Annotated in this window: 190 protein-coding genes and 1 pseudogene (2 of these 191 only partly in view); 108 read left to right on the top strand and 83 right to left on the bottom strand. The window is 33.1% G+C overall.

Annotation, left to right across the window (positions count from 1 at the left end; translation table 11 throughout):
- Positions 1–282: the end of a protein-L-isoaspartate(D-aspartate) O-methyltransferase gene (locus tag AAFU52_RS25900; protein WP_024770475.1), read on the top strand. 360 nt of this gene lie to the left of the window's left edge; 282 of the gene's 642 nt are visible here — the last part of the coding sequence; the start codon falls outside the window, past its left edge; its stop codon occupies positions 280–282.
- 34 nt (positions 283–316) lie between these two features.
- Here AAFU52_RS25900 and smpB read toward each other — a convergent pair whose 3' ends face one another.
- Both smpB and AAFU52_RS25890 read right to left on the bottom strand, forming a co-directional pair.
- The gene (gene smpB / locus AAFU52_RS25895) at positions 317–775 is read right to left on the bottom strand and encodes an SsrA-binding protein SmpB (RefSeq protein WP_106791255.1); all 459 of its coding nucleotides are present in this window, start codon (positions 773–775) and stop codon (positions 317–319) included.
- Positions 776–871: 96 nt separating this feature from the next.
- On the bottom strand, positions 872–1228 hold the full coding sequence (locus AAFU52_RS25890) for a DUF3887 domain-containing protein (RefSeq protein WP_438424445.1): 357 nt from the start codon (positions 1226–1228) through the stop codon (positions 872–874).
- Between the two features lie 231 nt (positions 1229–1459).
- Between AAFU52_RS25890 and AAFU52_RS25885 the strand changes: the two genes are divergently transcribed.
- Complete coding sequence (locus AAFU52_RS25885) at positions 1460–2209, top strand: DUF6503 family protein (protein ID WP_438424444.1); 750 nt, start codon at positions 1460–1462, stop codon at positions 2207–2209.
- Here AAFU52_RS25885 and AAFU52_RS25880 read toward each other — a convergent pair.
- The 6 genes from AAFU52_RS25880 to clpB all read right to left on the bottom strand — a co-directional run bounded on the left by AAFU52_RS25880 (position 2206) and on the right by clpB (position 7775).
- Positions 2206–2718 carry a SixA phosphatase family protein gene (locus AAFU52_RS25880; RefSeq protein WP_024770471.1) on the bottom strand — a complete coding sequence of 171 codons (513 nt, stop codon included), beginning with the start codon at positions 2716–2718 and terminating at the stop codon, positions 2206–2208. The genes AAFU52_RS25885 and AAFU52_RS25880 overlap by 4 nt on opposite strands.
- Before the next feature lie 164 nt (positions 2719–2882).
- Positions 2883–3008: a hypothetical protein gene (locus tag AAFU52_RS25875; RefSeq protein ID WP_255409709.1), complete on the bottom strand. Its 126-nt coding sequence runs from the start codon at positions 3006–3008 to the stop codon at positions 2883–2885.
- A gap of 55 nt (positions 3009–3063) precedes the next feature.
- Positions 3064–3546 carry an acyl-CoA thioesterase gene (locus AAFU52_RS25870; protein WP_024770470.1) on the bottom strand — a complete coding sequence of 161 codons (483 nt, stop codon included), beginning with the start codon at positions 3544–3546 and terminating at the stop codon, positions 3064–3066.
- Between the two features lie 54 nt (positions 3547–3600).
- Positions 3601–4197 carry a TetR/AcrR family transcriptional regulator gene (locus AAFU52_RS25865; protein WP_024770469.1) on the bottom strand — a complete coding sequence of 199 codons (597 nt, stop codon included), beginning with the start codon at positions 4195–4197 and terminating at the stop codon, positions 3601–3603.
- A 116-nt stretch (positions 4198–4313) separates the two neighbouring features.
- Complete coding sequence (locus AAFU52_RS25860) at positions 4314–4961, bottom strand: hypothetical protein (RefSeq protein ID WP_024770468.1); 648 nt, start codon at positions 4959–4961, stop codon at positions 4314–4316.
- Positions 4962–5174: 213 nt separating this feature from the next.
- Positions 5175–7775: an ATP-dependent chaperone ClpB gene (gene clpB, locus AAFU52_RS25855; RefSeq protein WP_438424440.1), complete on the bottom strand. Its 2601-nt coding sequence runs from the start codon at positions 7773–7775 to the stop codon at positions 5175–5177.
- 201 nt (positions 7776–7976) lie between these two features.
- Between clpB and ytxJ the strand changes: the two genes are divergently transcribed.
- Positions 7977–8372, top strand: coding sequence for a bacillithiol system redox-active protein YtxJ (gene ytxJ, locus AAFU52_RS25850; protein ID WP_024770466.1), 396 nt, complete (start codon positions 7977–7979; stop codon positions 8370–8372).
- Position 8373: 1 nt separating this feature from the next.
- Here the strand turns inward: ytxJ and AAFU52_RS25845 are convergent, their stop codons facing one another.
- From AAFU52_RS25845 to AAFU52_RS25825, 5 genes are all read right to left on the bottom strand, one after another.
- Positions 8374–8787, bottom strand: a complete 414-nt coding sequence (locus AAFU52_RS25845; protein ID WP_035091805.1) for a group III truncated hemoglobin — start codon at positions 8785–8787, stop codon at positions 8374–8376.
- 41 nt (positions 8788–8828) lie between these two features.
- Positions 8829–9110: a hypothetical protein gene (locus AAFU52_RS25840; protein WP_035091802.1), complete on the bottom strand. Its 282-nt coding sequence runs from the start codon at positions 9108–9110 to the stop codon at positions 8829–8831.
- 167 nt (positions 9111–9277) lie between these two features.
- Positions 9278–10552 (bottom strand): Nramp family divalent metal transporter, encoded by a 1275-nt coding sequence (locus AAFU52_RS25835; protein WP_024770463.1) that lies wholly within the window; start codon positions 10550–10552, stop codon positions 9278–9280.
- A 135-nt stretch (positions 10553–10687) separates the two neighbouring features.
- Positions 10688–13567, bottom strand: a complete 2880-nt coding sequence (locus AAFU52_RS25830; protein ID WP_438424434.1) for a TonB-dependent receptor domain-containing protein — start codon at positions 13565–13567, stop codon at positions 10688–10690.
- Positions 13568–13722: 155 nt separating this feature from the next.
- Positions 13723–14883, bottom strand: a complete 1161-nt coding sequence (locus AAFU52_RS25825) for a FecR family protein (RefSeq protein WP_438424433.1) — start codon at positions 14881–14883, stop codon at positions 13723–13725.
- Positions 14884–15001: 118 nt separating this feature from the next.
- On the opposite strand from AAFU52_RS25825, the gene AAFU52_RS25820 reads away from it, so the two are divergent.
- The gene (locus AAFU52_RS25820) at positions 15002–15577 is read left to right on the top strand and encodes an RNA polymerase sigma factor (protein ID WP_024770460.1); all 576 of its coding nucleotides are present in this window, start codon (positions 15002–15004) and stop codon (positions 15575–15577) included.
- Between the two features lie 6 nt (positions 15578–15583).
- Here AAFU52_RS25820 and AAFU52_RS25815 read toward each other — a convergent pair whose 3' ends face one another.
- From AAFU52_RS25815 to fahA, 3 genes are all read right to left on the bottom strand, one after another.
- The gene (locus AAFU52_RS25815) at positions 15584–16183 is read right to left on the bottom strand and encodes a Crp/Fnr family transcriptional regulator (RefSeq protein ID WP_024770459.1); all 600 of its coding nucleotides are present in this window, start codon (positions 16181–16183) and stop codon (positions 15584–15586) included.
- 70 nt (positions 16184–16253) lie between these two features.
- The gene (locus tag AAFU52_RS25810; protein WP_438424428.1) at positions 16254–17441 is read right to left on the bottom strand and encodes a hypothetical protein; all 1188 of its coding nucleotides are present in this window, start codon (positions 17439–17441) and stop codon (positions 16254–16256) included.
- A 107-nt stretch (positions 17442–17548) separates the two neighbouring features.
- A complete protein-coding gene (gene fahA, locus AAFU52_RS25805) occupies positions 17549–18829 on the bottom strand; it encodes a fumarylacetoacetase (protein WP_438424426.1) in 1281 nt (426 codons plus the stop codon).
- A 342-nt stretch (positions 18830–19171) separates the two neighbouring features.
- Here fahA and glyA point away from each other — a divergent pair, with 342 nt between their 5' ends.
- Positions 19172–20446 (top strand): serine hydroxymethyltransferase, encoded by a 1275-nt coding sequence (gene glyA, locus AAFU52_RS25800; protein WP_024770456.1) that lies wholly within the window; start codon positions 19172–19174, stop codon positions 20444–20446.
- Between the two features lie 217 nt (positions 20447–20663).
- The gene (locus AAFU52_RS25795) at positions 20664–21371 is read left to right on the top strand and encodes a hypothetical protein (RefSeq protein ID WP_438424424.1); all 708 of its coding nucleotides are present in this window, start codon (positions 20664–20666) and stop codon (positions 21369–21371) included.
- On the opposite strand, the gene AAFU52_RS25790 is transcribed toward AAFU52_RS25795, so the two are convergent.
- From AAFU52_RS25790 to AAFU52_RS25765, 6 genes are all read right to left on the bottom strand, one after another.
- Positions 21362–21967: a carboxymuconolactone decarboxylase family protein gene (locus tag AAFU52_RS25790; protein WP_024770454.1), complete on the bottom strand. Its 606-nt coding sequence runs from the start codon at positions 21965–21967 to the stop codon at positions 21362–21364. The two genes, AAFU52_RS25795 and AAFU52_RS25790, sit on opposite strands and share 10 nt — an antisense overlap.
- 1 nt (position 21968) lies before the next feature.
- Positions 21969–22484 (bottom strand): signal peptidase II, encoded by a 516-nt coding sequence (lspA, locus tag AAFU52_RS25785; protein WP_024770453.1) that lies wholly within the window; start codon positions 22482–22484, stop codon positions 21969–21971.
- 52 nt (positions 22485–22536) lie between these two features.
- Positions 22537–23067, bottom strand: a complete 531-nt coding sequence (locus tag AAFU52_RS25780; protein ID WP_438424422.1) for a hypothetical protein — start codon at positions 23065–23067, stop codon at positions 22537–22539.
- 16 nt (positions 23068–23083) lie between these two features.
- Positions 23084–23626 carry a GNAT family N-acetyltransferase gene (locus tag AAFU52_RS25775; protein ID WP_438424420.1) on the bottom strand — a complete coding sequence of 181 codons (543 nt, stop codon included), beginning with the start codon at positions 23624–23626 and terminating at the stop codon, positions 23084–23086.
- A 192-nt stretch (positions 23627–23818) separates the two neighbouring features.
- Entirely contained in the window at positions 23819–25258 is a 1440-nt protein-coding gene (locus AAFU52_RS25770) for a hypothetical protein (protein WP_438424419.1), read from the bottom strand.
- Positions 25259–25409: 151 nt separating this feature from the next.
- Entirely contained in the window at positions 25410–26966 is a 1557-nt protein-coding gene (locus AAFU52_RS25765) for a right-handed parallel beta-helix repeat-containing protein (protein ID WP_438424416.1), read from the bottom strand.
- Between the two features lie 250 nt (positions 26967–27216).
- Here AAFU52_RS25765 and lpdA point away from each other — a divergent pair, with 250 nt between their 5' ends.
- Positions 27217–28623, top strand: coding sequence for a dihydrolipoyl dehydrogenase (gene lpdA / locus AAFU52_RS25760; RefSeq protein WP_438424413.1), 1407 nt, complete (start codon positions 27217–27219; stop codon positions 28621–28623).
- An 88-nt stretch (positions 28624–28711) separates the two neighbouring features.
- Here the strand turns inward: lpdA and AAFU52_RS25755 are convergent, their stop codons facing one another.
- Both AAFU52_RS25755 and AAFU52_RS25750 read right to left on the bottom strand, forming a co-directional pair.
- Complete coding sequence (locus tag AAFU52_RS25755) at positions 28712–29422, bottom strand: LytR/AlgR family response regulator transcription factor (RefSeq protein ID WP_438424411.1); 711 nt, start codon at positions 29420–29422, stop codon at positions 28712–28714.
- Positions 29419–30486, bottom strand: a complete 1068-nt coding sequence (locus tag AAFU52_RS25750) for a sensor histidine kinase (RefSeq protein ID WP_024770446.1) — start codon at positions 30484–30486, stop codon at positions 29419–29421. Before AAFU52_RS25750 ends, AAFU52_RS25755 begins: the two co-directional genes overlap by 4 nt.
- A 215-nt stretch (positions 30487–30701) precedes the next feature.
- Here AAFU52_RS25750 and AAFU52_RS25745 point away from each other — a divergent pair, with 215 nt between their 5' ends.
- From AAFU52_RS25745 to AAFU52_RS25735, 3 genes are read left to right on the top strand one after another with little or no spacing between them, the layout of a single operon-like run.
- Entirely contained in the window at positions 30702–32141 is a 1440-nt protein-coding gene (locus AAFU52_RS25745) for an alpha/beta hydrolase family protein (protein ID WP_438424409.1), read from the top strand.
- A 23-nt stretch (positions 32142–32164) separates the two neighbouring features.
- Complete coding sequence (locus tag AAFU52_RS25740; protein ID WP_024770444.1) at positions 32165–32602, top strand: MotA/TolQ/ExbB proton channel family protein; 438 nt, start codon at positions 32165–32167, stop codon at positions 32600–32602.
- A gap of 5 nt (positions 32603–32607) precedes the next feature.
- Positions 32608–33525 carry a TlpA family protein disulfide reductase gene (locus tag AAFU52_RS25735; protein WP_024770443.1) on the top strand — a complete coding sequence of 306 codons (918 nt, stop codon included), beginning with the start codon at positions 32608–32610 and terminating at the stop codon, positions 33523–33525.
- A 148-nt stretch (positions 33526–33673) separates the two neighbouring features.
- Here the strand turns inward: AAFU52_RS25735 and AAFU52_RS25730 are convergent, their stop codons facing one another.
- Genes AAFU52_RS25730 through AAFU52_RS25700 form a run of 7 tightly spaced genes read right to left on the bottom strand, consistent with a single transcriptional unit; the run spans position 33674 to position 40215 of the window.
- The gene (locus AAFU52_RS25730) at positions 33674–33913 is read right to left on the bottom strand and encodes a CDGSH iron-sulfur domain-containing protein (RefSeq protein ID WP_024770442.1); all 240 of its coding nucleotides are present in this window, start codon (positions 33911–33913) and stop codon (positions 33674–33676) included.
- A gap of 27 nt (positions 33914–33940) precedes the next feature.
- The gene (locus AAFU52_RS25725) at positions 33941–35713 is read right to left on the bottom strand and encodes an ABC transporter ATP-binding protein (RefSeq protein WP_438424406.1); all 1773 of its coding nucleotides are present in this window, start codon (positions 35711–35713) and stop codon (positions 33941–33943) included.
- A gap of 6 nt (positions 35714–35719) precedes the next feature.
- The gene (gene bla / locus AAFU52_RS25720) at positions 35720–36466 is read right to left on the bottom strand and encodes a subclass B1 metallo-beta-lactamase (protein WP_438424403.1); all 747 of its coding nucleotides are present in this window, start codon (positions 36464–36466) and stop codon (positions 35720–35722) included.
- A gap of 14 nt (positions 36467–36480) precedes the next feature.
- Positions 36481–37017 carry a metal-dependent hydrolase gene (locus AAFU52_RS25715; RefSeq protein ID WP_438424401.1) on the bottom strand — a complete coding sequence of 179 codons (537 nt, stop codon included), beginning with the start codon at positions 37015–37017 and terminating at the stop codon, positions 36481–36483.
- A 25-nt stretch (positions 37018–37042) separates the two neighbouring features.
- Complete coding sequence (locus AAFU52_RS25710; RefSeq protein ID WP_438424399.1) at positions 37043–38035, bottom strand: DUF1028 domain-containing protein; 993 nt, start codon at positions 38033–38035, stop codon at positions 37043–37045.
- Positions 38036–38060: 25 nt separating this feature from the next.
- Positions 38061–38810, bottom strand: a complete 750-nt coding sequence (locus AAFU52_RS25705) for an NYN domain-containing protein (protein ID WP_024770437.1) — start codon at positions 38808–38810, stop codon at positions 38061–38063.
- 49 nt (positions 38811–38859) lie between these two features.
- Complete coding sequence (locus AAFU52_RS25700) at positions 38860–40215, bottom strand: DEAD/DEAH box helicase (protein WP_438424396.1); 1356 nt, start codon at positions 40213–40215, stop codon at positions 38860–38862.
- An 89-nt stretch (positions 40216–40304) separates the two neighbouring features.
- Between AAFU52_RS25700 and AAFU52_RS25695 the strand changes: the two genes are divergently transcribed.
- Together AAFU52_RS25695 and pabB are read left to right on the top strand one after the other, a co-directional pair.
- Positions 40305–40841, top strand: a complete 537-nt coding sequence (locus AAFU52_RS25695) for an NADPH-dependent FMN reductase (protein ID WP_438424395.1) — start codon at positions 40305–40307, stop codon at positions 40839–40841.
- 7 nt (positions 40842–40848) lie between these two features.
- Positions 40849–42156 (top strand): aminodeoxychorismate synthase component I, encoded by a 1308-nt coding sequence (gene pabB, locus AAFU52_RS25690; protein ID WP_438424393.1) that lies wholly within the window; start codon positions 40849–40851, stop codon positions 42154–42156.
- Positions 42157–42202: 46 nt separating this feature from the next.
- On the opposite strand, the gene AAFU52_RS25685 is transcribed toward pabB, so the two are convergent.
- The gene (locus tag AAFU52_RS25685; RefSeq protein WP_024770433.1) at positions 42203–42904 is read right to left on the bottom strand and encodes a hypothetical protein; all 702 of its coding nucleotides are present in this window, start codon (positions 42902–42904) and stop codon (positions 42203–42205) included.
- A 161-nt stretch (positions 42905–43065) separates the two neighbouring features.
- Here AAFU52_RS25685 and tilS point away from each other — a divergent pair, with 161 nt between their 5' ends.
- The 6 genes from tilS (at position 43066) to AAFU52_RS25655 (ending at position 51559) form a co-directional block, all read left to right on the top strand.
- A complete protein-coding gene (gene tilS, locus AAFU52_RS25680) occupies positions 43066–44379 on the top strand; it encodes a tRNA lysidine(34) synthetase TilS (protein WP_024770432.1) in 1314 nt (437 codons plus the stop codon).
- A complete protein-coding gene (locus AAFU52_RS25675; protein ID WP_438424391.1) occupies positions 44379–46358 on the top strand; it encodes a cytochrome c biogenesis protein CcdA in 1980 nt (659 codons plus the stop codon). The genes tilS and AAFU52_RS25675 overlap by 1 nt, the downstream gene beginning before the upstream one ends.
- Positions 46359–46517: 159 nt before the next feature.
- The gene (locus AAFU52_RS25670; RefSeq protein WP_438424388.1) at positions 46518–46799 is read left to right on the top strand and encodes a hypothetical protein; all 282 of its coding nucleotides are present in this window, start codon (positions 46518–46520) and stop codon (positions 46797–46799) included.
- A 141-nt stretch (positions 46800–46940) separates the two neighbouring features.
- On the top strand, positions 46941–48797 hold the full coding sequence (locus AAFU52_RS25665) for a CocE/NonD family hydrolase (protein WP_438424386.1): 1857 nt from the start codon (positions 46941–46943) through the stop codon (positions 48795–48797).
- A gap of 25 nt (positions 48798–48822) precedes the next feature.
- Positions 48823–50694: a DUF885 domain-containing protein gene (locus AAFU52_RS25660; protein WP_438424385.1), complete on the top strand. Its 1872-nt coding sequence runs from the start codon at positions 48823–48825 to the stop codon at positions 50692–50694.
- 217 nt (positions 50695–50911) lie between these two features.
- The gene (locus AAFU52_RS25655) at positions 50912–51559 is read left to right on the top strand and encodes a DUF4494 domain-containing protein (protein ID WP_438424383.1); all 648 of its coding nucleotides are present in this window, start codon (positions 50912–50914) and stop codon (positions 51557–51559) included.
- A 139-nt stretch (positions 51560–51698) separates the two neighbouring features.
- On the opposite strand, the gene AAFU52_RS25650 is transcribed toward AAFU52_RS25655, so the two are convergent.
- From AAFU52_RS25650 to AAFU52_RS25635, 4 genes are all read right to left on the bottom strand, one after another.
- Entirely contained in the window at positions 51699–52991 is a 1293-nt protein-coding gene (locus tag AAFU52_RS25650; protein ID WP_106791214.1) for an HlyD family secretion protein, read from the bottom strand.
- 23 nt (positions 52992–53014) lie between these two features.
- Positions 53015–53380 (bottom strand): four helix bundle protein, encoded by a 366-nt coding sequence (locus AAFU52_RS25645; RefSeq protein WP_024770425.1) that lies wholly within the window; start codon positions 53378–53380, stop codon positions 53015–53017.
- A 75-nt stretch (positions 53381–53455) separates the two neighbouring features.
- A complete protein-coding gene (locus AAFU52_RS25640; protein WP_024770424.1) occupies positions 53456–55660 on the bottom strand; it encodes a peptidase domain-containing ABC transporter in 2205 nt (734 codons plus the stop codon).
- Positions 55661–55856: 196 nt separating this feature from the next.
- Entirely contained in the window at positions 55857–55985 is a 129-nt protein-coding gene (locus AAFU52_RS25635; RefSeq protein ID WP_438424380.1) for a hypothetical protein, read from the bottom strand.
- A 303-nt stretch (positions 55986–56288) separates the two neighbouring features.
- On the opposite strand from AAFU52_RS25635, the gene AAFU52_RS25630 reads away from it, so the two are divergent.
- The gene (locus AAFU52_RS25630; protein WP_438424377.1) at positions 56289–57134 is read left to right on the top strand and encodes a DUF5694 domain-containing protein; all 846 of its coding nucleotides are present in this window, start codon (positions 56289–56291) and stop codon (positions 57132–57134) included.
- Between the two features lie 63 nt (positions 57135–57197).
- Here the strand turns inward: AAFU52_RS25630 and AAFU52_RS25625 are convergent, their stop codons facing one another.
- From AAFU52_RS25625 to AAFU52_RS25580, 10 genes are all read right to left on the bottom strand, one after another.
- Complete coding sequence (locus AAFU52_RS25625) at positions 57198–58115, bottom strand: sterol desaturase family protein (protein WP_438424375.1); 918 nt, start codon at positions 58113–58115, stop codon at positions 57198–57200.
- A gap of 462 nt (positions 58116–58577) precedes the next feature.
- Positions 58578–58958, bottom strand: a complete 381-nt coding sequence (locus AAFU52_RS25620; RefSeq protein ID WP_438424372.1) for a hypothetical protein — start codon at positions 58956–58958, stop codon at positions 58578–58580.
- 165 nt (positions 58959–59123) lie between these two features.
- On the bottom strand, positions 59124–59981 hold the full coding sequence (locus AAFU52_RS25615) for a hypothetical protein (RefSeq protein WP_438424371.1): 858 nt from the start codon (positions 59979–59981) through the stop codon (positions 59124–59126).
- Positions 59982–60112: 131 nt separating this feature from the next.
- Positions 60113–60568 carry a hypothetical protein gene (locus tag AAFU52_RS25610; RefSeq protein ID WP_438424369.1) on the bottom strand — a complete coding sequence of 152 codons (456 nt, stop codon included), beginning with the start codon at positions 60566–60568 and terminating at the stop codon, positions 60113–60115.
- 2 nt (positions 60569–60570) lie between these two features.
- Complete coding sequence (locus AAFU52_RS25605; protein ID WP_438424368.1) at positions 60571–61605, bottom strand: hypothetical protein; 1035 nt, start codon at positions 61603–61605, stop codon at positions 60571–60573.
- A 1-nt stretch (position 61606) separates the two neighbouring features.
- The gene (locus AAFU52_RS25600) at positions 61607–62689 is read right to left on the bottom strand and encodes a hypothetical protein (protein ID WP_438424366.1); all 1083 of its coding nucleotides are present in this window, start codon (positions 62687–62689) and stop codon (positions 61607–61609) included.
- Positions 62686–64092: a hypothetical protein gene (locus AAFU52_RS25595; protein ID WP_438424364.1), complete on the bottom strand. Its 1407-nt coding sequence runs from the start codon at positions 64090–64092 to the stop codon at positions 62686–62688. Before AAFU52_RS25595 ends, AAFU52_RS25600 begins: the two co-directional genes overlap by 4 nt.
- Before the next feature lie 394 nt (positions 64093–64486).
- Positions 64487–64975 carry a hypothetical protein gene (locus AAFU52_RS25590; protein WP_438424362.1) on the bottom strand — a complete coding sequence of 163 codons (489 nt, stop codon included), beginning with the start codon at positions 64973–64975 and terminating at the stop codon, positions 64487–64489.
- A 110-nt stretch (positions 64976–65085) separates the two neighbouring features.
- The gene (locus tag AAFU52_RS25585; RefSeq protein WP_438424360.1) at positions 65086–65358 is read right to left on the bottom strand and encodes a hypothetical protein; all 273 of its coding nucleotides are present in this window, start codon (positions 65356–65358) and stop codon (positions 65086–65088) included.
- A gap of 527 nt (positions 65359–65885) precedes the next feature.
- Entirely contained in the window at positions 65886–66137 is a 252-nt protein-coding gene (locus tag AAFU52_RS25580) for a hypothetical protein (protein WP_438424357.1), read from the bottom strand.
- Between the two features lie 398 nt (positions 66138–66535).
- On the opposite strand from AAFU52_RS25580, the gene AAFU52_RS25575 reads away from it, so the two are divergent.
- From AAFU52_RS25575 to AAFU52_RS25555, 5 genes are all read left to right on the top strand, one after another.
- The gene (locus AAFU52_RS25575; RefSeq protein WP_438424355.1) at positions 66536–68287 is read left to right on the top strand and encodes a helix-turn-helix domain-containing protein; all 1752 of its coding nucleotides are present in this window, start codon (positions 66536–66538) and stop codon (positions 68285–68287) included.
- 287 nt (positions 68288–68574) lie between these two features.
- A complete protein-coding gene (locus tag AAFU52_RS25570; RefSeq protein WP_438424352.1) occupies positions 68575–70761 on the top strand; it encodes a prolyl oligopeptidase family serine peptidase in 2187 nt (728 codons plus the stop codon).
- A gap of 44 nt (positions 70762–70805) precedes the next feature.
- Positions 70806–71840: a mycothiol transferase gene (locus AAFU52_RS25565; protein WP_438424350.1), complete on the top strand. Its 1035-nt coding sequence runs from the start codon at positions 70806–70808 to the stop codon at positions 71838–71840.
- Positions 71841–71859: 19 nt separating this feature from the next.
- The gene (locus tag AAFU52_RS25560; RefSeq protein ID WP_438424347.1) at positions 71860–73014 is read left to right on the top strand and encodes a DinB family protein; all 1155 of its coding nucleotides are present in this window, start codon (positions 71860–71862) and stop codon (positions 73012–73014) included.
- A gap of 156 nt (positions 73015–73170) precedes the next feature.
- Entirely contained in the window at positions 73171–73311 is a 141-nt protein-coding gene (locus AAFU52_RS25555) for a hypothetical protein (protein WP_159025448.1), read from the top strand.
- A gap of 644 nt (positions 73312–73955) precedes the next feature.
- Here AAFU52_RS25555 and AAFU52_RS25550 read toward each other — a convergent pair.
- From AAFU52_RS25550 to AAFU52_RS25535, 4 genes are read right to left on the bottom strand one after another with little or no spacing between them, the layout of a single operon-like run.
- Complete coding sequence (locus AAFU52_RS25550; RefSeq protein ID WP_438424345.1) at positions 73956–75404, bottom strand: alpha-amylase; 1449 nt, start codon at positions 75402–75404, stop codon at positions 73956–73958.
- A 28-nt stretch (positions 75405–75432) separates the two neighbouring features.
- Positions 75433–76545, bottom strand: coding sequence for a SusF/SusE family outer membrane protein (locus AAFU52_RS25545; RefSeq protein ID WP_438424343.1), 1113 nt, complete (start codon positions 76543–76545; stop codon positions 75433–75435).
- Positions 76546–76576: 31 nt separating this feature from the next.
- Positions 76577–78247: a RagB/SusD family nutrient uptake outer membrane protein gene (locus tag AAFU52_RS25540; protein ID WP_438424341.1), complete on the bottom strand. Its 1671-nt coding sequence runs from the start codon at positions 78245–78247 to the stop codon at positions 76577–76579.
- A gap of 11 nt (positions 78248–78258) precedes the next feature.
- Positions 78259–81186, bottom strand: coding sequence for a SusC/RagA family TonB-linked outer membrane protein (locus AAFU52_RS25535; RefSeq protein ID WP_438424339.1), 2928 nt, complete (start codon positions 81184–81186; stop codon positions 78259–78261).
- Between the two features lie 330 nt (positions 81187–81516).
- Between AAFU52_RS25535 and AAFU52_RS25530 the strand changes: the two genes are divergently transcribed.
- From AAFU52_RS25530 to AAFU52_RS25485, 10 genes are all read left to right on the top strand, one after another.
- On the top strand, positions 81517–82539 hold the full coding sequence (locus AAFU52_RS25530) for a LacI family DNA-binding transcriptional regulator (RefSeq protein ID WP_024770407.1): 1023 nt from the start codon (positions 81517–81519) through the stop codon (positions 82537–82539).
- 129 nt (positions 82540–82668) lie between these two features.
- Positions 82669–84051: an MFS transporter gene (locus AAFU52_RS25525; RefSeq protein WP_024770406.1), complete on the top strand. Its 1383-nt coding sequence runs from the start codon at positions 82669–82671 to the stop codon at positions 84049–84051.
- A complete protein-coding gene (gene pgmB / locus AAFU52_RS25520; protein ID WP_024770405.1) occupies positions 84051–84713 on the top strand; it encodes a beta-phosphoglucomutase in 663 nt (220 codons plus the stop codon). The genes AAFU52_RS25525 and pgmB overlap by 1 nt, the downstream gene beginning before the upstream one ends.
- 119 nt (positions 84714–84832) lie before the next feature.
- Positions 84833–87139 (top strand): glycoside hydrolase family 65 protein, encoded by a 2307-nt coding sequence (locus AAFU52_RS25515; protein ID WP_438424333.1) that lies wholly within the window; start codon positions 84833–84835, stop codon positions 87137–87139.
- Between the two features lie 204 nt (positions 87140–87343).
- Complete coding sequence (locus tag AAFU52_RS25510; protein ID WP_438424331.1) at positions 87344–89200, top strand: glycoside hydrolase family 13 protein; 1857 nt, start codon at positions 87344–87346, stop codon at positions 89198–89200.
- 28 nt (positions 89201–89228) lie between these two features.
- A complete protein-coding gene (locus AAFU52_RS25505) occupies positions 89229–90614 on the top strand; it encodes an alpha-amylase family glycosyl hydrolase (protein ID WP_438424329.1) in 1386 nt (461 codons plus the stop codon).
- A 297-nt stretch (positions 90615–90911) separates the two neighbouring features.
- Entirely contained in the window at positions 90912–91640 is a 729-nt protein-coding gene (locus AAFU52_RS25500) for a T9SS type A sorting domain-containing protein (protein WP_024770401.1), read from the top strand.
- A gap of 235 nt (positions 91641–91875) precedes the next feature.
- Positions 91876–92862, top strand: coding sequence for a 6-phosphofructokinase (pfkA, locus tag AAFU52_RS25495; protein WP_024770400.1), 987 nt, complete (start codon positions 91876–91878; stop codon positions 92860–92862).
- A 58-nt stretch (positions 92863–92920) separates the two neighbouring features.
- A complete protein-coding gene (gene gap / locus AAFU52_RS25490; protein ID WP_024770399.1) occupies positions 92921–93922 on the top strand; it encodes a type I glyceraldehyde-3-phosphate dehydrogenase in 1002 nt (333 codons plus the stop codon).
- A 170-nt stretch (positions 93923–94092) separates the two neighbouring features.
- The gene (locus tag AAFU52_RS25485; protein WP_024770398.1) at positions 94093–94953 is read left to right on the top strand and encodes an N-acetylglucosamine kinase; all 861 of its coding nucleotides are present in this window, start codon (positions 94093–94095) and stop codon (positions 94951–94953) included.
- A gap of 12 nt (positions 94954–94965) precedes the next feature.
- On the opposite strand, the gene AAFU52_RS25480 is transcribed toward AAFU52_RS25485, so the two are convergent.
- Positions 94966–95559, bottom strand: a complete 594-nt coding sequence (locus AAFU52_RS25480; RefSeq protein ID WP_024770397.1) for a DUF4202 domain-containing protein — start codon at positions 95557–95559, stop codon at positions 94966–94968.
- 263 nt (positions 95560–95822) lie between these two features.
- Here AAFU52_RS25480 and AAFU52_RS25475 point away from each other — a divergent pair, with 263 nt between their 5' ends.
- On the top strand, positions 95823–96011 hold the full coding sequence (locus AAFU52_RS25475; protein ID WP_035091774.1) for a hypothetical protein: 189 nt from the start codon (positions 95823–95825) through the stop codon (positions 96009–96011).
- Between the two features lie 28 nt (positions 96012–96039).
- Here AAFU52_RS25475 and AAFU52_RS25470 read toward each other — a convergent pair whose 3' ends face one another.
- The 4 genes from AAFU52_RS25470 to AAFU52_RS25455 all read right to left on the bottom strand — a co-directional run bounded on the left by AAFU52_RS25470 (position 96040) and on the right by AAFU52_RS25455 (position 101286).
- Positions 96040–97494, bottom strand: coding sequence for a S41 family peptidase (locus AAFU52_RS25470; RefSeq protein ID WP_438424326.1), 1455 nt, complete (start codon positions 97492–97494; stop codon positions 96040–96042).
- Between the two features lie 190 nt (positions 97495–97684).
- A complete protein-coding gene (locus AAFU52_RS25465) occupies positions 97685–98989 on the bottom strand; it encodes a carboxypeptidase-like regulatory domain-containing protein (RefSeq protein WP_024770394.1) in 1305 nt (434 codons plus the stop codon).
- A 140-nt stretch (positions 98990–99129) separates the two neighbouring features.
- Positions 99130–100536: an ATP-binding protein gene (locus AAFU52_RS25460; protein WP_024770393.1), complete on the bottom strand. Its 1407-nt coding sequence runs from the start codon at positions 100534–100536 to the stop codon at positions 99130–99132.
- Positions 100537–100752: 216 nt separating this feature from the next.
- Positions 100753–101286, bottom strand: a complete 534-nt coding sequence (locus tag AAFU52_RS25455) for a hypothetical protein (RefSeq protein ID WP_152538537.1) — start codon at positions 101284–101286, stop codon at positions 100753–100755.
- Between the two features lie 357 nt (positions 101287–101643).
- Between AAFU52_RS25455 and AAFU52_RS25450 the strand changes: the two genes are divergently transcribed.
- The 4 genes from AAFU52_RS25450 to AAFU52_RS25435 all read left to right on the top strand — a co-directional run bounded on the left by AAFU52_RS25450 (position 101644) and on the right by AAFU52_RS25435 (position 107138).
- Positions 101644–103950 carry a hypothetical protein gene (locus tag AAFU52_RS25450; RefSeq protein ID WP_438424324.1) on the top strand — a complete coding sequence of 769 codons (2307 nt, stop codon included), beginning with the start codon at positions 101644–101646 and terminating at the stop codon, positions 103948–103950.
- 46 nt (positions 103951–103996) lie between these two features.
- A complete protein-coding gene (gene parS / locus AAFU52_RS25445) occupies positions 103997–104449 on the top strand; it encodes a type II RES/Xre toxin-antitoxin system antitoxin (protein ID WP_024770390.1) in 453 nt (150 codons plus the stop codon).
- Positions 104449–104904, top strand: a complete 456-nt coding sequence (locus AAFU52_RS25440; protein ID WP_438424322.1) for an RES family NAD+ phosphorylase — start codon at positions 104449–104451, stop codon at positions 104902–104904. Before parS ends, AAFU52_RS25440 begins: the two co-directional genes overlap by 1 nt.
- A gap of 164 nt (positions 104905–105068) precedes the next feature.
- The gene (locus tag AAFU52_RS25435; RefSeq protein WP_438424320.1) at positions 105069–107138 is read left to right on the top strand and encodes a M13 family metallopeptidase; all 2070 of its coding nucleotides are present in this window, start codon (positions 105069–105071) and stop codon (positions 107136–107138) included.
- Positions 107139–107189: 51 nt separating this feature from the next.
- On the opposite strand, the gene AAFU52_RS25430 is transcribed toward AAFU52_RS25435, so the two are convergent.
- Entirely contained in the window at positions 107190–107843 is a 654-nt protein-coding gene (locus AAFU52_RS25430) for a hypothetical protein (protein WP_024770387.1), read from the bottom strand.
- A gap of 113 nt (positions 107844–107956) precedes the next feature.
- Here AAFU52_RS25430 and AAFU52_RS25425 point away from each other — a divergent pair, with 113 nt between their 5' ends.
- Together AAFU52_RS25425 and AAFU52_RS25420 are read left to right on the top strand one after the other, a co-directional pair.
- Positions 107957–109291 carry an aspartate kinase gene (locus tag AAFU52_RS25425; protein ID WP_438424316.1) on the top strand — a complete coding sequence of 445 codons (1335 nt, stop codon included), beginning with the start codon at positions 107957–107959 and terminating at the stop codon, positions 109289–109291.
- A gap of 237 nt (positions 109292–109528) precedes the next feature.
- On the top strand, positions 109529–111067 hold the full coding sequence (locus AAFU52_RS25420) for a YifB family Mg chelatase-like AAA ATPase (RefSeq protein WP_438424313.1): 1539 nt from the start codon (positions 109529–109531) through the stop codon (positions 111065–111067).
- Between the two features lie 67 nt (positions 111068–111134).
- On the opposite strand, the gene AAFU52_RS25415 is transcribed toward AAFU52_RS25420, so the two are convergent.
- The 3 genes from AAFU52_RS25415 to AAFU52_RS25405 form a co-directional block, all read right to left on the bottom strand.
- Positions 111135–111776 (bottom strand): response regulator transcription factor, encoded by a 642-nt coding sequence (locus tag AAFU52_RS25415; RefSeq protein ID WP_024770384.1) that lies wholly within the window; start codon positions 111774–111776, stop codon positions 111135–111137.
- Positions 111777–112553: a sensor histidine kinase gene (locus AAFU52_RS25410; RefSeq protein ID WP_438424311.1), complete on the bottom strand. Its 777-nt coding sequence runs from the start codon at positions 112551–112553 to the stop codon at positions 111777–111779. It abuts the gene before it with no gap.
- Positions 112554–113195: 642 nt separating this feature from the next.
- Complete coding sequence (locus tag AAFU52_RS25405; protein ID WP_438424309.1) at positions 113196–113888, bottom strand: hypothetical protein; 693 nt, start codon at positions 113886–113888, stop codon at positions 113196–113198.
- A 284-nt stretch (positions 113889–114172) separates the two neighbouring features.
- Between AAFU52_RS25405 and AAFU52_RS25400 the strand changes: the two genes are divergently transcribed.
- The 34 genes and pseudogenes from AAFU52_RS25400 (at position 114173) to argH (ending at position 164818) form a co-directional block, all read left to right on the top strand.
- The gene (locus tag AAFU52_RS25400; protein WP_024770380.1) at positions 114173–114706 is read left to right on the top strand and encodes a hypothetical protein; all 534 of its coding nucleotides are present in this window, start codon (positions 114173–114175) and stop codon (positions 114704–114706) included.
- A gap of 84 nt (positions 114707–114790) precedes the next feature.
- Positions 114791–115810 (top strand): RICIN domain-containing protein, encoded by a 1020-nt coding sequence (locus tag AAFU52_RS25395; RefSeq protein WP_438424307.1) that lies wholly within the window; start codon positions 114791–114793, stop codon positions 115808–115810.
- 128 nt (positions 115811–115938) lie between these two features.
- Positions 115939–116028, top strand: a pseudogene (locus tag AAFU52_RS25390) (ATP-binding protein); the annotation flags it as partial.
- 283 nt (positions 116029–116311) lie between these two features.
- Entirely contained in the window at positions 116312–118009 is a 1698-nt protein-coding gene (locus AAFU52_RS25385; protein WP_438424304.1) for a helix-turn-helix domain-containing protein, read from the top strand.
- A 101-nt stretch (positions 118010–118110) separates the two neighbouring features.
- Positions 118111–118941, top strand: coding sequence for a T9SS type A sorting domain-containing protein (locus tag AAFU52_RS25380; protein ID WP_024770377.1), 831 nt, complete (start codon positions 118111–118113; stop codon positions 118939–118941).
- A gap of 645 nt (positions 118942–119586) precedes the next feature.
- On the top strand, positions 119587–119745 hold the full coding sequence (locus tag AAFU52_RS25375) for a hypothetical protein (protein ID WP_160111943.1): 159 nt from the start codon (positions 119587–119589) through the stop codon (positions 119743–119745).
- 119 nt (positions 119746–119864) lie between these two features.
- Complete coding sequence (locus AAFU52_RS25370) at positions 119865–120473, top strand: hypothetical protein (RefSeq protein ID WP_024770376.1); 609 nt, start codon at positions 119865–119867, stop codon at positions 120471–120473.
- A 457-nt stretch (positions 120474–120930) separates the two neighbouring features.
- Positions 120931–123804 carry a M16 family metallopeptidase gene (locus AAFU52_RS25365; protein WP_438424299.1) on the top strand — a complete coding sequence of 958 codons (2874 nt, stop codon included), beginning with the start codon at positions 120931–120933 and terminating at the stop codon, positions 123802–123804.
- Between the two features lie 217 nt (positions 123805–124021).
- Positions 124022–125155, top strand: coding sequence for a DUF2891 domain-containing protein (locus AAFU52_RS25360; RefSeq protein WP_438424297.1), 1134 nt, complete (start codon positions 124022–124024; stop codon positions 125153–125155).
- On the top strand, positions 125156–126361 hold the full coding sequence (locus AAFU52_RS25355; protein WP_438424295.1) for an Nramp family divalent metal transporter: 1206 nt from the start codon (positions 125156–125158) through the stop codon (positions 126359–126361).
- Between the two features lie 26 nt (positions 126362–126387).
- Positions 126388–127113 carry a 5-oxoprolinase subunit PxpA gene (gene pxpA, locus AAFU52_RS25350; protein WP_438424294.1) on the top strand — a complete coding sequence of 242 codons (726 nt, stop codon included), beginning with the start codon at positions 126388–126390 and terminating at the stop codon, positions 127111–127113.
- A 10-nt stretch (positions 127114–127123) separates the two neighbouring features.
- Positions 127124–127849: a 5-oxoprolinase subunit PxpB gene (gene pxpB / locus AAFU52_RS25345; RefSeq protein WP_438424292.1), complete on the top strand. Its 726-nt coding sequence runs from the start codon at positions 127124–127126 to the stop codon at positions 127847–127849.
- Positions 127846–128703 (top strand): biotin-dependent carboxyltransferase family protein, encoded by an 858-nt coding sequence (locus tag AAFU52_RS25340; RefSeq protein WP_438424289.1) that lies wholly within the window; start codon positions 127846–127848, stop codon positions 128701–128703. The genes pxpB and AAFU52_RS25340 overlap by 4 nt, the downstream gene beginning before the upstream one ends.
- A 248-nt stretch (positions 128704–128951) precedes the next feature.
- The gene (locus AAFU52_RS25335) at positions 128952–132485 is read left to right on the top strand and encodes a tetratricopeptide repeat protein (protein ID WP_438424286.1); all 3534 of its coding nucleotides are present in this window, start codon (positions 128952–128954) and stop codon (positions 132483–132485) included.
- Between the two features lie 1051 nt (positions 132486–133536).
- Entirely contained in the window at positions 133537–133962 is a 426-nt protein-coding gene (locus AAFU52_RS25330) for a hypothetical protein (protein WP_438424284.1), read from the top strand.
- 3 nt (positions 133963–133965) lie between these two features.
- Positions 133966–134658 carry a hypothetical protein gene (locus AAFU52_RS25325; RefSeq protein ID WP_438424282.1) on the top strand — a complete coding sequence of 231 codons (693 nt, stop codon included), beginning with the start codon at positions 133966–133968 and terminating at the stop codon, positions 134656–134658.
- A 56-nt stretch (positions 134659–134714) separates the two neighbouring features.
- Positions 134715–135413 carry a sensor histidine kinase gene (locus AAFU52_RS25320; protein ID WP_438424280.1) on the top strand — a complete coding sequence of 233 codons (699 nt, stop codon included), beginning with the start codon at positions 134715–134717 and terminating at the stop codon, positions 135411–135413.
- A gap of 574 nt (positions 135414–135987) precedes the next feature.
- Entirely contained in the window at positions 135988–136638 is a 651-nt protein-coding gene (locus AAFU52_RS25315) for a response regulator transcription factor (RefSeq protein ID WP_024771321.1), read from the top strand.
- 623 nt (positions 136639–137261) lie between these two features.
- A complete protein-coding gene (locus AAFU52_RS25310; protein WP_438424277.1) occupies positions 137262–142556 on the top strand; it encodes a GEVED domain-containing protein in 5295 nt (1764 codons plus the stop codon).
- Positions 142557–143024: 468 nt separating this feature from the next.
- Positions 143025–146858 (top strand): GEVED domain-containing protein, encoded by a 3834-nt coding sequence (locus tag AAFU52_RS25305; RefSeq protein ID WP_438424275.1) that lies wholly within the window; start codon positions 143025–143027, stop codon positions 146856–146858.
- 966 nt (positions 146859–147824) lie between these two features.
- Positions 147825–149501, top strand: a complete 1677-nt coding sequence (gene ilvD, locus AAFU52_RS25300) for a dihydroxy-acid dehydratase (RefSeq protein ID WP_024771324.1) — start codon at positions 147825–147827, stop codon at positions 149499–149501.
- Between the two features lie 178 nt (positions 149502–149679).
- Complete coding sequence (gene ilvB, locus AAFU52_RS25295) at positions 149680–151413, top strand: biosynthetic-type acetolactate synthase large subunit (protein ID WP_438424272.1); 1734 nt, start codon at positions 149680–149682, stop codon at positions 151411–151413.
- Between the two features lie 83 nt (positions 151414–151496).
- The gene (ilvN, locus tag AAFU52_RS25290) at positions 151497–152030 is read left to right on the top strand and encodes an acetolactate synthase small subunit (RefSeq protein WP_074409252.1); all 534 of its coding nucleotides are present in this window, start codon (positions 151497–151499) and stop codon (positions 152028–152030) included.
- 180 nt (positions 152031–152210) lie between these two features.
- Positions 152211–153686: a ketol-acid reductoisomerase gene (ilvC, locus tag AAFU52_RS25285; protein ID WP_438424270.1), complete on the top strand. Its 1476-nt coding sequence runs from the start codon at positions 152211–152213 to the stop codon at positions 153684–153686.
- A 280-nt stretch (positions 153687–153966) separates the two neighbouring features.
- The gene (gene ilvA / locus AAFU52_RS25280; RefSeq protein ID WP_438424269.1) at positions 153967–155232 is read left to right on the top strand and encodes a threonine ammonia-lyase; all 1266 of its coding nucleotides are present in this window, start codon (positions 153967–153969) and stop codon (positions 155230–155232) included.
- Between the two features lie 558 nt (positions 155233–155790).
- Positions 155791–156432: a GNAT family N-acetyltransferase gene (locus AAFU52_RS25275; protein WP_438424267.1), complete on the top strand. Its 642-nt coding sequence runs from the start codon at positions 155791–155793 to the stop codon at positions 156430–156432.
- On the top strand, positions 156420–157610 hold the full coding sequence (locus AAFU52_RS25270; RefSeq protein WP_438424265.1) for an argininosuccinate synthase: 1191 nt from the start codon (positions 156420–156422) through the stop codon (positions 157608–157610). Before AAFU52_RS25275 ends, AAFU52_RS25270 begins: the two co-directional genes overlap by 13 nt.
- Complete coding sequence (argC, locus tag AAFU52_RS25265) at positions 157607–158584, top strand: N-acetyl-gamma-glutamyl-phosphate reductase (RefSeq protein WP_438424262.1); 978 nt, start codon at positions 157607–157609, stop codon at positions 158582–158584. Before AAFU52_RS25270 ends, argC begins: the two co-directional genes overlap by 4 nt.
- 99 nt (positions 158585–158683) lie before the next feature.
- Entirely contained in the window at positions 158684–159478 is a 795-nt protein-coding gene (proC, locus tag AAFU52_RS25260) for a pyrroline-5-carboxylate reductase (RefSeq protein ID WP_438424261.1), read from the top strand.
- 57 nt (positions 159479–159535) lie between these two features.
- Positions 159536–160678 (top strand): aspartate aminotransferase family protein, encoded by a 1143-nt coding sequence (locus tag AAFU52_RS25255; protein WP_438424260.1) that lies wholly within the window; start codon positions 159536–159538, stop codon positions 160676–160678.
- A 9-nt stretch (positions 160679–160687) separates the two neighbouring features.
- A complete protein-coding gene (locus AAFU52_RS25250) occupies positions 160688–161635 on the top strand; it encodes an N-acetylornithine carbamoyltransferase (protein ID WP_024771334.1) in 948 nt (315 codons plus the stop codon).
- A 4-nt stretch (positions 161636–161639) separates the two neighbouring features.
- On the top strand, positions 161640–162431 hold the full coding sequence (gene argB, locus AAFU52_RS25245; protein ID WP_035092524.1) for an acetylglutamate kinase: 792 nt from the start codon (positions 161640–161642) through the stop codon (positions 162429–162431).
- A 6-nt stretch (positions 162432–162437) separates the two neighbouring features.
- Positions 162438–163499 carry a M20 family metallo-hydrolase gene (locus AAFU52_RS25240; protein ID WP_438424258.1) on the top strand — a complete coding sequence of 354 codons (1062 nt, stop codon included), beginning with the start codon at positions 162438–162440 and terminating at the stop codon, positions 163497–163499.
- Between the two features lie 41 nt (positions 163500–163540).
- Positions 163541–164818, top strand: coding sequence for an argininosuccinate lyase (gene argH, locus AAFU52_RS25235; RefSeq protein WP_024771337.1), 1278 nt, complete (start codon positions 163541–163543; stop codon positions 164816–164818).
- A 306-nt stretch (positions 164819–165124) separates the two neighbouring features.
- On the opposite strand, the gene AAFU52_RS25230 is transcribed toward argH, so the two are convergent.
- The 6 genes from AAFU52_RS25230 to AAFU52_RS25205 all read right to left on the bottom strand — a co-directional run bounded on the left by AAFU52_RS25230 (position 165125) and on the right by AAFU52_RS25205 (position 174120).
- On the bottom strand, positions 165125–165481 hold the full coding sequence (locus tag AAFU52_RS25230; RefSeq protein ID WP_024771338.1) for a hypothetical protein: 357 nt from the start codon (positions 165479–165481) through the stop codon (positions 165125–165127).
- A gap of 787 nt (positions 165482–166268) precedes the next feature.
- Entirely contained in the window at positions 166269–169073 is a 2805-nt protein-coding gene (locus AAFU52_RS25225) for an SdiA-regulated domain-containing protein (RefSeq protein WP_438424255.1), read from the bottom strand.
- A 382-nt stretch (positions 169074–169455) separates the two neighbouring features.
- Positions 169456–170997 carry an acyl-CoA carboxylase subunit beta gene (locus AAFU52_RS25220; RefSeq protein WP_438424252.1) on the bottom strand — a complete coding sequence of 514 codons (1542 nt, stop codon included), beginning with the start codon at positions 170995–170997 and terminating at the stop codon, positions 169456–169458.
- Between the two features lie 4 nt (positions 170998–171001).
- Entirely contained in the window at positions 171002–172444 is a 1443-nt protein-coding gene (accC, locus tag AAFU52_RS25215; protein WP_438424250.1) for an acetyl-CoA carboxylase biotin carboxylase subunit, read from the bottom strand.
- A gap of 47 nt (positions 172445–172491) precedes the next feature.
- Positions 172492–172977: an acetyl-CoA carboxylase biotin carboxyl carrier protein subunit gene (locus AAFU52_RS25210; RefSeq protein WP_438424247.1), complete on the bottom strand. Its 486-nt coding sequence runs from the start codon at positions 172975–172977 to the stop codon at positions 172492–172494.
- A gap of 129 nt (positions 172978–173106) precedes the next feature.
- Positions 173107–174120, bottom strand: a complete 1014-nt coding sequence (locus AAFU52_RS25205) for a metal-dependent hydrolase (RefSeq protein WP_438424245.1) — start codon at positions 174118–174120, stop codon at positions 173107–173109.
- 539 nt (positions 174121–174659) lie between these two features.
- Here AAFU52_RS25205 and AAFU52_RS25200 point away from each other — a divergent pair.
- The 6 genes from AAFU52_RS25200 (at position 174660) to AAFU52_RS25175 (ending at position 182813) form a co-directional block, all read left to right on the top strand.
- On the top strand, positions 174660–175424 hold the full coding sequence (locus AAFU52_RS25200) for a T9SS type A sorting domain-containing protein (RefSeq protein WP_024771344.1): 765 nt from the start codon (positions 174660–174662) through the stop codon (positions 175422–175424).
- 280 nt (positions 175425–175704) lie between these two features.
- Complete coding sequence (locus AAFU52_RS25195) at positions 175705–176097, top strand: response regulator (RefSeq protein WP_438424243.1); 393 nt, start codon at positions 175705–175707, stop codon at positions 176095–176097.
- A 2-nt stretch (positions 176098–176099) separates the two neighbouring features.
- Complete coding sequence (locus tag AAFU52_RS25190; RefSeq protein WP_024771346.1) at positions 176100–176534, top strand: response regulator; 435 nt, start codon at positions 176100–176102, stop codon at positions 176532–176534.
- Between the two features lie 133 nt (positions 176535–176667).
- The gene (locus AAFU52_RS25185; RefSeq protein WP_438424241.1) at positions 176668–179376 is read left to right on the top strand and encodes a TonB-dependent receptor; all 2709 of its coding nucleotides are present in this window, start codon (positions 176668–176670) and stop codon (positions 179374–179376) included.
- Positions 179373–181202: a YfiR/HmsC family protein gene (locus AAFU52_RS25180; protein ID WP_084050438.1), complete on the top strand. Its 1830-nt coding sequence runs from the start codon at positions 179373–179375 to the stop codon at positions 181200–181202. Before AAFU52_RS25185 ends, AAFU52_RS25180 begins: the two co-directional genes overlap by 4 nt.
- A 147-nt stretch (positions 181203–181349) precedes the next feature.
- Complete coding sequence (locus tag AAFU52_RS25175; RefSeq protein WP_438424236.1) at positions 181350–182813, top strand: AAA family ATPase; 1464 nt, start codon at positions 181350–181352, stop codon at positions 182811–182813.
- Positions 182814–182942: 129 nt separating this feature from the next.
- Here AAFU52_RS25175 and AAFU52_RS25170 read toward each other — a convergent pair whose 3' ends face one another.
- Entirely contained in the window at positions 182943–185876 is a 2934-nt protein-coding gene (locus tag AAFU52_RS25170; protein WP_438424234.1) for a DUF4132 domain-containing protein, read from the bottom strand.
- Between the two features lie 648 nt (positions 185877–186524).
- Here AAFU52_RS25170 and AAFU52_RS25165 point away from each other — a divergent pair.
- The 5 genes from AAFU52_RS25165 (at position 186525) to AAFU52_RS25145 (ending at position 191875) form a co-directional block, all read left to right on the top strand.
- Entirely contained in the window at positions 186525–187202 is a 678-nt protein-coding gene (locus AAFU52_RS25165) for a hypothetical protein (protein ID WP_024771351.1), read from the top strand.
- Between the two features lie 11 nt (positions 187203–187213).
- Positions 187214–188332, top strand: coding sequence for a hypothetical protein (locus AAFU52_RS25160; protein ID WP_024771352.1), 1119 nt, complete (start codon positions 187214–187216; stop codon positions 188330–188332).
- A 34-nt stretch (positions 188333–188366) separates the two neighbouring features.
- Positions 188367–190181 (top strand): OmpA family protein, encoded by a 1815-nt coding sequence (locus AAFU52_RS25155; protein ID WP_024771353.1) that lies wholly within the window; start codon positions 188367–188369, stop codon positions 190179–190181.
- A gap of 90 nt (positions 190182–190271) precedes the next feature.
- Positions 190272–191042, top strand: a complete 771-nt coding sequence (locus tag AAFU52_RS25150) for an ABC transporter permease (protein ID WP_084050440.1) — start codon at positions 190272–190274, stop codon at positions 191040–191042.
- A gap of 5 nt (positions 191043–191047) precedes the next feature.
- Complete coding sequence (locus AAFU52_RS25145; protein ID WP_024771355.1) at positions 191048–191875, top strand: ATP-binding cassette domain-containing protein; 828 nt, start codon at positions 191048–191050, stop codon at positions 191873–191875.
- A 111-nt stretch (positions 191876–191986) separates the two neighbouring features.
- Here the strand turns inward: AAFU52_RS25145 and AAFU52_RS25140 are convergent, their stop codons facing one another.
- Positions 191987–192490 (bottom strand): hypothetical protein, encoded by a 504-nt coding sequence (locus AAFU52_RS25140; protein WP_438424232.1) that lies wholly within the window; start codon positions 192488–192490, stop codon positions 191987–191989.
- Positions 192491–192742: 252 nt separating this feature from the next.
- Between AAFU52_RS25140 and AAFU52_RS25135 the strand changes: the two genes are divergently transcribed.
- The 5 genes from AAFU52_RS25135 to AAFU52_RS25115 all read left to right on the top strand — a co-directional run bounded on the left by AAFU52_RS25135 (position 192743) and on the right by AAFU52_RS25115 (position 198493).
- Positions 192743–193153 (top strand): hypothetical protein, encoded by a 411-nt coding sequence (locus AAFU52_RS25135; protein WP_024771357.1) that lies wholly within the window; start codon positions 192743–192745, stop codon positions 193151–193153.
- A gap of 232 nt (positions 193154–193385) precedes the next feature.
- The gene (locus tag AAFU52_RS25130) at positions 193386–194567 is read left to right on the top strand and encodes an imelysin family protein (protein ID WP_024771358.1); all 1182 of its coding nucleotides are present in this window, start codon (positions 193386–193388) and stop codon (positions 194565–194567) included.
- 79 nt (positions 194568–194646) lie between these two features.
- Positions 194647–196056, top strand: a complete 1410-nt coding sequence (locus AAFU52_RS25125) for a di-heme oxidoreductase family protein (RefSeq protein ID WP_438424230.1) — start codon at positions 194647–194649, stop codon at positions 196054–196056.
- The gene (locus tag AAFU52_RS25120) at positions 196057–197175 is read left to right on the top strand and encodes an imelysin family protein (RefSeq protein WP_438424228.1); all 1119 of its coding nucleotides are present in this window, start codon (positions 196057–196059) and stop codon (positions 197173–197175) included. It begins immediately after the preceding gene.
- Positions 197156–198493 (top strand): HTTM domain-containing protein, encoded by a 1338-nt coding sequence (locus tag AAFU52_RS25115; protein WP_438424227.1) that lies wholly within the window; start codon positions 197156–197158, stop codon positions 198491–198493. Before AAFU52_RS25120 ends, AAFU52_RS25115 begins: the two co-directional genes overlap by 20 nt.
- A 32-nt stretch (positions 198494–198525) precedes the next feature.
- On the opposite strand, the gene AAFU52_RS25110 is transcribed toward AAFU52_RS25115, so the two are convergent.
- Entirely contained in the window at positions 198526–198879 is a 354-nt protein-coding gene (locus AAFU52_RS25110) for a winged helix-turn-helix transcriptional regulator (RefSeq protein ID WP_024771361.1), read from the bottom strand.
- 105 nt (positions 198880–198984) lie between these two features.
- On the opposite strand from AAFU52_RS25110, the gene AAFU52_RS25105 reads away from it, so the two are divergent.
- The gene (locus tag AAFU52_RS25105) at positions 198985–199362 is read left to right on the top strand and encodes a hypothetical protein (protein ID WP_438424224.1); all 378 of its coding nucleotides are present in this window, start codon (positions 198985–198987) and stop codon (positions 199360–199362) included.
- Between the two features lie 30 nt (positions 199363–199392).
- Complete coding sequence (locus tag AAFU52_RS25100; protein ID WP_035092507.1) at positions 199393–199704, top strand: monooxygenase; 312 nt, start codon at positions 199393–199395, stop codon at positions 199702–199704.
- A 23-nt stretch (positions 199705–199727) separates the two neighbouring features.
- On the opposite strand, the gene AAFU52_RS25095 is transcribed toward AAFU52_RS25100, so the two are convergent.
- The 3 genes from AAFU52_RS25095 to AAFU52_RS25085 all read right to left on the bottom strand — a co-directional run bounded on the left by AAFU52_RS25095 (position 199728) and on the right by AAFU52_RS25085 (position 202705).
- Positions 199728–200228, bottom strand: a complete 501-nt coding sequence (locus tag AAFU52_RS25095; RefSeq protein WP_438426659.1) for a GNAT family N-acetyltransferase — start codon at positions 200226–200228, stop codon at positions 199728–199730.
- A gap of 48 nt (positions 200229–200276) precedes the next feature.
- Positions 200277–201032, bottom strand: coding sequence for a DJ-1/PfpI family protein (locus AAFU52_RS25090; protein ID WP_438424222.1), 756 nt, complete (start codon positions 201030–201032; stop codon positions 200277–200279).
- 404 nt (positions 201033–201436) lie between these two features.
- Positions 201437–202705, bottom strand: a complete 1269-nt coding sequence (locus AAFU52_RS25085; RefSeq protein ID WP_438424220.1) for a serine hydrolase domain-containing protein — start codon at positions 202703–202705, stop codon at positions 201437–201439.
- A 617-nt stretch (positions 202706–203322) separates the two neighbouring features.
- Between AAFU52_RS25085 and AAFU52_RS25080 the strand changes: the two genes are divergently transcribed.
- From AAFU52_RS25080 to AAFU52_RS25065, 4 genes are all read left to right on the top strand, one after another.
- Positions 203323–204333 (top strand): sensor histidine kinase, encoded by a 1011-nt coding sequence (locus AAFU52_RS25080; RefSeq protein WP_438424219.1) that lies wholly within the window; start codon positions 203323–203325, stop codon positions 204331–204333.
- A 69-nt stretch (positions 204334–204402) separates the two neighbouring features.
- Positions 204403–205986, top strand: a complete 1584-nt coding sequence (locus tag AAFU52_RS25075; protein ID WP_438426658.1) for an efflux RND transporter permease subunit — start codon at positions 204403–204405, stop codon at positions 205984–205986.
- 63 nt (positions 205987–206049) lie between these two features.
- The gene (locus AAFU52_RS25070; protein WP_024771389.1) at positions 206050–206487 is read left to right on the top strand and encodes a phosphate-starvation-inducible PsiE family protein; all 438 of its coding nucleotides are present in this window, start codon (positions 206050–206052) and stop codon (positions 206485–206487) included.
- Between the two features lie 3 nt (positions 206488–206490).
- Positions 206491–207168, top strand: coding sequence for a potassium channel family protein (locus AAFU52_RS25065; RefSeq protein ID WP_024771390.1), 678 nt, complete (start codon positions 206491–206493; stop codon positions 207166–207168).
- A gap of 6 nt (positions 207169–207174) precedes the next feature.
- Here the strand turns inward: AAFU52_RS25065 and AAFU52_RS25060 are convergent, their stop codons facing one another.
- The 6 genes from AAFU52_RS25060 to AAFU52_RS25035 all read right to left on the bottom strand — a co-directional run bounded on the left by AAFU52_RS25060 (position 207175) and on the right by AAFU52_RS25035 (position 213359).
- Positions 207175–208437, bottom strand: a complete 1263-nt coding sequence (locus tag AAFU52_RS25060) for an FAD/NAD(P)-binding oxidoreductase (protein WP_438424217.1) — start codon at positions 208435–208437, stop codon at positions 207175–207177.
- A 98-nt stretch (positions 208438–208535) separates the two neighbouring features.
- Positions 208536–208898 carry a rhodanese-like domain-containing protein gene (locus tag AAFU52_RS25055; RefSeq protein ID WP_438424214.1) on the bottom strand — a complete coding sequence of 121 codons (363 nt, stop codon included), beginning with the start codon at positions 208896–208898 and terminating at the stop codon, positions 208536–208538.
- Between the two features lie 142 nt (positions 208899–209040).
- Positions 209041–210456 (bottom strand): MBL fold metallo-hydrolase, encoded by a 1416-nt coding sequence (locus AAFU52_RS25050; RefSeq protein ID WP_438424212.1) that lies wholly within the window; start codon positions 210454–210456, stop codon positions 209041–209043.
- A gap of 65 nt (positions 210457–210521) precedes the next feature.
- On the bottom strand, positions 210522–212261 hold the full coding sequence (locus AAFU52_RS25045; RefSeq protein ID WP_438424210.1) for a SulP family inorganic anion transporter: 1740 nt from the start codon (positions 212259–212261) through the stop codon (positions 210522–210524).
- 67 nt (positions 212262–212328) lie between these two features.
- Entirely contained in the window at positions 212329–212964 is a 636-nt protein-coding gene (locus tag AAFU52_RS25040) for a Crp/Fnr family transcriptional regulator (RefSeq protein ID WP_024771395.1), read from the bottom strand.
- Positions 212961–213359, bottom strand: a complete 399-nt coding sequence (locus AAFU52_RS25035) for a DUF983 domain-containing protein (protein ID WP_024771396.1) — start codon at positions 213357–213359, stop codon at positions 212961–212963. Before AAFU52_RS25035 ends, AAFU52_RS25040 begins: the two co-directional genes overlap by 4 nt.
- Positions 213360–214058: 699 nt before the next feature.
- Between AAFU52_RS25035 and AAFU52_RS25030 the strand changes: the two genes are divergently transcribed.
- The 11 genes from AAFU52_RS25030 to AAFU52_RS24980 all read left to right on the top strand — a co-directional run bounded on the left by AAFU52_RS25030 (position 214059) and on the right by AAFU52_RS24980 (position 227139).
- The gene (locus AAFU52_RS25030; RefSeq protein WP_024771397.1) at positions 214059–215699 is read left to right on the top strand and encodes a TldD/PmbA family protein; all 1641 of its coding nucleotides are present in this window, start codon (positions 214059–214061) and stop codon (positions 215697–215699) included.
- Positions 215700–215731: 32 nt separating this feature from the next.
- Positions 215732–217048 carry a TldD/PmbA family protein gene (locus AAFU52_RS25025; RefSeq protein ID WP_024771398.1) on the top strand — a complete coding sequence of 439 codons (1317 nt, stop codon included), beginning with the start codon at positions 215732–215734 and terminating at the stop codon, positions 217046–217048.
- A gap of 140 nt (positions 217049–217188) precedes the next feature.
- Positions 217189–217809: a DUF4159 domain-containing protein gene (locus tag AAFU52_RS25020; RefSeq protein ID WP_024771399.1), complete on the top strand. Its 621-nt coding sequence runs from the start codon at positions 217189–217191 to the stop codon at positions 217807–217809.
- Positions 217810–217819: 10 nt separating this feature from the next.
- Positions 217820–218836: an AAA family ATPase gene (locus tag AAFU52_RS25015; protein WP_024771400.1), complete on the top strand. Its 1017-nt coding sequence runs from the start codon at positions 217820–217822 to the stop codon at positions 218834–218836.
- 146 nt (positions 218837–218982) lie between these two features.
- Complete coding sequence (locus tag AAFU52_RS25010; RefSeq protein WP_024771401.1) at positions 218983–219879, top strand: DUF58 domain-containing protein; 897 nt, start codon at positions 218983–218985, stop codon at positions 219877–219879.
- 1 nt (position 219880) lies between these two features.
- Positions 219881–221179: a BatA domain-containing protein gene (locus AAFU52_RS25005; RefSeq protein WP_438424206.1), complete on the top strand. Its 1299-nt coding sequence runs from the start codon at positions 219881–219883 to the stop codon at positions 221177–221179.
- Complete coding sequence (locus AAFU52_RS25000) at positions 221176–223419, top strand: tryptophan-rich sensory protein (RefSeq protein ID WP_438424204.1); 2244 nt, start codon at positions 221176–221178, stop codon at positions 223417–223419. Before AAFU52_RS25005 ends, AAFU52_RS25000 begins: the two co-directional genes overlap by 4 nt.
- Positions 223412–225175 carry a hypothetical protein gene (locus tag AAFU52_RS24995; RefSeq protein ID WP_438424202.1) on the top strand — a complete coding sequence of 588 codons (1764 nt, stop codon included), beginning with the start codon at positions 223412–223414 and terminating at the stop codon, positions 225173–225175. Before AAFU52_RS25000 ends, AAFU52_RS24995 begins: the two co-directional genes overlap by 8 nt.
- A gap of 118 nt (positions 225176–225293) precedes the next feature.
- Positions 225294–225752: a COG2426 family protein gene (locus tag AAFU52_RS24990; protein ID WP_024771405.1), complete on the top strand. Its 459-nt coding sequence runs from the start codon at positions 225294–225296 to the stop codon at positions 225750–225752.
- A 133-nt stretch (positions 225753–225885) separates the two neighbouring features.
- The gene (locus tag AAFU52_RS24985; protein WP_024771406.1) at positions 225886–226386 is read left to right on the top strand and encodes a hypothetical protein; all 501 of its coding nucleotides are present in this window, start codon (positions 225886–225888) and stop codon (positions 226384–226386) included.
- A gap of 126 nt (positions 226387–226512) precedes the next feature.
- Complete coding sequence (locus AAFU52_RS24980; protein WP_438424200.1) at positions 226513–227139, top strand: hypothetical protein; 627 nt, start codon at positions 226513–226515, stop codon at positions 227137–227139.
- A 250-nt stretch (positions 227140–227389) separates the two neighbouring features.
- Here AAFU52_RS24980 and AAFU52_RS24975 read toward each other — a convergent pair whose 3' ends face one another.
- The 6 genes from AAFU52_RS24975 to AAFU52_RS24950 all read right to left on the bottom strand — a co-directional run.
- Positions 227390–227986 (bottom strand): YceI family protein, encoded by a 597-nt coding sequence (locus AAFU52_RS24975; protein ID WP_438424198.1) that lies wholly within the window; start codon positions 227984–227986, stop codon positions 227390–227392.
- A 24-nt stretch (positions 227987–228010) separates the two neighbouring features.
- A complete protein-coding gene (locus AAFU52_RS24970) occupies positions 228011–228379 on the bottom strand; it encodes a SnoaL-like domain-containing protein (RefSeq protein WP_024772345.1) in 369 nt (122 codons plus the stop codon).
- A gap of 67 nt (positions 228380–228446) precedes the next feature.
- Positions 228447–229046, bottom strand: a complete 600-nt coding sequence (locus AAFU52_RS24965; protein ID WP_438424196.1) for a Crp/Fnr family transcriptional regulator — start codon at positions 229044–229046, stop codon at positions 228447–228449.
- A gap of 190 nt (positions 229047–229236) precedes the next feature.
- Positions 229237–230055, bottom strand: coding sequence for a hypothetical protein (locus AAFU52_RS24960; RefSeq protein ID WP_438424195.1), 819 nt, complete (start codon positions 230053–230055; stop codon positions 229237–229239).
- Positions 230056–230092: 37 nt separating this feature from the next.
- Positions 230093–230659: a GNAT family N-acetyltransferase gene (locus AAFU52_RS24955; RefSeq protein ID WP_438424193.1), complete on the bottom strand. Its 567-nt coding sequence runs from the start codon at positions 230657–230659 to the stop codon at positions 230093–230095.
- 5 nt (positions 230660–230664) lie between these two features.
- Positions 230665–230686, bottom strand: the end of a protein-coding gene (locus AAFU52_RS24950) for a M43 family zinc metalloprotease (protein WP_438424189.1). Its footprint extends 911 nt past the window's final position; 22 of the gene's 933 nt are visible here — the last part of the coding sequence; its start codon lies beyond the right edge, outside the window; the stop codon is at positions 230665–230667.

The following is a 230686-nucleotide window of genomic DNA, read 5'->3' as shown; positions in this document are numbered from 1 at the left end:
TTTTTGTCTAAGCTTGGGTATAGACCAAAACATTTGTCGTTTGGAGATGGGTATAAAGGCTTGACAGAGCATGCACCATACAATGGAATTATAGTAACAGCAGGAGCTCCTTTTGTTCCTAAGCCATTATTAGGACAATTACAAATTAATGGTCGTTTAGTGATTCCTGTGGGAGAGGATGTGCAAATAATGACACTTTTTATTCGTAAAAGTGAAACAGAGTTTGAAAAACGAGAATTTGGAGAATTTAGATTTGTTCCTTTGTTAGAGGATAAAAATTGAAAGTTAAGCCACGAGGTTAGGAGGATTAATTATTTTATCTATAATCCTTTTTAATACGATCAAGATTTCTTTTATTATCCCTGTCTTTAATTGTTTCTCGTTTATCATACATCTTTTTACCACGTGCAAGAACAATATTAAGCTTTGCTAATCCACGATCATTTATAAATAATTTGGTGGGTATAATGGTTAATCCAGAGTTTTTTACTTCTTTTTCAAGCTTTTTTAATTCTTTTTTATTGAGCAATAATTTTCGCTCACTTTTGGGACTGTGATTAAAATAAGTGGCATGAGAATATTCTTCGATATGCATATTAATAACAAATAATTCATTGTTATTAAACTCACAGAAACTCTCAGCAATATTTGCTTTTCCTTCTCTGATAGCCTTTATTTCTGTGCCAACGAGTTTAATTCCCGCGGTATATTTGTCGAGGAATTCATATTCAAATTTGGCCTTACGGTTTAATATGTTGATTTTGTTTGGATTCATATCTGGGTATTCGAAATACTTTTGTAAATGCCTACAAAAGTACAAAGCTTTCCTGAAAGAAAGCTTTATACAAAAAACGAATATTTTAAATACTTTTTATAGTTCTTGAAATTGTATTGTTGAAATCTTGCTATTCGCACTAAGTTGCAGGTCCATGGCTAGAATTGTTTTATCAAATTCTACTTTATAGCTATAAACTCCTTCTGCTGTTTCAATAAAAGTTATATTTTTTATACTACCAAATTGCCCATAACAACCATTGATAAAGTTGGTAACCCCCTCTTTTGTTATACTTTCCTGCATTTCTGATGTATACATATCGAAAATAGCACCTACATTCTGTGCATTAAAGTTTTCTTGAAAAGTCTTTGTTACGCTCTCATAAGTATTGGCATCTTGAGCTAAGCCACATTGAGCTGTAAAACAAATTAAAAGCAGGATTATATATTTCATAGTATTCTTATTTTGAGGTTTGGGACTGCAAAATAATTATCTTTTTTTTAATTAAAAAGAAAACAATCTTCAATTCATATCAGGACAAGCATTAAAATTGTTATGTATCAGTAAGTATAAAACTGGATTTTCGTCTAAAAAAATAATTGATTGTACCTGTTATTTAGTTTAACAAAAATGTTACAATTATTGAAAAGAGAAAGATTAATTTAGTTTTTTAAAGCAATTTTTATGCGACATTATTTTATAGTATTAGTATTTGTTTTTTCTTCTGTTACATCTATTTTTGCTCAGTTTTCTGCTCAAGAAGTAGTAGATAAAGTGATAGAAAATGCGGGAGGAGAAAAATATGATAAGGCAATTGTACATTTCGTTTTTAGAGGTAAACAATACCGAAGTAAAAGAGGAGAAGGAGTGTATGCCTTAGAGAGGTTTGTAAAAAGCCCTAATGGATTAACTCATGATGTGATAAGCAATTCTGGCTTAAAAAGAACTATAGAGAATTGCCCGGTAAAAATTGCAGATTCTTTGATTACAAAAATAAGTGATGGAGTGAATTCTGTGCATTATTTTGCAAGTCTTCCGTATGGACTTAATGCACCAGCTGTATATAAAGAACTGGTTGGTGAATCGGTTATCAATGGGGTTTTATATTATAAAGTAAAAGTAACTTTTGATCAAGAAGGCGGTGGAACTGATTTTGAAGATGAGTTTATGTATTGGATACATAAGGAGAACTTTACTGTAGATTATTTGGCTTATAAGTATGCCGTAAATGGAGGAGGAATACGGTTTAGGGAAGCATATAATCCTAGAAATGTAAATGGAATACGTTTTGTTGATTATAAAAATTATAAGACAGATGATCTTACCACGCCACTACATAATCTTGATAAATTATTTGAAAAGAAACAATTGAAATTACTTTCGAAAATAGAACTAGAGGATATCTATGTTTATATTGAAAGAGATTGTTGCTAGTTTATAGTAAGTACAGTATCGGTAATTATATCACCAGTAACTTTTATAATGAATAGTTTACCATAGATCTTTTCATCTATCGAGCTATACTTTTCTTTACCAATAATTTTATTGACAAAGGTAGGTGTTGTATTACTATGACCAACAACCACAACAGTCTTTCCTTTGGTTTTTTCTTGAAATTCGGTGTCGTTTAAATTTCTGGGATTATATAAAACCAGTTCTAAATTTTTACTTTTGGCAATTGGCTCTGCCGTTTTTCTAGTTCTGATATAATCTGTTGTATATACCATATCTACTGGAGTGTCAACAAGCATTTTTGCCCAGTTTTCTGATCGTATTTTTCCTGCTTCTGTAAGCTCTGGATTTCGATTATCTGGATCACTAAGATCTTTTTCAGCATGTCTAACTAAGAAATATGTAGTGGTCACTTCTTGCGGTGATACATTACTTTGGCAAGAACTTACCCAAGAAGAAAGAAAAATAAGTAAAACGAGTATAGGTTTCATCTGTTTGTGTTTATTGTTTTAGAGGTTAGGCAAGATTGCATAATGATTATTTTGGACGTGTTGAAATTCTCAATTATGCATAATTTATAACGTAAAACTAAATAATATCAGGTATAAAAATAGCTATTATAAAAATAATATTAGCTTTTTTATACCTGATTATATTATTCTAACATTCCCATTTGCCAAATAACGATACCCATTGATAGAATAGCAATGATAAAAAATCCTATATAAATATACGAGCTTCTTCTTTTATTAGAAGAGCCTAAATCGCCAGAAGATTTCATGTGGCCAGTTTTAAATGGTTACGTTCTATATTAAGACGAATAAAAAATGAAAATGTTACACTTTTTGTGGTTTTAATTGTGAAATTCTTTCCTCAAAACTGTTAGCGGATATAGGTTCGATTATATTTTGAAATAACTCTAAGAGTTGTTGATCGTGATTCCAACGCTTTTGTTGTAATAAATTAAAATGCACAAAAGAACTCCATAGTACAGCTTTAAGCTCGGTTTTGTCATGGTTCCACATTCTGATTTCTACATGTAATTGATTTTCTGTATATCGTATAAGTTGAGAATCAATAACCACACTCTCCATAAGTAGGGCAGGTTTTAAATACGCAATCTGGTTTGTGCCTACCACCCAGCTTATGCCTTTGGTTTTTGCGAGTTTAAAAATGTCAAGATTGTAGTATTGATCAATCTGATCTTCTCTCGCATTGATCATATAATTAATGTATGCAGCATTATTAAGGTGGTTAAAAGGATCGCAATCCTGAAACCTTATTTTTGCTTTGCTTTCTGGTACTTTAGTTAATGTCATGATTTAATTTATTTTTATACCAATTGGTATATTTATAGTTAAAAAAAATGATAATTATCGTTTAAGTTTTTTATGAATCATGGTATCTATCTGATCCATAGTTTCTAATAAATAGCTATTGTCTTCCATAGTATGGGTCATAAAAATAGCTCCGGTTATCATACTATACAATCGTTTTGCGTATAGCATTGAATCTACCTCTTCTTTTATTTCTTTGCACTCTTTCCCGGCATCAATAAGTTTAGCAACATTGTTCTGAATTTTGGTGATTGCAGATTTTACATGTTTGAAAAGAACAGGAACCTGATATTTTGCATCTACTCCCATATTAAGTACAGGGCAACCACCTAGCTCTTGAGTAAAGTTGTAATAGTTTCGATAAAAATCGGTAACTAAAAATAATTTCTCAATAGGTGATTTACTTAAGGATTGATGATCTGCTATTCGGCCAATCATATTTCCTTCGGTCATTTTAAAAGCAGCAATAGCAAGTTCTTCTTTATTTTTAAAATTACCATAAATAGCACCTTTAGTAAGCCCGGTAGCTTTAGTGATATCACTCAAACTTGTCGCAGCATATCCATTTTTGTTAAAAATAGGAGCTACGGTTTGTATTATAAACTCTGTTGTTTGTTCGGCTTTGGTGAGCATATTTTATTGAAATATAGACCGAATATACTAAAAAATACCAATCGGTATATTTTTTAATGTAACAAATATTTTATTTTAACATATCCCGAAGAGAGTTTAATAAAGAGAAGGAGTCGTTAATTTCGGCCTATATTACCGTAAATATGATCTAAAGGTTCTGTATTGGTAATACTTTTAGGGAGATTACAAGCATCTTCGATCTTCATTTTTTGAAAATCTAGCAAAAGATCAAATTTTTCAAGAGCAACTTGTGCTTGATCACACCCTACATTTATATTTCTGATATTGTTAGTTTTGATTTTTTTTGGACTACTGCTTCTGTTTTCAAAATCTTTAAACTGGCATTTGATAATATTTCTATCCTCAAAGTAAAAGCGTTCTTCGAGTGTTAATTCGATGTTTACTAATCGACGTTTACCAGAACGATTTCTTTCATATTCTTTATACCAGATCTTATGCGTAGCATATTGAAAAAATAATTGATTATCCCAAACATAAAATTCATCTCTATATTTTACATGGCCCTGAGTGTAGGTGTGGATAATATGTTTTAATTCTGTGCCATTATAGTAAAAGGTAAGCGACCCTTTTTCCGACGATTCATCACATGAGTAATCAGTATGATGCTGTCTAAGTGTATTGGTGTCTACTAATTCTCGGATTAACTGATATTTATTTCTAATATCAGATAAGGCTCCCTTTTTGTTTTGGCCCAGGGAGATGTGTGAAATTAGAAGAAGTGCAAGTAATATGGTTGGTCTCATTGAGAGAGCAATGTACTTAAAAACCTTGTTTTTTTCCTTATTTAGTTATTAACCATTGTAGGAATAGGTTTGTTAATATCTACGGTAAAACCGTAATATATGCCGCCCGACAAAATATAGCATTGTTGATTTTTTGTTTAAAACTATTAGAGCTATTGATTTATTTCTAGACCAATAGCTCTGTTTTTATTCGTAATTACTGTTGTAGATTGATTAAGAAACCAAATCTTCCTGATTTCTGAATACTAGATTACTATCAAATTCATCGAGTAAAATTACACTCTCTGTAGAGATTTTTCCTCCTAAAATTTCTTTAGATAGTTTATTTAAAACTTCTTTTTGGATAGTACGTTTCACTGGTCTTGCTCCAAATTCTGGCTGAAAACCTCTCTCAGAAAGATAAAGTATAGCTTGCTCTGTAGCATCCAAAGTTATGTGTTGCTCTGCTAGCATTTTAGAAACGTGCTTTAACTGAAGCCTTACAATTTCATTTATATTAGCTTTGGTAAGCGGAGAAAACATAATGATATCATCTATTCTATTTAAAAACTCTGGACGAACAGATTGTTTTAATATCCCTAATACTTCTACCTTAGCTGCCTCCATAGCAGTATCCATATCTTTGATAGTCTCAAGTTTTTCTTGTATGATGTGGCTACCCATATTACTGGTCATGATAATGATAGTGTTTCTAAAATCTGCGACTCTCCCTTTGTTATCTGTTAACCTGCCTTCGTCTAACACCTGTAATAACACATTAAACGTATCTGGATGTGCTTTTTCTATCTCATCGAGTAACACTACAGAATATGGTTTTCTTCGAACAGCTTCGGTTAATTGTCCTCCTTCATCATATCCTACATATCCAGGGGGTGCACCCATCAACCTGCTTACCGCATGGCGTTCCTGATATTCACTCATATCAATTCGGGTCATAGCCGTTTCATCATTAAACAGATATTCTGCCAGTGCTTTTGCTAATTCTGTTTTACCTACCCCTGTAGTTCCCAGAAATAAGAATGACCCTATTGGTTTTTTTTGATCTTGTAAACCTGCTCGACTTCTTCTTACGGCATCACTAACAGCTTGTATAGCTTCCATTTGTCCGACTACACGTTTCTGTAATTCTTCTTCAAGCACTAATAGTTTTTCGCGATCACTTTGTAGCATTTTGGTTACTGGTATTCCTGTCCATTTTGCTATTACTTCTGCAATATCATCATTAGTAACTTCTTCCTTAATAAGCGAAGATTTACTTTGCTGTTCATTTAGTTGTTTTTGCAATTCATCCAATCTTTCTTGAGCTTCTTTTATTTTTCCGTACCGCAATTCGGCGACTTTTCCATAATCTCCATTTCTCTCTGCACGTTCTGCTTCAAGCTTATATTCTTCAATATCTGTTTTTGCATTTTGAATAGCGTCTACAACTTCTTTTTCGCTTTGCCATTTTGCGAAAATCTCATTACGTTCTTCTTTAAGGTTTGCAAGATCTGCATTAAGTACTTTTAACTTGGTTTCGTCATCTTCACGCTTTATAGCTTCGATCTCGATTTCAAGTTGCATAATCTTTCTATCGAGAACATCAAGTTCTTCAGGCTTAGAATTAATTTCCATTCGCAGTTTAGAGGCAGCTTCATCCATTAAATCAATAGCCTTATCGGGCAAAAATCTATTTGTGATATAACGTTGAGATAATTCTACTGCAGCGATTATAGCCTCATCTTTTATACGTACTTTATGATGTGTTTCGTATTTTTCTTTAATTCCTCTAAGAATAGATATTGCACTCTCTGTGTCTGGTTCATCTACTGTAACTTTTTGGAAACGTCTTTCCAGGGCTTTATCTTTTTCAAAATACTTTTGATATTCATCCAGAGTTGTGGCTCCAATTGCGCGAAGTTCTCCTCTTGCCAAAGCTGGTTTTAGGATATTTGCGGCATCCATAGCACCTTGGCCACCACCTGCACCTACAAGAGTGTGGATTTCATCGATAAATAATACAATATCTCCATCACTAGAAGTTACTTCTTTTACTACAGATTTAAGGCGTTCTTCAAATTCACCTTTAAATTTGGCACCAGCAATTAAAGCTCCCATATCCAAAGAAAAAATTTGTTTGTTCTTAAGGTTTTCGGGAATGTCTCCGGCGATAATTCGATGAGCTAACCCTTCGGCAATAGCAGTTTTACCTACGCCAGGCTCACCGACCAACATTGGATTGTTTTTGGTACGACGAGAAAGGATTTGTAATATCCTTCGGATTTCTTCATCACGACCTATAACGGGATCTAATTTTCCGTTCTCTGCCATTTCATTAAGATTTTTGGCATATTTATTTAGGGCCTGATAGGTTTCTTCTGCACTTTGTGATGTTACTCGTTCGCCTTTTCTGATCTCATTAATGGCTTCGGTTAGATGTTTTTCTGTTACTCCCTGATCTTTTAGGATTTGTGCAATCTTGCTTTTAGATTTAAAGATAGCAATCACCAGATGTTCAATAGAAACATATTCGTCATTCATCTTTTTAGCAATAATGCTTGCTTCATTTAACGATTTTCCTGCTTCTCTTGATAACTGTAACTCTCCGCCAGAAACTTTAGGAAAACTTTCTAGTGTGCTATCGAGAACTTGTTGTAAAAGATTGATATTTACATTTAACTTTTTTAGCAAAAACGGAAGCACATTTTCATCTACATTAAAGATAGCTTTAAAAATGTGTTCGTTTTCTATTTGTTGATGTCCAAAGCCTTGTGCAAGCTGTTGAGCTTGTTGTATGGCTTCTTGTGATTTTATAGTGAAATTATTAAAATTCATAGTCTCTTATTTTGAGTTTCTAGTAGAGGATCAAATAATATTCCTACTTTGATAATGTGTCAAAATGTCTTGTTGTTGCTTGATTTTACTGACTTTTTGGCTTAATGTAAAGTTACGAATTTTGTAACGACCAATATATGATTATAGTCAATTTTAAAAATCATTTGACTATGTTTGTGATAATTAGAATTAAGGGAAAAAATGGGAATATTTGGTAAATTATTTGGATCAGAAGAGAAAGAACCTAAGCAGGAAAAACAAGCTTTGCCATGGCAAGTGCTCAATTCTATTTCGCAATTAGAGGAAATAGCAGAAGCATCAAAGACTAAAACGCAGGCTATTTTTAAGCATTCGACTCGTTGTGGTATTAGTAGAATGGTGATCCGTAATTTTGAAAGCAGTTTTGATATTACAGAAGATCAAATAGATTTGTATTATCTTGATTTATTGAATCATCGCGATGTGTCTGCAGAAGTAGCTGCAAAATTTCAAGTATTTCATGAATCACCACAATTTATTGTTATTAGAAATGGTGTTATGGTACATCATTCTTCGCATAGTGCGATTACGCCCCAGGTATTACATCAATTTGTATAAATTATTTGTTAGGGATCATTTTTTGAGAAGGTCTGTCTTGAAACATTTTCAAGAATAATGTTGTACTCATTTTTCTGGCGCGATTTTTAGCTAAAGTAGCGAGTTCACCTTCAAAAAGGTCATCTATTGTAGTAATCCATAGTTGCAACCATATCCCAAAATGTACATTTGTAACGCTGTGGTTAAACGTTTGATCTACTCGTTTGTGGACTTCAATAGGGTTTCCTTTAAATTTTGAAACAAATAAGAGGTTGGTTTCCCAAAAGTCGGTTAATCTATCTAAATGTTTATCCCAATCTTTTATCATATGATTAAAAATAGGGCCTAAACTCTCTTCTTTTCTGATTTTTTTATAAAATCTAGAAACCAGCATTGCTACATCATTTCTATTTCTGATATCATTTTTTTGAATCACTTTTGCTTGCTTTTTTTGTTGTAAGAAATCTTATATTTCTATTAGTAAAATGTGATGTTAAGCAATACCAAAAAGCTGTTGATTATTATACTTGCAATTAATAGGTTAAATACAAACTTTGCTTTCATTTGAGCTAGAATAGATGCATTAAATGCCATGCAAATGATTACACAAAGAGATAATTGAATGACTTGTGAAATAGACCTGTCTTGCATAAGAATGTACATTGCTGCAACAGACCCTAAGCAACTGGAAAGAATGATCATTAATGGTATATATGCCATATACATTTCCTTAAAATCTTTTAATAACTTTGAATACATAACAATTACTTTTAGTGTTATTCAAAGATATTTCAAAGAAGGGCTATAGTTTTATGATTCTGATCATAAAGTAGATTATAAGTAGGTTCTATGTGCTTCTCTTAAAATATATAAAATACAGATTGATAAATCGTTTCAAAAATAATATTGAGACCTGATCAATACATTTATTTTAAAAATTTAATATATAAGTAAAACAGAGCAAAGCCTGTTAGAAATAGAATTCCGAGATAACTAATCAATTTCATAAATGGTTTTGGGGTTGCTTCTTCTCTAATATATTTTTTACTTACTAATTTGAAATTAGCAAGGGCGATTAAAGGAGCAATTAAGAAAGATATAGTAGTTGCCAGATCGATAAGAGCTTTAAACTGCCCTCTAAAGAAAACCGTAATTAAGAATGATCCTATGGCTAAAATAAGCAACGAACCAAGGTATATTTGTCTGGGCTTCTGTACTATATTGTTTTTGGTTTCTGATGAAAATATTAGCCTTGTAGTTTGTTGTAGTGTTCTCGCATATCCATCAAAAACTCCTAAACTTGTTCCTAGCATAATTGAAAAAGAAGAAATAGCAATAATTAAATAACTCCAATTTCCTATAGTAGTAGTATATAACTCAATTATATCGCCGGCAAATCCTACACTATCTTTAGGAAGTGTTTTTCCAGTTCCATATACGAGATACGCTCCAAGAATTAAAAAGCAAATGGCTAAAAAAGCAGAGATCCAGTATCCTAGATTAAAATCGAATAAAGCTTCTTTAAGTGTTGGGTGATATTTTGTTGATTTTATTTTTTCTACTGCCCATAAACTGATCCAGGTGGATAGATCCAAAGCTGTTGGCATCCATCCCATTAATGCGATTAGAAATAAAATCCCTGTATCATCAAAAATATATGGAGAAACGAAACCTTTTACCTGTGTTGCTTGGCCCTTACTAAGGGTCATTACAAAGGCAATGATAGTAGAAACAAATAATAGGATTCCTATTATTTTAATGATATTATCTAGGATATTAAACTTTCCAAAGGCCAGTACACCATAGGATACTAAAAAAACAAGTGCAATAGGAAATAATTTAAAAGAAGGCCATAGTGTGGATACCTCAAAAAGGTTGTCCATAAAACCAGCTGTTACTAAACTTACGGCGGCAGTAACAAAAAACATAGATGATATAGTAACTAAAAAATAAATCCATAAAGCAAATTTACCTAACCTCTTGTACCCATCTATAAGACTCTCTCCTGTTGCGTTAGCATACCTGGCACCATATTCAAAGAAAGGAAATTTTAAAATGTTGGTAATGATAATAACAATTATGAGTGTAAAACCATAATTAGCTCCTGCACGTGTGCTTTGGACCAAATGAGAAACGCCTATTGCGGTACTTGCAAATAAAATTCCAGGTCCTAGAGTTTTTCTAAGCTTATTCCAATTCATTAATTTATAGTATTAGGTCCTTTCTGGATATAAAATTTTATAGTATTTGAATTTTCAAACTCGACATTATTAAATAATCCAGAGTCTAATCCAAAAAAGGATTAAACTCTGGAAAGGGGCTAACTATCCAAGTATTTAAAAAGAGTATGATAGAGTGGCGTAATAATTTCTGGGTCTTGCATAAATTCCATTCTCGTAGCCTATTGCAGTATTCGCATCACCTCCAACTAAATATAGTTCATCTGTTAAGTTTTCGACACCGATGATAAGTTCCCAGTGTTTTTTTGCATTAAATTTTAAAGAAGCATTTAGTGCAGTATGACCATCATCGAAAACAAAATCACTGTTTTGAGCTTCAAAATCAACTCTAGATTTATAATGACCATCTACTCTTGGGGTAAAACTACCAAAGGACACGGGAATTTTGTATGATCCTCCAAAAGTTAAAGTATGTTCTGGAGTTAAAATGAAATTATCATCTTCGGTTACGGTGACACCTTCGATAAGGTCTTTGTATTCTGCATCTGTATATCCATATCCGACATTAACAAGCATAAAAGGGTTAGGGAGCCAAATTATTTCGGTTTCTAGTCCTTTAATTTCGGCATCTCCGGCATTTGTCTGGAAAGTTGCAATTGATCCTGGTGGATTAGCAGCAATTTGTAAATCTTTATAATCGGTATAGAAGAATGCCGTGTTGAACCTTAGTTTTTTTACTTTTACTTTTGCGCCCAGTTCATAAGATGTAACTGTTTCTGGAGAAAATTGAGGTAAATCTCCATCTCCATCTCCGTCAAAATCATTTGAAGAATCCTCATAAAAAGATGTATTGGTAACTCTCCATTCAAACCCACCAGATTTAAATCCGGTAGAAACAGTACCATAAATATTTAAAGCATCAGAAACTTTATATGCGGTATTAAATCTCCACGTTATTTGATCAAAAGTATTTTCTTGCCATATTTGGTCAAGTAAACGTCTGGGATTTGTATTGATATCCCGAATTGGGTTAGGAGCGTTAGGAGTATCTCCTAGATTTACTGTAGGGTCTCTAAAAGCATCTGGTTTTGCTTTTTTAGTCTCATTAGTATATCTCAGACCTCCAGTTAATGATAGTTTATCGGTTACTTTATAAGTTGCTTCTCCATATATTGCATAATTACTATTCTCTACCAAACCTCCTAAGAATACTGGATACACTGTATTTTGTAATGCACCGGTAAATGATAAAGCGTTATCTACATTTTCTATAAAATAAAATAACCCAGTTACAAAATCTAGTTTTTCACTAGAATGACTAAAACGTAAATCTGCACTAAATTGATCTTGCTCATAGACATCTCTATTCTCAAAGATATTAAGTGGTGATCCATCTGTTTGTCTTGCAAACTCGGCATCTAAATCTCTATAGGACAAAATTAATTTAGTCTCAGAATTTTCTCCGATTTCATATTTTAAATTAGTAGATATGCCCCAAGTATCAATATCATTTTGAGAAAGTGAAGTTTCACCTGTTTTGAATGGTCCAAAATTCCACCTTTCGTCATAAATATCATTTCCTACAGTGGTGTCTCCAGGGACATAACCAGTGGCGGTAGATGTAATTGCTGGTGCTGCATTAGTGTTCCATAATTGTGGTAATAACCTATCATCATGAAAGAATAAATTCTGTTCTGCGGCAGATTCTTCTCTTTCTGTTGCAAAATCAACAATAAATTTTGCGGAGAATTTACTGGATGGTTTATGATAGTCTAATTTAAGTCTTGCTCCATGGGAATTTTCATCGCCTAAATCAGAATCATCAACTAATACTCGTTCTACATACCCTTCTCTGTTTCGTCGTATTAAATTAAAAGTAAACCCGAAACTTTCAGATATAGGTCCGCTTATTCTAAACGTAGCATCATTTCTTGAATAACTGCCTCCTGTAAGGCTAACTTTTCCTTTTAATATATCTCCTGGATCATTAGATAATAAGGATATGGCTCCACCAATAGAGTTTCTTCCAAAGAGAGTCCCCTGAGGGCCTCTAATGACTTCTACACTTTTTAAATCTGCTAAATCTAAAACAGCACCAACGGTTCTGCCCAGGTACACTTCATCAACATAAATTCCTACACCAGGATCTGCTACTGGCACATAATCATTCTGACCAATTCCTCTGATGTAAACTACTGCAGCAGAACTTGATCCAGATACGGTTCCGGTTGTACTAAATGTAAGGTTAGGGGCAATATCTGCGATTCCGGTTATATTGTTTACTCCCATCTCTTCTAAAACTACTCCTTGTACGGCAGTAATAGAAATCGGAGTGTCTTGAACATTTTCTATTCTTTTTCTTGCTGTAACTACAATATCTTCTAAGGCAAACCCACCTTCTTTTAATATGATTTTTAATTCTTCTGTAGGTGAAGTAATATTTACCTCTTTGGACTCAAATCCAAGATATGAAATGACCAAAACGGCATTGACATTGGAAACGGTGATAGAAAAATTGCCGTTGAAATCTGTTGTAGCACCATTTGTTGTGCCTTTTTCTACTATGCTGGCACCAGGTAGAGGAGCATTTTGATAGTCAAAAACCTGCCCATTGATTTCTATTTCCTGCTTTTCTTGATTATCTATTTCGTCATTTTGTATTGAGGGGGTTTTATTTAAGGCCTTTTTCAATAAAATCTTACGATTGTCTATCTCAAAGGCGGTTTGAGAATTTGAAAAAAGCGTATTCAGGATTTCTTCAACTTTTTTCTTTTTAAGTTTTATTGTTACTCTTCGATCTAAGTCAACAGCTTTTGTTTTAAAAACAAACTTAAACTCGGTTTGAGATTCAATTTCATCAATTACTTGTATTACAGTTACATTTTCCATGTCTAACGACAACTTAGTATTCTGGGAATAACTATTTGCCTGTATGGTAAATAGTGTAGGAAGTATAAAAAGTAAAGATATTTTCATTTTTAAAGTAAGCTTTAATATCCCTCGAGGTCTACCCTCGGATTTCAATATTTTTTTCATAATTTTAAAATGTTTATTTGTGGTTTACGTATTGACGTTAAATCACTTTATTCAATCGGAAAGTGTGCCAGCATTTTCCGATTTTTTTTAACAGAATTGAAGTGAGTAAAATCTTTTGGTTGTTTAATTCGTTTTTTTCATATGTATTTTATTTATTATTCTATAATTACTTTATTATTTATGATTTTGTATTTAATCTGATGAACTTTATTAAAATAATGTAAAACTTCATCAATTGTTTCTCTGTCAATTTCGAAACTCGCATTAAAAGCTTCTTTTGCTAAATCTCTATTATTGTTAATTATGGTAACATTATATTGGCGCTCTAGTTTTTTAATGATATCCTCAAAAGGAACATTTCTGAAAACAATAATACCTTCTACCCATGAAGTATATATAGAAGTGTTTACATTTTGAGTAGAGATTGTTTGTTCTACGTTATCAAATGTTCCTTTAAACCCGGGTTTTAGAATAACATTCTGTTCACCATCTGATTTGTTTTCTGAAGAACTTAAACTTACAGATCCTTCAACTAGTACAACCTCTGTTTCACTATCACCAGGATATGTAGTTACATTAAATTTGGTTCCAAGTACTTTTACATCAAGTGATTGAGCTTCTATTAAAAAAGGATGTTTTTCATCTTTGGTAACATCAAAAAAAGCTTCACCTTCCAGAAAAACTTTACGGAGGTTTCCTGGAATAAACTTTATTGGATATTTAATTGAGCTTCCTGAGTTTAAAAAAACATGAGTTCCATCAGATAAAATAATGTCGAATCGTTTTCCGTATGGAATAGTTAAGGTGTTGTATTTAAGTTTCTCAGTAGAAATATTTTTGTTATACACTAATTGTGTACCTTGTTGTTGCATGATAATAGTACCAGAAACATCGACAATGTTGGTATCGCCATCTTCTGAGATTATTTGGGTATCTCCATTCTCTAACTTTAAGGTTATTGTTCTTTCTTCTGGAGTTAATGTTCCTTCTTTAGTGTCCAAACTGTTTTTTTGCAGTAGATAGCCTATCCCTAAACATAATATAGCAATAGCGGCATATTTGTAGAATACTCTAAATCGGGACCTGTGAAAGAGATTTTTTTCTTTCTTTATTTCCTTTAGTAAACACTCTTTTGTCTTGTCTAGAGAAGGATTGTTCATACCAAGTGTGATTGCATAGTGCGCTTTGACATAATCTTTAAAAGTAGATTGGTTTTTTGGTTTTTTGATCCAATCATTCAGTAGATCATGGTCTTCATTGGTTGTAGACTGATTAAAGAATTTTATGAGAAGTTTTTCTATTTCAGGAGAAATCATATATTTAGTGACTTTATATAATAATACAAGACGAAATACAAATACCCTTACTTTTTAATTGTTTTTTTGAAAAATTCATAAGTTTTTGGGTATTAAATTGAATTGTTAATTTTTTTAAGTGAAGTTTAAAGATGATTACGTTTTAACACAAGCTCTTAGAAAAGGAGAGGAAAAGGCTTATATGTTTTTGTTAGAAAAATATCATAGGAGGCTGCATGCTTATGCTTTATCCTTAGCTAATAATCATGTATTGGCACAAGATATAGTGCAAAATGTATTTTTGAAAACATGGCGATTTCGGGAAAAACTAAATAGCGATTATTCTATCAAAAGCTTTCTATTTAAGTCGGTTTATAATGAGTTTATAAATACATACCAAAAAAATAAATCAACAATGTTACTTCAATACAAATATATTGAGTCATTGTATGAGGTGGCCGAGGGTAGTGATGAATCTGTTTTGGAGATTATGATAGAAATAGTAAATAAGGAAATACAAAGCCTACCTCCAAAATGCAGGCAAGTTTTTGAGTTAAGTAAAAAAGAAGGGTTGACAAATGCTGAAATAGCTGAGTATTTAAATGTATCCATAAAAACAGTAGAAGCTCAAATAACTAAATCTTTTTCGCTGCTGCGTGAAAAACTTGGTGATAAATATGAAGCTATCCTGTTTTTTGTCTTTATAAATAAATAATGAGTATTATCGATATACTTTTCTGTCTTTAATAAAAAGTTCTCCTTTTTGCTCTAGTTTTTTGATGCTACGTATAACGGTTTCTACACGTAGTCCGGTTAGATCGGCAAGTTGTTGTCTGGTTAATTCTACTTTGTATGTATTTGATTCTGTTGTGCCAGGTTCACTATTTTTTTTGAAGTAATCAAGAATCCTAAGAATGCGATGTTCTGGCTCTTGAGTAGATATTTCAGAAACCATAATTGCTTTATAATATAGCCGTAAAGCCAGTGTGCTGGTAAATTTGTGATGAATATCAGGATTTTCTTCTAAAAGCTTTAAGAATTTTTCTTTTGGTAATTGCCAGACTTCAGAATCTACAATAGCTTCTGCATTAGCTGGATATTTAAAATCTGCAAATAAGGGAGGTTCTCCAAAACTTTTTTCTTTTGTAAAAATACCTTGTATGTATTCTTTCCCTTCCTGATTATAATTGTTCATTTTAACTTCTCCCTGGTGTACCTGATAATAATAACGAGCGATAGAACCTTCTTGAAAAAGAAATTCTCCTCGTTTGTATTTTTTTAATATTGCCCCCGAATTAAGTAAACTTGCTTGATTGATCATGCTAATAATTCTCTATTATATGGTACAGATCTATTAAGATCAAATACTATTATAAGTATAGCGTAATGTATTATTTAAAACGATAATTAGTAATGATATTCTTTAATTTGTTTTTTAAATCTTCTCCAGAATCATAGACCATCTGCTCATTAGAAGGGAATGGCACAGATTTTACACCCAAATACCCTAATAAACCATCTTCCAAAGCTCGTTTATCCCCATTGTAGTTCGCATAAATATGCTGAAAAACATACTCGCTTGCAATAGGAAAAGCATCTAAGAGTTGTCTTGTTCTTAAGTTTCTGTATTGAACATTACCTACAACATTAGTAGCTTTAAACTGGGTAAATTCATAATACTCACAATGTACTTTTACCATTCTATCTACTTTCACTTTTTCACCTTTATCATCAACCACGATTTCATCATTTTCATCCAGTAGATATTCCCAACCATCTTTAATCAACTTTTCTTTTTGTAGTTGACGTTCCTTAATCTGTTCTGGAGATATATTAATTTCTCTTAATTCTACTTCCATAGCATAATCATAAAGAATAGATTTTTGAGGTTGACTGTGATATACTGTCCATAGATCATTAAGACCATATGTGCCAAAATTAAGTAAGTCACTTTCTAATCTCTTAGGAATAATAACTTCGGTTCTATTTTTCATGGTTACTTTTACAAAATCAGTTCCTTTTTGATGAGCTTCATCAATCATTTCTCGGGTATTTTTATAATTAGGAGTGATCTTGTTTAGATAGTTTAAATCTTCATATACGGCTCTATAATCTGTTTTTCTTTTAGCAGATGTCAATAAAGTTTTAGCATTATTAAATAAGTACTGAGAAAGTTTATCTTTTGTATCGATAATCTTTTGGTCATAGTTATGCAGTGTAAAATTAGCATTACGACCTTCTTCAACAAGGTAAAGCGGCAACAACGGTTTTATACGTTCTTGTCTATTTTTTAAGGATAAGTATGTGTTGTAAATACGCTCAAGATTAGCAGGGTTTCCTTCTTTTTCTAGATACGCAATAGCATTATTATCTCGATCGAGAACTTTTGCATATGCTTGTTCGAGCATTAGGATATACGGCTGCTTTCCTTTTTTACCTTTATTTGTTCTAAGTTTGTTTAGAGCGATATTTATCGCTTGATCATAATTTCCTGTGTTAAGTGCCTTTTCGGTTTTCTTAACACTGCTACATGAAGAAAAAATTGTAACTATAAGTAGTAGGAGTAGTAGTTTTTTCATATCAATAATATTTTGATTTGGGTATTGAAAACAACTTTGATGCCAAAAGATAATAAAAAAACCCCGAAAGTTATTTTTTCGAGGTTATATAATGGTTTGTAACTTCTTTATTTTTTAAACACAGGAAGCAGTTTAGTAGAGACTTCGCCAAATCCAATTCGTACTCCGTCTTTTTCGCAATATCCTCTCATAATAACTGTATCATTATCGTCAATAAATTTACGACTACCTCCTTCATTAAGTTGTAAAGGTTTTTCTCCACGCCAGCTTAGTTCTAACATTGATCCGTACGAATCTGGTGTTGGTCCGGATAATGTTCCACTACCCATAAGATCACCAGAATTAACAGGGCATCCATTTACAGTATGGTGGGTAAGTTGTTGCGCCATTGTCCAGTACATATGCTTAAAATTACTTTTGGAAACAACAGTTTCTGTTGCTTTTTCTGGTTGAATAGCAACTTCTAAGTTAATGTCAAAACTTTTCTTTCCTTTATATTGAAGATAAGGTAGTTGTTTTTTTATTGGTTTAGGTCCATCTGTTCTGTAGGGTTCTAAAGCATCAAGAGTTACTATCCACGGAGATATAGATGAAGCAAAATTTTTGCCTAAAAATGGACCTAGCGGAACATATTCCCATTTTTGAATATCTCTGGCACTCCAATCATTAAATAATACCATCCCGAATATATAATCTTCTGCCTCTTCGATAGGTATTGGTTCTCCCAATTGATTAGCATCGGTAGTAATAAAAGCCATTTCAAGCTCAAAATCAACTAATCTCGAAGGGCCAAAAATGGGGTCCTTAGCACCATTGGTTAGTTTTTGACCTTGCGGGCGATGTACAGGAATACCAGAAGGAATAACCGAACTACTGCGACCGTGATATCCCACAGGCATGTGTAGCCAATTAGGAAGCAAAGCGTTTTCGGGATCTCTAAACATTTTCCCTACGTTAGTTGCATGCTCAATACTACTATAGAAGTCAGTATAATCCCCAATGCTAACTGGTAGTTGCATTTCGATTTCATCTAGAGAGAATAAAACCTCTTGTCTATGCTTTTCGTTATTTTTTAAGGAATTATTTTTGGCATCAAAAATTTCAGCAATTTTATTACGAACCAATCTCCATGTCTTTTTTCCATCAGAAATAAAATCATTTAAAGAATCCTGTAAAAAAATATCATCTGTTAATGGGATTCCTTCAAAATAACCAAGTTGATGAAGTGCTCCAAGGTCAATAGCAGTATCACCAATTCTGGTTCCTATCGTAATAATATCATCTCGGGTAAGAAATACACCAAAAGGAATATTTTGTATAGGAAAATCGGTATTAGGAAGTGTTTCAATCCATGTCTTTCTATCTGGATAATTTGCAGTTATGGGCATTATAGTTCTTTTATATGTTGTTGGTAATTTTTATGATCAAATATATAATTTTCGGATGGTAAAAAGTTTTTAATTATGTGAAAAATAATTAAAATAATGATAAGATATGTTATTAATAGTACAATACCAAGGAGGGAATACCTATTTGTTAAATTTTTTGAAACCAAAAAATGTTTTACTTCGTAATATTTGATAGGTATTAATGCAAAATTATCAGTGATGTACAGGTGTAAACATTAATTCATAAAAAGAACAAGACGTTCTTATTTATTAGAGACTATTTAGGTCGATTTAAAGAATGGATTTCCTATTTTTACGCCTTTACTAATAAATAATGAATTCATGCAACGCGACGAACAAATTTTTGATTTAATTCAGGACGAAAAAGAACGTCAAATCAACGGATTAGAACTTATTGCTTCAGAAAACTTTGTGAGTGAACAAGTAATGGAAGCTGCTGGGTCTGTACTAACCAATAAATATGCCGAAGGATATCCCGGTAAACGTTATTATGGTGGATGTGCTGTAGTAGACGTTATAGAGCAGATTGCTATTGATAGAGCTAAAGAATTGTTTGGTGCAGCATATGCTAATGTGCAACCTCATTCTGGTTCACAAGCTAATACAGCTGTATATCATGCATGTCTTAAACCAGGCGATAAAATATTAGGTTTTGATCTTTCTCATGGAGGACATTTGACTCATGGTTCACCAGTTAATTTTTCTGGTAAATTATATAATCCTGTTTTTTATGGAGTAGAGAAGGAGACAGGAAGATTAAACTATGATAAAATTCAGGAAATCGCTACTGCAGAAAAACCACAGTTGATTATTGCCGGAGCATCTGCTTATTCAAGAGAAATTGATTATAAAAGATTTAGAGAGATTGCTGATAGTGTAGGAGCAATTCTTTTTGCAGATATTGCTCACCCTGCAGGATTAATTGCAAAAGGAATAATCTCTGATCCTGTACCACATTGTCATGTAGTAACTACAACAACTCATAAGACACTGCGAGGACCAAGAGGAGGTCTTATTTTAATGGGAGAAGATTTTGAAAACCCTTTTGGAATTACTTTAAAAAGCGGAAAAAAACGAATGATGTCCTCATTATTTGACAGTGCAGTATTTCCTGGTAATCAGGGAGGACCATTAGAGCATATTATTGCAGCAAAGGCAATCGCATTTGGAGAAGCACTAACAGACGAGTTTTTACATTATATAGTACAGGTCAAGAAAAATGCAGCAGTTATGGCCGAAGCATTTGTGAAGAAAGGATATGAAGTTATTTCTGGAGGTACCGATAATCATATGATGCTTATCGATTTACGAAATAAAGGAGTAACAGGTAAACAAGCAGAAGAGGCATTGGGTGTTGCAGAAATTACTGTAAATAAAAATATGGTACCGTTTGATGATAAATCTCCGTTTGTAACATCAGGAATTCGTATTGGTGTAGCGGCAGTTACTACTCGTGGATTGAGAGAAAATGATATGGTCGCCATTGTTGAATTGATCGATCAGGTAATCCAAAATGTTGAAAGCGAAGAAAAACTACATACTATCGCAGATGATGTAAATGCGATGATGGCAGATAAGCCTTTGTTTATAGGATAAAACTTTATTAAATTGGTTTTTAGATTTTTTCAATTCACTTGAAAATGCAATATTCTGAAAAATCATAAAAATTTAAACCAGTTTATTTTAAATATAATAGTAAAAGAAAGTGCACTGCCATGATATATGACAGTGCATTTTTTGTTTATATTGTTATTCTAAAATTTTTATTTACCTAATTATCATGTGTATACGCCATATCCAAATTTTACTCTATTTGATACTTACATTATCTGGTTGTAGTGATTTAACATCCAAACAATCTGAAGAAAATGTAAAAAAAGAAAACTTAGAACAGGAGGTTGAGCGTGATGAAAAAAAGGAAGACATCATAAATAGTATTGAAACCCCAAGTATAGAAGGACGTTATGATCTTATAGATGGGTATGCTTTTTTTCGAGATACAATACATAATCATCCTGTGTATAAAGCTATATTGCTAATAAAAAGAATTTCGGATAAAGATTTTGGTTTTATTGTAGTAAGAAAAGTACAGGGGCGTACTCCTATCGGAGAACATGGGATTTTGTCATACAATAAGAATCGGTTTTATATGAAAAATATAGACTATTCAAACAAAAGAATATATTATACAGAAGGTATAGATATAAGAATTAAGGATAGTTTATTGAGTACTATTAGATATGTTTCAAATGCGACTGAATATGATATATGGAAAAAGTCAGATTTAGAGTCAAATGTTTATATTTCTCTTCGTAAAACATTACAAAAAGAAAAAGAAGAGTATGCTAATTTTTATGACAAGATATCCAACGATCCCGAACTAACAGGAAGAGATGAGTTTGTTTATTATGAATCAGGAAAACCATATACCAAAAATGATTCTGTATTTCAAAAGAAATGGAAACATTATACTACTACCAATTCTTATGATCATAAAACTGTTAATGATATTCAGGAATGACTCCAGTTCTTGGCGTCATCACTATCATTGGGTGAAAGTCCAATAATATCCCCATCTGTATTAACTCCTAAACCAACTACAGTTCTGTTTACATAATTAAAATAGCTTACTACCTGGTTAATTTCCAAAATCTCACCATCAGATAATTTTTGTTCTCTAAGGTTGTGAATATCGGATTCTGTGATAGTATGATGTGATAGCGTTAATTTCTTGGCATATTGAAGGCCTGCCAAATATTGATATTTAAAATGATTTTGCAATTCATCTTTGGATAAACAGGATAAAATCTCCTGAAACTTGATGTCATCATTCAACAATCGTTTTAATCCTATAGAGTGATGATCTACACAATAACTACATTGATTCAAGCTACTTACATAAACGCCTAGTGTCTCTAGATACCATTTTGGCAATGTATTGTTAGAATTGTGTAATACATTTTTGTATAAGCCCATATGGCCAACCAAAGTATGTGGTCGTAAGCTATGTATAGACAATACATTGTCTACATTATTGTTTGGGCCCTTAATACGGTCATAGATTTTCTTTAATTGACCGGTTGCATCGGTATACGATATTTCTTTAATCCAACTCATTTTAATGAATTTTTTCTTTAAAAATAGTTCCTTTTTTATTAAAAAAAGTAGTAATCAATACTAAAATTGAACCTAAAAAAATAGAAACATCGGCAAGATTAAATATTTCAGTTTTTATGATTCCTAAATCCAAAATCAAAAAATCAGTTACCGACCCATATACAATGCGATCAAAAAGGTTTCCGATTCCGCCACCAATGATAAAAGCAAAACCTATAATTGTTTCTCTAGAATAATCTGTTTTAATCAATATTTGTCTTAATAATAGTAATAAAACCAAAATTGGAAGAATTTGCAATAAAAGTATTTTTAGGATCGGAGCTAAATCTGATCCCAAACTATAAGCAGCTCCTGTATTTTCGACTTTAGTCAATACAAAACTATCTTTAAAAACCTCTATACGCTCATAAGGATCAATCACTTGACGAACAACATTCTTTGAAATTTGATCACAACTAATATTTAGTAAAACCAGAGAGAGAATGAGTGTGATTCTTATTTTTCTTGTAATCTTCATGTGTACAATTGCAATACGTGTTTTTCAAATGTAATAGAAACTTCAGACTATCTTAGTGTTTCCAGTATTTTTTATATTCAGAAATAGAAAAAGCTGTATCATAACTATCTTTATTGATACTTTTGTTTTCGTTAGAATCATAATCAATCCATATTTTCCAATCTCCATCTTCCATTTTTAATACAACATGAAACTGACCATAGGAGTGTTTTGTTTGATTATTGTCGTCAATATAGGCAACTCTATAAATTCCTCTGTCAGAAACCAGCGAATTAGAATAGATTCTTTCAAATAATCTAAAATCAATTGGAGCAGGTTTTCTTGAAGCAACACTCCATCGTTTTTGATACCCTTTTAAATAAACAATTGCTTTTTCAATTTTACCACCATTTCCCGAAATTCGAATCATTTCTTTACTATGTATAGAAGCAAACAAGTTATAATCTAAAGTTTCGAATGCTTTAGAGAAGTTACCATACATATCTGCATTGATTTTTTCATGTATAGCATCTTCTTGTGCAACTGCTACATGAATAAAAAACAGAAAGGTAATTAATGCTGCTATGATTTTAAATTTTGACATGATAATTGTTTTTTAATTATTCTAGTATCCCTTTTCTTTCATATAGCACACAGTTTTTCAGTCGCTTATCATCTAATAATTTAGGATGCTCAAAAGTTTCGATTTGCTTCATCCCGATCTTTTTCATGATTAATTGTGATTTTATATTTATTTCTGGCGCTGTAGAATAAATTTTATCTAGACTAATAGTATTAAAACCAAAATCTAAACAAGCTTTAGCGCCCTCGGTAGCATATCCTTTATTCCAGATACTTTTTTTGAGTCGCCAACCAATATCAATAAAAGGTCCTCGTTCTTCTAAATAGTTTTGTTCACATAAACCTATAAACCCTATAAGTTCTGCATTATCCAGGAGATCAACAGCAAAATAACAAAACCCTTTTTCTGCATACATTTCCTGCATTCTAATAATAAATGCTTTAGTATCTTCTTTTGATGGTTTAAACGGAAAAAACTCCATTACATCATCATCATTATTGATTTCGAATAATGTTTCTAAGTCATCAAGGGCCCAATTACGGAAACCTAATCGTTGAGAAGTAAAAATGTATGAATTCATTGTAATAAACTGAACAATAGATTATAAGTTTTCGTTTTTATAAATGTATTCAAATGTAATGATTTGTTGCCTTTATTGTTTAAATTTTGAAAATTCTTGGGATGATTCGAATTCGATATGTGGTGAAATAGAAAACTGCTCGTATTTGCCTATGATAAAATACGAGCAGTTTTCATTAAATGGATATAAGAATTATTCTTTTTTTATAAATTGTTCGTTAAATTCTTTGATTTTTAATGCATTGATTTCATCATGTGTTTTTCCTGTGCCATGTTGTAGATATGCATTAAATATATGACTTAAGTATAATGGTGATTTGGCTTTATCTTCGTCAAAATTTTCTGAGTTATGACAAACAAAGCAATTGACCAGATTATTTACATTAATGTCATGCACATCACTTTGAAAAGTCTGTGTATAGGTTTCCATAGTAAGATTAGAAAGATTTAGAGATCCTCTCGCGATAGATCCTTTTGTAGCATGAGATATATTGCCGGCTAATTTTTGGATGGTATCAGCTTGTTTTTGTGGAGATAGCCCATCGGTGTCGATCCAAATCCCTCCGTTATAAAAATAATTTTTCCAAACATCCTGTAATTTTGAAGAAACACAGGAATTGATGGTTGTAATGTTGTCATAATTTTTTGGTTCTTTTTGACTGGTTTCCATAAAACCGTTACCCTGTGTTCTGGGAACACCAAATTCAAAAAGTGTAAACGCTTTGTTGGGTTCTTTTGGTTGAGTGCCGCTCCATGTAATCCCGTCTAGAGATGAGGTATTTCCTTTACCATATAATAATTTTTCATCGGTAGATGATACTATATTGGTACTCCAGTCATAGTATGGAGCCATATCATTATGTTCAAAAGTCGCCCATATAAATTCTGGATGGTTTATAACTACACCTACTACATGCATTCCTAGTAAAGCAACATCACTTTTAACATATGCACCATTTTCATAAATAGCTGCTTTGGTCTGGTAATATGTCGAGAGTTTATCTGTTGGGATTGCACTGGTTTTTACCCAAGAAACTTTTAATTCTAATGATCCTATAGGAAATATTTCGGTATTATTTGGAGGAATGGATCCATCCAGGATAGCTGTTTTAAAATGATCGGCAGCAACTTTTAAGGTATCGTCTATATGAATAGAATAGTAAACGGTATCAGATTTACTAATACTGGAGTTAAATTGAGAATTGGTTTTTAAGACTCCATCGGAACCAGCTTGCTCTATATCTTTAAGAACTAAAGATAATCCTGATTGAGGTTCTACGGGAATCATTAAATCACTAACCTGTATTAACTTATTTTCGAAAACAGTTTTTCCATTTTCTGGTTTAGTTAACCATAAGAATTTTTGCCAGGACCATTGCTGAAAAATACAATTAGTCGTACTAGTAGTATCAAATGGACTTCCTTTGCCTTCTTCTGGAGGAGGTGTTTGAGTATGAGGAAACCAGTTAGGTTCGCAATTACAATCTTTACTTTTTTCCTGAACATTATCATAGGCAACCGGTTGTTGGTCCGTTTTTTCCTTTGTGTCTGTTTTACAAGAAATAACAATAACGAAGATTACAAGACAAGCGACTAATAAAGAACTTGCAAGGTTAGCAAATTTAGTTTTCATTTGTGTAAAGGATTAGTTAGTAATATGGTTATTATATCAAATCTAATCTTTACTGTAATTGTTTCCTATAAGTAGAAATACGGTTTTTACTCTCTTTCTATTTATTCTATATAGTGGATTGACACGTAATAATGAAGAATGATATTGTGCTTCAATTTTCTTCTTCAAAGATGGTACTCTCATATGCACCTATATCGGGAGCAGTAGTACTACGAAGGGTTCCTATAATATCTGTTCCTGATGTAGGAATAGAAGCTTTGCCATTAGCAGCAGAATTTTCTCCGATACTAAGTATATTTTCAAGTGGGGTTTTGAAATCAGGCTCTTCATTTAAAATATTATTTTCAAACAAAGTTGTATTGGTGAAATCGTATAAAGGGTTGTCTGTAAATTTGTTACTGAGATCATTGAATCTAATCAAGCAGTTCTTGAAATTATAATTGAATACTGTGCCATCAATTTTACTGAATATTAATTCTAATTCCTGATTCCCATAAATAATACAGTTTGTGAAATTCGCCTCAAGTAAATCTGCAACAACCACATCGGTTTCATTTACTCGTAGATTGTTATCAATTAATACTGTTGGAAGTTCTCTAAATCCAGTTCCAATATTAGAATAATTTGCAAATGTACAGTGATTAAAATTATAGGTTCCGCCTAGTGAACAATTAAGAGATACCTGTCCAGCATTGTTAATTACCAGATTTTCTCCTAGTACATTACCAGTACGCGCCAAAAGTCCCACATTAGAACTATTATAGATCTGGGTATTCTTAATAGTAAGCGTTGGATCTGTGCCTCCGTCATTAGAATCCATAAGTACTCCTACTGTTGCATTTTTTATGGTTGCATGATTTATAGTGTGACCAGTACTTCCTGCAGTAAGCCAGATAGTTCCCCATTGCCCAGGTATATCACTAAAACCAGATTCTAAACGATCACCTTCAAAGATTACTTCATTTTCAAGAAGCTCTGGATCTGTACTTAATTCACCATTTACAGTTAGGGTAGCACCATTGGCAGCTATAATCCCAGAGTTGGTATGAAAGTGTATTCTCGCACCTGCATCTATGGTAAGTGTTTTTCCGGTAGGTATAGCAGCATATCCATAGATTACATATGGTTTTTCGTTAGTGAAATTAAGTTGGTCATCTTGCAGAAAGAAACCTTCAATTCTAATTTCGTTATTTTCACCATCAAGGCCAAGTAATAAAGTTTCTGTTTCGCCTGTCATGGCATCGCGGGAAGGAAATAAAAGTACAGCATCTTTTATTAGAGTTACCAGATCTACATCTTGTTGATTTCCTCCTGTATCAAATAACACTCGATCTGTATACAAAAACTCTACATCTGCTGTTTGGTCAGTAATGTCGGTTGTAGTTTCTACAAAAACAAAAATACTATCCTTTGCTAAAACCTGAATATTCTCAAAGGATTTACCGGGAACACCATCAACATTAAGCCTGTAGTTAGAACTTTCGCCACGTTCTAGTGCAATTGCAGGAATGGTAAAATCATCATTGGTATGATTATATACTTTAAAGCTATACGTACTAGAGCCTATATTGGTAAAAATGGTATCTAGAAATAGGGTATCTGTTGAGAATTTTAAATTTCCTGTACTGGGGCCTGACTCAAAATCATTACGGCAGGAGCTCCATAAAACTAGCACAGCAAGCAAAAAAAGAGTGGATAGATAACGCATAATTATGTCAAAAGGTCTTTAAGAGTAAATAAAGTATCGAAGCTGCAAATTAGCAAAGATTTTTGTTTTTTGAAGGCTTCATTATCTCATTCTTTCATTAATTTATTCTTTCTATTAATTAAAGTATAACTTTTTGATTGTCCTAATATTGCTTTATAATAAAAATTTGACAAGATCAGTGCTTCTGTAAGAAGCAAAACATTTGTACATTTGTTGTTCATAATTAATACGCACAACATAATAATCTATTATGAGTACATATGATGTAGCCGTAATTGGCTCTGGACCTGGTGGATATGTGGCCGCTATTCGATGCGCACAACTAGGAATGAAAACCGCAATAATCGAAAAATATTCAACACTTGGAGGAACTTGTCTTAATGTAGGGTGTATTCCTAGTAAGGCATTGTTAGATTCTTCTCATCACTATGAGCATGCTGTAAAGCATTTCGCAGATCACGGGATCGAGATTCCGGGTGATGTAAAGATCAATCTGGAAAAGATGATTGCCCGTAAGCAAAGTGTGGTAGATCAAACTTGTGATGGGGTTAGTTTTTTGATGAAAAAAAATAAGATTGATGTTTTTGAAGGCGTAGGATCATTTAAAGATGCTACACATGTAAATATTACAAAAGCAGATGGAACCGTAGAAACGATCGAAGCAAAAAACACGATTATTGCTACAGGTTCTAAACCATCAACATTACCATTTATCAAAATTGATAAAAAGAGGGTAATTACATCTACAGAAGCACTTAAATTAAAAGAAGTACCAAAACACCTGGTTATTATTGGTGGTGGAGTAATTGGACTAGAATTAGGACAAGTATATCGCCGTTTGGGTGCAGAGGTTTCTGTAGTAGAATATATGGACCGAATTATTCCTGGAATGGATAAAGCGCTATCCAAGGAATTGCAAAAAGTAATGAAAAAGCAGAAATCCAAAATTTATACGTCTCATAAGGTAACTGGAGTATCGGTTTCTGGAGATGAGGTAACGGTAACTGCAGACGATAAAAAAGGAAACCCGGTAGAACTAAAAGGAGATTATTGTTTGGTATCTGTTGGTCGTAGGCCTTATACCGATGGATTAAATGCAGAAGCTGCAGGAGTAAAACTTAATGACAGAGGACAGGTTGAGGTTAACGATCATTTACAAACCAGTGCTTCTAATATTTATGCAATTGGTGATGTTATAAAAGGAGCCATGTTAGCGCATAAAGCAGAAGAAGAAGGAACTTTTGTAGCTGAGACCTTGGCAGGACAGAAACCACATATTGATTATAATCTGATCCCAGGAGTGGTATATACCTGGCCAGAAGTAGCTGCAGTAGGTAAAACAGAAGAAGAATTAACAGAAGCAGGTATCAAATATAAATCAGGACAATTTCCATTTAGAGCATTAGGTAGATCACGTGCTAGTGGGGATTTAGATGGTTTTGTGAAAATACTTGCAGATGAGACTACAGATGAGGTATTAGGTGTACATATGATAGGAGCACGTTGTGCCGATCTTATTGCCGAAGCTGTTACTGCAATGGAGTTTAGAGCATCTGCCGAGGATATTTCTCGTATGTCTCATGCACACCCAACGTTTACAGAGGCAGTAAAAGAAGCTGCACTTGCTGCTACTGATAATAGAGCATTGCATATGTAAAAAAGTAAGAAAATGTGATTTCTACAAAGATGGAAATTTAAAATAATTTTCTAAATATAAAAAAACCACCTTGCGTAAGGTGGTTTTTTTATATCCCCTCTAATCTTCCTAGTACTTCAGCTTTATAATTTCTGCTAATAGGGATAGATTTCTTACCAACTATGATTTCTTCGTTAGAAAATGAATCTATCCTCGAAATAGAGATAATATAAGATCGATGGGTTCGCATAAAATATTGCTGCGGTAATTTGGATTCGATTGTACTTATTGTTTCTCTAGTGATAACAGTATTTGATGGGCAATGGATTTTTACATAATCACTATAACTTTCGACGTAAATAATTTCAGAAAAATCAACTTTTTTCATCCTTCGATCTGATCGAACAAAAATAAATTCATTCGAACTGGCTTCGATAGCTTTTGATGATTCTGCCTTATGATATACTTCAAAATAATTATGTATGGCATTTAGTAATCGTTCATAAGCGATAGGTTTTAATAAATAATCTACTGCATGAAGATCAAAACCATCAATAGCGTATTCGCGATAAGCGGTAGTAAATATAATTTTGATATCCTTATTAATAGATTTTGCAAAAGAAATCCCCGAAATCTCAGGCATATTGATATCCAGGAAAATAAGATCTACTTTTTGGGTATTAATACAATTAAACGCTTCTAGAGCATTACTACAAGTTGCTACAACCTCAATACGATCAATTTTTGATAGGTGAGAGGAGATAATCTCCCTTGCGGTAGGCTCATCATCTACTATGATACAGGATATTTTGTTGTTCATAGGTTTTTTGTTTTAGAAGTGTTTAGTTTTAATTCGACACTATGCCAATGTTCATCTTTAGAAATTAATAATTCATGGTTATTGTTATACAATGAGGAAAGCCTTTTTTTTATGTTAGACAAGCCAATGCCATCATCATTTTCAGAAGAACTATAAACTGAATTTTTAATACTAAAATGTACTACGTTATTTATATATGTTAGTTTCATATAAATAGATAATTTTTTATTCCTTATTTGACCATGCTTAAAACTGTTTTCTACAAATGGAATTAATAGCATAGGAGCAATATGAATAGAATCGTTTACGTCTTCAAAATTCATAGTTACATCTAGCGTATCATTAAATCGCATTTTTTCTAAAGTAACATAATCTTTGATATGATCTAATTCCTGTTTTAATGATACTAGAGGCTTATCTACTTGATATAAGAGGTAGTCTAATAGATTAGAAAGTCTCAAGATCATTTCTGGAGTTTCTTCAGATTTTTTTAATGCAAATCCATACATAGTATTTAATGTATTGAAAAGGAAATGAGGGTGAATTTGCATTTTGAGATAATGTAATTCTTGCTCTTTAAGTTTAAGTTGAGCCTCTAAGACTTTATGCTGCAGTTCTCGGTTTGCTGAGTTTGATTTATAATTATGTCTTACCAAACTAAAAGCACTGGCAACAAAGACAACAAAGTATACTGCAATGAAGAGAAAAAAAGGACTTCTGGTCATAGGAGCCATCCCTTCTAATTTTAGAGATGATAAAAAAATCAACCCGTAAAAAAATGAAATAGTGATAAAAAAAGCAGAAATAATAATGGTATATATGCAGTATAGCAGGAAAAGTAAATACTTTTCTTTTAATAAATATTTTGGAATTAGATGATTAATTATAGTGTAGGTAGTTCCAATGGTAACAGGCATTAAGAATAGGGAAAAAGAAAAAACATAACTTATGTTGTCTGTATTATGCCCAAAGAAATAGGTATAGCAAACCAATACTACAATCCAAAAGATGATATGAAGTAATAATTCTACAATTATTTTTAATACAAACTTTTTAGAAATCATTGGCTAAACAAAATAGAGCGTAATATCTATATATTTTTTTAAACAACATTATTAACGAGATGAAAAGCCAAATTGATTTGGCTTTTTACAGGTTTATCGCATTTTTGGTACTATTTAAGGTATAAGTAAAGCTAATTTGGTAGTTTGTCGCAAATAAGCAATGAGGTAAATCCAATGTGGTTAGTTTTGATTCAAAATAAATCATAAAATAACCAATGCGAATATTAGAATCTTTTTTACTTCTTTCATTAATAGGGTTTTTAATCTGTTTTTTTACACAATATTTAAAGGTCAAAAAATGGCTTTTTTACACTAGTGTCGTTTTTTTTGTACTTCATTGGTTAGTAGAAGGAGTTAGATGGCAAATGTATTTTGGGTATACCACACTTTTGATAAGTTTATTGTTGTACTATGTCCCAAACATTAGAAAAGTAGTAAGGGTTTTATTAGGTGGTTTAGGATTGATTATTACCATAATTAGTATTGTTCTCTGCATTATAATGCCAGTAATTGAGTTTCCAGAACCATCTGGTGCTTTTTCAGTGGGATTAGAATCGTTGTATCTTGAAGACAAAACACGAGAAGAAACACTTTCGAAAGAAAAAGGAGATTATAGAAAGTTAAAAATAGAGGCATACTATCCTTCTAATCTTGAAATTACAAACCCTATACGTTATATGGATCATGGATATGCAGAAGCTTTTGTAGAAAGTAAAGGTATGCCTTCTATCATTGCTACACATTTTGATCTTACAAAGACTCATACTCAAAAATCACTTCCTATTATAAAAGATAAACAGTTACCTGTTGTGGTTTTATCTCATGGATTATTATGGAATAGTGAAATGTATACTTCGATTATTGAAGAAATTGTAAGTCAAGGATATGTGGTTTTTGCAATACATCATACATATGAGTCCTTTCTTACAGAATATCAAGGAAAGCAAATCAAATGGAGTCAAAAAAATATTGACAAGATGAATACAGAGGTGGATTTTGGTTTTGTAAAAAAGAAGATGGATTTAGCACTCAATACAAAAGATAAACGAGGCAATAAGGCAGCCTATGAGTTGATACGTTATTTACCTTATTTTGAAAGCCTTGATAGATGGTCAGATGATATTTCGTTTGTTATAGATCAATTGGCCTTGTTAAACGAGGATTCGAATAGCTTTTTATATCAAAAATTAAATATGAATCAAGTTGGATTATTGGGGCATTCATGGGGAGGAGCAGCGGTAGTGCAAAATGCTTCAGTAAATAATAAGATTAAGGGAGTAATCAATATGGATGGAGCACAATTTGGAAGGGTGATCGATACAACCTTGACAACACCACTCTTGGTAATGCATGCCGACAGAAATTATGATAAATTTTTCACTCCAAACTTCTATGTATACGATCAAGTGGCAAAAAATGATTACTATTTAGCTACAGTAAAGTCGACAGGTCATGCTAATTTTGGAGATCTTGGGTATTGGTCAAAAATCCATTCACTTACAGAAACAGGAGAAATCGATCCAGAAAGAATGTCTTATATTACTAATCAATTGATTCTTACTTTTTTTAATAAATATGTTAAACAACAACCATTAGAGATAAAAAGAGCTTTTACAAGGAAAGAGTACCCGGAAATAGAAATTATCAAAAAATAACTTTTTAAAATAGATTTTATAGAATGATCAGTTTAATTCTCAATATTACAAAGCTATTTATTTTACAAAATGAAACTTCATCGATCTTTACATTCATCGGTAATAGAATAGAAGAAGGAGGGATGTTCTTTATGATACCAATAGTTATTATGTTGTTGTTAGTATTATTTATCATTATCAAAAACACATTGGTAATAATACAAAGAGGTGTTTCTTCAGAAAAATATATAAGCCTGATCAATTCTATGGGGCTTTTAACATTAGTATGGGGTTTATTAGGGCAATTAATAGGTATTGTAGGAATGTTTGATAAAGTAGAAATAATAGATGAAATCTCTACTCATGTTTTTGCAAGTGGATTAAAAGTATCTGCACTTCCTGCAGTCTTTGGTTTTTTTGTTTTCATAGTTTCAAGAATTGCTACAATTATTTTTACATGGATAGATAAAGAAATAGAATAAAAGTTATGATCAAGAAATCAATTTTTAAAATTCTTTTGGGAATTCTTTCTTTCACAATACTATTATTTGCGTTGTTTTTTCTATTCCTCAAAGTACTCCCTATTTATAACCCTGCATTACTAAAATGGGTGCCTATTTTGATATGCATATTGGGGTTTTATATAGGCGGAACGATAAATAAAAATACTCCTATACAATATCTTCCTTTTCTGTTTCTCCCACTTTTGATTTTTAAGCCATTTAGGTTTTTGTATTTTCCTTTTATAATAGTGCTTATCATCATTGGAGTTTTGACACTGATAGTTTCAAGAAAAGAGGTGAAAAAAGTGTATAAAGTATCTTCTGCCTTCATTTTGATTTTTGTGTTTACTTATTTTTTACTTTCTCAACCTTTGATTTTATTACAAAAAGGATTTAAAGTAACGCAGGGTGGAGACTTAGTACATGCTCAGAAGTTATGGGATTTTAATACAAGCTCAGATAATTATTTACCAGATATAGAATATATTGATTCAGAAGGAAATTTAATTTCTTTAAATAGTTATAAAGGAAAAACATTATATATCACTTTTTGGGCCACCTGGTGTCCTCCTTGTATAGCAGAAAAGCCTATACTCGAACAAATGAAAAATGAATTTATAGAGGATGAGAGTATTATATTTATTGATATTTCAATAGATCGAGATACAAAACGGTGGGGAAAATATATAACCAATAAAAATCCAAAAGGAATTCAATTGAACACCAATGATAATGATCCCGAAACAATGCAGAAATTTTATTTTTCTGAGATTCCTTTTCATTGTATTGTTAGCCCTGAAGGAGTTTTTAAACAAAGCAATGACATAGAATACACCAAAGTAGTATTAAAGGATAAAAATAAATTACAATCATTCATTCAAAAACAAAAAACGATACAGTAATATATATCGATTTTAATGATAGAGGTAGCAAATCACTTTTTATAATGCTACCTCATCAAAATCAACAAATAAAAATATAAAACCTGTTGATTGTAGTATGTTTAGAATCAAACGTTTCTTGATCTTAAATTTCTATATGGTTTTTTGTTTAATTGCTGTGTGATCCATCACAATATGGAGGATTGCTGGTCTGCTTACACGTACATAAATAAGCCTCTTTCGTTTCTTCTACACAAAAAATGATAGGAGGAGACCCTCCTGTTTTTTTATGGTTACCATTGCAAAACGGTTGATCTGTACTATGCCCACAAGAACACCAAGCATAGTTTTTGTCAACCTCTAATTGGCATGCTATTGGCGCATCACCACCTCTAATGTTATTTTTCATAAGCTTGATTTTTGTATTCTAAAAATACTAAATTCTAGCTTGATATGTGTATAGATCAAAATACCTGCCTTCTGCAGCGATAAGTTCATCATGATTACCGTGTTCTGCTATGTTACCAGATTCGATAACCAAAATTTGATCTGCTTTTTTGATTGTACTTAACCTGTGTGCGATAACAAAAGTAGTTCTGCCTTTCATTAATTCACCAAGACTTTTTTGAATCAAAGCTTCACTTTCTGTATCCAGATTGGATGTTGCTTCATCAAGAATAATAATTTTAGGATCTGCGAGAATAGCTCTGGCAATTGCAATTCGCTGTCGTTGTCCTCCAGAAAGTTTTACACCTCGTTCTCCTATCAAAGTGTCTAATCCATCATCAAAACGATCTGTAAATTCATTCACGTATGATGCTTTTACAGCTTGCTGTAATTGCGCCTCTGTCGCACCTGGATTAGGAAATAAAATATTCTCTCTAATCGAGCCTTCAAATAAGAACTCATCTTGTAATACTACTCCAAGGTTACGTCGGAAACTATGTAGCTTTACTTTAGAAATATCATTATCATCAATAGTAATGGTTCCTGATTTTGGATTTAAGAATGTAGCTGCTAATCCGGCAATGGTAGATTTACCAGAACCAGAACTACCAACCAAAGCAGTTACAGATCCCGAGGGAGCTTTAAAACTAATATTATGCAGTACTTCTTTTCCTTCTTCGTATGAAAATGAAACATTGTCAAAGATGATATTTCCTGTTATATTATCTAAGGTGATATTTCGATCCTCTATTTCTTCTTCTGGAGTCATATTCATTAACTCTTCGGTACGATCCAGGCCTGCTAGCGCTTCAGTTAACTGACTTCCGATATTACTCATTTGTACAATCGGGGCAATCATAAACCCGAGTAATAATGTGAAGGAAAGGAAATCTCCAATGGTTAACTCATCGATCATAATTTTATATCCACCAATCCCCATGATTCCGGTAGAAGCAATACCCAATAAAAATGTTGAAGAACTAGTCATTATTGCTGTAGCCGTTAAACTCTTTTTTACATTTTGAAATAATCGATCTACTCCTTCTTCAAACGTTTTGTTTTCCTGCGCCTCGGCATTAAATCCTTTTATCACTCGTACTCCGGCAAGAGTCTCGGTCAATCTACCTTTAACTTCTGCATTGATAACTCCTCGTTTTCTGAAAATTGGACGAATATATTTGAATGCTTTTAAAGCTACGATTCCGAATACAGATACGGGAACCAGCACAAATAATGTCATCGATGGGCTAATTCGGATAAGTAATACCAATGAAATAATAGCTGTAATTGTGCCCCCAACCAATTGTACTAATCCGGTACCAATAAGATTTCTAACTCCTTCTACATCACTCATAATACGAGATACCAATGCTCCGGATTTTGTGTTGTCAAAAAAACTAATAGGTAGGGAGAGTACTTTTTTCTGTACTTGTGCTCTTAATTCTGAAATTAGAAATTGTGCTTGTACACTTAGTATTCTGGTTAAAAGGAATGATGTTATCGCTTGAACCAGAATTGCCAGACCTACACCAATCAAAAGCATTTTTAGCATTTCGTAATCTTTTTTGGCGATAACATCATCCATTAGATATTTACTAGCCATAGGTAATACCAAACTAGCTAATCTACTTAGGACAATTAATAATAGTCCAATAAAAACAAGATTTTTTCTTGGCCATATAATGGTTTTAAAAGCTTGCCCTATGGTTACTTTTGATTTTCTTTTGTCTTTTGATGAAGTGTTATTTTGAAATTCTTTCATATATTATCATTCAGCTTTAAATAAAGAAATAGTATACTCTAGTAACTCCTGTCCGCCGTGAGCTCCATGCCCCGGGATTACAATTTCTACTTTGGGATACTTTTCTTTGATTTTAGAAACAGTAGTTGACCATTCTTTTATATTGGCATCTTCAAGATTTCCTTTTTTAGCATCTATACTTTTAATCATGCAGCCTCCAAAAAGAAGTTCTTCATCAGGAAAGTAAGAGGTGATATTGTCTATTGTATGCGCTTCACCAAAAAAAGAATTGATGACTATTTTGTTATCTAATTTTAATTCTAAAGATTTATCAAAAATCTGATCTGGTTTGATTTTCCCTTCTTTTAATAGTAATTCAGTAGTTTTTTTACTGGCAATAGTAGAAATTCCTTCTTTTTTAAAAATCTCAAATCCTTTTGTGCAATCATCATGAAAATGGTTAAAAACCACGCCTTTTATGCTAATTTTCATATCAATTTTAAGCCAGTTTATCAATTCTATTGCTGCCTTGTCATTTGCAGGGCTATCAAATATATATCCTTCACCATTATTTGTGTAAATAAATCCATTACATGGAAACTTTACTCCATTTTTAAATAAAAGGTATGATGTGTGTATATAGCTATGTTCATTAATTTTTTTGATTTGAAGCTCTTCTGATACTGTAATGACTTCGTGAGTTTGATCTTTTTTACATGAGTACATGCATAACAATACCACTAAAAGAAATAGAGGCTTAATAGTGTTTTTCATTGTTTATTTCGAAGTTAGTTTTTGCGTTTTCTGATATAACGAATCACTAAGATATAAATACTTGTTGGTATCACGATCCAGATCAACTCACTTAACACTACTTTAATGCCCCAGGCGCTAAAAAATTTACTAACACCAATCGGGGATACTTGAATCGGTCGCCACGGAAAAAAATATCGGGTAGTATCAAAAGGAGAGAAGAATGCAATCCCAAGCCCTCCTGTGGTCATTGCATCGAGAACACCATGAAAAGCTGTGCAAATGGTAAAATATAAGATTAGTGCAGCTCCTGTTTTGGTAAATGTCTTTTTAGAATAGAAAATAAAAGTAACGATAACCCCCAGAAGCAAAGCAAAAAATAATGAATGAGAAAACCCCCGATGTCCCCAAAAACTTTCATAGGTAATCCCATATTTAAAACCTATAACATCTGCATCGGGAAGGATTGAACAGATAATTCCTAATATCCATAATTTTTTGGTATAGATCTCTTTCGAAAAACTTTTACCAAACGCATATGCTGTAAATCCATGAGCAAAGATAGAGGCCAATGAGAATTCTGGTTTTTAATTAATTTTATAATTTAAGAATTTGATCAAGTTGTATTTTTGATACGGTTAATAACCCGGATTTTGGGAGCCTTTTGGTAAGTTCTCTCCAGTTTTCATCTTTATCAAAAATCTGCTTAAATATAGGCAATGCTTCATCAAGCCTTTTGTTATTGGCCAAAGCTACTGCTTTCCAATACTTCATTTCTAAATTTTCAGGAAATAATTGTTCTGCAGCTCCATAGGCTTGGAGAGCCATTTCCATATCTCCGACTTCTACTGCCAGATCTCCTTTATTCATGTATTCATAGGCTTTGTGTACTTGTAATAGGCGTTGTAATTCTACTAATGGTGTTGCGTGATCATCTATTCTTAGGTTAACTTTTTTATCTTCCCAAGAATTTTTAGCTGGTTTAGCATTCACAACCACCAGTGCAGCAGATTGCTTACCTCTGATATCTCCTCCTGCTTTCTGAGCAGCTATTAGAACTTTGACTACACGATCTGCCAGTGGTAGGTCTTTATGCTCTTCAAAAGCTTTGGCCATTGCAGGAACTACTTTGTCATTAAGCATCATATTGGCTTGTACAGCGTAGTTATCTCCAACGATATGATGCGCAGAAACAATACATTTTTCACCTGTAAAAGCAGCTGCATTACCTTTTACATCCAGAAATGCTACTTGTCTAAAATCTTTTCCATCATCTTTTGCTACCAGAAGATCGAGTGCTTCTTTGGCACTTTTACCTTGAGACATAAGTTTAAGGCCGTTAGGGCCGTATGCTGGATTAACAAAAGATTGTGTTGCTACTACACCAACACCAGATTGACCCCAGGATACAATCGATCCTACAGAAAACCAATGACTTTGGACTCCTACTGCCATTTCTCCAGTTGCCTTATCTCTTGCTACAATAGAAAAAGTATGTGCAAACTTTTCTTTATAGACCTGTTGAGCTTCCATCTGAAAGGATATTAGAATAATGAAAAATATTCCTCCTTTTACTACTAATGATTTCATATCTATATTTTTTGTTGCAATTAGCTTATTTTTTTCGTTGCCTTTTATTCCGCACATAAATTAACTTAGACCGTCCTTTAGCAGCTTCACGTTGTTCAATTTCAAAATTTTTAATTGACTTGATTAAAGGGGTCAATTTTTGAAAACCGTAGTTTCTGGAATCAAAATTTGGTTGTTTTTTTTGTAGCAGACTACCAACATCTCCAAGAAAAGCCCAGCCATCGTCATCGGCTACGTCGGATATGGTATGTGAGATTAGTTTAATCTCTTTTGAAGTGATTTTATCAACACTATTTTTAGAAACGGATGTAGTATCAATAGATTCTGATTCATTTTCTTCTGCTTCGTATTTAAGAATTTCGAGGTAAATAAATTTATCACAAGCTACAATAAATGGGTTTGGAGTCTTTTTTTCTCCTATTCCAAAGACTTTCATCCCTGCCTCTCTAAGTCTAGTTGCTAAACGAGTAAAATCACTATCACTGGATACTAAACAGAAGCCAGTTACTTTTTCAGAATATAGAATATCCATTGCATCTATAATCATTGCAGAATCTGTAGCATTTTTACCTTTTGTATATCCATATTGCTGGATTGGTGTTATTGCATTCTCTAGAAGAATTTTTTTCCACTTTGTAAGATCTGGTTTTGTCCAGTCTCCATAAATTCTTTTGATAGTTGGATTGCCATATTTTGCAATTTCTTCCATCATTTCTTTTATGTACGAAGATGGTATATTATCACCATCGATTAATACTGCAAGATTTAAATCCATAAAAAGGTATTAGAAGAGTTCAATCTAAAAAAAAACAAAATCAATTATATTATCGTTTCTTGTTTTTGTTTTTTAAGTTATATGTTTTATCTCCTTTGGTTTTAGGTTTTTTATATTTTTTCTTAATTTCTCGTTGGTATGAACCTCCCAGGTTTACTTTTTTATTTTTTGCTGACTTTTCATGAAAAGAAGCTCCAACTTCATCATTGGGTCGTTTATGAGGATTGTTGATTTCTTTAATTTTGGGTTGTTCTTCGGGAGTAAGCTGATCAGAGATTTCTACACCTACAGGAATATCTAATTGCTCGATTTTCATCTCCATCAAACTTTCGATAGCATCCAGATGCTCTTGTTCTTTTTCTGTAGTAAGTACAAACGAAACTCCTTCTTTTTCTGCACGACCGGTTCTACCAATACGGTGCATATAATTTTCTGGATATTCTGGGGTATCTAAATTAATTACCTGACTTACATTTTCTATATCCAGCCCCCTGGCCATTACATCTGTAGCAATCAATATTCGATTTTCTCCTTTTCTAAATTGCTCGATACTTCGCAATCTATAATTTTGAGTTTTGTTAGAATGGATAATACAAATCTCTTCTGCATATTTTTCTTCTAACTGTTCAAACAAACGATCGGCAATCTTTTTAAAACCAACAAAAATTAAAGTTTTGTGATAGGTTTCTTTATCAGAAAGCAATTGTTCCAGTAGGTTTACTTTTGTGTAAAAATTAGGAACCTTGTAACCATACTGTTTGATGTTTTCAAGAGGTGTTCCACTTTTTGCAATTGATATTTTTTGTGGTTTGACAAATATTTCTGAAATCATTTGATCTACTTCATCTGTCATTGTAGCCGAAAACATAATATTTTGTCGCTGCCGCGGAAGGATATCAAAAATGTTCATTAATTGATGTCTGAATCCTAAATCCAACATTACATCGACTTCATCGATCACCAGTTTCTGAATCGATTTGAGTTGTAACGCTCTGCTTACTGCCAGATCATATAAACGTCCCGGAGTGGCAACTACAATATCTAAACCTTGCGAAACAGCTTGTTTTTGCGTATTGATATTTGTACCTCCATATACTCCTGTTATTCGTACATTGGTGTATGTAGCAAGTTTTTCGATTTCATCAACTACCTGCACAACGAGTTCTCGTGTAGGAACTAATACTAATATTCTTGGGTTTTGTTGTACAGAATATTTTAGCATCCTTAAAATCGGAAGCATATAGGCATATGTTTTACCAGTACCTGTTTGTGCAATACCTACAACATCTTTTCCAGACATTACGGGTGCAAAAGCTTTTTCCTGAATAGGAGTAGGAGTCTCAAACCCTAAATCATCAAGGGAATTAAGAAGTTGCGTGTTTAGATTTAAATCTCGAAAAGTCAATTGATTTGTTTTTTTTTGATGCTACAAAGGTAGCCTTATTTTGGGACTGTGAACATTTTGGTTACTTTTGACTTTCTAATACAATACTAATGAAGAAAATCATTGCCTTTGCAGGCTCTAATAGCAGTACTTCTATTAACCATAAGCTCGTAGAGTTTGTAGTTTCAGAAATAAAAGGACATGATATAAGAATAATTAACCTGTTAAATTATGCTATGCCGATGTATAGCGAGGATGAAGAAAAAAATAATGGTTTCCCGGGGATGGTTATGGGACTAAAACAAGAAATCTCTGAGGCTGATGCATTGATTATTTCTGTAAATGAACATAATGGTAGCTGGGGTGCTTTTTTTAAAAATGTAATAGATTGGTTATCTCGATTGGATCGTAATTTTCTGGAAGGAAAGAAAATTTTGCTGATGAGTACTTCTCCAGGAAAAAGAGGAGGACTAAGTTCATTAGAATTTGCTAAGAATGTGTTTCCCAGATTTGGAGCCGAAATAGCGGAGAGTTTTAGTTTCCCTTCTTTTTATGATAATTTTTCTATAGAATCAAACACCGTAACAGATGAGACACTTTTATTGGGATTAAACGAAGTTCTCAGTACTTTTGCACATCAAATTTAATGAGCAAGTGCGAAGTGTTCGACAATATACTTTAGAAGATTTTTCAGAATTTAAAACTAAGCTATTACACTGGGGGCAGCAATTCGAAGAGGCTATTTGGCTGGATTCTAATAGCTATTCACAGCAATATTCTAGTTATGATGCTGTATTGGCGGTAGACGCTTTTACTACTATAAAAACCGATTATTATAATGGTTTTGATACATTAAAAGAATATCAGGGATTAACTTCGGATTGGATTTTTGGATATCTTTCTTATGATCTTAAAAATGATACAGAAGACTTGATTTCTGCAAATCAGGATGAATTATGTTTTCCGGATTTGTATTTTTTTCAGCCTAAAAAACTTTTTTTATTCAAAGGAAATATTCTTGAAATGCATTATTTAAGAATGGTAGATGATGAAATAGAAGAAGATTTTAAGACGATTTCTGAGAGTTTAATACTCAAAAAAGATACTGTAGAGCAACCTTGTGGTAAGGTAAAAATAAGCCTGCGTATTACAAAAGATGAATATAAAGAGAAGGTTAATGAAATGCTTGCTCATATTCATCGGGGAGATATTTATGAAGCTAATTTTTGCCAGGAGTTTTTTGCAAAAAACAGTTGTATTGATCCTTTACAGACATATTATCACTTAAACGATATTTCAAAACCTCCTTTTGCCACATTTTTTAGAATGAATGACCACTATTTGCTATCAGCTTCACCAGAACGCTATTTGCGAAAAGAAGGTCAAAAAATAATTTCTCAACCCATAAAGGGGACGGCAAAAAGGTCTCAGGACATTGATGAGGATACAAAATTAATATCAGATCTATATAGTGATCCCAAAGAGCGATCAGAAAACGTAATGATTGTGGATCTGGTACGAAATGACTTATCAAGAACTGCAACCAAAGGGTCGGTCACCGTAGAGGAATTGTGTAAGGTATATTCGTTTAAACAAGTACATCAAATGATATCTACAGTGACTTCGGCAATTGATGATACCATTTCCCCTGTTGATGTTATCAAAACTACTTTCCCAATGGGAAGTATGACAGGGGCACCCAAGATTTCTGCAATGCAAATCATAGAAAATCTTGAGAAATCTAAAAGAGGTTTATACAGTGGAGCTGTAGGATATTTTACTCCGGATGGAGATTTTGACTTTAATGTAGTGATTAGAAGTATTCTCTATAATGAGGAAAGGCAATATATATCATATACCGTAGGGGGAGCTATAACTGCTAAGTCAGATCCCGATAAAGAATATGAAGAATGTTTGCTTAAAGCAAAAGCAATGCGAGAGGTGTTAGAGGGATTGCAGTAAAAAGTATACAGGTAATATTATAAAAACTGTCACTCAATACTGCTAACTAAATAAGATTCCTTCTAAAACTCTTTCGTACATCAATGATAATTTCCTTGACTTCTTGTGCGGTTATATCTTTAATTTTAGCAATTTCTTCAAAGTTTAATCTTCCGAAAACAAAAAGATCAATAATTTTAGAAGTCTCGATTGGGAGCCAACTATAGAACTTACCTAATAATTTCTGTTTTCGATGCTCTGAGGAAGGTTCAGAGTCTATAACTTTAAGAATATCAGAATCCATATCATTGTATATAAAACTCTGCTTTTCTTCAGAATTTTGATGATAACAAATATCATCTAATTCTTCTTTCATAATAAGTTCATTATCTCCTTCAACGGTATAATTCTCTTCAAGTTTTTCGAGTTCTTCTTTTAGAAAATAACTGGTGCTAATATTTCTTTGATGCCAACCTTCACGAATATGTAATTCATCAATAAGCTCATCGGCAATTTTAAAGAGTTTAAGCTCTAGAGATAAGGTGTCTATTTCGACATCAAGATCATCATGATAAAGTTTCAATATCGCATCATCTATAATACCATTAGAACAATACATGTTCTGAGGTAAAATACCTACGCTTTCTGCAATATATAATCTGTGCTTCACATAGGGATGTAAGTGTGGTACAATGGATAATAATTTTTTACTAAATTCCCTTTGGTCATCCGCCTCATAAAATTCTTGTAATTCATGTGTCCTATTCATTTATCAGTAATTTAAGAGTTGCTTTCTAAAAATAATAAAAACAAACCAAATAAAGTGTTAAAAACCTGATAATCAATATGTAAATGTAATTTTCAAAGAAGATTGTTATCGCAATTCAAAATCGTATATTTGAAAAACCGAAAACTCTAATCCAAAATCTGTTGTTACAGGAGTTCAAAGATCATATTGCCATAAACTTTCCATTTCTTTCGGGAAGCAAATTATTAATCGCATGTAGTGGTGGGTTAGATAGTGTTATACTTGTAAGACTTTGTCATGCACTAGGTCTCCAGTATAGTATAGCACATTGTAATTTTAAATTAAGAGGAGAAGAAAGTAATGATGATGCAAACTTTGTTACTCAATTGTCTGATGAGCTTCAATGCTCAGTTTTTACTACACAGTTTGATACAGAAAACTATGCTGTAGATCATAATTTATCAATTCAGATGGCGGCCAGAGAGCTACGATACGATTGGTTTAAGAAACTAGCCCTAGAGCACCAGTTTGATTATATTCTTACCGCGCATCATGCAGATGATAATCTAGAAACTTTTTTAATAAATCTATCCAGAGGTACCGGAATAGAAGGATTAACAGGTATACCAGAAATTAATGGAACTTTTGTACGACCGCTATTACCATTTTCGAGAGAGCAGATTTTAGCATATGCAGAAAAAAATGACTGGCAATGGAGAGAAGATAGTAGTAATAGTAGCACGAAGTACCTGCGAAATAAACTGCGTCTTGATGTGATCCCAGAATTAAAAGTTGTTAACCCCCAGTTTTTACAGAGTTTTAATACCACTTTAGAATATCTAAAACAAAGTAGTGAATTTATTAAAAGTCAGGTAACTCAACTTAAAAAAGAGTTGTTCGAAGTTTCAGAAAATGATACTATTAAAATACCTATTAATAGATTAATTGATTATGGAAACCCAAGAGCTAGCTTGTATTTTTTGTTAAAAGAATATGGTTTTAAAGCCTGGAGTGATATTGAATATATGATCACTGGTCAATCCGGAAAACAAATTTTTTCGGGAACCCATCGTTTGGTAAAGGATAGAGAATGTTTATTATTGAGTCCAATATCAGAAAAAATCATAGATCGCAATTACAATATACCCGAAGCCGAAAGTATGTTGATGATCCCTCCGGGAACACTTAAATTTAAAGTAACATCCGAAATCTCGGATATAGACCTTAAGACCATTTATGTTGATAAAGAAAAGTTAAAGTATCCATTAACTGTAAGAAAATGGAAAGAAGGCGACTATTTTTACCCTCTGGGAATGAAAGGGAAAAAGAAATTGAGTAAATATTTTAAAGACGAAAAATTATCTTTACTCGCCAAAGAAAGAGTATGGTTATTATGTTCTGGAAAAGAAATAATTTGGATTATAAACTATAGAGCAGATAATAGATTTAAAATAATACCCCAAACAAAACAAATACTTAAAATTACAATAGCCTGATGCGATATCTCTTATTATTACTGACCACTATATTATTTTCTACAACGCTTTTTTCGCAAACATTGGATCCTGTTAAATGGAAAGCTACTATAGAGAAAGAAACTGATGATACTTATATCTTATATTTTGAAGCTACTCTTGATAAAGGATGGCATTTGTATTCTCAAAATGAAGCAGATAGTGATGAGATAGCTCCAACACCAACAGAGTTTACTTATAATAATACTCCCGAGAGTTATACACTTATAGGAGAAACGATAGAGCCTAAAGGTATTGAGAAGTATGACAACATCTTCGAGATGGATGTGAAGTATTTTGAAGATAAAGTGACTTTTTCTCAAAAAATCAAGCGAGTAAACAAAACTTTGGAACAGGTTAAAGCAGAAGTGTTCTTTTCGGTTTGTGATGATGAGAAATGTTTAGCTCCAGAGACCGTAGAATTTGATATCAATCTTTCTGGAGAAGCAATTGAAAATAAAGGAGACCTGTCTAGTATTACAGAAGGTGATCAAAAGAAATCCAAAGCATTATATATTGATGTAAAAGGCAAAGATGTTTTTCCTTCAGAACAAGTAGAGGAGAAAAGCTATTTTAATATTTTCCTTTTAGGATTTTTAGGAGGATTAATAGCTTTATTGACTCCTTGTGTATTTCCTATGATACCTCTTACAGTTTCTTTTTTTACCAAAGGAGCTAAGGATCGTAAAAAAGGATTATTCAATGCTATTTTGTATGGATTTTTTATATTCATTATTTATATTTTATTAAGCCTTCCTTTTCATTTGTTAGACTCGTTAGATCCAGAGATATTGAATAATATTTCGACAAATGTGACTCTTAATGTTGTCTTCTTTGTCATTTTTATTGTATTTGCGATATCCTTTTTTGGTTATTTCGAAATTACCTTGCCTGCTTCCTGGAGTACCAAACTAGATAGTAAAGCTACAAGTATCGGGGGAGTGATAGGTATATTCTTTATGGCATTAACATTGGCGCTGGTATCGTTCTCGTGTACAGGACCAATTTTGGGATCATTACTAGGAGGTTCTCTAAGTAGTGATGGAGGAGCAATGCAACTAAGCTTTGGTATGGGAGGTTTTGGATTAGCCTTGGCACTGCCATTTGCATTATTTGCGTTATTTCCTAATTGGCTAAACTCTCTACCAAAAAGTGGTGGATGGCTAAATGCAGTAAAAGTAGTTTTGGGCTTTATCGAACTCGCATTGGCATTTAAATTTTTATCAAACGCTGATCTTGTAGAGCATTGGGGAATTTTAAAACGAGAAGTATTTATTGGTATTTGGATTATTATTGGTCTGGGACTAACCTTGTATCTTTTTGGGAAAATACGTTTTCCTCATGATAGCCCGATACAAAAACTAAGTAAAGGAAGAAAAACTATAGGCGTTATCACATTAGCTTTTGTCATTTATTTAATTCCGGGACTTACCAATACAGCCTATGCGAACTTAAAATTACTAAGTGGTTTTCCTCCACCATTATTTTATAGTATTTATGAAAAAGAAGCTCACGGACCCTTAGGACTTAATGCATATACCGATTTTGAAGAAGGAGTAAAAGCTGCCAAAGCCCAAAATAAACCCATTATGCTTGATTTTACAGGTTGGGCTTGTGTGAATTGCCGTAAAATGGAAGAGCAGGTGTGGAGTCATCCAGAAATTATTGATATCCTTAAGAACAAGTATGTCTTAATTTCTTTATATGTTGATGATAGAGAAAAGCTATCAGAAGACGACCAATTTAAGTTTTTAAAACCCGACGGAAGAATTAAAGAGATTAGAACAGTAGGAGATAAGTGGGCGACATTTCAGACCTTAAACTTTAAAAATAACTCACAACCTTACTATGTACTATTAGATGCAGATATGAATTTACTAAACAAGACTGCAGCATATACTCCAGATACAAATGAGTACCTTAAATGGTTACAGACAGGACTGAAAAACTTTACTAAGTAAAGTTCTTACATTAAAAACTACTAAAACCACCGGTGAATAATGAATATTTTTATAAGTATCTGTGGAGTAATCTTTCTTGTTTTTTTAGTTCTATTATTTAGGTATCGGTTTTTGACTTCGAATTCAGTGATAATAATTGACTCTTCTATAAAATATAAAATGATTGATATAGAACAGAAAGATTATTTAAGATATAGTTTTGAATCTATAAATAGAAATAAAAGAATATGGCTTGCAGAACCATATGATACTATTAAATGGGTATATGTAAGTAAAGTAGATTTTGATAAATTATGGCCCGAAAGCCCATTTGAAATGTCTGATAAAAACTACTACATGAAAGCAAAATTCGAACTTAAAAAAATGCTTTTTGGAGATTACAGTTTAGCAAAAGTTATAGCATTCGAAAAAGTTACAGGAAAGCCATGTATAGAAAAATAACATACTTCTTATAGACTGGCTATATTGGGTTGAGCTTGTTACAATACGTCCATATTGATTGTAAGTTGTTAAAATCTCCTTAAAACTATCTGGCTCGCAATACCATTTTTTTATCTTCAGCAATAAACTAAACTTAAACCAATGCGATCAGTCAGATTTATTCTTTTAAGAAGCATAATGCTTCTTTGCACAAGTATTATGTTTTCTCAGGAAGCAGATTCCTATGATGTAAAAAAACACTATACAAAACAAGAAGTTGATATTGTAATGAGAGATGGAGTTAAACTTCATACTACAATTTATGCTCCAAAAGATACTTCAAAAAAATACCCAATTTTAATGCATCGAACTCCGTATAGTTCGAGACCATATGGTAAGGATGAATTTAAATCTAAAATCGGTCCTAATACATTTTTAATGAAAGAAGGCAATATTATTATCTATCAGGATGTACGTGGGCGTTGGATGAGTGAAGGAGTATATGATAATATGAGAGCATATATTCCTGGTAAAAAAGGAAAACAATTTGATGAAGCCAGTGATACCTATGATACGATAGATTGGTTAGTAAAGAATGTATCGAATACTAATAAAAAAGTAGGAATATGGGGAATCTCATACCCTGGTTTCTATGCGACGTATTCTTTATTAGATGCACACCCGGCTTTAAAAGCAGTATCGCCGCAAGCATGTATTGGTGATTTCTTTTTTGATGATTTTCATCATAATGGCGCATATCTGTTAAGCTATTGGAGAGCTACAGCAGTTTTTGGGTATGAAAAAACTAAACCTACAACAAAGAGTTGGTACACTTTTCCAGAACTGAAAAGTAAAGATCAATATCAATTCTTCCTGGATGCTGGACCTTTAAGCACTTTAGATCAGTACTATAAAGAAGATAATGTGTTTTGGACTCAATTAAAAGAACATCCTAATTATGATGAATTCTGGCAAAAAAGAGGAATAATTCAACATTTAAAAAACCAAAAAATTAAGCCAGCAGTAATGACTGTGGGAGGTTTATTTGATGCCGAAGATTTATATGGCCCTTTCGAGACTTATGAAAATATCGAAAAGAAAAGTGATAATTATAACATTATGGTTTTTGGACCATGGAGTCATGGAGATTGGGCAAGAACCAAAAAACGCCAAGCTATAGGTAATGTATATTTTGGAGATGATCTTTCTTTAAAATTTCAAAAAAATGTAGAAACTACCTTTTTTAATCACTTTCTAAAAGGAAATGCAGATGGAAAAACTGGATTACCAGAAATTCAAATTTTTGATACCGGAAAAAAGGAATGGAATTCTTATGAAAGCTGGCCTCCGGCAAATGTAGAGAAAAAGACATTCTACCTTTCTGCCAATGATGAATTGTCTGGTAAAAGCGGAGCAGGGTCTTCAGAATTTATAAGTGACCCTAAAAAACCAGTTCCTTATTCTGAAGATGTTAAAATGGTATTTACGCCAAGAAAATATATGACAGACGATCAACGATTTGCAGCACGTCGTCCCGATGTTTTAGTTTTTGAAACTCCTGTTCTTACCGAGGATATGACATTATCGGGAGAAGTATTGGCAAAACTAAAAGTAGCTACAACAGGTACAGATGCGGACTGGGCAGTAAAATTGATAGATGTATATCCCAATGATGTAGAAGATACAGAAGAGACACAGGAGTATTTAAAAATGGCGAATTACCATATGATGGTGCGTAGTGAAGTAATGAGAGGACGTTTTCGAAATGATTTTAGTAAACCGGAACCTTTTGTTGCTAATCAAAAAACAGATGTAAATATTAAGTTGCAGGACATTCATCATACGTTTAAGAAAGGACATAAGATACAGATTCAGGTACAGAGTACCTGGTTTCCTTTAATCGATTTAAACCCACAGACCTATGTCCCTAATATCTTTAAGGCAACTGAATCTGATTTTACCAAGCAAACACATAAAGTATATCATGATTCTACAATAGAAGTTATGATTTTAAAATAACTAATAAACCCTAATATATACTATCATGACCAAAGTAAAAATCAGTGTACTGCTATTTTCTTCTCTTCTGGCATTAACCAGCTGTAAGCAAGAAGTAAAAGAACCAGAACAGGGTGTTGCTTCACAAGAAGACATCATCGAAGAGCAGTCAAAAAAACTAAACGATTGGTTCGAAGCACAGTTTCAGCAAGAAATTGACAAATCACCAATGATGCAAACGTATTTAGGGATTAAAACAGACGATTATGGTAAATGGGATGATATCTCATCTAAACAAGAAGCAGAAGATTTAGAAAAAGCAAAAGAACGCCTTGCCTATTTAAAGGATTCTGTAGATGTATCTAAATTAAATGATGCAACTGCTCTAAGCTATAAATTGATGAAAAAGGATCTCGAAGATGAGATTGCAGACTTTCAATACAGATTCTATGATTATCCTGTAAATCAAATGTTTGGAATGCAGTCCAGGATTCCTGCTTTTCTTATCAATATGCATAAGATCAAGGATAAGAGTGATGCAGAAGCTTATGTTTCCAGATTAAATGGTATTAGTGAAATGTTTACTCAAGCGATAGAAAATATAAAGATCAGAGAAAAGAACGGAATCCTTCCTCCTAAGTTTGTGTTTGCCAGAGTTCTTGATGATAGCCGCAATATTATTGTAGGGCAGCCCTTTGATAAATCTAATCAGGAAAGTACTTTATTAGCTGATTTTAAAAGTAAAATTTCAACACTTAAATTATCTGATGAAGAACAGAGTGAATTGATATCTAAAGCAGAAAAAGGACTTATAGACAGTGTAAAACCAGCTTATGATAATCTTATCACATTACTAGAAGGACAACAACAAAGAGCAACTACAGATGATGGTTGCTGGAAATTTCCTAAAGGAGATGCGTTTTATAATAATGCATTACAACGCACGACCACTACTACGATGACTGCAGATCAGATTCATGAACTTGGATTAAAAGAGGTGGCTCGTATTCATGGTGAGATGCGGGATATCATGAAGCAAGTTAAATACGAAGGAACATTACAAGATTTTTTCAAGTATATGAAAGATGATAAAAAGTTCTATTTAGCAAATACCGAAGAAGGAAAAGCAGCATACCTTAAACAAGCAGTTGGATTAATTGATACGATGAAATCCAGGTTGGATGAACTTTTTATCACCAAACCAAAAGCAGATATCATTGTAAAAGCAGTAGAGCCTTTTAGAGAGAAAAATGCAGGAAAAGCTTTTTATCAAAGTGGAACTCCGGATGGATCAAGACCAGGGACATATTATGCCAATTTATATGATATGACGGCAATGCCAATATACCAAATGGAAGCTTTGGCATATCATGAAGGTATACCGGGACATCATATGCAGAGATCTATTGCACAAGAATTGCAGGACATCCCGAAGTTTAGAAAATTTGGTGGATATACAGCATATACAGAAGGCTGGGGGTTGTATACCGAACTACTACCCAAAGAAATAGGAATGTACAGTGATCCGTATTCGGATTTTGGTAGATTGGCAATGGAGCTTTGGAGAGCTTGCCGATTGGTTGTAGATACTGGGATTCATAGCAAAAAATGGAGTAGAGAAGAAGGGATTAAATATTATGTTGATAATACTCCTAATGCAGAAAGTGATGCCGTAAAAATGGTAGAACGTCATATTGTTATGCCAAGTCAGGCTACAGCATATAAGATAGGAATGAATAAGATTCTTGAACTACGCGAAAATGCAAAGAAAACCCTTGGTGATGCATTTGATATTAGAGAATTTCATGATGTAGTGTTAACCAATGGAGCTGTACCACTTACGATATTAGAAGAATTGATAGGAGAATGGGTGACCAGTAAAAGCACAAATAAGACTAAAGAAGAAGTAGGTTCTTAGTACTTTATTTACGTATTATAATAATCAGACCTCACAGGCATATACTGAACTTATTTCAGTATGCCTGTGAGGTTTTTTAGTCTACTGTTTTTGGTTTAGATAACAGAACCGATATATCAAAAAAAACATAGAATTTTCAAATTGTGAATATCTATTATCGGTATTGGTGGCTAGCGTTTTTTTAAAAATATATATTTGCCATCCTAAAAAAAAAGATATGAGCACTACTTGGTATGAATGTAAAGTAAAGTATAGAAAATTAGATGATTCTGGAGTACAGAAAGTTACTACAGAACCTTATTTGGTTGATGCTTTGTCCTATACAGAAGCTGAAACCAGAATCAACGAAGAAATGTCAGCATATATTAGTGAAGAATTTAAAATCACGAATATTAAGATTGCTAATTTTGCCGAGATACATCCTTTTGAAAATTCTGATCGATGGTTTAAATCAAAAGTAGCTTTAATTTCTTATGACGAAGAAAGTGGTAAAGAAAGAAAGTCGAGTATGTACTTGTTAGTACAGGCTAATGATGTAAAAGAAGCCTATGATAATACTATTAGTATGATGAAGGATTCTGTTAGTGATTATACAGTGCCTGCAATTTCAGAATCTCCGATTATGGATGTGTTTCCTTATTTCTCAGGCGAGGAAGAGCAACTTGAAAAGACTCAACCGATAGAGAAAGTTAATTTTTCTCAAGAGGAAGTATCAGAAGAAGTCGATGTTGTTGAGGAAAAAATATTAGAAGAAGTTAACCCTGCTCAAGAGGAAATTTCAGAAGAAGTTAATTCTATTGAAGAAGAAGTAGTAGAAGAGGTTAATTCTTCTCAAGAGGAAACATCAGAAGAGGTAGACGTATAGTTTACTTAAAACCTGAATTTGGCATAAGAAAACTGCGTCAGTTCGAGTGTTTACTTGGCTTACAAAGACAAGAAAATGTATCGAGAACAAGTTGTTTTCTTATGTCGAACTTGGATTACTTAAAGGAGTAAACATCCTCTTATTTATCCATCAATGTTCTAAATTGATAGAAGAAACGCTCAATAAGTCGAAGATCTTCGGTTACAATTTCTACAACACCTCTCATTTCCTGTTTAAAAGGAATTTCTTTGTCATAGGTAGTAATTAGTTTTTCGGGCAATTCGACATCGATAAGATATAACCCATCTTTATCTGGTAACAGGGATATATGCTTTACTTTACCTTTCAGAGTTCCAAATTCATCATCAGGAAAATTTTCTAATCTAATATTAGCAGTTTGTCCCACTTTTATTTTTCCCGAATTTTGAGAAGGAGCTTTAATTTTTGCCAGGTAAGAAGAGTATTCTGAAGGAACAATAATAAAAACAAGATCTCCTAGGGTTACGGTTTGATTTTCTGTCCAAAAATTAAGGAAAGAAACCCGTCCTTCAATATCTGACTTAAGTACATATTGCAACTCCCAGTCTTTAATACTTTTCTTTAACTGTCCAAAGGATTGTAACACCTTTTTAAACAGGTTAATTTCTTCTTTTCTCTTATTGATTTCTGTACCTTTTGATGTTTTGGTAGCATTGCTAATACTCTCGTTAATTTGAGATAGCTGTACGTCGTTATTTTCATAATTACGTTTGGTCCGCAGATAATCAAGTTCTTTGCTTTCAAATTCTTGTGCAGAGATTACTCCTTTTTCAAATAGGTTTTTTTGACGCTGAAGCTCTTTTCGTTTAAACTCTAGTTCGGCTTTACCAAGCCTTTTTTGAGCCTTTAGACTTTCTAGACGTCTGTAGAGTTCTGATAAGGATGTTTGATTTGCAATAGCTTCATTAGAGAAAGGCTGTAATTCTTTATTCAGGATATATTCAGAATAACTGTTTTCGAATATTGCATAGCTGGTTTCAATATCTCCCAGAAACAAGACCGGTAACTCATCAATAGGAAATGTAAATGATTTAGTATTTACTTTGATGGTATCTACAATAGATTTAAGCAAAAACACATCTTTATAATTAGCACTGCTTTCTAATATTGCCAGGGGAGTGTTTTTGGGTACAATTTGATTGTCTTTAACAAATAGAGACTCAATTTTACCATTAGTTTGAGCATATTCTTTTTGCGGTGGTATTCGAGTAGTGATAATCGCTTCTGCAGGTATCACATCGGGATACTTAACCAGCCAGGAAAGAAATAATAACAGTAGTACCAATACCAAAATCAAGAGATTTCCCCATCGTATCATCCAATGCGGAACCCTGGTTAGGATTTCCTGTACTTCTTCACTACGTAATTGTATGTCGTCTAAAGTGTCTGGCATAGTGTTTAATTATAAATTATGAATTAAGAATTACTAATTTTTAGTTTAGTGGTTTTTTGGATAGAACCAATGATTTTGAGTAATTCTTCACATTTATTAATAAGGTGTATACTTTCTTGATCTGTTATATAATTACTATCTCTTAATAATCTTAACCAATAATGTGTTTCTCTGGTTTCTTTATATGAAATAGCCATTTTTGATAAAAAATCTCTCGTGCTTTGCCCTCCTATAGCTTCTTCAATGTTTGCACCTATAGAGGTTCCACTTTTCAGAATTTGTTTAGACAGAACATATTCTTGTTGTTCTTTTATCAGTTTTTGATATAATTTAATACATAATAATGCAAATTCATAACTTTTCGTTTGAACAACATTTTCTTTTTTCATCTAATTCCTAATTCGTAATTCGTAATTGGTAATTCGTAATTGGTAATTCGTAATTGGTAATTCGTAATTCAAGTATTATTTTCCTAATTCGAGTTGATTTTTAACCAGGTGATAATAGTTTCCTTTCTCTTTAATTAGAGATTCATGATTTCCTACTTCTACAATTTTACCTTTGTCTAAAACAACAATCTGATGTGCATTTTTTACAGTACTTAATCGATGCGCTATCACCATTACGGTTTTGTCTTTAAAGAAGGTATCCAGTTTTTCCATGATTACCTTTTCGTTATTGGCATCAAGAGCAGAAGTGGCTTCATCAAAGAACAAATATTTAGGGTTTTTATAAACCGACCGAGCTATAAACAGCCTTTGTTTTTGTCCGGTACTTAATCCTACACCTTCCATCCCTATTTTGGTATTATAAGAAAGAGGGAGTGATTCGATAAACTCTTTGATATTAGCAACATCGACTGCATGTGCTAATTTTTTCTTATCCAGATAATCTTCTCCTACTGCAATATTATTTGCAATAGTATCATTAAAAATATACCCTTCCTGCATCACCACACCAAACTGATCTCTCCATGCTTTTTGGGATACATTATGTAAATCATGAGAGCCAATAAAAATCTGTCCTTCATCCGGCTCATAAAACTTAAGAAGGAGCTTCATTAGTGTTGTTTTTCCACTACCACTAACCCCAACTACAGCTGTAATTTTATTAGCAGGAATAGAAAGGTTGAGGTTTTCTAAGACCGGTTTATCGGCTCCAACGTATCTAAAACTTAGATTCTTGATTTCAAAACCAGAATTTGCCGAGATATCTCTAATCTTTTCATCTCCTGGGTGCTCTTCATCTTCTTTATTATGAATTTCTCCCAGACGTTCTAAAGAAATTTGTGCATCCTGTAGCTCTCTTAAGAAATTGATTAATTGCGAGATAGGTGCATTTAATTGTCCTACTATGGCCGTAATCGCCAGCATCATACCTAATGTGATATCACCATCTATAACCAGTTTTGCAGAGAAAACCGTAATCAGGATATTTTTTAGTTCATTAATAAAAGAAGATCCTACACTTTGGTACTGCTCCAGAGCCAGGCTCTCTATAGATATTCTAAACAGTTTTGCCTGTACAAACTCCCAGTTCCATCGTTTTCTTTTTTCAGCATTATGCAGTTTTATTTCCTGCATACCATTTACCAGTTCAATAACCTTACTTTGTTCCTCACTAATCTGCGAAAAGCGTTTATAATCTAGTTTTTTACGTTTTTTGAAGAACACAAGTATCCAGGCAAAATAGAACGTACTTCCTATGGCAAAAATACCAAAAATAGGAACGCTATAATAGATCAGGACGATACTAAACACAATGAGATTTACCATTGAGAATAGCACGTTTAAAGAAGACATGGTTAGTATCTGCTCGATTCGCTTGTGATCATTAATTCTTTGTAAAAGATCCCCCGTCATTTTTACATCAAAATAGGAGATAGGCAGATTCATGAGTTTAATAAAGAAATCTGATATCAGCGATATATTAATACGTGTACTAAGATGAAGTAAAATCCAACTTCTTAAAACATCGATTAATGTTCTACCAATAAACAGAGAAAGCATTGCGATCAATACAAGGTATATAAAATTAAGATCTTGATTTTTGATCCCGACATCTACTATACTTTGTGTTAAAAACGGAGTAATAAGTTGTAATAAACTTCCCGCACCTAGACCTAATGCCAGCTGAAAAAGAAAGGCTTTGTATTTAAATACATATTTGGATATAAACTTAAACCCAAATTTTTGATCCTCTTCATCCAGATTATCATTATAAAATTTAGGAGTAGGCTCCACTAGTAGAGCGACACCTTCTTCTGTAGTTTCATCGGCGTTATTACCAATCCATGCTTTAATAAATTCCTCTTTTGTATAGGTAATCAATCCATGAGCAGGATCAGAGACATACAAGGTCATTTCACCTTTACGCGAAGTTTTGACTTTATAGAGAACTACATAATGTACTTTGTTCCAGTGTACGATACAGGGTAGAGGTACCTCGTCTAATTTGTTTAAAGAAAGTTTTACCCCCAGAGATCTAAAGCCTATTTCCTCTACGGCATCACTTAGCCCCAGAAGAGAACTTCCTTCTCTGGTGGTTTCACTTAATGATCTAAGTTTTTGAGTATTGAGAACTCTTCCATAATGTTTTGCGATAATCTTAATACAAGTAGGCCCACAATCTTTCGACTCTGCTTGTTTGTAAAATGGAAATTTAGGCATTAAGCTTTTTTAAATTAAATTGATTTTTGTGTAATGTATCTATCTACAAAGTAAAGTAATTCTTTTCTATAATACTAATACCGTGTTTTAGGGCGTGACCCTATGGGGTCAGGCTATTTGCTATATCTTTTTTATTATTCCTTAGATATATTGCTAAAGCAAAAAAAAGGAGCAAATACAAAAAAGGATGCCGCTACTATCCTTCACGCAAACCTGATAATACCGATTTGTAATCTGTGTCTATAAAACTTAAAAATAAATCAAAAACAACAGCCTGTGATGTATCATCTACATCTGCTACAAGAATAAGACATACCAGTTTCATTTTTCGAGACTGAGTATTTTTTATACGTTAGAATAAGAAAACAGTCAACTCATACGTGACTATTTTAATCTTTTGTTGCATCACACGGATTGCAAATCTGCGCTATCAAAGCTTCTCATGTCTATTTAATGTAAGACCATCGGTAAACCTTTATGCCAAATAGTGTAACATTCTTAAAAGTAATTTGTTCTTACCCTATATAAATCAAATATGATCTTATGAAATGAGTCATAATAAGACGGTTAATACCAACCGAAATGATTATAGGCAAATTCCATCTGACCGATAAAAACAAATAAACAGATGAAACATCTTACTTTATTGTCTTTTTTAATTATTATACTATCCTGTTCTTCAGAAAATGAGACGAAAAGAATTAAAAAAGCATCAGAATATTTTCCAAAAGAAAAAGCAAAAGTTCTAATTGTAGGTACTTTTCATTTTAATTATCCAGGATTAGATGTGGCTAAAGTAATACCAGAAAATCAAATAGATGTATTAATAGAGCCTAAGAAATCAGAGGTTAATGAGCTTGTAAATTATATTAAGAAATTTAAACCCAATAAAATAGCAATAGAGGCTACACCAAAATGGAATGCTACAGGAAAACTAAAAAAATATAAAGATGGAGCATATAGAGACCAAAGAGATGAACGTTTTCAAATAGGGATGCGTATTGCAAATGAACTAAAATTAGACACGCTATATGCTATTGATGCAAATTCTATGAGCGACGATATAGAGAAGTTAGATTCTATTTACACTAATAAACTGTATAAAGATTTTGACTTTCAAAATGATGATCCCTACAGAAAAATGACTCTTGATTGGTATAAAGGAGAAACTGAGATCATCCCAAAAATTAATTTAGTAGACTATTTCAAGCATTTAAACTCTAGAGAATCTCATTTATACGGATACGGAGCCTATCTTGTTGGAGATTTTAAGTTGGATAACGAAAGAGGCGCCGACATTTTATCTTTCTGGTGGTATAATAGAAATGTAAGAATCTTTAGAAAATTACAAAAAGTCACAGAAAATAGTGAGGATAGAATTCTGGTACTCATTGGGAACGGTCATGCAGCAGTTTTAAGACATCTACTAGAAAGCTCACCAGAATATGATTTTATAGAATTTGATAGTTTATAAAATAGTTGCCAATACCTAATAACCTGGATTCATAATCCAGGCTATTGCGTTTAAAAAATAGGTTCAACTCTTATACATATCGCCGATATAAGCTTTTTGCTTTTTTGTAATGTTGATATGCTTTTCGTTCTTTTTTATAAAGTATTGCCCTATTGTATTAGCAGGAAAGAAAATCCCCGTCTTTCTTGTTTTGCTTATAAACGTACCAAAAATCTTATCCCAAAGCCCTTGTATACCATAGTTACCTCTATAATTGGTATGGTGTCTGTCATGAAAATCAGAACCTATAAAAAATATGGATACGGCGCTATGCCCTTCTATGTTAAATAAATTGATAACCACTGTCCAGGCAAGTAATTGATGAAAATCAAAACCAAATAGAATAAGAACCACCATATCTGCAAAAACAAAATTGATAACCTGATCTGCAAAATTCTTATACGCAGTCACAAAACCCGATGTATCCCTATATCGATGATGTTTACCATGGATTTTGAACAATTTCGGAAACTTCTTATTGTGTAAAAACCAATAATGATGAGCAAAAAAAGCAAAATCTGTAACAATAATACTTAAGAGAAACCATCCACAGTTTTCGACAAAATTAACCTCCCGATGTACCTCTCTAAGTATGATAATTACCCCACTAGAAATCATAAGGTTTTGAAAAAGAGATAGAAAAAAAAGTTTGATTGATGGATGTTTATAAGGCTGACTTTTTACCTTGGTCACTCTGGTATTTAGCTTTTTAGTGAGCTTACGGTTTTTCTTAATTACCTTTTCTATCAAAAAAACTATGATATAATATGATGATAGATTTACTCCCCAATATATAAGAATCTTAGAAATTAACGTAAGTTGAAACCCCTCGAATAGGTGAACAAATATCCATTGAAATAACACACAAGCAAGTGTGATTTTTATGTAAAATTCAACATCAGAGAGATAATCAAAGAACGTTTGTATACTTAACTTTTTCATAGCATTAATTTTTGATAACAATTAAAATATAAATAGGGGGGTACAACTTCCTTTTTCAAGTAGTCACATTGAGGTATCTATGTGCTTTTGTTTTTATAAGGCAAAGTATTGATTGGGAGGTATAAGAATGTTGCATTAGACTCTTATTCAATCAATGTATCTGTGATAGTGTTGATTTCGTTTTCTTATTGGGATTCTATTGCATCACTATCTTCTGGGATGTAATTGTAGTACTTTAAAAGTAATATATACCCCTACTAAAAACAATAGGTGTTTTCCCTTGTTTTTTTTAGGATGTTTAGGGGATGAATTCATAGTAAGAAGAATAGGGGGAGATGTGGTTTTTCATCAAAAGCCTTGTCATTTTGAGCTTCGTCGAAGGGGCGATACAATTTTTACCCGCTTCACTAGGAAAACCACTCAATTTGATGGCTTCTGATTAGCTTAAAAGTTATATCGAACTCACGTTACTTTAATGTGGTGTTTTACACTATCTGTGGTAATGTGGTTGTAATTGGTGTAATCTCCTCTCTCGGCAATTCGCAATAGGTGTACAAATGCAGAGTCTACTTCTTTGATCAACGCCCAAGAGCAAGCAGCATTATACATATCTGATGTATTTCCATGGTATCCACTTACCCCAAAAGCTTCTGAATATTTCTTAGCAGATTGTAGATAATCCTTGGACTCGTAGAGTTTCCAAGCTTCATTTTTCAAAGTAGAGTATTGGGCTTTCTCTTCAACAGTAAGCTCTTTGGCAGTGATTTCAGTTTTGACTTCCTTTTTTTGCTGTTTACAGGAAAGTACCAGAGCTAGAACTAATAAGAATATTATTTTTTTCATTTTTATAAGCTGGTATTGTATTGGGTTATTAAAAAGTGATATTCTACTTACAATATTACAAGAAGCCAGTTTCGTTTTTCGGAACTGAGAAAAATTTTCTAAAAAAAAAACTAGAATTATGTTATGGTTTTGATTTTTTGCTAAAACGAATAGGTTATTTCATCTTTAATTTTCTTTTTTTATTACTTTATCAAGTTTTAATTTAGTCTTACTTCCATCAATATTTGTATAAAATAATTCAATAAAACCATATTCAATATTAAATAGAGCGGTTAATTTGGTTTCACCTAGCCTACTTGTTGCTGTGGCATCAATAGTATAACACTCTAATTTACCAAAAGGCGTATTTATTTTCTTTTTACCCGTTATTTCATAAACATACTTATTTTCAATTCCTCCTTCCCATGCTAACCACCTTTTATCACCCCAATTACTACCTATTTTTAATGACCAATTCCATTTATTCCCGACTTCAAAAGGAGTTTGTATGTACGGAAATGGATTTAACTCAAGAATCCTAAAATATTTATCCCTTGGTGGATGCATCCATACGTTTTTTTCATTTTCTATAATACCCGAAATTGAGTTAAAAGCTGATAATTCATCCTTTGTTAAGTAGCTATATTGAGCTACTGTTTGATTATAATCTGGTTCATATTGTATCATAGGTTCAAGCCCTTCATTTATGCTGATCTTAACTTCTAGAATGGTGTTTTCATCTATTGAGTCGGTAGAAACAAACTTCCAAGAATGCTTCCATCCGTCTATTGATGGATCTTCTTTAAAATAGTATTTGCTATTATTTTTTGTAATATGTTCGTAAGAATATATGAACTCTAAATTTTTTCTATAAACATTATTGTTATCTGTATATCTAGTAAGTTTAACATTTGTAGAATCAAATACTTCAACAAATACACCTTCTTCCTTAATAAGTTTATAATCCTTATGTTTTTTTTCAAAATCTGATTTACAACTTGTCAGTACAATGGTTAAGATGAATAACCTTAATACTATTTTCATTTGGTATATTTTTTAGATGGATATCTGTATCCAATCGATTTTAAGAATACTCGTAAAAATTGAGACTAAATATGCAGATTGAATTGTGCAGGAAATAAACAAGTATTCATCAAAATAAATATATCTGCTTGTTATAATTTAAAACTGTCATCTAATTCTCCTTTGTTATGAATGTTCGGGTATCTTTTTAGTTCATAGAAAATAAAATTATCCTCAATACTGTCTACCATAAATGATCGAAAATTTGCATGAATCGTGAAAAAAGGATCAGACTTGCTAGGTTTAGCATTACAGTTTTCTATATAAACATAAGCTGTAATACCATTAATATCTAATGTATAGCAAAAATTTTGTGATGATTCTGAGACTAAAATGACTTCAGCAAAAAGGAGTTCTTCTTTTGAGATATTTTTTAATTTACAATGAAAATATGGTGTTTTACTATATGTAATTGATGACATGCTGTCATTTTCATATATAGATTCTAATAGCTCTTTTACCGCCTTTTTAGACTCGTCATTTTGGGCATAACAAGAATTAAGGTTAATAGCCAAGATAAATACAATAACAATCTTTAAATTTTTCATAGTTATTTTTTTAGTAACTCATTTGTTCCCTTTGATAAAACCCTCCATCGTCCTAAAGTTTTATAACTTGTTGTATTAGAAGTGTTTCCGTTTCTTGTAATGTTCTTTGCGCCGAAAATATAATATTTCATGTTATTGAAAGCTGCATTTCCTCGATTAGCTGAGGCATTCCTATCTGCAAGTCTCAGGTCATCACCAGATGGTTGTGGGCTTCCAATAATAGCTTTTCCTGCATTAGGATGTCCAGGATGAGTATGAAAAGCACTTGTCGGACTTCCAGTGAAACTGCCATCTGATGATGTCCATTCTGCTGGGATTTTAAAGCTAAACCCTCCGGCCATAGAGGTCACTTTTCCATTAGCGTCTGTTTTTGATGTGGTATGAGTATAAGGAAGTACATTCAACATTTTATCGCCAGAACCATCAGTAAACACAACTCCTCCTACCTCGTCTTTTGTGTGCATAGAAATATCCACTGCTAATCGCATTCCCCCTTTCACATTACTAGTTTCCAATCCATCTTTCATAATATTTTGACCATCACTCAATAAACCTTTATCAACTTTCTCTGATATAGTGTTACCATCTTCATCTTTCAGAGTATCAAAATTATCATCTGTTTTTTGAATCATTTCTATTTGTCCAGTATCCGCATTTAATTCAAAAATATCAACAGGAGCCATACCTGTAGGATCTGTGTACTTCATAGGATTGTTAAATGTAAAACTGTAAGGCGACCAACTTGGAAATTCATCAGATAAAGGGTCTTGTTGCCACCATCTGCTCATCACAGTTGGTTCGGCTCCAGCTTCCGTGAAAATTGTCTCCTCTATCACAAATTTAGTTATTTTATTGGTATAAGTATCTAATATTACACTACCTATACGTACAAGACTGTCATTATCAAAATGCTCAATGTATTTACCCTGACTTAATGTACCAATTTTGGGTTCATAGCCATAATCTTCGAAAGGATTCTGTGCATATATTATGCTACAGCATAACAATAACAAAAATGTTAGCCCTAATTTGTTCATTTTAGTGTGATTTATTTCGGTTAGTAATTTCCTTATTTAGATATTTTTCTCGTTCATCATTGAATGACGTGAGCCAATTCAAGTACATTTCTTCTGGCATTCGACGATAACCTGCCTGATGAATTGATACATACTCATTTTGCATCATCAGAAACATATTCTTAAACCCTTCATCTTTATAAAGATTTTCAGTCATGTTCCCATATTCATTTTCAACTCCTTGTTCAAACATTTTTTTCATTGTCTCGGCTCGCAATATTCGACCATTAATATAATTTGGGTAATAATCCAAAGCTATTTCACAAGCTACTAAAGGGAAACTCCCATCATTTACTGGAAATGCCCTGTTATACCCTTCAGCCAGATCAATGATGCACATGACAATACTTTGTTTATCATCCAGAGCCTCCATGTATAATTTGTTAGCAATCGCATCTAAGTGGATATATCCCGATGCCATGAGCCACGCATCATTAGGGAAAATGCCTGAAGTAAGTTCTGTATTATACCAGCCGTCCAGCATGTTCTTGTGTTTGATATAGACATGATTTGGTGCAAGTGCCAGATGTGCTTCAGTTCCCATTTCTTCAGCTAGAATCTTATAGAGGTAAGGTATGGAGTGACAATTACCCTTACCCGTTTGTAGCAATTTGGAGACAAACATGTTTTCCCAATTCTTTCTACCCCAGATATCTTCAAAATCGTAACGGTAGGGGATGTGTTGATGCAAATCACCATTGGTGTTTGAATAAAAAGGAATAGTATCAGTCATGACCGAAAAGATGATTGCTGTTTTTTTGACCTTCAAACTATCTCTTCCCAGATAGGTAAGCGTTCTGTTTTTATAGACGACATCTGCAAATGTAGATAAGCGTATTATTTCATCATTAAATGCAAGCGTATCCAATGTACCATGCAGATACGCATTTTCTACAGTCATTACCGCATTTCTAAAACTGAGTTTGGTCGAATCTTTCAACATTTCTGTTAGAGTGGTCAATGCTTTCAGATAGAGCGTTTCTCTATCTTGTGCAACTGCACTGGTAATGGTTATAAAAACCAGAATGAAAGTGATTTTCTTCATAATTTTTGTATGGGTTTGGTCATTTTCTTCAATTGATTTTTCATATCGGCTTGCTCTTTCTTATCTTTTTCCTGATCCATGCTTTTTAACCATTGCCGATATTGTGCATCAGGCATGTCTTTATATCCAAGTGCATCAATTGCTTTATGTGACTTTATCATGGTTTGTACCAGGGCTAGGGCTTCAGGATGTTTAGGTAATTCTGTGTTTATATTTTCTTCAGTAATGCCTAATTGATTCAGGACATGATGCACCATTTCATCGTAATAATTAGCCTGATTCAGATGGGCCGAAATATTGGTAGGATCTAGTTGTAACGCTTCATAAATCAATTGATTTGTGAATGCGTCATTTCCAAATCTATGCTCATATCCCATAGCTAAATCTATCAGCATTTGAGCAAATAATTGCTGCTTACTCAATGGGTGCATAAATATTTTATTTTGGATGGCTTCGGCTTTAATATAACCCGACTGTAAAATATGGGCATTTGTAGTAAGTATATTACTGGTAAGTTCAACATTATACCACTTCCTATTTGTATCATCTGGAAATTTGATATAGATGTGGTTGGGAGCTTTAGCAAGATGTGCAACCGCTCCAATTTCTTCAGCCAGGATGAGATATAATAAGGGGAGGGAATGACATTGCCCTGTTCCCGAATTTAGAAGTTTAGTGACAAACATTTTAGACCAATCTTTTTGTCCTTTATAATCTTCAAAATCATAAGCTATAGGTAAGTGTTTTAATCCTTTAGGTTTGACTTGTAATGTATCTGAAAAGAACTGAAAAAGGATAAGGTTCTTAGCAATATTACTAAGGGTGTCATAACCAAAATCGATCATTTTTTCTCTAATAAAATCCCCTGTTTGTTTGATGATCTTTTCAAATTCCTGATCATCTTGTTTTCCTTCATAAAACGCATTTTCCACGATAAATACAGCTTGTTTTACAGAATAGTAGGTTTTATCCATCTGCTGCAATTTATCAAACGCTTTTCGATAATATAAAGCTCCTTTTTTATGGCTATGTGATGGTAAACTGTAAGGCGAATAAAACTGGCTAACAGCTTCATTAATTAAAGTTCGAATTCTCTTTTGTCGTTCTGCCTCTTGTCTTTGATGCTTTTCTACCTCCACCATTAGCATCTGATTTTGCTGCTGTTGCCTTGTATGTGGATCAGATGATAAATTTTGAACTAAGTCCATCGTTTTATATGAGGAGATTTGCATAAAACTCTGTGATCCCTGAGTTTGAAAACTATAGGCTTGTGGAGTTTTGGGTGCTATTTCAGACAGGCCTGTCTGAGCAACCATAGCCTGAATAGCACCGAACATCAAAAGGGGCATTATTATTTTTAAATCACTTAAAATCACGCTATTATTACATAAACCTAGTTTCATCTAATTGCAATACTGCTTTCTTTACAGTTTCTTTTTTTAAGGCTGATACACATTCGATATTTTACATTTTGCATTTAGATATTCAACTTTTCACTTTTACATTTTTAGTTTTTCATTTTACATTTCACCTACCCCACTTATATAAGTACCCCCTCCCACTTGATAAGTACCCTGAGGTACTCTATTTGTTAAAGAACCCCGTAAGTTTGTCAGTTAGGGTACTTCAAAGCTGGGAGCACCGGGCAAAGTTGTCAGTCTACCCACTTGCTCCGGTAGAGCCCCCCACTTCGTTACCAAGCGATCGTACCGATTTTGTTGGCTAACTCATCTATTTTGTACTACGGCCTATGTTTTTTGGTATGGGGTTAATCCTTTTTGTAGGTATACCTATTTTTTATGAGGTAGTATTGCTCTCATTAGTAGTTCCCTGGTTAACACTCTGAGTGAATCGGGTTTTTAATAATTCGTGAGCACTTTGAGCACCTTCCATCGGCATTTTGCGAGCAGCATCTGCTAGGCTATATACCGATAGGGCGACTCGATATACTTCGCTACCTACAATCATCTGGGTATCTTTCATCTGGCGCAGCAAGCTTTCGAGTTCCAGGATTACGGGGTCTAACTGCTCAAAAAGTTTTAGGTCTTTACGAGCTTCTTCTGCGGTAAGGGCTTCGGGTATCCATTTGGGTTTGCCTTCTAAAATATGAATACTATCTTCTGCAAAAATCTTATTGGCACTATTGATCTTGGGGAGGTTTTTACGCTCATTAGGGGTTAGGTTTTGTAAAAAGCCCAGTGCTCCTTTTACCGTAGTTATACCTTGCTGTATGGCCTCTGTTTCATCCTTGGTAAGTACTTTGCTGATTCTGTTATTTTCTTTCATGGGTTTGTTTTTTTATGTTTTGTTGTTTGAAGTCCGAGGTCTGATGTCTTAAGTCCAAGGTTTGAGGCGTGATTGACTTCTGACTCCCAACTGTTTTTATTTTTTTATCACTAGCTCACAAAAGGATGTAACCCCTTATGTTTTTGATGTCTTGAATAGAACCCGAATGTAAACCCTACTGCTTCTGCATAGACAAAACTCTGTATGGTAATATCATATTCTATAGGAGCGTTTAAGGTTTTCATAGTATTAATAATACGATACAATTTGGTTTTTGAGATCCCTAATCGATAGGCAAGATCTTCTGGTGTTCCTGTAGCTTGCAAGCGAATGAGTTGATCAACTCGCTCTATAAGTTCAATCTGTTTGATAATAATATTCATAACTTGTTTTCCCTTTATTTTTGCTAATTCCTGATGATGTCTGAAGTCCGAAGTCCAAAGAATTCAAGGACAACTTCCGACACCCGAACTCTGATTTTATTCCTGCTTTTACATTTTAAAAAGGATGCAGGAGCAATAGAAAAAAGGATATTTACACAAACTCAACTATGTTTAGATATATAAATTACTCCTGCTTTCCCTTTTTTACCATGGTATATATTATTATTTAATCTTTTTTTGGTATCCTCATCTTCTGATTCTGTACTCTTTTCATTATTCATTACAATTATGGGGTGATTTACGTATATTTTTCTCGATTCGGTTTAGGGTATTTGCGTGCAGGGCTATTTCATCATCTACAATGGTTATTGGGGGATTCATTTTAGACAGTACTTTTCTAACCATACTTATAGGACTATTACTCCATAATGCAATTTTGCTATCCGTACGTTTTTTTTGGTCATGGTTTAAATTATTATAGTAAGTAAGCATAAGTAGAAAAGTTCTGGATTAATCCTTTGGTAAACTTAGGAGGTTGGGGTACTACACAAACCATTTTTGGGGTTAAGCAATAATATATTACGTGCTTTATAAATCAATTGTATGGCATCCTCTATAGAGGTTCCTTTACTGTATAGTTTATCAATCCAATTATACAATACCATCTCATAAGGGGTGTGATGTGCCAGGTTATACATAAAAGTATCCATTTTAAGGTGTAACATTTTTAAGACATCGGACATGAACTTGTGCTTACTGTTATATTCTAAATACTCCATGTTGGTTGTTTTTTATTTAGGGTAAATTTAAGGGCAGTTATTACTAACATCCAAGAGAAGGTATTTCCAATTTATAAATTGGCAGCATCCAATTTATAAATTGGAAATAGTAAAATCGTCAATACAAGCACACATAAGGATATTTAAAAGAAGGTAGTTTTTCAAACTAATGGAAACTTAAAATTTCCAAACATTTATGTTAGCTCATTGTAAACAGCTAAGAATCAAATTTGAAAAAGATTAAAAAAGAATTGATTAAGAGTGAAGTATGATATTTTTGATCTATATATTTGTTATGAATTATTTTTTAATCTAAAATAAAAATGAGGTTTGTAAAATTTCCTTCATTACAAGTTCGTTAGCTTGAATATATCACTGAAGTATTAAGTCTATTTTTTATGACAAAAAGAAAATCAGAAATAAAAATACTGTTCACTTGGGTATTTGTTTTACTCAGCTTTACACCGATTTTTGTCTATTCACAAACAGATATCGATAAAACTATACCTGAATATTTACAAAAAGAAAAGACTTCTGACACTCTACTTCTAAAAACATATGAGCAATTAGAATCTTCTTTTATTGAACATAAATTAGATTCTATTTTATCAAAAATCTACGCTAAAAGCTATTTGAAAAAGGCCAAAAATGAAAATGACAGTATTAAAATGGCGGATGGATATTATTTTACATCAAAAATATGCCCTAGTCATATAGAAATAAACTATTTAGATAGTTTAATCATGGTTTCCAAAAATATAAAGCATATCAAGTACCCTGGAGTAGGTTATTTAAATAAAGGTGTATGTTTTTATGATAAGGAAAATTATACCAAAGCTTTAGAGAATTATTTAATTGCGCAAGAGTATGCTAATCAAAATAATAATATTCGCCATCAAATTGCGATAAGACATAATATTGGGCTCTTAAAAAAAGCAATTGATGCCACAGGAGAAGCTTTATTTGAGTTTAAAAAGAATTTAAATTTTATAAAAACTCAGGATACACTTGATAAGTATTCAAAAAGTCATATTACTACCTTATTTGCTATAGCAGATTCTTATCACAGGATGGATTTACCAGATTCAGCCTCTATTTATGTCAAAAAAGGTTTGTATAAAACTTTTAAACGTAAAGATAAATATAAGTATACCGGTTTTTTGTTGCTAGATGGAATTAATAATTACATGCTAAAAGATTATCAGAAATCGCTAGACACCTTGTATAAAGTATCTCAACGAATTCAAGATGCCGAAAGATATAATCCGAATGAAGCTTATTGTTATATACAAACAGCGAGAGCATTACAAAAATTGGGGCAAAATGATAAAACTATTTATTATCTAAAAAAAGCAGATACCATAATCACTGCTGAAAATTATACCGACGAAAAAAGAATAGCGTATGAAATTTTAATAGATCATTATAAGGATTTAGATGATACTCAAAATCAATTGAAGATGATGAGTAAGTTGATCATTTTTGATAGCATCTATTATGCAAAAAACAAGAATGTAAAATCTGATATTATCACAAAATATGATACGGCTTTACTTATCAATGAACGTAATGTAATTATTGATAAGTTAGAACAACAAAAAAAAATCTCTAATAGAAGTGTATTTATTTTAATAGGTGTTACTATAGTCTTAATAATAATTGTATGGAATTATTATAGAAAACAAAAATTATATAAAAAAAGATTTATTCAACTTATAAATGGTGATAATAAAAGAAATATAGAACAACTTAAACGAGAAGAGACAGAAGATCCTTCAAAACAAGAACTAGACCTTCCAGATGAAATTATAAAAGAGATTCTCAAAAAATTAGAAATATTTGAACAAAACAATGAGTTTTTAAATCCAAATATAAAAATGAGCTCTGTGGCCAAAAAACTTAAAACAAACTCTACCTACTTTTCTAAAGTAATTAATGTCTATAAGAAAAAGAATTTTGCTAATTATGTAAATGATCTTAGAATCGAGTATTGTATAGAAAAACTTAAATTTGATCCAAAATTTCGATTATATTCTATTGAATCTATTGGTAAGGAAGTGGGTTTTAGTAGTGTCCAATCTTTTTCTCGAGCATTTACAAAAAAAACTGGGATTACTACATCGTATTTTATTAAGAATATTGGTAAATAAGCAGTTTAAAAAATGTTTGTGTTCGATCGAGTTATCTGTATTAATTCTTTACATCAGATTGTGAGATTTCCACTCTTATCTCTAACACAAACTTAACTTAGTTCAATTTATAAATTGGAAGATGTCAATTTATAAATTGAACTAAGTACTATAAAAATAACTTCTTTGAAGTAATCATTATTCATACTTTTATCACTCTGTTTTTACTTCTTACAGTAAATCTTTGCCTTCTTTTTATCTAATTCATTTATTAAAAACAGTAAAAGTTTACAAATACTGATTTTTTTATGTCTAATCAAAATTACATATCTAAGCACTTATTATTAACACTTTATGTTTTTGTTTTATTAAATATTGGCTTCTTTTATGATTCAAATCTCCAAAAACGATTAAACATTGTAACCGACCTATATCATGGGATAAAAATTGAGGATGAATATAGATATTTGGAGGACCTCAAAGATTCAAGTGTAATAAGTTGGTTGCAGACTCAAAGGAAGGAAGCCTTGATTTCTATACAAAATATTCCTAAGAGAACGCACTTAATCGAACTTCAAGAAAAACTTGAAAGTCAAAACACGAATGAAATTAAGGATATAAAAGTTACTGATCAAGATAACTACTTTTATTTAAAACGAAATCCCAATGAAAATTATTTTAAATTGTATTTCAGAACGGATTTAAATGCTAAAGAAAAACTACTTATTGACCCTAAAGATTTCTCAAAAGAACTTGGACAAGATTACTATATTAATTATTATAAACCTAGTTGGGATGGGAACAAACTGTTGATTAGTCTTACCAAAAATGGAGAAGAATTTGCTACAATGAGAATCATGGATCTTTCTAACAATAAATTGCTCCCTATAGAGATTAAAAATTGTCTACCTACCTATGGGGGAGCCTACTGGTTATCTGATAATTCTGGTATTACCTACTTACAGGTACCAATTGCTAGTAATACTAATGAAGCTTATCTTAATACTGAAGTAGTACTTCAAAAACTTGATGCAAATACTCCAGAAGTATTGTTTTCTCGAGCTCATGATCCTGAACTAAATATGAAACCTGAAGATTTTCCAATTGTATTTAAACGTTCAGCCAATACTCGGTTTGCTATTAGTGCAGTTGCAGGAGCTACTCCGTATCATGATTACTATTATGCGCCGTATTCAGAAATCAAAAATTTACGCCCATCATGGAAACCCTTGTTTAAACAAGAAAATAAAATAACTACTTATTATCAAGATCAAGATAGTATTATTTATCTTACTTCAGAAAATGCTTCTAATTTTAAAATTTGTAAGACTTCTTTGGTTAACCCGAATATTAAAAATCCCATCGTTTTAGTTAAAGAGAAAGAAGATGAAGTGATCGAAAGTTTTAGGCTAGTAAAAAAAGGAATTGTATACACAACTACGAAAAATGGAGTTGAAGCCAAATTATATCTACTCAAAAATAACAAAAACATAGAGGGGATTTCCCTTCCTTTTGCAGCAGGACAGGTTTCTTTGTCTTCTAAAGGGAAACACTATGATTATTTATCAATAACTGCTGAAGGTTGGCTACATAATGCAAAAAGATATATCTATGATTTTTCTAATCAGAAATTTGAAGCTGGAGATTTGTCACAATCAGAAGCCTCTCACTTAACCAAAAATATTGTGGTTGAAGAACTATCTGTTTCGTCACATGATGGAACCATGGTGCCACTATCTTTGATTTATGATAAAAACCTAAAAAGAGATGGAAATAACCCTGTTTTGATGATTGGATATGGGGCTTATGGAAGTTCGATAACACCTTCTTTTAGTAGAAAAATAATGTCTTGGGCACTTGAAGGAGGAATTTTTGCTGTTGCTCACGTACGAGGAGGTGGAGAAAGAGGAGATGCTTGGTATAAAGGTGGGTTTAAAGAAACCAAACCCAATACATGGAAAGATTTAATAGCTTGCACAGAATACCTGATTAAAAACAAATATACTTCTGCAAAAAAAATGGCAATCAATGGCGGTAGTGCAGGAGGTATTACTGTTGGAAGGGCGATGACAGAACGTCCCGATTTATTTGCAGCAGTAATTATTAATGTAGGGAAAATGAATACAATTCGTTCAGAGGTTGGTTTTAATGGAGAAAATAATGCCAAAGAGTTTGGGACAATAAAAGATTCCAAAGAGTTTAAATGGTTATTAGAAATGGATTCTTATCACCATATCAAAAAAGGAGAGGCATATCCAGGAACTCTCATAATTACTGGAATGAATGATTCTCGAGTTGCACCATGGCATTCTGCAAAATTTGCTGCAAAATTGCAAAAATATAATAGCTCCCAAAACCCAATCTTACTTGATGTAAAATTTGAATCTGGTCACGGGAGTAATGATTCAAAGAAGGAACGCGATGAAAGTGTAGCAGATGTTTTGTCTTTTGCTTTTTGGCAGACTGGTCACCCTAATTATCAACCTGAGGAATAATCGCAGTTGATTAACTTTTTAAATCTATAAAAAAGTAATATCACATGTCCGCTAAAAAAATATCTCAAGATTGGATTTCATTTGTGCAGTCAATAGATATTCATTCCCAACAAAAACTAAAATTTAGGATACAAGCTTCTGTGAAAATTTTCCAAAAAAGTAAACAAAGTGTAGCAGGGTTATGGGTGCGAACTGATCAAAAAGATGGGACTGTAGGCTTTTTTGATAATATGATAAACAGACCTATTATATCCAACCAATGGGATGTTTATACTATTGAAGGTGAAATAAACAAAAATACTTCAATACTTAACTTTGGAGGAATCTGTTGGCATAATGGAATATTTTGTTTTAAAAACTTTAAACTTTTTATCCAGTATGATACGCAAGAATTTATTAAAGTAATATTAAAAAATCCTTATTTTGAGAATACTACTCATCAATTATCAATTCCAGGATGGAAACAAGGAACAGGGAAAAAAGAACCCGTAGAAGTTGAGGAGTATACTTTTAATACTACAAGACAAAAAGACAAAAACACTTATCTAAAGATAGAAGGTAAAGAGATAATAAATATTGATACTATAAAAGAAGAATATTCTCGAAACATTGGAACTTTAGTCGCTACATTTTATAATCTAGATGCTCGATTAAAAAAAGCTGTACAAGAACTCAGTAGTACAGAAATAGATTACTTTCCTAACCCAAAGACAAATAGCATAGGAACTTTAATAATACATCTTGCAGCAATAGAAACTTCCTATCAAGTTGATACTTTTGAAGATCGTGAATTTAATGAGGTAGAACAGCAAAAGTGGGAAATAGCCTATTATTTGGGAGAAATTGCGCAAAAGGAATACCAAGGATATGAAATAGATTACTATTTGAATATTCTCAAGCAAGTTCGAAAAAAAACATTGATTGAATTAAAAAAACGTACCGATGAATGGTTAAAGGAGACTACGTTAAATTCAACTTATGATAATCATTATAAATGGCTTCATGTATTAGAACATTATTCTAATCATATAGGGCAAATTCTATTATTAAAAAAATTAATCCCTGACAAAAAAATATAAAAACCAATTAATATAAATAATGTATTCAAAAATTCTTAAAATCTTTACTCTCGCTCTAATTTTTATATCGAGTACTACAGTAGTGTCACAAACCAAAAAAGAAATAACCCGAGAGTGGGTGGCTTTTTTTCAGGAAGTAGCAGTGAAAACTGATAAAAAAGTTAAATTTAAGCTACGAGCAAGCCTTAAAACTATTGGCAGTAAAAGTAATAGTGCAGCAACGCTTTACGCCCGGATAGATAATAAAACGGAAGAATCGGGCTTTAGAGAAAGTGTGCAAGATAGTGTCTTAAACATCCCTAAATGGACTCCTTACGAAATAGTGGGACATTTTGATGAAGCTGCAGAAAAATTGACTTTTGGAGCTTGGGTAGTTAGTGATGGTGATTTTTACTTTGATAATTTTGAGCTCTTCTTTCAAAAAGAAGGAGGCAATTATGAGCCTGTTACTATTGCTAATCCTGGTTTTGAGGAAAAGGTCCATAATGATAATATCCCAGGATGGCAGCAAGATGTCGATAAAGAAAAAAGTATTCTAAAAGTAAAAGGATATACATTTCATTCTAGTGACGAGACAAACAATGGTAAATCGACTTTAGTGGTTCGAGGAAATGGAGTACAAAATAATCCAGCAAATAATATTAATACAGAAGAAGGCTTTACACCGCAAATAGGGATATTAGTCTCTATGCTTAATAATTTAAGTAATCGTGTAGAACGAGTTGTTAAAGATTTGGATATAAGACAGACAGATCATCTTCTAGACGAAAAAGCAAATAGGATAGGAGCATTGATTATGCATCTTGCCGCTGCAGAAAAAATATATCAAAACCTTACTTTTGAACACCGTAGGTTTAATAAAGAAGAGGAAGAAAAGTGGCAAGTAGGTCTTAGCCTTGGAGAAGAGGCTAGAGAAAAATTTAAAGGAAAACCTATTACATATTATCTCGATATTTATAAAGAAGTACGAAAAAAAACTATTGAAGAGTTAAAAAAACGTAATGATGAGTGGTTGGAAGAATCATGGCCTGGCTCTATCATGAATAATCATTTTGCATGGTTTCATGTCATGGAGCATCAATCAAGTCATTTAGGCCAAATTTTAATGCTAAAAAAACGAATTCCAGAAGAAGAAAACGACATTAAACTACCAGAGGAAAAAGTAGATAATTGATTACAATATATCTAGTAATCAACAATTTCACATCTCTATAACACCTACCGTTTAAGGCCTATAAACACTACAATACATAGGAAAAAATCATTTTTGGCATCATGATTGGTATATGTATTCATAACGACAACAAAAAATTAAATAAAACACATTGTTATGAAAAAGAAATTACTATTAAAAAGTGCATATATCCCTAAGAGGAAAACTGATAATCCAGTAGATTGGATACAATACATCAATGCAAAAACACGAGAAATAAGATACGGGACACATCACCCATTATTGGGAAAGGCCTAGTTTTGGTTATGAATGCATATTGATTTGTCATTCAACCCAACTCGGAATAAATTAAAGTAAAGACTGGGATCCATTTTGAAGCAACGACTTTATTATGAATCCCAGTCCTGTTCTTCAAGGGAATGACAAAGAAATAGGGAAACAGAGCAAGCACCTGTCCGGTCGAGACGGTCAATTAAATTTTAATTAGAGGATATATCGACGTTCCAAAGCGGAGCTTTGAAAACCTTTTTCACCAGTATAAGATTTGTTTTGCGTTAGAAAATCTTGAAACCTTGGAAAGATTTTAGCAAAACTAATCTGGTTTTCAGAATAACTGAAAAATACCTTGAAAAAGAGCCTTTTCTTTTGTTTCGTTTTCTTTGGGCGAGCAAAGAAAATGAAAAGAAGGTCTAATCAAAGCTAATTAGCCTAAAAATGGAACAATATGTATACATCACAACGAATACACAGGACGAGAATTAATTTACTCCTTAGTTTTTACTATGGATTACGTTCTTCAACAGGATGACGAGCTTGGATGACAAAGTACTGGGATGGCAATTTGTAGGATTGAGATAATAATAAAACACACAAAAAAAAGAGTGCTTTTTAGCACTCTTTTATGGTTTATGGCTAATGTATAATAAGAATTCAATAGAATTTTACTCCTTGGTTACAGACCATATTGCGTATCCTCCTGCAGGTGCCTGTAGTGTGGCATTACCCTCTGCATCTGTAGTAGGAGTAGCTCTAGAATTATCGGTATAGTCAACCAGGGTTTTGTTTGCCCAGTTGGTTTTTACAACACGTTGCTTTGTTTGCTGTCCAATATTCATATATAGAATTAGTCCCGGGTTATCACCGCTACCACTTCTTTTCATGATATACTCATCTTTACTAGCTTCGAGTATTTCGACATCACCAACGGCTAATGTCGTATAGATCTGGATAAGGGTTTTAAGTTGCCCTTTAAAAGCTTCATAATCAAGATAAAAAATAGTTGGATATCCATCATGAGTAAGAATATAAGAGTAGGCGAGTAGCTTGTTATTATAACTTATTCTATTCTCGGGATTATCATCTTTTTCGGTATCATGATTAGCAACAAAAGTAACGGCATTAGCTGGATCTAATTTTCTAAGCATATTATCAGCTTCGCCTAATGCAGTAAGATCATTTGCTCTGTCCAGGGTTTCATCTAATCTGTAGAAACATGCAAAATCAAATGCAGTTGATCCAGATGCATCTACCCAGTCTTTTAGTACCTGTTGATTACCATCAAAATTCTCTCCTACAGAGAATCCTCCAATTTTAGCATTCCAGGCTTTAACCCATTTAGGATCAAAACTCTTTACATAGTCAAAACGCCATCCATCAAAACCAAGGGTCTTTTTATAGAATTCTGCAACAGAATCATCTCTACCCCATAACCAATCCTGTACATATTGTTGATCGTGGCAAAGGTCTGTTTCTGCAAAAAATAATGCCTGGTCATCGTGATCATGAATATCATTAGGGTGAAAATGCTCGTTAGAACGATTAAATTTCCCAGAGGCATTTCCGTTTGATTCATTAAACAAAGAATATACTTCGGTACCCCCACGAAAAGGATTCGCTTGTTTTCCTCCTCCAGAGTTATGCCCCATGACGATATCGGCAATCACCTCTATATCATTAGCATGTGCTTTTTGGATAAGATCTTCTAGTTCTTGTCTGGATCCAAAACGGGTCTCTACAGTACCATGTTGATCAAACTCACCAACATCAAAATAATCAGAAGGGTCATATCCCATAGATAAACCTCCCGAGGCACCTTTTCCCGGAGCAGGGAGCCATATTCTATTGATTCCAGAAGCTTTATAGTCTTCAATCCTTGTGCTTACTTCATTATACCATTCTCCTGCAGGTTCTGTATCCCAATAAAAAGCCTGCATGAATACACCTGCATTTTCTTTCTTACGTGCTGCCAAATCCATTTTTAGAGATTGGCTTGTAATTATGGGTGCAGTATCGTTTGCAGAATCATCATCATCAGAACAACCGGTCAATCCAAGAACCAACCCTCCTAAAAGGAGGATGGTTTTGGTTGATATATGTGTTATTTTTTTCATTTCAAATTTTTGAGTGAGTACAGATTAATTATTGAATGATAAAAACATAACTTCCGTCTAAATCATTGAACCATACGTTGTATGTTCCCGCAGCAACAGGGATGTTAGGACCACCAGCAGTACCGTATCCTGTTATTGCAGTATCTGCACCCCAGTTTACATCCCAGGCATTATTAGCTCTAAATTTTCCTTCACCATTGGTTAATACAATACCATTGATATACCATAAGTGTGGATCAAAGGCAGATTGAGTAAGATCAGTATCATTATCCCATCCTCCCGGAGTAGAATCACCAATAATACCAATACCTTGAGCTGTATAATCAGTTGCACCACTAGCATCAAATGCATTAACAGTATAGGTTAAATCCTGAATGTTTACATCGAGTGTATAATATCCTTCTGCAGCAACAGAGAATGTATCCGGATCGGAACCAAGGGTCGCACTACTGGCTAAACTACCACCGCTTAATCCCCATTGTGGTTGCCATTCACCTAATACTTCTAAGAATTTGAAAGCGATATCACCACCACCTAAAAATCTACCAGTGAATTTAAATACATTCTGATTACTAGGATCTCTTACTAATGGAGGATTGTTATTATTATTCTCCCATCCTGGTGCAGTTGCACTACCTACTAAGAAAAGATCTTTTTGAGGAAGCACAGTGGCATAAGGAGTAACAGTTAAAGAGGTTGCATTAGATTTTATAGAACTTCCGCCATTTGTTCCAATAGAAGAAATCACACGTAGATCTATCGCTCCTTCATTATCAGGTTCTATACCTAATCCGATGGCAAGATTGTTAAGCTCTCCAATGGTCCAGTTATAAAAACGATCACTGGTAGTTGCAATAACAGCAGGGTCTAAGGTTGTTTCAAAATTAGTACCTCCTAAACCGGCTTCTATAGTATAGGTGATCGGGGTATTGATATTATATCCTGCATCTTCCCAAACTAAGGTAAAAGCACGTTGATCTGCCAAATCTTTAACAAGACCAACTGTAGAATTGGCGGTTACTATTAATGGCCCTTCTGTTTGTGATTCCTGAATAACAAACGTTGGTTCTTCATCTTCTACACATGCATTGAAGCAAAGTGCAGCGATACATGCAAATAGTAGTATTGATATTTTTTTCATGACTGAGTAAATTAAATTTGTAATCGTTGTTTTAGAATCCAGTATTCTGTCCTAAATTAGGATTGGCAGCTCTACTGGATGCCGGAACCGGAAATAGTTTAAAATTATCTGAGATTGAAGATCCATTGGGTGTCCCTCCTTTATATCTCCAGTTATAGGCCCCACCGGTATATTTACCATATCGGATTAAATCCTGCCTTCTGTGAGCTTCCCAATATAATTCTCGTGCTCTTTCGTCAAGAATAAAATCCAGGGTAAGTTCTGAATCTGTAATATTTCCAGACACATTTCCAAACGCTCTTTCTCTAAGAGCATTTACATACCCCAGAGCAGTAGCTCGATCACCACCACCACTTCTAAGATGAGCTTCGGCATACATTAAATAAGCATCTGCTAACCTGAATAAAGGAAAATCGGTATCGACAAATCTTGCACTTTGTCCAGCTTCACCTGTTGACTTAATGTTAGAATATTTAGTAACCAGATATCCTCTTGAAAAATCTGTAAAATCAGAACCGATTTCGATAGGTCTGTCCACAGGAGGATCTGTATTCGCCGGATCAGAACTAATATCCTGAGTTACCAAAGTATTTCTATTGTCATTTTGAAAAACCGGATCGGTAACAAATAGCTCAGAGAATTGTTTTCTAGCTCTATACAGTGTAGTAAATCCTTGAACCCCTAAAGAAGCGGGAGTAGGTTTAAAACCATCTGCATTTTGCTGTCCTTGGATAATGATCGATGCACCACCAAAATTTCTTACGTTAGCACCATCACCTACAATAGGAAATATGATTTCGTTTTGAGCACCATTAGCGTCATTATCTGCAATAAAGTTATACAGATAATTAGGTGTTAGTGAATACCCACTATTAATAATCTCTTGAGATGTTTGTAAGCAATCTGCATAACGACCATTACCAGCTCCTAAATACACTTCTGCATTTAAATAGATCTTAGCCAAAATCATTTTTGCCACTCCTTTATTAGCACGGGCATAGTTCTGACCAGGATTTACATCCAATAAATCTGCATTTACTTCGAGAAGTTCTTTTTCTATATAATCAAATAACACCTGACCTTTAATTTCCTGAACTCTTATAAATCCTACCTGATCATTTTCTGTTGCAAAAGGAGCACGACCATACAGATCCATAAGGTGATAATAGGCTAACGCTCGTAATACGCGAGCTTCTGCTCTAAAGGTTTTAACCTCATTTCTAAGGTCTGCAGATACACCTCTTTCATCTAATTTGGCAGCTGTAGTCTGGCGTAAAAATTCATTTGCCAGAGAGATTTCAAAAGTTGCTCTTGCCCAAAAACCAAGAACAATAACATTATTGGCATCCCATGTATTTCTCTGGATCTCACGTATACCAGGGTCATTCTCATAGGTCCATATCACTTGATCGGTAGATACATCCTGCATACTGAATAAACCTCGAACATATTGACTTGTTCCGGCATCGATACCTGCAAGGTTGGATTGATTAGGATCACCACTAGAATCAACATCAAGGCCAACTAATGATAAGTTTGCATATACACCACCAAGGGCTTTAAGGTAATCTTCTCGAGTATTAAATACATCACTCGCTAGTAAATCATCATCATCTTCTAATTCGATATCCAAATCCCCCTCGCAAGAGGTGAAGATACCTATGGATAGAAATGCGTATAAAAAGATCTTATATAATTTCATTTCTTAATTTTTTAGTATTTATAATTTAATCCTAGTAGGAGTGATCTTCCTCTAGGGAAAATAGTATTGTCTACACCGTTATTTTGGATTTCGGGATCTAGTCCAGAATAATCAGTAATGACAAATGCATTCTGCACTCCAGCCCATAATCGAAGACTGGATACTCCTTTCATAAGATCTTTAATAGTATATCCTAATGTAATGTTATCCATTCGTAGAAAAGAGGCATCCTCTATATAATAATCAGAAAGAATAACATCTGATGTATTCTGAAAATTAGTATCTACGATTGATGATGGTGTATTATTAAATACAGTTCTAAATATGTTACCTCGTTGTGCATTTGAAGAAGCAACATTATTATAGATTTCATTACCGATATTAGCTCTCATGCTAAAACTAAAATCAAAATTCTTATAGCTTACACTAGATTGAAGCCCCATGATTAGGTCTGGAGTACCTTTACCAGAAATATATCGATCATTGTTATTAATGATCCCATCACCATTAAGATCGGCATATGCTCCTTCTATAGGCTTGCCATTGGTATCATAAACTTGTGCATAGGTAAAGAATGAGAACGGAGCCTCTCCTTCTCTATGTATCTGGATTGTGTTACCAGTACCACCACCAATACCAGTGGTTAAGATATCCTGACCAAATGCCAGACTTTCAATCTCTCTATCGATGAATGTTGCATTATAGCTTACATTCCATTTTAGGTTGCTATTTCTAATAACATCGGCACTAATAGAAAACTCTATACCTTCTGTTATAAACTTACCTATGTTCTGGAATCCCTGGTTAGAAAAGTTGGCCGCATCGGGGATGGGCGCCTGAGAAAGTAAATCATCGGATTCTTTTCTAAATACATCGATTGCACCACTAATTCTATCGTTCCAGAAACCGTAGTCTAAACCGATATTATACTCAGTTATCTTTTCCCATTCGATATCTTCATTTCTAAATTGTGGCTGCACAATATTGATGACCTCACCATCAAGGATATATTGTGTAAGAGGACTACTTCTTCTGTATCGCTCCAGGTATGCATAGGCTTGATCGATATCTTGCTGACCAGTTATACCATATCCCAAACGTAATCGTAAATTACTTACGGTAGAAGAATTTCTAAGGAAATTCTCTTCGCTTATTTGCCATCCAAAAGAGGCCGAAGGAAAATATCCCCATCTGTTATCTTCTCCGAATCGAGAAGTACCATCTCTACGTATAGAGGCTGTTAAAAAATATCTGTCATTAAATTTTAAGTTGGTTCTTAAGAAATAAGCCAGTAGTACTTCGTCTGGATCAATAGTTCTTTCAGGGAAATTACCTGGATCACGCTGATCCCCTGTTTCATACTTATCTAATTCGAATTTTTGATATGAGTATCCTCCTGTAGCTTCGATATCTAATCGACCAAGAGTTTTGTTATACTTAAGGTAGGCATCTAGAAGTCGGTTTTTTACTAATAGATCTGTATCTGATTTAAAACCTAAAAATTCTCCTTGTGTAGCATTAAAACCGGTTGCGCTTTCGGTAGAACGTTCCTGGAATCTGTCTGTTTCGCTATCATCTATTCCCAGGTTTAATACAGCGCGTACATCGGGAAAGAAGTGTAATTGATAGTCTAGTTTTATATTCCCAAAATACCGTCTTACATTAGCGATCTCTTTTGTTTGTGATAGTTGAGCCAGAGGGTTTCTCTGAACATTGTTTGAGGCAAATCCAGTACTAGAATCTCGGTATTCAAAAAAACCTCCGTAGGGAGAACTTGAGTCAAGGACTGGCTGAGTTGGATCAAAAGTAATAGCCGCCCCTTCTACACCTGGCGCGAACCGGTTTTTTTCAAAGTTTAAGTTAGCGTTTACATCTATTTTTAGATGATTATCAAATAACCTTGGATTTAAAGAAAGAGATGTAGTCGTTCTTTCAAACTTAGATGTTTTTCTAAGTCCTTCCTGATCTGATCTTCCTATGGCAATTCTTGTAGGTAAAACTTGCATAAGAGAACCACTTACAGATAGGTTATGATCTGTTGAAAAAGCTGTTCTGTAAATTTCATCTTGCCAATCTGTATTCGCAGTACCCAAATCTGCAACGCGAGTTGGGAAATTTTCTGCAATAAATGCTCTATACTCATCTGCAGAGAAAACATCTACTGTTTCATGCGCACGAGTAGCACTGGTTTTAGAATCTAAACTGATCTGTAAGTTCTTTTTCCCTTTTTTGGTTGTGATAATGATTACACCATTTGCACCACGGTTACCATAGATGGCAGCTGCAGATGCATCTTTAAGAATAGAAAAAGACTCAATGTCGTTGGGGTTAATTGAAGAAAGAATAGATCTTGAACCATTGGCTAAATCTCCTGGATCATTTAGAGGTAAGCCATCTACAACAATTAGTGGATCATTAGATGCGTTTAATGATGCTCCACCTCTGATTCTGATTTCAGAATTAGCGGCAGGACCACCGTTAGTGTTAATGGATACACCGGCAACTCGACCGTTAAATAGGTTTTCGGGAGTAACATTGTTACCCGTATTGAAATCCTCTGATGTAACCAAAGCAACAGATCCTGTTAAATCTTTTTTTCTGGTGGCACCATACCCAATCAGTACTACCTGTTCGAGTTCTGCAGCATCTTCTTCTAATGTGATAGCTATAGTAGCCTGACCACTATATACCATTTCTTGAGGTATAAATCCAACATAAGAGAATACAATAATATCCTCATTGTTAACATTGTTTATAGTATAGTTACCATCAAAATCAGAGGTTGTTCCGTTTGTGGTTCCTTTAACAATGATATTTACACCAGGAATGGGCTGACCACTTCCAGCATCAGTAACTGTCCCATTAACAGTTGACTGTGCAAAAAAGCTCATTGGTATCAACCATAATAAAAACAATGCGCTTTTGGTAAATGTTTTCATAAAATTAAATTAGTTTTTGATTGTTTTACGTCTTATATTTTCACTTTCTGCAACCAAAGTATGTAAATTTTGTGTTAATTTTTTGTCAAGTTGTAGTCCGAACCTTACGCAAACGTTTGCGTGTGGAAAACTTTTAGAATTCTATCAAAATTTTAAGTATAATTCTGGTCATATGGCATATTTTGATGCTTACATTTGATTTTCAACTAAAAGATACGAATAATGAAAAGGCTGTATATATTGATTTAGGATAATTCAATATGTTTTTGTAGTACATTTTAGGTGGATTTACATCAAATGATCTGATGATAAAACAATAAAAGGAAAAGGATGAAGAGAAAAGTTACATTAAAACAGATAGCAAAGGAACTGGATGTTTCCATTTCTACCGTATCTAAAGCACTAAAAGATAGTGCAGAGATAAGTTTAGATACCAGACAAAAAGTAAAAGCCTTTGCCAAGCTATACAATTATAAGCCTAATAATATAGCGTTAAGCCTTAAGAATAGGAAAACAAAGACCATAGGTGTTATTATTCCAGAAATTGTTCATCACTTTTTTACAACGGTAATTGGTGGGGTAGAGAAGGTAGCAAATGAAAAAGGATACAATGTAATCATTTGTTCTTCAAACAATTCTTTTGATAAAGAAGTCATTAATTTAGAAATGCTGGCTAGTGGGAGTGCCGATGGATTTATCCTGTCTGTAGCCAAAGAAACACAGCTCAAAAAAGATTATCATCATATCGAAGAGACCATGAGTCAAGGGATGCCTGTTGTGCTTTTTGATAGAATTATTGATGAGGTTGTATGTGATAAAGTGATTATAGATGATGCTAAAGGAGCTCAAACCGCTACAAATCACCTGCTTTCTATTGGATGTAAGAAAATAGCCATCCTTACTACAGTAGATTATATAAGCGTGGGTAAATTAAGAACTAACGGATATTTAAAAGCGCTAAGAGCTTATGATATACCCGAAAAAGAAGAGCTTATCCTTAAAATAGAGGATATAGATAATTGTGAAGCCGAAATCTCGGATTTCTTAAAAGATAAGGATATAGATGCTGTTTTTGCAGTAAATGAATTATTTGCAGTTACTGCAGCCAAAGTCCTAGATGCACAAGGAAAAAAAGTACCAGATGATATCGCTATTATCGGGTTTACAGATGGTATTCTTTCTAAACATTTTATCCCAAGTTTAACTACGATAAGCCAGCATGGAGAAGATATGGGGATACGGGCAGCAAAACTTCTTATCGATAAATTAGAAGGGGATGATGCTGTAACAGAGGAGTATAGAACAGTTATTATTGATACAAGTCTGATTCAAAGAAAATCAACAAAAAAATAAAGAGAGGCTATTTTAATTAAAAAATTATAATATCTTTGACCTCGATCAAGACTTATATTTTCACTTTCTACTAAAATAAGTTTTGATAAGTAGTTTCGCTTATCATAGTAATAATTAAACATTTACTTGATGAACAAGCGTAAATTAAGTTTCTGGGAAATTTGGAACATGAGTTTCGGTTTTCTGGGGATTCAATTCGGTTTTGCACTGCAAGGCGGATTTATGTCTAGAATTTTCCAAACCTTAGGTGCAGAAAAAGATGCAATACCTTTATTGTGGATTGCAGCTCCTTTGACAGGTCTTTTGGTTCAACCAATTATAGGATACTTAAGTGATCGTACCTGGAGCCCAAGATGGGGTCGACGTAGACCTTACTTTTTAATTGGAGCAGTACTAAGTTCTATAGCGCTGTTTTTGGTGCCTCATTCCCCGGTTTTATGGGTAGCAGCAGGATTTTTATGGATTCTGGATGCTTCTATAAATATTTCTATGGAACCATTTAGAGCTTTGGTAGCAGATAAATTACCAGAATCTCAACGATCATACGGATTTGTTACTCAAACACTTATTATAGGTATTGGTACCTGGGTAGCTAGTAATTTACCTTGGATGATTTCTCAAATGGGGGTAAGTGATGCTGCTCCAAACGGTGTGATCCCTCTGTCGGTAAAAATAGCTTTTGCTATTGGAGCTTTTGTTTTTCTTGCTAGTATTTTATATACCGTTTTTACAACTTCTGAATATCCTCCCGAGGATATGGAAGAATTTAAACTAGAAAAGAAGAAAAAGAACCAATTTATACCTGATATTTTGAATAATATCGGAAGTATGCCACTTACTATGAAAAAACTTGGGCTTATCCAGTTTTTTAGCTGGTTTGCCTTTTTTACTATGTGGAGTCTTGCAAATCCGGCCTTAACAGAACATGTGTTTAATACTCCTGCACCAGTCGAATCAACATTTAATATGGATATCCCAGAGTCGGTTGCAGCATTTGAAAAAGCAAATACAGCATTTCAAAAATCATCTAACCAAGTTGGTCGATATATGGGGACATATGGATTGTCCTCTATGGCTTTTGCCTTGATATTAACTTTTTATACTTCGAGAAAAAGAATTAATAGAAAATGGGTTCACTTTGGATCTCTAATTTTGGGAGGTCTCGGTTTTATATCGATGTATTTTATTCCTTCACAAGAGTGGTTATTTCTTTCTTTTACTTTGGTAGGCTTTGCCTGGGGAAGTATTCTATCGATGCCATATGCTATGTTATCAAGTGCTGTAGACCCAAAGAAAATGGGAGTCATCATGGGGATATTTAATATGTTTATTGTGATTCCTCAAATTGTAGCAGCTATAGGCGGAGTTAATTTTGCATACAAACTTATAGGAAGTGAAACGATTAATGCAATGCTGGTAGCAGGAATAAGTTTGATCATTGCAGGGATGTGTAATTTGTTGATTGTAAATAAAGATGCTATAACGTATAACCCAAAAGGCGAGATAGAGTAATGAAAAAAGCATTTATATTTGATCTCGATGGTGTTATCGTCGATACTGCAAAATACCATTTTAAGGCCTGGCAAAAACTTGCCGATAGTCTTGGAATTTCTTTTTCTGAAGAACAGAATGAACAACTAAAAGGAGTAAGTAGGGTACAATCACTAGAAAAGATTCTGGAATGGGGAAACAAAACCATATCAGAAGAAAAATTTAGTCAATTGATGTCTGAAAAGAATACAGAGTATCTCACTTATATCTCTGAGATGGATGCTAGTGAAATCCTACCCGATGTGCCGAGAATTTTGGAATATTTGATTTTGGAGAAACAAGCAATTGCTTTGGGTTCTGCAAGTAAAAATGCCAGGGCGATTTTAGAAAAAGTACAGCTCTATGATAAGTTTAATACAATCGTAGATGGAACGAATGTTTCTAAAGCTAAACCAGATCCTGAAGTATTTTTATTAGGCGCCAAAGGATTGGGGATCTCCCCAGAAAACTGTATTGTATTCGAAGATTCTGTTGCCGGAATTAAGGCTGCAAATATCGCCAATATGATTAGTATTGGTATTGGTAATCAAGAAGTACTACACGAAGCAGATTACATTTTTAAAGATTTCACAGAAATAAAAGAAGAATTTATAAATCAATTGGTCACGGCCAAAAAAGTTTAGTAAGAATATAGAAAGCCACAGCAATTCATCCTAAAAATTTTGGATAAAATTCATGGCATGTTTTAGACAGACGTATATCTGTACAGGTCTGATTACTAAAAATGAATAAAAAAGAATAAATGAATCAGGATTATATAAAACCAGATAACTGGTCAATTATTGAAGAAGGGTTTGATGTAGAACGAGTTAAGTCATCAGAAAGCCTTTTTAGTATTGGTAATGGAGCTATGGGGCAGCGCGCCAATTTTGAAGAAACATATACTGGTCCTACTTTTCAGGGAAGCTATATAGCTGGAGTGTATTATCCAGATAAAACCAGAGTAGGTTGGTGGAAAAATGGATATCCAGAGTATTTTGCCAAAGTATTAAATGCTCCAAACTGGATCGGTATCGATATAGAAGTTGATGGAGAGAAGCTAGATTTATATACATGTAAATCAATAACCAATTTTAGAAGAGAACTAAATATGAAAGAGGGTTGGTATCAACGCTCATTTCATGCCGTTTTACCCAATAATATAGAAGTATCCGTTACATCTACACGTTTTCTAAGCCTGGACTTGGATGAAGTAGGTGCAATTAAATATGAAATAACTCCTGTGAATCAAGAAGCTACCATAACATTGGTACCATATCTGGATTCGGGAATCATGAATGAAGATACGAACTGGGATGATAAGTTTTGGGATACCTATAACCTGGCACACGAAGAAAACTCTGCATATATCTTATCTAAAACCATGAAGACTGATTATCATGTGTGTACAGGAATGTCAAATAAGATTTTTGTAAATAGTATACAAAAAGATATATCCCCAAAAGTAGAGGCTAACGGTACATACATACATTTAAAATATACTATTCAGGTTCGTAAAGGAGAGACGGCAGGTATCACAAAGTTTGGAGGATATACAGTATCTCTTAATCATAAAGAAGAAGATCTGCAAGAGGCTAGCAAAGAAATACTTAAGCAAGCTTCAGAATCTGGATTTAATGCTCTTTTGGATTTACAAAAAAAGGCGTGGTCTAGAGTATGGGAAATGGCCGATATTGTAATCGAAGGAGATGTAAAAGCACAACAAGGAATTCGATTTAATATTTTTCAACTCAATCAAACATATCTTGGTAAAGATGCAAGATTAAATATCGGGCCTAAAGGATTTACAGGTGAGAAATATGGAGGAAGTACATATTGGGATACCGAAGCGTATTGTATTCCGTTTTATATGGCTACCAAAGATCAAGGTGTAGCACGTAATTTATTGACCTATCGTTATAATCATCTCGAAAAAGCTATAGAGAATGCAAAAAAACTTGGTTTTACCAATGGTGCTGCATTATATCCTATGGTAACTATGAACGGAGAAGAATGCCATAATGAATGGGAAATCACCTTTGAAGAAATACATCGTAATGGTGCAATGACATTTGCAATCTACAATTATGTTAGGTACACAGATGATTATAATTATGTTACAGAGAAAGGGTTAGAAGTAATGATCGCCATAGCTCGTTTCTGGCATCAAAGAGCAACATTCTCTACAGATAAAAATAAATATGTGATCCTTGGAGTTACAGGGCCTAATGAATATGAAAATAATGTCAATAACAATTGGTATACTAATTATTTGGCAAAATGGTGTATCGAGTATTGTATTGAAAACGTTAATAAGATAAAAGCTCAATATACGAGTGACTATCACAGGATTATAGAAAAGACCAATTTAGATCAAGAAGAAATCAATGCAATGCTGGAAGTAGCTGATAAGATGTATTTTCCATATTCAGAAAAGCATCAGGTATACTTACAACAGGATGGATTCTTAGATAAAGAATTGATCACAGTGAACAATTTGGAAATGTCGCAACGTCCTATTAATCAAAAGTGGAGTTGGGATCGAATATTGCGTTCTCCTTATATAAAACAAGCTGATATACTTCAAGGGTTTTATATGTTCGAGGATCAATTTACCAAAGAAGAATTGACACGACATTTTGATTTCTATGAACCGTTTACAGTGCATGAATCTTCACTTTCACCATGTGTTCATAGTATTCAAGCGGCTAGCTTAGATAGAATGGATCAGGCGTATACTTTTTACCTGAGAACCTCAAGATTAGACCTGGATGATTATAATAAAGAAGTTGAAGAAGGACTGCATATCACAAGTATGGCAGGTACATGGATGAGCATTGTTGAAGGATTCGGAGGACTTAGAATTAAAAACGATACCCTGTCTTTTTCTCCTAAAATTCCTAAGGAATGGAAAGGGTATACCTTCAATGTAAATTTCAGAAATCAAATTCTTAAAGTAAAGGTATCTCAAGAAGGAACATCGTTTACTCTTGAAGGTACTAAGGAATTATTAATTTATGTAGATAATAAGGAGTTTAGAATTTCTCCCAACAGTTTAATAACTGTGTGATATACTATTGCTAAGAAATAGATTTTATAATAAGAGTTTTGCCCCCCAACCTTTTCTAGAGAGCAGAGTCGAGCTGTATTAAGATGAATGAACCCTACTTATTCGACTCTGCTTAAAGAAATAGTAATACTTTTTTTTCGCTAGACTAATTGTTTTCAAAAAAATGTTGATACCTACATTTCTATAAATACAAAATATATAAAAATGAAACGTAAACTAATTATATTGTTGTCCTTGTGTTTTATCGCGTTAGCCCAGGCACAGGTAGAAAAAATGGAACCTCCATTTTGGTGGAGTGCTATGCATCATGACGAGCTTCAAGTACTTTGCTACGGAAAAGATATTGCTAAATATAACGTAGAGAGTAAAGATATAACGATTAGGGATATTACAAAAACTGAAAACCCAAACTACCTGTTTATAACCTTAGATACTAAAGAAGTTAAAGCAGGTACAGTTTCAATTGATTTTAAAGAGAATGGTAGTGTAGTCTTTTCTCAACAGTATCAATTTAAATCCAGGAGAGAAAATTCTGCAGAAAGAAAAGGATTTGATAGTAGTGATGTGATGTATTTAATCATGCCGGATCGGTTCGCAAATGGTAACCCCGAGAATGATTCTCATAAGGATACAGTAGAAAAAGCAGATCGTTCTAATCCCGGAGGACGCCATGGAGGCGATATTCAAGGAGTAATTGATCACTTGGATTACCTTAAAGATTTGGGAGTTACGGCATTATGGAGTACTCCATTGCTAGAGGATAATGAATCAACATATTCATATCATACCTATGCGCAAAGCGATTTGTATACAATAGATCCAAGATATGGAACCAATGAAGACTATAAACGATTAGCTTCAGAAATGCATAAACAGGATATGAAACTGGTTATGGATTATGTAACAAATCATTGGGGGTCTAAGCATTGGATGATAAAAGATTTACCGACTAAAGATTGGATACATCAGTGGCCAGAAGGTTTCAGACGTAGTAATTATCGTATGACTACCCAGTTTGATGATAATGCTTCACAAATAGATAGTAAAGGATGTATGAACGGGTGGTTTGATACTACAATGCCAGATATGAACCAAAGTAACCCTTTACTTCTTAAGTATATTACCCAAAATGCAATTTGGTGGGTAGAATATGCCGATCTGGATGGTTTTAGAGTAGATACCTATTCTTATAACGATAAAGATGGGATAGCCAAATGGACCAAAGCGATTATGGACGAATATCCTAATTTTAATATTGTAGGAGAGGTATGGATGCACAATCAGGCGCAGATAGCATACTGGCAAAAAAATAGTAAAATTGGAGCTATTGATAACTACAATTCTCACTTACCATCGGTAATGGATTTTACGCTTCATGATGCCATTACAATATTATTTAATGAAGATGAAAATTCTTGGGATAAAGGAATGATCAGGGTATATAATAACTTCACAAATGATTTTCTATATCCCGATATCAACAATATTCTATTATTTGCAGGAAACCATGATACAAATCGTATTAATGAGATATATCAAGGAGATATTGATACCTATAAAATGGCGATGACGTTGATATTTACCACGCGCGGCATTCCTCAAATATATTATGGAGATGAAATAGGTATGTTGGGCAATCGTGATAAAAAAGGCGATGGTGATATTCGTCGAGATTTTCCTGGTGGATGGCAGGGAGATACAAAAAACGCCTTTTTGTCTTCAGAAATCAAAAATGGAAGAACCAATGACCAGGAAGCATTTTACTCTTTTACGAGCAAAGTCTTAAAATGGAGACAGCAGGCAGCCGTAATTCATACCGGGAAACTATTACAATTCATTCCTTTTGATAATGTATATGTATACTTCAGGTATAATGAAGAGAAAAGCGTAATGGTAGTTATTAATAATAGCTTAAAAGACCAACAGTTAGATATTACGCGATTCAAAGAAGGTATAAAAAACTATAGTGTCGGAACCGATATTATTACTGATTCTAATATAGGTATCACCGAGGATTTTAATATACCGGCTAAGACATCAATGATATTGGATTTAAAATAAAATATAACCACCTAATAAATTAAAATAAATGAAAAAGATAATCTTAAGTCTTGTCGCAATTGGAATGCTTTTTTCCTGCGGAAAGACAAAAAAAGAAGAAACTACCACTGCCAAGACTGAAGTTTTGGAAGAAATAAAAGAAGTACTGCCATCGATTGACGATGCCATGATGGAAAATGCAGTTATTTATGAAGCTAATATTCGTCAATATTCTGAAGAAGGTACTTTTAGTGCATTTACCAAAGATATTCCTGTTCTTAAAAAACTAGGAGTTAAAGTAGTATGGATAATGCCGATATATCCTATCTCTACAACCAAAAGTAAAGGATCATTAGGAAGTTATTATGCTGTATCTGACTATACAAAGGTCAATCCAGAATTTGGGACTATCGAAGATTTTAGAGCATTAGTAAAAACTGCCCATGATAATGGGATTTATGTGATTTTGGATTGGGTGGCTAATCACACCGGTTGGGATCATGTTTGGTTAAAAGAGCATCCCGAATATTACACCAAAGATAAAAACGGTGCTATTACACATACAGAAGGTACAGATTGGACCGACGTAGCAGATCTTAATTATGACAACCAGGAGATGCGTGAGCAGATGAAAAATGATATGCTGTATTGGTTAAAAGAAGAAGGTGTAGATGGTTTTAGATGTGATGTGGCAGGGATGGTTCCTGTAGATTTTTGGGATAAAACTGTAGCAGAATTTAAAAAGATTAAACCTGTATTTATGTTAGCCGAAGGTTGGGAGCCAGAATTATTAGAAAATGCTTTTGACATGGGATATGGATGGGATACGCATCATAAAATGAATGATATTGCCCAGGGAAAAGCTAATGTTACTGAATGGGATAAAAGAATGACCCAGATAGATACCATGTATGCAAAAGATGATATTCTAATGAACTTTACATCAAATCATGATGAAAACTCCTGGAATGGTACGGTCGATGAAAGAATGGGAGAAGCAAAAGAGATGCTCGCAGCACTTACATACCTTGCACCAGGTATGCCCTTGATTTATTCTGGACAGGAATATGATATGGATAAACGCCTTTTGTTTTTTGATAAGGATACTATTATAAAAAAACAAGGCAAATTTTTCCCGTTATATGAGAAATTAGGAACACTAAAAAATACAAATCCAGCATTACATGGTGGTAAAAATGCAGCTTCATACACTCGTATTAAAACTTCGAATGATACTAATGTGTTAGCATTTCTAAGAGAAAAAGAAGGTAATAAAGTGGTCTTTATTGCAAATATGACAAAGCAACCAATAAAATTTACTTTGACATATGAAGGAAAGTTTACAGATTACCTTTCTGGAGAAACAATAGAAGCATTACCAGGTGCAGCATACGAATTTGCTCCATGGCAATATCAGATTTTGATTGAAGAATGATATAGGTATTGGGTTTAGAACTAAAACACAAGTTATTTTTGGGGAAATTATTAGTTAATAAAATGTTAAATATCAATTTTAAATCTAATTCTTAATGTATTATTTGTTTATTTTAAATATCTGATTATCATATGGTTATTATGTTTTTTGAATTAAAAAATAAGGAGATTTGTTCTTTTTTTTACTGGTATTCCATAAGCTAATTTTTGAGGTTTGTAGTATCTTAGAAAAACGTTGTTTTATACTAAACAAGTAAAGAAAGCAACTCACTTTTTTAATTCTTAAAACCTTTTTATTATGAAATCTCTTAAAACTATTTCTTTAACAATTTTAGCTATTTTTTGCCTTGTGGTAGTGCAGGGACAAATAAAAATGGGGCAAGGTGTTACCTCTCCAAATGACTGGGTTAATTATAACACAACAGGAATCTATGTAGATGTAAATACCACAGCATGTGCTTTTAAAACAACTCCACATTATTTAGTAACTCTGGAGTCTATAGGTAACAAAGGATTTCATTGGTATATCTCTGGGACCTCGTCTATTTATAATGCTACGCCTACAGGATTTAGAATATATCTAAGATGGGCAGATGCACCTTCTGATTTACCAACAGTTGGATCACTTAATTTTCCAAATCCATTAAGAGCTAGTACAGCAAAGAATAGGGAATGGGTAATTAGATGGACCGGAATAGAAATGAAAGATTGTGGTAAGTCTGTAACAGGAAGCTCTACAGGAGAAATATTTCCTGGTGCTAATGGCGGTGAAGGAAATAAAGTATCTTTAGAATCTGGCACACCCAATATAAATAGCCTGAAGATATATCCTAATCCTGGTAAAGACAGAGTGGTTATCCAATATTCTGGTTTTATCAAAAAGAGTGAAATTTATGATTTAAATTCTAGATTATTAGGTGTTTCTACAACCAATTCGATTAACATTAAAAAATTACCAAAAGGAAACTATATAATAAAGGTATATACAGAGGACGATAAGATAATTACTAAACAATTTGTAAAATAGTACTGAATAGAGAATACTTAAAATAAGAAATATTAATTTACAAAAACGACTTGCTATTGCGAGTCGTTTTTATTTTTCTACAATTTTAAACTCATTAATTTATTCTTAACGTAATGTGCGAATATGTGTTAAAATAATGCATTTTTTGTCAGTAAAAGCTGAATTTATTAACCGAAAACGTTTTAGTTTTTTGGCAAATTAGGTTATTACTACCAATAACGATAGATTTGGCTCAATGACAAAAAAAGTTAAAAATATAGCCGTACTAACTTCTGGGGGAGATGCTCCAGGGATGAATGCGGCAATCCGTGCAGTAGTTAGAGCGTGTAGTTATTATACTATAAAATGTTTTGGTATTTATAAAGGGTATGAAGGTCTTATTAATAATGAAGTTGAAGAACTAAATGCACGATCTGTTCGTAATGTTATAAATAAAGGAGGAACTTTTCTTAAATCTGCCAGATCAAAAGAGTTTAGAACTGTAGAAGGTAGGCAGAAAGCATATGAAAATCTGATTAAGAATGGTATTGATGCACTTGTTGTCATCGGTGGTGATGGAAGTTTTACAGGAGCTTTAAAATTATCAGAAGAATTTAATTTTCCGGTAGTAGGTATCCCAGGTACTATCGATAATGATATTAATGGTACAGATTACACTATAGGATACGACACAGCCTTAAATACAGTGGTAGAGGCAATTGATAAGATTAGAGATACAGCAAGTTCTCATAATCGATTGTTTTTAATCGAAGTAATGGGACGTGATGCAGGAGATATTGCTTTAAATGCAGGTATTGGAGCAGGAGCAGAGGAGATTTTGATTCCCGAAGAGGATATGGGAGTAGAGCGACTTATAGAATCGTTAAGGAAAAGTAAGAAAACCGGAAAAACCTCGAGCATAATTGTAGTAGCAGAAGGTGACAAATCTGGTAAGAATATTTTTGAATTAGGAGAATATGTCGAAGAAAATCTTAATGATTATGAAGTAAGAGTATCTGTACTCGGGCACATCCAACGAGGTGGACCACCAAGCTGCTATGATCGCGTACTAGCCAGTAAACTTGGAGTAGGAGCGGTAGAAGCACTATTAGATGGTAAAAGCGAAGTAATGATTGGGATTGTTCATAAGGTTGTCACTATTGTACCTCTTAAGACTGCATTAGATAAAAGACCTCATAAACATGATGGATTAATAAAAGTAGCAGATATTACTTCTGTATAATTTTAAATAGTATAACCACAGTCAGTATAAATTAATAAAAACAACTAAATTTTTAAATATGAGTACGTTAAAAATTGGAATTAACGGTTTCGGTAGAATTGGAAGAATTGCTTTTAGAATTGCTTCTAAACGTGATAATGTAGAGATAGTAGCAATTAATGATTTATTAGATGTAGAGCATTTAGCTTACTTATTAGAATATGATTCGGTACACGGAAAATTTGATGGAACTATCGAAGTTAAAAACGGTAATCTTGTTGTCAATGGAAAAGAAATTCGAGTAACCGCCGAACGTAATCCAGAAGATCTAAAATGGGGTGCAGTAGAAGTAGACGTAGTTATGGATTGTACAGGAATCTTTACCACACTAGGAACAGCAGATGCCCATCTTAAAGCAGGAGCTAAGAAAGTAGTGATTTCTGCTCCTTCAAAAGATGTACCAATGTTTGTAATGGGAGTGAATCATAATGATGTAAAAGCTTCTGATACCATTGTTTCTAATGCTTCATGTACTACAAATTGTTTAGCTCCGTTAGCAAAAGTTATAGATGATAATTTTGGAATAGAAGAAGGGTTGATGACCACAGTACACTCTGCTACAGCTACACAGGCTACAGTAGATTCTCCATCGAGAAAGAACTATAGATTAGGGCGTAGTGCATTAAATAATATCATTCCTTCTACTACAGGTGCTGCAGTAGCAGTTACCAAAGTAATTCCAGCATTAAAAGGAAAATTAACAGGTATGGCATTTAGAGTGCCTACAGTAGATGTTTCTGTAGTAGATCTTACTGTGAAAACTAAAAAATCAGTTTCTTACGAAGAACTTAAGGCTGTTGTAAAGAAGGCTTCTGAGAATGAATTAAAAGGTATTCTTGGATATACCGAAGAAGCAGTAGTATCTCAGGATTTTGTAGGAGAATCACAAACTTCTGTATTTGATGCTAATGCAGGAATTGCACTTAATGAGAATTTCTTTAAGCTGATATCCTGGTATGATAATGAATATGGGTATTCTACGAAGTTAGTTGACTTATCTATGCATGTAGGTAATTTATAAATTAGTATATAACTTATAAAGTATAGTATTAACTGTTGCATTGGGCGTAATCGAAAAGTGGTAATTAGAGATCAATATTCCTCGATTACGCGCAATATGATAGCATATCAAATTCAAAAGAATAAATCAGAGTATTTATTCTATTTGCTAACCACATAACAAATTTTTAAATGATTTTATTAGCTGATGGCGGTTCTACTAAATGCGATTGGATTCTTCTGGATGATGTAGGGGAAATCGTTTTTAAAACCCGTACAGAAGGGTTAAACCCTGCTGTATTTGAGAAATCTCTCTTAGAAGAAAGAGTTAGAAAAAATGATAAACTTTCTTCTTATCGAGATAAAATTGATACTGTTCATTTCTATGGAGCTGGATGCGGTACAACAAAGCCAGCAGTAATGTTGAAAAAGATCTTTGAAGATTTTTTTATTGGAGCCGAAATTGTCGTTAAAGAAGATATGGTTGCAGCAGTGTATGCAGCTACAACAGAACCTGGGATTATATGTATTTTAGGAACAGGATCTAATAGTTGTTACTTTGATGGCGAAGATATTCATATGTCTGTAGATTCTCTTGGATATATTCTTATGGATGAGGCTAGTGGAAATCACTTTGGAAAAAAACTGATACGCGATTATTACTATAAAAGAATGCCTCCCGAAATAGCATCAGAATTTGAAAAACGTTTTGACCTTTCTTCAGATTCAATTAAGGAAAATCTATACAAAAGAGAAAATCCTAATACATACCTAGCTTCTTTTGCAGAATTTATTTTTACCAGTGAACGTAATGGTTATTTTTATAAAATTATTACCGAAGGTATTCAAGAATTTATAGAAACCAGAGTACTTTGTTTTCCAGAATCACAACATGTACCTATACATTTTATTGGTTCGATAGCTCATTTTAGTGAAGATATTATAAGAGCAGCAGTCTGGCCATATCACCTAAAAGTTGGTAATATAGTAAGAAGACCTATTGATGGAATTATTGATTACTATCGCAATGAAGTAATTAAAAAAAAAAATTAAATTTAATATAGGTCAGGAATCTTTACTCAATGCTTCTTTAATTAAGTCTAAAGCTTTTTCTGAATAGGAAAGTTGTAGTGCAGATTCATGACCTTTTTCAGACATTTTACGCCAGGTTTTTTGAAGGATATCAATTATTTTTTGATCGGTATGTTTAGCTAGAAAATCTTCATAGTAAAAATTAAGAAAAACTAGACAGATCACATCTTCTAAAGTCTGTGTATCCTTATCCTTTTTTAATTTTTTCTTTTGAATCAAAAAAGATACCCGGTTAATCGTTTCTGTATCGTAACCAACCTTTTCAAGAATTTCTGAGGCTTTTAATGCATGAAACCGTTTTAGCTCTTCTCTCCATTTTAGATAACCAATACGATCCATTGCATAATTTTTACGAGGGATTTTCCACCTACAAATATGTTGTGATCTAGCAGCAAGTTTAAGGGCTTCAGGGGCGTTTGGTTCAAAATCCTCAATAGTATCTGTCATTCGTTGACCATAGATTAATTCTTTGGAAACAAATACATTATTTATTTCTTCCTTATTAGGGTCTTCTGCATTCGCTTTATCAATATTAATGTAAGCCTCTGCTAGTTTGTCTATTGGCATATGAGATCGTTTTTAGTGCGTTAACAAATTTAAAGCATTTGTTTAAGTAATACCATTAAGAATTTTCAAAATTGATAATCATCAGGATTATATTAAAATATACAACAATACTTATAATGTATGTGTAGGATATAATTGTTAATACTTCTGTGTAAAAGTATTCTACTCCTTTATCTTTTCGAGTAAGTTTTAAACTTATTTTTACTGACGAACTTTATGGAACTGTACAATCATAAAATATAGTTCAGAAAATAAATTACTGTATGACAGAATATGTACTTTTAACAAATGATCAAAGTTATTTTGTTGAATATCTTATCGGCGAACTGGTATTATCTAATAGTATTAGTGAGGCGATGAAGTTTAACGATGAGCATCTTGCATTAAGATTTAAGCAAATGTTGCATAATTCTTGTGAATTAGTCACTAGTGTAAATACATATATTGCATAATTTAGGATAGTAAGAAGCTAGCTTTTACTTAGCCACGAATCAATTTTAGAACATAATCCAGATCAGGATCTCTACCAGAGATTAAATCATCAATAGAGAATATAGTTTGCCTATCAGGAAGTACACCAGAGCCTTTAGGGACTCTTTTGTCTTTTATATAGTGGTTGATCTTTTCCATATACATTACCATTATTATTTTGGAATTAGGAAATTCATAATACACAGGAAATTCTCCATTAGAAAAATGATATCCACCACCGGTCTCTTCTCCTATTAAAATAATATTTGGATCATTTTTTACATTTAGCGCAAAGGTAGATCCTGCAGAAAAAGTTGTTCCTCCGGCAAGCACATATACATTTCCTCGAAACCTATCTTTATCAGGAACCATAATAGCTTCCATATCATCAAAAACCAGTTTCCATCCATCATATATAGGATGATTATAAAACTTATCTTTTAAAAAATGCTTTTCACTAAGATACGTTCTAGTGACATATTTTCGCTCCGGAATGGCAAGTGAAGCGACATATTCACTAGTTATCTGTTTAAATAGATTGTTGGTTATAAACGAGAATAAATGTACAGCATTAGATCTAAAACCTCCATCATTTTGTCGAACATCAACAACAAGATTGCTAATTTTCTTTTTATTTATTTCTTTGAAAATTTTTATCAGATTTGATTTAAAAATCCTGATGTCTCCTCTAAATGAATTGACAACCAAAACAGCCGTATTTAAGTCTTCTTTGTAATATACAAATGGGCTTTTGTTATTAATAAATGTATCAAAGTAATCAAAACCATTTTCCTGCTTATGGTATTTAGCAAAATAAGAATTACGCTTGGCATTTCTAAGTCTTACGGTTACAAAAGATTCTGCTGGTAAGACTTTATTTGTTTCTGTTCCATCTGGGGCTGTATAGTCAATACTAAATTTTTTCTCAACACCATATTCATACGCAAAGTATAATCCGAATTTTAACTCTATTTCTCGATATTTACGGGTGAGATTATATCCATCACTAGATACATATTTCTTTAGGCGATGTAAAATTTCATGGGCTTGGTGGCCATTAATTTGATTAATTTTTGAACCTATCGGGATATCAAAATCATCCGTATCTGTATAAAACTCGGTATTTATCAATTTAAGAATCAAAGGAAAATAATATTGATCTGTTTTTATGGTATTGGGAGCAAAAAATAAAAGATGTCCATCTTTTATTTTATCTGTAACCTCCAGCATGTTTTGATATAATTTTATATCAGAATCTGTTGTAGTCAAAGATTCTTTTACAACCTTAAAGACATACTCTAAAGAATCTTGATCAATATATTCATATAAACTTGGATGTCCTTTTTTAAGGATATTTTCAAAAATTCTGAAATCTTCTCTAACCCCAAGAGAATCCATACGTTTTTGTGCAGAAAGTACACAGGTAAGTGTGCAAAAAAGTACAAAACACTGTATTTTTTTCATTAGATGATTTTAACGATATAACTTAATTGACTTCTTTAGATTGCCTATTGTTGCAATCTTTTTATTTTCCCAGATGTAAAAGTAATGAAATTGTTGAGTGAATTTTATGTATTATTGAATTTAATAAAATGAGTTTACTAAAAAAAGAGTATGAAAACATACTCTTTTTAGATTGCAAATTGTTCTGTTTTTAGTTTAATTTTCGCAGTTGCCTTTGTATTTTTTTGATTGCTGATTCTATAGATTTTTCTGGTTCTATAACATTATATTCACCCCAGAATACTGGATCAGAGAATCCAGATGCTTCATCACTAATTACTACAGAAGATTTTAACTGGTCTCTTGGTCTAACGGTTTCATTATTGATATTTTTTTTCCAATCGGTAACCGCCATTTCTACATTTAGTTTATAGACTGAGTTAAATAACTTCTTTTTCCAATTGATTTTTACGACAAGATCAATCCTTCCATAACCATAGTACCATTTCCCATCTTTTTGGCGATAATCAATAGTATAAGATGCCTGGGTAGGGTATACTTTTGCTTTTTTTGGTTTTTTTCTAACAAACATTTTACTAACCTCTTCTTTATTTTCCATATTAAGACTAAAGACGGCTTTGGTCATTGCTAATGTTTCGGCATCTATATACAATTTTCCGTAATACAATGGCTCTTTTATGTAAGAGCGTTGTTTAAAATTTAATACATAAATATACTGATCATGAATTTTTGTGGACTTATCGAAACTAAAGGCATAAGTATCGGTCATATTTTCTGTAAAAAGAATCTCAGGATTTTTCATCACATCAATATAAAGTGTACTGGTAGGCCCTCCCTGTAATTTTAATGTAAGTGTGTCTAGTTTTTTATAATCAGCACTTTTTCGTGCTTTAAAAAGCTTGATGATATCTGTTTTTGTGGATTCATAAGGATTTTTATAAACATCTACTACGGCTTCAGAAAGAGAAACATAGCTTCTACGTTTTTTGATAGTTTCTCTATAAAAAGCAGTCATAATACTGTTTTCATTAAGGTAATTGCTTCCTTTTCTTTTTATTACTTCACGTATAAGTGCATTTGGATCCTTTGGATCAATATTAACTTCGGATAATTCGGTGACAGAGACATTAAGTTTTATTTTTAATTCCTTACCATTAAATTTTGATAGCATAATTACCTTGTCTCTGTATCCAAGATATGAGGCCGTTATTTTACCATTAGCCATATTTTTAGGAACTTTTAATGAAAATTTCCCTTCATCATTTGTAACCGTAGAAATATTAGTTTCATTTACAGTAATAGATGCTGATACTAAAGGACGATTGGTCTCATTATCGAGTAAATATCCTTTGTATTCATTATAGTTGGTGTCATCTTGATTACTATCTTGAAAATAGGTGAATGCTTGTATATGAGCAGAGTATGAGAGAGTTAGCAAAATAAACAATAGAAAAGCAGTATATCTATTGTGAAAAAAAATATTTTTTTTATTCATAGCTCGAGTTTTTTTGGTTGTAAATTCTTTTTTAAAGAGCTTAATCCTACATTACAAGGTAAGAAATTTTACCGAAGAAAATTGATGTCAATACGTTAAAACAGTAGCTTATGTTAAATTTCTGATTGTTTTAAATAGGATTAATGATACTTGTAATGATCTCCGAACCAGTTCTTGAGTTTAATGTTTAAAATTTCTGTAGTAAAGGGTTTAGTAATATAATCATCCAGCCCTTTGGCGATAAATCGCTCTGCATCACCAGGTAAGGCATTAGAGGTTAAGGCAATTACCGGGGGGACTTTTTTATAGTTTTTACGAATCAGATTACAAGTTTGAACACCATCAAGTTCTGGTAGATTGATGTCCATTAAGATAAGGTCATAAGTGTCTTCTTTAAACATGTTGAATGCTTGTTTCCCATCTTTTGCTATATCTGATGTACAACCAAGGTATTTTAGAATTTGTTTGGATACCATTATGTTGGTTTCAGAATCTTCTACTAACAATACATGTAAATTATAGTTATAATTTTTTATTCGTGTAGGAACTTTACTTTTTTGAACTAATACTGGTGTGTCGACGATATTTGTTTTAAAAGTAAACCAAAAATTACTACCTTTTCCGAGCTCGCTTTTTACACCAAGTTTTCCTTGCATTAGATCTACTAGTTTTTTACATATAGAAAGCCCTAGTCCGCTTCCTTGACCAGTTAGGATAGTTGCTTCATTAAATTGACTGAAACGACTAAAAAGTGTTTCCTGATCTTTTTTTCCAATACCAATGCCAGAGTCGATCACTTCTACTTTAATGGTTAGGTGGTCATTTTTTTGAGATACAGCAGAAATATGTATGTGTATTTCTCCACCATTAGTAAATTTAATGGCATTACCAATAAGATTAGAAATAACTTGAGTTAAACGATTACCATCTGCTATTATATTTTCGGGTAATTCTTCAGAGTATTTAGGAATCAAATTAATTTCTTTAGCTGTAGCAGTGGCCAAAAAGAGATCTACATTTTGATGGATTAACTTTTTAAAATTAATGGGAGTAGGGGATAAATTAAATTTTCCTTCTTCCATTTTTGATAGATCCAAAATTTGATTTAAGATTTCTAATAAATTATGCGAAGATTGGTGAATTGTAGTAACATATTCTTTTTGAAGATCATTAAGTTTTGTAGTATTAAAAAGTAAATCAATCATACCTATAACACCAACCATAGGGGTTCTGATTTCATGACTCATATTGGCAAGGAACTCTTGTTTAAATTTTGAGCCCTTTAAGATTTGTTGATTTTTTTCTTTTAATTGATCTAGATTTCTACCTCCAAACATGGCAAACAGACCCAAAAATAAGGGAGCAGTATCTATAATATAATGAATAGGGAAATTTCTTTGTACATAGGCTATAGATTGTAACGAGAATTCAAGGTCAAGTCTGGCAATGTCTATACTTGTGGCCAGAATAGGAAATGCAAATCCGAAAGATATCCCATATAAAGTATATCTAGCCGCTTCAGATTTGAACCATGATATTCGTGCCATAATAATAATAATTTTGGTTGAGCTCTTACGTTCTTTATTATTTAAAAAACCGGCGTATTAGGGAGAAGCTTAGGGGGAATAATTGCTAAATATAGTTTTTTTTTGAAATATTAAGCAATGTTTTAAGGATTTATATACCAGAGGATTAGAGTATTCTTAAAAAAATCCACGACAGGGGATTGTCGTGGATTTTAAACCTTACTTTTAATGATTAAATCACATTTTGAAAATTATCTTTTTTAATTTGTATCCGTCAATTTTAATTAAATAGGTCTTCGGGTCAATATAATTTTGAATATAATCATCAACTTCTCCTTTGTCTAATAATCTTCCAGACATGTTGTAAAGACTATATTTAAGGCCTTGGGGAACTTCTTTTATATGTTTAAAAGTTTTTTGGTCTGTAGTTTGTTGACAGGTATCATCTGCCAAAAATTTATTAATAAAAGTAATTCGTCCTTGCTCATCTCCTTCTAATGTTACAGTTGCTGTATCATCGATATCAATAATACCATTACCTGTTAAATCACCAAGAATTATTAAACAAGCGTTTCTTACTTTAATACGTACTCCAGCTTCAAGATGTAAACTTTCTGTAATGAAAATAACACCTTCTTCAGAATTTTCGTCCAAACCATCAACTACAGTGTTTTCTGTTACTGACATTAATTTATAAGAAATGTCAATTTTAGTGTTTGCAAATGTTATGCTTGTTAGTAACAAGGCTAATAAGGGTAGAAATTTTTTCATAAAGTTTGGTTTTGGGGTTGAACTTAAATTTTGTAAGTAATTACTTACTTTAAATGATTTTTTATCGTTGTAAAACACAAAATCAACGACAATATACAACATTTTATGTTAAAAACGTAACTTTTTTAGGTTCAGTATTGATTTTTATTTGTGGTTTATAAATAAAAATCACGTATGACCCTCTGGTTACGGGTAGTTTATTAAAAATTCTTTTTTTGTTTTTTTTAACAATTTTTGAAAGAAGACACCCTATTTGTTTGATTTTAATGAATAATAAATTAAAATATATTTAGACATGAGTATTCGTTTTATTCATTAGATTTATATTCTTATTCTTAAAATCTAATTATTACAGAAATGGTAAAACTGTTGTTGTTTTTTCAACAATTTAGTATATGGTTTAAAATACTGTTGAGCGAATTGTCTAATAACCTAATTAGCCTCTTTTTTATTTTGGCTTTATATTTTGCTTTATGGCATTTTCCCCAAACTATAGATTTATTGTTAATTCTTAATCAAGCAGATGCCTTTTTGTTTGAAGTACCTTTGTATTTTTTCTTACTTATGGTTTCGGCATTTTTGATCTGGAATATCCCAAAGTATTTCTATTATTATAATTACAAGGATATCTCCTTTTCTAACCTGATTGGTTTTATCCCTAATCAACATTATAAATTTCAGGATAGAAATAAATCGGTTAGATATCATTACCTGGTTAGAGTACATATGAGAAAAGTACTACCTCGAATATTAGCTCTTTTATTATTGATTATTTCAGCTTTAAGTATTCTTAATGCGATGGAGTTGTTTGAACTTGATAATATCTATACTAATTTTTTAGAACCAACAAATACACTTATTTACTGTATCTTTTTTTTATTTCTTTTATCAGAACCTACTATATACGGCCATATACAGGAATTTATTAATAAAATCCCCAAGACGAATGCTTTTATAATTCTATTATCGGTAGGATTGATTGTTTTTATTATATCTCTGGGTACCCTAAATACTCAGACAGAAAAAGATTTAGGGAATCTTTTTCTGTCTAATTGCGCACTAGCTTTGTTTTTCTTTACATTATCGTTTAATAGTTATCGTTTTTTAAAAGAATTTCCCCAAAAACTCTTCTATGGGGTTGTTCTCTTTTCAGGTTTTATTTTATTGTTTTCTTTTCTGGCACTTAATTTTGTTCCCGAATGGGCCAGTAGAATAAATCCTTTATCGATTTTAATATTATCATTATTAAGCTTGTTTATGATAAGTTTTGTGCTAATTCTTTCTGGTAAAAAGCTAAAACTACCTTTATTTTCCATAGTTGTTGTTGTATGTTTATTTTCTTCCAGGCTTTTTTCAGAAAGCTCTGATCATTATCAGCTTACGATAAAACCCTCAGAAGTAGAAAGGCCAGTTATGGAGCAATATATGTATCAATGGATAAAAGATAGAATTGATATTATAGAAAAGAAAGAAGGGAAGTTTTCTGCTCTTCTGGTTTCTTCAGAAGGAGGAGGATCCAGAGCTGGGCTTTGGTCTTTTTTAGTACATAGTTATTTGTATGAGAAATCTAATGGAAGTTATTTTGAGGAAAATTTACTATCCTTAACCGGAGCATCGGGAGGAAGTGTAGGCAATGCTATGTTTTTTGCTGAAGCACAACTTGCCATGTATGATAACAAAAAGGCTAATTTTAAAACTAAGTCGACCGATGGATACCCGGATTTAAAATATAAGGCAAGTGCAGTGTACAAAGAAAATTATTTATCGGTTTCATTACTTTCGCTATTGGGTAGAGATTTATTTAAGGAAACAACAAGTTTGTTTCGTTTTAAAAACAGAGGCAAGCTGTTAGAAGAACAATGGAGTGATACTTACAAAAAATACTTTTCTAAAAAATCAAACGAAGATATCTTACAGAAAGAGTTTTTATCTTTTTATAATAATATTACCAATACAGAAGAGAAGACAACCCCACCACTTTTGTTTATTAATACTACACATACACAAACAGGAAACTATAATGTAATAAGTCCTGTTAAATATGCTCATCTAAGACCTCTTACAGGGATGCGTGACTTTATAGAAAATTTGCAAAAAAGCTACCCCGATAGCTCTATTGGATTATCAACAGCAATGCGTATAAATGCAGGGTTTCCTTATATAACCCCGGTTGGAGAAGTAAAAAAATCTTCTATTTCTGGTAAAGAATATTCTGATCAATATGCAGATGCAGGATATTATGATAATGTAGGAGGTATAGTATCCAAAGGTGTTGAAGAAGTTTTTAGAAATGTATTACGAGATTCTTTCCCTGAGTTACAAGATAAAATCAATATCAAACATATTATCATTGCTAATAGTGAAGAGCGTAAAATGATAAAAACGCAAACACAATATAAAGCCCCTTTAACAACCTTACAAAATGTTAGATATGGACATACTCAGGAAATTATCAAAAAACTTGGGAGTAAGTATATAATAAAATTAAAGCCAACTATGATACCTCTTTCTTTATCAGAATCAGAAAATATAGAAGAAGAAGTTCTTATGATTAAGCCAGTTTTACCGTTGGGTCGATACCTGTCTACTGTGGCAGTTAGATCTATGGAAGCAAGATTAAGTGAGGTAAAACCACAATTAGACTCAATTTTAACAGTAAACTAAGACAGTTGTCATTTTTTTTTGTATTTTTGTCATAAAATAGATAATCATGAGTGCAGTATCTCCATTAGATTTTGATAGTTTCGAAAATAAAGGTTTATTACGATATCTTAATATAGATATCCCTTTACGTAACATGTATGATTTTATTGAGCTATCAAGAAATGGGATAGATAAAAAGGCATTGCTACACCTAGCTAAGACTATTGGTTTTGACCTTAAAGAACTGGCACATATACTTCATATGTCTGAACGCACTATCCAGCGTTATGATTTAAATAAAAAATTAGGAACAGAAGCTAGCGCTAGAGTATTACAGTTAGCTAAGCTTTATGCAAGAGGAGAAAATATTTTTGGTGACCTTTCTCGTTTTAAAAATTGGATGGGACACCCAAGTGTGGCATTAGCCATGAAAAAACCAAAAGAATTATTAGATACTACGTTTGGTTTTCAGTTACTTAATGAAGAATTAGTTAGAATAGAACATGGAATTTTTGCCTAATGCGAGTATATCGAATAGCTAAACAAAAATATATAAAAGATCTTACCGGAATCGGAGCAAAAACAGTAGGAGGAAGATGGAACCCTAAAGGAGTTGCTGTTTTGTATACTAGTACTACAGCAGCACTTTCGGCCCTCGAAGTACTAGCTCATTTGCCAGCTGCATATTTTCCAGATGATATGTCAATTGCTACTATAGAAGTTCCTGATACATTAATTACCACTATAGACATAGAAAAGATACCAGATAATTGGAATCAAATTCCTGTACCTATCGAGATTCAAAATTATGCAATGCAATGGATTGCAGAAGAACAATATCTAGGTCTTAAAGTGCCTAGCATCATAATTCCGAAAGAAAAAAACCTTCTGGTTAATCCAATGCACCCTAAATTTGATAAAGTAAAGCTTATTGATGTTGAACCATTTTGTTTTGATACCAGGTTGTTAAAATAAAATCCGTTTGTTAAATCTTATTTTTTCGTTAAAACTCGGTACAAAACTCACCAACATATTTCATTTTATATAAATTACGAGCTTAATATACGTAACGAATTTTCGGTTCAGACGTCATATTTACTAATAACTAATCTTAATTTAATAACAGAATGAGTATAAAAATGAAAAAAGTTTACTTTTTGGCTGCATTTATTTTCGCTTTTGTGAGTTGTAAAAACGAAACAAAAAAAAGTGATAGTGAAAGTGAAGTAGTAGCTGAGGTAGAAAAAGTTCCTGGCATAGTTCTGGAAAACATGGACACAAACGTGAGTCCTAAAGATGATTTCTATAACTACGTTAATGGAAATTGGATGAAGAACACCGAAATACCTGAAGACAGAACACGATGGGGAGGCTTTGGGGTTTTAAGAAAGAAAACAGATGATGATGTGCTTAAGATTATGGAAGAAGCAAAATCCAGTGGTAAATATGCTGCGGGAACTGATCAGCATAAGGCTCTGGTTATCTTCGAATCTATAATGGATACAATAGCAAGAAATAAAGCAGGTATAACTCCATTACAGCCAACACTAGATAAAATAGCTGCGATAAAGAATATTCAGGACTTACAATCTGTATTAGCAACAGAAACAGCTGCTTCTGCACCGTTTTTAGGGTTTACTTCTTTTCCAGATTTAAATAATAGTGATATAAATGCTCCATATGTAACTACTGGTGGTTTAGGATTACCAGATCGTGATTACTATTTGGACCAGGATGAAAAGTCTAAAGAAATTAGAGGACAATATGTGGATCATATTACGAGAATGCTTCAGTTTATTGGGGATACCGAAGATCAGGCGCATAAAGCTGCAGAAAAGATTTTGGATATCGAAACCAAATTATCCGAACCTAGATTAGATAAAGTTCAAAGTCGTGATGCTCGTAACTTTAATAATCCAAGAAGTATAGCTCAACTTTCAGAAATGACTCCAGCAGTAGATTGGAATAAATTATTGAAAGATCTTGGTGTTAAACAACAACTGGATACAGTTATGGTGTTACAGCCAAAATATATGAAAGCTTTACAAGGAGTGCTTACAGGAACAGATATCGAAGACCTTAAAACCGTAATGCGTTGGTCTACTTTAAATAGTGCAACTGGATCTCTTTCTACAGAAATAGAAAAAGCAAACTGGGATTTTTATAGCAAAACACTTAGAGGTGCAAAAAAACAAAGACCACTTGATGAACGTGCATTAGGTACCGTAAATGGTTCTGTAGGAGAAGCTATTGGACAATTGTATGTTGATGCTAAATTTCCACCCGAAGCAAAAGCTAAGGCAGAGAAAATGATTGCTAATGTAATCAAAGCATACCAAAAAAGAATTGAAGTATTAGAATGGATGAGTGATAGCACAAAAGCTAAAGCTATAGAGAAATTAGATAAGTTTACTGTTAAGATTGGGTATCCAAATAAATGGGAAGATTATTCTACACTTGATGTAAAAGAAGGGAATTCTAATTTTGAAAATACAATGGCGGTATCAAAATGGCAATTCGAAAAGGCGATTGCCGACATAGGAGAGCCAGTAGATAAAACAAAATGGGGAATGTCTCCTCAAACCGTGAACGCATACTTCAATCCTTTATTTAATGAAATTGTGTTCCCAGCGGCTATACTTCAGCCACCTTTCTATAATTATACAGCAGACGAAGCGGTTAATTATGGAGGTATTGGAGCAGTTATTGGGCATGAAATATCTCATGCTTTTGATGATTCTGGAGCTCGTTTTGATGCAGATGGAAATCTTAAAAACTGGTGGACAGAAGATGACCTTAAAGCTTTTACAGAAAGAGGAGATGCATTAGCAGAACAATACAGTTCTTTAGAAGTTTTAGATAGTGTATTTGTAAATGGTAAATTTACACTAGGAGAGAATATAGGAGATTTAGGAGGTGTGTTAGGAGCTTATGATGGATTACAGATGTATTTTGCAGAAAATGGAAGACCAGAAGATATTGATGGATTTACTGCAGAACAACGTTTCTTTATGTCTTGGGCTACCGTATGGAGAACAAAGATTCGTGAAGATGCTTTAAGAACTCAAATTAAGACAGATCCGCATTCACCTGGTACAACACGTGCTATCCAACCTTTATTAAATGTTAAAGCCTTTTATGAAGCTTTTGATATAAAAGAAGGAGATAAAATGTATTTGGCACCAGAAAAACGAGTACATATTTGGTAAAATATAATATGAAGTTTATTAAAACCCTGCTCAACAGCAGGGTTTTTTTGCTTAAAAAGATTGATCTTCTTTAACTTCATTCATTAATAAAAACGCTTTATTAACATATTCTTTTTCTAAAAATAAAGTGAAATAGTTTGAAGTAGAAATGACTTCAAAAACAGGAATGCCTTCATAAGCTAATAGCTTAAAAATATAAAAATATAAACCAATTACTTTAGAGTTGTCTTCGGGTAACGCAATAGAAATAGAAGACAAATCGTCTGCAACAGAGATACAGACCTCATTTTTGAAATGTTTCTCGACAGTAGATTTAAGTGATGAAGACACTAATATATTACTCTCTTGAAAATTACTAGAGTATGTAAAATAAGCTTTTGTTTCGTTTTTTACACTTTCTAAAAGATTACTCTGGCTGGTTAAAATACTATTGGAGTTTAAAAATGTATACTCGGTTATCCCCGATCGTACCATGATATCACCAAGATTTCTTAGATTATCGATATGCTTTATTTTTCTTGGATGGTAACGCCTTAATGCCATCACAATAGAACCAGGTTTGACAGGTTTTTTCATAATCTTTTCCACTTTAGGTAAAAGATCAACAGCCAGTGAACTAAAATTAATAATATCCCTTGATAGTGCGTCCTCTAGAAAAGGTTGATGCCTTAATATATTGTGTACACAATCTGTAATTGTTTTCATTGTTACATATTTAACATTCTGTGCAAATTTATGTTTTTTCTTTTAAAATATTTATTATTTGTGAGTTATTAATTAACTATGCATTGTTAAAAACAAATGAAAAAGCAAGATTGATGAAAATTTTAAAGTTTGGAGGAACTTCTGTAGGATCTGTTGAAAATCTCAATAAGGTAAAGGAAATTTTAATTTCGGATCAAGAAGATAAAATTGTAGTTTGTTCTGCAATGTCTGGTGTTACAGATCAGTTAATTCGTTTGGTAGAAAATGTGAAATTTAATGATGTTGATGCTATTACGAGAAATTTACATCGATTAGAAAGCAAACATAGCGATGTTATTGATAAACTAGTCGAGGATCAGGAAACAAGAAATGTTCTTAAAGACGGCTTATCTACAATGATTACAGAAATGTTTGAGATTTCTAGTCAAGAATACTCCGAGGCTGTTAATTCTAAGCTTATTACTTTTGGAGAAGCTCTTTTGACGTACATATTCTCGGGGTTTCTAAAGGCAGAAGGTATATCTAATGTTTTATTAGACGCAAAGGAATTTATGTATGTAGGATCTGTTGAAAACCCAAACATAGATAAGGTTAGTAAAAAACTAAATAAAGTAATAGAAAGTAATATCCATACGTCATTATATATTACTCAAGGGTTTGTATGTAGAGACGAGATAGAACAAATTAGTCATTTAAAAAGAGGAGGTAGTGATTATACAGCTACAATTATTGGAGCAGCATTAAACGCTTCAGAAGTACAAATATGGACTGATATTGATGGACTACATAATAATGATCCAAGGTATGTTGATGAAACTCATCCAATCTCACATCTTACGTATAATGAAGCAGCAGAACTAGCATATTTTGGAGCCAAAATCCTTCATCCACAAACCGTTTCTCCTGTTGTAGGTAAAGATATACCAGTACTTCTTAAAAATACATTTGATCCAGAAGCGCCAGGAACCATAATTTCTAATAAAACATATCGAAAAGGATTAAAAGCCATTTCTGCAAAAGATGGGATTACAGCAATTAAGATCAAATCGAATCGAATGTTGATGGCTCATGGATATCTAAGAAGGATTTTTGAAGTCTTTGATAACTATCATACATCAATTGATATGATTACAACTTCAGAGATTGCTATATCATTAACTATTGATGATACAAGTAATTTGGATCAAATCGTAAAAGAAATAGAAACATATGCAGAAATAACTGTAGAACAAGATCATAGTATCATATGTATTGTAGGAGAATCTGTTATCAATGATAAGAATTCATATAGACTTTTCGAAATATTAAATTTTATTCCAGTACGTATGGTATCTTACGGTGGAAGTAATAATAATATATCTATTTTGGTAGATACCAAAGACAAAATACCAACACTAAAGTTTTTAAATAAAAAACTGTTTCAAACTACAGTAGAAGCAGTTGTATGATTGTTTGTTATGTAATTTATACATAAAATAAGTAGGGCATGAGCTTGGTGTATTCTATCATACGTAATATATCTTTATAAAGCGAGGGCCCTACTTTTCAATTCCAACCTTATTAAGTCTAAAGAGAGTAGGTTATTTATCTTTAAAATGTATCCTGAAGTATTTTTGATACAAAATCCCAGTTTCATTTTTTAAAACTCATCGTACTTATGTTTGCATGGATGTAAAACACAACACATGCTTACAAAAGTTTTTGGGAGTGCTGTTTTTGGAGTCGAGGCAACATCCATTACAGTCGAGGTGAATATTGATAAAGGAATAGGATATCACCTTGTAGGGTTACCAGATAATGCAATACGAGAAAGTAGTTATCGTATAGCTGCCGCTTTGCAAAACAATGGATACAAATTACCAGGAAAGAAAATCACGATTAATATGGCTCCTGCAGACTTAAGGAAAGAAGGATCTGCATACGATCTTACCTTAGCCTTAGGGATTCTTGCAGCAAGTTCACAAATCAAAGGAGACACAATTTCAGAATATTTGATTATGGGGGAACTATCTCTGGATGGAAGTTTGCAACCCATTAAAGGAGCATTACCTATTGCAATCAAAGCACGTGAAGAAGGGTTTAGAGGATTTATACTTCCGAAGCAAAATGCTAAAGAAGCTGCTATAGTTGATCATTTAGAAGTATACGGAGTAGAAAATATCAAAGAAGTAATCAACTATTTTGATGAAAAAGGAGAGCTTGAGCAAACCATTGTAGATACCAGAGAAGAATTTTATATGGCCCTGGATAATCCCGAATTTGACTTTGCAGATGTAAAAGGACAGGAAAGTATAAAACGATGTATGGAAATTGCTGCTGCAGGAGGACATAATATCATACTGGTAGGCCCACCGGGAAGTGGTAAAACGATGCTGAGTAAAAGGTTGCCTAGCATTTTACCACCTATGTCATTGCAAGAAGCTCTCGAAACAACAAAAATACATAGTGTAGTTGGGCGCATTAAAGATAATGTAGGATTGATGGCGCAACGCCCGTTTCGTAGTCCGCATCATACTATATCTAATGTAGCATTAGTGGGTGGAGGAAGCTATCCGCAACCTGGAGAAATTTCACTATCTCATAACGGAGTTTTATTCTTAGATGAATTACCAGAATTTAAAAGAGAGGTACTAGAAGTAATGCGCCAGCCTCTTGAGGATAGAGAAGTAACTATTTCCAGAGCAAAATTTACTGTAACCTATCCCTCAAGTTTTATGCTGGTTGCGAGTATGAATCCTAGTCCGGGAGGATATTTTAATGATCCTAATGCACCTGTAACCTCTTCACCGGCAGAGATGCAACGCTACCTTAGTAAAATTTCGGGTCCATTATTAGATAGAATAGATATTCATATAGAAGTTACGCCGGTGCCTTTTGATAAGTTGAGTGAAGAGCGTAGAGGAGAATCCAGTGTGGAAATAAGGAAAAGAGTTATTAAAGCCAGGGATATCCAGACCGAAAGATTTATAGAATTACAGAATATTCATTACAATGCGCAGATGGGAGTAAAGCAAATCAGGGCATACTGTGTTTTAGATAACGCTTCTAAAGAATTGCTAAAAACTGCAATGGAACGATTAAACCTTTCTGCCAGAGCATACGATCGTATTTTAAAAGTATCCCGGACTATTGCAGACTTAGAAGGAGCAGAATCAATTTTGGGAGACCATATTTCTGAAGCAATTCAATATAGAAGCCTGGACCGTGATGGATGGTTAGGGTAAAGTTTTTTAGCATGATAAAACCAACGAAAAGGGTGATCTTTGGAATTTAGCCTGATCATTCTATAAATTACTTTTCATAACCATTTCTTAACGCATAAACAGCAAGCCCTACTCTAGTTTTGAGTTCTAATTTTTCAAATAAACTATCTCTGTAATTTTCTATGGTTCTGGGGCTGCAAAACATCTTTTCTGAAATTTCTCTATAGGTCATTTCTGTAGGTGTATATTTGAGAAACTCTATTTCTCTATCGGATAAGTTGGTTCTTATATCAGCATTTATTGTATTGTCACTGATGGAGGTAAGTATTTTACTGGTAGCCCAGTCTGGAAAAAAATATCCTTTATCAACTAATTCATTTAAAGCTTTTTTTAATTCATTAGGATTAGTATTCTTTAGTAAATATCCTTTTGCTCCATTCTTTATCATTTTGATCAAACTTTGTTCATCATTTTGCATACTTAAAGCCATTACTAGAACTGTTGGATACGTTTCCTTTAGCCATTTTGATGTTTCGAAACCATCCATAATTGGCATACTAATATCTAATAAAGCAATATCTGGAATAGGTTTTGTTTTAATTTTGTCTTGAAAATCTTTCCCATTTTTACACACATACAAAACTTTAAATTGAGTGAAATTGGAAATAAAATCACTTAGTGCATTTGCTATTAAAATATGATCATCAATAATTACAATAGTATATTTCATCTAAATAGGAATTACCACAGTTAATTTTGTACCATTTTTTATATTACTTTCTAAATTAAAAATACCATCAATCATTTCCGTTCTCTTCTTCATATTTTTTATTCCAATACCATTTGTTTTTAAGTTTTCTACATCAAACCCCTTACCATCGTCTTGCAGTTTTAAATGTAATTTACCTTCATTTTCATATAGCGAGATATCTATCTTTTCGCAACTGGCATGTTTTATACTATTTTGGATAAACTCTTGAGAGATTCTTAATAAAATACTTTTTTTACGATAAGAAACAGGTTTAATTTGAGAGTCACTTTTAAAACTAATCTTGCATTTTTTTAAATTACTTATTTTTTTGCATTCATTTTCGATTAATTCAAAGATTGTATTATTCTCAATGGTATCATCAGTTAAAGATTTTGAAAGATGTCTCAAATCCTCTAATGACTCATTTATAATTATATTTATATTTTTTATGCTATCAATGATTTCTGGAGCTTTGCTTTCATAAACTAATTGTTGCAGATATAAACTAGACAAAGTAAGTTTTTGCCCTACATTATCATGTATTTCTCTACCTATAGATTTCATTGTTTGAACCTGTATTTCCATTTGCGTTTTTAAAAGCTCCTTTTTATGTAGTATATCAATAGTTTTGATTTGTTCTATATATGCTTTCTTTTTTCTATGGTATTCACGAATGAAAACCACTATCGCCCCGATAAAGGCAATAAAAATTACATTAAAAATGATTAACATTATTTTAAATGATGTTTCCCCCATATAAAAGAAGCTGTAAATAATAAATATATGACATAATTAGATACTAAAAAATACAGATAATATGCATTCCATATTTCTATATATGGTTCTTTTGAAAGTACATCATAAAAGGCAAAGTATGGATATGTTCCAATATAAAATAATATGACCCCAACATTAATATAAAACATTTTATTTTTAGTGAACTCAAGAATATTATCGTTCTTGATTTGTTTAATAAATTCTAAAACAACAAGAAATGTAAGTAATATTGTGCCTGCGGTTAGATTTATAGAATAAACTAAATTAATTTTTCCGAAATAAAGTTCTATCGGTAAATAGGTCGATAAATAAATAAAGGAAAAAAAATAAAATAATTTTCTGTTATTTAGAGATTTGTAAGCATATAACCAAAAAAGAAAAAGGTATTGAATAGGAATGCCGACGAAAGCATAATATTTTATATTTATACTATCTAATGAATAAGTATTAAGGGTCCAAAAAGATTCCTGAATAAAAATAAAAATTAAATATATCGAAAACCATTTCCAATACGAGTTTCTCAACCTAAATATATATATAAAACCTACTATGGCAGCGAAAAGTTGCAATACCAATAATATTTTGTGCATGATTGGATAATAATTCAACATTTTTTTTTAATTAAAAACCAAAACCTTCTTCTTTTTTTGGAGGAAACAAACCTCCATGATTTCGACCTAATATACTACCCCCACCATTTGGTTTTAATCTAGGCATTAAGTTTAAACCAAAAGTAGGGAACTCTGATGTGGAACCATATTTAATGGTGTCTTGTAATCCATGGTTGTAGGTTATTGTGTCTAATGGATTAAAATCTACATCTATATTATCAATTTTTATTGTTGGTATCATTACTAAAGTATGTTTTATTTCATATTGCATTGTTTCTGGATGATTCATATAACCATTTAAATAACCATGGTATTTAGGTGTATTCTCCCAGGTATCTTTAGATGGATAACTTGCATAATAGATTCGAATTCCTAAATCTTCTTTAGATTTCGAAGAATTATTTTCTATTGTCACGGATTCAATGTGATATATAAATTTTTTTAATGTTTCTAAATCAAACCAAATAGCTCTAGCATCATCTATTTTCAATCCTTCGTTGATTTTAGCTAATTGTCTAGTTTTGTAGCCATTTACCATATCATGAACCAATCCAACAGGTATTTTACTGATTGGATCACTAGTATAATTAAAACAAATAGTTTTGTCAAAAGCTGGATCTACTTTTTGTTTTTTACAACCACTAAAAATTATAAAAGCTACTATTCCTACAAATACTAATAAAGTTACGATTCTTTTTTTCATAATACTTTGTTTTGAGTTACTGAAATTATTTTTAAATGCCTCACAAAGAAACAATTAACTGGTGGTTTCTGATAAGGTGATCTAACTTAAATCCACAGGGTTAAATGACCCAATTAAATTACGCTAACACACTGCCTAGTTTTGGGTTAATGAGTCATCGATTTAAAAAGAAGACTTCACGAAATTTGGAATACAAATTATTAGCAAATATTTATTTCTATGATCTCTAGAGGTTTAGCATAGAGTCAGAAAATTATCAATTGTTTAACTTAATACATAAGAAAATGAATTTGCCAAAGTCTTTTTTTGATCCAGGTACGTTTCAACTTACCACAATAGCAAGAACTTATTTAAAGGATTTTTTACAAAATCAAGAACTGTCTAAGCTCAGAAACCTGGTAGGATATACTCCAGATCCAGATGAGCCTTACCCAATAACATGGCCACGACCCATTGGTTGGAGAAATTATTTTCATGTAAGATCCGGAATTGAAGGTTTGTCAGGTCCCCCATGGCCAGAACCTTGCATAAATTGTTCAAAGTGGTTTAATAATAATCCTGTAGGTTATCCTGTTCCTGATGATATAAACCCTTGGCCTTGGCCACTAGGTCCGCTAGTCAAAGATTTAGTAAATGATAAGATACATGATCTTGTTAGCAAATCTTCAGGAAAGAATGATTCTTATAATTTTATTGATGTAATAAAAAAAGAAAACATTGTAGAAGAAGTTTTAAGTGAATTATGTGAAAACCTTGGGGTTGCTCAAAAAGAAATTTCATTGAAATTGAAAGCTTTAAAAAATTCAGAAAACAAATAAATAAAACTTACGACCAGGATTGTGCGCTGAAATTTCCTAATGAAGTCAAAATTTCAGTGCATGATTTAGGTAAATCACTAAATCATGAAAACACTTTTTTTATTTCAGTTAATAGTACTTGTTCTATTCATAACTAATTTGAACGCTCAATCAGAGGGGAAATATTATATAGAATCAGAATTTGAAAACAAATACCTCGACATTGAATTGCATATGTCAGAAAATGGCACACCACTAAACCTAAGGAATGGCAGTGATGGTGTCACTCAACGGTTTAATTTAGAGGATGCTGGCAATGGATATTTTTATATCAAATCCGACCTTGGGAAATATGTTCATATAGAAAATAATTCTTCCAATTCTGATGCTAAAGTTGTTCTTTGGGAAGGGAAAGGGAATTCTAATACAAAATGGAAATTTAATGATATAGGAGATGGTTACTATTCCATTCAATCTAAAAAAGGAACATACATGATTAACCAATGGGGAAAACGCACAGATGGAACCAAAATAGTTATGTGGAAAAGATACGGTTCTGCATGGAAACTTAAAACTATAGAGAAAGGAGAAAGAATAAATCAATTAATTAGAATAAGCGTCTCTGATATGTCTTTTGAATCCTTTCATAACAGTGACTGCTCGAGGTTACAAGGTTCTCTTATAGTAAAAATCAAGAACATAGATAACTCAGAGTATTATTATCCAACAAAAAATACTTTAGCTCCATCTGTCAATTATGTTGGGGATTACAACTTCAATTTGTTATTGTTTAACGGAACCTTAAACAAGGATTACCATAAAAGAAATATCAACAAACTGAATAATTATGCTCATAATGTTGATTTTATAGTAAACCTTAATGACTATATTTCTGGTAAACTTCAACTTGAATTGTCGAGTAATATTTGGGGTTGTCATAAAACATGTGACTTGTGCTCTGGCTACCATTGTAAGGTAAGATATAATGAAATAAGGTTTATAAGTGGTTATGCAAGAAGGTCGACGACACTAAAAATGAAACCACACTCATCTTCAAATTTCTTTATTAAAGCTCAGGATAGACATCAGATAAAAGGTAAAATATCAATGACTAACCTTAATTAATTTAATAAAATAATATTATCCAAAAATATTATTTATTAATCTTCACAAGAGTAATTCTTTGTCTTTCTCCGTCTAGTTGTAATGACACTGAATTCAGCATATATTTTGATAGATTTTAAATAAAAACAGACTTAGAAGGAGCAGAATCAATTTTGGGAGACCATATTTCTGAAGCAATTCAATATAGAAGCCTGGACCGTGATGGATGGTTAGGGTAATATTAGAAAGCAATAAGAAAATAAGTTTTATTTGTGTTAATTAAGATATGATTTTGGAAATATAAATGTACATTTCTTTAATTATTAAAATTCAATTTGTAACAAAGGGCTGTATAAATAGTCCTACATATAATTGAAGATGATATGAAAATTTAACTCTTTAAAACCAATGACCTTATTTTCACTATCACATTTTTTAAAACTGATTTTGTCAGTTTTTGGTAATTCTACATACTGTAGATATTATCTTATCTTTTATATTCTTATTCTATGCTCTAGCATTGTGATTGGGCAAAACAAAGCAGAAGAAAGAGAGGTGTCTTATTTGATTTCAGAAAAAGAAAAACTGTTTATTACTCAATCTGATTCTATAAGAAAAATAGAAAATTTTATCAAAAACGCATTCTCCAAAGAGAAAGATACTATAAAAGGTTTAGCCTATTGCAAAGTTTTTTTGCAAAGAGGAAAAATACAAGAAGACTATAATATTCAATATTTCTCAAGCTATCAAATTGCATATATAGAATACATGCGTTCTAATCACAGTAACACGATAAAAAATGCTTATATATCTGTTAAAGCTGCAGAAAAAATAAAAGATACCATAAAGATTTTTGGAAGCCACAGTTTGTTAGGAGGTAGTTATTATGTTCTTGGAGCGTATGAAGAATCACTACAATCTTATCTTAGTGCTAAAGAGCTTTCTAAAGGTATACCGAATTTATCATATAAGTTTATAAGTCATACCAATATAGCTAATGTTCGTATGAAATTAAAGCGATACAGAGATGCTATTAATGAATATGATTTAGTGCTTAAAACCTTAGAAAAAGAAACAAAAGATAATTTCATTCAATATAAAAACACCTATCTAAGTTCATTACTAGGAAAAGGCAAATGCCTGGCAGAAATTCATAAGCTTGACGAGGCTTTAAAGGCTAATAATCAAGGTGTTTTGTTTGCAGATAATTATGATTTGCCTATATACAAAAGTTATTTTTATATTAATCTAGGAGATATCTATTATAAAAAAGAAGAATACCATAAGGCGCTAGGGTTCCTTAAACAAGGAAAAGACATTTTTGCAAATAATATAGGGGGGCAACAAACCAATTTGTATATAGCCAATTATTATATAGCAAGATGTTTATATCAACAAAAAAAATATGATGAAACAATTTCTTTATTAAACAAAAATTTTGACTTAATTGGTGATAACATAGAGGCAGATAAAATAGAAAACATGTATAAACTGGCGATCGAAACATCAAAAATGATGGGTGATCAGGAAAAGCAGATATCTTATTATGACAAGCTTCAAAACATTATTCAGGTAAAAAGTGACAAAAGATTAGTGGCCAAAGATTTATTGTATGAAGATGATTTGGAAGATTTCAAAATCGAGAATAATAAACTGGTAAGTGAAAAAACAAAAAGCGTAACAAGTAAGAGAATTATTGTTGCCGTATCTATAGTGTTGATTACAGTGTTATTGTCTGTTTTTCTGATATATCGAAGAAAAACTAAGATAAAAGAACAAAAGTTTCTAAAAGTGATTGAAGATATTAAAGAGAAAAAATCTATAGATCACGAACCAGAAAACCCGGTTCTAGAGGTAAAAATAAAAGATGAGAAATCAGAAAAAATTCTCAAGGAACTTCAAGAATTAGAACATACTCATTTTTATATCTCACAAGACTGTAATTTATATTCAACAGCAAAATTACTTAATACCAATACTACTTACTTATCAAAAGCCTTAAACGAAATAAGAAAGAAATCATTTAACCAATATCTTAATGAGTTAAGAATTAATTATGCGTTGCTAAAACTTAAAGAAGATCGCATGTTTAGATCGTATACTATTAGGGCAGTGGCTAAGGAAACGGGTTATAAAAGTGCGACTACATTTATTAAAGTTTTTAAAGGTAAGACTGGACTAAACCCTGCTTATTATATTAAGAAACTAGAGCTAAACTAGGGGTTTATTGTTTAAATTTATAAATATGAACAATTCGGATTATTAGATAAGCTCAAATATTGATACTTTGTTTTTAATGTATAACTCTTAAAATTTCAATCATGAAAACGAAGTATTTTTTTATTCTTCTTGTCGTATGTATTCCTTATTTTATTAATGCACAAGAAACATTAGTCCCCCAAAATCGTACCGTTGATGTGTCTATATCTGTCACAGATTCCTTTAATGATAAAGGGATAATAGAACAGGTTGTAAAATTAAAAGGGCCAGAAAGATTAGCCTTTGGGCCACATGATATTATAAGGCTAAAGCTTAATTTAGATTATAGCTCTAGTATAAATACTACAAAATATCTTAGATTATCCGTTACCGTAATACCCAGTGACCCATTTGGAGCCAGTGCACCTGTAATTATACCTCCCGTAAAAAACGACCCTATACCGGCTCTATCAATCGTAGAACCAATATTTGATTATCCCTATGTTTTTAATACCCCTCTATTTTTTAAAAAGAAGAACAATACAATTTCATTGCGTTTGATGGAATATGATAATGAAGAAGATTATCATAATGAAGAAGATGGGGTGTGGTTGGATGATATTTTAGAAATTGACGTATTTATAGGCAAAGGTCGTTCTGATCGTATATCAATGAAATCTACTCATCAAAATGCAATTCAATTTTATCCTAATCCTGTTAAAGATCATTTGACTATTGAATATTTTGGTAAGAAGAGCAATGATCATAAAATTCAAATAGATGTATATAATAACAATGGGATAAAATTAAGGAGTAGTACTTTAAAAAGTAAAGGCAGTATAGGATCAAAAGCAATGTATAATTTTGAAACATTAGATCTGGAAAAAGGAATGTATTATTGCCAGATTACCTGCGGAGAAAATAAGTATTATAAAACTCTGATAAAAAACTAAAACAATCTGCTTTTTTGATGAATTCATCTTGAGTAGTGGTTTTAAGCCGAAAAGTTTGGCTTTTGTGACATAATGAAGTTATTTTTTTTCAGCATAGCATTAGCTACGTTGAAAAAAACAGCAAAATTAGGATGCAAAATGTGAATTTTATAGGCAAAAGCATTACTCAAGATGAGTTCGATAAACGAAACCGTCTAACAATACGTCTAGACGGTTTTTGTTGTTGAACTTATTTTAATGTATTCTTATCATACCTATAAACGAGAATTTCTTATTACTAATTAACTATTTTGATTACCCAAACACATAAGAGTTGCCACTCTAATACGATGAGAATAACAATCCTTCAAGAAGTGCCATTTTGTTAAAATCAAGCTATTGATTTTTGGTTGTTCAAATTTATAAATATGAATATTAACCCTTTGTTTTAAAGGGATACACCACCTAATTTTGAGATAAGTGCTTAGCATGTGTTCTACTTCTGGAACTATTTGCAAACAAGATCTAGTATTTTAAAAATTAAAAAAGAAACTGTCTTAAAGATGTAAAAACTTTTTAGGATATAAAAATATTCTTGCAAGGATAGACATAAACTGTGAGTGTCTATAAATGTTCACACAAATACGATTTTTTAAATTAATAGTTATGTTAAAAAACATTGTAAACCTTAATGGTGTAGATCAATTAAAAAGAGACGAACAAGCTTTTATTAAAGGAGGGATAAAAATAGACTGCAATTCTGATGCAGATTGCCCTTTTTTATGGCCGGTATGTAGTAATAATGGTCATTGTATTAGAGGATAATGCATCTTGGATTCGGATGAGACGAATCAATTAATAAGAGGCTAAGTTCTATGTAGTTTAGCCTCTATTTGACACATAAATAATTTCACATAATAAATCATTAAAACAACTTTTATATCATGAAAAAACTAATGTTTAGATCACATTACCTTGTCCTATTTCCTATGATTTTAGGATTGCTTTTGATCTCTTCCTGCGAAAAAGAAGATACAGATAATGAGCCGGTAGAAATAGTGGACACCAAAGAAGTATCAGAAAAATCATTTCCTTTAGATCCTGATTTAAGAGAACCTAATATTCCTAGACCAGGATATAATGCACCTTGTGTAGTTAGGTTATCATACTTGTCTTTTTTAAGAAGATGTCCAGAAAACTCTGGAGTGATGAATTATTGGATTAATATATTGAATTCTCAAGGGTTTGATGATATGACAAAAGGATTTGTAACTTCAAACGAAGCAAGTGTAAAATGGAACTCTCAATATAATAGTTATCTAAGTAGAAATGGTCTTAGTAGTAATCAAGTAGACAAGCTTATTTATATTACGTATAGAGGGATGCTTTTAAGAGAACCAGATGTAACAGGAGGAATGGGCTGGACCAACCTGCTATACGATAAAGGGCTAAAAAAGGTTCTTAACGGAGTAGCCAATTCTCAGGAGTTTCGAAACAGATTGGCCAATATTTCAACAGAATGTACAAATGCAGCAAATCAATGTACATATTAACCCGTGATTTGTTTTAATCAAGGCTTAAGAATCTTCCGTGTAAGTAATTTACCTCGTTTTAGAGTTATACAGTTTTGTTGTTATGTTGAGAAAAATAGCAATATTTCTTTACTACATTGAATCTGTTGATGTATGATTAGAAAATTATATTTCAAAAGTACAAACAAACTCAGATAAACTATAGTAACTTAACTAACTACAATTTTTTAAAAGGAGTAAATACTACTTATCGATAGAAGGGCCTTCCAAGAAAATGGAGGGCCTTTTTATTCAAAACCTTTCAATTTAATCAAGAAATAGATCAGCATAAACAATCTCATTTCCTTACTTCATAAAAGCCCCTTTAAGAGAATTCGCAGGCATAAAATAGATTCCTTTAACTTTATTTTAATAATGCATCCATAGAAATACTCATTGGCAAAGATTATTTTTAACTCCATAAACAAAAAATATAATTATGAAAACTCAGGTTCATAGGGTACTCATTGTAGCAGTATCCTTTTTATTTTTAGGAGTTATTTCTTGCAAGAAGGAAACAAATTCTGAAACACAAACAGAAGAAGTAGGTAAGTTATCTATTGATTTCGAAAAATATGAGTTAGAAAACGGACTTCAGGTGGTATTGCATCAGGATAAGTCTGATCCGATCGTTTCAGTTGCGATCCAGTATGGTGTAGGCTCTAATCGAGAAAAGCCAGGAAGAACAGGGTTCGCACATTTATTCGAACATATGCTGTTTCAGGAATCAGAAAATGTACCTCAGGATCAATTCTTTAAAAAGATTCAGGATGTTGGAGGAACACTTAACGGAGGAACATGGCAGGATGGAACCATATATTATGAGGTAGTTCCTAAAAATGCTATGGAAACCGTATTATGGTTAGAGTCTGATAGAATGGGGTTTCTAATTAATACAGTCACAAAAAGTGCTTTCAAAAACCAACAGGAAGTTGTACAAAATGAAAAAAGACAACGTGTAGATAATAATCCTTATGGGCATACCAATTGGGTAATTGATAAGAATATTTACCCAGAAGGACATCCATATAACTGGCAGGTAATAGGAGAATTAGTGGATCTTCAAAGTGCTACTGTAGAGGATGTAAAAGAGTTTTATGATAAATATTACGGGCCTAATAATGCTACTATAGTACTTGCCGGGGATTTTGAAACAGAACAGGCTAAGGCAATGATCGAGAAGTATTTTGGCGAAATTAAAAAACGTCAACCGGTAGAGAAATTAAAAGTACAGAATGTTACTTTATCTGAAACCAAAAGATTCTCTCACGAAGATAACTTTGCTACTACCGCACAATTAAATATGGTTTGGCCAACAGTAGAACAATATACTAAAGATGCATATGCATTAGACTTCTTAGGACAATTATTATCCGAAGGAAAAAAAGCTCCGTTGTATAAAGTTTTAGTAAAAGAAAAAGAATTAACCTCGGATACCAATGCATGGAATAGATCTATGGAAATAGCAGGTAAATTCAGAGTGAATATTACTGCTAATGATGGAAAAAGTCTGGTCGATATCGAAGCAGGAGTCTTTGAAGCATTTAAAAAATTTGAAGAAGAAGGAATTACTGAAACGGATATCGAACGTATTAAAGCAGGGCTTGAAACACAATTTTATAATGGGATCAGTAGTGTGTTAGGAAAATCATTTCAATTAGCACAATACAATGTATTTGCCGGTGACCCAGGATTTATTACCGAAGATATAGAAAATATTAAGGCAGTTACAAAAGAAGATGTAGTTAGAGTATACAACACATACATTAAAGATAAGCCTTATGTGATCACAAGTTTTGTCCCTAAAGGAAAATTGGATTTGGCAGCAAATGATTCAGAAAAAGCAGCAGTTGTTGAAGAAGAGATAAAAGAAAATGTAGAAGAAGCGGTAGCAGAAACAAAAGAAGAAATACAAAAAACACCTTCGGCTTTTGATCGTTCTGTAGCACCAAAAGAAGGAGAATCTCCAAAACTGAACATTCCTCAATCCTGGAGTACTTCATTATCTAATGGAATGAAAGTATATGGTTTAGAACAAAATGAACTTCCATTGGTTAATTTTAGCCTGATAATTTCTGGAGGACATTTGTTAGATTCATTTGATAAAGTTGGAGTAGCAAACCTAATGACCGATATCATGATGGAAGGTACAGTTACCAAAACTCCAGAGCAACTAGAAGAAGAGATAGAATTGCTGGGAGCTTCTATCAGAATGTATACTACCAGAGAAGCAATTATTATCAGAGGTAATACTTTGGTTCGTAATCTTGACAAAACAATGGATTTGATAGGTGAAATATTGTTAGAACCAAGATGGGATGAAGAAGAATTCGGAAGAATAAAAACGAAGACTATTAATGGGATTAAAAGATCTGCTGCAGATCCTAATACGGTAGCAAGAAATGTATATAATAAACTTCTTTACGGAGAAAAACATATGTTTGCTTACCCTACCAGTGGTACTGTAGCTTCTGTAGAAGCTATTACTATAGATGATTTAAAACAGTTTTATACCAATAATTTTTCTCCTTCAGTAAGTAAGTTTCAAATTGTAGGAGATTTAAATCAGGACAAAGCACTTGCTGCTCTTAAAAACTTAGAAAGTAAGTGGGCTAGTAAAGAAGTAACTATTCCAGAATATGAAGTAGTTAATACTAGAGATAAATCATCGTTATATTTTGTTGATATTCCTAATGCTAAACAATCTGTAATTAATATAGGGTATCTTTCTATGGCACGTACAGATGAGGATTATTTTCCGGCTACGGTTATGAATTATAAACTAGGAGGATCTTTCTCAGGAAATGTAAATCTAATTTTAAGAGAGGAAAAAGGATATACCTACGGTGCACGATCAAGGTTTAGCGGGAGTAAAATACCAGGGACTTTTACAGCATCTTCAAGTGTTCGTACCAATACTACTTTTGAGTCGGTAAAGATTTTTAAAGATGAAATAGAGAAGTATAAAAATGGTATTTCTGAAGAAGATTTAGCATTTACCAAAAATGCCTTAATAAAATCCAATGCTCGTAGATTTGAAACTCAAGGTGCATTATTAGGAATGTTACAGGAAATGGGGAGGTATGATTTTGAATCAGATTATATAGCCAAAGAAGAGAAGGTAATAGAACAAATGACCTTAGAACAGCATAAGGCACTGGCAAATAAATATCTTGATGAAACCAAAATGGCATACCTGTTAATTGGAGATGCAGCTACACAGTTTGAGCAATTTAAAAATGCAGGGTTTGATGAAGTGTTGATGTTAGATAAAGAAGGAAAAGAAGTGAAACTTACCGACGTGAAGATGTAAATCCAAGTTAGAAATGAAAGTAAAGGGATATGATTTAATCATATCCCTTTTTTTATCTCCAGGCGGTAAAAGATACTTCAGCCTGGATTATGCTTTTTAGTGAATGGTTTTGAGAATTTATAAACTATTTCCTGTTCTTATCAACAATCATATACGCATGATTCCGGAAATTGATATTTTTAAGAAAGTAGATATTTTAAACTTATAAATATTGATTATGTACCGAATACTTTTTCTGATTTCAATGCTTGTTTTATTAGGATGTAATAAAAACAATGATACACAAAAACAACCGTCTGAGGATATAAAAACTCAAGAACAACCACAAGAAAATCCGATAGAACAGCCTTTACAGCTCACGTTAGAGCAAGCCAATACATTGATAGAGCTACCATTAGCTTGCTTGCAAGTAGAATACCCTAACAAACTGGGACAAACGTTAGGAGGGAAAGAAAATATTGGAGAACCTCACGTATTGCATCCTACTTTCTATGGTTGTTTTGACTGGCATTCCTCAGTCCATGGGCATTGGTCATTGGTGAAGTTATTAAAAGCATTTCCCGATCTGGAAAAAAAGGAAGAGGCAAAAAATAAATTGCTTCAAAATATGTCTAAGAAGAATATTGAAGAAGAAATCAAATATTTTGAAGGAAAACATAACAAATCATACGAGAGAACATACGGTTGGGCCTGGTTGCTTAAGCTGGCCGAAGAACTACATACCTGGGATGATCCGCTAGCAAGAGAATTAGAACAAAACCTACAGCCTCTAACGGCACTGATCGTGCAACGGTATATTGATTTTCTCCCAAAACTTAAATATCCAATTAGAGTAGGAGAGCATACGAATACTGCCTTTGGATTATCCTTTGCTTGGGACTATGCAAATACCCTGGAGGATCAAAAGCTAAAAGACCTTATCGAAACCAGAGCAAGAGAATTCTATGCCAATGATCAAGATTGTCCCATCGGTTGGGAACCTAGTGGATATGATTTCCTATCTCCTTGTTTTGAAGAAATGGATGTAATGAGAAGAGTCTTAAACAAAGAACAATTTGATAGTTGGGTTTCTACTTTTATGCCTCAACTTAAAGCCAAAAATTTTACCATTAATGTAGGAGAAGTGTCTGATCGTACCGATGGAAAATTGGTTCATTTAGATGGACTTAATTTTAGTAGAGCATGGGTGTTATATGGACTTGCCAAACAGTATAAGGAGTATGCACATCTTTTTTCGGTAGCAAATACACATGTAAACTATTCTTTGCCTAATCTGGTTGGAGATAGCTATGAAGGAGGGCATTGGTTAGGATCATTTGCTATTTATACACTTGATGTTAATACGAAATAAATGAAGAAATTTTTTAATATAGGCCCAGGAACATGGGTGACTGCAGCTTTTATTGGTCCAGGTACAGTAACTGTATGTACATTAGCAGGAGTACAGTTTGGGTTTTCGTTACTATGGGCATTGGTGTTATCTATTGTAGCTTGTGTTATTTTACAGGAAATGGCAGCAAGATTAGGTGTAGTCACCCAAAAGGGATTAAGCGAAGTGCTAAAATCTCAATTTGATAACAAGATTGTAAGAGGAGCTCTTATTACATTAATCTTGTCAGCAATTTTTATTGGAAATGCAGCATACGAAGCTGGTAATATTAGTGGAGGAGTACTTGGATTGTCTACAATCCTAGAATCTTCAATCGAGGGTTCAGAGAAGTATTTAAGTATTGTTATTGGGGTGATTGCCTTTATACTATTATATATAGGTAATTATAAGGTTTTAGAACGAAGTTTAATCGTACTGGTTTTGTTAATGAGTGTAGCTTTTATAGTAACGGCAATAGTTACCAAACCAGATATTTCTATGATCTTTAAAGGGCTTGTTCCTAACTTCTCTAGTGATAATGTACTTACCATTGTTGGGTTGATCGGGACAACAGTAGTGCCTTATAATCTCTTTCTACATGCATCTATTGTTAGTGAAAAGTGGAAATCTACAGAAGACCTGCCAGAAGCAAAAAAGGATACTGTAGTTGCAATAGTACTGGGTGGATTAGTATCAATGGCAATTATCATTGCCGGAGCAGCTATTCAAGAAGCAGAAGTGAATAATGCAGCCGATCTGGCAAAAGGGTTAGAACCGGTTTTTGGTTCAATGGCAAAATATGTACTATCTATTGGGTTATTTGCAGCTGGAATTACCTCTGCGATCACAGCACCTCTTGCAGCAGCTTATGTGGTAAAAGGATGTATGGGTTGGCAAAAAGGACTCAAAAGTAAATCCTTTAGAGCAGTATGGATGTTTATTCTTTTTTTGGGAGTTTTGTTTTCTTCCTTAGGTATAAAATCAATAGTGATCATTCGATTTGCACAGATCGCAAATGGACTCCTTTTACCGGTAATAGCAATCTTCCTTTTGTGGGTAATGAACCAACAAAAAATATTAGGAAAATATACCAATTCATGGAAACAAAACCTGATTGGTTTTTTCATTCTTGTCATTACTTGTTTTTTAGGATTTAGAGGTATTTGGAAAGTAATAGAAAGTATGTAGGAGTTTATAATAACAAATGTAGGAATATGAAGAAGATTATTCTTAATGCAGATGTGGGGGAAGAGGCAGGTTTCGATACCCAAATTATGCAGTATATCTCTTGGTGCAATATTGCATGTGGAAGCCATGCGGGAGATGCTGAAGTAATCCAAAGAACGATCGAATTGGCAATGAAGCATAATGTGAAAATTGGTGCACATCCATCATACCCTGATCGTGAAAATTTTGGAAGAATCAAAGTTGAAATATCATATGATGATTTGGTAAAAACAATAACCGAACAAATACAGTTGGTGAAATCTTATACCGAAAAAGCAGGAGGGAAACTACGTCATGTAAAACCACATGGAGCACTTTATAATGAAGCAGTGAAAAATGAATCAGTTGCTGGTGCAATTATTGAAGCTGTCAAAAACGTCGATAAAAGTTTGTCTATAGTTACTTTAAAAAATGCTAAATTATCGTATCTTTCCCGTGGAGATTTTGAGGTCAAGAACGAAGCTTTTGCAGATCGAAATTATAATGATGATTTGACATTGGTTTCAAGAAAAGAAAAAGAGGCTATGCTTACAGAACCAAAAGAAGTTTTTGATCATGTAAAAAGAATGGTTCTTGAAGGAAAAGTGAAAACGAAAAATAGAGTAGAGGTTCCGATTTTTTTTGATACAATTTGTGTGCATGGAGATAATCCAAAATCTGTTCAGATTTTGAAATATTTGTATACAGAGTTTTCGAATTTAAATTTATTATAATGAGAAGCTCATGAAATACAAATTACAATATAAAAGATATTCTGAAAGATCAATTTTAATAGAATGGCCTCCAGAAATTGATGAAAATATCCTTCACGACCTCCTTTTTTTTAAAAAAACCATACTTTCATTTTGTAATAAACCAATTGTTGAGGTAATTTCTGCATACAACTCGTTATTAATTTGTTATGTGTCCACTATAGAAGATTTCTATAGTGATGTTTTGGTGCTAAAATCACTGTATTCTAAAGGCTTTGATGAAGCAAGGCCTGAGAGTAAGCTGTGGAAAATCCCTGTTTGTTACGCTACTTCTCTCGCTCAGGATTTAGAAGTATTTGCAGAAAGCAAATCTCTTACTGTAGAAGAAATAATTGAATTACATACTACTCCACTCTATACAACATATGGTATTGGTTTTTTACCTGGCTTTTTGTATTTGGGTGGTCTTGATGATCAATTGCATAATGCCCGAAAAATGACACCCTCTTTACATGTCAAAAAAGGTGCCGTAGCAATTGGCGGAAGTCAGACAGGAATATATCCTGTTAACAGTCCTGGAGGCTGGCATGTAATTGGGATGTGTCCTTTGGATTTTTTTAATCCTAAAATAGAAAATTGTTGTTTTATTACGCCAGGAGATAAGATTCAATTTATATCGATAGAAGAAAATAAATATAACGATATAAGTACTTTAGTTTTAGAAGATAATTACATACCTGAATCTGTGTGTTTATGATAGGGAATGTAGAAATAGTTAAGCCTGGGCTTTTTACTACAATTCAGGATGAAGGACGTTTTGGTTTTTCAAAATATGGAGTTCCAAAAAGTGGAGCAATGGATCAAGTATCATTTGGATTCGCAAATTTAATATTGGGAAATGCTAAAAATGCAGCATGTATCGAATGGACAATCCAGCCCCCTGTTTTAAAATTTGGTGAAACAACAACCATTGTTTTAACGGGTGGCGAAACGGATGCATTTTTGAATGATCAAAAAATAGAAATGTATCGCGAGGTTAAAGTCTTAAAAGATGATATTCTTAAAATAAATTTTTGTAAGAAAGGAATGTATGGTTATGTAGGAATTAAGGATGGATTTCTTTCAGATGAAGTGTTACATAGTAGATCCTTTTATAAGTCAATTACACCTCAATTTCGATTGAATAAAAATGACAAAATTTCATACCAAAGTGGTAGTGATTATACCGATCATTTTTCTGCAATTTCTCCACCCTTATTTTTAGAAAATTCAAATACATTAGAGGTGTATAAAGGACCCGAATTTGATATGTTAAATGAAGGCCAAAAATCTAGATTGTTTGATTCCTTTTTTACAATTTCTAATACCATAAACCGAATGGCAATTCAGTTGGAAGAGAAAATATCAAACACTTTGCCTTCGATTATAACATCACCTGTTTTACCAGGTACAATACAATTAACTCCGTCTGGAAGTTTAATTGTGTTAATGAGAGATTGCCAAACTACGGGAGGATACCCAAGAGTTTTACAACTAACAGAAACTTCTATAAACCACATAGCACAAAAACGAATGAAAGAAAAGTGTAGTTTTGGACTAATTGAGTTTTGAGGTAACACAAAATTACGTAAGTCAGAGTATTTTCTCGATTTAGGAAGTGTATTTCGATAGGCTTATCTCTGAGTTTCCTGAAAGGCTCAGCATGACATTGTTTCTAATAATGACAAATATAAAAACATCTAATCTAATAGCTTGTCGAAGGGCAGATGTTAATACTTGTTGATTTAATGTTTAGTGTAGATGTTTATCATAAACAACATTTTTACGATCTTTGCAATTGCCTTAATACAAGTGCTTTTATGATTCCCTTAAAATTTCTATTTCCTGTTAAAATTGTATTCCTGATTATTTGTTTGATCTCTTGTTCTACTATTTGTGCACAATCCACGCAAGATACTATCATTGCTGCTCAGTATTTCTCAAAAGGAGAAGAGTTGTTGGCTGATAGAAAACAAGATAGCGCATTGGTATATTTTGAGAAAGCACTAGTTGTATATATGCTATCAGACTCTCAAAAACGAGTAGCAGATTGCAGTGATAAAATTACAGAAGCTCACAAGGCTAATTACAATTTTGATCAAGCGATGGTGTATGCTAAAAAGACATTGGATATACGATTAAAAGCTTTTGGTAACAAACACCCCGAAGTAGCGTATTCTTACAATAGTATTGGGCATATTCTTAAGCAACAAGATCAATACGAAGAGGCGATGCAGTATTATCAAAAAGCTTTGGTAATTCAATTGGATGCTTTTGGAGGGGATGATCATCATGTGGCAGACTGTTATCATAATATAGGGGCCATTCATCATGTGTTAGCACAATATGATCGGGCTATGAAAGAGTATAAAAAAGCCTTAACGATTAGAATAACCACTTTTGGTAAAAGACATCAAAAAATAGCCAATAGTTATATTGATATAGGAACGACGTATTATCATCTGGGAAAATACAATGTAGCATTAGAAAACTACCAAAGCGCTTTAGTAATAAGAACTCTTATTTTTGGGGAGAATAGCCCAGAAGTAGCTTTTTGTTATAATCATATAGGGAACATTCTTGCCTATAAAGATGAATACGATAATGCTCTGGAATATCATGAAAAAGCATTAACTATAATGGTTAATGTTTTTGGAAAATATCACCCTAGTGTTGCACTTTGTTATGAAAGTATGGGGGTTCTTTATAGGGGAAAAGGAAAAGAAAAACTAGCTTTAGAATACTTTAAAAACGCATTAGATATTCTTACTCATAAATTCGGAACAAAACATACTATAGTTGCAGATATATTTATAGAAATAGGTTATACACTTCATAAGAGAGGAAGGTATGATCAATCCCTCCAATATTATGAAAAAACCTCAGCTATTATAACAAAAGCATTAAAAAAAAAACATCCATTCATTGGGATAAATTATAATAATATAGGTCTCATGTATCAATTCAAGGGAGAGTATAATATGGCTATTTCATATTATAAAAAAGCCATTGTTAACTATGCAAGTACGTTAGGTGAAAAGCATAGTGCTGTAGCGCGTACATATAATAACATTGCTAATGTGTATAAAAGTAAAGAAGAATACAATTTGGCTTTGGCTTACTATCAAAAGGCATTACAAATAAGAATTAGTGTAAGAGGGGGAAATCATTCTGATACTTCATACACCTATCTTGATATGGGAGATGTCTATACCATAAAAAAAGAATACATAACAGCATTACAATACTATCAAAAAGCGTTAAAAATTCAGGGGCGATTGTTTGGAGAAGATCGCTATTATATCAGTGATGTTCTTGATAAGATTGCAAATCTCTATACAGAGCAAAAGCAGTATGAAAAAGCTCTAGAGTATTTGCAAAAAAGTATAATGATTAGGCTTCGTACCGATGGTAATCATCATCCCAGAACCGCAAAATCCTATAACCAGATCGCAGAGCTATACCATCAAACTAAACACTATAAAAAAGCGATACAGTATTATGAAAAAGCTATTATAGCTAACACCAATCCTGATAAGAAAAATAATGATGCAGAAGATTTAAATCCAGGAGATTATATGGATTTAAATGTCTTATTGGGTACTTTTTATGGTAAAGCCAGGATATTGCAAGAGCGATTTAATGTTGATAATAATTTAGGAGATCTTAAGGAAAGTATAATTGCTTATCAAAAAGCAGATAATTTAATGTATGGTATACGAGAATCATTACATACGTATCAGGATAAACTCACTTTTGCAAAACAAACTCAAAAAATATATGCAGGAGCTATACAAGCACAATTGTTACTTCATCAAATTGATCAAAACCAAGAATCGCTACATCAAGCTTTTTATTATGCTGAAAAAAGTAAAGCCAATACCTTAAAAGAATTATTAGCAGACTCTAATGCAAAGAGCTTTGCAGGTTTGCCAAAAGCAATCCTCGATCTGGAACAACAACTGAAATCAGAACGTTCTTTCTGTATTTCTGAGATGATACAAGAACGATCTAAACAGATTGTGGATACTACTAAAATCACAACCTATGAAAATATACTATTTGATCTTGATAGAAAACAAGATTCTCTTACTTGGATTATAGAAAAAAACTATCCCAAATATTACCAGTTAAAACATGAAAGCAAGATCATATCTGTTGCTGGTATCCAGAAAAAATTAAATGAGAATACCACACTGTTGGAGTTTTTTGTGTCAGATAACAGTATCTATGCGTTTACGATTTCTAAAAAAGAGATAAAAGTAACTACACTACACGCACTAGAACTCAGCAAGGATGTTGAAGCGTTAAGAGCTGCTATTATTGCTAAAAATACGATAGTATTTAAGACAATTTCTTATAAGTTGTACGGTCAATTAATTGCTCCTGTTAAAGATAAAATTAAAGGAGATCAACTTATTATTGTTCCTGATGGTTCGTTATGGCATCTTAATTTTGATGTATTGCTAACTCAAAATGATCTATCATACGATCCTAAAGTGCTGTCATACCTTCTTAAAGAATATGCTGTAAGTTATGCTAGCTCTGCAAATCTGTTATTTGCTCCTTCTAAAAGTGGTTTACAATCCAAAAAACGGCAAGAATGTCTTGCGTTTTCTTTTTCTGATGGTGAGATTGTAGATGCAAAAACAATGAGCCTTGCTACGCTAAGAGCTGCTAATTATGATTTACCGGGAACTCGTAAAGAAATCAAAGCAATCTCAGATATTATCGATGGACAATATTATTTTGGGTCACAAGCGATAGAAGCTAATTTTAAGAAAAATGCCAGTCAATATAATATCCTTCATTTGGCGTTGCACGGCGATGTAGATAACGAACATCCCGAAAATTCTAAACTCCTATTTACCAAAGGTAATGATACTATAGAAGATAGTTATCTGTATAGCCATGAATTGTTTGCTATGAATATTCCTGCAGAACTCACTGTGCTTAGTGCATGTAACACTGGATCAGGGAAAATAGCCCAAGGAGAAGGTATCATGAGCCTGGGTAATGCTTTTCAGTATGCAGGAACCAAAAGCTTGTTATTGAGTAGTTGGGAAATATCGGATCAAACCACTCCTGAGTTAATGAAATTATTTTATACAAATCTTAAAGCGGGAATGCATAAAGCCAAAGCATTACAGCAAGCTAAGCTGCAATACCTCAATACCGCAAATATCAATCGAACTGATCCCTTTTATTGGGGTGGGTTCTATTTGGTTGGAGACTCGTCTCCAATTCTTTTTAAAGATGATACAATGTTGTATTGGGTTATGGGACTAGGAGTGTTGATAATACTCTGTATAGGTGTGCTCTGGTATCAGAGAAAAAGGAGGAGTGCCTGGTAGTTGTGAAGCGTATGTCACTCAGATTTAGCAATGTTGTTTAGTTTTTATAATGTCAGTCTGAGCTTGTCGAAGACCAGTAAAATTGACGTTTTCAATTGCATTTCGACAAGCTCAATGTGACACTCGAATATCTTTTTATGTTAACTAAACGGCATTGCTTGAATCCTTCGATCAACTAAGAACAGGCTTGTCGAAGAACTTAGAAAGAAGCACTATCATTGACGTATTCTCTAATTTGTTGATTTTTATTTATATATTCTTACGTCTCATCGAGTGATTTTATCAATAACAATAGCGGTTGATAAAATTGTATCGAGATGCAATAAAACCTATTACCACAATTGAGTTTAGATAGCTCTGTTGAGCTCTTCGGTAAACTCCGGAGAAGCCTGTCGAAGGGTAGGTGCTATTTTATGTTTAACTTTTTCATACAAATGGTTTTTTGAAAATGTCCTAAGAAAATTCAACGTAAAAAAATGAAGCGAACGTAACGTGAAATTAAATTCTTAAGAATCGAAATGATTAAAATGTTATCATAGATCATGGATAGTGAAAATAATCATGCTAGTGGAAATGTTTCATTTAATTTAGTGAAGAGAACGATATTTTTAGTTGAATTTTCTTAAGACTAGCATTTTTTGTTTAGTCACCCTGAGCCCTTCGGTAAACTCAGGACAGGCCTGTCGAAGGGTTGGCAATGAAAAAAAGAAAAAGAAGATATTTTTAATGTATTTGTAAATCAGTTGCTTAGTTTAGGTTTAAAGTTCTGTTTTATCATCCCAGTAATTTGTCATCCCGTTGAAGAACAGGGTTAGAATCCATTTATCCTTCAATAGGGGGAAAACACCCTTTTAGTAGTAGGGGTAAATGCCCCTTGCAATATTTTTTGGATTTTTTTTAAGCGATTTAAAGTATTGGTAAACAGGAGTTTGTTACTGTTTGGGGTGTATGTGGTTTTTGATTTTAAGGTAGGGTGTATTTGCTTTGCTGCATGTTTTTTGGATATATTAGCATCAATCTAATCTAATTTAATCTAAAATAATATAATGTTATGGGAAAAGAACTACCAAAAAAAGGAGGAAAAGGAAAAAAAAGGCCAGAAAAATGTATAACGCCAGAAGAAGCTAAAGAGCTTCAGCATGTATGGTGTTGTACCAGAACACCAGAAATTGATAAGTGTCTAGGATACGAAGATACTCGAGAATTTCATTGGAGTGTTGAGGAATTACAACAATATCTTAAGTATGTAAAGAAAAAATCTAAAAAGCAAGGAATTGATAATCCAGGGATTCGAATTTATTTCGGTGCGTACCCTAAAGAAAAATGTAAAATGGATAGAGGGTATTCTACGGTGTTCTTGGCTCCAACAGGAGCTCCTGCAGGTGAGATGGGCAAAGGTGGTGATAGTTCGCCTAATAATTACGGTATTGAACCTTATAATGGAGGTTCAAGTGGTATACCTCCAGAAGGTTATTAAAATATGATTTTTTTATTTTCATATTTATTGTTTGAATTAATGGCCGCTATTGCGGGCAGTTTTTATATAAGGAAATGCCGAGGAGATAGATTTTCTCGGTATTTTGTTTATTTTTTATGGCTGACTCTTTTTGTGGAATTATTTGGAACTATTCCTGCTCTGATTTATTATGGGGATTTATTTCCATCTTTAAAAGGAACCTTTCTTGAAAAAAATCATTGGCTTTATAATATTTTTTTTATTTATAATTTTTCTTTTTATATATATTATTTCTGTTTAAACTATAAAACTGAAAAACTAAAGGTTTTTATGAAAGCTTTAATGGTAGCCTATGTTTTAGGTGCTATTGTCAATCTTATATTTTCCGATATTTATTTTATTGGTATTTCTCCTTTTACATATATTGTAGGTACTATCTTGCTTTTTGTTGGAGGGATCTTGTATTTGTATGAAATACTTCAGAGCGATAAAATATTAACGTTTTATAAAACAATTCCATTTTATATAGCTGTTGGGTCTGTTATTTTTCATTTAGTAGTTACTCCTTTATTTATTTATAGTAAATTTTATCATATGGAAAAAAGTCCTGAATTTGTAGATGTTCGTAAGATAATTTTGAATAGTGCAATTATTTTTATGTATACTTGCTATACTATTGGTTTTATTGTATGCTCGCGAAAGAACAAATCTTATTAATTATATATTTTACCATTATTATTCTATTTTTTGTAGTATTTGGTATTATATTTTTTGTGGCATTTCAGCGCAGAAAAAACAAACTACTTCTTGATAAATTTAGGGCAGAACAACGTTTTGAAGATGAGATTTTTAAATCCCGGATAGAGATCCAGGAACAGGCACTTAAAAATGTAAGCTGGGAGTTACATGATAATATAGGGCAATTGCTATCGACTGCAGTGATGCAAATTAATATTATGGGAGCTACTGTAAATGATAAAGCATCAGAATCACTACAAGATGTTAGAAAACTAGTGGGTGATAGCCTGCAAGAAATACGTACTTTATCTAAAACTCTAAATCATGAAGTGATTCAAAATGTAGGACTAGAAAAATCTATTAATGTAGAGCTCAAACGTTTTGAAAAACTTAATTTTTTAACACCTTCACTTACGGTTAAAGGAGAAGAAGAATATATAAATCCTAAAGATGAGATTATCCTATATCGTATCATTCAGGAATTTTTCTCTAATACCATAAAACATGCAGAGGCTTCAAACCTCGAAGTAGTCTTAGAATATACTCCAGAGGCACTCAATATTAGAGTTCAGGATGACGGTGTTGGGTTTGATCCAAAATCAGTTCAGGCAAATTCTGGTTTGTTAAATATGAAAAGCCGTGCATCTTTGGTAAAAGCAAAACTGGATTATACATCTTCACCAGGAAAAGGAGTTGTACTTACCTTGTCATACCCTATACAACTTAACGATTGATTTAATACATTTGCTTTTTGACCTGATGGAAAAACGAATGTTGATTTAAGTTATTGATTTTTAGTTGTATATCTGTGTATTCGTTGTTTTTGTCATCCCAGTATAGACTGGGATCTATTTTAGATGATACTTTTAGTAGTGGATTCCGTTCTGCAACGGAATGACAAAGTAACTTATTTTTAAAACATACAATTTTTTGTTATGTACTTTATACATTTGTACTAAATACGAAGCGATGCTTCAATGTAGATACTTATAAGATTTAAATGTTTGAAAAAATGGATAATTAAATACTATACATACAAAAAAATCAATACAGATAAAAGGAGCCATTCTTAACTAATATCCATACCATCCAAAATATAATGGCGAATTTGATCTGAGAATTAATAAATAATGAAGTGATTTATGCTTTTTTGATTCTGGCGAAAAATAGTTGTTTTTTGATCAATTGAAGTTTTTTTTGCACTTCATAGCTGGGCTACGAAGTAAGAAAAAGACAAAAATTGAGTGAAAAAGAGCATTTTTATAGCGAATTGAAAAAAGTTTAAATTACTTCGATAAAAAAAAACAGATGAAGAAGAAGACTATAGTTATTGTCGATGATCATCTTTTATTTGCACAATCACTGGAGAGTTTAATATCTAAACTTGAGGAATATGAGGTGTTGGCCATTCTAAAAAACGGAAAAGAGCTTACACAATATTACTTACATAAAAGAAAGACACCAGATCTTATTCTTTTGGATGTAAAAATGCCTGTGATGGATGGTGTGCAAACGATGCAATGGCTTAAAGAAAATCGACCAGATCAAAAAGTACTGGCACTAACAATGGAGGATGATGAAGAAACCATTATTAGAATGCTTAGGGCGGGGGCCAAAGGATATTTGCTAAAAGATATACATCCCGAAAATTTTGAATTTGCTATGAAGATGGTGATAGAACAAGGATTTTATTATTCGGGCAAGATCGAAACAGCACTACGTAATTCTGAAGAAGCCGGAGGTAGTAAAAACCTACAAGAGAAATTAACAGATAAGGAACGAGTGTTTTTAAAATTTGCATGCTCAGAACTTACCTACAGAAGTATCGCCGGAGAAATGGGGTTGAGTCCTAAGACGATAGAGAATTATAGAGAAACGGTTTTTAAGAAGCTAGAAGTAAAAACCAGGGTAGGTCTTGTAATCTATTGCATGAAAAATAAACTTTTTAAGATTGAGTGAAACCCTGTTTTGAAAAGGGTGTAAAGCGTATTCAAAATAGTTGGTTGAACCAATTCCGGTGTAGATCTGGTTTCAATGTAAAAGTTTAAAAATCAAAAGCCGTCAAATCGAGTGATTTTTTGAAATGATAATGAAAAAAAATTGTATCGAGATTAGGTTTTTGTGAGAAAACAAAATATTCGATTGATATTACTATCTTAAACTTATGCTGAAGACTGGGTCCATTTAGTAGTTAATAATGTTTTTGTTTTGAAAATGGTATAAAGCGCATTCAAAATAGTAGATTGAACTAATCCTACCCAGTACTGAACTTGTTTCAGTATCTAGTGGAGTCCATTGTTTTTGCTTTGAAAAGTAGATTTCATTTCGTACAACTTTTGCAAGTATTATGAAGTATAAGGAGAGGTGTGAGTTTTGATGGTGATTATTAAATCAATTAACACTTAAATTGATAAAAACGTATTAAAACACAATTTATTTTAGAGAATATTTGATTTAAAATGTTAAAATATTGAAATAAATGATATTCTGGGTAAAATAGTATTAAGTGTTGTTAGTATAGTATATTTCAGAGGTTTAGAATAGGGCTAATTTTGTGAATTAACACAAAACTTAACTATCTAATGAAAACAACTAACACGTTTTTATCGATTCTCATGGGGTTGATAATTTGGCCAATCATGGGTCAACAACAGGAAAAGAGTTGCTCGTTTGAGGAAACTCAACAAGAGTACTACGAGCAGAACCCAGAAGCTTTAAAAAAAGCTAAAGAATTTGAAAAAATAATTCAAAAACAAGCCTTACTAAAAAAGCTAAACCCAAGCAAAGCTGCAGCTAACTATATTATACCTGTGGTTTTTCATATTTATGATGCCAAATATCCTAATAACCCAGATACTGGAGAATCAAGAAATGTTACTGATGCCAGAGTCATACAGGCATTAAAGGACATTAATGAAGATTTTAAAGGTTTTAATGATGCTGTAGATCCTAGTTTTTCGAATATTGAAGGCGGTATGAATATCGTATTTAGACTGGCTCAGGTAGATCCAAATGGTAATACGACTACCGGGATTATTTACCATGAGAGAAAGGAAGGCTTCGGTCTAAGTAGTAATGATGCAGAAATTGCAAAATATGCCTGGGATAACTTTAAGTATATGAATGTTCATATACAAGAAGTAGTTAATTCTGGTAGTAAAAACTCCTCTGGTATAGCTTGGTTTCCTGCTGTTAACATGTCTGAAGAAGGCACAGCAAGAGTAGTATATAATGGTAAGTATATCATTTATTCTCCACCAGCATCTTCACTAACACATGAGTTTGGGCATTTTCTTGGTTTACATCACACTTTTAATGGAGGTTGTGTATCTGGTGATGATAATGGAGATAAAGTGGCAGATACTCCTCCTACTGCGCAAGGTTTAGCTTCAGAACCTGGAGGCAGATCTTGTAAAACTGGTGTGAAAAATTGTTTTAGTCAATTGATAAATCATCAGAATCATATGGATTATAATCCTTGTGAATCTATGTTTACCAAAGGTCAAGTAACCCGAATGGAGGGATTTATGACTCATGATGCGCGTAAAACATTATGGGCAGATGCTAATCTTATTGCAACAGGAACGAAACAAGCTGATTTAGGAGCAAGAGTGATTTTTACATATCAAAAAAGTGATGATAGTGCAGTAGATCAAGCATTAGCATTTATTGAAGGTTTTAAGAATAACAATGGGGATATACTCAATAAAAAAAGAATCAAGGCAGTAAGTGGAGCTAAGTTTGCTGTAACGGGTCAGATGCAGGAAGGGGTTCATTTTTCTACTACAAATGTCCCAAGCGGTTTAACAACTAAGATCACTGTAGAGGATAATGAAAATGCCGTTATCACATTTACAGGTAATGCTGCTAATCATAGTGAAGCTGATTCTAAAGAAATTAAGATAACCTTGCTAAACCCTGCAATCGTTGGGGGCACAAGTTCTTTATATTCTAAAACAGGAATTTATAATATAAATTTTATAGATCCATACAAGCCGTATTATGAAATGTATTCTCCGACTCTGGTAGCTGGACAATCAGTTCCGACTGCGGTTGATGCTACCGGTTCAAAATTCAATTCCTTAGTTATTGGTGGTCAATTTAGAACACGATTACGTACATATGATGGTAATACAATTACCGTAGATAACAATGCTATGGAGTTTGATGTATTATGTAATACGGGTACCATAAACGTAAGAAATCTGTCTGAAGGAACAAATATTAGCGCAAACTCCTCAGGAATATGGGTGGGTTGGCAAGCAGTAGCAACATCACCTCCAAAAATATTTGCAGCAGGTTATAATGCCTGGCTTGGTAGAACAGGATATGTCGGAATTAGAGTCCCTACTTTGACAGGTGATTATGTCTATGGTTGGTTAAAAGTTAGAGTTTCATCAAATGGTGGGTACGGAGAATTAGTTTCTTTCGGATTGAATCCAGATCCAGGTAAATCTATTCCGGCAAAAGTTGCAGTACCAAATTTGGAGTATTCTACCGATCGTTTTTTAGAATCCGTAAAGAATGATGGTACAATAGGTAATGAAATAACAGTGGATCTTAAAGATGCGACACTCGCTGTGTCTGGTACTTTGGTTTCTGGAACCCATTATAATATACAAAATGTTCCTAAGGGATTAAGCTTTTCGGCTCAAGTGGTAAACTCAAGACGACTTAAATTAACAATGAATGGTATTGCTACCGAAAGTGATTGGGCACAACCTAGTAATGGATTTGTGAAAAATATTAAATTGAAATTCAAAAGTTCTGTTTTTGCAAATGGAGCTGGTGCTCAGGTAGAGTTCAAAGAATTCCCTCTTAATGTAGAATATATAGGAACTGCATATTCTAAAGAAGTGAGCCCCATAAATAGATTTACTACGACTGGAGATGGAAGCTATGGAGGTTGGGCAGTTGTGATGCCATGGACTTACAATTTAGATTTTATAACCGTAGGGTATCAATTTCAAGATTATACAGGTTCTCAAAATGATTTTCCGGGTGTAAAATTTATTAGCTTAAGAATGGATGCAGTAGCAAATGCTAATTATGAGCTTACTCCATTAAGTGCAGGAACCGTTATTGGACCAAATAGTTCATGGAAAAATGGACGAGAATATAACGGCGGAAGAGGGCAACATATGGTCGATTCTGAAACGTATAGAGCTTGGAGAGGGAGAACAAATTATGTTGGAATTAGAGTGAACAGATCCGGTAGAATGCATTATGGATGGTTAAAATTAAGGGTAGGTACTAATGGAAGAACGTATGAGATTTTAGAATATGGAATGCAAGGTATTCCCGAAGCTTCTATAAAAGCAGGAACAAAAGATTCTAATGATGTAAAGACATATTGTGATGCTAAAGGTAATAATGGTACCGAAGGAATTACTAAGGTCGAATTTGCAGGAATCAATAAATCCTCTACTAGAGATGCTTCGGGGTATTCTGATTATACGGGCAATACTGGTTTTGTGGCTCAAGGAAAAAGTTATCCTCTTAAAGTAAATGTCGTAGGATGGAACGGAGGTTCTGCAGCAAGAGTTTATGCATGGTTTGATTGGAATAATGACTACGATTTTAGAGACTCTGGAGAATATATGGAAGTGACAAAAACATCTAATACAGTTGGGGAGATTACAGTAAATATACCTACAAATGCCAGATTAGGAGTTACACGAATGAGGTTACGGGTAGATGATAGAGCAAGTAATGCTGATTGTGGGGATAGAAGCCGTGGAGAGGTAGAAGATTACCAGGTAAGTATTGGTATTGCTAATGCGTCGTGTACCGATGGAGAACAAAATGGAGATGAAACAGGAGTTGATTGTGGAGGATCATCTTGTAGTGATTGTATTCCTGACCCAACTTGTGATGATGGTATTAAAAATGGAGATGAAACTGAAGTTGATTGTGGTGGTGAATTTTGTGAACCTTGTGAGGTTTTTACAGAAATTTGCCCGGCAACAGCAACCGGAACAGGAGAAGGAATAGATATTAATAAGGTTGCTTTTGGTAGTATAAGTAATAGTTCTACAGGAGATGCTCAGTATACCGATTATTCTAATGTTTCTACAAACCTTACAAAGGGACAACAACTGGCATTGACGGTAACAACAAAAAACACCTGGGAGCCTACTACAGTTGGAGTGTGGATCGATTGGAATAATGACAATGATTTTAGAGATGATGGAGAGAAAGTTTTGTATGCAAAAGGAATACAAACAGGTTCATATTCAAGTACAGTTACGGTACCTGCATCGGCAGCAACAAATACTTCATTACGTATGCGAGTACGATCTGGGTACTATCAGGATGTGTTGAAGCCTTGCGGCACTATTACATCGATTGGAGAAGTAGAAGATTATAGAGTTACCGTTACAGGAGGCTCTGGGCCAACTTGTAATGATGGGATTCAAAATGGAGATGAAACAGGAGTTGATTGTGGAGGATCGTGTTCGCCCTGTGCGATACCAACCTGCACCGATGGGATCCAGAACGGTGATGAAACCGGAGTGGATTGTGGTGGATCTTGTTCCCCATGCCAAACTAATGTGACGTATTGTGCTGCATCAACTACACAAAATACATTACATATTACTACAGTAGCGTTTGGAAGTATAAATAATGCTACTGCGCATACTGCATATTCTGACCATACCAATATCTCTACCAACCTTACCAAAGGCCAGTCTACAGCATTAACCGTAACATTGAATAATAATACCTGGGCATATAATGCAGTAGGAGTATGGATTGACTGGAATAATAATGGTGATTTTACCGATTCGGGCGAAAAAGTATACTCTCGATTTGCTGCAGGTCCATATACAAGTACTATTACTCCACCGGCAAGTGCAGTTTCTGGGACTTCATTACGTATGAGAGTACGAGCAGGATATGGATCAGAAAGTAAAATAACTCCTTGCGGTACAGATACGTATATAGGAGAAGTTGAAGATTATACAGTAACAGTTGGGGGTACTACTGGCCCAACGTGTAGTGATAATATCCAAAATGGTAATGAAACCGGAGTAGACTGTGGTGGATCATGTAGTCCTTGTGATACAGGAGCAACTTGTTCAGATGGTGTTCAAAATGGGAATGAAACAGGAGTAGATTGTGGTGGTTCTTGTCCAGCCTGTCCAGTGGTTACATATTGTGCTGCAACAGGAAATTCTGGGCCCGAGGGAGTAACAAATGTTACTTTTGTAGGAATTAATAAAACCTCGATAAGAAATGCTTCTGGTTATGATAATTTTACCAGTACTTCAACAAGTGTAAATGCAGGTACAAGCCATAACCTTAAAGTAACTATTGAGGGTTATAATGGAGGAGCGGCAGATGAAATATATGCTTGGTTTGATTGGAATATTGATGGGGATTTTGCTGATACCGGAGAGTATTTTAAACTTACTAAAACAACAAATACTATAGGAAATATATCAGTTACAGTACCACAAAATGCCAAAGCGGGTAATACAAGAATGCGTGTATTGGTTTCTTACTATGATATAGAAAATAATCCTTGTGATACAGGTACGAATGATGCTCGTTATGGAGAGTATGAAGATTATACAGTTAGAGTTGTAGCCAATAAATCTTCTTTAACTCCTTCAGAGAAATTATTTTCTGTTGTACCTATTCCAGTATCTGAAGGTAAATTAAATGTAACGTTTAATACTCCTGAAACCGGAATAGCAAGAGTACATGTGTATAATATCTATGGTATGAAAGCAGCAGAGTTTAGTGCATTAAAAGATGCAGAACAAACCAAAACAGTTCAATTTAATGCAAATCAATTAAGTGCAGGACTGTATTTGGTAACAGTTAAATTAGGAAAAAGAACAGACTCGGTAAGAGTTATTGTTGAATAATCCTTAACTGAAATAGACTATTTATTTTCAACCTTAGCAGTAAGGTATAAATAGAACATAACGAGTGGTTTTAATCTAATACAATCCCTCTTGAAATCAAATCAAGAGGGGTTGTTTAAATACTTCAATTTTTAACCACTATTAAACTTAAGTTATGAATTCACAAAAATCATTACAAAAGAGTAAATCCTTGGGTTTATTCAAAAAGAGATAGGAATGTCTTTATGTCCTAATCCATTTAAAAATCAAATTATTATTGATGTTTCATCTATAGATAATAATGAGTTCACATTAATATATACAATATCCTGGGGGAAGAATTAATCCGTCATAAATACAAAGAAAACCAGGTAAAATAGTTGTTGGTGAACAAATTGATGCTACTGGAAACTATTTCGTTAGAATTCTATCTAACGAAGTAAACCAAACACTTAGAATTGTAAAATTAAAACCATTAAACTTAAAACCATGAAAAATCAACTTGTCTTATTTGTAGGCTTATTTGTTTTCCAATTTGGATTTTCACAAACCAATAATAATTTTTGGAAAAAAAATATGAACCCTATTGAAAACGAAAACATTTCTTCTGCTAAGGAGAATACAAAAACTTCAGACCAAAATATTTACAGCCTTAGTATTGAAAAATTAAAAGAAATTTTATCTCATTGTCCTAATAGATTCAATTCATTTGATCAATCAAATGTCATTATCACACTTCCTACCGAACGTGGAGAATTTAAAGAATACCGCGTAAAGGAATCAAGTGTTTTACATCCGGATTTAGCTAAGAAGTTTCCAGACATTAAGTCTTATGTCGGTACATCGGTTAGTGGAGAAGGTGGAGTAGTACATTTTAGTTTGGGGTATAATAACTTTAGGGCTATGATTATGAAGCCTGATGCTACAATAACGAATATCAAACCTTCTACTAGTAATAGTAAAACGTATGTGGTTACTTCAAAAACTGAGGGATCAGCATCAATTAACTGTCAAGCAATTGATCACGCAGTCGGACCTTTTTTAGAAAAAAGTACAAAGCAAGCTGAAAAATCAAACAAAGCAAGAAAAGATGCTAATGATGGTCGTGTTAGAGTCTACCGAATGGCTATAGCAGTAACGGGAGAGTTGTCTAAAATTTATACTGATAAGGCAAACGTTACAAATGGTTCAACTCAACAAAGGAAAGCCGCAGTACTTTCCGAGTTGAATGTACTCATGACAAGAGTGAATGCGATTTACGAACGAGATCTTGGAACTACGTTTGAGTTAGTACCTAATATGGACAATTCCATTTTTCTTGACCCGGCAACTGACGGTTTTACACATGGTAATACTTCAGCATCAGTAAATGAGGTTCAAGCTATTCTTGATGCTAAAATTGGTAACGCTAACTATGATATTGGTCATGTTTTAGATTCAGATGGGACTGGACGTGGAGCTTTAAGGGCTGTATGTGTTGATAGTAAAAAAGCTGAAGGAGCTACTGGTGCACATCCTTTCACATCTGTCAATGATTATTTCTTTGTCACATTCGTTCACGAAATAGGTCATCAATTCGGTGCTAACCATTCGTTTAACAACTCATGTGGAGGTAATCGTTTGGACGAAGGTGCCGTTGAACCAGGAGGAGGTAATACGATCATGGCATATACAGGTTGTGCTCCTAATACAGCAAATACGCAATATCTGTTTTTTCATGCGAAACAAATAGATGAAATGTGGAATCATATTGTAAGTACAGCAGGTTGCGGTACAACAAAATCAATAGGTAATAGTGCGCCAGCAGCTAGTGTAGGAGGTAATTATACGATTCCAAGATCTACTCCATTTATATTAGAAGGGTCAGCTACTGATGCTAATTCAGCCGATCAACTAACGTATAGCTGGAACCAAATGGATAAGGAAATAGCTCCTATGCCTCCTCGGGCTACGTCAACTAACGGTCCTGTATTCCGTTATCAACCACCTTCAACATCTCCAAATCGATATATGCCTAACCTGACTACAATAAAAGCAGGAAATGCTTCTTCTGAATGGGAGGTAACACCTTCTGTTTCCAGAACTATGAATTTTAGATTCACCGTAAGAGATAACCATCCAGGAGGAGGTAATACAGATTCTAAGGATGCTGTTATTACGGTAAGTGGGACCGCTGGTCCTTTTGTGATCACTTCTCAAAACACTAGGTTTGATGCGCCTATAGGCTCTACACAAACAGTAACCTGGAACGTAGCAGGAACCACAGGGAATGGGGTAAATGCAGCAACTGTTGATATTTTGTTATCCACAGATGGTGGAAATACATACCCAATAACATTAGCTTCTGCAGTACCTAACGATGGTTCTCAACAAATTACAATACCAGACAATGAAGGAGGTGTAAATAGAATTATGGTAAGAGGTACGAATAATATCTTTTTCGATGTTACAAATGCTAATTTTAGTATTACCAATGGAAATTTGGATCCTATGCCTACAAATTATTGTGCTGCGGGTTATCAAGGTAATAATTATATAGACGAAGTTGTCTTTGGAGCTATCAATAATAAAAGTGGAAATGGTGGGTATTCTGATTTTACTAACCTGGGAACCAACATTACTAAAGGCGAGTCTGTTGCTTTAACCGTTAATCCAGGAATCGATTTCTGGGATCCTAATTATTTTGGAGCTTGGATTGATTGGAATAAAGATGGAGATTTTACAGATGCAGGTGAAGAAGTTTTATTAACAACCAATGGTGCCGGTGGTGTAACAACAACTGTTGTAGTTCCTAATACCGCAAAAAGTGGCGCGACCAGATTAAGAGTACGTTATAAAATACATACTGCCCCTGAGCCTTGTGGAACAGCAAGAACTAATGGTGATGAAGTAGAAGATTATTTTGTGTTCATTAAAGGAGGAAGTTCGAATCCAACCTGTAATGATGGTATTCAGAACGGTAATGAAACCGGTGTAGATTGTGGTGGGCCTGATTGTAACCCTTGTACCACCAATCCAACCTGTAATGATGGTATTCAAAATGGTAATGAAACCGGTGTAGATTGTGGTGGACCTGATTGTAACCCTTGTAATACAAATGTAACCTACTGTGCAGCTTCGACCACTCAAAATACTACCTTACACATTACCAATGTTAGCTTAGGATCTATAAATAATAGTTCCACAAATGCTGCATATAATGATTTTACCAATCAGTCTACAAATCTTACTAGCGGACAAGCAACGGGATTAACCGTTACATTAAATAATAATAGTTGGACATATAATGCAGTAGGAGTATGGATTGACTGGAATAATAATGGTGATTTTACTGATGCTGGAGAGAAAGTGTATTCTAGATTTGCTGCGGGTCCTTATTCGGCTAATATTACTCCTCCTTCTGGAGCAGTTTCTAATACTTCGTTGCGTATGAGAGTTCGAGTAGGATATGGGTCTGAAGCAAAAATAACACCTTGCGGTACTGATACTTATTTGGGCGAAGTAGAGGATTACACCATAAGAATTGGAGGTACAACTACACCAACCTGTAATGATGGAATTCAGAATGGTAATGAAACCGGAGTTGATTGCGGAGGATCTTGCAGTCCTTGTGCTACTAATGGAACTGTAGTTTATGTAGATATGATTGACGAAACAACAAACTCTTCAAGTACCTGGAATTTCTTTAGAATAGAGGTTGGTGATGATAATGGTTTTGGAGGATGGTTCACCAGTAATTCACTTCGATTAGTGAATTACGGAAAAGATGTTGTTTGCGAAGGAACAACTAGTAACGCTACATTTATTGAGGAAGGAGTAGAGGTTGGTGCAGCTAGTAATTTTGTTGCCAATTCTAATAGTTTTGTGGTGAGCTCATCTTCATATACAGATTGGAGAGGTAAATCTGGTTACATAGGGTTTACTTTTAAAATAGGTGGAAACACACATTATGGGTGGTTTTATGCTACGGTAGCTAATGATGGATTGTCATACACGATCAAGGATTATGCATATAATACTACGACTGATCAAGGTTTGCTTACAAAAAGACCAACCAGACAAAAAGAGAGAACCTCAGAAAATAGGGTTAGCATATACCCTAATCCATTTGAAGAAACTGTTACTATAGATGTATCAAGATTAGAAAGCGATACATTTACAATAACTGTATATAATATATTAGGAAAAGAATTGATCAATGAAGAGTATAGTAAAAATCCGGGGACAATATTATTAGGAGATAAAATAAAATCATCTGGAAATTATTTTGTAAAAATACAAGCTAATAAATATACAGAAACCTTAAGGCTTATTAAGTTTTAGTATAAAGTTAAATTCTAAGTAGTCAAAACTCAGGATTTGAAAAAAATAGGACCTTTCATTGTTGATGAAGGGTCTTATTTTTTAAACTAAATTTTTACAAATAGATTTTTTGGTTTTTCCTGAAAATGCTTTGAAGATAGCCACCTTTTTTAGGTTGAATCAAAAAAAGCAAGAAGAGTTCATTATAAAAAAATAATTTAGTATTTGTATTTCACAAAAATATTTTCCTATATTTGAAGACATAAATGAATACTAGAAACATAAATATTAATACAGTCATTAGTATTGAGGTGATTATTTCACCTCGATAAGGGATGTATTAATACTATATATATGATATTAAAATCCCTTTACTCAAGTAAAGGGATTTTTTTTGTATAAAAAGGTATTAAGATTAGAATCTAAAATTAATTCTGAAAAGTAGAAATGAGAATATTTAGTAATATAATTAGTAATGTCATTGTCATTATTGTGATTATTTCACCATGATGAAGGGACATTATTGTATAAAAATAAATACAGACTCCCTTCAGAAAATGAAGGGAGTTTTTTTTTGATATAGAACTCATCTTGAGTAGTGGTTTTCAACCGGAAAGTTTGGCTTTTGTGCTATAATGAAGATGATTTTTTTCAGCATAGCCATAGCTACGGTTAAAAAAATAAACAAAATTAAAGCGCAAAATGTAAATTTTGTAGGTCAAAGTATTACTCAAGATAAGTTCATATAATGAATACTTAAATAAAATTATCAAATAGTGATTGTAAATTTTCAAAACATAAATACTTGTAAATCAGTATGTAAAGCATGTAAAGGCACAACTGGATATTGTAAGGGTATTGAATATTGTATAAGTGTTTAGTTGCAACAAAATAATTTTATACTGTGGTTTATTCAATCTAATGCATACATCATAGGGTAAAAGTTAAAATTTTAAATAATTCGTAAAAACTGATATTCAAAAAGAAATGAGCATCAATAAGTATAGTAAACAAGTCACTCAAGATGACACGCAACCTGCGGCACAGGCAATGCTTCACGCAATTGGTTTAACCGATGAAGATTTTAATAAACCATTGGTCGGGATTGCCAGTACAGGTTATGAAGGGAATCCATGTAACATGCATCTTAATGATCTTGCCAAATTGGTTAAGAAAGGAACATTAGAAGAGGATGTCGTCGGACTCATATTTAATACTATAGGAGTAAGCGATGGGATTTCTATGGGAACACCAGGAATGCGTTTTTCATTGCCATCTCGTGATGTAATCGCAGATTCTATGGAAACTGTAGTACAGGCAATGTCTTATGATGGAATGGTAACTGTTGTTGGCTGTGATAAAAATATGCCAGGAGCATTAATGGCAATGCTTCGATTAGATCGCCCTTCGATTTTGGTCTATGGAGGAACCATAGCATCTGGATGTCACGAAGGTAAAAAATTAGATGTAGTTTCTGCTTTTGAAGCCTGGGGAGAAAAAGTGGCAGGAACAATAACACAAACAGAGTATAAAAGTGTTATAGAGAAAGCATGTCCGGGAGCAGGAGCTTGTGGAGGGATGTATACTGCAAATACGATGGCCTCTGCAATCGAAGCGTTAGGAATGTCTTTACCCTATAATTCTTCGAATCCTGCAATAAGTAAAAATAAAGAAGAAGAAAGTATCCAGGCGGGTCGTGCTATGCGAGCCTTATTAGAAAAGGATATCAAACCTAAAGATATAGTAACCAAAAAATCACTCGAAAATGCAATACGATTAGTTACTGTACTTGGGGGTTCTACGAATGCCGTATTACACTTTTTGGCAATTGCCAGGGCTGCAGATGTAGATTTTACATTAACAGATTTTCAGAGAATTAGTGATGAAACTCCGTTTTTGGCAGACCTTAAACCAAGTGGAAAATACCTAATGGAAGATGTGCATGAAGTTGGAGGAATTCCTGCCGTATTAAAATATCTTTTAAAGAAAGGATTACTACATGGAGATTGTTTAACCGTTACCGGAAAAACAATTGCAGAAAACTTATTAGACGTTCCTGATCTTGCAGAAGGGCAGGATGTTATCAAGCCTTTAGAGAATCCAATTAAACCAACAGGGCACCTTAGAATCATGTTTGGTAACCTGTCTGAAGATGGATGTGTTGCAAAAATCACAGGTAAAGAAGGATTGCGTTTTCAAGGAAAAGCTAAGGTTTTTGAAGGAGAATATGATGCTAATGATGGTATCAGAGATGGAAAAGTAGAAAAAGGAGATGTAGTCGTCATAAGATATGAAGGGCCAAAAGGAGGACCAGGAATGCCAGAAATGTTGAAGCCTACTGCTGCTATTATGGGAGCCGGTTTAGGTAAAGATGTAGCCTTAATTACTGATGGAAGATTTTCGGGAGGAACACATGGGTTTGTTGTTGGACATATCACACCAGAAGCGCAAGAAGGAGGCCTGATTGCTTTAGTAAAAGATGGAGATGTCATTACTATTGATGCAGAAACAAATTCGATTACTGTAGATATTAGTGAAGCTGAGATTGAGAAGAGAAAAGCTTCTTGGGTTCAACCAGCATTAAAGTTTGATAAAGGAGTGCTGTATAAATATGCACATACAGTATCCTCTGCATCACAAGGATGTGTAACTGATGAATTCTAAAAGTACTCCAATGCGAAGCATTGGTTTCAAGTGAATTGTCATTCCAGTGAACGCTGGAATCTAAAATAAGACAGCATTTGATGCTGATAAACGATAAATTATCATTCTGATGAAGATCAGAATCTAAAAAAAGTCTAGACTCTAGTTTCTAAAAGTCTAGCCTCTAAAATAAGAGTGTATGGAAACACAAACGCAAACGTTAAAAAAAGAAACCAAAATATCAACAAAGCGTATGACAGGTGCAGAGGCAGTAATTCGATGCTTGTTGGCAGAAGGAGTAGATTTAATTTATGGATATCCTGGTGGGGCCATAATGCCAGTCTATGATGAACTATACAAATATAGAGATCAATTACATCATGTATTAACAAGGCATGAGCAAGGAGCAACCCATGCGGCACAAGGATATGCAAGGACAAGTGGTAAAGTTGGAGTTGCTATTGCTACTTCTGGACCCGGAGCTACTAATTTTGTAACGGGAATCGCTGATGCGCAAATAGATTCTACACCTATGGTATGCATTACAGGCCAGGTTGGATCACACTTGCTGGGATCAGATGCATTTCAGGAAACAGATATTATAGGAATCTCTACACCAATCACCAAATGGAATCATCAGGTTACCAAGGCCGAAGATATTCCTGCGGTATTAGCTAAAGCTTTTTATATTGCTCGCTCTGGTCGACCAGGCCCTGTATTAATAGATATTACAAAAGATGCACAGTTTGGTGAATTAGATTTTGCATACTCAACATGTAAAGGTGTACGTAGTTATAAGCCCGTACCAGAAACAGATCTAAAAAGCCTGGAAGAGGCAGCTAAATTGATAAACAAAGCAAAAAAACCGATGGTTGTCTTTGGTCAGGGAGTAATCCTGGGAGAAGCAGAAGAAGAGTTGAAAAACTTTATAGAGAAATCAGGAATCCCATCTGCATGGACTATTTTGGGACTTTCTGCACTACCAACATCACATCCATTAAATGTAGGAATGGTTGGTATGCATGGTAATTACGGGCCAAATAAGCTGACTAACGAATGTGATTTACTACTAGCGATCGGAATGCGTTTTGATGATAGAGTTACTGGTAATTTAGAAACCTATGCCAAACAGGCCAAAATCATACATTTTGAGATTGATCCAGCAGAGATAAATAAAAATGTGAAAGCTGATGTTGCAGTAATGGGGAATGTGAAGAATACATTATCACAGATATTTCCGATGGTGCAGTCAAATTCTCATGATTCATGGTTACAGGAGTTTAGAGATTATGATACAATAGAATATGATAAAGTAATTAAAGAAGAATTGTATCCTAGTAATGAAGGCCTATCTATGGGCGAAGTGCTTAGAAGAATTAATGAAGAAACCAAAGGAGATGCAGTGATTGTATCTGATGTAGGACAGCATCAAATGATGGCTTGTAGATATGCCGAGTTTAATAAATCTAAGAGTAATATTACTTCTGGAGGTTTAGGCACAATGGGATTTGCATTACCTGCTGCAATTGGTGCAAAAATGGGAGTCCCGGATAGAGAAGTAGTAGCGATTATTGGAGATGGCGGATACCAGATGACAATACAGGAGTTGGGTACAATTTTTCAGACCAAAGTACCGGTAAAGATCGTAGTGCTAAATAATGATTTCCTGGGAATGGTACGTCAATGGCAACAACTATTTTTTGATAAACGATATGCTTCTACAGAGATGGTAAATCCAGATTTTGTAAAAATAGCAGAAGGGTATCATATCAAGTCTACCAGAGTTACCAAAAGAGAGAATTTACAAGAAGCAATCGCAGAGATGATAGCGTCAAAAGAAGCATACTTTTTAGAAGTATGTGTTGAAAAAGAAAATAATGTGTTTCCGATGATTCCAACAGGTGCATCAGTTTCAGATATAAGATTAGAATAATAGAATTTTTGTTATTCTGGCACTTGGTCTACACCTAGTATAGACTTTGGCTAGAATCTATACAATGATACAATATACTAGTAATGAAAAAAGAAAATTATACCATATCAGTATATACTGAAAACAATATAGGGTTGTTGAACAGGATTTCGGCAATATTTTTAAGACGTCATATCAATCTTGAAAGCTTTACAGCTTCGGTATCAGAGATTAAGGATGTATTTCGTTTTACAATCGTGGTGAATATAACTGAAGAACAGGTAAAAAAGATTATTGGGCAGATTGAAAAACAAATAGAAGTGATTAAAGCTTTTTATCATAAAGATGATGAGACCATTTATCAGGAAACTGCTTTGTTTAAAATCGCTTCAAAATTACTATTTGAGGAACGTAAAATCCAGAATGTAATAAAGGACAGTAATGCTAATATCGTTACTGTGACTCCAGAGTTTTTTGTATTAGAAAAGACAGGGCGACGAAGAGATGTCGAAGCTTTGTATGATCAATTAGAACCTTATGGTTTAATGCAATTTGTACGTTCGGGAAGAATTTCAATAACAAAAGAAAAGCTACATATTTCTAAAATATTAGAAAATTTTGGAATGGAAGCAGTGTAAGGGATAGTAGTGACATCCTTTTTGGTTGTCATCCTGAGCTTGTCGAAGGAGTCAATCAAAAAGATATAGCGAATAGCCCGACCCTGAATTTGATCAGGGATACACTATAAAAATCGAAACAACTAAAAATCAAAATTAAATCAAATTTCCTAACGGAAATCACAACAAATTAAGAAAGAAATGGCAAATTACTTTAATACGCTATCATTAAGAGATCAATTAACACAGCTAGGAAAATGTAGGTTTATGAATGCCGAAGAGTTTTCGGCAGGTGTAGATGCATTAAAAGGGAAAAAAATGGTTATCGTAGGGTGTGGAGCCCAGGGACTTAACCAAGGGTTGAACATGAGAGACTCTGGTTTGGATATTTCGTATGCGCTTCGTGAAGCAGCGATCAAAGAAAAAAGACAATCTTTCAAAAATGCATCTGATAACGGATTTAATGTAGGGACCTATGAAGAATTGATTCCTAATGCTGATGTTGTTATTAATTTGACACCAGATAAACAACATACTCAAGTGGTAAACACAGTAATGCCACTAATGAAAAAAGGAGCTACTTTATCATACTCACATGGGTTTAATATTGTAGAAGAAGGTATGGAGGTGAGAGATGATCTTACTGTGATTATGGTAGCACCAAAATGCCCGGGATCAGAAGTTAGAGAAGAGTATAAAAGAGGATTTGGAGTACCTACATTAATAGCAGTACACCCAGAGAATGACCCTCAAGGGCATGGTTTGGCTCAGGCAAAAGCATATGCAGCAGGAACAGGTGGTCATAGAGCAGGAGTGTTAGAATCTTCTTTTGTAGCCGAAGTAAAGTCAGATCTTATGGGAGAGCAGACTATTCTATGTGGATTACTGCAAACCGGATCTATTTTATGTTTTGACAAAATGATAGAAAAAGGAATAGATCCAGGATACGCCTCTAAATTAATCCAATATGGTTGGGAAACCATTACCGAAGGGATGAAGTATGGTGGGATCACTAATATGATGGATCGATTATCAAATTCATCAAAGATTAAAGCATTTGAGCTTTCTGAAGAATTAAAGGATATCATGCGTCCGTTGTTTAGAAAACATATGGATGATATCATGCAAGGGCATTTTTCAAAAACTATGATGGAAGACTGGGCTAATGATGATAAAAATCTATTATCATGGAGAGCAGCAACAGGAGAGACGGCATTCGAGAAAACTCCTGCAGGAGATATTGAAATTTCTGAACAAGAATTCTACGATAATGGAGTATTGATGGTGGCTATGGTTAGAGCAGGAGTTGAACTAGCTTTTGAAGCGATGACAGATTCTGGAATTATTGAAGAATCAGCATATTATGAATCGCTACACGAAACTCCACTTATTGCCAATACTATTGCACGTAAGAAATTGTTTGAGATGAATCGAGTGATCTCTGATACTGCAGAATATGGTTGTTATTTATTTGATCATGCTTGTAAGCCTTTATTAGCAGATTTTATGAAAAAAATAGATACCGATGTTATAGGAAAAGCATATGATGAAGGGAAGAATAATGGAGTAGATAATGCTAAACTAATAGAAGTAAATGCAATTTTAAGAAATCATCCTATAGAAGTTATTGGTTCTCGATTAAGAGCATCGATGACAGCAATGAAACCGATAGTATAGTACATTTAATTTTGTTAGGCCGGATCTGTTAAAGTTTTGAGATGTGTATTGTGTAACCTTTGATGGGTCTGAGCCGGCAAAAATATACCAGTTTAACTTTGAAATCGTGCGTATAGAAATTGAATTTATTTTGCACGTATTCAAGACAAAAAATATTAGCATAGCCATAGCATAGCTACGGTTATATTTTTTAACGAAAAATAGGTGCAAAAGAAACTATTTATTAGTGCTATTTCAAAGTTAAAATGGATAATATAAAAGAAGAGCGTAAACTTAAATTATGAGCACCATAACCACAACATATTTTCCTGAATTAGAGGATATCCAGAAGGCAGCTTCAACAATAAAAGAAGTGGCTATGGTTACTCCTCTTATGAATAGCATTCGATATTCTCGCAGATATGATGCTAATATTTTATTGAAACGAGAAGACCTTCAACGTGTTCGTTCCTATAAAATTAGAGGTGCTTTTAATAAAATAAGCTCACTTACCAAAGAAGAACTAGCAAAAGGAGTTGTTTGTGCCAGTGCAGGTAATCATGCACAAGGAGTAGCATTCGCCTGCCATCATTTAGGAATAGAAGGTACTGTTTATATGCCTTCGGTAACACCAAAACAAAAGGTAGAGCAGACAAAAATGTTTGGTGGTGATCATGTAAAGATTGTTCTTGAAGGTGATACATTTGATGATTCTTATAAAGCAGCAATGGAAACTTGTACTTCTGAAGGAAAAACTTTTGTACATCCATTCGAGGATCCAAAAACTATTGAAGGACAAGGAACAATTGGACTTGAGATTTTTAAGCAGAGTGATGTACCGATCGATTATATTTTTGTTGCTATTGGTGGTGGTGGATTAGCTTCGGGTTTATGCGGAGCAATCAAAGCCTTATCTCCAAAAACAAAAATTATAGGTGTCGAACCAGAAGGAGCGCCTTCTATGTTATCATCTATCCAAAATAATAAGAATACAGAGATTTTTAATATTGATAAGTTTATCGATGGTGCAGCAGTTCAGAAAGTAGGAGATCTTAACTTTGATATTTGTAAAGAATACCTCTCTGATATGTATACAGTTCCTGAAGGATTGGTGTGTCAGACTATTTTAGATTTATACAATAGAGATGCTATTGTAGTTGAACCAGCAGGTGCGTTAACCTTGGCTGCTCTTGAGTCTTATAAAGATAAGATCAAAGGCAAAAATGTAGTGTGTATTGTGAGTGGTAGTAATAATGATATTACTCGTACTGCAGAGATTAAAGAAAGGGCGTTGTTATATGCAGATTTAAAACATTATTTCATAGTTCGTTTTCCGCAACGAGCAGGTGCATTAAAACAATTTGTAGGAGAAGTACTAGGACCGAATGATGATATCACTCATTTCGAATATTCAAAAAAATCAAGTAGAGAAAATGGCCCTGCAGTTGTTGGGATTGAACTAAAAGATAAGAAAGATCTTGAGCCTTTGGTCTCTAGAATGAAGGCACTTAATTTCTTTGGGGATTACCTAAATGATAAACCTGATCTGTTTCAGTTTTTGATATGATTCGATAGAAGTAGCATTTAGTTTAATCTACTTACTTTATTATCAATATTTTTTTATTAGAAACCTAAGGTATAGAATATCAATTTGATAGTTAAAGGTTCATGATTTTATTAAAACGATAAAAGTTAATTAGTTTTACCTTTTTTTTGTTTTATGTATTAATTTTTATGTAATATTGTACCATCTAGTTAACGAAAGGGGCTACGGCCGACGATTTAGAGTTACTATTATGAAAACGGCAAATTACATATCTACAGAGAGTAAAGTTCAATATTTGAACAAATTTGGTAATCCAAGTATTCCCGCACGCCGCTTTCGTCGCCCCTTGGGGGTCTAACATTCTTTTGAAGTAGGTGCGTCCTACTTCCCCTAGAGACATCGAATCCATTTTAGAAAAACTGAATTTTTAAATTTTGTTGTTCAAACAACATAGTTAAAGTATTTGGTAGCAATTCTTATCACGCCAAATAGCTAGATATGATTCGCACTTCAGCCTGGATTCAGAAAAATCAACACTAATTTTAATAGAAAAGCTTCTTTAATAAGCGGGATTCGTTTATGGAAAAAGTAAAAATAATAATTGCTAACGAAAACCATTTTCGTTATGCAAAGGAAATATGCGAAGTAATATCCGACTCTGCCAAAGTAAGAGGAACCGGTATTGCTAAACGTACCCCAGAATATATACAAACTAAGATGCAAAACAGGAATGCGGTTATTGCCGTATCCGGCAATCAATTTGCAGGATTCTGTTATATCGAAATCTGGGGTAATGAAAAACATGTAGCACATTCTGGTTTAATAGTACACCCTGGTTTTAGAAATCAAGGTCTGGCAAAAAAAATCAAAGAATTTACATTCAATTATTCTTTGAAAAAATACCCAATGGCCAAAGTGTTTGGTATCACAACAGGATTAGCTGTAATGAAAATCAATTCTGATTTGGGATATAAACCCGTTACATTCTCAGAATTAACAAATGATCCTAAGTTTTGGGCAGGTTGTAAAACGTGTACAAATTATGATATTCTAACTTCTAAAGAACATAAAATGTGTTTGTGTACCGGGATGCTATATGACCCTTCGCAGAAAGTAAAGAAAAAAGAAAAATGGTACGATAAAAAAGTACTAAAAAGATTAAAAAATATTAAACAAACGATGCTTGCAAGCAATAAACAATTGTTGTTATGGAAAAAGTAGTATTAGCATATAGCGGAGGACTGGATACCTCATATTGTGTAAAATATCTTATTCATGAAAAAAACCTGGATGTGCATACCATTTTGGTGAATACAGGTGGTTTTTCTGAAGAAGAATTAAAGGATACAGAAAAAAGAGCTTATGAATTGGGCAGCTCATCTCATGTGAATAAGACTATCCTAAATGAGTTTTATGAAAAAGCTATTAAGTATTTGATTTATGGTAATGTATTAAAAAATAATACGTACCCACTTTCTGTAAGTGCCGAACGAATTTTTCAGGCCATAGAGGTTATTAAATATGCCAAAAAAGTAGGAGCAAAGTATATTGCACACGGAAGCACAGGAGCAGGCAATGATCAGATAAGGTTTGATGTGATTTTTCAAACATTAGCTCCAGAGATCGAAATTATTACTCCGATTAGAGATTTAAAACTTTCTCGTCAGGCCGAAGTAGAATATCTAGAAAAGCATGAGGTCTATTACAGCTGGGAAAAAGCACAGTACTCAATCAATAAAGGTATTTGGGGAACCAGTGTAGGGGGAAAAGAAACGCTTTCTTCTCATAGTGCATTACCAGGTACAGCATTCCCCAGTCAACTTCAAAAAGAAAAAGAAGAAATCATCACGTTAAACTTCGAAAAAGGAGAACTCGTAGGGTTAGATGGGGTTAAGGATATCCCGGTGAATACTATTCAGAAACTGGAGGAACTGGCAAGTGCTTTTGCCATTGGCAGGGATACCCATGTTGGAGATACAATTATTGGTATTAAAGGAAGAGTAGGATTTGAAGCAGCAGCACCAATGGTAATCATTAAAGCTCATCATCTTTTAGAGAAACATGTTTTAACCAAATGGCAGCAATATTGGAAAGAGCAACTAGCTAACTGGTATGGTATGTTGTTACATGAAGGAAATTACCTGGACCCTGTAATGAGAAATATAGAAGTATTTATGGAAGATTCTCAAAAATCAGTAACAGGAGATGTAAAAGTGAAATTGAAACCCTACCATTTTACCTTAGAAGGAATCGAATCAGATTTTGACATGATGAAATCGGATTTTGGGCAGTATGGCGAGATGAATAATTCCTGGACATCTGATGATGCTAAAGGGTTTATAAAAATCTATGGTAATGCGAATAAGATATATCATAATGTAAACCCAAGTGAATCATGATACAAGTAGGAATAATAGGAGGATCAGGATATACAGCGGGAGAACTGTTAAGGCTATTAGTTCATCACCCAGAAGTAAAGCTAGATTTTGTATACAGTACAACAAATGCTGGTGTATTGATTCATAAACAGCATCCTGATTTAATAGGAGAAATAGATCTTAAGTTCACAGATACGATAAACCCAAATGTAGATGTACTGTTTTTGTGTTTGGGTCATGGTAGATCAAGATCGTTTTTAGAAACCAATACGTTTTCAAAAATGACTAAAGTAATTGATTTAGGAAATGACTTTAGATTGAATGATGATCAGGAATTTCTGGAAAGAGATTTTGTATACGGTCTGCCAGAATTAGAAAAAGAAAAGATTAGATCAGCAAAGAATATTGCAAATCCGGGATGTTTTGCCACTGCCATACAGTTAGGGTTATTACCATTGGCTTTTGCAGGTAAACTTAAGGATACAATTCATATTAATGCTACTACCGGAAGTACGGGAGCAGGTGTGATGCCAGGAGGAACAACTCATTTTAGCTGGAGAGATAATAATTTTTCTAGTTATAAAGTATTCTCACATCAGCACTTGGGAGAGATTAAACAAAGCCTTAAACAGGAACAAAATGATTTTGAAGCTCCGGTTTTCTTTATTCCTAATAGAGGAAATTTTAGTAAAGGAATTTATGCCACTATGTATACAAAATATGAAGGTAGCGAAGAAGAAGCAAAAGAACTGTATAGATCATATTATAATAAGGCTGAGTTTACTGTGATTTCTGATGAAGAAATTCATTTGAAACAAGTAGTAAACACGAATAAATGCATACTACACATTAGTAAGAAAAATGGAGTGTTACTTATCACATCAGTAATCGATAACTTGATTAAAGGAGCATCTGGACAAGCTATTCATAATATGAATTTAATGCTAGGATTAAAGGAAAAAACAGGATTAGAATTAAAGGCGAGTGCATTTTAATACTAACAGATGAATGTCATGCAGGCTTATCAAAGTGTTTAAGAATCCACGATGAAGAGGAATCTTTAACAGATTAAGACCGACAAAACAAAATATAAAATGAATAGAATAACAATTATAGGAGGAGGAAACTTAGGCAAATCAATAATTTCTGGATTGGTCAATAGTGATTTGTTTGAAGCTACAGACATTACAGTAGTAGATAAGTCAAAATATAACCTGAAAGAAGTTGAAGAAAAGCTAGGTGTATCTACATCGCAAAATATTGTAGCGTCCATAAAAAATGTAAAATGGATAATTCTTTGCGTACAGCCAAGACAGTTGGATGTTGTTTTACAGGAAATAAAAAATATAGTAACAACGGATCAAATATTGATTTCTACTGTAACCGGTACGTCAATTGCCGAAATCAATGAGGTAGTCCCAAATAATAAAGCAATACGGGTAATGCCAAATACAGGGGCTGCCAAAAAACTATCTATGACCTGTATTGCTGCTAATGAAGATGTAAAAGAAGAATTAGCTACAGTACAAAAGATGTTTGATACTATTGGTAAAACGCTGGTTATAGAAGAACGTCTAATGCAGGCTGCTACAGTTTTAGGAGCTAGCGGAATAGCCTTTTTCCTTAGGTTTTTAAGGGCTATGATACAAGGAGGGATTCAAATGGGATTTCACCCTCATGAGGCCCAAATTATCGCTGTGCAAACCGCAATAGGAGCTGCTACGTTAGTAGCAGAGAATGGAACTCATCCCGAACGCGAAATCGATAAGGTTACAACGCCTCAGGGATGTACTATAGAAGGTCTTAATGAGATGGAGCATCAAGGCTTAAGCTCATCTGTGATAAAAGGAGTGATGGCTTCTTATGAAAAAATAAATACAATTAAATAGTTGATAGTTGCCTGTAGATAGATATTCACTGGCAACGATCAACCAATAACTAATACTATGAAATTATTTGACGTATATCCTTTATATGATGTAGAGCCTATAAATGCTTATGACGCTATCGTAGTGGATAAAAATGGAACAGAGTATTTGGATATGTACGGAGGGCATGCTGTGATTTCAATAGGCCATTCTCACCCTCATTATGTAAAAAAAATAAAAGAACAGATAGAAAAAATAGGCTTTTATTCTAATGCTGTTCAAAATAGTTTACAAACTAAATTAGCAAAAAAACTTGGAGCATTATCGGGGTATGATGACTATCAACTGTTTTTATGTAACTCTGGTGCCGAAGCCAATGAAAATGCACTGAAATTAGCTTCTTTTTATACAGGAAAATCAAGAGTTATAGCATTTTATAATGGTTTTCATGGACGAACATCTGCTGCTGTAGCTGCAACAGACAATCCTAGAATCAATTCACCATTAAATACTCAGCAAAACGTCACTTTTTTGCCGTTAAACCAAATTGAGCTCGTAAGAACTGAATTAGAAAAAGGTGACGTGTGTGCTGTGATTATAGAACCTATACAAGGAGTAGGAGGACTGGATGAAGGAACTACTGCCTTTTTTACAACTTTAGAAACCTTATGTCATGAGTTTGGTGCTGTTTTAATAGTTGATGAAGTGCAATCTGGCTATGGCAGGAGTGGTAATTTTTTTGCACATCAATACCATGAGATTACGCCAGATATTATTTCTATAGCAAAAGGTATGGGTAACGGTTTTCCGATAGGAGGCATATTAATTGCCCCACATATAAAACCCGATTATGGGATGCTGGGAACCACTTTTGGAGGTAATCATCTGGCTTGCGTTGCAGCATTATCGGTTCTTGAGGTAATTGAAACTGAAAATCTTATTGATAATGCAAGATTAACAGGAGCATATTTTGAGTCTAAAGTACATGATCTTCCCGGAGTGCAAAGAGTAAAAGGAAAAGGACTAATGTTAGGATTAGAATTTGATTTTGAAGTTAGCGAACTTAGAAAAAGACTGATCTATGAAGAACATATTTTTACAGGAGGAGCAATGAATAAAAAACTATTGCGAATTCTTCCTCCTTTGACTATTGGGAAAAAAGAAATCGATCAATTTATTAAAGCATTACAAAGTGTATTGGTAGAAAAACCAATGATTTAAAAGATAAAAATGAACAACTACTTTTCAATACAAGATATAGATTCATTACCCGGTTGGGTAGAAGAAGCTATAGCGATAAAGAAAAACCCTTTATCCAATAAGACTTTGGGTAAAGATAAGACGATAGGATTGTTATTTTTTAACCCAAGCCTTCGTACACGTTTGAGTACCCAAAAAGCAGCCTTAAACCTGGGAATGAATGTCATGGTTATGAACTTTACAGGAGAAGGCTGGTCGCTCGAGTACGGAGACGGAACCATAATGGATCAGGGAAATTCTGAACATGTAAAAGAAGCTGCTCAGGTAGTTTCTCAATATTGCGATATACTAGGAGTACGAGCTTTTGCAAAATTAGAAGATAGAGATGATGACTACAGCGAAAAAGTACTTAATGGTTTTATAAACCATGCTTCAATACCGGTTATCAATATGGAAAGTGCTACTAGACATCCATTACAAGCACTAACAGATGCCATAACTATTACCGAATATAAAAAAACAGACAAACCAAAGGTTGTACTATCATGGGCACCGCATCCAAAAGCCTTACCACAGGCAGTTGCTAATTCTTTTGTAGAGATGATGCAGCGTATGGACGCAGATTTTGTAATTACCCATCCTGTGGGATTTGAGTTAGCCAGTCAGATTACTAAACAGGTGCCCATTGATTACAACCAGGAAAATGCATTAAAAGATGCTGATTTTGTATATGTGAAAAACTGGAGTGCTTATCAAGAGTACGGTAAAGTCATAAATGATGATCCTTCCTGGAAAATTACAAACAAAAAAATGAAATTGACCAATGACGCTAAGCTTATGCACTGTTTGCCCGTAAGGAGAAATGTAGTCGTAGATGATGTAGTATTAGATAGTAATAATTCTATTGTTATCGAACAAGCAAATAACAGAACATATGCTGCTCAGTTGGTTTTAAAGAAAATACTTGAAAAATCTTAATGTGATGAGAGAACATGTGAAAAAGAGATTATTGGTAGCCAAGATTGGCGGAAATATAATAGAAGATCCAGAAGCATTGACTTCTTTCTTAGAAGGTTTTTCTAAAATCGAAGGTCCAAAAATTTTGGTTCATGGAGGAGGGAAATCTGCTACTCGACTTGCAGCTCAATTAGGAGTAAAGACCGAAATGATCGATGGTCGAAGAATTACTTCTGCAGAGAATCTGGATATTGTTGTGATGACTTATGCCGGGTTATTAAATAAGACCATTGTTGCTGGTTTACAGCATTATGATTGTAATGCTTTGGGATTAACAGGGGCAGATGCAAATGTGATTCTTGCAAAGAAAAGATCTGTGCAATTTGTGGATTATGGATATGTTGGTGATGTGGTTAAGGTAAATAGTAACATTATAAAAACATTTTTGGATCAAGAGATTACACCTGTTTTTTGTGCCGTTACCCATAATAGTCATGGACAATTGTTTAATACAAATGCAGATACTATTGCTTCAGAAATTGCTTCTGAAATGAGTGCTGATTATGAAGTGTCGTTATTTTATTGTTTCGAATTAAAAGGTGTTCTTGAAAATATAGAAGATAAAGATTCTGTAATCGAACATATTAATTTAGAAAAATATACCGAATTGAGGGATGCACAAATAATTACAGAAGGAATGCTTCCAAAACTTCAGAATTGCTTTGATGCTTTACAAAAAAAAGTAAGTAAAGTACATATTGCTAATGCAGATTTTATAAAGGATAACACAACTAAACATACGACTTTAAGTCTATAAATAATAATGGAAAAACTAACAAATGAAGCGATTAAGCTTTTACATCATTTAATAGAAACGCCATCTTTCTCTTCAGAAGAGGAAAAAACAGCTCAATTGATCGAGAATTGGTTCATCCAAAATGATATTCCTTTCGAGAGAGAAAATAATAATATATGGGCATACAATAAGTATTTTGATGAATCTAAACGTACTATTTTATTAAACTCTCATCATGATACGGTAAAACCAAATGGAAACTATACTAATGACCCATTTAAAGCTTTTGTAGAAGATGAAAAACTGTTTGGTTTAGGGAGTAATGATGCAGGGGGGTGTCTGGTTTCTTTGTTAGCTGCATTTACTTATTTCTATAGTAAAGAAGGATTAAAATACAATTTTGTTATTGTCGCTTCTGCAGAAGAAGAGAGTAGTGGTCCCTTGGGATTAAAAAGCGTATTAAAATACCTTAAAAATGTAGAATTTGGTATTGTAGGAGAACCAACACTAATGCAATTAGCCGTTGCAGAAAAAGGCTTATTGGTATTAGATGTATCGGTAAAAGGAACAGCAAGTCATGCTGCTCATCCTAATGAGGATAATGCAATTTATAATGCTCTGCAAGTGATTCAGTGGTTTAAAACATATGAATTTGAAAAAACATCAAAAACTTTGGGTAAAGTAAAAGCTACAGTAACGCAGCTTAATGCTGGGAAACAACATAATGTGGTGCCCGCAAGCTGTGACCTGGTGGTGGATATACGAGTAAATGATAAGTATGATAATGAAGAGATTCTGGAAATTGTAAAAAAACAAATGCCTCGGTGTGCAGAGGTAACCCCCAGATCTCTGGATTTAGGATCTTCATCAATTGCTATAGATCATTCCATTGTAAAATCTGGGATTGCACTAGGAAGAAATACGTATGGATCACCGACATTATCTGACCAGTCAGTATTGAGTTGCCCTTCATTAAAACTAGGACCGGGAGATTCGACCAGATCACATTCTGCAAATGAGTTTATTTATGTAGATGAGATCAAAGAAGGAGTAGAATTATATATAAAAATTTTAGAAGGTATAATATAAATAATGAAGAGGTTTAAACCGCTTCAATAAAAAAATAACTAATGAAACTTTGGGATAAAGGATTACCGACAGATCAAAAAATAGATAGGTTTACAGTGGGTAATGACAGGCAATTGGATTTGGTAATTGCCAAGTATGATGTACAGGCGACATTGGTACATGCTAAGATGCTGTATAAGATTAATTTACTTTCTGACAAAGAAATTTCTGAAATTGAAAAAGAATTGAATATATTGGGGCGGGAAATAGAAAAAGGAGCTTTTGTGATAGAAGACCGATTTGAGGATATACATTCTAAAATTGAGTATGAATTAACTCAACGAATAGGAGATGCGGGTAAGCGAATACATACCGCCAGATCACGTAATGATCAGGTTTTGGTAGCGATGCATCTATATATGAAGGAAGAATTACTCCAAATTAAATCTCTTGTTAATGAACTATCTCAGAATTTACTAACTAGTGCAGAAACGTATAAGGATGTATTACTTCCTGGATATACGCATATGCAAATAGCAATGCCTTCTTCTTTTGGACTTTGGTTTTCTGCCTATGCAGAAAGTTTTGTTGATGATTTGTATTTTGTAAATGCAGCGTTAAAAGTTGTTGATCAAAATCCTTTGGGAAGTGCTGCCGGATATGGTAGTTCATTTCCAATAGATAGAGAGTTTACGACAAGAGAGTTAGGGTTCGAAACTCTTAAGTATAATGTAGTTGCTGCGCAAATGAGTAGAGGGAAGTCTGAAAAATCTACCGCTTTTGCCATGAGTAGTGTAGCCGCGACTTTATCTAAATTAGCAATGGATGTGTGTTTGTATATGAGTCAGAATTTTGATTTTATGAGTATTCCATCAGAATTTACTACTGGATCCAGTATTATGCCACATAAGAAGAATCCAGACGTCTTTGAATTAATAAGAGGAAAATGTAATAAAATTCAGGCACTGCCTTACGAACTAAATTTGCTAATCAATAATTTACCGAGTGGATATCACAGGGATTTACAATTGCTTAAAGAAGGAATTGTACCTGCTATTCAGGATTTAAAAGCATCTCTTGAGATGACTATGTATGCACTCAAAAATATAAAGGTGAACAAAAATATTTTGGATGACGATAAGTATGATTATCTGTTTAGCGTAGATACATTAAATGAATTAGTGATGCAGGGTATGTCGTTTAGAGATGCCTATGTAAAAATAGGGTTAGACATTGAGAATGGACAATATACCCCCGAAAAGAATACAAAACATAGCCATAGTGGTAGTATTAATAATTTATGTCTTAACAAAATAAAAAAGAAATTAGAGGAAGTTTGAGGGAACAATACTTTCGAAAAACAAGTGAATTATATTGGAACACAAGCTACTCTATAGGATTAGTTTATAGTTCTTAAATAAAAAATTGAAAATGTTAATAAAAAGGTATATCTTAATGATATTGAAGAGAAGCTGAAGTATATTTAATTGAGTGTAAGTTGAGTTAGTTTGATTTTTTCGCTTCAGCCTAGACCCCCAGAGGAGTTGTTAACCACTGGGGGTTGTTTTTATATATAGACACCCGTCAAATTTCAAAAATCTGACGGGTGTTTGTGTATAAGAATATGCTGTAAAAAATAGGTTTTACTATGAAACTAAAGATTTTAAATCACTAATTACGTTGATATTATGCCTAAGGTTTGCATAGAGGATAAATAAAATAAGTATAGCAACTATAAACCCTAAAAAGATTCCATTATTCTTGCTCGAAATCTTTTTAGAAGTCTTTAGATATGCCTTAGAAATCTTTTTTGCATAATTGGTAACCAGAGCAAAAGCTGGGGCAAAAATTAAAACGATAACTAGCATATCTATTAATACCAGAAGATACCCCTGTTGATCGATATGTTTCTTTACATATTTTAAGATATACTCATTGATTAATGCTGCAGATAAAACGGCTACTGCGTAGATAGCATACTTGGTGGATTGTCGATTACTCATAGTAGGGCAACTATTCTTTATTTAATATGATTAATTGTGGCGGTTAAGGTAAAATCTAAAATTTAATATTCAAAATAAAGATTACCTTTTTGATAGCGATACGATATATGATAAATGGTGTTCTAACTCATAACGTATCTAACTTTAACTCAGGTAGTGTATCATGTTAGATAATTCAAACATAATAATCATACTGTTTTTAGGACATAGTATTAGCGATTGCGGTATACTAGCATCTAGCATCGGAGCAAAAATGTCTTCCGCACAGTAGTTTTATCGACCATCGGTACATAGATACGGATCAGCGCAATAGGGATACCCTTCCCCACACTCCTTTTATCGACCATCGGCATACCAAGACCTTCTCTCGCAAGGAGGGAACCAATCCCCGCAACATGATGAGGCTCCCTCGCTGCGGGGACACATCAATCCTGTGCGGGGGCTAGTAATAGCAATAGATTACTAATATTTGTATACGGTGATTTTATATCTTATAAAAGATTTCGAATCAAAAAAGCTATTCTAGAAAGCCTCGTTGGTGATGTCTTTTAGATGTATTTAAAACCTGAGTTCGACGTAAGAAAATCACGCCAATTCGAGTGATCTGATACTTCGATATAGCTCAGTACGGGCTGGAAGATTGTATCGAGAATGGTGGTTTTCTATCTAAAAAAGCTATTCTCGATACAGTTTTTCTCCATTTCATTCTGAAAAACCACTCGAATTGACGCTTTTTTATAACAGTATAGCTTAGAGACCGAACTCAGGTTTAAAGTATTTACCTAAATTATTTCTTTATAAAACTTTTAACGATATCCTCTTTAGGATATTTGATTTTTATGAAATAACAGCCTTTAGAGAAGCGGCTAACATCTATATGTAATTCATTGTCTAAAATACTAACAGAAGATTGCCTCAATATTTCTTTTCCTGAAATATCATACATGAAAACTTGTATATTTTCTGGAAGCTCATCAAAATCAAATAAAACACTAAGGTAGGTATCTACCGGATTAGGAAAAACTTGGATGGTATTGGTAGTTTCTACAGGCAATGGAGGAGGTGGCGGAGGAGGTGGATTTTCATTACTTCCTGTAGTAAACGAAAAATAAGAAGTCCAATCTCCTGTATCATTGTCTTTTACTCTCCAGCAGTATTCTGTATTTATAGTAAGTGTGTTTTCTGGAACAACAAATGATTTTTCAGATATGTTAGACGCTGTAAATATGGGAGCCATTTTGTTAGCATTTGCAGAAGCTGATTTAGAAAATTTGTAAAAAGTATTGGGTTCACTTACGATATAGACTGTTTCTTGATTATCTACAGTTACGCCTTCTGCCTGGAGAATTCTATTGGGTAATGTACCATTTGCACCATTAGTACCAAGATCTAAACGACTATATTCTTTTCCTGTCATATCGGTTTCTACTAATGCTCTGGATTCATGACTTAATACAAGAAAATGAGTTTCTTGCTGTATGGTATTACTTCCCAAATGATGTAAACCAGACAAATCTCTAAATCCAAAATTATTTGTAGCAATATCGAATGGATTGATAACCGTAGGAGGAGTTGATAAATCTACAGGTATCTCTAAAGAGTATATAGTTAAGGGGCTTTTTTCTTTCACCAGGATCAATTCATTTGTATTTGGGTTATAAGATACTCCTTCCAGCCCATTATTTGCTCCCCAATTACCGGGTAGTTGAATATAATTTGTTGGGTAAGAAATGGTTGTTGTTGTATTTTCTACGGTAATTTTAACAGCTCGCCCTCTTTTTTCTTCAATAACAAAAAAATCTGTACCATTAACCCATACCAAGCCTTCTGTATCATTAAAACCCTGTAGGGGGATAGCTCTTATAACATCACCATCTAAACTCAATTCATACAGTCTGGGAGGATCGTTAATCACTGCAAAAATTGTATTAGTAGAACTATTGTAGGTTAACCCGGATAGGTCATCAGGAATCTGTGTAATCGTTTTAGGACCCTCGATAAGATTAAATTTATCCAGACCCAAACCGGTTGTAGGATTTGGAGGAGGAGGGGGATCTATAGGACTACAATCTGTTATTTCTAAAGTATAAGAACTTGCAGACCCTGACCATTCTAAAGTAGGAGTAGTGGAGATATTTTCTGAAGCATTACTTGGGCGTATTAATGCTAGGTCATTATTTTCTACAGCACCTGGAGCTACTGCACCGATATCAGCATTTACTCGTAACCTACCTAAGATATCATCCGCAGGAAGCTGATCTGCCCTTGCCATATTAATAACAGGGCTATTGGCTTCGGGTGTTCCGTAAGCGTTTACCAAACGCTCAAATGCTTCTCTTATGGTTGTCGAACCATCTTTAAATTGGTTTAACGAAGAATTATAATGAGGAATGATTACATTATTTTGATTTTCTAGCAATGGATTTGCTACTATACCATTAGCATCGTCTGCACTATTGATTTTATCATTATTATCTTGCGGTATAGGAGTACCATTATTCCAATATAAATTAGTGTCTAAAGTATAGGTATCTGTATGGGATATAGGACAATCCGAAAAATCATTCATAGTCCCGGTAGGATCAGACCATATATTATTGTAAATATTAATATTATTGATAATAGGGTTCGTAGGTTCTCTGTTAAATCTAAAAGCATATGCATTAGCAGGTAAATCTCCTGTAACAGTATTATTTCTGAATGTAATATCTCTACATCCCTTAATACCAAATGGTGCTCGCATAGGATTACTACTGTTTCCTAGCATTAAGTTATTTTCGATCATAACATCAAAGGCCTGGTAGTGAGGTTCGCTGTCCTCTCCAATAAGAACAAAGTTTGTTGCATTCGTTCCTTCCCAGTTCAGAAATACATTTCTACGGATTTTTACATTTCTTGAACCGGTATAAATATCATTACTGCCACCACTATCTTTGATGACAATAAAACTACCTGTAGAATTATTATTTATACGACCACTACTTGCAAAATCGTTTAAGAAAATATTATCCTGTATAATTAGGTTTTCGACACTATTACCATCGATATGTTCATCAAATCCAGTTTGATTAAAAAATAAATTTCCCTGGAAAGTGATATTGTAACAAGCTGCATTTACCTTTACAAGATCATTATTATAACTATCATGTATAATACAATTCTGAAATGTAATATCATGTACATCACCATTACCATTTCCATCAATATGAATAACTAAGGGACCAGCACCCGAACTATCATGGGCTATATCAAAACCATCAAAAGTAATACCGTGGCAACCATTAGGGTTTATATATGCGGTAATAACGGCAGTATTGTTGCGTAATTTTGCCATATATGGCACTTGTGATTTTACCAAAACACCAGTAGTAAAACTTCCACGAACTCTAACACGCCCATTGTATGTGCCGGGTTTTACTAAAACTGTACTACCATCCGTAACAGTATTAAGAGCATGTTGGATCGTTGCCCAGGGAGTATCGTTAGAACCATTGCCGCTAGAATCATCTCCGTTTATAGCTACGTAGTAGGTGGTTTGGCCTGTTAAAGAAATGGAGATAATAAGTATTAAGAATAATAGTATTTTTTTCATTTGACTTTTCATTTAATGTTGGGATACGTCGTTAAATCAATAGAAGTTAACTTTTTCTTCTACAGATTTGTTTACAAAAAATAAAGGGACAAAGTGTAAAATTAAATGAATTAATACTCAAAAAAACCCCTGTTTTCAGTGAAAAAATAGGTTGACGATTTGATGGTATCTACTGAAATTAGAACAGGTAAAGTATAGCCTTTATTATAGGAAAAAGGAAAGATTTATATGAAAGAAGAATGATTATTATGGCATTTTTTCTAATTCTGGATATGAGTAATCCAGTTGATATTACATATTCAAAATAAATTCGAATAAGTAGAACCCTCACAAGGATACTGAATCAAGTTCAGTACAAGCCTATGAGGGCTTGTATATGTATTTATAAAGGGATATTCCCATGTTTTCGATTAGGACGCTCAATTATTTTATTTTCGAGCATACTAAATCCTTTAATTAGTTTTCTTCGAGTATTTTCTGGTAAGATAACCTCATCTACAAAACCACGTTGTGCAGCTCGATATGGATTAGCAAATTTCTCTGCATATTCAGCTTCTTTTTCGGCAAGCTTTGCAGCTGGATCATCTGCTGCTTTGATCTCTTTTCTAAAAATAATCTCACTGGCACCTTTGGCACCCATTACTGCAATTTCTGCAGAAGGCCATGCAAAGTTAAGGTCAGCTCCTATATGTTTAGAATTCATCACATCATAAGCACCACCATAGGCTTTACGTGTAATCACTGTTATTTTGGGTACGGTAGCTTCACTTAATGCGTATAGTAGTTTGGCTCCATGTACAATGATACCGTTCCATTCCTGATCGGTTCCTGGTAAGAATCCGGGAACATCTACCAATACTAATAAAGGGATGTTAAAGCAGTCACAGAAACGTGTGAATCGTGCAGCTTTTTTAGAACTATTCACATCCAAAACTCCAGCCAGAAATTGAGGTTGATTGGCTACAATCCCAATACTTCTTCCGCCCAGACGGGCAAAACCTACAATAATATTTTCGGCATAATCTTTATGAATTTCATAAAAGGAGTCTGTATCGATAACCCCACCGATTACCTCGTGCATGTCATAAGGTTTGTTAGGGTTATCAGGAACGATAGAAGAGAGGTTGTCTCTTACCTCATCGGTTAAAGTGTACTCTAATTTTTTTGGTTGTTCTTTATTACTTTGTGGCAGATAGCTTAGTAGTTTTTTTACATCTTCGAGGCATTCTATATCATTGGCAGAAGTAATATGCGCTACTCCCGATTTTGTAGAATGGGTACTGGCCCCTCCTAATTCTTCTGATGTTACTTCTTCGTTGGTTACTGTTTTTACTACATTAGGTCCGGTAACAAACATATAACTGGTATCTTCTACCATCATGGTAAAATCTGTCATTGCCGGAGAATATACAGCACCACCAGCGCAGGGTCCCATAATAGCTGAAATCTGAGGGATCACTCCAGAGGCTTGTACGTTTTTATGAAAAATATCTGCATATCCACCCAGAGAGCGAACTCCTTCCTGGATTCGGGCCCCACCAGAATCATTAAGTCCAATAATTGGTGCTCCCATTTTTACAGCCATATCCATAACTTTACAGATTTTCTCGGCATGAGTTTCTGATAAGGCACCGCCAAAAACGGTGAAATCCTGAGCAAAAATATAGATTAATCGTCCGTTTACAGTTCCGTATCCGGTAACAACACCATCTCCATAATAGATCTCTTTATCCATTCCGAAATCAGTAGTACGGTGTGTCACCAAAATACCAATTTCTTCAAAAGAACCTTCATCTAGCAAATACGCTACACGCTCACGGGCAGTTAATTTTTTCTTTTGATGTTGTTTTTCAATACGTTGCTCACCACCACCCAATTTTGCCTGAGCAATTTTATCTTGTAATGTTTTTATTTTTGAATCCATAATATTAGAGTGTTGGTATGCGTAACGTTTTTTGATCTTCGATGTATTGTTTCATAGCAATTAGGGAGGCAATTTTAGCTTCTTCTTCCATTGCTGATTGTATGATATCTGTAGTGAAATATTTCTTCACAAAATGTGTGTCGAAATTACCAGATTTAAAGGCTTCATGTTCAAACACGAATTTACCAAATGATAATGTAGTTTGTACTCCTTTGATATCATAATTGTCAATTGCTTTTATCATCAATTGTATGGCTTCGTCACGAGTTTTTCCGTAGGTAATCAACTTTGAAAGCATGGGGTCGTAGTAGATAGGAATATCCATTCCTTCTTCAAAACCATTATCCACCCGAATCCCTTTTCCAACTGGTATTTGGTAGGTTTCTAAATGCCCCACACTAGGTAAGAAATCATTTAGCGGATCTTCTGCATATACTCGTAGCTCCAGAGCATGTCCTTTTATTTTTAGATCTTCTTGTTGTATTGGTAGTTTTTCGCCTCTGGCTACTTTTATTTGTAATGCTACAAGGTCTGTTCCTGTTATCAATTCGGTAACCGGATGCTCTACTTGTAGTCGGGTATTCATTTCGAGGAAGTAGAAATTGTGATTTTCATCTAAAAGAAATTCTACAGTCCCGGCACCAAGGTAGTCACAGGCTTTGGCTACTTTAACGGCTGCTTTTCCCATTTCAGAACGTAGTTCTGGAGAAAGCACAGCAGAAGGAGCTTCTTCAACCACTTTTTGATGTCGTCGTTGTACACTACATTCTCTTTCGAATAAGTGTACGACATTGCCATGACTATCTGCCATGATTTGTATTTCGATATGTCGTGGTGAGGCAACATATTTTTCGATAAATACAGAGCCATCTCCAAAAGCCGAGGTAGCTTCGCTAATGGCACGATTCATTTGTGATTCGAGATCTTTTTCTTCTTCTACCACCCGCATTCCTTTTCCACCACCACCGGCAGAAGCTTTAATTAAAATAGGATACCCTATTTCTGAAGCAATAGTTTTTGCTTTAGCAACATCTGTAATGGCTTCGTCTATACCAGGAACCATAGGGATATCATAGGCTTTAACAGCATCTTTGGCTGCTAATTTGCTTCCCATAACCTGTATAGCTTTGGATTTTGGACCTATAAATATAATATTGTTTTTCTCTACTTCTTCTGCAAAATCTGCATTCTCACTAAGGAATCCGTATCCAGGATGTATGGCATCTACATGTAGTTGTTTAGCTACTTCAATGATTTTAGATCCTAATAAGTAGGATTGGTTAGAAGGAGCTTCACCAATACAGACAGCTTCATCTGCGAATTTTACGTGTGGAGCGTTTCTGTCTACGGTAGAGTATATGGCAACGGTTTTGATTCCCATTTTGCGAGCTGTTGTCATCACCCGAATTGCAATCTCACCTCTATTTGCTACTAGTATTTTTTTCATATTAAACTATATTAGAACACATGGTTCTGTTTAATGCCTATGATAGGCTAAGCGAATTCAATTAATAATTGTCCTTTATCTACTGCATCTCCTGTAGTGGCAGAAATAGACTTAATAACTCCATCTCTGGGAGATAGAATAATATTTTCCATTTTCATGGCTTCCAAAATAAGTAAAGGATCGTCTTCTTTTACTTCCTGACCTATTTCAACCTGAATATCTAACAGTAAACCTGGCATAGGAGCTTTGATAGCATTTACCTGCTTAGAAGACCCTAAAGAGAATCCCATTGCTGCAATTCTGGTATCTAATTCATTAGTAATGCTAACCTGATAGCTGTTGTTGTTTACTTTTACAGTATATTTTTTAGTATCGAAATTCGACTGTACAATTTCTGTATGAAAAGATTTGTTGTTTTGAAGAATGTGGTGGGTCGATTTTGAATTACTTACAATATCTATTTTTGAAATATCTTCTTCGGTAAATTCAAAATCAAAAATCTTATTTACCTTAACTTTATATGCGCTACTCATAAGTGTGAATATTTGATTTGCAAGATAAAAATAGATATTATATTTACGAGAATTTTATACTCATATTTATGCTCATGTCATTTATAGAAGGTTACGCAATAGGGTTGGGGATATTTTGATACGTTCTTTTTATGATTTATTTCCTAATACTCTGCTAAATAATTTTTTAAGCAGGGGAGAAGCATCATCCATATTTCTTTCTCTTTCTTTAGCGGTTAGAATACCATTATCATCATAAAATAGTTCATAGCTAAATACAAATCTATTTGCTTCTTCACCTACTCCCATTTGCCCAAATCTGAGGTCATTAAAAAATAATTTGTCATTCGTTTTTTCGATAGTATACCAACCTTCTGATAATTTAATTAATCTAGGAATAAGAGGATCATCTATCATCTTACCCAACAGGTGATGATTCTTTGGGAATTCTGAAAAAACAATAATATCTTCTTTTTCTAATAAGGAGTAATATGCTATTAAAAAAGAATATTCGGTTTCTACATTAGCAGTCCATAAAATACTATTGAGAGGAGTTGGTTTTGTTTGAATCTCTTTATATCGAATATGTTGGTTTTCGAGATTGGTCTGAAACACCCCATACGTATACCATTTTAATCCCAATGTTATAAACATATAAATACTACTAATGTATAATCCAAGGGTATTGAACTTTCTTCTTTTAGGATGTGTACGTTTATAAAACATAGCCAAAGTCACAAACATCAAAAATGGTATGGTATACAAAGGATCTACAACAAAGATATTTTTAAAAGAAACTTTATAATCAAAAGGCCAGAATAGCTGAGTCCCCCATGTGGTAAATGCATCTAATATGGGATGTGTAAAAAGACCCAGAAACATAAGTCTTGACCAATCTTTCCAGTCTGCTTCATTATTGCGATAGATTTTAGAGATCATCCAACCAAATACCGGAGCGGCAAGCAAACTAAAGAGTATGGAGTGCGAAAACCCGCGATGCAATTCGTTTGCCGTAACATGATCAACAAAAAGTTTGGATAACACGTCTAGATCGGGAATAGTTCCTGCGATAGCTCCCCATAGCATAGCTTTGTTGCCTACTTTTTTACCTAGAGTAGCTTCTCCTACTGCAGCCCCTAATACAATTTGGGTTAATGAATCCATTAATCTTATTGAAGTTTAAAAGAGTTTCTGATTTCATATGTACTGTTCGAAATCAATTTAATCAAAGGTTTAAAAAATCTATTTGGAATCGGGTCGGTGTGTCTTACATATAATTTTATTCCCATAGGTTTGACAAGTAAAACCATCATCTGAATGTATTTCAAATTTACATTTATTTTTTATAGTCTTTATTAAAAGTATGTCAAAACTGATATTGAATAGGAAAATAAGTTTTTTAAATCTTATACGACTCTGTTGACCTTAGATTAGGATGAAATTCCTTGATTTTTAGTGTAGGGAGGGTTTAGTTTATTATTTCATTTTAGAAAATAAAAAAAATAGGATTTTGTTTATAATCAGGTTGTTATGATTTTTTTTCTCTAGAAGTGAAAACCCCTGAAAACAGTGAGATCTTCATAAAAGTTTCAAAGTATTTTTGAAACTACTGAAGAATATGAGATTACATTATAGACATATCTTGAGAAGTGTAATGAAAGAGTAAACAAATTAATTTAGTATAACTTTTAAAACTTAAAACCATGAGAAAATTTTTATTATTAGTGATGTTATCCATCACATTTACCACATTTGCACAGAACTACCAATTGACCGTAAGTGGGTATATAGGTTCAGGTCCATCTTCTTGTGGATCATTAGAAGGTTTACAATCAATAACAGCCGTATTTGATGATGGTTCAGAAGATTTCTTGTTTAGTAATTCACAGGGAATACGATTTATAAATAGAAATTATTCCTTTTCTCAGATATATAGTGAGAGTAAACGTTTGGTGGGAGTAAAGTTTAAATCTGTTTCTAGAATTAGAAAAGCTTTTAGATGTAGAAGTAGAAGAAGTCAAAAACTAGTAAGTGTTAGTTCTCCATCTTTTTACAAAGAATTTACAAAAAATGAAATCTACGAACGGAGAATAAATAGTGGTTATGCAACTATAACTGTTACTCAAAGCATAGATGCTAATAAATCGAATGAGAATATTGTCTTGACAGATAATCAAGAGTTATTAAGTGTGCTATCGGATAAAGAATCAAAGCTATTTGAAACTTCAATTTATCCCAATCCATCACCAAACGGAAGATTTAGTGTGAATGTCTCTTCTGTTAAACCATTACCTGTACTAATACAAATCTTTGATTTGGTAGATAAGAGAAAAATACTTGAAGATACAAAAGTAGGAAATACAGAATATGTTTTCGAATTCAATTCATATAAACTGAAACCAGGGTTTTATTTGGTTCAAGTTGAATCGGGAGGAAAAAAACAGTTCGAAAAGCTTATTATAGAATAAAAAAAACAGACAACATAAGCTTAAACATAGCCACTTATTTCTAAGAAATAAGTGGCTATGTTTTTATTGACTTAAAATTTAGTTAAAACTACATGTTTTTGTATTAGTTTTTTTAAAGCATAAATTGCTTTATTTCAGAAAATTAATTTTAGAGAATACATTTTACCGTTAAATTTGTGTTGTTAAACGAAAACTATTTCATAAAATTTAGTTTTGTTATGGTCATATCAAATAAGTTTATTTCCTTTGAGTGTAATTGGGAAATTAAATGAATACATTGGTGAATTGTGTCTTGCTTATAGATGATGACAAGGCCACAAATTTCTTTAACGAAAGAGTTGTTACTAGACACGAAGACTTTTATCAGGTTAATACTGTGCAAAGTGGTTTGGCAGCTCTAGATTATCTTAATGCTGTAGAGAATAATGCAGCAATAAAACCTGACCTTATTTTTTTGGATATCAATATGCCTGCAATGAATGGGTGGGAATTTTTGACCGAGTTTTCTAAACTGGATCAAAAAGTAACAGCTGGTATTAAAGTGATTTTGTTATCAACTTCGTCTAATCCAGATGATGTAAGAGCATCTGCCAAAAATCATTCGGTCGATGACTTTATCAATAAACCTTTATCTATGGATTTATTGGATGATGTGCTAAAAAACCATTTTTGATTATGAAAAAATTAAAACGTTTTCTTCTCATTGATGATAGTAAAGCAACTAACTTTTTTAATAAAACAATTATAGAAAAAGTACAGTGTGTAGAAGAGGTTTTTATTGCAGAAAATGGAAAACAAGCGTTAGATCATATCCAATCCGAAATTATTCCTGAGATTATATTTTTGGATATTAATATGCCGGTCATGGATGGTTGGGAGTTTATTGCCGAATATCAGAAATTAGATGATAGATATAAGGGATCTATTATAATACTTATGCTGGGAACAGATTTAAGTAAGGAAGATGAAGAAAGAGCAGAGCGTATTTTGGAAATAAAAGAATATGCACAAAAAATGTTGACTAAAGAGAGTGTTTGCAAGATTGTGACAAAGTATTTTAAACGGTCAGAGTCGGATTCTTGCTCAGAATCTTATAAAAAGATTATATAACTTCAGATATTGCCCCCATATATATTTGTATTTTGAATGAACTTATGATAGTTTTGGCTACACACAAAGCAATCTATTTAAAATCTAAATTAAAAAACATATTAAGACGCGGACTAAAAAAAGCCCCCCTATTTTGTTAGTTCAGTATAGGTTATACCTTACTGGTTTACTATTTCTTTGTTTTATTTCTGGAGCATTTTCTCAATCAAGGGCGGTTATATCAGGTAATGTTTCTGACCAATTTGGTAATCTGCCAGGAGCCAGATTAGTTATAGAAGGTACAGATAAAAATACAACAACAGATGTTAATGGTAATTATCACTTCGATGTTGATGAGGGAGAGTATATAGTTACTTCAGAATTTTTGATGTATACTTCTGTTTCTAAAACAGTATTAGTTAAGGTTGGAGATACTGCAAAGGTAGATTTTGTTCTAGAAACTGGATTCTCAATAGATCAACCAGTTTCTTTGGGATCAAGGGCCAAGCCAAAATCAATATTAAAGAATACAGCGGCGGTAGATATTATTTCACCGCAACAGTTAACAAATTCTTCTCAGGTAGAATTGAGTCACATTCTTCATTATTTGATTCCTTCTTTTCATTCTACACACCAAACGATAGCAGATGGTACAGATCATATAGATCCGGCAACACTTAGAGGATTAGGGCCAGATCAGGTGCTTGTGTTGGTTAATGGTAAGCGCAGGCACAATAGTTCTTTATTAAATGTAAATGGTACTGTGGGCAGAGGATCGGTAGGGACCGATTTTAATGCAATACCCATAGCATCAATAGAACGTATCGAAATATTACGAGATGGGGCGACTTCTCAATATGGTTCTGATGCTATTGCGGGAGTAATTAATATTATCCTAAAAAAGCAAACAGAAATTATTCAACTCGATAATAGAGTAGCAATAAATACCGAGGGAGATGGACTTAATGTGTATTCTTCTGCAAATTTTGGGTTAAAAATAGGAAAAGAAGGTTATATAAATGTTACAGCAGAATATAGAGATAGAGAATCTATAAACAGAGCCGGAGACTATACAGGTACAGTATATTCTAATGATATAACAACTGATCAAACGCTAATCGAGGAAAATAATTTTTTTGAACAGACAGGGTATTCTAACAAACGAGTAATGGAGATCGGAAGCGCAGAAACCCAGAACCTTGCATTATCATTTAATGGTGAAATAATAATGTCTGACTATGCAACATTTTATATGCATGGTGGTAGAAACTACCGAGAAGGAACATCAAAAGGATTCTATCGTTTTCCTAAAGATCAAAACAGGGTAGTTTTAGAGTTATTTCCAAATGGTTTTTCTCCAGAGATCCTTACCGATATTCAGGATGATGCAATTACGGGAGGAATAAGAGGAATTAAAAATGAATGGGATGTGGATTTTAGCCATTCTATTGGGGTTAATAGGTTAGATTATACTGTAAATAATTCTAATAATGCCTCCTTAGGAGTAACATCCCCCAGAACTTTTTATACAGGAGGGTTTATCTACAAGCAAAATACGACAAACCTTGATCTTTCAAGAACATTTGATTGGCTTGAGGGTGTAAATGTAGCTTTTGGGGCAGAACTAAGAGTAGAGAATTATGAGATAGTTGCAGGAGAAGAAGCTTCTTATGTTGATGGAGGAAGTACTTATACCAATAGTTTAGGAATAGAATTGCCTAGAATTGTTGGGGCACAGGTTTTCCCAGGTTTTCAGCCAGAAAATGCATTAAATCGTTTTAGAACAAATAGCTCTGGTTATCTGGATATAGAAGCAAATATAACAGAGAAACTTTTAATTAGAGGAGCAGCCAGATATGAAGCATATAATGATTTTGGAGGTCAGGCGATCTGGAAATTGTCGGGTAGATACAGAGTTAGAGATGAAATTAGCATAAGAGCAGGGTTTTCTACAGGATTTAGAGCGCCTTCTCTTCATCAGGTATTTTTCCAGAATATAAGTACACAGTTTATTAATGGAGAAAGTGTACAAGTAGGTACCTTTAATAACGAAAGTGCTGTTGCTACAGAAGCTTTTGATATCAAAAAATTAAAACCCGAATTATCTAGTCATTTTAATACTGGTTTCAGTGGGAAACTAAACGATAATATTACTTTTAGTTTAGATTATTATTTAATTAATATACAGGATAGAATTGTTCTTTCAGGAAGATTTGCAGAAGGATATGAGGAAATACTGGAACCCTTTAATGTTGGTGCTGCTCAATTCTTTACAAATGCAATAGATTCCAGAACATCTGGTGTTGATCTATCATTATTTTTTAAAACAACTCTTGGTACAGGAGAATTTAATGCTTCATTAGCAGGTAATTTTACTAAGACCAAAGTAAAAGGTCCAATTAAGGTTTCACAAACATTAGAAGGACAAGAGGAAGTACTGTTTAACAGAGAAGAAATCGCCAGAGTAGAGTTTGCACAACCAAATTATAAAATAAATTCATTGCTTTCTTATGATTTTGAACAGTTTGGATTTCAGGTAGTAAATACACTTTTTGGAAAGGTTAAATTTATTCACCCAAATGATGGAGACTCTGTAAATTGGGTGGTAAATGATTTTACAGGAAATATAGAGTCCAGAGATCAGATGTTTTCTCCTAAACTCGTAACAGATATTGCAATATCATATCAGATTAGTGATTATATGAAATGTACTCTGGGAGGGAATAATGTTTTTAATGTCTATCCAGATAAGCATAAACATGCCGCTAATACAGAAGATGGAAATTTTATGTATAGTAGGAGAGTGCAGCAGTTTGGTGTTAATGGATCCAATTATTATTTAAGATTATTACTTAGGTTATGATGTATAGGCGTCAATATATATCGACAGCATATACTAATTTGATAGCTATATTTTTATATGTTATTGCAATGAGTTTTTCGTTACAAATAAAAGCTCAGGAAACAAGTAATGAAGAAGTAAAAAGATTACAGCGCGCTATATTTGTTTTTAACTTCGCACAGCAAATAGGTTGGCCAACTATAGAAGAACAACCAAATTTTAAAATAGGTGTACTGGGACCTGACCGAACAATACTAGATCTGAAAGCCATGTCTCTAAGGCGTAAGATCCAAGGTAAACCTGTAGAGATTGTTCGATTTCAATTTGTTAAAAATGTAAAAGATGTTCAGCTATTATATGTAAATCATAAGTATAACTATGATATGCATTATATCCTTAGTAAGATCTCGGGAAAAAACATAATGCTTGTTGGAGAGGATTATAACTTTAATGCCTCTATGATTAATATGGTTAATGTAGGGGATTCTTTTGAATATGAGATTAATGAAAGCCGAATAGAAAAAGAAGGATTTACTATTGCTTCTTCATTAGGAAAACATGCTATTACTTCTTCAGAAAAATGGAAACGTTTATACCGAAAAACAGAAAAAACCTTAAACAAAGTACAAGAGGATAAAGATAAACAAGAGGCTATATTAAAAGATAAAGAACAGCAAATACAATCTCAGGAAGAAAAAATAACAGATCAATTAGAAAAAATTGACAATAAGGAAGGGGAAATTAACCAAAGAAATAAAAAGATAGAAAGCCTTTATACTGAGAGTGAAATACAACAAAAAAAATATAAAGAAAAGGTTGTAATCGAAAGGGAACTCGAAAAAAACATCCAGGAGCAAGTTGCTTTTATAAAAAGTCAGGAAGAAAAAATTATACAAAGCAACCAGGAAATTAGTATGCAAAATGAATTTCTTGGAGAGCAGAAAGAAAAGATCAAAGAACAGGAGCGTGTGTTAAACCAGCAAGCTTCAGAACTTGATGCTCATAAAAAAGTAAACTTTTTACTCATTGCTCTGGTACTTCTTACTCTTATCGTTAGTTTTTTCATTTACAGGAATTACCTGGCTAAGAAGAAATATAATAAAGAGTTAGAGGATAAAAACCTTGAGATCTATAATCAATCTGTAGAGCTGGAGGCAAAAAATAAAGAGTTAGAACAATTTGCATATATAGCAAGTCATGATCTCCAGGAACCTCTTAATACAATATCAAGTTTTATAGGGTTATTAGCCGAAGATTATGGAGAAAACTTTGATGAAGCAGGAAAAGAGAGTATGTCCTTTATTAAGGATGCAAGTATAAGGATGAAAAAACTGATTGATGCTCTATTAGAATATTCCAGATTAGGAAGAAGTAAAGAGTATGATAATGTTGATTGTGCTACTGTTATACAAGAATTAAAAAAGGATCTAAAAGTTGTTCTCGAAAAAACAGGGACAAAAATTAAGATGGAGAATTTACCAGTAGTTAGAGGTTCAGAAATAGAGCTTCGATTATTGTTTCAAAACCTTATTAGTAATGGTATTAAATTTAATGCTTCAGGTTCTATTCCTGAAATAGAGATTAGATGTGTCAAAAAAAGTGACCCAGAAGATGCATCAAAAGGTTTTTGGCAATTCTCTGTAAAAGATAACGGTATTGGGATACCAGAAGAACACCAGGAAAGAATATTTGCAATTTTTCAAAGGTTACATTCTAGAGATCAGTATGAAGGCACAGGTATTGGTTTGGCTCATTGTAAAAAAATCGTAGAAGCTCACGGAGGGAAAATATGGCTTACATCCAAAGTAAAAGGAGGAAGTACCTTTTTCTTCACCATTCCATTTTAAATGAAATACTACGTTCTACGTTACTGGGGTTTTACCAGTAAGTATGGTTAGAGAATGAAGGATAACGTAATATTATGGATCAGTTCATTATCTTTGGTAAAAAGATTCAAAAAGTAGTATACATTTATTTAAAAAAACCAGGGGGTATTGGAAATTTCTTCAGCATATCTTGACATCCTTAAAAAAGAAGGAAATAAAGCATTGGCAATTTGTCAAAATTTAAATACAAATAAAGAATTTAGAAACACAGTTACTACTATTGTAGATGATGGTTTTCGAGGTGTGAATTATAAAGCAGAACATATCCTTTTGCATGATATTGTTAAGGTATTTGATGATTTTGAAGATATACATGTTGACGCCGCCAAAGTATCAGCAAAAGTGAAATTTATTCTGGTTTATTTTTATGAAAAATTACAAGGTAAAGATTTGAGTAAAGCTTATGATCTAAAAAAGCTTAATGAACTTCCTTTATCATCTCAGTTTAGTAAAAATGTTACTACTGTTAGAAACACCTCTTTTTTTGAACCTATTGATGAGGTTAAAACCGAATTTGCCTTACCTGTAATTTTGGCAAAATTCAAAAGTGAGCAATTACTAAGTATAGGTTCTTTTTTAAGTAGAATAGCTTCACTGGTTGTTAATGCAGATGGAATAATTACAGAGAAAGAACGAGATTTTTTAAAACGTGTATCACATAAGACAAATCATCCAAAAATAGTTGTGAAAAAAGCAGGGTATAATGAAGTACCAGAAAATGATACACTCGGGATTGTACTTCAGGAGCTTAATGAACTTATTGGTCTTAAGGATATCAAAAAGAATATTGAAGATCTTACGAATTTTCTAAAGATTCAAAAAATAAGAAAAGAAAAAGGATTAAAAACCTCTTCTAATTCTTTACATGCTGTTTTTATGGGGCCACCTGGTACAGGTAAAACTACAGTTGCACGTATGCTGGGAAGAATATATAAACACCTTGGTTACCTGGAGAAAGGACATTTGGTAGAAACAGATAGGGCAGGTATGGTAGCAGGTTATGTAGGGCAGACAGCAATCAAAGCAGACGAAATTATAAAATCTGCCATTGGTGGTGTTTTGTTTATCGATGAGGCATATTCACTTACTTCTGGTGGGTTTAATGATTTTGGAAGCGAAGCGATAGAGGTTCTACTAAAACGAATGGAAGATCAGCGGGATGATTTAGTTATTGTTGTAGCGGGGTATCCAGATGAAATGCAGGAGTTTATACAGACTAATCCAGGACTTCAATCTCGATTTAACAGATATTTTGAGTTTGATCATTTTACTGCCGAAGCATTGTTAAGCATTTTTAAGCTTTTTGCAAAAAAAGCTGATTTTATACTTACCGAAGATGCCGAAGAAAAACTAATGGAAATCCTCGATAGAATATATGAAAAGAGGCACAGAGGTTTTGGAAATGCAAGAACAATACGAAATCTGTTTGAGAAAATTATAGAACGCCAAGCCAATAGAATTGTTTCGATAACTCCGATTACTGAAGAAATATTGATGACTTTGACCGAAGAAGATATCCCGGAAATATTAAAAACAGTAAAAGAAATTATTCTTTTTGATGAAGAAGAGTAACGATTTATGTAAAGGTTTCTATTGGATTTGTAAGTAAAAGTTGTGAAAATTGGCGACCCCTAATACTATACCTTTGTTATTTTAGCTCTAAAAAGCTTTCTGATTTCTATTTGTAAATTTGCTTTTTATTCATGAAACGTCATTCATGATTTCTTTCAGGTCATTCATTGCTTCAGAATAAATAACCTTAGGGACATCCCGTAATGTGATAAGACGATTATCTGTTTCATTTCTGGGTTCTGAAAACCAAAAGCTATCGGTTTGAACAAACCCCAATGGTATAAAAAAACACTTTCCTAAAACCATTTCTTCATCAAACATCCCTTGGGTTTGCAAATTATCAGTTTCTACAAAAACTTCTATTCTACCTTCCTTAAAAGCTTTTTTATAGGATAAAATACTTCCGCCGTCCCCAATACTTCCTTTTTTCCAGCCTCTTTTTTGTGCTCTGTTTTTAAATTTTCCTGCTGGTAAGGTTCTGTCTTCAAAACTTCTGGATAATGTTACTTTATATAATTTCTTGGGAAGTTGGATTATATCCCTATCTAATTGTTGGATAACTGGAATTATTTTTTGAGTTTCAAAATATTCTTTCCATTTCATTTTTATTTTGGCACCTATAAGAATGGGATGTACCAGCCGTATTTGGTCATTATGGTTAATATCCAAGGATTGTTGTTTGTGGTTTTTTAATTCACCACTTGCTGTTATAGTAAAGGTACTCTCATTATTCTGTTGCCAAATCAGAGTCTGGCCACAAGCAAAAGCAATAGGATGGTTTAAGAAGAATTTTTTCCAATCCTTTCCTTTCCAAAACCTTTGTATAACCAGATAATTCTCTAAACTATGCCTAAAATGTTGTATTGTTTGCTTAAGTGTAGTGTTTAGATTTTTCAACATTTTCTTGATATCTTCAGATGCTTTGGTAATTGATTTTACCTGTTTTCCTTGTAGATTTTTAAAACTAAACTTAAGCTGTGGACTTATAAATATTATATACCTGTTACTTATTACTTTTTCTTTATTTATAAAATCGAAATCTGGCATCATATTATCTTTCAGTTCAAAATAGGTCAATCCCAATTGCTCTGCAATGGATTCAAATGCTTCTTCTGCGGCTCCACGAACATTGAGGTACTCTACATTAAAGTGTTGAATAACCTTTTCTAATGCTAGTGCGGCTTTATATGTTCCTAGAATTCCCAGAATAGCACAGGCATTTAGATTTTTATCCTGTATGGCGATATTTTGCAGAGGCATAACCAATCGTTGATCCCCTAATTTTCCTAAAATTGCAAAGCCTGGTTTTGTAACTGCTTTTATACCTGTATTTTTTATCATATTTTGAAACAAAGCATATGCAAAATCAGCTCCCTTTTTTTGATCGAGTAGGGTGTACATAGGCTCAGCTTCTATATCGACATTAATCTTTTTAGAGCTTATCTGCCTGTAAAACAAGTAGTTTAATTCAGTTTTTGATACTGTAGTACCGTCTTTCCATTGTAATTCTGGTAATTCCCCTGCCCATTCTGCGATGGGTTTCTCTAATTTCCCTCTTAGAGAAGCAAGGCTGATACGTTTTTTTATATCTTCAATGGATACTTTACTTTGATTTTTGTGACTATAAAAAGAACGCACAGCAATATTACGCACATCTTCTAAACCCTCTTTTTCGACAATAGGTTGTAACGACGCGATAGCTTCTTCACATCTTATTTGACTTAAGACATATACTCCAGCTCTTCTCTCTTCTTTTTTTTCTGACAGCGTTAATTCTTTTGCCTTATAAAAAATATCTTCTGTCGGATATCTGGATAGTAAAGAAGCGGCTGTATCTGCCAGATCTTGATATTCAGAACATGCGATCTCCCATACCAGATCGTTATATTTTGAGAAATCCAACCCCTCGAGTAATGCAAAAGCCTCTTTGTAATGTGCAATAGGGGTATTATCTTTTATATTCATTATGGCTTCTATTGCAATTTCTATAGCGCTTTGTTTGTAACAACCAACAATATGACTAACAATCTCAAGATTTAACTGTTTGGTCTCTTTTACATATGAAAACAATTCGGTTTTCATTTCTTTTCTAAAATATTTGCATACCCAACCAATAAATTTAGGAGTATCATCACGAAACAATTCTGTAGCAGGAGACCAATTAAATGTATAACCATCTTCACTTGAGTTTTTGCGTTCCAAAATATAGGGCAACATTTTTTTTATATGTATTACAGTTGGTTTCCTGTATTTTTTTCTAGCATTGGCAAATAGAATCCTGTAACATTCCATCACACAAATTATACAATCAGAACCTTCCATTTTTTCTACTACAAAGGATTCAAATTTTTTTAGATTGATTTTGCATAATTCTTCTAACCAACTAAATCGAATATGTTTCTGAGCTTCTTTTCTTGTATAGTATAGAGGAAGGTTTTCTAAAAGTGTATCGAGTAAACTTTGTTGCGCAGTACCCAGTAATGATATTAGTGGTTTTATGTAGTTTTCATTATCTAATAATTGTATAGTTCTTGTCTGATTTTCTTTGATGAGTTTGAGTATTATTTCTCCTACAGAATTAACAGATTTATCTTCTCTTAAGAAAGATACTTGTTTGGTTGCATTTAAATAAGCAGAAAGAGCAGTCCATATATCTATATTAAAATGGTCTAATTCTTTTAAAGTTAAACCAAAGAGGTCTTCTCCTTCTTTTTCTGTCTTTAGTTGAGGTAGAAACCATTCTCTAAAAAAAACTTCGTAATAACCATCAAATTGGGTGCCTTTTTTATAGAAAAAAGTATCATTACATATAAATACAAGAAGACGCTGATCAATAACCCTCCATTCTTGTATTGGATTAAGTAAAGTAGATAAATGATTAAAAGTATCTACTTTTAATTTCGTTATTTGCGGTAACTCATCAGATTCTCCAAAAATGAATTTTAAGATATTTTCAAGACTTTCTATATCACGCTCATTGTACATTCTTTTGTAAAAATCATGAACTACATCTACCCATTGTTTTTTTCTTTTGGTAACCAGTTCAATTGTATCTTCATGCATTTTTTTAAAAATCTTTAATTGATTCTAATCGAGAATTTAAGATGTTTTTAGGGGTGCTTTTATAGATGAATTTTTGTTTCATGGATATACTTTTATTGCTTTTTTAATGGATCATCAAAAAGTGATTGTATCATGATATGATAAAAATAAAGAGAATATGATATTAATTTTTCACTGTAAACCGTGAAAAATTTAAGAATCAGAATATGTAGATTTTTTTAAGTGTCAATGTTCAGGTTTTAAATAGATGAAATAGACAGGGAGTTTATGTAAATATTTGAAAAACAATATTTTATTAAATGTGATTTAGATATGTTTTAGAATAAATACAGTGTTGTTTGAAGTATGTTTATAAAAATGAATTAGGACATTTGTAATCCTTTTTATTGTTATAATAGTGTAAAAAGGCGTATTTTAGAATTTTAAGAGTATCGTATATGAGTTGTAACAAATTGTGTTCTAATTACACTAATATAATGAAGTCTATTAATCAATAAGGGAATCATACAAAATCATTTGTTTTGTTAAATGCTTTTAATTCATGGCTTGGTAAGGTTTAAAAAAAACAATAATATTTATAAGAATTTATATAAATTTACCTCCTGGATCAGTATTTTAGCAATAATGAGCTCATCAAAAACATTTTAAATGGCTAAAGAAAAATTTAACTGGAAAGGTCTTTTTATTAACGACGAAACTTCAGAGGCAGAAAAACCTAGAGAAACAACTCCAGTACAACCTAGTTCTAATTCTTTTCCAGAATCAGGTAAACCAGTTTCGAAATTTCCAGTACACCCTCCAAAAACAACTTTGGTAAGTGATAGTGTACTTACTACAATTATAGAAATGTACGAATCCGGTTTTGAATCTCTTAATAAACCGGGATATGATTTTTACGAATTTTTTAAGGCGATAAAAGCAGTCGGGTCTAATGACCCATCGGTATACAAAATGGCTTTTACAATGGCCCAGGGAGTAGATTCAACCGTATCCAAAAATACACTTCTTACACAAGCAGATTTTTACATTAAAGAAATCGAGAAAGTACATAAGCAGTATCAGAATCAAGGAAATTCTAAGAAATCAAAGATTCTGAGTTCTCAAAAAAGCAGAAAAGACACTTTAAATACTGAAATTTCTGACTTAGAAAAAAAATTAATTGAGATTCAGAATCAAATCAGTGTTAAAAAGAATTTACTTCAATCGGTCGATACAGATATTGAAGTATCAGAGATAGATCAAAAAATTGTTGCTAATGATAAAGCAAGATCAAAAATTTTGGAAACTATAGTAGCAGTAGTAGAGGGCATTAAAAATAATATATAAGCAATACATTAATGGATCAAGAATCAAAAAGCCACTTATTAGACTTACCTATTTTAAAACATTTTGATGATGAAAAAGGGGAAATTTCTTTAAACCCTAATAATTGGAGGAATGGAGAAAAGGGACTAAATGCTTTTCTTAAAATAGCATTGTTCGCAGGTTTAGGATACGCTGCATGGGTGTATGTATTACCTCCTTTATTTACAGCATTAGGACAGGTAATAGCACTTGCAGGAGTAGCAGTATTTGTGATATTTTTTATCATGATGTTACCTGTAATATTAAAATTCTTACGTAGAGTTACAAGAGGAATTCATAAGTCCTTAATAAAACATGACCCTTTCGGAGAATTACAGGAGCAAAAACAAAAAATGCTAATGAATAGAAAGGTTTTTAAAGATTCTAAAGCCAAAATAAGAGCATTAAAAAGTAATATGGAGCTTGAAGCTTCTAAAGCAGAAAAAGAATCTAAAGAATTTCAGGATCATGTAGTGACATTACAAAAACAGGCAGAGAAGATTAGAAATAAAATGCAAGCGATAGTGTCTGAAAAAGGTAGTGCAGGTAAGGATACCGATGAATACGTAGAGCTGCATAGTGCTTTAGCAAAAAAATTATCACAATCACAGCAAGTTGCTCATCAATTAAAGCAAAGTAAAAGTTTTATCCAAAAATATGGTAGTAGAGCTAATGTAATGGGTAAACTGGATAGAAAACTAACTCTTGCTGGTACAGCAATAGATATTAAGATTTCTGATTTTGAAGTAACTATCAAAATGCTGGAAAAAGAATATCAATTTGCAAAATCCGCAAAAGCGGCCACAGATGGAGCAAAATCTGCTATGTTATTTACTAAAGATTGGGAACTAGAATATGCATTAGATGTGATCACAGAAACTATTGCGATGGATATAGCTAAAACTCAGGAAAATCTAACAGATATCGATATGCTAACGTCTAAGTATGATATGGATAGTGATGAGCTATACTCGCAATTAGATACTTTGGCAGATAATATTAAAACAGGGAAAGACTATATTCCTGATTCTGAAAAATATAAAAACCCTAACTACAAACTAACAGCTGAGGATAAAGAAGCAAGTGGTGGTTTTGGGAATATGTTTGACTAACTAACCGAAATAAAAACTATAATAAAAATTAAAAATGGGTAAAATTTTAAGAACAAAAAAACTCACTACATTATCCGAGCTTATCATTGTAATCATTTTACTTGGTGCAATCTTAGGTGCGGTGTACTATTTTGCTCCTGGGTTAAGAGTAGGAGAAGCAAAGCAATTAGATGAGCTAAATATAAATAAAGAAGAGGTAGATAATGTTACTACATCAGATAAACTAGAATTGCCTTCCAATAGCCTTTCAAAAAGTGTAAAGGATAAACCTCTTGTTAGAATGGCAGCTTATGCCTGGAATGCTCAATCTGGTATTATTGTTTCTAATGGAGGACCAAAAACAACCAAAGGTTCTTTGATGGAGCAAAACGGAGTGAATTTAGAGATAATCCGTCAGGATTGGCTTTCTGAATTGAGGAATATGCAAATGAAATTCATTGAAGAATTTGATAGAGGAGAAGAATTTCCCGATGCAGATAAAAGTGCATTTGCAATCATGATGATGGGTGATGGTGCCCCTTTCTATATTAGTACTATGCAACAAGCTTTAGATGATAAGTTTGGTAAAGATAAGTACCACGTACAGGTAGTTGGTGCAGTAGGACTTAGTTATGGTGAAGATAAACTTATTGGCCCACCAAGCTGGAAAGTTGATCCAAAAAGCATGAAAGGTGCTTTGATCTCTGCCGTGTTAGGTGATGGAGATTGGGTAACAGCTTTAAACTATGCCTTTGCTAATGGTTTAAAAGTAAATCCCGATGTTACCACTTATGATCCTGATGCAGTGAATTTTTATCCTTCACAAGATGATGACTATATTAAGTCTGCAGAAGAACTTATTAAATCTCAAAAAGCAGGGTGGACAGTTCCTCTTAAAGAAGTGAGAAACGGAAAACTAACAGGTAAAACAATTAATAAAAAAGTTGATGGATGTGCTACCTGGACACCAGGAGATAAAATGGTTTTTGATGAGTTAAATGGTTTCACTGATATTATATCTACACGAGAATTTAATAACCAAATGGCAACTACAGTTATTGCTGTTAAAGAATGGTCGGTAAAACATCCTGAAATCGTTAGTAATATTTTAAAATCAGCATTAACAGCTTCTAATCAAATGAAGCAATATGATGAGTGGAGAGTAAGAGCTTCTGAGGCGATAGCTAAAACATATGATTTAGAAACTCCAAAATATTGGTATGATATGTTTAAAGGCCAAAAAGGAAATAAAAATGGTATCGATTACAACATGGGTGGATCAAGAGTATTCAACTATGCAGATGTAATGCAATATTATGGTATTACAGATGGTACCAATCGATATAAGGCAGTATACAATCAGGTATCTTCTTACCTAAGTGAACTTAATCCATTTGGTTTTAATGAATCTGTTAAAAGGATTGTACCTTATGATGAAGCAGTTAATCTTTATTTTATTAAAAACATTAATGATATTGATGCAGGTTCGGCTTACAAACCAGATTATACCAAAGAAGCAGAAGAAGTCTTGGCTTCAGGAGAATGGAATATTAATTTTGATACCGGAAGTGCAAATATTTCAGGATCATCTGCAAGTACTTTAGAAACGATATATAACCTTCTTATTCAGGCCGAGGATACAAAGCTTAGATTAGAAGGACATACAGATGATACAGGTTCTGCAGAAGCTAATTATGATTTATCACAGAGACGTGCACAATCTGTAGTTAACTTTTTAAGGAGTAAAGGAATTCCTCAATCACGTTTTCAATCTGTAATCGGAAAAGGTGAAGATGAACCAATCGAAACTAATACTACCGGTAGTGGTAGAGCCAAGAACAGACGAGTAGTTATTACATTATTGAAATAACATGACATCCAATTAATAAGAGCCGTCTTATGTTTGTAAAACATTGATTTTACATAGTAGACGGCTTTCTTTTTTAATAGCTAGTTTATTATGAAGTATTTATTCAAACCGTTCGAAAAGGTTAGCAAAAATAGCAGGTTACTCATTATAGGTGTATGGGTAGCAATAGTGTTGATTTTTTGGTTCGTTTCCAGTATGGGAGAGAGGCATTTGTTTCCTTCTCCACAACAAGTACTAACAGGATTTACAGAACTTTATAATGAAGGGCTGGTGGTACATATTGGCAGTTCTTTACTACTATGTATAAAAGCAATACTTATAGCGGTCGTCATTTCTTTAATTGTCACCTATCTATCTACAATTCCTGTAATAACACCAATAGCAAAAACGTTAAGTAAACTTCGTTACCTTCCGCTTACAGGTATATCTTTTTATCTGGCTATCCTTATTAGTGACGCCAGAACCATGCAAGTATGGGTGTTGGTAGTATTTATGACTACATACCTTACCACATCATTGTTGAGCATGATTAGCTCGATACCACAAGAAGAATTTGATCATGCACGTTCTTTACAATGTAATCGCTGGGAAGTACTATGGGAAGTTGTTGTAAAAGGAAGAATTGACCATGTTATAGAAGTAATCAGACAAAACCTGGCTATCGTTTGGATGATGCTTGTAACTGTAGAATCTATCCTTGTAGCGGCTGGTGGATTAGGATTTTTAATCAAAAATTCTGATAAATTCATGAATCACGGTAGAATCATAGCATTACAAATAGTAATATTATTAGTAGGCTTATCTATAGATTTTGTCTTAGATTACTTGAGAAAAGCCTTTTTTAGATACTCCAAAATATAAGTAGAATGAACTATAGTACGCATAATACATTATTATATGTAGAAAAATTAAGTGTCGCTTATGGTGATAAAACTGTAATAAAGGATATTAATTTTGTAGAAAAAGATGTTGTTCGGGAAAACAATATTACTGGTCAGGTTATCGCTTTTGTAGGACGTTCTGGTCGAGGTAAATCTACATTATTTAGAGCGATGACAGGCTTGATCAAACCAACTACAGGAAAAATACTGATTGCCGATACCGAAACAGATTCAGAAAACGATGCCAAAGAAGTACATGAAGGAGATATTGGTTTTGTAGATCAAAAATATACCTTGTTTAGAAATAAAACGGTGTATCAGGCTTTACTGTTTGCACTTCGTAAAAAAGATATTTCTAAAGAAGAAAAGCATACTAAAATAATGAGTTACCTGTCTGATTGGGGCTTAGAAAAAGTAAAAGACCAATATCCTTGTGAGTTATCCGGAGGACAGAGACAGCGTACAGCAATAATCGAACAGATACTATGTTCTGGTCATTATATGGTTTTAGACGAACCTTTTTCGGGTCTTGATGTTGGAAACATTGAAGATGTTAAAAATGCATTTAACCTGATTACATCTTCACACGAATTTAATACGATTATTTATTCTACACATGATATAGAACTGGCTGTAGAACTGGCAGATAGTATTTATGTAATTGGTTACCCTACCATCGATGGAAAACGTGCCGATTATGGAACTATTGTTAAGCATTTTGATATGAAAGAGTTAAACCTTGCCTGGAAAGATTTTGGACTGGATCATATCGAAATTGTTAAACAAATAAAGGCAACTATGCTTAACTCATAGTAATTTTGATAATCAAAATCTAACCAACCCTGTGTTGAACTTGTTTTACTATCTAACAGAATCTTATATCAAATAGCTAGAAGCTTACTTGTGGCTTATCTCTGGGATTGTTTATTTTATGATTTTTTTCCAGGCGATTCTTAGAATAAGAAGTAATGCAAGGAAGAATAATAGCAAATATTGAAATCTTCCAACAAAGAAAACCCCAAAAAACATACGTTGCAATATATACGTAATGATAAAAGTTATAGCAACGATGATAAATAATCCAGAAAGTTTTTCAAAACCCGGAATTCTAGACATGGGCACCGTTTTATTAATAATAAATAAGGTGACAAACATAGAAACAACAGGAACAAAATAAGCCAATACATTCACATGTAGCAGATTAGTCTTTAAAAAGAAAAAACTATACAAAACAATTATTAGAGCCAATAATCCAGGAATAGTTACTGCATATACTAAGACTCCATAAAAATAATTTACAGGAGATCTAAAATTTCTTTGATTTACAAACATTAACCCTAGTAAAGATATAGCAATAATAACAGCAAAATAACCAAGTATAAGATTTGGATTATTTGCAAACCAATTGATAATGTCTTGTATTGTCATAGATCTTAATTTATAGAGAGGTGTTATGTTGTAAGATTATAAATGTATAATATATACAGTTAATATAAAAGAAGAGATTAAAAGTTCTGTTTCTTCTTATCGCAGGACCGATTTATGATTACTATTTGAATACCCTGTTTTCAGGGTGTTCTTTTTTCACTGAAAAGGGTGTTTGGCAACCTTACCAAATACATCAAATTTGTGGTATCAATATGAATAAAAAATCATAAATAATTAACACATAAATAAATCATGAAAAAAGTAATCTTAAATCTTTCATTAGTAATAGCGATACTAGCAGTATCATGTAAGAGTGAAACTAAATCAGATACATCAGTTTCTAAAGATGAAGTAGAAAAAGTTGAAGAAAAAACAGAAGAGAATACTTCTTCACAATCTGCTAACGGAGTGCCTAATTTTAGCGACGGAAAAGTTCAGGAGTATGTGAACTCTTATGAAGCTTATATCGAAGAGTATAAAAAAGCAGTAGAAAGTAAGGATATGACAGCTTTCGCTTCTCTTGGAGAACAAGGACAAAAATTAGGAACACAAGCTCAGGAAGTAATGGGGAATCTTTCTGCAGATGATGTGAAAAAACTAAGTGATTATATGCAGAAAAAATCTGCACAGTTACAAGAACTGTCCAAAAAAATGATGCAATAACAAGTTTAGTTATCTATTAGTTTAGTTAGTGGGTTGAGTTTGGCAGGCCTTATTCTATATTAGAATGAGGCCTGCCGTTGTATTATATAATGAAATATGAGCCTGTAAACAGGATAAACTTCTGATAGTGAAGTAGTAATATTTATTTAAATTTAATCTAAATAAAGTTGTTTTTGTAGCATCTAAAAAATATATTTGCTCCTTATTTTAAAACGGTCTAAATAAGTATAAGATGAAAAAGACACTAATTGGATATTATTTTTTAAGTGTGATGGTATTAGGAGCAGTTTCGTGCTCTAGTGATGATGATAACTCGAACCCGACTGATCAATCGGTTGCTGAGAAGTCTGCAGTAATAGAAAACTACGCAAATCTTGTATTCAAAAATTATCAGGATGCATATGATGGAGCTAAAGCAATGCAAACCGCTATCAATACATTTGTAGCAACACCTACTCAAGTAAATTTTGATGCCGCAAAAGCAGCATGGAAAACAGCTCGAGAAACATATGGACAAACAGAAGCCTTTAGGTTTGCAAGTGGTCCAATTGATGATAATGACGGTCCAGAAGGAGTATTGAATGCTTGGCCATTAGATGAAAACTATGTTGATTATGTAAGTGGTAATGCTAATTCAGGAATTATTAATGATCCAACTACACATCCTACTATTAATAAAGCAGCATTAGAAGTATTAAACGAGGATGGGGGCGAAAAAAATATTAGTGTAGGATATCATGCTATCGAATTTCTTTTATGGGGACAAGATAACTCTCTCCCTTCAGCAAAAGAAGCAGGTCAACGACCATTTACTGATTTTGTTGATGGAGGTACTGCATCCAATCAAAGTAGAAGAAGAGATTATTTAGCAGTTTGTGCAGATTTACTTCTTGATCATCTCCAGTTGCTATTAGATGAATGGAAAGTTAATGGTACATACCGTTCAACATTTTTAGCTTTAGAAGCAGATGTTGCTTTAAAAAATATGCTTACGGGAATCTCTACACTTGCCAAATCCGAATTAGCTGGAGAACGAGTTTTTGTAGCGTATGATAACCAGAATCAAGAAGATGAACACTCTTGTTTTAGTGATAATACGCATAGAGATTTGCGATTAAATCTAGCTGGAGTTGCTAATGTATTTAGAGGAAGTTATACGACTATAAATGGTAGTTCTTTAGAAGATTTGATAACGAAAAAAAATGCAACCTTAGGTGCAGAGATCACAGCACAATTGGCAGCTGCTGAATCAGCAGTAAATGCAACAGCTACACCTTTTGATTTTGCAATTTCTGATGCTGCTGAAAGACCAAAGGTAATAGCGGCAGTAAATGCACTTAGAGCTTTGGGAGATAAATTTGTTGAAGGAGGTAATGTACTAGGGATTACTGTATCTTCAGATTTACCTGAGTAAGGTAACCTTTTTACCAAAAAATTAATGAAATCAGAACCTTATTATAGGGTTCTGATTTTGTCGTTGAAAAATAGAATAGATGTTACATAAATTTTTACTTAAATATATACTACTCTTTAGTATTCTTTTACTACTTGCAAGTTGCAATAACGATGATGATTCTGATTATGTGATTTTGACACCAGAAAAGAATGAAGCTTTTTCTGGCGGAGAAACTACGGTTTTTGATGTATCTCAAAATGCTTTTGGTTTTCAGGCACCAAATCTGGATGAAGAAAATGGATTGTTTTTTTTTACAGGAAACTCTTTATTTAACCAAAATTGGGTAACAGCTCCTGCATCAACAACAGCCAGAGATGGATTAGGACCACTTTTTAATTCTCGTTCATGCTCTGGATGCCATTTTAAAGATGGGCGAGGACGTGCACCAAAATTTGATGGAGAAAAATCCACAGGGTTATTATTCAGACTTAGTATTCCGGGGACCAATACAGTAGGAGGGAACCTTCCTGATCCTAATTATGGAGGGCAATTTCAGGATGGTGTTATACCAGGGATTTTGGTAGAAGGAGATATAAAAATCACATACGAACCTATAGAAGTGACCTATCCAGATGGAACTAGTGTTGCTTTACAAAAACCTAATTATAGTTTTATAAATTTAAATTACGGTCCGCTTGCTGCGAATGTTCAGATTTCGCCCAGAGTTGCAAATCAAATGATCGGCCTTGGTTTACTGGATGCGGTTCCTGAAAGTACATTATTAAGTTTTGCTGATGAAACAGATAGTAATAAAGATGGTATCTCGGGAAAACCTAACTATGTGTATGATATAGAAACCCAATCAGTTAAAATTGGACGTTTTGGCTGGAAAAGTAACCAACCCAATTTAAAACAACAAGTGGCAGGAGCTTTTTCTGGAGATATGGGAATTAGTTCTTCCTTATTTCCAGATGAAAATTGCCCTCCTGGAGTAGATTGTAACACCATAGCTAATGGAGGAACACCAGAGATTACAGATGAAAACCTTGATAAAGTTGCTCTTTATTCGAGTACACTTGCCGTTCCTGGTCGAAGGGATCATGATAAACAAGAGATATTAGAAGGAAAACAATTATTCGAAAAATCCAACTGTGTAGCTTGTCATATTCCAGTAATGAATACCGGAACACACACTATAAAAGCATTAGAAAACCAAACGATTCGACCATATACCGATTTATTACTTCATGATATGGGGGATGGTTTGGCTGATAATACACCTGACTTTAAAGCTACCGGAAAAGAATGGCGTACACCACCATTATGGGGTATTGGACTCATAGAAACGGTAAACAATCATACTAATTTACTTCACGATGGTCGCGCTCGTACTATCGAAGAAGCCATTTTGTGGCATGATGGAGAAGCAACAGCTTCTAAGAAAGAATTTATGAATCTGGCAGAAGCAGACAGAACTAAACTAATCGACTTTATCAAATCATTATAGATGAATTTTTCAATAAAAAAAATATATACAACCGTTGTATTATTAGGGGTAATTATTAGTTCTTCATTCATTAGTTGTGAAGATGATTCAGAATATACTTCAGAAGTGCAATTCTATAAAAAAAATCAGCTTACCAATATATACACTAATGAAATTGCACCACTTAATGTAAATTTTGTCGAGCAATCAGAACTATTAGAACAATCTATTAAACGTTTTCAGAATGAAATAACACTAGCTAATTTACAATTGGTTCAGGAACAATGGAAAGCTGTACAATTGGTTTGGAAACAATTAGAACTTTATGATTTAGGAAATGTTGCCAATAGTTTTATTAGCTTCGAAATCAATCGCTGGCCTACTGATACACAAAGAATTGATGAAAATATAATAGGAACAGAAGTACTTAACACAAATTTTATAGCATCAATTGGATCTTCATCAAAAGGAATTTCTGGTATAGAATACCTTATTTTTTCTTCGGAAGGAAAGACAGCTACACTCAATAGATTTACAACAGATGAAAACGCTGTACGCAGACTTGAGTATCTGGTAGCTTTAAGCGAAAATTTAAAGACAAAATCTGTTGAGTTAAAGAACCTTTGGGAAACAAATGAAGAAAGTTTTACCAGTGCATTAGAAAATGGAATCAGCGGTAGCCAAAATCAGATTATTAATGCTATGGTCACTTTGATTGAAGAAATTATAATCTCAAAACTGGGTAGCCCACTAGGAGATTCTAATGGAGGTACCATCGAGTCTGAACGTTTAGAAGCCTATTATAGTGGGTTTTCTAAAGAAATACTACAACAACACCTTGTAGCATTAAAACGATGTTATACAGGTGACTTTGCGCAAACACCTTTTCGTGTAGGGTTTGATGATTTCTTAACCCTTATCGGAAGTGAGAATTTTTCTAATAAAATTATAACTCAGTTTTCCGTTTGTCAGTCCAGACTAGATGACATCAAAGGAACATTAAAAGAAGAGATAACCTCTAATCCAGAAGCAATGACTGCACTTAAGGATTCGTTTAGAGATTTATTAGTATTGGTTAAGGTAGATATGGCTAATGTACTTGGATCTACAATAACATTTAATGATAACGACGGTGATTAAAAGAATATACGAAATATTCAGCAAATCCACTTCAATACTACCCTTGGCGATTTATAGAATCGCCTTTGGTTTTTTAATGTGTTTTTCGCAATTGCGATTTATGTATAAAGGTTGGATTGAAGATTGTTATACCTCACCAAAATTTCATTTCACCTATCAATATTTTGATTGGATACAGCCATTAGATACTACAATTATGTACATAATAGTTGGTGCATCTGCTGTATTTGCCTTATTTGTCGGATTAGGAATGTTGTATAGAGTATCTGCTGTTTTATTTTTTATATCGTTTACTTATTTAGAACTCATAGAGAAATCGTGGTATTTAAATCACTACTACTTTGCTTCATTGGTAGCTTTTTTGTTGATATGGCTCCCCGCACATCGCAATTATAGTATAGATGCTTTAATACATAAAAACATACGATTATCCAAAGTGCCATCATGGACTATTATTGCTCTAAAATTGCAAATAGCAGTGGTGTATATCTTTGGCGGAATTGCAAAATTAAAATCAGATTGGCTTTTTGAAGCACAACCCCTCAAAATATGGCTTGGGGCTAGAACAGATATTCCGTTAATAGGAGAGTTGTTTCAATATGATAGTACTGCATATGCATTTAGCTGGATAGGTATGGTATATGACTTAAGTATTCCTTTTTTATTATGGAATAAGCGTTGTAGACCATGGGCCTATATATTGGTTATCATTTTTCATGTGTTAACCTATATTCTTTTTAATATCGGTATGTTCCCATGGCTAATGATGGCAGGAAGTTTAATATTTATTACTGCAGATGAATGGAAAGCTATTGGTAAAAAAATAAGAATCTCCATAAAGGGATTACCCGCGATTACTACAAAGGAATATAAGACTAGTAAAATTGCAATACCCTTATTGTTGATTTATTTTGTTTTTCAATTTACATTTCCATTACGACACACAATACTTACAGATCATCTTTTGTGGACAGAGAATGGTCTTCGGTTTTCATGGCATGTAATGATTATGGAAAAAAATGGATTTACAGAATTTACAGTAGTTGATCACGAAAATCAGAAAAAATTTACGGTGTATCCTTCGCAACATTTAACGGTTATACAAGAAAAACAAATGAGTTTTCAACCCGATATGATCTGGCAATTCGCACACTATTTAAAAAAAGAATATAACAAAAGAGGAATTGAAAATATGTCTATATATGTAAACTCAAAAGTTTCTCTTAATGGCAGGCCATCACAATTATTTATCGACCCAAAAACTGATCTGCTAGCAATTAAAGATGTCGATGATATTTATAGACATGTTATGAGATAATTTTTAATGACTTACTCATGATTAGTTGCATTTTATTTTTTAATAATCTCTTTTCTGTGATTAAGCCCCCAATCTATAATTTCGACTATTAAATTATCTAACGTTTTCCCGTGTTCTGTTAAGGAGTATTCAACAGTAATAGGTTTAGTATCTTTTACTGTTCGGGTGATCAGTTTATTTAATTCGAGTTCTTGTAAATCATTTGATAATTTTTTTGGAGCTATTCCATCTAAAGCTCGCTTTAATTCCATAAATCGCATGGTCCCACCTCGAAGTAAAGTACCCATTATTTGTATTTTCCATTTACCAGATAGCAATTCCATAGTATCTTTAATAGCTCTTAATTGCTGTACGCATTCTTTTGATAAGGGTTCTTCTTGCTGCATTTTAGTTTAATAGTTTCCTAAAGGAAATTAGTATCTTTTTGTAAATAAGTATCAAAAGTAAACTATATATTCTAATTTTGTAGTGTAAAACAAAAAAGTTACGATATGAGTACCAAAACATTTTTAACAATTCACGGAGTAATTTATATAGTCTTTGGGTTGGGTTTATTTTTTATTCCGAATCTATTATGGCCAAACTACGGACTTGAATTGAACGATAAATATTCAGTTTTTTTGTCACAGCACACTACTATTTTTTTAGGAGGAATTGCTGTTATTAGTCTGTTGTTTAGAGATGTAAAAGAAAAAAGTGTGTATGCGAAAAAGATCTTAACGGGTTTGTTATGGACAAATATATTGGGAGTAATTATAACACTGTATGCAATTTACACTGGTATTTTCTATGGTTTTGGTTGGTCTGATCCAGCATTTTTTACTTTACTATCTATAGTAAGTTATATAAAATTGAAACATAATCAATAAAAATAAAATAGTAATTAAAATTTAAGAACAATGAGTATACTAAAAATTTGGGACCTCCATTTAAAATATGATGGTCCAGTAACACAGGAGTTTATGGAAGGTAATAAAAATCTGGCAAAAAGTATTGCCGAAGAAGAAGGTGTTATTTGGAAAATATGGACTCATGAAGAAGGAACAAACCATTTTGGGTCGACTTATTTATTCAAAAATGAAGAGTATCTAAAGAAATATAGAGAAATGCATATTAAAAGACTTAATGGAATAGGTATAACCGAAATAACAGACTATACTTTTGATGTGTTAGAGGATTTAAGTAAAATTAACAATGCACCTTTAGAGTAAAAAATGATGAATTACCTATGTTTTTAGTCTTCAAAAATAGAGGGATGACATATGTCTGTAAATTGTTCAACATCTTTTTCCGTAAGGAGTGTTGGGTACGACATTAATAGTAATTGTAAAGGTTTTTGACCTTCTGTCGAAGGCGGTACTTCATAATAATGTTGATTAAGTTTAAACCCAATTCTTTGGTAAAATTTTATTCTACGTTGGTTGATCGTGGTATTAGGCAATTCAACCTCTAACAGAATTGGTTTGTCATTATTATTCATAAAGTTTTCAAGGATTAATTTTCCGAATCCCTTATTTCTTTGTTCAGTAGATGTTGCAAAATGATCGATGTATCTAAGTGTTTCAAAATCCCACCATAAGAGAAACCCTATCAATTTATTTTCATCAACCACAATATCAAAATGATAATTTGATTTCTTCATCACATGAGTCTGAGCATCCAATATTCTTCGCTCTTCTACAGGAAATGCATTCTCATAGAGTTCCCAGGCCTGGTGGAAATAATTATCTGAAATATTTTTAAGCCTTATTTGGTTTATTGCGTGTCTTGTTGCTAGCTGTGCTTAGTTGTTCCAATTTTGAAGCCGCTCAAGATATAAATAACTTATGACAAACTTTCTATGCTCGAGACTGGTCATTTTTTCTAATAAGTTCAATGCGGAAACATAACTAGCCAAATTACCGTTTGAGGAGCTGAATTTTCCGTCCTCGACAAAAGTTACTAAACTATCATTCTGTACTTTTAAATTCGGATAATCCTTTTGTAGTTGTATGCCACCACCAATCCATGTCACAATTTTGTGCCCGTCTGCAATTCCAGACTTACCGATTAGTTGGGCTCCAGCGCAATTACTCACGATATATTTAGTTTCGTTATTTTTCTCTTTTATGAAATCCACAATTTTGTCATTATGAACCTGTGCGTACATGTCATAAGCACTTGGTATAAATAGGGCTGTTAGTTTCGGACAATTCTGGAAAGAGTAATCTGGTACAATTCTAATTCCTTCTTCTGTTAGTATTGGATTTTCAGTTTCGGCTATGGTAATGACATTGAAAATTTGTTCTCCATTTACGGTCGGTTTTGCAAAAACATCAGATGTTGCAATGACCTCACCTTGAAGTACTCCGTTATACATTAAAAGTCCAATGGTTGGCAGATCCGATTTAAAAGGTTTTAGGTATTTGGCCTGGGTATCTGGTTTTTTTTCGGTGTAATTCGTTTCCTGATTTTCGGCCTTAGGTTTTGATTTATCCGTATTGCAACTCATCAGTATAGTCACAAGAATTATTGTTGTTATAATTCCAATTTTTTTCATTTATCTCGGTTTTTCTTGTAGTGTTGGCAGATTATTATCTATTACTTCTTCTTTGTTTCGTATAGCTTATTAGGCCAATGGAAGATGTTATTATTATTCCACTTAAAACTAATTTAAAGCAAAGGTATGAGGACACTAGTAGATATTTCTTAATCTTGATTAAGAAATTGAATTATTTTCGTTTTGCTTTAATTTTTGAGAGTATAAATAAGATTGAAATAGATTAGTTTCAATTCCTGAAACTTTTGTATAACGTTTAATGTATTTACCAAATTTGGATTCTCTTATACTGAGTGATTTTTTATTGTTGACAATGGCTTTATATCTAAAACGTAGTATGTAAAAAAGTACTAGTTTTTAGGATTAAAACAGAGTCAATTTTTTCATTTTAATAGCTATGTTTTTTACATATTGTTCCCTTCAGCTATTTTTCTTTGTTTATTGTTTTTTCGGATTATGAATATTGATAAAACAATGATAATTATATAACCTATTGCTAATAAAGTTAATACATAAGACTTATTACGTTGCATTACTACATAGTCAGCAATTCCTGATTTCCAAAAAATCCATTCATCTGCTATTGATGAAGCTAAATTGTAATTACCCGTTTCTAAAATTATGATTCCATTTTTTGATTTGAGATCAATTCTTGCTGCTGTATTAATAGCATTATTTCCACTTCCATCATGTCCTATTATTTTAGAGTTCTGATCATTTTGACTATAAAGATGGGGGCCTAATCCATAAACGCCAATATCATTTATAAACGTTTCGGCTGTGCTCATTTTTGTGATGGTTTCTTTAGAAAGAACATTATTACTAGAAATATTTGCTAACAAAAACTTCGATAAATCTTCCGTACAAGTGACTAATGCTGCTGCTGCAAGTGCCGTAAATTTGTTAAATTCTCTTTTTGTACCGTCTTCTTTATATATTTGAGTTAATTGTAGATTTGGTTTTTCAGATAGAACAAAAGTAGAATTTTCCATTTTCAGAGGTTCAAAAACCTCTTGCGTCATATAATCCTGAAAAGATTGATCTGTAATTTCTTCAATTAATAACTGTAATATGGTATAACCTGCTCCCGAGTACATATACTTACTGCCAGGTTCATAACCTACTTTTGCAACTCCTTCAGAATAAGGCGCATCAGATGCTTTGGTTAATGATTCTTCAATGGTTTGTACAGTTTCATTAGATGTAAAACCGTTATACCCAAGGTCGTCAACTAAACCTGATGAATGAGAAAGTAATTTTCTAACGGTTACTTTTTTATTATCAAATTCACTTTTAGGAAGATGCCACCTTGTAAGGTAGTCGTCAATGGGTTTATCCAAATCCAATTTACCTTGCTCTACCAATTTTAAAACTCCAAATGAGGTAACCCATTTACTAACTGAAGCAACTGGGAAAATAGTGCGTTCATTTACAGGTTGATCAATAGCATAAAAGAAGTTTTCTGATACTTTTCCATCTTCGATTAATGTCATTGCAAAATTCCCCACAAACTCATTATCTATTTTGTTTTTAGTAGCTTCAATAAACGCTTCCGAAGTATTTTTGGAAGTAATAGGTCTTAATAAAAAACCATCGATAAATCCATAGCCGATAAAAGCTGTCCAAATTATAATAGCTAAAATTATAAGAGAGATCTGTTTTACTTTTTTCATTTTGTTTTTCATTTCAATTAACATCCTTTTGTGAGTAATCCAAAAGTAGTTTTGTTTGACATTTAAAAAATGATAAAGTGTTGGATGACAAGATTTTTTAGCGAATTAACTTAATAAGGAGGTTTTATAACATCCCAAACAACTCTTCAGTTGTTTGATGTTTTAATACTCATTTTCTAAATATGGGGGCTCCCGAGGTGGTCCAAGCAGATCATATAACGCTTTGAGTTATATTTCTGTATTGGTTTCATTTTTTGGGATCTGGTTTTTAGAGTATTTACAGTTTGATTATAGGATTGTAAGTGTTTTTATTTTTACAGATATCGAGATTAGAGAGATCGTAGAGAAGAATACATAAGGTCAAAGTCGAGGGACTTTACATAGCTAACGGAATATAGGTTACCAGTTGATTGATAAGTACCCTGTCCTGTGTTTTTACTCGATACCACCTCTGTATAGCACCGTTGCTTCGTTTTATAAAAATGTGGTCTTAACATTTTATTTTATACATCATGAATAATAAAAAAACCTTATTATATTAATTTTTCATAATTTTCAGAATCTACTATTATTTCTTCTTTAGACTACATTAGGAGGGATTTGGAAAAAAGGACATAATGATAAAAACTCGATTACTGATTTCGTTCTTGATTGCTTTATTGATCAACTTTAATAGATTCTTATCTATTGTATATCCGCAATTCACTTATTTTAAAGATATCCAAGGCGATTCAATATTTGTATTCTTCTTTAGAATGTTTTCTTTTACTTCCTATTGTTGGTTGGTTATGTATCTTACCAATTATAGTACAAATACGTTTTTATCTAAATTTCGTAATACTATAATAAGAAGAGGAATTCTTATTTTAACAATACTTTTAAGTTCCAAAATCATATACCATGTTTTTATAGTAAGTCATGGTTTTCTATTATACGAAATATCTCACTCAGAAAGAAAAGGAATATCCTATGTTTGGGTAGTTATGGGGGCTACTTCATTGTTAATAGGTTGGTTATTAAAATTTCAATCAAAACAAAAATTGAATGAAATTGAAAGAGAACAACTTATTAAAGAAAATACACAAAATGAATTAATGGCATTAAACAACCAAATTAATCCTCATTTTTTATTCAATTCATTAAATACATTAAAATATGTGATTCAAGACAATCCCGAGGCTTCAATAGTTTTTCTGGATAACTTGGCTTCATTATATCGATATATCCTACAGAGTAAGGATATAGGCTTGGTTTCTCTTCAAAAAGAGTTAGAAATTTTGAACGAATATATGTATATGGCCAAGGTGCGATTTGGAGATAATTTTAAGGTAGAGATTGAACTTTCTTTACATAAAGATACTACAATGATTCCCGTACTTTCGATGCAACTACTGGTAGAAAATGCTATAAAACACAATAAAGTATCGAAAGAGTGTCCATTGATCGTAAAGATCTATAATACTAAGGATGCAATTATTGTAGAAAATAAGATCCAATTCAGAAGTCAATTAACCAAAACTTCAAAAGAAGGATTAAAAAATTTAAACCGACGTTATAAACTGCTTAGAAATACAGAAATCACAATCCATGAAAGCACCGATTTTGTAGTTGCTTTACCAATACATTAAGCATTGGTGGAAACTGGATTTCTTACGGATGAATTATTTACGAATATTAAGTGATGAATTTAATATTTTATTAAATTTATTGAACAAACTCTTATTTTATTAGCGTTATCCTGGAAAAGATCTGTTTTAATAGGTATAGTAGCCTTATTCTTTTTATCGATCTATGGGTTTACAAAACTAGCATTTGTATTTTTTCCTGATAGTGATCGTAATATGATCACTATTGATATCAATTTACCTCAAGGAACTAAAATCGAAAGTACAACAGCAACAGTATTGGCAATCGAGAATTATATAACCAAAGCATTAAAAGTAACTTCTGAAAGGCCAAACGGAATCGTTGATTGGTCATCTTATATTGGCGAAGGGCCATCATCCTATGATCTTGGATATAATGCAGACGAACCTAATTCTAATTATGCTCATATTCTGGTTAACACCTCATCTTTTTTAGTAAATTCTGATATGGTAAAACAAATAGATGCATTTTGTTTCGATACCTTTCCTAATGCCGATATTAAAGTAGGATTTCTAGGATCAGGAGGAGGAGGTACTCCAATTGAAATAAAAGTATCTGGTGATAACCCGGATAAACTGGCAAGTATAGCAGAAGAAATAAAAGCTAAACTGTTTAGTGTCACAGGAACCAAAAACATCAAAGACGATTGGGGACCAAAAGGAAAGAAATTTGTAATTGATATCGATCAAAATAAGGCACAATCGGCAGGGATTACAAACCAGGATGTCGCAGTATCTTTACAAACTGTTTTAGATGGTTTTAGGGCAGGAGAGTTTAGAGAGAAAGACAAATCGATTCCAATAGTAATGACCAGTAATCAAGGAAAACAGCAATCACTGGCTTCTTTAGAAACGTTAAATATATATGGTCAAAACTCGGGAAAAAGTGTTCCGTTATTACAGGTAGCTAATATTATTCCGCAGTGGCAATATTCTAAAATCAAGAGATTAGATCTCACCCGTACTATTAATGTATCTAGTGAATTAACAGAAGATGGAAATGCTTCTGAAATTACTAAAGTAATTAAGCCCTGGCTTACCACCCAAAAATCAAAGTGGGGAGAGGAGTATACCTATAAACTTGGTGGTGATGCCGAGAATAGTGCCGAGAATATGGGGGCTGTTGCCAATTATTTACCACTATCTGCATTCATTATTGTAATGCTGTTAATTATACAATTCAATTCCTTTAGAAAAATGACAATGGTTGTTACAACAATTCCTTTAGGGGTGATTGGTATGGTAATAGGGTTATTGATATTCGGAGTTCCTTTTGGATTTATGGCATTCCTGGGTGTAATATCATTGGCTGGGATTGTAATTAATAATGCAATTGTATTGATTGATAGAATAGAGATTGAGGAAAGTGAACTTCATCGGAAACCACAAGATGCTATCATAGCAGCATGTTTACAGCGTTTTAGGCCTATTTTACTGGCAACATTTACAACAGTGTTAGGACTAATACCATTATACCTGGGGGGAGGAGAGATGTGGGAGCCCATGGCAGTTACTATTATGATAGGATTGTTATTTGGGACAATAATTACACTGTTATTTATTCCTGCGTTTTATAGTGTTTTGTATAAAATCGATTATAAGGAATATACGTTTAACGAAGAATTACTAAAATAAATTTCAGCATAAAATTTTCAAAAGACTATTTCATTTTTAAATAGCCTAAAAACAAAATGCACTATGAATTCTAAAGTTTTAAATATAGTAGAGAAAATAGAACGAGTTATTATTTTAGTATTGCTGTTTTCTCTATTATTGGTGGTATTGTACTCTACAATAGTATTTTTGGGATTATTGTTTAATGGGATATTGTCTGATATTCAGAATTCATTTTCTGAGAATAATATTCTCATTCATCTACATAAAATATTTGGAGGTTTTATGCTGGTTCTTATTGGGATAGAGCTAGTACATACTGTAAAAATGTATCTAAAAGAAGATGTGGTGCATGTAGAAATTGTTTTATTAGTTGCATTAATAGGAATTTCAAGACATGTGATTGATCTAGATTTTAAACATTTAGAACCTTTAACTATAATAGGAATAAGCACCCTTATTTTAGTTTTGTCTGTTGGATATTATTTAATAAAAAAAGGAATGGGAATCAAGAGTAATTAAAGTATGATAGAAAAACTATATCCATATCGTTTCGAGATTTTCTTTTTTAGTCAAGTCACAATTCTTTTTGGATCATTAATCGTTCCATCGGTTATATTCGAGAATATTGTATCACCTATTTTATTTCAAATTAATCTTTTGGCAGGGATTTTACTACTGTCGAAAAAGAAAAACCTAATGTGGTTTTTTATTGTATTACTCCTTGTTTCTGGTGTTGTTTTTGGTTCAAGCTTGTTAGAAAATAGAAATGAGAGGTTTTTTAATTTTATAAGAATGATTACCTATTTTTTGTTTTATGTGGTGGTTACTTTTGAAATTATAAAACAAGTTTGGAAAGCCGAATTTGTCAATAAAAATGTAATCTTAGGCCTGATAAGCGGTTATGTCTCATTGGGGCTTATAGGTTTTTTTATTTGCATAAGTATAGAAATGGCAGATCATGGTTCGTTTAAAGGTTTGATTGTTAGTAGCTCTAACCCCGAGATGATAACAGAAGAACTAATGTATTACAGTTATATCACAATGTTAACTATTGGTTACGGAGATATAGTTCCGGTAACGGTTTTATCTAAAAAAGCCGCTATACTTATTGGGTTAATTGGGCAGTTTTACTTGGTGATTGTTACCGCTATTGTTGTTGGAAAATATATCAATCAGTTACACAATGAAAAAAATAGTTGATACAGATTATACATCTTTTCCTTTTAGCATTTTATTCCAATATAGATAAGGTAACATGAATTTTTTAAACATGTATAACCTCCAATGTTCTTTAGCACTAGTAAAGACTAACATTCGTTTTAGTTTTGGGTCTGGAGTGAAATTTCCTTTGTAATCAAATTCTGCTAGTGTCATTTTTCCATATCCGGTAACCAGAGGACAAGAGGAATATCCGTTATACTCTTTATTGCTAGCTTCTTGATTTTTAATTAATTTTAAAATATTATCAGCTACAACTGGTGCTTGTTTTCGTATTGCAGCACCAGTTTTTGCTGTAGGAAGTGCAGCAACATCTCCTAATCCAAATATGTTGGGGTATTTATTATGTTGTAGTGAATGGTGATTTACATTAAGCCAACCAGCATCATTAACCAAAGAAGAGGTTCTTATAAATTTAGGTGCAGCCTGTGGTGGAGCAATGTGTAACATATCAAACGGAAGTTTAATAATATTATCTTCTGTAGAAACCTCACCGATTGTAGCATCTTCATTAATAACACATTTGTTTTCTTCGGGAGCTACATGTCTAAAATATATAAGCTTATTTTCAGCATCTATTTTATGAGGAGCATAGAAAGGTTTAAAATGAATACCATATCTACCAATGACCTTCATCAAGGTCTCTCGAATAGGCTTAACTCCAAAAATAACAGAACCAGGAGTTGCAAAAATAACGTTAGATGTAGTTTCAATACCTTTTTTCTTGAAATAATCTGCGGCCAGGTAAGCAATTTTTTGAGGAGCCCCTCCACACTTAATAGGAGTAGTTGGTTGTGTAAAAATGGCGTTACCTCCTTTAAAATTTTTAAGAACCTCCCATGTATGTTTAGGGTTTGTATAATTACTACAAACAACACCTTTGTCTAATGCTTCCTGAAGCCCTTCTATCATCGATGGCTCCATTACTAATCCAGGAGCAACTACCAAATAGTCATATGTTATATTTCCGTTGGATTTTGTAGATACAGAATTGTTTTCTGGATCAAAAGAAGAAGCTAAATCCTTAATCCAGTTTACTTTTTTAGGCATTACAGATGCCATAGACTTTGCAGTTTTTTTATACTTGTACGCTCCGGCACCTACCAAAGTCCAGGCTGGTTGATAGTAATGTGTGTCTGCGGGTTCTATAATTGCAATATCTAAACGACTATCTTTTTTAAGTAAACGAGCAGCTGTCATAATTCCTGCAGTACCGCCTCCTATAATGAGAATTTGATAATGTGATTTCATTTATGCCTTCTTTGTGTTAGAGTATTAAAAGTACTTTCAATAATTTATTATTACGGTAACTTTGGTTACACAAAATAAAAAATCAATGTTCTGGAGTGTTAGTCTTTATACTTTTTCCAAGCAATATATCCGCCTTTTAGATCTATAATATTTTTAAATCCTATTTCTGCTAATACTATTGCTGCTTTCTTACTTCGATTTCCACTTCTACAGTATACATACAAAGGCTCATTTTTATCAAATTCATTGAACGAAGACTTAAATGCTGTTTGTTTAAAAAAATCGATATTTAAAGCATTATCAATATGACCGGTATTATATTCATATGGTGTTCTTACATCTACTAATTGTAGATCTTTTTTCCCTGAAATGGCTTCTTTGAATGCAGGAACATCAATTTTGGTAATGGCATCGGTTTGTCGATTTTGTATTCTAAAAAGAGTCTTAAAAATTGAGATCATGACTGGATTGTATTATAGTGGTTATTTTGCAATACCTTTTGTTTTATAAGAGTAGTAAATTAAATTCGGACAATACATTTAAAAATAAACACCCGAATCTGTTCATTTTAAATTCAGGTGTTTTACTTCTAATTTCTATACATTATAATAGTGTAGTCGGACAGATATATTCTGATTTCGGAATATTAGTCTTTGCAATTTCTACAAATCCACCAATTACATCAACAAACTGATTCCACCCTCTTTGTTTTAAAATAGAAGAAGCTATCATGCTTCTGTATCCCCCTGCACAGTATAATACAAAGGGTTTGTCTTTAGGAAACTTTGCTAAATGTTTATTAATCTCATTTAATGGAGTATTTATAGCATCAATGATGTGTTCTGAATCGTACTCACTTTTTTTACGGATATCAAAAACTAAAGGTTTTTCTTTGATATAGGAGTTTTTAAATTCTTCTGCGGTGATTCTTTCAGAAATTTCGAATTCTTTTTTGGCTTCTTTCCACGAATCAAAACCATTGTTAAGATATCCTATAGTATAATCATGTCCTACTCTTGATAACCTGGTAATTGCTTCTTTTTCCTTTCCAGGGTAGGTGATAAGTAATATTTTTTGCTTCACATCGGGAATCATTTCTCCCACCCATTGAGCAAAACTTCCTTCCAGACCAATATTAATACTGTTAGGAATGAATCCTTTAGTAAAATCTTCAGCATTTCTGGTATCAAGCATTAATGCATCCGTTTCAGTGGCTACCACTTCAAAAGCGTCTGGAAGTAATGGTTTTATTGCTCGATCCATTACTTCATCAAGACTATCGTATCCTTTGATATTCATTAAGACATTTTGAGGGAAATATCCTGGAGGAGCAGTTAACCCAGTAAGTAGTGCATCGATAAATTCTTCTTTTGTCATGTCTTCGCGTAAAGCGTAATTTACTTTTTTCTGATGCCCAAGAGTATCAGTAGTTTCTTTGCTCATCATTTTACCACAAGCAGAACCAGCCCCATGATTAGGATATACTATCAGATCGTCACTTAGAGGCATTATTTTATTGCGAAGAGAGTCGTATAAATGACCTGCCAGTTTTTCTTCAGTTAACTCAGATACGACATGTTGAGCGAGATCTGGGCGTCCTACATCACCTATAAATAATGTGTCTCCGGTAATAATTCCATGTTCTTTTCCTTTATCATCTATGAGTAAGTATGTGGTACTCTCCATAGTATGACCTGGAGTATGAATTACCTTTATCTTATACTCTCCAATTTTAAAAACCTGACCATCTTCTGCAATTGTAGCATTATATCCAGGTTTAGCACTGGGGCCAAAAACAATTTCTGCCCCTGCTTTTTTTCTTAAATCAAGATGCCCACTCACAAAATCTGCATGAAAATGAGTTTCGAATACATATTTTATTTTTGCATTATCTTCTTTTGCGCGATCAATATAAGGTTGTACTTCTCTAAGGGGGTCAAAAACTGCAGCTTCTCCATTATTCTCTATATAGTAAGCAGCGTGGGCTAAGCAGCCCGTATAAATCTGTTCTATTTTCATGAGTATTTACTTTTAAAAGGTTTAATAATATAAAGGTAGTATGGATGCTATTCTTATACAGTTACTTATGTTACAGAAGGAGCTTTTTTTGTTTGGAGAGAAATTTTTTCTTGTATGGCAGTCTTTTTACTTGCATTATTGCAGTAATCATATGCTTCATAAACTTTTACAAAAAGATTGTTTTTACCAATAGTATCAATAAGACCACTGCTAAATATAATATCCCTTGTTGGTCCTATTGCTCCAGCAATGATAAACTGAATACCTTTACTTTTGAGATCTTTGACAATCTGTTTGAGTACATGTACAGCGCTGCTGTCGATATAATTTATAGCTTCTGCATTAAGAATAATGGTGTTAAGCTCTTTTCCTTTTAAATCAACCTGTTTATAGAGTTCTTTTTTGAAATAATCTTTATTTCCGAAATACAACTGAGCATCAAAACGAATAATCAGAATATACTGTTGCGTTTCAATATCATTACTAAAACGATTAATGTTTTTGAAGTAATTGGTTCCTTTTATTTTCCCCAAAACTGCGATGTGAGGTTTTGAAGTTCGGTAGACTAATATCAACAAAGAGAATAGTACACCAGATAGTATTCCTTCTTTAATGCCAATGATAAGAGTAATTAAAAAGGTAAGAAGGAGAAGACCAAATTCATCTTTTCTGTTTTTAAAAAGTACAATAGGATATTTTAGATCGATTAACCCAAATACTGCTACCATAATTATAGCTGCGAGAATCGCGTTGGGTAAAAAATAAAAAAGAGGAGTTAGGAATAATAAAGTTAATCCAACTACAACAGCACTTATAATTGGTGCTATACCTGTTTTTGCGCCAGCTTGATCATTAACTGCTGTTCTGGAAAAACCACCTGTTGTTGGATAAGATTGAAATAAGGAGCCGATAATATTAGACGTTCCCAGAGCAATTAGCTCCTGATTTGGATCGATTTCATATTCTGTATGTTTTTCTTCTACGGCTTTGGCTACAGAAATAGCTTCCATAAAAGCAATAAGAGCCAAAGTAAAAGCTATGGGTACAAGTTCCGAAATTCTGGAATAATCAACAGAAGGTATTCCAAATTCTGGTAACCCTTTTGGTATTGTACCAACGATTTTTACACCCAGATCATCTATACCCGAGGTATAGACACTAACGATTCCAAAAATAACTACAATTAATGCTGCAGGGATTTTTTGGTTTATTTTTTTTATAATTTTGATGAGTACAATTGCAAGAATACCAATGCCCAAGGTCAAAAAATTAGTTTGATCTAATGTTTTGAATGCATTATGTAATAAAATATGCACTTGGTTGCTACGCTCAATTTCTGTTCCTAGTATATGTTTTAATTGGCTAAGTCCAATAATAATTGCAGCAGCAGAGGTAAAACCACTTATGACTGGTTTGGATAAAAAGTTTACCAAAAAACCCATTTTTAATACTCCCAGGATAAACTGAATACTACCCATAAAAAGAGAGAGAAAAATAGCCATAGTGATGTATTCTTCAATACCCGAAAGTGAGAGTGCACCCAATCCAGACGCTACAAGAAGGGAATCCATTGCTACGGGCCCTACTGCCAATTGTCGAGAGGTACCCATTATAGCATAAACCACTTGCGGAATTAGTGCAGCGTATAATCCAAATACAGGAGGTAGACCTGCAATCATGGCATATGCCATTCCTTGTGGGATAAGCATTATACCAACAGTTACACCTGCCGCAATATCTCCTGATAAAAACTTTTTTTTATAATCAGGAAGCCATTGAAAAACAGGAAGATATCGTTTTAACATGTATGTGCAGATTTATAACTAAAAGTAATTGAACATTAATATATGATCAGTAACATTGGTTACATAGCTATGATAAATCAAGAATTTTGATATAATTTCTATGTAGTTCTATTTTATCTATTTGTTCTAGTTTTTTTAATAAACGAGATATTACCACCCTCGAACTATGTAGCTCCTGTGCAATTTCCTGATGTGTATTACGAATAATATACTCTTTATTAACTCGTGATTTTTCCTTAAGATAATTAACCAGACGTTCATCCATTCTATCAAATGCAATACTATCCAAAGTGATAAGGAGTTCGTTTAATCGATTATGATAACTTTCAAAAACAAAATTCCTCCAGGATTTGTATTTGGCTGTCCATTCTTCCATTTTTCTAATAGGAATCATAATTAGTTTGGTGTCTACTTCTGCTATTGCCCTTATTTCACTTTGGGTTTGGCCAATGCAACAAGTCATTGTCATCGAACAGGTATCACCTTGTTCCAGGTAATATAATAACAACTCATCTCCTTCTTTGTCTTCTCTAAGTACTTTTACTACACCAGACACAAGTAATGGCATTCCTTTAATGTAATCCCCAATCTCGATCAATTTATATCCTTCAGGAACTTCTCTAAAAGTCCCGACTTGTAGTATGTCATTTATCAAAGCATTTTCAAACTGGCGTCCGTAGCTGTTTTTTAATTCTTGAATCATTTTGAATCTTGTTTGGCTTTGGCTATAGAGGCATCATAGGTAAAGAAAAAATTAGCCCAAATTAATTTTGAAACCGCTCCGATGTATGGCATTAAAAGTATAAGGGCTACAACAATGGTGATAAAAATATGGATTGGAGTCAGATCTAATCCAAACAGTTGTATAAGTATGAAAACAGCAACGCTAATGGCTATACCAACGGCATAAGAAACATACATAGAACCATAATAAAAACTTGGCTCTATACTATATTTTAACTGACAGGAAGGACATCTTTTTTTTACCTTATTAAAACGTCCCAAATGATATGGGTTAGCTTCTAGAAATGCCCCATTATGGCATCGTGGGCATTTTAAAGACAATATGCTATATAACTTAGAACCTTTACCAAACATGTTGATGAATTTTGGATAAAAGTAAAGCTTCACAAAAATAATATCAGTAACAAAGGTTACATATAAAAAAGATGTTTTTAATTTTAGGTAAGGGTGTTACAATGCTTTCAGTTCATTCATGTAAATGATACTTAGTGTTATAAATTAGGTAATCATCATGGATACGATTTAAGATTTTGATAACTATTAAGTTAAAAATGTAAAAGTTTAACAAAATTTTAAATATACTCAGATTCAGTGATTCGGGTATTTTGTTTGGGATTTTTTGATAATGTATTAAATGATTTTATTTGATTTATTATATTGATAATCAGATGATTAAGTGTTTTTGGTGAATAAGGCGGTTTTAGGATGCGAAAATTCTTACTCCTTTTTTAACATTTTAGGGTACTATTGTTATTTGACATAATTTTTCTACTTTTAATGCTGTGCTAAAAATAAAAAACTGACCTTATTGACTTCTTTTTAGTATGATATGGTTTTTAATATGGGGGGTAATATTCAAGAGTAAAGAAACTAGTATTAGTTTTTGACTATTTCTAAAAAAAATAAAAAGTGTATTTCCTCATAAAGATAGACATTGCTTTAATGATTTATGTCTATAAATTTAGATTAGTACCTATTGAATTAATTAAAAAAGAAAAAATCACAACTAATAATTAATTAAATATTCATTCAATCAAAAAAGGAGGTTTATATATGAAACGAAGAGACTTTGTTAAATATGCAGGAATAGGATCAGGCGCTTTAATGATGCCTTCCCTGATGATGGGGAATAATATTCCGGTAGAAGCATTGCTAAATCCAGGTATGGACGTAGCAATCAAAAAGAAATTAGCGGATGTAGCGTTAAACACCGCAAAATCTATGGGAGCATCATATGCCGATGCCAGAATAGGAAGGTATTTAAATCAATATGTGTTTACCAGAGAAGATAAAGTACAGAATGTGGTAAATACAGAATCTTTTGGTATAGGAATTCGAGTGGTAGCAAATGGTACATGGGGTTTTGCTTCTACGAATAATGTTTCGGATGCAGGTATTAAAAAAGCAACCGAACAAGCTATTGCTATTGCTAAAGCTAATTCAAAGATTCAGAAAGTTCCTGTAAAATTAGCACCGGTACAGTCATATGGAGAAGTATCCTGGAAAACTCCAATTAAAAAAGACTTTAAAAATGTACCAGTTTCAGAAAAAGTAGATCTCTTACTTAGTGCTAATGCAGCAGCGTTGAAAAATGGAGCAAACTTTGTTAATTCGGGTCTTTTTATGGTAAATGAACAGAAGTATTTTGCTTCTACAGAAGGATCTTATATCGATCAGGACGTACACCGTATATGGCCAACTTTTACAGTAACAGCTATAGATCGAGCATCTAATAAATTTAAATCACGTCAGGCAATGAGTGCACCTATGGGAATGGGGTATGAATATATGGATGGTTTGGATTCTGAAAAATTAGAAGGCCCTGCTGGACTAAGACTATATAGAGGTAGCTATGATATGATAGAGGATGCTACTCTGGCAGCCAAGCAAGCAAAAGAAAGACTTACTGCCAAATCTGTTGAAGCTGGTAAATATGATCTTGTTTTAGAACCTAATCATTTAGGGTTAACAATTCATGAGTCTGTAGGTCACCCATTAGAATTGGATCGTGTTCTTGGATACGAAGCCAATTATGCAGGTACAAGTTTTGCTACACTGGATAAATGGAAATCAAAGAACTTTAAATATGGAAGTGATATTGTAAATCTGGTAGCAGATAAGACACAAGTAGGATCTCTTGGAGCTGTTGGATATGATGATGAAGGAGTGAAAACTAAGCAGTGGGATCTTGTACGTAACGGTATATTAACCAACTATCAAGCTATTCGTGATCAAGTACATATGATCGATCAGAACGAATCGCATGGTTGCTGTTATTCTCAGAGTTGGAATGATGTACAATTTCAGCGTATGCCTAATGTCTCATTAGAAGCTGGCAAAGAGAAGTATGGTGTTTCTGACATGATTAAAGATGTAGAAAAAGGTATTTATATTGCTGGTAGAGGGTCATACTCTATTGATCAGCAACGATATAACTTTCAATTTGGAGGAACTGCATTTTACGAAATTAAGAATGGAGAGATTGTAGGGATGTTAGATGACGTAGCCTATCAATCTAATACGCAGGAATTTTGGAATTCTTGTGCTAAAATATGTGATAAGAGTGATTATCGCATGTTCGGTTCATTTTTTGATGGTAAGGGCCAGCCTTCTCAGATAAGTGCTGTATCACATGGTAGCTCTACTACCAGGTTTAATAATGTAAATGTGATCAATACGGGTAGAACTATTTAAAACATTGTTTTACAATAAATACAAAAAACATCATGGCAATATATACAAAAGAAGAAGCAAAGCAAATTATGGAAAAGGCATTAAGCTTTTCTACAGCAGATGCTTGCGAAATTAATTTAAACGGAAGCGAAAGCGGTAATATCCGCTATGCGCGAAATACTGTATCTACCGCTGGTCACAGATCTAATCAAACCTTGGTAGTACAATCAAATTTTGGTAAAAAATCGGGCACAGCTACGATTGACGAATTTGATGATGAATCTTTAAAAAAAGTAGTAAAAAGAGCTGAAGAACTGGCGAAACTTTCTCCAGAAAATCCAGAGTTTATGGAACCTCTAGGCCCGCAAACCTATGATGAGTCTATTACTTTTAGTGAAGCAACCGCAAACATTACACCAGAGTATCGTGCTAATGTAGCAAACAGTAGTATTGAACCTGCTGCAGCTAAGGATGTTACAGCTGCCGGATTTTTTGATGACTCCTCAAGATTTAGTGCAATGCTAAACTCTAAAGGATTGTTTGCTTATAATAAATCTACAGATTCTAATTTTACCGTTACTATGAGAAGTAATGATGGTACCGGATCAGGTTGGGTATCGAGAGATTACAATGATATCAGTAAATTTAACGCTGGTGAAGCTTCAAAAATAGCGATAGATAAAGCGTTGATGTCTAGAGAAGCTAAAGCAATAGAACCAGGTAAATACACTGTAATACTTGAGCCAGCAGCATCAATTGGCCTATTGGGTAATATGGGAAGATCTTTAAATGCCCGTAGAGCAGATGAAGGACGAAGTTTTATGTCTAAAGAAGGTGGAGGAACTAAATTAGGAGAAAAAATAGTAGACGAACGAGTAAATATATGGTCAAATCCTTTAGATCCTGAAGTTCCTACCAGTACCTGGAATGGGCAAGGGCAGCCATTGAAAAAAACTAGCTGGATAGAAAAAGGAGCAGTAAAAAACCTTGCATATAGTCGATATTGGGCAGAACAAAAAAAAGTAAAACCTGTGCCTTTTCCTTCTAATTTCATTATGCAGGGAGGTGATGCTTCTCTAGAAGATCTTATCAAGAATACCAAAAAAGGAATTTTGGTTACCAGATTGTGGTATATTAGAAATGTAGATCCTCAAACTCTTTTATATACGGGTCTTACACGAGACGGAACGTTTTATATCGAGAATGGAAAAATAAAGCATCCAATAAAGAATTTTAGATTTAATGAGAGTCCGATCATTATGCTTAATAATCTTGAGACACTCGGTAAGCAAGTTAGGATAGATGGTAATTTAGTACCTTATATGAAGATAAGAGATTTCACATTTACCAGCTTGTCTGATGCAGTATAAATTTAATTCATAACATAAACTGGTCATTTTGATTAGCTTCATTTTGACCAGTTTTTTCTTTCTTAACGATCTTAATCTTTAATTGTAATTTGTATCACAAAGGATTAACATATTTCTGAAAGTTAAAACAATAAACTGCATTGAGTAACAAGTTTTTCTTTACAAGATTACAATATGAGTCAGGAGATTGGGATGTAGATCAAAGAATGCCTTCTAACCTTTTAAACTCCCTGGTGGAGTATACTACCCTGAAAGTAGATACACAAGAGAGAATAATCACTTTAAGCAGTGATGAGATATTCAAGAGCCCATTTTGCTATATATCAGGGCATAAACTTGTACAGTTTACTAAGAAAGAAAGAGAGAACTTTAAGAAGTATGTGAATAATGGGGGATTCGTATTTGCAGATGATTGTAATCACGATATCGATGGTTTATTTTCTAAATCATTTGAACGTCAAATGGAAGATATTTTTGGCCCTCAGCAATTAAAAAAAATCCCTAATGACCATGAAATATATAACGTATTCTTCGAATTTGAAGATGGTCCGCCGACTACTTCACAGGAACTTAACGGATGGGGAGATGATATTGTACATGATTATTTAAAAGCCATTGAAATTAATGGTAGGATAGGGGTCCTGTTCAGCAATAAAGATTATGGTTGCGAATGGGATTATGATTTTAGAAATAAACGGTGGTATAAAATTGATAATACCCGTTTTGGAGTAAATATAGTGATGTATGCATTAACATCATAAAAGAAGATGTATGGATAAAAATTTAGCAAGTATTGAACAAGAGGTGAATGTACTTACAGAAAAACTTACTAATTTAAAAAAAGAAATTGGTAAGGTGATCACTGGGCAGGAGGAAACCGTAGAACAATTACTTATTACTTTTCTGGCAGGAGGACACGCACTATTAGAAGGAGTTCCTGGATTGGCAAAAACCTTGATGATTAGAACATTGGCGCAGGCTATTGATTTAAAATTTAAAAGAATACAATTCACTCCGGATTTAATGCCATCTGATATCATAGGTACAGAAATACTCGAAGAAGACTATAGTACAGGAAAGAAATTTTTTAAATTTAATAAGGGGCCCATCTTTGCCAATATTATATTGGCGGATGAAATTAACCGAACACCACCAAAAACCCAGGCAGCTCTATTAGAAGCGATGCAGGAATTTGAGGTTACCTACTCTGGTAAAACCTATGCTCTGGACAAGCCATTTTTTATTCTCGCTACTCAAAATCCTATAGAACAATCAGGGACATTTATGCTTCCAGAAGCACAACAAGATCGTTTTCTGTTATATATAAAAATTGGATACCCCAGTGAGTTAGAAGAAACTACTATTTTAAAAAATACTACAGGCACCAAAAAGGAAACACTTAATAAAGTAATTACAGGAGAGGATATATTAAGATTACAAGACCTGGTAAGAGAAGTACCCATTAGTGATGATCTAATCACATTTGTAAGTAAGCTAATACGGGCAACAAGACCAGAAACCACTACAAATGCATATGTAAAAGAGTGGGTAAATTGGGGAGCAGGGCCGAGAGCAGGTCAGGCAATGATATTAACAGCCAAAGCTAGAGCTTTGATAAAGAGACGCTTATCGGTTACGCTAGAGGATATAGAGCATGTAGCCATACCAGTATTACGCCATAGAGTTATTGTAAATTTTAGAGCAGAATCTGAAGGGATAACATCAGATGAGGTTACTCATCAACTATTAAAAGCTATTCCGGTAGCTACAAATGGAAAAAATAAGTGATACCAATTTAATCGTATCAAAGGTATAGTTGTTTTTTCTTATAAAGACACTGTGAATACATTACATAGCCTTCTACGAGATATATGAACAAGAAATTTAGAGCTAAAAAAAGGAGCCGATATGCGATATTTTAAAGTTAAATTGGTATGAAACAGGATTATCATCAATTATTAAAACCAGAACTTATAAAAAGTGTATCTGGGCTGGCACTCATTGCTCGTGTAATAGTTGATGGATATCTGTCTGGACATAATCATAGTAGAAGTGTAGGTCCGGGAATGGAGTTTAGTCAATTTCGTAATTATGAACCAGGTGATGATTTGCGATTGCTGGATTGGAAAATGTTAGCCAGATCAGGAAGATACTATATTAGACAATCTGAGATAAAAAGTAATATTGCCGTAAAATTTATTTTAGACGCCAGTACATCTATGCTTCATAAAGAAGAAGGACTAACTAAAATGGAGTATGCCAAAGTTTTAGTAGCTTCATTAGCATATCTGTCTCAAAACCAGGGAGACGCTGTAGGGCTTTTTGCACTTAATGATCATCGTTTATACAGTCTTTACCCTAAGGTTCAAAAACAACATTTTAATCGCTTAATGCTAGAGTTGATTAACATTGAGAACGAAGGAAAATGGCCAGAAGATCCCAATACATCAAAAAAACTTCATGATCGAAGTCACAAAGAGTTGATCTTTTTTATTACTGATTTATATGAACATAGTGAAGAATTAACCTCTTTTATCAAACGCTTAAAAACACCTAAAAATGAAGTGGCAGTATTACACGTAATGGGTAAAAATGAATTGGAGTTTGACTATAAAGGTACGGTCACATTTGAAGATCTGGAGACAGGAGCAAGGCGTAAAGTAGATGCCAAGACAGCAAAAAAACAATACCTTATTGCATTAGAAGAAATGATGAAAAACACAAAAAACACTCTATTAGCTAATGATATAGGTTATCATTTATTTAAGTTGAATGAGAATATAGGAGAGGCTTTACAGGTATTTCTGAAGAAACGAAATAAACTAATTTGATATGTTTTTTCTTAACCCGACATATCTATGGGCTTTATTGGGACTTATTGTACCGATAGTCATACATTTGTGGAGTAAAAAAGAAGGAAAAACAATTAAAATAGGAAGTATTCAACTACTTGATGAATCAGATTCTAAACAAACAAGTAGTATTCAAATCAATGAACTTTGGCTTTTATTACTACGAATAGTATTGATTAGTCTACTCGTAGTTCTTATTGCAGAGCCACAGATAAGAAGAAAAATTACTAAAGCACCTATTACATATATTGTAGAACCTTCTCTACTACAATATGAAGAGATAAATTCGATTTTGGATACCATACAAGCAGAAGAATCAGTACGGCTTTTGCAATCTGGTTTTCCAGAGTATCAAAACGATCCATTACATAAAATCGCTACCATGACTCCTAAGTATTGGCAATTAGCCAAGGAAATGGAAGCATTAGAAACCGATAGTATTGTAGTTTTTACCAATGCATTTGCATCGGGTATAAAAGGGAAGAGGCCACAGGTCCATAAAAATATATCATGGGTAATTCTAGATCCTGGAAAACCAATTAAGAACACCCTTAATGCTGTTAAAAAAGAGAATACAATACAGTTACTTTCTGTATCAAGTGATGATCAGCATTTATCTTTTGAGAAAGAGCTTGTTGCTATAAATAGTAATCAACTCGAGCTTAATAAGGAGATGGATAGTGTAATTTTTCCGGTAAACGGAAAACAAGAACAACATCCCCTTATTACAGAATCACCTCTTACAATACTAGTATTTTATGAAGATAATTTGTCTAATGAAAAGACATATATTGAAGCTACCTATAGAGTAATATCAAAATATCTTGACAGACCTATTGATGTACGTACAGTACAGAATATTGAGACTATAAATCTTGACTCTTTCAAGACAGTAATATGGTTAAGCAAAGATGTACTTCCAAAAACTTCTTCGACAGTACTCCTTTATAAACCAGATGATTTATCCTATAGCATCATAGAAAAAGGACCTTCAAAAGAAATTTTCTTTCTTACAAAATCTCTTAATGCAGAAGATGTTGTAAATGAATATTTTGCAGAACATTTACTGGCGATGCTCAATCTTAATGAAAACCTGGAAGAAAAAATTAGACAGTACGATAGACGAGTTTTACATACAGGAGAATTACTTCCGATAGCTGCAGATTTTAAGCAAAATAAAGAGAATTCTACTATTTTAGATATTTCTAGATGGCTATGGTTTTTATTGATATTATTACTGATAACAGAGCGTATCTTAGCAAAATATAGAAAGCAATGATGGGGTCGGGAGAAAAAATATTAGTTCGGTTTAAAAAGCGTTGGCAATTAATGCTATGGATAGAGATTTTGTTGTACGCATTAGGGCTCGCTATTTTTATTTATTTCCTGTTTTTCAAGTTAATATTTTCAATTATTACTTTGATATTGGGAATTGTACTACTTACCGTTTTTATTAAACCATGGAAACCAGGTTTGAAAAAAGTAAGCAGTTATATCGATCAATATCTTGATGTAGCTGAGTATAGTACGGGTCTTTTGTTATTACCCGAAAATCAGCTTTCTGGTTTGGCAAAACTGCAACAACATAAAGTGACAAAGCAGCTTGTTGAAAAGATAAATACTATAAAGCCTCCAAGTCATTTGCTAAGAGGAAGTGCTGTAATGGGCCTGTTTGTAAGTGTTGGTTTTCTGGTATATCAATTTCATATTGTTGATTATATACAATGGTCCCAACATCCAGAAGTACAACCAGAGAAGATCATTTTTAAATCCAAAGATTCAACGACTACAACCCAACGACCTAAGTTAGAAAGTCAGTTATTAACCATACAATATCCTTCTTATACAAATAAACCTTCACTTAAGACTTCTAAAATGGAAGTAAAAGCTGTAGAGGGATCACGATTGTCATGGAAAATAAAGTTTGATACCGAAATTAAAAGTGCAACTATGGAAAGTATGGGAAATAGCTATCCTATGAAGTTGACTAATAATGGATATGTAAGAACTTCAAATTTAAATGCATCGGGGTTTTATAATTTCAAATTTACAGACATGCAGGGTACTTCATATGCATCTGATTTATATTCGATTGAAGTTGTAAAAGATAAGAGCCCCGATATAAAAGTTACTGATTTAAAACAGTTTACTACCTTTTCTTATGATGAAAGTAAAAGAATAGCATTTACAACCTCTGTTACCGATGATTTTGGTATTGCAGAAGCATATATCATAGCAACAGTTAGTAAAGGATCTGGTGAGTCTGTTAAGTTTAGAGAGGAAAAATTAAACTTTGATAGCAAAGTACTTAGAGGTCGTAAAAATCTTAACTTATCAAAAAATATAGATCTGGATCAGATGAATATGGAACCGGGAGATGAGCTTTATTTTTATATTGAAGCACTGGACCTTAAACAGCCTAAACCCAATATTTCTAGAAGTGAAACCTTTTTTGCGGTAATAAAAGATACAATTTCTGATGAGTTTGCCGTAGAAGGAACTATGGGAGTTGATCAAATGCCGGATTATTTTAGAAGTCAACGTCAATTGATTATAGACACAGAAAAACTCATTAAAGACAAGTCAAAACTGTCGAAAAAAGAGTTTAATTTTAAGAGTAATGAACTGGGGTTTGATCAAAAAGTTCTTCGTCTTAAGTATGGTGAATTTATGGGCGATGAATCAGAGTTTGGACCGGCTACTCATGAGAATACAGAAGTTTCGGCAGAAGCAGATGAACATGATGATGATCATGATGATGATCATGAAGAAAAAGATCCTTTGGCAGCATATACTCATGATCACGATAATGAAAATGAACATAACCTGGTAGATCAAAAAGAAGAAAAGGATGGCGAAAAAAGTAATGACCCTTTACATGAATACCTTCATAATCATGACGATCCAGAAGAGTCAACACTGTTTACACAATCTTTAAAAAGTAAACTAAGACAAGCACTTAATGAAATGTGGGATGCTGAGTTGTATTTACGATTGTATACGCCAGAAAAATCTTTACCATACCAATATAAAGCACTTAAATTGATTCAGGAAATTAAAAATAGTGCCCGAGTCTATGTACATCGTATTGGCTTTGATCCTCCACCAATTAAGGAAGATAAGAGATTAACAGGTAAAATTGACGAAGTGTCTAATTTTAGAAAAATAGAAGAGCTACAACTTCCAGAAATATACCCTTCTATATATAAAACTGTTTTAAGAATCGAGCAATTGATATCTAATAAAACTTTAATTACTCCTGAAGATAAACTCCTTTTTGAAAAGGCGGGAAATGAATTGGCCGTTAAAGCTATTGAAGATCCTGGGAAATATTTAAAGACCTTACAACAATTAAAACGTATTACAGAAGATAGAGCAATATCATCATCAATTTTGACCGAAGTGCAGAGAGGTTTGTTTTATGCGCTTCCCGAGTTAAAATCTAATCCATTTAAAAAGAAAGTGTTAACGAGTGAGATTAATGAATTACTACTAAAAGAGCTTCAAATTCATGATTGATCAAATAACTTTTTTAAATGAGGGTTGGATATGGCAAATTGGTATTGGAGCGATAGTGCTATGGTTTGTTTTTGGATGGAAAGAATGGCCCCAATTTGGGAAACGTAGATTTTGGGTAAAAATAGTAATCGCCTTTTTTGCAATTACTTCACTTGCTATTATAGCATTAAAACCTGCAATTTCAACTACCAACAATACTACTGCCAAAATAGCTTTGCTAACCGAGGGCTATAATAAAGAACAATTAGATAGCTTGGAGAAAATTCATAAAAAACTAAAAAAACATAAGTACAAAGCTAATCATCCTATTTTTGATGATATAAACACTCCGGATTCTGTTTTTATCCTTGGGTATGGTGTGAAACCCTACGATCTCTGGCAATTGGATGATTATAACGTTAATTATCTGGGAAGAAACACACCTACTGGGATAGTTAGGTTTAAATATGATTATAAAAATACTGTAGGTGAACACCAGATATTCACAGGATTATATATCAACCCTCAAAAAGGAAATAAACTTGTATTAGAAGGACCAGGGGGAGCAGGTTTAGATTCTGTTTCTTTAGTAGTTGAAGAACAACAAAAATTTCAATTAACAACTAACCTTAATGTCAAAGGAAACTATCTTTTTTCTCTAGTAGAAAAAGATTCTTTAGGAAAAACTCTATCTACAGACCCTATTCCTTTGGTTGTAGAAGATCCCACTCCTTTAAAAATAGTAGTGGTAAATGGTTTTCCGACTTTTGAAACCAAGTACCTAAAAAACTACCTGGCAGAAATGGGGCATCAAGTACTGGTAAGAAGTCAGATCACCAAAGGAAGATATAAGTTCGAGTATTTTAATATGGAAAGAATGCCTTTAGGGGCATTTTCTAAAAAGAATTTAGAATCTTTCGATCTTGTTATCATTGATGCCAATTCATTTAAAAATTTAGGAAGAAAATCACGTACCGCTTTAGAGAATTCGGTAAAAGAAAATGGGCTGGGTGTTTTTATCCAACCAGATCCTGGTTTTTTTAGATCTTCAAAAGGTTTTGGGGCATTTGATTTTATTTCAGAAAAAAAGACAGAAATCAGATTGGATGATCAGGCAAAAATTAAACTTTCTAAATATGCTTTTGTTTTAAAAGATAAATTTCTACTACAGCATATTCATACTAAATCTAATTCCAAAATCATATCTGGATACAAACATATTGGAAAAGGTAAAATCGGAACTACTGTGTTAGAAAATACATATGAACTTGTATTGGATGGCCATACTGCTGCTTATCAACAAATATGGTCTAAACTCATTAATAGTATAAGTAGTAAAGAAACTTTGTCGGTAGAATGGGGAGTAGCATCAATAATTGCATATAAAGATCACCCTTTTAAATTTGATGTAAGAACATCAATATCAAAACCAATAATTAAAACCAATAAAAAACATAACGTTTCAATACGTAGAGATATTGATTTGTTAAATCTATGGAAAGGAGTTACTTATCCACGGGATTTTGGATGGAATACCCAGTTTTTAGAACAGGATACCACAAAAATATTCGAGTATTTTGTAGCAGATACATCTCATTGGCGATCACAAGCATTGTATAAAACAATTGAAGAAAATAAGAGGTATTATAAAAAATCAAGGAAGAAAGAATCAACTCAAAATCATACCGTACGACCAATACCACTTTTAGGTTTTTATCTTCTATTTTTATTATGTACAGGATATTTATGGCTGGAACCCAAGCTATTGAAGCTATAAAAAGAGTTTTATTGTTAAAATTAGAGTTATAAAACTAATTTAGACCTTTTTTAAGATTTAAAAGTATGGTACAAACCATTTAGAACGTTAACTTTGCAGGCTGTAAGAAAAATTGTTTGTGATTAAGGATATTATTATTGCTGTTTTATGGAGTATTTCTCCTTTTGGCGAAGCTAAGGTTGGGATTCCTTTTGGTATGTTAAGTGGATTAAATATCTACTTGGTGTTTGTTTTATGTTTTTTATCTAATGTATTGGTGTTTCCCATGATGATGTTTTTTCTGGAAAAGATGAATACATATTTGCTTAGATGGAAATTTTATAAAAAAGCTGCAATATATGTAGCCCGAAGAGCAAAATTAGGCTCGGGTACTAAAATTCAAAAACATGAATTTTGGGGACTTCTTTTATTTGTAATGATTCCAATTCCTGGTACTGGTGTGTATGCAGGAAGTATTGCTACGTATTTATTTAAGGTTAAAAAACGAAAAGCTTTTATAGCTAATAGCGTGGGGATATTCTTCTCTTCTGTAATTGTTTGGGTAACCACATTACTTACTATGAAAGGAATTGCCTAAACGTTTATACTATAATCATACGATAAAGATTTTACGTTACATTTCTAATAGATTCATATTGAGTTTCCTAAAACTGATAAAAATCAGTAATAAGAATTAAAAAATATAGTAACATTGATGCTCAAATGCATTTATGGAAATCTCAAATGATATTGTTTTACGCCCTCGGTTTTTTCAGGATTTAGATGTACCATCAGAAAAAGCACTCGAAGCTTTTGAAAAAACAGGTAAAACTTGTCAGGATTTTAAAGTAAGCCGGGTAGATCACCACATTTTTATACGTATTCCTAAAAAAGACCAGCATTTCTGGTCGCCACAACTTCATCTCGAGATTTATGATATTGATGAAAAACAACCACAACTAAAAGGCCTTTTTGGCCCTAGTCCTACAGTATGGACTCTTTTTATGTTTCTTCACTTTGTTGTTGCTACATCATTTATAGGGGCTGTAGTTTGGATGTATGTTAATATACGTCTGGATAAACCGTATTTGTTTTCTGTAATCACCATGTTTTTTCTTCTCATTACTTGGTTTGTACTCTACTTTGCTGGCCGATTGGGGAGACAAGCAGGTAAAAAGGAGATGAAAGAGCTATACTTCTTCATGAAAAGCACTTTAAATTCTGTGGCATGATATATGTAATGTTATAAAGTAGCGACTCTATTATACTAACTTTTTAAAATAATCCCAAATCAGTGCTGTTAGAGTTTTGAAAACAGCTTATGAAATTATAAATTTGAACACCTAAAATAAATTGCTATGATCTACAGAATAAACCTTCAGAACGTAAAGAAAATATTACTTATGTTAGTGGTTTCTTGCTTTTTTATGCAAGTAAATGCACAAAACGAGCTTGTTTCTATTCAATCTATTAGTGATCAGGAGTTTGAGGTAAGGAGTCTTAATGGTATTCCTTTTACAGTAGTTCTGGAAGAAAGTAATAATGATGGACAATTTCATTTAGGGATCAATAATAGCCTTACTTTTAAGGTTGGGGATATGATTGCCAAAAGAAGTACCCTTAGAATTGTATTTGAAGATGAATTGTACCATTCTTTAGAAAATAAATTGATCAAGCAATATCAAAAAGATTTGCAATGGATCGAAAACTTACTCGGTGTTAAAGAAGGTGAATTTAAAAAACTTCCATCACGTCCCGTTTTTTCAAATAATGGTTTAGAGAAACTAAAAGGTACAGTATTTGAATATGTTAATACCGACCAAAAAGAAGAAGACTTCTATAAGTGGATAGAAAAGATAAACTATTCTGTTGGTGCAGTACAATATTTTAGAGACTTATTTGCCGCATCTAATGGTGAGAATAATGAGCAAAGACGTCATTTTTTACCGATTAATATATACGAAGAACTTCAGAAAAGCAGATAAAGTTAATCTACTTATCCGAAAAGGAATGGAGCTTTATTTCATATAAAAGACCGAACATAGTTCAGTCTTTTATAAATATATACTACTCGTATTTAAAACTCTATTTTGATAGCAACTGCAATTCGATTAATACTTACAATAAGCATTAGACTCTAGATTCTGTACATTAATACGTGGGTTTTTAGTTACAATTGCATTCATAATTGTTGTTTTTTGATTGTATCAAGTTTAGAAAAAGGTAGTAATGTATTTAGTTTACATTAGTATCTTTCTTTACGAGTTCTAGTTTTACGGTTATCTCAATGTCTTCACCTACAACCATACCACCATGTTCTGTCTTTGCATTCCAGGCAACTCCAAAATCGGTTCTATTTATAATTCCGGTAATCTTAAATCCGGCTTTAGTATTGCCATTACCATCGTTTGCTATGATTCCACCATGAGAAACATCTAGTGTTACTTTTTTTGTTATGCCTCGCATGACTAAATTCCCTTTTAACTGATACCTCTTTTTACTTTTCTTTTTAAAGGACGTACTGGTAAAAGTAATTTCAGGATGTTTTTCGACATAAAAAAAATCTTCTGATTTTAAGTGACCATCTCTTTTAGCATTATCGGTATCAATAGAGTTGGCATCGATCTCGAAAGTAATTTCTGCGTCTGAGAAATCATCCTTGTTACTTATAAAACTTCCGTCAAAAGAGTTAAAGCTTCCGTCGACCTCAGAGATCACTAAATGTGAAACCGAAAAACTAACTTTTGAATGATATGGATCTACTTTCCAGGTAGTTTGTGCAAATGAGTATGTTGTTGCTATAAATGCGATTAATACTGCTAATCTCTTCATTTTATAATATTTTAATATTCTGATTTAGTTTGTGTAATAGAATTTTTCGTTGATGATTTGACCGTTTTCCCAACGTTGTATCGCTAATTGAAGATAATTTCTGGTTCCCCATTCTTTATGATCAAAATCAAAAGCCCATTGTACAACAGAGATAGTATCATTGATCAATACATTTGTTACTTCGGCATTTCTAAATTGAGTGATATTACTTACAAAGGCTTTTTCTAATTCTCTATTGGCATCTTTACCAAATGTAGGAGGGTTTTCATTTTCTTGCATGATTACATCATTTGCATAAAATTTTTCAAATGCTTCTAAGATTAGACCTTTTTTGATCATGGCATTAAGGGCCATTACCTGTTCTTTTACATTTGTTTTTGTTACTTCTGTCATGAGTATCTTTTTTTATTAATAATACTACAAAGATGTAACGAGATTAAAAGCTATGCATTCACTTAGGTTAACTAATATTGGAGGTGCTGTTTTTATTGAAAATTTGTTTACGAATACGACTTAAAGACTGAGGTTTTATACCTAAATAAGAAGCAATTAATAACTGAGGTACTTTTTGAATAATTTCGGGATGCTCTGTTACAAGTTCTAAATAACGCTGCGGTGCAGACTTGCTTGTAAGTCCAGAAATACGTTGCAAAGTACTTATATAAGCTTTTTGGATAAGGAGTCTTTGAAAACGTTCAAAAGCGGGAATAGTATCACAGGTTTTTTCAAAATTATCTTTGTTTATAATAATGAGTTTGGTTTCTACAATCGCTTCAATATTTAATTTTGAAGGTTCTCTAGAAAGGAAGCTGTACAAATCAGCAATCCAATAATTTTCTAAGGCAATTTGTACAACATTTTTTTCACCTTTTTCATCAATTGAATACGAGTATAGTCCACCCGAAACTATAAAAGCAATATAATTAGCCACTTCACCTTCATTTAAGAAATGCTTATTTTTGTTTACCACAATAGACTTTGTTTGAGCTAAAAACTCTTCAAATTCAGTTTCGGTAATCGTAGTTTTTTCTAAAATGTTTTTATACAGCAGTTGACTCATATACTCTTTTTGTATAATGTATGTTTAATAATGATTAGCCAGTTTAAATGTACTTATCTTTTGAGTTGATAATGCTTAAAATTTTATTATTTTTTTCTCTCTTACTATTGCTCTTCCTATAGAAAAATCTCTGCAAGTCCATTTCATGTTTTCATATAGTTCAAGTATTTGCAATTACTATGAGTTACTTTTATTTTTGGTAAAACTCTTTTATAGTAATGTTTTTTTCTTTTGTCAATCTTTTTAACTCCTTTAAAAGATAATATCGATGCATAAATCCAGTCAAAACAACAATTCTTTTTCCTTTGTTCTGCTCAGAAATTTTCATAATGTTTTTCGCCATGGTTTGATTTCTTACATCCCAAAAATCTGCCCATAGTTGGTAGCCGTCTCTATAACTTATTTTTTCTCCATTGGGTTTGGTTAAAAAACGATTTTCAAATTCATTACGAACATTTGTGATTTTTGGAATCATTTGATATTGATAAAATTGACGCTGCTCACAAATGCTATCTGTTTGAGGATTGTTAAAGTTTTCTGGGGATTTCGAAGCACGCACTTTTAATGGTTCTAAAAGGGCAGTATAGGTGTTAAAAATTTTTGATTGAGATGCGGTTAATAATTTTGCATTATTTAAACTGTCTAGAAGCTTTAGTGTTAATCTATCTGTAGGACGCATTCCTTTGTCAATTCTATATTGATTTCTACCTTCAAACTCATAGGGCCGTAAATGCGTTTCCGGATATTTCTCTATATACATTTTAGAAGCCATCCCTTCATTTTCATTATACGGTTTATTAAATTTAAAATCAGGAGTAAAAAATGAAGAATCTATTTCGTGTAATATAAAATCTGGTTTAACTTTTTCTAAGATATTAAAAAGTATTTCTGGGTTATAGTTAGGCGCAGGTTTGTGTAAGTTACCAATAACAATTATTTCGGTTACCTTTTCTGTTTTACAAGAAAAAATTGTTGCTGTTATTAAAAGAAGAGTTATTATTTTTTTCATTTTATTCTTAATGTTGCTATGTTAATTCCAATAATGTTTATGAGTGTTTAAAATCTACTTCTAGTAATGAAAAAATCTCGCTGTCTAAATATTTTCCATCGAAATAATAATTTTCTTTAAAATACCCTTCTTTTCTAAACCCTAATCTGTGCAATAGCTTCTTAGAGCTTTCGTTTTCAGGATTTACATTGGCTTCAATACTATGCAGGTTTAGGTTGTTGAATCCAAATTTAATTAGCTCAATCATTGTTTCTTTCATAAAGCCTTTACCCCAAAATTGAGGTTTTAAAGTATATCCTATTTCAGCTCTATGATTTTCTCTAAGTATTCTCCAATATGAAAAATCACCAATAAATGTGTTTGTTGATTTTTCTATAATAGCCCAAAATAGCCCGTTTCCTTTTTTATAGGTTTCTATGTTTTTTGAAATAAAATTTTTAGAATCTTGTACTGTTGTATGGGGATTTGAATCCATATACTTCATCACATCTTTATCTGTTCGAATACTCTGAATATCTGAAGCATCACTTATAATGATTTCTCTAAATATGAGTCTTTCGCTTTCTAGTTGAGGAAAGTCCTGAAAATAAATATCATTAATCATTTTTCTTATTTTCTGTAATTTGATTTG

The sequence above is a fragment of the Aquimarina macrocephali genome (genome assembly GCF_051627225.1).
Classification (GTDB): Bacteria; Bacteroidota; Bacteroidia; order Flavobacteriales; family Flavobacteriaceae; genus Aquimarina; species Aquimarina macrocephali.
The sequence above is the reverse complement of the archived record's forward strand: the minus strand, read 5'-3'. Positions and strand labels throughout refer to the sequence as shown.

Excerpts from the sequence above, each read along its gene's own strand:
- AAFU52_RS25505 (WP_438424329.1), top strand. The coding sequence starts at position 89,229 with ATGAAAAAGATAATCTTAAGTCTTGTCGCAATTGGAATGCTTTTTTCC.
- AAFU52_RS25240 (WP_438424258.1), top strand. The coding sequence starts at position 162,438 with ATGGAAAAACTAACAAATGAAGCGATTAAGCTTTTACATCATTTAATA.
- AAFU52_RS25770 (WP_438424419.1), bottom strand. The coding sequence starts at position 25,258 with ATGAAAACTAAATTTGCTAACCTTGCAAGTTCTTTATTAGTCGCTTGT.
- AAFU52_RS25635 (WP_438424380.1), bottom strand. The coding sequence starts at position 55,985 with ATGAAACTGGTATGTCTTATTCTTGTAGCAGATGTAGATGATACATCA.
- AAFU52_RS25090 (WP_438424222.1), bottom strand. The coding sequence starts at position 201,032 with ATGAAAAAAATTGGAATTATAACAACAATAATTCTTGTGACTATACTG.
- AAFU52_RS25585 (WP_438424360.1), bottom strand. The coding sequence starts at position 65,358 with ATGAATATTATTATCAAACAGATTGAACTTATAGAGCGAGTTGATCAA.
- AAFU52_RS25130 (WP_024771358.1), top strand. The coding sequence starts at position 193,386 with ATGAAAAAGACACTAATTGGATATTATTTTTTAAGTGTGATGGTATTA.
- AAFU52_RS25410 (WP_438424311.1), bottom strand. The coding sequence starts at position 112,553 with ATGGGGGAAACATCATTTAAAATAATGTTAATCATTTTTAATGTAATT.
- AAFU52_RS25435 (WP_438424320.1), top strand. The coding sequence starts at position 105,069 with ATGAAAAAAGTTTACTTTTTGGCTGCATTTATTTTCGCTTTTGTGAGT.
- AAFU52_RS25610 (WP_438424369.1), bottom strand. The coding sequence starts at position 60,568 with ATGAAAAATTTAAAGATTGTTATTGTATTTATCTTGGCTATTAACCTT.
- AAFU52_RS25015 (WP_024771400.1), top strand. The coding sequence starts at position 217,820 with ATGGATAAAAATTTAGCAAGTATTGAACAAGAGGTGAATGTACTTACA.
- AAFU52_RS25250 (WP_024771334.1), top strand. The coding sequence starts at position 160,688 with ATGAACAACTACTTTTCAATACAAGATATAGATTCATTACCCGGTTGG.
- AAFU52_RS25575 (WP_438424355.1), top strand. The coding sequence starts at position 66,536 with ATGACAAAAAGAAAATCAGAAATAAAAATACTGTTCACTTGGGTATTT.
- pgmB (WP_024770405.1), top strand. The coding sequence starts at position 84,051 with ATGAAAAAAGCATTTATATTTGATCTCGATGGTGTTATCGTCGATACT.
- AAFU52_RS25865 (WP_024770469.1), bottom strand. The coding sequence starts at position 4,197 with ATGCTCACCAAAGCCGAACAAACAACAGAGTTTATAATACAAACCGTA.
- AAFU52_RS25365 (WP_438424299.1), top strand. The coding sequence starts at position 120,931 with ATGAAAACTCAGGTTCATAGGGTACTCATTGTAGCAGTATCCTTTTTA.
- AAFU52_RS25165 (WP_024771351.1), top strand. The coding sequence starts at position 186,525 with ATGGCTAAAGAAAAATTTAACTGGAAAGGTCTTTTTATTAACGACGAA.
- AAFU52_RS25160 (WP_024771352.1), top strand. The coding sequence starts at position 187,214 with ATGGATCAAGAATCAAAAAGCCACTTATTAGACTTACCTATTTTAAAA.
- AAFU52_RS25370 (WP_024770376.1), top strand. The coding sequence starts at position 119,865 with ATGAAAAAACTAATGTTTAGATCACATTACCTTGTCCTATTTCCTATG.
- AAFU52_RS25155 (WP_024771353.1), top strand. The coding sequence starts at position 188,367 with ATGGGTAAAATTTTAAGAACAAAAAAACTCACTACATTATCCGAGCTT.
- argH (WP_024771337.1), top strand. The coding sequence starts at position 163,541 with ATGAAACTTTGGGATAAAGGATTACCGACAGATCAAAAAATAGATAGG.
- AAFU52_RS25455 (WP_152538537.1), bottom strand. The coding sequence starts at position 101,286 with ATGAAAAAATTTCTACCCTTATTAGCCTTGTTACTAACAAGCATAACA.
- AAFU52_RS25080 (WP_438424219.1), top strand. The coding sequence starts at position 203,323 with ATGATAAAAACTCGATTACTGATTTCGTTCTTGATTGCTTTATTGATC.
- AAFU52_RS25335 (WP_438424286.1), top strand. The coding sequence starts at position 128,952 with ATGATTCCCTTAAAATTTCTATTTCCTGTTAAAATTGTATTCCTGATT.
- AAFU52_RS25105 (WP_438424224.1), top strand. The coding sequence starts at position 198,985 with ATGAGTACCAAAACATTTTTAACAATTCACGGAGTAATTTATATAGTC.
- AAFU52_RS25545 (WP_438424343.1), bottom strand. The coding sequence starts at position 76,545 with ATGAAAAAAATATCAATACTACTATTTGCATGTATCGCTGCACTTTGC.
- AAFU52_RS25205 (WP_438424245.1), bottom strand. The coding sequence starts at position 174,120 with ATGGATTCATTAACCCAAATTGTATTAGGGGCTGCAGTAGGAGAAGCT.
- AAFU52_RS24965 (WP_438424196.1), bottom strand. The coding sequence starts at position 229,046 with ATGAGTCAACTGCTGTATAAAAACATTTTAGAAAAAACTACGATTACC.
- smpB (WP_106791255.1), bottom strand. The coding sequence starts at position 775 with ATGAATCCAAACAAAATCAACATATTAAACCGTAAGGCCAAATTTGAA.
- ilvB (WP_438424272.1), top strand. The coding sequence starts at position 149,680 with ATGGAAACACAAACGCAAACGTTAAAAAAAGAAACCAAAATATCAACA.
- AAFU52_RS25775 (WP_438424420.1), bottom strand. The coding sequence starts at position 23,626 with ATGAATTCATACATTTTTACTTCTCAACGATTAGGTTTCCGTAATTGG.
- AAFU52_RS25305 (WP_438424275.1), top strand. The coding sequence starts at position 143,025 with ATGAAAAATCAACTTGTCTTATTTGTAGGCTTATTTGTTTTCCAATTT.
- AAFU52_RS25380 (WP_024770377.1), top strand. The coding sequence starts at position 118,111 with ATGAAAACGAAGTATTTTTTTATTCTTCTTGTCGTATGTATTCCTTAT.
- AAFU52_RS25615 (WP_438424371.1), bottom strand. The coding sequence starts at position 59,981 with ATGAAAATAGTATTAAGGTTATTCATCTTAACCATTGTACTGACAAGT.
- AAFU52_RS25605 (WP_438424368.1), bottom strand. The coding sequence starts at position 61,605 with ATGAACAAATTAGGGCTAACATTTTTGTTATTGTTATGCTGTAGCATA.
- AAFU52_RS25030 (WP_024771397.1), top strand. The coding sequence starts at position 214,059 with ATGAAACGAAGAGACTTTGTTAAATATGCAGGAATAGGATCAGGCGCT.
- AAFU52_RS25730 (WP_024770442.1), bottom strand. The coding sequence starts at position 33,913 with ATGAAAAATAACATTAGAGGTGGTGATGCGCCAATAGCATGCCAATTA.
- AAFU52_RS25735 (WP_024770443.1), top strand. The coding sequence starts at position 32,608 with ATGATCAAGAAATCAATTTTTAAAATTCTTTTGGGAATTCTTTCTTTC.
- AAFU52_RS24985 (WP_024771406.1), top strand. The coding sequence starts at position 225,886 with ATGGAAATCTCAAATGATATTGTTTTACGCCCTCGGTTTTTTCAGGAT.
- AAFU52_RS25625 (WP_438424375.1), bottom strand. The coding sequence starts at position 58,115 with ATGAAAAAGTTAAGTATACAAACGTTCTTTGATTATCTCTCTGATGTT.
- ilvD (WP_024771324.1), top strand. The coding sequence starts at position 147,825 with ATGAGCATCAATAAGTATAGTAAACAAGTCACTCAAGATGACACGCAA.
- AAFU52_RS24970 (WP_024772345.1), bottom strand. The coding sequence starts at position 228,379 with ATGACAGAAGTAACAAAAACAAATGTAAAAGAACAGGTAATGGCCCTT.
- AAFU52_RS25840 (WP_035091802.1), bottom strand. The coding sequence starts at position 9,110 with ATGTATTCAAAGTTATTAAAAGATTTTAAGGAAATGTATATGGCATAT.
- AAFU52_RS25100 (WP_035092507.1), top strand. The coding sequence starts at position 199,393 with ATGAGTATACTAAAAATTTGGGACCTCCATTTAAAATATGATGGTCCA.
- AAFU52_RS25725 (WP_438424406.1), bottom strand. The coding sequence starts at position 35,713 with ATGAAAGAATTTCAAAATAACACTTCATCAAAAGACAAAAGAAAATCA.
- AAFU52_RS25790 (WP_024770454.1), bottom strand. The coding sequence starts at position 21,967 with ATGAGTTGGATTAAAGAAATATCGTATACCGATGCAACCGGTCAATTA.
- AAFU52_RS25055 (WP_438424214.1), bottom strand. The coding sequence starts at position 208,898 with ATGATCTCAATTTTTAAGACTCTTTTTAGAATACAAAATCGACAAACC.
- AAFU52_RS25040 (WP_024771395.1), bottom strand. The coding sequence starts at position 212,964 with ATGATTCAAGAATTAAAAAACAGCTACGGACGCCAGTTTGAAAATGCT.
- AAFU52_RS25120 (WP_438424228.1), top strand. The coding sequence starts at position 196,057 with ATGAATTTTTCAATAAAAAAAATATATACAACCGTTGTATTATTAGGG.
- AAFU52_RS25470 (WP_438424326.1), bottom strand. The coding sequence starts at position 97,494 with ATGAAAAAAATACAGTGTTTTGTACTTTTTTGCACACTTACCTGTGTA.
- AAFU52_RS25670 (WP_438424388.1), top strand. The coding sequence starts at position 46,518 with ATGATTGATATAGAACAGAAAGATTATTTAAGATATAGTTTTGAATCT.
- ilvN (WP_074409252.1), top strand. The coding sequence starts at position 151,497 with ATGAAAAAAGAAAATTATACCATATCAGTATATACTGAAAACAATATA.
- AAFU52_RS25465 (WP_024770394.1), bottom strand. The coding sequence starts at position 98,989 with ATGAATAAAAAAAATATTTTTTTTCACAATAGATATACTGCTTTTCTA.
- AAFU52_RS25500 (WP_024770401.1), top strand. The coding sequence starts at position 90,912 with ATGAAATCTCTTAAAACTATTTCTTTAACAATTTTAGCTATTTTTTGC.
- AAFU52_RS25510 (WP_438424331.1), top strand. The coding sequence starts at position 87,344 with ATGAAACGTAAACTAATTATATTGTTGTCCTTGTGTTTTATCGCGTTA.
- AAFU52_RS25645 (WP_024770425.1), bottom strand. The coding sequence starts at position 53,380 with ATGAAAAAAGAAAATGTTGTTCAAACGAAAAGTTATGAATTTGCATTA.
- AAFU52_RS25415 (WP_024770384.1), bottom strand. The coding sequence starts at position 111,776 with ATGAAATATACTATTGTAATTATTGATGATCATATTTTAATAGCAAAT.
- AAFU52_RS25060 (WP_438424217.1), bottom strand. The coding sequence starts at position 208,437 with ATGAAATCACATTATCAAATTCTCATTATAGGAGGCGGTACTGCAGGA.
- AAFU52_RS25085 (WP_438424220.1), bottom strand. The coding sequence starts at position 202,705 with ATGAAAAAAGTAAAACAGATCTCTCTTATAATTTTAGCTATTATAATT.
- AAFU52_RS25035 (WP_024771396.1), bottom strand. The coding sequence starts at position 213,359 with ATGTTTGGTAAAGGTTCTAAGTTATATAGCATATTGTCTTTAAAATGC.
- AAFU52_RS25815 (WP_024770459.1), bottom strand. The coding sequence starts at position 16,183 with ATGATCAATCAAGCAAGTTTACTTAATTCGGGGGCAATATTAAAAAAA.
- pxpA (WP_438424294.1), top strand. The coding sequence starts at position 126,388 with ATGAAGAAGATTATTCTTAATGCAGATGTGGGGGAAGAGGCAGGTTTC.
- AAFU52_RS25705 (WP_024770437.1), bottom strand. The coding sequence starts at position 38,810 with ATGGATTTAAATCTTGCAGTATTAATCGATGGTGATAATATACCATCT.
- AAFU52_RS25420 (WP_438424313.1), top strand. The coding sequence starts at position 109,529 with ATGCTTACAAAAGTTTTTGGGAGTGCTGTTTTTGGAGTCGAGGCAACA.
- ytxJ (WP_024770466.1), top strand. The coding sequence starts at position 7,977 with ATGGGAATATTTGGTAAATTATTTGGATCAGAAGAGAAAGAACCTAAG.
- AAFU52_RS25830 (WP_438424434.1), bottom strand. The coding sequence starts at position 13,567 with ATGAAAAAAATATTGAAATCCGAGGGTAGACCTCGAGGGATATTAAAG.
- AAFU52_RS25425 (WP_438424316.1), top strand. The coding sequence starts at position 107,957 with ATGAAAATTTTAAAGTTTGGAGGAACTTCTGTAGGATCTGTTGAAAAT.
- parS (WP_024770390.1), top strand. The coding sequence starts at position 103,997 with ATGAGTGCAGTATCTCCATTAGATTTTGATAGTTTCGAAAATAAAGGT.
- AAFU52_RS25555 (WP_159025448.1), top strand. The coding sequence starts at position 73,171 with ATGAAAAAGAAATTACTATTAAAAAGTGCATATATCCCTAAGAGGAAA.
- AAFU52_RS25135 (WP_024771357.1), top strand. The coding sequence starts at position 192,743 with ATGAAAAAAGTAATCTTAAATCTTTCATTAGTAATAGCGATACTAGCA.
- proC (WP_438424261.1), top strand. The coding sequence starts at position 158,684 with ATGAATAGAATAACAATTATAGGAGGAGGAAACTTAGGCAAATCAATA.
- AAFU52_RS25460 (WP_024770393.1), bottom strand. The coding sequence starts at position 100,536 with ATGGCACGAATATCATGGTTCAAATCTGAAGCGGCTAGATATACTTTA.
- ilvA (WP_438424269.1), top strand. The coding sequence starts at position 153,967 with ATGAGCACCATAACCACAACATATTTTCCTGAATTAGAGGATATCCAG.
- clpB (WP_438424440.1), bottom strand. The coding sequence starts at position 7,775 with ATGAATTTTAATAATTTCACTATAAAATCACAAGAAGCCATACAACAA.
- AAFU52_RS25870 (WP_024770470.1), bottom strand. The coding sequence starts at position 3,546 with ATGACATTAACTAAAGTACCAGAAAGCAAAGCAAAAATAAGGTTTCAG.
- AAFU52_RS25655 (WP_438424383.1), top strand. The coding sequence starts at position 50,912 with ATGAGCACTACTTGGTATGAATGTAAAGTAAAGTATAGAAAATTAGAT.
- AAFU52_RS25765 (WP_438424416.1), bottom strand. The coding sequence starts at position 26,966 with ATGCGTTATCTATCCACTCTTTTTTTGCTTGCTGTGCTAGTTTTATGG.
- AAFU52_RS25375 (WP_160111943.1), top strand. The coding sequence starts at position 119,587 with ATGTTAAAAAACATTGTAAACCTTAATGGTGTAGATCAATTAAAAAGA.
- AAFU52_RS25675 (WP_438424391.1), top strand. The coding sequence starts at position 44,379 with ATGCGATATCTCTTATTATTACTGACCACTATATTATTTTCTACAACG.
- AAFU52_RS25000 (WP_438424204.1), top strand. The coding sequence starts at position 221,176 with ATGATGGGGTCGGGAGAAAAAATATTAGTTCGGTTTAAAAAGCGTTGG.
- AAFU52_RS25780 (WP_438424422.1), bottom strand. The coding sequence starts at position 23,067 with ATGTCAAAATTTAAAATCATAGCAGCATTAATTACCTTTCTGTTTTTT.
- AAFU52_RS25835 (WP_024770463.1), bottom strand. The coding sequence starts at position 10,552 with ATGAATTGGAATAAGCTTAGAAAAACTCTAGGACCTGGAATTTTATTT.
- AAFU52_RS25825 (WP_438424433.1), bottom strand. The coding sequence starts at position 14,883 with ATGATTTCTCCTGAAATAGAAAAACTTCTCATAAAATTCTTTAATCAG.
- AAFU52_RS25890 (WP_438424445.1), bottom strand. The coding sequence starts at position 1,228 with ATGAAATATATAATCCTGCTTTTAATTTGTTTTACAGCTCAATGTGGC.
- AAFU52_RS25310 (WP_438424277.1), top strand. The coding sequence starts at position 137,262 with ATGAAAACAACTAACACGTTTTTATCGATTCTCATGGGGTTGATAATT.
- AAFU52_RS25400 (WP_024770380.1), top strand. The coding sequence starts at position 114,173 with ATGAATTTGCCAAAGTCTTTTTTTGATCCAGGTACGTTTCAACTTACC.
- AAFU52_RS25650 (WP_106791214.1), bottom strand. The coding sequence starts at position 52,991 with ATGCCAGACACTTTAGACGACATACAATTACGTAGTGAAGAAGTACAG.
- AAFU52_RS24975 (WP_438424198.1), bottom strand. The coding sequence starts at position 227,986 with ATGAAGAGATTAGCAGTATTAATCGCATTTATAGCAACAACATACTCA.
- AAFU52_RS25535 (WP_438424339.1), bottom strand. The coding sequence starts at position 81,186 with ATGAAAACATTTACCAAAAGCGCATTGTTTTTATTATGGTTGATACCA.
- gap (WP_024770399.1), top strand. The coding sequence starts at position 92,921 with ATGAGTACGTTAAAAATTGGAATTAACGGTTTCGGTAGAATTGGAAGA.
- AAFU52_RS25480 (WP_024770397.1), bottom strand. The coding sequence starts at position 95,559 with ATGCCAATAGACAAACTAGCAGAGGCTTACATTAATATTGATAAAGCG.
- AAFU52_RS25125 (WP_438424230.1), top strand. The coding sequence starts at position 194,647 with ATGTTACATAAATTTTTACTTAAATATATACTACTCTTTAGTATTCTT.
- AAFU52_RS25570 (WP_438424352.1), top strand. The coding sequence starts at position 68,575 with ATGTCTAATCAAAATTACATATCTAAGCACTTATTATTAACACTTTAT.
- AAFU52_RS25530 (WP_024770407.1), top strand. The coding sequence starts at position 81,517 with ATGAAGAGAAAAGTTACATTAAAACAGATAGCAAAGGAACTGGATGTT.
- AAFU52_RS25230 (WP_024771338.1), bottom strand. The coding sequence starts at position 165,481 with ATGAGTAATCGACAATCCACCAAGTATGCTATCTACGCAGTAGCCGTT.
- lpdA (WP_438424413.1), top strand. The coding sequence starts at position 27,217 with ATGAGTACATATGATGTAGCCGTAATTGGCTCTGGACCTGGTGGATAT.
- AAFU52_RS25630 (WP_438424377.1), top strand. The coding sequence starts at position 56,289 with ATGAAACATCTTACTTTATTGTCTTTTTTAATTATTATACTATCCTGT.
- AAFU52_RS25340 (WP_438424289.1), top strand. The coding sequence starts at position 127,846 with ATGATAGGGAATGTAGAAATAGTTAAGCCTGGGCTTTTTACTACAATT.
- AAFU52_RS24960 (WP_438424195.1), bottom strand. The coding sequence starts at position 230,055 with ATGAAAAAAATAATAACTCTTCTTTTAATAACAGCAACAATTTTTTCT.
- AAFU52_RS25145 (WP_024771355.1), top strand. The coding sequence starts at position 191,048 with ATGAACTATAGTACGCATAATACATTATTATATGTAGAAAAATTAAGT.
- AAFU52_RS25600 (WP_438424366.1), bottom strand. The coding sequence starts at position 62,689 with ATGAAGAAAATCACTTTCATTCTGGTTTTTATAACCATTACCAGTGCA.
- AAFU52_RS25355 (WP_438424295.1), top strand. The coding sequence starts at position 125,156 with ATGAAGAAATTTTTTAATATAGGCCCAGGAACATGGGTGACTGCAGCT.
- AAFU52_RS25210 (WP_438424247.1), bottom strand. The coding sequence starts at position 172,977 with ATGAGTAGCGCATATAAAGTTAAGGTAAATAAGATTTTTGATTTTGAA.
- AAFU52_RS24980 (WP_438424200.1), top strand. The coding sequence starts at position 226,513 with ATGATCTACAGAATAAACCTTCAGAACGTAAAGAAAATATTACTTATG.
- AAFU52_RS25560 (WP_438424347.1), top strand. The coding sequence starts at position 71,860 with ATGTATTCAAAAATTCTTAAAATCTTTACTCTCGCTCTAATTTTTATA.
- AAFU52_RS25755 (WP_438424411.1), bottom strand. The coding sequence starts at position 29,422 with ATGAACAACAAAATATCCTGTATCATAGTAGATGATGAGCCTACCGCA.
- AAFU52_RS25050 (WP_438424212.1), bottom strand. The coding sequence starts at position 210,456 with ATGAAAATAGAACAGATTTATACGGGCTGCTTAGCCCACGCTGCTTAC.
- AAFU52_RS25330 (WP_438424284.1), top strand. The coding sequence starts at position 133,537 with ATGGGAAAAGAACTACCAAAAAAAGGAGGAAAAGGAAAAAAAAGGCCA.
- AAFU52_RS25740 (WP_024770444.1), top strand. The coding sequence starts at position 32,165 with ATGATCAGTTTAATTCTCAATATTACAAAGCTATTTATTTTACAAAAT.
- AAFU52_RS25430 (WP_024770387.1), bottom strand. The coding sequence starts at position 107,843 with ATGAAAACAATTACAGATTGTGTACACAATATATTAAGGCATCAACCT.
- AAFU52_RS25595 (WP_438424364.1), bottom strand. The coding sequence starts at position 64,092 with ATGAAACTAGGTTTATGTAATAATAGCGTGATTTTAAGTGATTTAAAA.
- AAFU52_RS25665 (WP_438424386.1), top strand. The coding sequence starts at position 46,941 with ATGCGATCAGTCAGATTTATTCTTTTAAGAAGCATAATGCTTCTTTGC.
- AAFU52_RS25880 (WP_024770471.1), bottom strand. The coding sequence starts at position 2,718 with ATGAAACCTATACTCGTTTTACTTATTTTTCTTTCTTCTTGGGTAAGT.
- AAFU52_RS25810 (WP_438424428.1), bottom strand. The coding sequence starts at position 17,441 with ATGAAAAAACTACTACTCCTACTACTTATAGTTACAATTTTTTCTTCA.
- AAFU52_RS25070 (WP_024771389.1), top strand. The coding sequence starts at position 206,050 with ATGAATTCTAAAGTTTTAAATATAGTAGAGAAAATAGAACGAGTTATT.
- AAFU52_RS24995 (WP_438424202.1), top strand. The coding sequence starts at position 223,412 with ATGATTGATCAAATAACTTTTTTAAATGAGGGTTGGATATGGCAAATT.
- accC (WP_438424250.1), bottom strand. The coding sequence starts at position 172,444 with ATGAAAAAAATACTAGTAGCAAATAGAGGTGAGATTGCAATTCGGGTG.
- AAFU52_RS25180 (WP_084050438.1), top strand. The coding sequence starts at position 179,373 with ATGATGTATAGGCGTCAATATATATCGACAGCATATACTAATTTGATA.
- pfkA (WP_024770400.1), top strand. The coding sequence starts at position 91,876 with ATGACAAAAAAAGTTAAAAATATAGCCGTACTAACTTCTGGGGGAGAT.
- AAFU52_RS25550 (WP_438424345.1), bottom strand. The coding sequence starts at position 75,404 with ATGAAAAAAATAACACATATATCAACCAAAACCATCCTCCTTTTAGGA.
- AAFU52_RS25485 (WP_024770398.1), top strand. The coding sequence starts at position 94,093 with ATGATTTTATTAGCTGATGGCGGTTCTACTAAATGCGATTGGATTCTT.
- argC (WP_438424262.1), top strand. The coding sequence starts at position 157,607 with ATGATACAAGTAGGAATAATAGGAGGATCAGGATATACAGCGGGAGAA.
- ilvC (WP_438424270.1), top strand. The coding sequence starts at position 152,211 with ATGGCAAATTACTTTAATACGCTATCATTAAGAGATCAATTAACACAG.
- AAFU52_RS25660 (WP_438424385.1), top strand. The coding sequence starts at position 48,823 with ATGACCAAAGTAAAAATCAGTGTACTGCTATTTTCTTCTCTTCTGGCA.
- lspA (WP_024770453.1), bottom strand. The coding sequence starts at position 22,484 with ATGAAGATTACAAGAAAAATAAGAATCACACTCATTCTCTCTCTGGTT.
- AAFU52_RS25440 (WP_438424322.1), top strand. The coding sequence starts at position 104,449 with ATGCGAGTATATCGAATAGCTAAACAAAAATATATAAAAGATCTTACC.
- AAFU52_RS25190 (WP_024771346.1), top strand. The coding sequence starts at position 176,100 with ATGAAAAAATTAAAACGTTTTCTTCTCATTGATGATAGTAAAGCAACT.
- AAFU52_RS25255 (WP_438424260.1), top strand. The coding sequence starts at position 159,536 with ATGAAATTATTTGACGTATATCCTTTATATGATGTAGAGCCTATAAAT.
- AAFU52_RS25450 (WP_438424324.1), top strand. The coding sequence starts at position 101,644 with ATGGTAAAACTGTTGTTGTTTTTTCAACAATTTAGTATATGGTTTAAA.
- AAFU52_RS25010 (WP_024771401.1), top strand. The coding sequence starts at position 218,983 with ATGAAACAGGATTATCATCAATTATTAAAACCAGAACTTATAAAAAGT.
- AAFU52_RS25005 (WP_438424206.1), top strand. The coding sequence starts at position 219,881 with ATGTTTTTTCTTAACCCGACATATCTATGGGCTTTATTGGGACTTATT.
- AAFU52_RS25525 (WP_024770406.1), top strand. The coding sequence starts at position 82,669 with ATGAACAAGCGTAAATTAAGTTTCTGGGAAATTTGGAACATGAGTTTC.
- AAFU52_RS25360 (WP_438424297.1), top strand. The coding sequence starts at position 124,022 with ATGTACCGAATACTTTTTCTGATTTCAATGCTTGTTTTATTAGGATGT.
- AAFU52_RS25275 (WP_438424267.1), top strand. The coding sequence starts at position 155,791 with ATGGAAAAAGTAAAAATAATAATTGCTAACGAAAACCATTTTCGTTAT.
- AAFU52_RS25140 (WP_438424232.1), bottom strand. The coding sequence starts at position 192,490 with ATGACAATACAAGACATTATCAATTGGTTTGCAAATAATCCAAATCTT.
- AAFU52_RS25475 (WP_035091774.1), top strand. The coding sequence starts at position 95,823 with ATGACAGAATATGTACTTTTAACAAATGATCAAAGTTATTTTGTTGAA.
- AAFU52_RS25110 (WP_024771361.1), bottom strand. The coding sequence starts at position 198,879 with ATGCAGCAAGAAGAACCCTTATCAAAAGAATGCGTACAGCAATTAAGA.
- AAFU52_RS25220 (WP_438424252.1), bottom strand. The coding sequence starts at position 170,997 with ATGGATTCAAAAATAAAAACATTACAAGATAAAATTGCTCAGGCAAAA.
- AAFU52_RS25405 (WP_438424309.1), bottom strand. The coding sequence starts at position 113,888 with ATGAAAAAAAGAATCGTAACTTTATTAGTATTTGTAGGAATAGTAGCT.
- AAFU52_RS25150 (WP_084050440.1), top strand. The coding sequence starts at position 190,272 with ATGAAGTATTTATTCAAACCGTTCGAAAAGGTTAGCAAAAATAGCAGG.
- AAFU52_RS25750 (WP_024770446.1), bottom strand. The coding sequence starts at position 30,486 with ATGATTTCTAAAAAGTTTGTATTAAAAATAATTGTAGAATTATTACTT.
- fahA (WP_438424426.1), bottom strand. The coding sequence starts at position 18,829 with ATGCCCATAACTGCAAATTATCCAGATAGAAAGACATGGATTGAAACA.
- AAFU52_RS25045 (WP_438424210.1), bottom strand. The coding sequence starts at position 212,261 with ATGTTAAAACGATATCTTCCTGTTTTTCAATGGCTTCCTGATTATAAA.
- AAFU52_RS25315 (WP_024771321.1), top strand. The coding sequence starts at position 135,988 with ATGAAGAAGAAGACTATAGTTATTGTCGATGATCATCTTTTATTTGCA.
- AAFU52_RS25065 (WP_024771390.1), top strand. The coding sequence starts at position 206,491 with ATGATAGAAAAACTATATCCATATCGTTTCGAGATTTTCTTTTTTAGT.
- AAFU52_RS25710 (WP_438424399.1), bottom strand. The coding sequence starts at position 38,035 with ATGAAATCATTAGTAGTAAAAGGAGGAATATTTTTCATTATTCTAATA.
- AAFU52_RS25640 (WP_024770424.1), bottom strand. The coding sequence starts at position 55,660 with ATGCCTAAATTTCCATTTTACAAACAAGCAGAGTCGAAAGATTGTGGG.
- bla (WP_438424403.1), bottom strand. The coding sequence starts at position 36,466 with ATGAAAAACACTATTAAGCCTCTATTTCTTTTAGTGGTATTGTTATGC.
- AAFU52_RS25325 (WP_438424282.1), top strand. The coding sequence starts at position 133,966 with ATGATTTTTTTATTTTCATATTTATTGTTTGAATTAATGGCCGCTATT.
- argB (WP_035092524.1), top strand. The coding sequence starts at position 161,640 with ATGAGAGAACATGTGAAAAAGAGATTATTGGTAGCCAAGATTGGCGGA.
- AAFU52_RS25875 (WP_255409709.1), bottom strand. The coding sequence starts at position 3,008 with ATGAAATCTTCTGGCGATTTAGGCTCTTCTAATAAAAGAAGAAGCTCG.
- pxpB (WP_438424292.1), top strand. The coding sequence starts at position 127,124 with ATGAAATACAAATTACAATATAAAAGATATTCTGAAAGATCAATTTTA.
- AAFU52_RS25115 (WP_438424227.1), top strand. The coding sequence starts at position 197,156 with ATGATAACGACGGTGATTAAAAGAATATACGAAATATTCAGCAAATCC.
- AAFU52_RS24955 (WP_438424193.1), bottom strand. The coding sequence starts at position 230,659 with ATGATTAATGATATTTATTTTCAGGACTTTCCTCAACTAGAAAGCGAA.
- AAFU52_RS25170 (WP_438424234.1), bottom strand. The coding sequence starts at position 185,876 with ATGCATGAAGATACAATTGAACTGGTTACCAAAAGAAAAAAACAATGG.
- AAFU52_RS25515 (WP_438424333.1), top strand. The coding sequence starts at position 84,833 with ATGAATCAGGATTATATAAAACCAGATAACTGGTCAATTATTGAAGAA.
- AAFU52_RS25620 (WP_438424372.1), bottom strand. The coding sequence starts at position 58,958 with ATGAAAAAAATAATATTCTTATTAGTTCTAGCTCTGGTACTTTCCTGT.
- AAFU52_RS25540 (WP_438424341.1), bottom strand. The coding sequence starts at position 78,247 with ATGAAATTATATAAGATCTTTTTATACGCATTTCTATCCATAGGTATC.
- AAFU52_RS25580 (WP_438424357.1), bottom strand. The coding sequence starts at position 66,137 with ATGGAGTATTTAGAATATAACAGTAAGCACAAGTTCATGTCCGATGTC.
- AAFU52_RS25885 (WP_438424444.1), top strand. The coding sequence starts at position 1,460 with ATGCGACATTATTTTATAGTATTAGTATTTGTTTTTTCTTCTGTTACA.
- AAFU52_RS25860 (WP_024770468.1), bottom strand. The coding sequence starts at position 4,961 with ATGAGACCAACCATATTACTTGCACTTCTTCTAATTTCACACATCTCC.
- AAFU52_RS25695 (WP_438424395.1), top strand. The coding sequence starts at position 40,305 with ATGAAGAAAATCATTGCCTTTGCAGGCTCTAATAGCAGTACTTCTATT.
- AAFU52_RS25025 (WP_024771398.1), top strand. The coding sequence starts at position 215,732 with ATGGCAATATATACAAAAGAAGAAGCAAAGCAAATTATGGAAAAGGCA.
- AAFU52_RS25590 (WP_438424362.1), bottom strand. The coding sequence starts at position 64,975 with ATGAAAGAAAATAACAGAATCAGCAAAGTACTTACCAAGGATGAAACA.
- AAFU52_RS25200 (WP_024771344.1), top strand. The coding sequence starts at position 174,660 with ATGAGAAAATTTTTATTATTAGTGATGTTATCCATCACATTTACCACA.
- glyA (WP_024770456.1), top strand. The coding sequence starts at position 19,172 with ATGCAACGCGACGAACAAATTTTTGATTTAATTCAGGACGAAAAAGAA.
- AAFU52_RS25270 (WP_438424265.1), top strand. The coding sequence starts at position 156,420 with ATGGAAAAAGTAGTATTAGCATATAGCGGAGGACTGGATACCTCATAT.
- AAFU52_RS25395 (WP_438424307.1), top strand. The coding sequence starts at position 114,791 with ATGAAAACACTTTTTTTATTTCAGTTAATAGTACTTGTTCTATTCATA.
- AAFU52_RS25745 (WP_438424409.1), top strand. The coding sequence starts at position 30,702 with ATGCGAATATTAGAATCTTTTTTACTTCTTTCATTAATAGGGTTTTTA.
- AAFU52_RS25225 (WP_438424255.1), bottom strand. The coding sequence starts at position 169,073 with ATGAAAAAAATACTATTATTCTTAATACTTATTATCTCCATTTCTTTA.
- AAFU52_RS25685 (WP_024770433.1), bottom strand. The coding sequence starts at position 42,904 with ATGAATAGGACACATGAATTACAAGAATTTTATGAGGCGGATGACCAA.
- AAFU52_RS25565 (WP_438424350.1), top strand. The coding sequence starts at position 70,806 with ATGTCCGCTAAAAAAATATCTCAAGATTGGATTTCATTTGTGCAGTCA.